Source organism: Pseudomonas sp. Ors-4-3C, from assembly GCF_055755035.1.
Genome location: NZ_CM146900.1, coordinates 1,555,219 through 1,784,369, shown reverse-complemented (window position 1 = coordinate 1,784,369; position 229,151 = coordinate 1,555,219). Strand labels below are relative to the sequence as shown.

Below are 229,151 nucleotides of genomic sequence, written 5' to 3'. Positions count from 1 at the left end.
ATTGCTGCCGGCACTGGAGCTGGATGCAGAAGTCGATACCCTCTTCAACAAATCCCGCCCCAATGCTTTCCACGGCACGGACCTGGCGCGCCGACTCGAATCGGCGCAGATCAATGACCTGTATATCGCCGGAATGAAAAGCCAGTTCTGCATCGACAGCACCTGCCGCGCCGCTGCCGACCTCGGTTTCAAACCCGTGCTCGTGGCCGACGCTCACACGTGCATGGACACCCCCGCGCTCGCCGCGCAGGCGATCATCGATCACCACAACGCAACCCTCGGCGCTGCCTTCGCCCGGTTGATCAACAGTGCCGACGTGACGTTCTGACCCGCCTCCCTGAGAATTGACGTCGCTTCACTTTAGTGCGGTTACGTCAATGCAGTATTTGTAACTGCATCGGTGTTCCTACAAGGATGTTTAATGTCGATCCGCGTTCACCGAAGTCAATAACCGACGACCGCCCATAGTTCTGGGCATTGATTTCATCTAACGCCCATGCCGAATTAAATTCATTCCGAGATTTCAGATAACTCCTACAACCTAAACCAGCAAAAACAAATCGAACAAAACGTTACGCAAGGCAAAATAACAACTCTTTGTTACAAGCGAATACTCAGCCATTGAACAATTCACAACTACGGGCCTATATTTTTCTGGCATTGAGTTCAGGGAATCAAAGAACGCAAAGCGAATTACCCGGGCGTAGTGGGAATCTCGACATGGGATCCCGAACGCAATCGTTATGAGTTCTTCCACACCGATACGGGCGAATCAAAATACAACAACGGCGGTGGTGGTTATTTCTTTATCACCGGGAAGTGTCACGCGACATGCGCAATGAGAATCCGCCTGTACGGATCTACGTTGTTCATGCGCCTTATATCGGAACGGTCCAGACAAAGTCCGCCACCCAACAATAATCCAGGAGTCCACCATGCAAAAAACAATGAAAGCATTGCTGATGTCGACGCTATTGATCTCCTCGGCCTATTGCGCAGGCGTCAGTGCGCAAGCTGCCACCCCGCCGGTCAAGGATGCTGTCGCTACAGCAGACAACGCGATGATGTTGACCGTGTTCCTGAAACACGATCAGTCGCGACCGCTGAGCGAACTCAAGGCCCAGCTCGCGCAACAGGGGTTCTATAAAACCTTTCCCCCGGCCGGGGTGGAAGTGGTGAGCTGGAACATCATGATGGGCATCGGCCAAGTGGTCACCGTGCGCTTCCCGGCATCGCGCCTGGCCGAAGTCAACCTCGCACTGGAAAACACCGCGTGGGGCAGTTACCGAACCGAGTTCTATCCCACCTACGATTTCAAACCGATTGCCCTGGCCGAACAAACCAAAGCCCAAACAGCGCAATGATCCCGTCAGCACACTGGATAGCCGGTGTGCTGCCGCCCTTGCTTCTTGCGCGAAGCCGTCCAGAATCAGAACACCACAACGCGAATCAGCATGATTGCCAAGCCGCTCCGCATTCAGCACTCTGAACCGAATTTCGCAACCTGCCCCGCCGACGATCACAGGAGCCGCGCAATGCCCGCAACCGTTCTGGTACTGGTTGAAACCATCAATGACTATTTGCCGATTCTCGAGCATCAGGGCTTTCACCTGATCCTCGCCCCCACGCCTGCCGAACGTGCGCAAGCCATCGCCAGCCACGGTAGCCGCATCGATGCGGTATTGACCCGTGGCCCGCTGGGCCTGACCGCCGACGAAATCGCGGCCCTGCCCGCGCTGAAAATCATTACCGTGATCGGCGCCGGATACGAGCATGTCGACCTGCAGGCTGCCAGTGATCGCGGCATCACCGTGACTAACGGTGCCGGGGTCAACGCGTCGTCGGTGGCCGATCACGCGATGGCGATGCTGCTGGCGCTGGTGCGCGACATTCCGCGCTGCGACGCCGCCGTGCGTCGCGGTGAATGGCCGAAGATCATGCGCCCGTCGCTGGCCGGCAAACGCCTGGGGATTCTCGGGCTCGGCGCGGTGGGCATGGCGATCGCCAAGCGCGCGCACCTCGGTTTTGACATGCAGATCAGCTACCACAACCGCCAGGTGCGCAGCGATGTGCCCTACACCTTCTGCTCGACGCCGACCGAACTGGCGCGGGCCTCGGACTTTCTGATCGTCGCCACGCCGGGCGGGATTGGCACTCAGCATCTGGTGACGCGTCCGGTGCTCGACGCGCTCGGACCTGGGGGATTCATTGTCAATATTGCTCGCGCCAGTGTGATCGCCACCGCCGAGCTGATCACGGCACTGGAACAACGGCGAATCGCCGGCGCCGCGCTGGATGTATTCGACCACGAACCACAAGTACCGGACGCATTGAAAACGCTCGGCAACGTGATACTGACCCCGCATGTCGCCGGTCTGTCGCCGGAGGCCACGCAAGGCACGGTGGAACTGGTGGGGAAAAACCTTACGGCATTCTTCTCGGGGCAACCCGTGCTGACGCCGATTCAGTTACCGCCGAAAACAGGCCATCAACGCGTGCGCTAAAGCACGCCGAGCAACGTCCACAAACGCCGCGATTCAGCGTCGGCGCTGATCAGCTCGCCGAGCAATTCGCTCAATGGTTTATTACCCCACTCGACTCCGCGTCGAATCAGGTACGGCACCGGGCTGTGAGGCTCGGTGCGCGCCAGGTATTCGGCGATCAGCAGCAATTGGCGGTAAGCCTCTTCACGACTGGCCGGCTCGCGTAACACCTGTGCCACCGGCGCCTCGTCGACAACCTGCGCCACGGCGACAGGCGTCTCGAGTGGTGCGGGCGCGGGCGTCGGTTGTTGTGGGTGCATGGCGATGAACTCCTGAACCAGCGTCAGTAGCGCCTCAATGGTTTGCTGCAATGGCCCGAAGCCCGGCCCTTGACCGCCCAGATAAGCATCACTCCACGCATCGAGACGTTGCAGGTGTTGCAGACTCAACAGCAGACTGCCCTGCGTGCGCAGCCAGAATGCCAGCGGTGTCGCGCGGATCTGCTCGCTGAGCCGTTTCTGCTCGTTGCGCGCATTTTCCGCCGAAGTCTTTGCGCCTTTACTGTCATTGACCTGAACCTGCTGCACTTTCAGGCGACGCCAGACTTCAAGGGTGTAAACCTCGAAATCACTGTTGTTCGCGCCGAACAACGGCACCCGGGTCAGCAAAATTTCACAGTACCGGCGCACCAGCCATTCCAGCGGAATCACCCGCCACGACTGATCGCCGTCCTCGGCCTGCGGGTGCAGGTGCTCGGGAAAACGTTCACACAATCCGGCGATCAGCGCCAGACTACCGGGCAACCCGTCCAGCGCTTGCAGGTGCAGCCACGCTTCACCGAGCCAGGCGCTGAGCATCAAATCCTTGCTGCGCTCCAGCAGCAAGCAGGTGGTCAGCTTCTCGACTTCCGGCCAGTTCGCGCGCTTGAGCGTCGATTGCCAGACCCCGGTCGGCAGGCTCGCATCGTCTTCGCGGCGCAGATCGCGCAACTGGTCGAACTCGCGTTCATAACGCAGATCGACACCACACGGCGCCTCGGCACTGATCGGCGCGAGCAACTGGTCGATCAGCTCTGGCAAGGTTGTCAAAGGCAGGCTCACAGATTCTCCTTGGAGGCTTCGAGGGCAGCGGTCGTGTTGGTCATCTGAAAGGGTGAACGCGGTGCGCGGGTAGGCAATGGCGAGATCGACAGCGGCAATTTCGAGCCCTGGCTCATCAGCGACAGGCGCACGAACATCCGCGTGAATTCGCTGGTGACGCTGTCGGTCGCCGCCGTAACCGGCAGGCGCAACGCCAGCGGAAAATCGGTGTAATCCATATTCGGCTGACGCTGCACCGAGAAGTGCGCACGCATCAAGCGCAGCAGCGACCACGGCCCGCCGTACTCCCAACCGGCCTCCATGTCGCGCACCACCAGGTTCGGTTGCAGCGGATCGTTGACCGGACGCTCCTTGCCGTTGCGTGCCCAGCGCAGGGTCAGGCGGATCGGTTGGCCGACCATCCAGCGCAGGTTCGGCTGTTCGGCGCCGGGGTAGTTGATCTGCTGATTACCCGCCAGCAAGCCCCAGGCAATCACCTGATCGGCGCCCCTTTCTTCCTCGCGGTCGGTGCGCCAGCGCACGTCGAGTTCCACCCCGAGGATGCCGCTCTTGTCGCGCACGAACAGCGGAGTCAGCCACACGCTGGCCTGCTTCAGGCGGTTGAGAAAGTCTTCGGCGGCCAGGCGCTCCGGGGTCTGGCTCAAGACCAGTCCGGCCTGCGCCACCGGCAGGCGCTTGTCGATGATTTCCAGAAAATGCTGGACCCGTGACGGGTCGGCGTCCTGCGCCTGCACCCCGTTGGCAAACGGGAAGCGGTCGGCCAGGTATTGATTGAAATAGTTGGCCAGTTCATTCCAGGCCGTGGCCGCTTCTTGCTGTTGCAGGAACTGGCAACGCTGCATCGCCGACTGCTGCAACTCCACCGCACGCATCGCCAGCGTGCCACGCCCACCCGCCAGGTTGGCCGTTTGCAGAACCTGCAGGCAGGAACCGGTGTCCATCTCGATGAAATCACGACTGACCAGTTGCTCGATCTGCGCCGGGGAACTCGCCGGGTTGGCATCCTTGTACTTGAGCAATTCATCGTTGAGCGCGCTGAACTGGGTCACTCGCTCGTAATCCAGCGCCGACAGGTTGCCCTGCTGGGTCATCAGCCACTGCAGGGCCGGCGCGCGACGTTCGGTGATGCCGAGCATGGTGTTGAACTGCTGTTTGAGACTCAGTTTCAGATCCTGCACATCACTGGCACCGTACAGCTGCAGGCCGAGGTTTTTCGAACCGTTCCACTGACTGATTTCGGTACGACCACCGAACAACGGTTGCGCGGTGATTTCTTCAAGACCGCTGACGATCTGCGCCAGCGCCCGCCGGTTCAATGCGCCTTGCAGACGCGCGGCGAGGTCGCTGCGGTGCACCTCGACAAAGGCTTTTTGCAGGGCCATCGCCTGTTCGGCCTGAACGTTGAATACCGCGTACGGATGGGTCTGGTCGTTGTGATCCTTGAGGCTCAGCCACATCGCCTGGGCGGCGGCAGTTTCGGCCGCTTGCAGCAAGGCATCGCGATACACCGGCGGGATGCGCGGCAGCTCTTCGGCGACATAACTTTTGTAGCTGGCGAAGTAGCTCAACGAGGTATTAAGGTCATCGCCGTCGACGGTCTGACCCTGCATATTGACGTTGTCCTGCGTGGCGCGCATCGCGATCGAAACGAAGTCGCGCCTGAACAGCGCCTGCACGGCGTTGTTGAGTTTCACCACCTGATCCTGCAACGCCAGTTGCCCGCTGCCCTGCTGCACCAGCAGATTGCCGCGAGAACCGACCTGGGCGATCCACTGATCGCGAAAACTCTGCTGCAACTTGCTCGCCTGGGCGTCGAGTTGTTGTTCAACGGCAGGCCCGAGCAATGTGCTCTTGCGTACCTTGTCGAGAAAGTCGCGGTAGCCCGGTACCAGTTCCTGGCCCTTGCCGCGACTCCAGGTCGAGTTGGTCAGGGCGATCGCCGCTTGCAGATCATCAATCAGTGCCCGCAGATCTTCCAGCTCGCTCAGGCTGTTGCCGCTACCCGCCTCCAGTTGCTCCAGATGCAGCTTGAGGTAACCGGCCTTGCTGACAAAGTTGTCGGCGAGGAAATACTGATCGAGCCAGCGTTCCATCAGCCCGGTGAAGTTGCTGACAATCAGCGGCCGCTCGACGCTCAGGTCCAGCGCCTGCAGATCACCGCCATCCCCTGCCGCCAGCAGTCGGTTGTAATAAGCGGCATGGGGCAAGGTGGCGGCGTTGAGATTCAGTGACAGCGCGCTGTTGCTCAGTTGCACCAGGTCATCGAGTGGCACTCGCTGGTTGTTCTGCACTTCACCGAACAACTGATTCTGTTGCTCCAGACGCAATGCGCGATCCACCAGATCCGTGGCCTTCTGGTAGTTCTGCCATTGCGCCGGGTCTTCGCTTTCGACGCTGGAGCGCCGATCAGTGCTGCGAATCGCCTTGATTTTCGCCAGCTCCGCCACCAGCAGATCGTGCAGCGGCACCAGCATATGGCGCTGGGTCGAGCGGAACAGTTCCTGTTCGATCCGGGTATCGAAAGAGGAGAACCACGAGGTCGGAAACACCAACGACACGTAGTGCCAGTGCGGCGCTTTTTCCAGCACGCGCCAGAAGCTCTGCACATTGCGCCGGGTCGGCTCGATGCGATGCGCTTCGTCGGTGACGGCGACATAGCTCTTCTGCGCACCCTGCATCAGCCGCGCCAGTTCGTGGGCATCGCGAACCGAGTCGTGCCAGACCCAGATCATCGCCACTGCCCACAGCACTCCGACCACCAGCGCGACGCCGGCAGTGATCCGTTGCCAGCGCTGACGCAAGCGCAACAGGCGCGGCACACCCTGGGCCAGCCCTCGTTCGCCGACCAGGCGCTGGCGCCACAACTGGCGCACGAACGCACTGCGCTGCAAGCCGCTGTCATCGGCGGAAAATCCGTCGAGCGCATCATCGGCCGGCTGATTCGCGCTGAAATACACGCCGCGAAAACACGGCGCCTCACCCTGCGCGTTGCCCTGAAATACCGGCTCCAATACGTTCTGCAGGCCACGGCGCAGGCTTTCCAGACGTTCCGGCAACGCGTACAGGTCTGCGCTCAGGTGCCCGGACAAAGTACCGATTTCGATCACCGCCTCGGCCAGAGCCCGGTGCAAGCTGTCCAGCGCCTGGTCGCTCCATTGCCCCTGCCAGACCGCATCGCGCGCGTAGGGCGATGACCAGCCCAGGGTGCGATCACGGGCCTCATCCGGCAGTGCACTGATCAGTTCCTGAAACCCGGGCAGTTCTTCAAGACCCGTGACGATCACATACACCGGCACACTCAAACCGAACCGTTGCAGCAGATCGATGAAGCGCCGACGCGCCGCCAGACCGAGTTGGGTGGCCTGCTCCAGGTTGTCCAGACGACTGACCGGCACCGTCCAGATCACCCCGTCCAGCGGACGTTTGCTGCGCAGGCGTAAAATCAGCCCGAGCAGACGCCACCAGCCGCCGCGTTGCAGGTGCATGCCGTCCTCGGGCAAGAACAATGCTTGCGGCACCACCAGCACCGCGCCCTCGGGGTCCGACCACCAGCGGCCGAACCACGCCGGTTTGTCGGTGGGTTGCAGGTGCCATTCGTTGACCAGTTGCGTGCCCTGGATTTCGTCCCCGAGCATCAACAACCACGGCATTTGATAACGATCATGGGTGCCCTGCTCTTGCTCCATGTGCCGCACCGAAGCGTAGAAACTGCGGATCGCCGCGCCGCTCTGGGTGCGCAGCCACCACACCGCGACCGCGATGATCACCAGCAGCAACAACAGCGCGACCACCCACGCGACAATCGTCAAAGTGCTCATGAGTCTTGCTCCGGGGCCGCCACTGAATCGCTCATCTGCAGCACCGGCTCCAGTTCCGAACGAATGTCACGCCACAGAAACTGGCCGATCCCGGTCAGCAACAGAACCATCGCCACAATCCCCAGCGCCAGGCGAAAGCCGTCCGGCAACGCCGTGCGTACCGGTAGCTGCAACGGCGGTACCTGGGAGGGTTGTACCAGGCGCTGACTGACATCGGCATAGTCGGCCTCGTCTTGCCAGGCGAAGTTGAACAACGCCAACCGCCACTTCTCCAACTGCGCCTGGCTGTGTTCGCCGCGCAGTCGCCCATGAAAACCGAGGATCAGGCACTGCAGGTAGACGTTGGCCAGATCGCGAGCGGTCGGTTGTTGTTCATCGAGCACTGTTTGAATCGCCGCCGGCAGTTGCTCGCCGGCCTGGCGCGTCGAATACAGGCGCGACTCCAGAGGTTTGCTCTGCCAGGCCGATTGCCCCGGCCACGGGCTGAACAACAGGGTTTCATCAACCAGCGCGACAAAGGCATAGACCAGTGCCTTGACCTGCTCAGTGGCCGAATCCCCCACCCGTGAGTACGCCGTGCGCCACAATCGTTGCGAGGCCTGAGTCGAGAGTTCGACCACGGTTTCGACCAGAGCCGCCTCGTCCTCGCGGTCCTTGGGCAACTGGCTCCAGTCCAGCGACCATTGCTGCCACGTCTGCCGAAATGCGCTGCTGAGCGGCGCGTCCTGCAAACTCAGATTTCTCGTTCCGGCCCCGGCAGTCCCTTCCGACATGCTGCGTTCCTTGTGTGATCAGGCACTTTCACTCGTCTGCGCAACAAACAGCACCACCTGCCACGGACTGCTGGTCAACTTCGCTGCTGGCGCGGCGATCATCAGTGGCAGTTGTGCGTCAAACCACGCGCCTTCGGCTGTGACCACAAACAGCCGCGTGTCATCGCCGACGCTGTAGGCCACTTGTTCACTGCGGCTCATGGCCTGGTGGCTCAATCCGCTCATGCGCTGGCGGCTGAGCAAGGCAACGTGCGGCGCCGAGGCGATGATTGCACTGCGCAGCCATTCACTGGCCGCCTGCTCGCTGGCCCCGTTGGGCATGCGCAGGCCAATGACCAGCCGCTGGCTCGGTTGCTCATCGGGCAACTGAATTGAAAAGCTCTGTTCGCCGCGCTCGAACGGCAGGCTGCGATAGCCGGCGCGGATCAGTTCGAGGGTGATTTCCAGCCATTGCAGCACCGCGTCGTAACCGCGCTGCAACTCCAGAAAATCCAGCGGCGCGAACGCCGGCACCCCGGCCAGCGGATCGAGTGCCGACCAGGCGCCGGCCAGTCCGAGTAGCTGCACATACAAACTCTGCGGATGGGCGATGCGAGTGTTGAGTGTGCCTTCGACTTCCGGCAGCCGTGCCCACAACGCGGTCAATTGCCGGCGAATCTCCAGCGCATCGTCCTGATTGCCGGCCTGTTGCGCCTGACGCAATCGACCGCCGAGGAACATGCACTTTTCCCGCGCCCGTGCACACAATCCGGCGACGCGCCGGCCCAGCGGCGAATCGGGCAACAGGATCGGAGTCGGCGGGGTATAGGCCAGCGGCAGAAAACCTCCGCCTTCCTTGCGGATTTTCAGCAGCGGCAGGCAGATCGAATCGGCCTTGTTCAATTGCGTGCACAAGCGTGGGTTGGGTCGCCACACGGTGATCGATTCCGGGAACTCGCCACTGGTCAGATCCGGCAGCGCTTCACCGACCACCGATTGCAGGCGTCCCTTCAGCGGCAGCAGTTGCCCGGCGCGCCACAACGGACTGATCGCCAGGTAAACGGTAACGGTGGCATCGTCGGTGGCGTTGATGGCCGGGCCAACATCGAGTTCCAGAATCGGGCCGATACCGGCTTGCAGATCCACCGGCAGACCGTCAGGCATGGTGCCTTGCAACGCCAGCACGCGAACCACCCCGGCGCTCAACGCCGAGGGATCGAACTCCATGCGACTGACGCCCCAGAACCACGGGTTGCACGCTTGCGCCATATGCGCACCGAGGGCTTCGGCACGCAGGCCCTGCAACTGAAAATGCTGCGGCAGCAATTGCATGCCTTCATGCCAGCAGACCGCGTCAGGTAGCAGACTCATACGACTCCCTTCGACCATGCCGCAACCCGGCGGCGAGCGGTGTGTTTCAGTTTTCCTTGCTGACCAGGCTCATCTCGCGGCTGTCGAACTTGAGCCAGGCTTCGCGCTGATCGTCGAGCCGCAAGCGGTGCGCTCCGGGTGTGTTATAGCTGGCGAAGACCAAAAGTCCAGCCGCCTTCTTGCCCCCCAGCGGGAAGGTCTGGCGGTCGATGAATTGCCCCGGCACCAGCTCCAGCCCCCATACGCTCATCAGCTGACGATAGTCGCGTTGGTACTGGTCGCGCCCGGCAAACCACTGGCTGGCACTGATGCTCGACAGCTGCTTGAGCAGATCCGGATCGTTGACTGCAACGAAATCCACGGCAATGGGCGTGTCGTCATTGGCCTTGGGCGCGACGTCGAGGGTCAGGCTGTCCAGATCGACTTTCGGCCCGAAAAAAGAACAACCGGCGAGCAGCGCAAACAAAACAACACTCAAAAATCGTCTGCACAAAATGAATTTTCCTTTTCCCGAGACAGTCCAAAAAAGATTTTCGCTTGCATTTTTATAGACCTGTTCTAGCGTCTTGGGTAGTTCGGTTCCCAGAGCCGAATGAGGAAGGTTTGTCAAAGGAACGACAGGTCATCTGCCACCCTTTCTAACCTACGGTCCAGTAAGGGAAAGCGATGAACGGGCCTCCCCGATGCATTGCGCCCGCCTTCGCATCGGAGTCAGCCACCATGGCAGAAAGTACTCAGCACAAGCTCGACCGGGTCCGCCCGCCCCGAGTGCAAATCACCTACGACGTCGAAATCGGCAACGCCATCGAGAAAAAGGAATTGCCTCTGGTGGTCGGAATTCTGGCTGACCTCTCCGGCAAGCCACTTAAACCATTGGCAAAACTGACTGAACGGCGTTTTACCGAAATCGACCGCGACAACTTCAACGAAGTGCTCGCCTCGATCGGTCCCCGCGCCACCCTGCAGGTCAACAACACCATCACCGGCGACGACAGCAAGCTCAATATCGAGCTGAACTTCAAACACATCGACGACTTCGATCCGGTCAAGGTAGTGGAACAAATCACTCCCCTGCGCCGCCTGTTCGAGGCTCGCCAGCGTCTGCGCGACCTGCTGACCAAACTCGATGGCAATGATGATCTGGACAAGCTGTTGCGCGACGTCATCGCCAACACCGAAGGCTTGCAAGAGATCAAATCGGCCCGCCCAGACACCGCTACCCCGGCCGCTGACGCCGAGGCCCCGGCCGAACCGCAAGCCTGATCATCCATTTAACCGAGGGAGCATCCGTCATGCCCGCCGCCGCCCAGAATCAAGCCAGCGAGAATGCTGCAGCCGAAACCTTATCCCTGCTCGACCGGATCATCGCCGAGGGCCGCATGGCTCACGATGACAGTCAGCAGGACTACGCCCGCGACATGCTCGCGGAGTTCGCCACCCAGGTGCTTGACGAAGGCATGGCCATCGACAAGGACACTGTGGCGATGATCAATGACCGCATCAGCCAGATCGACCAACTGATCAGTGCCCAGCTCAACGAGGTGCTGCACCACACCGACTTTCAGAAACTCGAAGCCTCGTGGCGCGGCCTGCACATGCTGGTGCAGAACACTGAAACCAGCACCCGGCTGAAATTGCGCCTGCTCAACGTCACACAGAAAGAACTGCAGAACGACCTGGAAAAAGCCGTCGAATTCGACCAGAGCGCGCTGTTCAAAAAGATCTACGAAGAGGAATACGGCACCTTCGGTGGCCATCCGTTCAGCCTGCTGGTGGGCGACTACACCTTCGGCCGCCATCCGCAGGACATCGGTCTGCTGGAAAAACTGTCGAACGTCGCCGCTGCCGCGCACGCACCGTTCATTGCCGCCGCCAGCCCTCGCCTGTTCGACATGAACAGCTTCACCGAACTGGCGGTGCCACGTGACCTGTCGAAAGTCTTCGAGAGCCAGGAGCTGATCAAGTGGCGCTCGTTCCGCGAAAGTGAAGACTCGCGCTACGTGTCGCTGGTGCTGCCGCACTTCCTGCTGCGCCTGCCTTACGGCCCGGACACCTCCCCCGTGGAAGGCATCACCTACGTTGAAGACGTCAACGGCACCGACCACAGCAAATACCTGTGGGGTAACGCGGCGTGGGCGCTGTCGCAACGCATCACCGAAGCCTTTGCCAAGTACGGCTGGTGCGCGGCGATCCGTGGTGCTGAAGGCGGCGGCGCGGTCGAGGGCCTGCCGGCGCACACTTTCCGCACCAGTTCCGGCGACCTGTCACTGAAGTGCCCGACCGAAGTGGCAATCACCGACCGCCGCGAAAAAGAGCTCAACGACCTCGGTTTCATCGCGCTGTGCCACAAGAAGAACAGCGACGTCGCCGTGTTCTTCGGCGGTCAGACCACCAACAAATCCAAGGTCTACAACACCAACGAGGCCAACGCCAACGCACGGATCTCGGCGATGTTGCCGTACGTGCTGGCGGCCTCGCGTTTCGCTCACTACCTGAAGGTCATCATGCGCGACAAGGTCGGCAGCTTCATGACCCGCGACAACGTGCAGACCTACCTCAACAACTGGATCGCCGACTACGTGCTGATCAACGACAACGCGCCGCAGGAAATCAAGGCGCAGTACCCGCTGCGTGAAGCGCGGGTGGACGTTACCGAAGTGGCCGGCAAGCCGGGCGCCTACCGGGCGACGGTGTTCCTGCGGCCGCACTTCCAGCTGGAGGAGTTGACTGCATCGATCCGTCTGGTGGCGACCCTGCCGCCACCGGTAGCGGCTTGAAGTTGATGAAACCTCTGTGGCGAGGGAGCTTGTTCCCGCTGGGCTGCGAAGCGGCCCGCTCTTTTTGAGAAGCGAGGCCTGCTACGCAAGCCAGCGGGAGCAAGCTCCCTCGCCACAGGTTCTGAGCTCAGTCTATTTGTGAATTTCTTCAGGAGTTTCAAGCGATGGATGCAATCATTCTCGACCTTGGCGGCGACATCAAAGGTGACAGCCTGCTCGAAGGTTACACGGACAAAATCGAAGTCATGTCCTACAGCCACAACGTGGCCATGCAAGTGACCAACGACGTCAGCAACTCCGAGCGAACCTCGGGCAAACCCCACGTCGGTGAGTTCACCCTGACCAAATTCGTCGATACCTCGACGCCGTCCCTCAACGAATACTGCTGTGCCGGCAAACCGATTCCGGAAGCCAAGATCACCATCGGCCGCAACGCCGCCGAAGGCAGCGGGCAACTGTTGCCGTTCATCATCTACACCCTGACCAACGTGGTGATTTCCAACGTCAGTGTCAGCGGCGGTACCGGGGGCAAACCGGTAGAAACCCTGTCGCTGAACTTCACCAAAATCAAATGGGAACTCACCGCACAGAAAGACGATGGCACCAAGGAAGGCACTGCCGCGTCGACGTGGGACATGGCCGCCAACAAGCTCGTCAGCTAACCCGGCGCCTTGGTCATGGCAGGCACCGGCATGCTCCCGCCGCTGTTCGAACGCCTCGCATCCGGCGAGGCCGACAGCGTGCAGGCGTTCGATCGCCAGGGTTTGCTCGACTCGGTGCATGCCGAGTTGGCGCGCCTGTTCAACACCCGTCGTGGCCCGCGCGCCCTCACCCAGCCACCGAGCGTTATCGACTACGGCATTGCGGATTGGAGCGCCCTGCAACAACAGCGCAGTGATGACCGTCGTCGACTGGCGCGAGAGGTCCGCGAAGCCATCAACCATTTCGAGCCGCGCCTGAAACTGGGCGATGTCCAGGTCAATCCCCTGCCCGACCAGCCGCAACGTTTAAGCATTCGTCTGCTCGGCGAGCTGCGCAGCGGTCTGCAATATTGGCCGGTGGCGTTTGTCATCGAACCTGGCAGCCAAGGGTTGGAGGTGCGCCATGAGCGACTCGATTGACCCGCAACTGCTCGACTACTACCAGCGCGAGCTGACTTGGCTGCGCCATGCCGGCAGCCAGTTTGCCGAGCGTTATCCGAAAGTCGCGCGGCGCCTTGAGCTGTCACCGGGCGAGTGTCCCGACCCGCATGTCGAACGCTTGCTCGAAGGCTTTGCCCTGCTCGCCGCACGTCTGCAACGCAGACTCGACGACGACTATGCAGAGTTCAGTGATGCCTTGCTTGAACAGCTTTATCCATTGGCTGTGCGGCCGTTGCCCTCCTGCGCCATCGTCCAGTTCGAGCCGGACCCGAGCAAGGGCAACCTCGACGAGGGCTATCCCCTGCCCCGTGACACCCCATTGTTCGTCACCACCAGCAAGGGTGAGAGCATCCACTTTCGCACCTCGGCCGCCGTGCATTTGTGGCCGATAGAGGTCAGCGAAGCGTTATTGCTCGGCGGCGATGAAACCCAGGCGCTGACCGGTGTCGTGCAGGCGCGTTCGGCACTGCGCCTGAGCTTGCGTTGCCTGGGCGAGAGTCAATGGACGGAACTGGGCATCGGCCAACTGCGCATTCATCTCACCGCTTCGCCGGTGATCAATGCCTGTCTGTATGACCTGCTCGGCGCTCACGCGGTACAGGTGCTGGCCGGTTCGCCAGGAAGTATTCCGACCCCGATGAACGGTTTGCCGACGATCGTCGGTTTCAGCGATGACGAGGTCCTGCTGCCGGACGAGGACGGCGTGCACCCGGGCATGCGCCTGCTGGCGGAGTACTTTGCTTTCCCTGACAAATTTCAATTTTTCGATCTGCCGTTGAGCGGCGTCAGCAGCGACAGCCAGACGCTGTACCTGTACATCGTTTTCGACCGCGCTCCGGCCAGCCGCCTGCATTTGCAGGCCAGTGATATTGCCCTGGGCTGCGCTCCGGCGATCAACCTGTTCCCGCGGACCTCCGAGCCACTGCGCCCGGACGGCACCCGCAGCGAGTACCGTTTGATTGCTGACAGTCACCGCGAGAACAGCGTCGAGATCCACAGCATTCGCAGCCTGCGCGCCAGCTCCGGCAACGGCGTGCAACGGCTGCCAGCGTATTACGGCAGCCAGCATAGCGGTGGCGATCAGCAACGCTACTGGCATGCGCGACGGGTCAGCAGCATGACCCCGAACCGGCTCGGCAGCGACCTGTTGGTGAGTGTGGTCGACACCCGTTTCGACCCATTGAGCGAACTGCCGGATTACAGCCTCACCGCCGAACTGCTGTGTACCAACCGGCATCTGGCGCAGAGCCTGCCCGCCGGCACACCGCTGGGTTTCGAACGTCCCGGGCCAATCGCCTGGGCACGCCTGCGCAACCCGCCGAGCCCGCAAAGCCTGCCGCGTCTGGACGGTGATTCACGCTGGCGACTGGTGTCGCAACTGACCCTCAATCACTTGTCGCTGGTCGAAGGCCCGCAGGCACTCGACGCCTTGAAAGAAATTCTGCACCTGCACAACCTGCGCGACGAAGCCAGTGCGCTGCGCCAGATCGAGGGCCTGCTGAGCCTGCGTTGCGAACGGGTGATCGGCCATGTCGGCGTCGACGCCTGGCGCGGCTGGCGCAATGGACTGGAGGTGCAGTTGCAGCTCGATCCGCAGCACTTCGTCGGTAGCAGCGCGGTGTTGTTTTCTGCCGTGCTGGCGCAGTTTTTTTCGGTGTACGCCACGGCCAATCGCTTTGTGCGCACGGTGTTGATGCAGTCCGACAAGGAGATCAAGGCATGGCAACCCCAAGCCGGCATGCCCCTGTCGCTCTGACCCTGAGCCAACGACTGCGCCGCGATCCGCAGGCGTTCGAATTATTGCAGGCATTGTTACTGCTCGAGCGCGAACAACCGCAAGCCGAATCCTTGGGCAGCGGCACCTCGCCCCAGGCCGAAGCGCTGAAATTACGCGGACCGCTGACACCGCTGTTTCCCACCAGCCAGATCGAAAACCTGCGCGAAGAACCGGGCCAGCCGTTAATCCTCGACACCCCGATGTTCGGCCTCGGCGGCCCCGACGGCCCGTTGCCCTATGCCTATCAGGAGTGGCTGCAACAACGGGCGCGGGCCAAGGATCACGCCCCGGCCGAGTTCCTCGATCTGTTCCAGCATCGGCTGCTCAGCCTGCTCTACAAGGTGATGCGCAAGCACCGCATCGCGCTTGGCTTTGTCACACCGGGCGCCTCGCCGGTACAGGCACAATTGCGCGCCCTTACCGGCCTGTTGCCCAAGGCCTTGCAGGAGCGTCAGGCGGTTCCCGATTGTGCAGTTCTCGCCTGCACCGCGCTGTTCGCCGATGGCCGGCGCTCGCTGGCCGGGTTCGCAGCGATTGTCCGCGAGCAGTTCGCCATGCCGGTGGAACTCAGTGCCTATGAAGGCGGCTGGCGGGAAATTCCGCCTGCCAGCCGCAGCGTCATCAAGCCAGGTGGGCGCAATCTGCAACTGGGGCGTACGGCGGTAGCAGGCACTCGAGTCTGGGATGAACACGCCGGTATTCGCCTGACCCTCGGGCCACTGCCCTCAACGCAGGCGAGCCGATTTCTGCCGGACGGCGAAGCGCACCCGGCATTGGCCAGCCTTGCGGCGTTGTACTTCGGCCCGGATCTGGACGTGACCCTGGTGCTGCTGGTGCGCGGTGCCGGGCCGCTGAAGCTCGGGCGCCAGGCACCGGCCCTGCTCAGCTGGAACGGTGGTTTGCAGCGTCAGGCCAGCCTCGCGGTGCAGCGCATCGAAACCCGTCTTCGTCAGCTGGAGATCGCCTGACATGGAACTCGCCAGCCTGATCGGACGCCTCAACCCGGACAACCGCCGCGCCCTTGAACGCGCCGCCCAGCGCTGTTTGCAGCGCGGGCATCACTTTGTCGAGATCGAGCATCTGTTGCTGGAACTGCTCGACATCGAGGGCGGCGATTTTGCGTTTCTGCTGCCACGCTTCGGCCTGGAGCGGGATGCGCTGACCGCGGAAATCAACAAGGCGCTGGATCTGTTCAAGGCGGGTAGCACGCGTACGCCGGCGTTGTCGTCGCACACTTTGGGGTTGCTGGAAGACGCGGTGGTGCAGGCCAGTGTGCTGGGCCTCGAGAGTATTCGATCCGGGCTGTTGTTGCTGGCGTTGATTGATCGCGACGAGCGCCGCAGTCTGTTGCTCAACAGTGCCTCATCGTTGCTGCGGATTCCCAAGGAAGCGCTGCGGGCCAATCTATTAGAGTGGACGGAGAACTCTCGTGAGCATGTCGGTCCGCGAACCACTTCAACGGGAAGCGCCGCGCCACGGCAGGACTCGGTGCTCGATCAATACACCCAGGATCTGACCGCCGATGCACATGCCGGACGCATCGACCCGATCGTTGGCCGAGACGGCGAGATCCGTCAGTGCATCGACATTCTGCTGCGCCGCCGCCAGAACAACCCGATTCTGGTCGGTGCACCGGGCGTGGGCAAAACCGCCGTGGTCGAAGGTCTGGCTCTGCGCATCGCTGCCGGCGACGTGCCGCCGTCATTGCAGGAAGTCAGTTTGCGCGTGCTCGACCTCGGTCTGTTGCAGGCCGGCGCCGGGGTCAAAGGTGAATTCGAACAGCGGCTCAAAGGCGTGATCGACGCGGTGCGCAGTGCCGACAAACCGATCATCCTGTTCATCGACGAAGCCCACACCCTGATCGGTGCCGGCGGTGCCGAGGGCGGCAGCGATGCGGCCAATCTTTTGAAACCGGCACTGGCTCGCGGCGAGTTGCGCACGCTCGCCGCCACCACGTGGATGGAATATAAAAAATACTTCGAAAAAGACCCCGCCCTCGCCCGCCGCTTTCAACTGGTGCAGGTTGAGGAGCCAGACGAAATTACCGCCGTGGAAATGCTCCGTGGCGTCGCCGCCAAACTCGAACAGCACCACGGCGTGCAGGTGCTCGACGCGGCGATCCATGAAGCGGTGAAACTCTCGCACCGCTACATCTCTGGCCGCCAACTGCCGGACAAAGCCATCAGCGTCCTCGACACCGCCTGCGCCCGGGTCGCCCTCGGCCAGCACGACGTGCCACCGCCGCTGGAAAGCCTGCGGCATCGGCAGAACAGCCTCAAGGACGAAGTCGAACGTTTGCGGCGTGAGCAAGCCACGGGGCTGGATCATCGCGAACGCATCACCCTGCTGGAAAGCGAATCTGGCGGCAACGTGCAAGCGATCCGCGAACTGGAAACACGCTGGAGCGAAGAGCGCGTGGCCGTGCGCGAGTTGCTCGATACCCGCCGCGAACTGCTCGACTTGAGTGAGCGCGCCGACAGCGACAAACCGGATGAAGCCACCGACAGCCGCATCGATCATCTGGCCGCCGAGCTGCTGCGCCTTGAGGCGGGACTGGATGCGATCCGCCAGGACGATCCGCTGGTGCCCGAACAGGTCGACGCGAAAACCGTCGCTGCCGTCATAGCCGGATGGACCGGCATCCCCGTCGGCAAAATGCTCGCCGACGAAGCCCATGCCGTGCGCACCCTCGGCACCCGCATGGGCCAACGCGTCATGGGCCAGAGCACTGCGCTCAACATCATCGCCCAACGTTTGCAGGCCTATCGCGCCGGGCTCACTGATCCGCAAAAACCGGTGGGTGTGTTCCTGTTGGTCGGCCCCACCGGCGTGGGCAAAACCGAAACCGCGTATGCGTTGGCCGACGCACTGTATGGCGGTGAACGCAATCTGATCAGCATCAATCTCTCGGAATACCAGGAAGCCCACACCGTCAGCCAGCTCAAGGGCGCACCGCCTGGCTACGTCGGTTACGGCAGCGGCGGCGTGCTCACCGAAGCCGTGCGGCGCAAACCGTATTCGGTGGTGTTGTTGGATGAAATCGAGAAGGCGCATCCGGATGTGCTGGAAGCGTTTTACAACGTGTTCGACAAAGGCTTGATGGAGGACGGCACCGGTTTGGTGGTGGACTTCAAGAACACCGTAATGCTCGCCACCAGCAATGTCGGTGCCGAACTGCTGCTCGATACGCCGGTATCGCAAATCGGCAGTGAAGCCTTCAACGAGGCGCTGCACAAAGTCCTGCTACAAGCCTTCCGCCCTGCATTTCTGGCACGCATGACCGTAGTTGCCTATCGGCCGCTGGATGAGGCGACGCTGGAAGGGATTGTCTTGGCCAAACTGGAAAAACTGCGTGGCCGCTACAAGGCGGCGACGGGCAAACAGTTCGAGTTTGATTCGGGAATTGTGAAAGCGGTGCTCGCCAAGTGCAGCGCGGCGGGTGCGCGGGATGTCGAGAATGTGTTGATGACGCAGGTGACGGGGAAGTTGGCGGAGTGGGTGTTGGAATGACCGCCGCCAACGAGAATTGACGAAACACAAAAATGGCACCCGCGCAGGAGACGGAGTAATGACAGAAGCGGATTTTTTGAATGCGGTGCTGCAGGCAGCAGGTGTACACCCAAAGCTGCAAGATACCGATGAACCAAGTCAATTTACGAAGAGCTGGGTTTCTGAAGGTCCTTGGGAGAGCGCTGCGCAAGTTGAGATAGCTCACCATCTACGACGTGGTTACGGCATCACAACGAAAATTCGCGAAATCAGTTACCCAGAGCCTTACTCCAGCGAAAAGGTCGATTTCTATTTCGAACTGCAAGATGAGACCTACGCCATTGAAATAAAAGTAGAAAGCACGAACGGCTTATTCGGCGGCGCAAACTTACAGGAATCGATCACCCGTGACGTTTACAAATTAGGCGGTTTTGTTGCTGATCACAGATGGGTCGTGGTCATAGCCACCAGCCAAAAAAATTGCGAACTGCTTGATCTCACCTTGAATCGCGGGGACTCATGGTCTCGAGATGTGGAGGGTCAATTCAAGGCTTACCTGTGCAACATTGACACGTACCCACACGGACTGCCCATCGATCGCTCAAAACAACTTTCTGCACCTTTCAACTTTATAACCAACTACCACAAATAATCTCACCCGCATTTTCCAACAGAGGGCACATCAATGAATCAAAGGGAACGAAATCAAAGGGGACAGATTTATTTATGAAAAAAATAGATTCGTGCCCTTTTTCGCCCCCCTTTTCGAGGATTGAAGACCATGGAACAGTTTAATTCCGTTCAAGAAGGTATTGCAGAGCTGCACAAACGCAACACTGGAAATAAAAAAGTCCACGCGCTCCTGACGTTCCAGCACAACAACCACAAAATGTGCAAAACGTGTTTTCTGTTTGAGTCAAAGGAGGACGCTGGCGCGCAACTGATAAAGGCTTACGTCCAACTTCAAATCAGCAATGTGCCCCGAAACGAAATGCAGGCAGCCATTGATGCTCGGCAAGTCGCTATCAACGCGGAACTCGCAGAGGGAGACCCCGCAGAACTTGGCGTTGTGCCCGAAGGACACGCGGAAGAGTTTCTTATCGATTATTTTGATACAGCCGTCGCCATCGCCGAAGACGTCAAGTATGTAACCGTTTACCTCACACACAGCCCATGTACGCCGACTGACAGAAAGCCAAGTCATTCGCTACATGGCTGGCCTTTGAGTTGCACTGCCAAATTCGCAACGCTGGCAGCCAACCATCCGGAGTACTTTTTCTCCATCGTTTTTCTTAAAAAATTCGGAACACTGGATGGCAATGACACCCCACAGAGAACATTGAAAACACTCTCGGGTGACCGAGCCAATCTGGCTTTTATCGAACTAAAAAAAGAACCACCGTATGAGCGACCATAAAAACGCCATCTATTAAAACAGCATGGCAGCCCGCGATTAAACTCAATGAGCCAGCAAACATGAAAGACACACTACTGACTTACATCGATGAGGACGGAAAGAAAGCAGCAAAAAAGCTGTGGGCAAAATACTCTGGCATTTGCGATCTGATTGCCCCGACGAGTCTCGGCTGGAGAGATGCCTTTGGAGGAATGCTAATTATTATTGGCCACGGCAGCACCATGGTAAAAATGGACAGACATACCGGCTTGCACAACATGATCGGCAATTGCGGTAGTTGCTTTATTGTGCTCGCAGCCTGCGAAGTTGGAGAAACACATATTAGTATTGGTGAACTTCAACCTATTGCTCAAGGCTTGGCGAACCTAAGGCCCAACGCCATTGTATGGGGCACGACTCGGGATCTGCCGCAACAAGCCGTCAGTGACGGTACCTGCTTTTATAAAAGCCCCCTGTTTAATTGGCTACAGCCTGCCAACGACCATTTCCCTGGGTTATGGAAGCAGTTCCGAAAACAAAGTGACATGGAGGCAGTGATGTCGATGATGCCCAATTTGAACTTTAATTCTCTTTAGAACCGAATCCGCTTCATGAACGCTGCAACCACCTCATCAAGGCCGCCCAATGCCTCGTGCCACCGACAGTAACGCAACGCTTTCGTTGACCGCCGCCGCACTGTCGGCGCTTTACCCTGAGTGGTTGTCCGGTGAAGAAGCCCTCAACTCGCTCTGTTCGCAAACCCTCAACGGCCTCAACGACGGCCCCCCCCTCACCCTGACCAGCGCCGTCGCCACTCACGTCACCACCACATTGCACAACGACGCTAAGTTGCGCCCGTTCGATGCCTTGGTCGCCGAAATCCGCCAACTCCCTGCTGACGCCACCGCCGAGCGCTATCAACTCGTATTGCGTCCGTGGCTCTGGTGGCTGACCCTGGCCAGCAACAACCGGGTATTCCAGAACCTCACCACCTCGGACATCGTCACCACGATCTTCAAGGCCCACGGCTTCACCGATTTCAAACTCTCTCTGACCGGCAGCTACACCCCCCGCGAATACTGCGTGCAGTACGGCGAAACCGATTTCGCCTTCGTCTCTCGCCTGCTGGAAGAGGAAGGCATCTTCTGGTTTTTCACCCACGACGAGGGCAAGCACACGCTGGTGCTGGGCGACAGCAATGACGCCTTCGTACAGATCCCCAACGGCCCGAAAGTCAAGTATCTGGGCCAGCAAATGGGTGAGCGTGAGTTGCATGGCATCCGCTCAGGCCAGGTCTGCCTACAAGCCGTGGCGGGCGTTTACAAGGCAACGGATTACGAATTCACCACGCCGACCACTTCGCTCTTCGGCCAGGCCGAAGCCGTGGCCGGACCGCGTTCGATCTATGAGCATCCCGGCGGCTACAACGCAAAAGCCCGGGGTGATGCGCTGACCAAACAACGGGTCGACGGGCTTCGCAGTGAGGAGAAACGCTTCGTCGGTGAAAGCGATTGTCGTTGGTTGATCCCGGGCCATTGGTTCACTCTCGACGGCCACGAAGACGCGAGCCTGAACATCGATTGGATCGTCACGAGGGTCACCCACGACGCCAGCCACGAAAGCTATCGCAACCGTTTCGAAGCCATTCCCAAAACCACGCCGTTTCGCCCACAACGCAGCACACCGAAACCGCGCATGCATCCGCAGACTGCCATCGTCGTCGGCAAGTCCGGCGAAGAAATCTGGACGGACGAATACGGCCGGATCAAGTTGCAGTTCCCGTGGGATCGCGACGGCAAGAATGACGAAACCAGTTCCTGCTGGGTACGCGTGGTGTTGCCGTGGAGCGGCAAGGGCTTCGGCATGCAGTTCGTGCCGCGTATCGGCCAGGAAGTCATCGTGACCTTTATCGACGGTGATCCGGATCGACCACTGGTCACCGGTTGCGTGTACAACGGCGACAACGCCCTGCCCTATGCGCTGCCGGCCAATCAGACGCAGTCGGGGATCAAGACTCAATCGTCCAAGGGTGGTGGCGGTTTCAACGAGCTGCGCTTTGAGGACAAGAAGGATGCCGAAGAAGTGTTTCTGCAGGCGCAGAAAGACTTGAAGATCAATGTGCTCAACGACACCACCGCCACCGTCGGCCATGACGAAACCCTCACCGTACAAAACGCCCGCACCCGCACGGTCAAGGACGGCGACGAAACCGTGACCCTGGAAAAAGGCAAGCGCAGCGTCACGATTCAGACCGGCAGCGACAGCCTCGATGTGAAGGACAGCCGTACGGTGAAAGTCGGTGCCGATCAAAACCACAGCACCGGCGGCAACTACACCGACAAGGTCACCGGCGACTACAGCCTGACGGTGGACGGCAACCTGACGATCAAGGTCAGCGGCACCCTCACCCTGCAAAGCGGTGGCAGTTTCACCATCAAGAGCGGCGCTGACCTGGCGACCTCGGCCAGCACCTCGATCACGCAAAAGGCCGGCACAGCCATGACCAACCAGGCCGGTACGTCACTGGACAACAAGGCCGGAACCACGCTGACCAACGACGCTGGCATCAGCCTGACCAACAAGGGCGCGGCCTCGCAGACCGTTGACGGTGGCGGCATGCTGACCATCAAGGGCGGTCTGGTGCAGGTCAACTGACAAGGAGCCGTCATGGCGATCACACCGCTGGATTTGCAGGAGGATGACAAACAGCTCAAGGGCCGCTTGCAGGACGGTCAGCTCGACGGCGCGCTGCAGCTCAAGGATGACGGACGTAAGCAGGCCGATCTGAATTACCACCAGGGAGAGCTGCAGGGCATGTCACTGCTCTATCACCCCAACGGCAAGGTCTCGGCGCAGATGCCGTTCGTGCATGACAAGCTGCAAGGGGTCGCGAATTTCTATTCAGCCGAGGGCTGGTTGCAGCGCAAGGCGACGTATCGGCGCGGGTTATTGCATGGCGAGGCGTTCAACTACTTTCCCGATGGGCAGGTGGCCGAGGCCGAGTTTTACCGCGATGGCGTGCGTGAGGGGCGCTATCAGCGCTTTCACCCGAACGGCAAACCGGCGGCTGAGGCGCGGTATCTGAATGGTCAACTGATGGAGCCGGAAACCGCGTTCGCCGAGGATGGCCGGCCGCTGGGGGCTGATGGCAAGCCGATTTCGCGGGTGCGCTGGTGGTATCAGCGGTGGATGGATCCGCAGCAGGCTTGAGGGTTTTCTTTTTGCCAGGACTGGCCTCTTCGCGAGCAAGCCCGCTCCCACAGTGGCCGGTGGTGTTCACACAATTCCATTCACAACACAAAACCCTGTGGGAGCGGGCTTGCTCGCGAAGAGGCCGGCGCATCCAGCACAAAACTCAAGGAATGAGCATCTGCATCTGCCCCGGCATCGCAATCTTGATCACCCCCGCCCAGTTGCACATCAGGGTGCTGTTGGCATCGATCGCCGGCATCCCGCCGAGCAACAGGGTCGGTGCGCCGCCGGGAATCCACGGCGTCGCCGTCGCCGGAATACACGGCATCGGCGTCAAAACGCCCAGTGCGGCGGCGGTCGCGGCCGCCACCATCGGATTGGCCATGCTCATGCACACACCGAACGGCATGATATTGACCAGCGGGATGTGATCCATGATGTTCGCCGCCGGCATCCCGCCAGTCAGCGTGCGGTTGACCGGCAGCACGTTAAGCACCGCCGGCGCGGCGCCGAAACTGCATTGCAGGGTGGCGCTGGCACAGACTTGCGGGCAGCCCATTTCAAAGCTCCTTGCTGGACATGGCATACCCGCTAAACCTTAGTCGCCCACAGCCCGCCGCGCACATTCCCAAAGGTGATTATCGTGCAACACGCTAACCTATAAGACCGACCCGCGCTTGTGAGCACCCGAGCGCACCATTAGATTAGCCAATGATGTCTGGCCTCCAAAATAAGCAGAAGGGATAAGCATGGCGCTTACTGACCAGTCCACCCGGATCCGCGATGGCGAAGAACTCGATGCCAGCCTGATCGATCCGTACCTCAAGGCGCACATTCCGGGCCTGACCGGCACACCGCAGATCAGCCAGTTTCCTGGCGGTGCGTCGAACCTGACCTACCTTCTGGAATATCCGCAGCAGGAATTCGTCCTGCGCCGGCCGCCGTTCGGCCACAAGGCCAAATCCGCCCACGACATGGGCCGCGAATTCCGCATTCTCAATCAACTGCGCGACGGTTTTCCGTACTGCCCGAAAGCCTACGTGCACTGCACCGACGAGTCGGTGATCGGTGCCGAGTTCTATGTGATGGAGCGGGTCAAGGGCATCATCCTGCGCTCCGACCTGCCGCCGGAACTGGGCCTCGATGCGGCGAAAACCGAAGCGCTGTGCAAGAGCTTCATCGACCGTTTCGTTGAGCTGCATCGGGTTGACTACAATGCCTGTGGCCTCGGCGATCTGGGCAAGCCGGAAGGCTACGTCGCCCGCCAGATCAAGGGCTGGAGCGAGCGCTACGAAAAAGCCCTGACCCCGGACGCGCCGCACTGGGAGAATGTCAAAGCCTGGCTCAACGACAAGATGCCGGCCGACCATCCGACGTCGAGCATCGTCCACAACGACTATCGCTTCGACAACGTGATCCTCGACCCGAACAACCCGATGCAGATCATCGGCGTGCTCGACTGGGAACTGACCACCCTCGGCGATCCGCTGATGGACCTGGGCAACACCCTCGCCTACTGGATTCAGGCAGATGATCCGGCGCCCGTGCAACTGATGCGCCGCCAGCCGAGCCACGCCCCGGGCATGCTGACCCGCCGCGAGTTCGTCGATTACTACGCCGAACGCTCGGGCATCCGGATCGACAATTTCGACTTCTACTACACCTACGGCCTGTTCCGCCTGGCCGGCATCGTGCAGCAGATCTACTACCGCTTCTACCACGGCCAGACCCAGGACAAACGCTTCGCGCAGTTCATTCACATGAACAAACTGCTGGAGCAGATGAGCCTGCAGGTCATTGCGAAATCGAGCCTCTGACGGCCCACACCAAGGAACCCTTATGTCCAAGACTCAGTTGTTCGACCTCGACGGCAAAATCGCATTCGTCTCCGGCGCCAGCCGTGGCATCGGTGAAGCCATCGCCAAACTGCTGGCCCAGCAAGGCGCCCACGTGATCGTCTCGAGCCGCAAGCTCGAAGGCTGCCAGCACGTCGCCGACGCCATCATCGCCGCCGGCGGCAAAGCCACCGCCGTGGCTTGCCATATCGGTGAAATGGAACAGATCAGCCAGGTGTTCGCCGGGATCAAGGAACAGTTCGGTCGCCTCGACATTCTGGTCAACAATGCCGCGACCAACCCGCAGTTCTGCAACGTGCTGGACACCGATCTGGGCGCGTTCCAGAAGACCGTCGATGTGAACATTCGCGGCTACTTCTTCATGTCGGTGGAGGCCGGCAAGCTGATGCGCGAAAACGGTGGTGGCAGCATCATCAACGTCGCCTCGATCAACGGGATTTCACCGGGCGTGTTCCAGGGCATCTATTCGGTGACCAAAGCAGCGGTGATCAACATGACCAAGGTCTTCGCCAAGGAATGCGCGCAGTTCGGCATCCGCTGCAACGCCCTGCTGCCGGGCCTGACCGACACCAAGTTCGCTTCGGCGCTGGTGAAGAATGACGCGATCCTCAAGCAGGCGCTGACGCAGATCCCGCTCAAGCGCGTGGCCGACCCGAGTGAAATGGCCGGTGCGGTTTTGTACCTGGCGAGCGACGCATCAAGCTACACCACCGGGGTTTCGCTGAATGTGGATGGCGGGTTCCTGTCCTGATCTCTCTGACAAATGATTAACCCTGTGGGAGCGGGCTTGCTCGCGAAGGCGGAGTGTCAGGCAGCATTGCCTTGAATGACACACCGCATTCGCGAGCAAGCCCGCTCCCACAGGGGTTATCTGTAAGACAGTGACGTTGGGTAATTGCCTGACAAAGTGCACCGGCAAGCACCCCCACAGCACTACTGCGTGACACAACGAGTGGTGGTGATATGGCGAGTAACCTGCTCGTCAACGTACATATCGCCAGACACCTGAGTGTTTTCCAGAGTCTGACAGGTACGCACCGGCGGTGGCGGAGGTGCAGCAGGAGGCGGTGGCGGAGGACTGGCACAGCCGCTTAACAGCGCGACAGAGAAAGCCAGCGACAACGGCAGATACACGCGTTTCCCAGGATTATTCATAGGACGACCCGCGATGAATGGAAGAGCCACTTCCGCAATCACACACGAATACCGCGCATGACGGAAGACCTGACCACTCATTCTTTATAGCCGACCACCCTGTAAGCGCCAGTGAAATGGAGGGGGATAAGGGAATTGGCTGTCGATTTTGCGGGGAGGAAAATCTGTGTGGGAGGGGTACACCAACAAGATTTTTTTGACTGGAAGGCCGCCATCGCTGGCAGGCCAGCTCCCACAGGGGTTGAGTATTCCTGACTGAAATGGGTCAGCTGTCAGGCCGCCTTCGCGAGCAAGCCCGCTCCCACATTTGGACTGAGTGCACTCAGTTTGAGATTGGCCGGCTGTCAGGCCGCCATCGCTGGCAGGCCAGCTCCCACAGGGGTTGAGTACTCCTGACTGAAATGGGTTAGCTGTCACGCCGCCTTCGCGAGCAAGCCCGCTCCCACATTTGGACTGAGTGCATTCAGTTTGAGATTAGCCGGCTGTCAGGCCGCCATCGCTGGCAGGCCAGCTCCCACAGGGGTTGAGTACTCCTGACTGAAATGGGTCAGCTGTCAGGCCGCCTTCGCGAGCAAGCCCGCTCCCACATTTGGACTGAGTGCATTCAGTTTGAGATTGGCCGGCTGTCAGGCCGCCATCGCTGGCAGGCCCGCTCCCACAGTTGGGCCGGGTGCATCCGCAAGAAATTGGTCGGCTGTCAGGCCGCCATCGCCAGCAGGCTGGCTCCTACAATTTAGAGAGCGTGCACCCCATGCGGCGAAGCCGCCCCACTCAACACAATGAGCGTTAGCTCGAGTAAAGCTTTTGATCTCAGGGCCCGTCGGCAGGCTGAGTGGAGGGATTGATCCGGGGGTGGGAGCGCAGCGACCGTTTGGCGCAGCCAAACACAGCGAGAGGAGGTGCAGCGAAGCAAACCGTAGGCGCTGCCCCCCGGATGAATCCCGGAGCGAAGGAACCCGAGCCTAAGCGAGGGCCGAACGTCAGGGCACAGACCTTTTGGTTACTTTTGGGGCGTTTGCCAAAAGTGACCCGCCGTAAGGGCGGAACCCTAATCAGCAACACCCGCAGCACCGGATATACACCCCAAACAAACCCAACCCCTAAGCCATATCCGGATCCCGAGCAGCCCGCAAAGAATTACTCTCCAACTCATACCGCAACTCATCCACCAGCGCCGCCACCGACTCAGGCGTACGCAACGCATCGAGCTTCAACCCGCTGATCACCAGATCCACCTGCCCCGACCCCGGGTGATACAACTTCACCGTCAGCGAATGATCCCCATCCATTGAACATTCGCACGCCAATGGCGAAAAACTCTGTTCGAGGCTGGCGCGCAACTGCGCAAGATTCATCATGGAGCCTGTTCCTTAAGCTGTTTCGAAGGGAGACGATCCCAAGCCAACAGGCTCGTATCGCACGCCACCAGACTAAGAACTGCCCCACCGCACCAGAACCTGCATTTGCACCGCATCGGCTAGTGCATTTGCACCTACCGCTGCCCCTTCGTGCCGCGCTCGCCAGAAAACAGACCACGTTCCCGCGCCCAGACAATCGCCTCGCTGCGGCTGTGCACATCAAGCTTGGAATACACGGTCGCCACATGATTGCGCACGGTATTCGGCGCCAGCTTCAGGCGCGCGGCGATCTCCTTGTCAGCCAGCCCTTCGCAGATCAGCCCCAGCACGTCGCGCTCGCGCGCCGTCAGGTCAGTGAAGGACACGCTCGGCAGTTGCGGCGAGTTGACCTTCTTCACATTGGCCAGTTTTTCGATCAACGTTCGGCTGAACCAGGAAGCGTCTTTCATCACCTCTTCTATCGCCGCCACCAACTCCAATTCAGTGCGCTTGCGCTCGGTGATGTCCATCAGCACCAGCAGATAGCACGGCGTGTCCTGAATATTCACGGTGTCGGCGGACACCGCGCACTCCAGCAGCTCTGCATCCTTCTTGCGCACCCGGATGTCGACCCGATCGATCCGACCGCTTTTCGCCAGGGCAGTCAGCAGCCGGGCCCGCGCGCCATCGTCGTCGATGAAATGCAGTTGGGTCACGGTTTTGCCCACCACCTCATCGCTGTCATAGGCGAGGGTGTCGAGGAACGCCTGATTGACATCGATCACCTGCTGCTCGTCAGCGCTGCAGATCAGAATCGGCACCGGGGTCAGGCGGAACGCCTTGGCGAAGCGTTCCTCACTCTGACGCAGCGCGACTTCCGCCTTGTGGCGCAGTTCCATGTCGACGAAGGAAAACAGCATGCAATCCTCATCATTGAGCACCAACGGCTGCCCGGCGACGATCACTTGCTTGCTGCCGCCATCGGGCAGGCGCAGTTCAGCCTGCATCTGCGGAATGGTCGCCACATCGCGCAGACGCTGGATCGCCAGATCTCTTTGCTCGGCCTGCTCGAAAATATCGATCTCATAGGCCGAGGTGCCGATCACCTGCTCACGGGTATAACCGGTCATCTCCAAAAACCCCGGATTGACCTTGATGTAGCGCAAATCGCTGAGGCGGCAGATCACCGCCGGCGCCGGGTTGGCATTGAAGGTCTTTTCGAAGCGCTGCTCGGCGTTGGCCCAATCGGTGACGTCGCTCATGATCAGCACCAGCGACTCCGGCTGACCCTCACGGTCGGTGAGCACCATGCTGCGCACGCTGTGCACCCAGACATGCTCGGGGTCATCCACGGCACTCAGCTCGATCAACAGATCACTGAAAACCTCGCAACGGGCGACGCGGCTGATCGGATAGTTTTCCGGGGGGATCACGTGATTGTTGCGATAACGCAGAGTGAAACGCTTGGCATATTCATCGGCATTAGTGCCCAGCTCACCGATCCGGCTGACACCGTGCATGGCCAGCGCCGCCTCGTTGGCCCAGAGGATGCTCTGATCGAGTTCCAACAGAATCACCCCGTCGGACAGCCCGGCGATGATCTGCTGCAACTGGCGACGATTGGTTTCGCGGGTCAGGACTTCCTGGCTCATTGGATCTCCACAGGGAATGCGCGTGTGAAGATTACGACCGCAGGCGCCCGTGATCGTGCCGAACTCTTCAACAACACCACAAATCCCTGTAGGAGTGAGCCTGCTCGCGATAGCGGTCTGTCAGCCACATCAACTCTGACTGACACACTGCTATCGCGAGCAGGCTCACTCCTACAGGGGATCAATGGTGATCTGAAGATTCCACCAACTCGCGCAACGTATCGAGAAACAACCTGAGCACCGGCGAAGCATCGTCAGCGCGATAAGTCGCATACAAAGGCACCTCCGGCAGCGCCGGCGTCAGCTTGCGAAACACCAGCCCCGCCGGGGCCAACTGCTCGATCGAGGCCGGCAGCAGCGCCACCCCGAAACCCGCGCGCACCAGGCTGAGCAAGGTCTGCACCTCAATCACCTGCTGGCGGATCTGCGGGGTGAACCCGGCCTGGATGCAGCACTGGTAAAGGAAATTGGCAAACCGCGACTGCTTCAGTTCCAGCGCGACAAACGGTTCCAACGCCAGATCCGCCGGGGCCAGCACCTCGCGACCGGCCAGCGGATGATCGGCCGGCATCACCACATGGATCGGCTCGTAGATCAGCAACTCATTGCGCAGCAACGGATCGTCATAACCGACGCGAAACACGCAGGCGTCGATACGCTTTTCCTTCAACGCCTTGACCTGCGCCGCCGGAGTCATTTCATGCAGCCGCCAGTTCACCTGCGGATAGCGCTCGCGAAACAGGTGCAGGGCTCTGGGCAGCACGCCGACCATCACCGAACTGATCATGCCGATTTCCAGTTCGCCGAGCTGCCCGCGCCCGGTCTGGCGCGTCAGGTCCAGCGCCCGTTCCAGCTGTTCGAACACCAGCGGCGCCTGCTCCTTGAGCATCTGCCCCGCCGCTGTCAGCTCGACCCGGTGATGGCTGCGCTCGAACAACGGCGTGCCCAGCTCCTCCTCCAGCAGGCGAATCTGCTGGCTCAGCGGCGGCTGGCAGATGTGCAAACGCTCCGCCGCCCGACCGAAATGCAGCTCATCGGCCAGGGCCATGAAATACCGCAGCAGGCGCAGGTCCATGGCGCCTACCCCAGACTCAGCGGTGTCGAACGCTGACGCACGCCGGTCAGCGCAAACAAAGCGTTGGCTATCGCGGGTGCCACCGACGGACTGCCCAACTCACCGACGCCACCGGGTTTGCCTGGCTCGCCATCGAGCACCACGATATCGGTGGCCGGCATGTCCGACATCCGGGTCACGCGGTAGTCGTGGAAATTGCTCTGCACCACCCTGCCCTGTTGGATATCGAGCCGGTCAAACAGTGCATGACCCAAGCCCCACATCAGTCCGCCGTAGATCTGCTCCTCGACCCCGCCCGGCGACACCGCCAGACCGCAATCGACCACACAGGTCAGCTTCTCGACTTTCGGTTTGCCATCGACCGTCGCGACCCGCGCCACCACCGCGATAAAACTGGTGTAACCCTGATGGGTCGCAATGCCCAACGCAGTGCCGGGCGGTAACGGCTGGCCCCATCCGGCGCGTTCGGCAGCCTGTTTCAGCACCGCCACATGCCGTGGCCGCTCCTGCATGTTGGCCAGACGGAACGCCAGCGGATCCGCGCCTGCCGCATGCGCCAACTCGTCCATGAAGCTCTCGACGGCGAACACGTTGGGGATGAAGCTCACCGAGCGATACCAGCCGCTGGGCACATGGCTTTCGTGCTTGACCCAGTTCAGCTCCAGATGCGGCGGACGGTAGGCGAAGTCCCACGCGGTGATCGCTTCGGTGGTGCTGTAATCCATGTGATCCGGGCGCTCGAAATAGCCCGGCTCCCACTGCTCCGGCGAGGCGGGTGATACCGCGTGCAGTTGCAGCGCAGCGAGGTTGCCCTGGGCATCCAACGCGCCTTTGACCCGGTGCAGTGTGGCCGGGTGATTGAACAGTGCGTGCATCTCGTCTTCACGACTGTTGAGCAACTTCACCGGCACGCCGGTCTGTTGCGCCAGATACGCCACCTCGAACAACCAGTATTTGGCTTCCCGCGCACCGAAACTGCCGCCGGATACCAGTTCGTTGATGGTGACTTTGTCCTTGGCGATGCCACACACGGTTTGCGCGGCTTCCAGCGCTGACGACGGCACCTGCACGCCGCCCCAATAGGTGATTGCGCTGTCCTGCACGTGCGCGGTGATGCAGATCGGTTCCAGCGGGTTCTGCACCTTGTACGGCATGCGGTAATCGGCTTCGATCAGCTTCGCCGCGTGCGGCCATTGCGCGCCGACATCGCCATGCGTCATGGCCGTGATGGTTTGGCTTTTCGGATCGGTAATAGCAGCCGCTTGAGCCTTGGCCAGTTCCGCGCTGTCGAACCCGGCCAGTGGCGAATCACTCCACTTGATCTCCAACACTTTACGGCCCTGCTGCGCCGCCCAGAACGTGTCGGCCAGCACCGCGACGCCTTCCAGATTGCCGCCGAGCACGTCCGGGCGCCCGGGGACTGCAATCACCTTGCGCACGCCCGGCACCTGCAATGCCGCCGCCGATTCCACGCTGACGACTTTCGCCCCGACCACCGGCGCCCGCTGAATCACCGCCACCAGCATCCCCGGCAACTGCACGTCGATGCTGTACTTGAAGCGCCCGCAGACCTTGGCCGCGGCATCCCGCTTGTGGCGCAGTTTGCCGATGTATTTGAAGTGCGCCGGATCCTTCAGCGTGACGTGGGCCGGTGCCGGCAGACGCGCTGCCACCCCGACCAGGTCGCCGTAGCCGAGGCTGCGTTTGCTGGACAGATGAACCACCCGACCTTCTTCGGTGCTGCAGCTGTCGGGGCTGACTTTCCAGTGCTTCGCCGCAGCGGCGATCAACAACGCCCGCGCTGTGGCCCCGGCCATGCGCAAGCGCTCGTACTCCAGTGAAACACTGGTGCTGCCGCCGGTGGAGAAGACTTTCCAGATCGGGTGAATGTAGGCCTCGAAGAACGGATCTTCCGGGGTGATCACCTGCACGGTCATCGGGTTCAAATCCAGCTCCTCGGCCACACACGCAGCCAGTGCGGTTTGCGTGCCGGTGCCGGAATCGTGCTTGTGCACCACCAGTTTCACGGTGCCGTCGGGGAAGATCCGCACCCAGGCGTTGGGCTCGAATTCGGTGGCCGGCGCTGGGGCTTTCGGGTCGCTGGCGGCGCTGCCGGATGGCAGGTACAAGGCAATCGCCAGGCCCGAAGCGACCGTCGCTGCCTGCTTGAGAAACACCCGGCGTGACGGTTCGATCAAGGTGTCGTCGCGCAGGCTCATTACGCCTCCTTCGGCGCATTCGCCGCACGTTTGATCGCTTTGTTGATCCGCCCGTAAGTGCCACAACGGCAGATATTCCCCGACATCGCATTGCGGATCGAATCGTCGGTCACCGCCGCTCCCGTGTTGAGCAAGGCTGCCGCCGACATGATCTGCCCGGATTGACAGTAGCCGCATTGCGGCACATCTTCGGCGACCCAGGCCAGTTGCAGCGGATGACTTTCGTTCGGTGACAGACCTTCGATGGTGGTGATGCTGTGGCCCGCAACGGCGGCCAGCGGCAACTGGCAGGAACGCACCGCGACGCCGTCCAGGTGCACGGTGCAGGCACCGCACAGGCCCATGCCGCAACCGAATTTGGTGCCGGTGAGTTTCAGTTGATCACGCAGTACCCATAACAAGGGCATGGAGGGGGACGCTTCATCCAGCTCGCGTCGTTCGCCGTTTACCGTGAATGCGATCATTGTCAGGCTCCAAAAGAGCGGCCCGTCTTTGTGCGGGCCTGGTGACCGATTATTGGAAGCCCACGCAACACGCGGCCAGCGACGATTTCTGCCAACCGGTGTAAGCAGGACTAACAACATGTACAAGCGATACCCGTCGGTGCAGTCCATGAGCGCGTTCATCCACGCAGCGCGCAGTGGCAGTTTCTCCAGCGCGGCGCGCAAGCTCGACTTGACGCACAGCGCGATCAGCCAGCAAATCCGCGCGCTCGAAGAATTCATCGGCCAGCCGCTGTTCGTGCGTGAAGGCGGCGGCAGCAACCTGACCGATGCCGGGCAGTTGTTTGCCAGCGTGCTGGCGGATGGGCTGGCGCAGATCGACCGGGCGCTGTCCTCGGTGAAAAACCGCAGCGTGGCGCAGCGCCTGACATTGGACGTCGACAGCGAACTGGCACAGAGCTGGCTCAATCCGCGCCTGCCGGAATTGCTCGACGGACTGCCGGATTACGAGGTGACGCTGCTGTCGATGCCGCGCAGTGATCGCGGCAGCTTCGAGCGGGTCGATCTGGCGTTGCGTTACGGCTATGGCGATTGGGATGACTGCGAGATGACGCAGATCTGCGGCGATCGGGTGTTGGCCGTGGCTTCGCCGGCGCTGCTCGAGCGCTATGGTCTGCAGTTACCGCTGAGCCCGGAGCAGATTCTGCAGTTGCCGCTGTTGGGGTATACGCGAAGGTCGTGGATTCCGTGGCTGGATGCGGCCGGGATGCCGCCGGTAGAGCCAGCGGCGCGGGTGATTTTCGATAATGCGGCGAACCTGATTGCGGCTGCCGAAGCCGGGGTGGGCGCCGGACTGGTACGCGGCTTACTCGCCGCCGATGCGTTGCGCAGTGGACGGCTGGTGGCGTTGAACGAGGCGCAGATTGCTGCGCATTACAACCTCTACGCGGTGTGGCCGCATGGGCAGGCCGAGCGCGTGGCGCCGGTGGTTGAGGTGATCAGGCAGTTGGCTGCGCGTACACAGTCCTGACGCCTTCGCGAGCAAGCCCGCTCCCACATTTCGAGCGCATTCCTCCAGCAGAAATGCATTCCCCCTGTGGGAGCGGGCTTGCTCGCGAAGAGGCCCCATCAGTCACATCACTGTTGAATGACACTCCGCCATCGCGAGCAGGCTCACTCCCACATTTCAAGCGCATTCCTCCGCTGAAATGCATTCCCCCTGTGGGAGCGGGCTTGCTCGCGAAGAGGCCCCTTCAGTCACATCACTGTTGAATGACACTCCGCCTTCGCGAGCAGGCTCACTCCCACATTTCGAGCGCATTCCTCCAGCAGAAACGCATTCCCCCTGTGGGAGCGGGCTTGCTCGCGAAGGGGCCCCTTCAGTCACATCACTGTTGAATGACACTCCGCCTTCGCGAGCAGGCTCGCTCCCACATTTCGAGCGCATTCCTCCGCTGAAATGCATTCCCCCTGTGGGAGCGGGCTTGCTCGCGAAGAGGCCCCATCAGTCACATCACTGTTGAATGAAACTCCCCCATCGCGAGCAGGCTCACTCCCACATTTCGAGCGCATTCCTCCGCTGAAATGCATTCCCCCTGCGGGAGCGGGCTTGCTCGCGAAGAGGCCCCATCAGTCACATCACTGTTGAATGACACTCCGCCTTCGCGAGCAGGCTCACTCCCACATTTCGAGCGCATTCCTCCGCTGAAATGCATTCCCCCTGTGGGAGCGGGCTTGCTCGCGAAGAGGCCCCATCAGTCACATCACTGTTGAATGACACTCCGCCTTCGCGAGCAGGCTCACTCCCACATTTCGAGCGCATTCCTCCGCTGAAATGCATTCCCCCTGTGGGAGCGGGCTTGCTCGCGAAGAGGCCCCATCAGTCACATCACTGTTGAATGACACTCCGCCATCGCGAGCAGGCTCACTCCTACAATTGGAATGTGCCCCCCTGTAGGAGTGAGCCTGCTCGCGATAGCGCCGGTACAGTTTCCACAGAAGTAAAAACCAAAACCATATCGCCCAAGTATCACCAGCGCGCCCAATTAATATTGTACGAACCCCTCCGCCCTTTCCAATACTCGCCCTCAGCAACCACCCACCCGGGCCGGATGCGAACAGGCGAGGGAATGCGCGAGTGCTGCGCATAGAAATGGCCGATAGCCCGGGGCGTGGATGCCGAGAGCCGCAAGGCTCCCTTCCCCGCTATCAGGAGATCGACTTCAATGATCATCGATATCAGCTGCTATCCCACGGATCTCGTGGACCTCGCCTGGAGGCATGACGGTGACCCGTTCACCGGCGAGCGTTTGCTGGAGATGATGGATGGCCCGTACATGGTCAACGGCAAACCTCGCCGGATCGACAAAGCCTTCATCCAGCCGCCGCAGGGCAACACGATTTACACCTGGACCGACGGCGAACTCTCGGGCCGTGAATCCATCGACGCCTACATGGCCTACACCCTGAAAATGGTGCAGACCTACCCGGATCGTTTCATCGGCTGCTTCGTCTACAACCCGCGCTGCGGTGTGGAAAACGGCGTCGAAGCGATCGAGCGCTACGTCAAGGAACACGGCTTCAAGATGGTGCAGATGCAGGCCAATATGCACGCCTACCGGCCTGATCGTGCACTGGACTGGGTGCGCCCGTGCTTCGAGAAATGCGCCGAACTGGGCATCCCGGTCAAGCTGCACACCGGTGACGGGCCGTACAGCATTCCGTCGGAATGGGTGCCGATGATCAAGGAATTCCCCAACGTGAATTTCATCATGGCCCACTTCGGCGTGCAGACCGGTGGGGTCTACGTATTCGAACCGATGCAATGGGCGATGGAACTGCCCAACGTCTATTGCGAATCGGGCTGGTGCCTGCAATCGCGGATCGTCGAGTTCGCCAAGGTCCTGCCGACGCACAAGATCCTCTTCGGCACCGACACCCCGCCGAACGAACCGGGCATGTGGCTGCGCCTGCTCGAAGTGTTGTGCCACGAGCCGCCGCAGGGCCTGAACCTCGACGAAGACACCCTCGAGGAATACCTGGGCAACAACACCGCGCGGATGATCGGCCTCGAGCCAACCGCACCGCCGCGTTCCGTTTCCGAAGCAGAGGCGCAACTCAAGCGCCCCGTCACCACGCAACTGGCCAGGAGCTGAACCGATGATCATCGACACCCATCTGCACCCCACCAACCTGGTCGACGAGGCCTGGCGCCACACCGGCGAACCGTTCACCGGCGAGCGCATGCTCAAGCTGATGGACGGCCCGTACATGATCAACGGCAAACCGCGCCGCATCGACATGGGCTTCATCCAGCCGCCACCGGGCAACACCGGCTATCGCGACGGCAACCGCCGGGGCCGCGAGGGCGTGCGTGACTACATGTCGTACGTCGCCGAACTCTGTGTGAAGTACCCGGATCGCTTCATCGGCAACTTCAACTTCAACCCGCGCTGGGGACCGGAAAACGGTGCGGCGGAGCTGGAATTCCACATCAAGGAATACGGCTTCAAGATGCTCAAGCTGCACGCCAACATGCACGGCTATCGCCCGGACCGGGCGCTGGACTGGTTGCGTCCGGCGATGAAAGTCTGCGCCAAGTACAACATCGTGGTGCTGATCCATACGGGCGATGGCCCGTACACCATTCCGACGATGTTCTACCCGATCATCCGCGAGTTCCCGATGGTCAATTTCATCATTGGCCACTTCGGCATCCAGACCGGCGGCAACTACTCGTTCGAGGCGTTCTGGATGGCGATGGACACGCCGAACGTGTACTGCGAATCCGGCTGGTGCTTCCAGTCGCGGATCGTCGAATTCGCCAAGGAACTGCCGCGCAACAAGATCGTGTTCGGCACCGATTCGCCGCCGAACGAACCGGGCATGTGGCTCAGGGAGCTTGAGGTGCTGTGCTCACCGGCACCGCAAGGGCTGGGCATCGATGAGGATCATCTGGAGGACTACCTGGGCAACAACATCGCCCGGTTGTGCGGGATCGAGCCGACGCCACCGCCCAAAGACCTGGTTGAGGCCGACATACGCCTGACCACCACGTACCTCTGACACCGCAGTTCGCTGAAGCCATGCTGAACCCTTGTGGCGAGGGAGCTTGCTCCCGCTGGGTGGCGAAGCCGCCCCAAAGACGAAGGCCTGCTGCGCAGTCCAGCGGGAGCAAGCTCCCTCGCCACAGGGATCTCCTCAGCACCTAAGTAAACAGCAGAGGCAACACAGCGACTTTACAGGCACGAAGATGACCCGGCGTTCCCTCGACCGGCAGGCCAACGGCTGCTCGATCGAACGCGCTCTCACCCCTGCGTGCCTGCTTTTTACGAGGTGAAACCATGACCCGTTCGACGCTCGGCGACACGCAGGATTTTCACGTTTTCATCGACGCCTATCGCCGTGAGTACCCGGACGATGTGCTGACCATCACCCAAGCGCTTTCTGCCGATCAGGACGTCACTGCCCTGGTCGATGCCCTGGCCGCACAGGGCCGTGATCCGTTGCTGATCTGCGAAAACGTCGGCGGCCTCAAGGTGCCGGTGGCGACCAATCTGTTCGCCTCCCGCACCCGTATTGCCCGGTTGTTCGGTGTCACCCCGGCGCAATTGCACGAAACCTTCCAGAGCCGCGCCAACCAGCCCATCGCCCCGCGCTACGTGGCAACCGGCCCGGTGCTTGATGAAGTGTTCGAAGGCGAAGCCGTGGATCTGGCGCTGCTGCCGATGCTCAAGCACTTCGACAGCGACCGCGGCCCGTACATCACCAACGCGATCATCATCGCCGAGGACCCGCTGACCGGCATCGCCAACATGAGTTACCACCGCTCGATGCGCCACGCCCGCCAGTCCTTGGCGACCAGCCTGCACTCGCGCGGACACCTGTGGCGAATGCTACAGACCGCCCGTGAACGCGGTGAAGAATTGCGCGTGGCGATGGTGGTCGGCGCGCACCCGCTGTTCATGCTCGCGGCGGCGGCGCGTTTGCCCTACGGCAGCGATGAACGCGCCGTCGCCGGCGGCTTGTTCGGCGCGCCGCTGGAACTGGTCAAGACCCCGCGCTACGGCATTGGCGTCCCGGCATACGCCGAGTTCGTCCTCGAAGGCGCCATCGACCCGACGGCCTACGCCGAGGAAGGCCCGTTCGGCGAGTTCAGCGGTTATTCCTCGGATCGCTCGACCAACAACGTGCTGCGCGTCGACACCCTGTTACGGCGCAAGGACGCCTGGCTGGTGGACGTGATGGGCGGCCGCTACGCCGAACACCTGACACTGGCGCGGCTACCGCGCGAAGCGGAAATGAGCGAAAAACTCAAGGCGCGCTTCCCTGCCGTCACCGCCGTGCATTACCCGAATTCCGGCACGCACTTTCATTGCTATGTGGCGCTGGATCAGAGCCGCGACGGCGAAGCGCGGCAGATCATGCTCGCCCTGCTCGGCTGGGACCCGTACCTGAAAAGCGTGATCGCGGTGGACAGCGATATCGACATCACCGACGACAGCCAGGTGTTGTGGGCGCTGGCCACGCATTTCCAGCCGCATCTGGATATTTTCGTGATCGACGGTTTGCCCGGCAGCCCGCTGGATCCGTCGTCCTCGGTCAACGGCACCACTTCGCGCATGGGCCTGGACGCCACCCGTGGCTCGGGCTTCGACGGGATCAAGGCGCAGCTCGATCAGGACGTGCTCGAACGTGCCCGGCAACTGCTCAAAGGGCTGGCATCGTGAACCGCCAGCGGCTGGTGGTTGGCATCAGCGGCGCGTCCGGCTTCATCTACGGCGTGCGCCTGCTGCAATTGCTCGCCGAACTGGACATCGAAAGCCACCTGATCATCAGCCGTGCCGCGCTGCTGACCATGGCCCATGAAACCGACTACAAACTGGCCGAGGTCACCGCGCTCGCCAGCCACTACCACCGCGCCGATGACGTCGCCGCCGGGATCGCCAGTGGCTCGTTTCGCTGCCTGGGCATGGTGGTCGCGCCGTGTTCGATGCGCACGCTGGCGGAGATCGCCACCGGCACTTCGTCCGGGCTGATCGGTCGCGCCGCCGACGTCACCCTCAAGGAACGCCGCACGCTGGTGCTGATGGCCCGCGAAACGCCGCTGACCCTCGCCCACCTGCGCAACATGACCGCCGTCACCGAGATGGGCGGGATCATCGCCCCGCCGGTGCCGGCGTTCTACGCCCGGCCCGAAAGCCTGGCGCAGATGGTCGATCACAGCCTCGGCAGAGTGCTCGACCTGTTCGGCCTCGATGCCGGCGTTGCCGCCCGCTGGAAAGAACACCGAGAACCCTGTGGGAGCGGGCTTGCTCGCGAATGCGGTGGGTCATTCAACAATGATGGTGGCTGAACCGCCGCATTCGCGAGCAAGCCCGCTCCCACCCAAAGCAAATCCGCGTCCATCAAGGAGCTGCATATGAACACCCCCTTCAACGCCCCAACCCCCAACACCAAAATCCCCGTGACCATCCTCACCGGTTTTCTCGGTGCCGGCAAAACCACCCTGCTCAACTACATCCTCAAGGAAAACCACGGGCGCAAGATTGCCGTGATCGAAAACGAGTTCGGCGAGGTCGGCATCGATGGCGATCTGGTGCTCAGCTCCGAGACCGAAGAAATCTACGAGATGGTCAACGGCTGCGTGTGCTGTACCGCCGAAGTTCGCGAGGATCTGGTGCGCATCGTCCGCGAGCTGGTGGCGCGCCCGGTGCGCCTCGATCACATCCTGATCGAGACCAGCGGTCTGGCCGATCCGTACCCGGTGGCGCAGAGCTTTTTCATCAATGACCCGATTGCCGAGGAAGTCGAACTCGACGCGATCGTGACCATGGTCGACGCCAAGCACATCGCCCAGCACCTGGAAGATCTGCAACTGGACGGCGTCGATAATCAGGCGGTGGATCAGATCGTCTGCGCCGACCGCATCGTCATCAACAAGGTCGATCTGGTCAGCAGCGACGAGGTGGAAATCCTGCGCGGCAAGATCCGTGGCTTGAACGCCACGGCGGATCTGGTGACCTCCACCCATGCGCAGATCGACCTGACGAAAATCCTCGGCATCGGCGCGTTCGAATGCACGCAGAAGCTCATGGAAATCGGCGCTGAACCTGAGCATCACGACCATGAACACCACCATGAACAAGCCGACCATGAACACGACCCCAGCGTGTCATCGGTGGGCATCGCCGTGGACGGCGCGGTCGACCTGATGGCGTTCCATCGCTGGATCAGCGAGCTGCGCTCCTCGCAGGCCGACAACCTCTATCGGATGAAAGGCGTGCTCGCCGTGGCCAACGAAGACCAGCGCTACGTGCTGCAAGGCGTGCACAGCCTGGTGGAGTTTCGCGCCTCGACCGCGTGGGGCACGGAGCCTCGCTCGAGCAAGATCGTGTTCATCGGCCGCGACCTGGACCGCGCGGCGCTGAATCAGGGCTTTGCCACCTGCCTGGCAGGCTGAACAAGGCATCGGAGCCGGTGGATGGCGGCTTCGCAGCACGAATGACTGAAACCACTCAATTGACGGTGACACCGAACCTGTGGCGAGGGAGCTTGCTCCCGCTGGGTCGCGAAGCGGCCCCTGAAAAGCATGGGCCTGCTGCGCAGTCCAGCGGGAGCAAGCTCCCTCGCCACAGGTGTCTCATCACGGCGTCAATCAATTGATCGGCATCAGACGAATACCCCTCTGTACCGAATAACAACAGCTAGAGGTGATTCCCCATGTCGTCAGCCACTCCTTCCTCCACCGTGCACCCCGTCGACCGCGTTCTGCCGGTGCGACAGATGCTCACCCTCGGCCTGCAACACATGGCCGTCTCGTACATCGGCGCCATCGCCGTGCCGTTGATTGTCGCCAGTGCTCTGAAAATGTCCCACGCCGACACCGTGGTGCTGATCAGCACCACGCTGTTCTGCTCCGGCATCGCCACCCTTTTGCAAACCGTCGGCTTCTGGAAATTCGGCGTGCGTCTGCCGATTCTGCAAGGCGTGGCGTTCAGCAGCGTCGGCCCGGTGATTGCCATCGGCAGCAACCCCGACGTGGGATTTGCCGGGGTTTGCGGGGCGGTGATCGGTGCCGGGATCTTCACCATGCTGATGGCGCCGTTCGTGGGCCGATTGCGGCGGTTCTTCCCGCCGGTGGTCACCGGCTGCATCGTCACGGTGATTGGTTTGCAGCTGTTCCCGATCGCCTATGAATGGGTCGGTGGCGGACGCAACGCGAGCAACTTCGGCGCCCCGGCATTTCTCGCGGTGGCGGTGGTGGTGCTGCTGACCATTCTGCTGGTCAATCGCTATGGCAGTCCGCTGCTGCGCAACATGGCGGTGCTGGTGGGCATGCTGGTCGGCGCCGGTCTGGCCTACGGTCTGGGCATGGGCAATTTTCACAGCGTCGAAGAGGCGCCCTGGCTGACCGTGCCCTACCCGTTCTACTTCGGTTTGCCGACTTTCAGCCTGATCCCCATCGCGACCATGGTGGTGGTGATGATCGTGCAGATGGTCGAGTCGATGGGGCTGTTCGTGGCCATCGGCGACATCGTCGACAAACCGGTAGAAGACAAACAGGTAATCAACGGCCTGCGCGCCAATGGCCTGGCGAGCACCATCGCCGGGATGTTCGCCGCATTCCCGTTCATCGCCTTCATGGAAAACGTCGGCCTGGTGATCCTGACCGGTGTGCGCAGCCGCTGGGTGGTCGCCGTCAGTGGCCTGCTGATGTGCTCGATTGCGCTGGTGCCCAAGGCCGGGGCGATCATCGCTTCGATGCCGACCGCGGCGTTGGGCGGCGCCGGCATTGCGATGTTCGGCGTGGTCGCGGCGGCGGGCATCCAGACCCTGGCCAAGGTCGATTACGAGCGCAATCGCTTCAACGTGCTGATCGTCGGTTTCACCATCGCCGCCGCGCTGGTACCGGTGCTCGCGCCCACCCTGTTCAAACAAATGCCCGAGTGGTCACAGCCGTTCCTGCACAGCAGCGTGGTCATCGCCTGCCTGGTGTCGGTGCTGCTCAACGCGGCGCTCAACGGCGTCAGCGTGCCAGAAACCACACCCGGCAAATCCGCCTCGCACATTCTCTGACTGGAGCCTGCCCATGACTCGACTTCAAAACATCCTGATCAAAAACCCGGTCGCGGTGATGACCGGCCTGCGCGGCCCGCGTGCCCGGGCCGGCGCAGTGGACATTCGTGTGGTCAACGGACGCATCGCCGAAATGGCCGCCGACCTCCAAGCGCAACCCGACGAGCGGGTGATCGATGCGCGCAACGGCGTGGTCTATCCGGGCTGGATCAACACCCACCATCACCTGTTCCAGAACCTGCTCAAAGCCGTGCCCGAAGGCTTGAATCAGGACCTGCAAGGCTGGCTGGCGAGCGTGCCCTATCCACGCCTGAACCGCTTCACCCCGCAACTGGCGCGCATCGCCGCCCGTCTGGGCATGGTCGAGCTGCTGCTGTCCGGCGTCACGACCTGCGCCGATCACCATTACCTTTACCACGCCCACGGCAGCACCGAGACCGGGGATTTGCTGTTCGATCTGGCCGACGAATTCGGCCTGCGCTTTGTGTTGTGTCGCGGTGGCGCACTGGAGTCCGCCAGCGCCCACCCGGGCTTCTCGAAAACCGCGCTGCAACCGGAAAGCCTCGAGCAAATGGTCGGCGACATCGAACGGCTGAAATCGCTGTATCACCAGGACACCCCGGACGCCCTGCGCCGGGTGGTCGTCGCACCCACCACGCCAACCTTTTCGCTGCCGCCGACCCTGCTGCGCGAACTGGCGCACACCGCGCGCGGTCTCGGTTTGCGTCTGCACACGCATTTGTCGGAAACGCAGAACTATGTGAATTTCTGCCGCGACAAGTACAACTGCCTGCCGGTGGAATTCGTCGCCGAACACGAATGGCTCGGCCCCGACGTCTGGTTTGCCCATGCCGTGCACCTGCAACCCGGCGAAATCCGCATGCTCGCCCAGACCGGCACCGGCATCTCGCACTGCCCGGTGAGCAACGCTCGCCTCGGCAGCGGCGTCGCGCCGGTGCCGCAAATGTACGAGGCCGGCGTGCCGATCTCCCTCGGCGTCGACGGCGTGGCGTCCAACGAATCCGGAAGCATGGTCGGCGAAGCCAACACCGCGTGGCTGATCCACCGCGCCGAACAGGGCGCCTCAGCGACCACCGTCGAAGACGTGATCCACTGGGGCACGGCGGGCGGTGCGCAGGTATTGGGATTGGGCGCGGTCGGTACGCTGGAGGTCGGGCAAGCGGCGGATCTGGTGATCTACAGCCTTGATCACCCACGCTTCTTCGGTTTCCACGACAGTGCGGTCGCACCGGTCGTCGCGGGCGAGCCGATCAGCGTGAAGTACAGCCTGGTGGGCGGCCGGATCGTGGTCGATAACGGCGTGATTCCGGGGCTGGATATCGAACGGATGCGCGCCGAGGCGTGGGAAGGTGTGCAGGCGATGATGAATATCGACGATTGACCCGCAGGCGATGCAAAACCTGTAGGAGTGAGCCTGCTCGCGATAGCGGTGTGTCAGCTGACATTTGCGCTACTGACGCCCCGCTATCGCGAGCAGGCTCACTCCTACAGGGAACAACGGCGCATTCGCGGACTCGGGGATTCTCGACTAAGGTTACTCCCTCATCGGATTGAGCCCCTGCCAGCTCCACCGGGCTCTTGATCAAGGAGAGACTGATGACGTCGCGTCGCAACATCGAACAGACTTATCGCACCTGGTCCAGCCCCATCCTGCTGGAGTTGAAAAAGCGCGAACACCAAATGGCGCCGGTCGAGCGTCAGGCACTGGAGAATGTTTTGGTCGAACGAAGGTTGCTGGATGTCGGCAACCCCAACGGCCCCGACCGACGCCAGGGCACAGCGGGCAAGAATGACCGGCCCGGTTGATCACAGCGTCAGACCGGGTTGATGTTCAACCCCAGTTTCAGCAGTTCCTTGCGCAGCATCGACGGTTTCACAACAGCCATGCCCGCCTGCCATTGCAGCGGCAACAACCGATCCAGCTTCTGCTGGCTGAGCAGCGGCTCAGCCAGCAAACAACTCTTGCCGTCACGGATGCTGATGACGTTCAGCAACCAGTCATCGCCCTGCCCGACCATCCAGCCGCCGATCTCGTTGCGATGTTTGTGAAGCAACGCATCGGCGTCCCACACCGTCATCTGTGCGAAGACCTGCGGCAGGTTGCTGTCCGGTTTGAAGCGCTTCAGATCCGCCGCCAACGCGGTCTGCAGGTCCGCTTCGATGGCGGCCTGACATTCGAGGAAATACTGCTCGGGCCAGTTTGCCGGCAGATTCGCCCGCTGCATTAATGCCTCATAAGCTTCAATATCCGCCTCAGAGGTCATCTGCCCGGTGAGGTTAAGCGTGTTATCGAGGATTGCCGTGGCCAGCAATTTCGCGCTTTGCTCGCTGATTCGAGAGAGCAGACCCGCAGCTTGCCAACGCTGAAAAACCAGCGTCGCCGCTGCACCAATCGGGCGGATGTCGGCGGCGGAACCCAGTCGCTCTGCCCAGTACGGCTCGTAACCGGGATGATGATCGATGACCTCGACCACTTGGTCGAGCACCACCAGCGGGTCGAAGTGGTGATAGTCGGACACATCGACCAACACGAATTCGTCGTTTGCTTGCGGCGTGTAACGCTGAAAAGCAGCGCCCCAACTCAGAACGGTCGGCGACACGCTGCTGTTGGGCGTTGCGCTGCTGACCGCGCGGGCGGGACTGCCTTGCAGGTTGAGCAACTCTGCGTAGGCAATGCAACAGGCGTAGGCGTCGATGTCCAGATAGGAGGCGCCGGAGGTGATGATTTTCATGGGGCGCAAACGTCGCACATTTCCATGACATTGGGGTGACATAAAAAGATCGCAGCCTTCGGCAGCTCCTACAGGTTGAATGCAATCCAACTGTAGGAGCTGCCGCAGGCTGCGATCTTTTGATCTTCAGGCCGCGGCTTTACCAGCGGCCACCATCGCCGAAGCCGCGAGCATCGCCCGCAGCAACACCGCACAGCCCGCCGCGAGATCGTCCGGCGCGGCGTTTTCGATTTCGTTGTGGCTGATCCCGCCCTCGCACGGTACGAAGATCATCCCGGCCGGGCCGAGTTCGGCGAGGAAGATTGCGTCGTGGCCCGCGCCACTGACGATGTCCATGTGTGACAGGCCCAGGCCTTGCGCCGCACCGCGCACGGCTTCGACGCAGCCTTTTTCGAAGTACAGCGGCGGGAAGTCGGCAGTCGGCGTTAGTTCATAGGTCAATCCGTGCTCTTCGCAAGTGGCGTCGATGACTTGCTTCACCTCGGCGATCATCGAATCGAGTCGCTCCGGTTGCAGATGCCGGAAGTCGAGGGTCATGCGCACTTCGCCGGGGATGACGTTGCGCGAGCCGGGATAGGCTTGCAGGCAACCGACGGTGCCGCAGGCATGGGGTTGGTGGCCGAGGGCCGCGCGGTTGACCGCACCGACGATCACCGAGGCGCCGACCAGAGCGTCCTTGCGCAGGTGCATCGGGGTTGGCCCGGCGTGGGCTTCGACGCCGCGCAGTTTCAGGTCGAACCATTTTTGCCCGAGGGCGCCGAGTACCACGCCGATGGTTTTCTGCTCGTCTTCGAGGATCGGGCCTTGCTCGATGTGTGCTTCGAAATAGGCACCCACCTTGTGCCCGCTGACTTTGCGTGGTCCGGCATAGCCGATGGCATTCAGGGCTTCGCCGACGGTGACGCCATCGGCATCGACCTTGGCGAGAGTTTCTTCGAGGGTGAATTTTTCCGCGAACACCCCGGAGCCCATCATGCACGGAGCAAAGCGCGAGCCTTCTTCGTTGGTCCAGACCACCACTTCCAGCGGTGCTTCGGTCTCCACGCCGAGGTCATTGAGGGTGCGCAGCACTTCGACCCCGGCGAGCACGCCGAAGCAGCCGTCGAACTTGCCGCCGGTGGGCTGGGTGTCGATGTGGCTGCCGGTCATTACCGGCGGCAGGTTCGGATTGCGTCCCGGGCGGCGGGCGAAGATGTTGCCGACTTCATCCACCGTGACGCTGCACCCGGCGTCCTTGCACCACTGCACGAACAGGTCGCGGGCCTGACGGTCGAGGTCGGTCAGGGCCAGGCGACAGACCCCGCCCTTGACCGTGGCACCGAGCCTGGCCAGTTCCATGAGCGAGGCCCAGAGGCGGTCGCGGTTGATGTGCTGATGGGTGGATTGCAGAACGTCTACGGCTGCGTTCATGTTGATCTCCTCAGGCAGTTCTTATGAGTGTCTTCAGGTAATTCTTTGGTGGGTTTGAGGCCGCCTTCGCGAGCAAGCCCGCTCCCACAAGTGAACGCATTCCAAAATGTGGGAGCGGGCTTGCTCGCGAAGGGGCCATCCCTCACACCGAAGATTTCACAACAGACGGGCTGCTTCGCATCGAACACAACCCGTAATAAATCACCCCACCCAGCGCCGAGCCGGTAAACCAGCCATAGCTGTAGAACCAGCTGAACGCATCGCTGCCCAACGACAGCAAGGTCAGCACCACCGGCACGCCAAACGCGGTAAAACCGGCCCAGTTCCACGCCGGATACACGTCGTCGCGATACAGCCCGGCCAGGTCCAGTTGCTGTTTCTTGATCAGGAAATAGTCCACCACCATGATCCCGGCAATCGGCCCGAGCAGGCTCGAATAACCCAGCAGCCAGTTGGAATACACGGTTTCCAGGCTGACATCGGACACGATCAGGCCCAACTTTTTCAGCAACTCGTGAGCCATCAGCGCCAACCCGACGAAGCCTGTAAGCAACACCGCTTTGGTGCGATTGATCACCTTGGGCGCGATGTTCTGGAAATCATTGGTCGGCGAAACGATGTTCGCGGCGGTGTTGGTCGACAGCGTGGCGATGATGATCAGCGCCATGGCTAACGCGACCCACATCGGGCTATGGATATGGCCGATCAGACTGACCGGATCCGACACGGTGACGCCGACCAGTTTCACCGAAGCGGCGGTCATCACCACACCGAGTGAGGCGAAAAGGAACATGGTCAGCGGCAGGCCGAAAATCTGCCCGAGGATCTGATCCTTCTGGCTTTTGGCGTAGCGGCTGAAGTCGGGAATGTTCAGCGACAGCGTGGCCCAGAAACCAACCATCGCGGTCAGCCCGGCAGCGAAGTAACTGACCACACTGGCGCCTTCCGGGCGTTTCGGTGGAATCGCCAGCAACTCGGTCATCGACACATTGGGCATGGCCCACACCAGCAGACCGATGCCGACTGCCACCAACAACGGCGCCGACAGGGTTTCCAGCCACTTGATCGACTCGGCACCGCGGATCACCACCCACAGGTTCAGCGACCAGAAAATCATGAAACCGATCACCTCGCCGGTTCCGCCGAGGGATTTCCAGCCGTCGAAGATCGAGCCGAGAAACAGGTGAATCGCCAATCCGCCAAACATCGTTTGAATCCCGAACCAGCCGCACGCCACCAGCGCGCGAATCAGACACGGCACGTTGGAGCCAAGCACGCCGAACGACGAGCGCAGCAGCACCGGGAAGGGAATGCCGTACTTGGTGCCGGGAAAGGCATTGAGCGTCAACGGAATCAGCACGATGACGTTGGCCAGCAGAATCGCCATCAGCGCTTCACCAACGGTGAGGCCGAAATAGGCGGTGAGCACCCCGCCGAGGGTGTAAGTCGGCACGCACACCGACATGCCGATCCACAGCGCGGTGATGTGCCATTTGTTCCAGGTTCGTTCGCGCACCTTGGTCGGTGCCATGTCGTGGTTGTAACGGGGACTGTCGAGGACGTCGCTGCCGGCTTCGAGTTCGAACAAGCCGTCGCGCTCGGTCACTTGCGATCTGTTCTGTTGCATGGCCGCTCCACTGTTCTTCTGATTATTTTTTTTGCTCATCAGACGGCTGCACACCAAGGTGCGAACCGGACGATGGCCGGAGGAACTGACAACTTTCTTGCACCGGCCAGGGTGTCAGCGGCGGCATCAATAAACGTGCCGGATGCCCCGCTTACGCATCGGGCCGTGGTTCAAACGCATTGCAACTTTCTGATATGTCACGGTTTTAATTATTCACCGGAAGCGTCCTCGAAAACTTGTCTGCACGCTCAGGCTAAACGTTTGCCAAGTTGTTCGAACGGTCAGGACTCAATCTGGTGCACTGCACTTTTTTTCATCACCGGCGCTCAGCCGCAGCTCAACTTCAAGCGGCTGATTTCACATAGGAAATCTTGCTCATATTTCCATCCTGTCAAGTGCGTCAAAATGGTGAACAGCCTCACCATTTTGGTGATTTTCAGTTTTTATCGTTATTTTTCAATAAGTTAAAAGAGTCATAAGCTTATAAAAAATAATCTTGATCAATTGCAGAACTGCGACTAGCTTCTATTCCTGACAGCGCTGACAGGAATACTCCGATCAGCGTTGTACATCAATAAAACATTTAGAACCGGCACAAGTCGGTCATGCCTGCGAGGAACTCGGAATGTCTCTGTTGATCCGTGGCGCCACCGTTGTTACCCATGATGAAAGTTATCGCGCCGACGTCTATTGCGCCGACGGCGTGATCAAAGCCATTGGTCAAAACCTGGATATTCCCGCCGGCGCCGAAGTGCTCGACGGCAGCGGCCAATACCTGATGCCCGGCGGCATCGATCCACACACCCACATGCAACTGCCCTTCATGGGCACCGTAGCCAGCGAAGACTTTTACAGCGGCACTGCGGCGGGTCTGGCCGGGGGCACCACGTCGATCATCGACTTCGTGATTCCCAATCCGCAGCAGTCACTGATGGAAGCGTTTCATCAGTGGCGCGGCTGGGCCGAGAAGTCTGCGTCCGACTATGGCTTCCACGTCGCGATCACCTGGTGGAGCGAACAGGTGCGTGAGGAAATGGCCGAGCTGGTCAGCCATCACGGGATCAACAGCTTCAAGCATTTCATGGCCTACAAGAACGCGATCATGGCCGCCGACGACACGCTGGTGGCGAGTTTCGAGCGCTGTCTGGAACTCGGCGCGGTGCCGACCGTGCATGCGGAAAACGGCGAGCTGGTCTATCACCTGCAACGCAAGTTGATGGCCCAGGGCATCACCGGGCCGGAGGCGCATCCATTGTCGCGGCCATCGCAGGTGGAAGGCGAAGCGGCGAGCCGGGCGATTCGCATCGCTGAAACCATCGGCACGCCGTTGTATCTGGTGCACGTCTCGACCAAGGAAGCGCTGGACGAAATCACCTATGCCCGCAGCAAGGGTCAACCGGTGTACGGCGAAGTGCTGGCTGGGCATTTGCTGCTCGACGACAGCGTCTACCAGCACCCGGACTGGCAGACCGCAGCCGGTTACGTGATGAGCCCGCCGTTCCGCCCGCGCGGGCATCAGGAAGCGCTGTGGCATGGCCTGCAAAGCGGCAATCTGCACACCACCGCCACTGACCACTGCTGCTTCTGCGCCGAGCAAAAAGCCGCCGGTCGCGACGACTTCAGCAAGATCCCCAACGGCACCGCCGGCATCGAAGACCGCATGGCGGTGCTGTGGGATGAAGGGGTCAACAGCGGACGTTTGTCGATGCAGGACTTCGTCGCCCTCACCTCCACCAACACCGCGAAAATCTTCAACCTCTACCCGCGCAAAGGCGCGATCCGCGTCGGCGCCGATGCCGACCTGGTGCTGTGGGATCCGCAAGGCAGCCGCACCATCTCCGCCAAGACCCACCATCAGCAGGTGGACTTCAATATCTTCGAAGGCAAGACCGTACGCGGCGTGCCGAGCCATACCGTCAGCCAGGGCAGAGTGGTCTGGGCCGACGGCGACCTGCGCGCCGAGCGCGGGGCCGGACGGTACATCGAACGGCCGGCGTATCCGGCGGTGTTTGATTTGCTGAGCAAGCGGGCTGAATTACACAAGCCCACAGCGGTTAAACGCTGATCCGATCCCCTGTGGCGAGGGAGCTTGCTCCCGCTGGGTGGCGAAGCCGCCCCAAAACCAGGCAATGCGCTCATCCTGATACCCAGGAGTGAATGGTTTTTGGGCCTGCTGCGCAGTCCAGCGGGAGCAAGCTCCCTCGCCACAGGGTACGACGAAAACCACTGCCCATCAGAGGCAGAGAACCTCAATAACCGTGAGGCAAAAAACCGTGATCGAGACCCTGAACCATCTCCCGCATCCGCACGAAAGCGCGGCCGCCCTCGCCGGCCATTTCACTGATCTGGCGCCACCGCTCAACGCCCGGCAGGCGCATCTGGAAGCCTCGCGCTGCCTGTATTGCTACGACGCCCCGTGCGTCAACGCGTGCCCCAGCGAAATCGACATTCCATCGTTCATCCGCAATATCCATCAGGACAACGTGCCCGGTGCGGCGCAGAAAATTCTTTCGGCGAACATCCTCGGCGGCAGTTGCGCGCGGGTCTGCCCCACGGAAATCCTCTGCCAGCAAGCCTGCGTGCGTAACAACGCCCAGGAATGCGCGCCGGTGCTGATCGGCCTGCTGCAGCGCTACGCCGTGGACAACGCGCACTTCACCGAGCACCCGTTTCAGCGCGGCGCCGCTACCGGCAAACGCATCGCCGTGGTCGGCGCCGGGCCGGCGGGGTTGTCCTGCGCCCACCGCAGCGCGATGCACGGGCATGACGTGGTGATTTTCGAAGCCCGGGAGAAGGCTGGCGGCCTCAATGAATACGGGATCGCCAAGTACAAACTGGTCGACGACTATGCGCAGAAGGAACTGGATTTCCTCCTGCAGATCGGCGGCATCGAAATCCGTCACGGGCAGAAACTCGGCGAGAATCTGACCCTCAGCGAGCTGCATCAGCAGTTCGACGCGGTGTTCCTCGGCCTCGGCCTCAATGCCAGCAAACAGCTCGGCCTGCCCCACGAGGACGCGCCCGGCCTGCTCGCCGCCACCGACTACATCCGTGAACTGCGCCAGGCCGATGACCTGACGCAACTGCCACTGGCCGAGCGCTGCATCGTCCTCGGCGCCGGCAACACCGCGATCGACATGGCCGTGCAAATGGCCCGCCTCGGTGCCCGCGATGTGAATCTGGTGTATCGCCGCGGTGCGGCGGACATGGGCGCCACCGGTCACGAACAAGACATCGCCAAAGCCAATCAGGTGCGCCTGCTGACCTGGGCGCAACCGGAGGAAGTCCTGCTCGACGATCAGGGCCATGTGCGCGGTATGCGTTTCGCTCGTACCGAACTGGTCGACGGTCGCCTGCAAGGCACTGGCGAAACCTTCGAACTGGCCGCCGATGCGATTTTCAAAGCCATCGGCCAGGCCTTCGACAGCAGCGCCCTCGCCGACCCGCTGGCCCGCGAACTCAAGCGTCAAGGCGAACGGATTCAGGTCGATGACCACCTGCGCACGAGCATTCCCGGCGTGTATGCCGGCGGTGACTGCACCAGCCTCGATCAGGACCTCACCGTGCAAGCCGTACAGCATGGCAAACTCGCCGCCGAGGCGATCAACGCGCAACTGATGCTCAACGTGGAGGCTGCGTAAATGGCCGATCTCTCGATAGTCTTCGCCGGTATCAAAGCCCCCAACCCGTTCTGGCTGGCCTCCGCGCCGCCGACCGACAAGGCCTACAACGTGGTGCGCGCCTTCGAGGCCGGTTGGGGTGGCGTGGTCTGGAAAACCCTTGGCGAGGACCCGGCAGCGGTCAACGTCTCGTCGCGCTACTCGGCACATTACGGCAACAACCGCGAAGTGCTGGGGATCAACAACATCGAACTGATCACCGACCGCTCGCTGGAAATCAACCTGCGCGAGATCACCCAAGTCAAGAAGGACTGGCCGGATCGTGCGCTGATCGTCTCGCTGATGGTGCCGTGCGTCGAGGAATCGTGGAAACACATCCTGCCGCTGGTGGAAGCCACCGGCGCCGATGGCATAGAGCTGAATTTCGGTTGCCCGCACGGCATGCCCGAGCGCGGCATGGGCGCGGCGGTCGGTCAGGTGCCGGAATACGTCGAGCAGGTCACCCGCTGGTGCAAGACCTATTGCTCGCTGCCGGTGATCGTCAAGCTGACGCCGAACATCACCGACATCCGCGTCGCTGCCCGCGCTGCGCATCGCGGGGGCGCCGATGCGGTGTCGCTGATCAACACCATCAACTCGATCACCAGCGTCGATCTGGAACACATGGTCGCCCTGCCCACCGTCGGCAGCAAAAGCACCCACGGCGGTTATTGCGGTTCGGCGGTCAAGCCGATTGCACTGAACATGGTCGCCGAGATCGCTCGTGATCCGCAGACCCAAGGCCTGCCGATCTGCGGTATTGGCGGCATCGGCAGTTGGCGTGATGCGGCGGAATTCATGGCGCTGGGCAGCGGCGCGGTGCAGGTGTGCACGGCAGCGATGCTGCATGGCTTCCGGATTGTCGAGGAGATGAAGGACGGGCTATCGCGCTGGATGGACAGTCAGGGCTACGCCAGCATCAGTGAGTTTTCCGGCCGCGCGGTGGGCAATACCACGGACTGGAAGTACCTCGACATCAACTATCAGGTGATCGCGAAGATCGACCAGGACGCGTGCATCGGTTGCGGGCGCTGCCACATTGCTTGCGAAGACACTTCACACCAGGCGATCAGCAGCCTCAAGCTGGCTGACGGCACGCATAAATATGAAGTGATCGATGATGAGTGCGTCGGCTGCAATCTGTGCCAGATCACCTGCCCGGTGGCGGACTGCATCGAGATGGTGCCGATGGAAACCGGGAAGCCGTTTCTGGACTGGAATCATGATCCGCGCAATCCGTACCATGTCTCTCCTTAAGGTCGGCGGCGTCTGAATTGACGCCTTCGCGAGCAAGCCCGCTCCCACATTTGGAATGCATTTGAAATGTGGGAGCGAGCCTGCTCGCGAAGGGTTCATCAGCTTCAACCCATCAATCAGGGCTCCAACCCGATCCCGCGCAAAATCACACTGGTCACCGTCTGCACCGCACGCTCGAACTGCATGTCCGACAGCGGTTGATGCTCGTTCAAAATATTCACCTGGTGATCGAAGTCGGCATAGTGCTGGGTCGAGGCCCAGATCATGTACAGCAGGCCCGACGGCTCCACCGGCAGAATCCGCTTGTCCTCGACCCACTGGCGGATCTTCGCTTCCTTCATTTTCGCCCACTCGTACAGGCTCAGATCCAGCGCCTCACCCAGGGTAGGGGCGCCATGGATGATCTCGTTGGCCCAGACTTTCGAACCATAGGGCCGGCTGCGCGAGTGGTTCATCTTGGCGCGGATGTAACTGCTGAGCACCACCCGCGGGTCATCGAACATCTCGAAGCACAGCGCGTCCTGTTTCCACACCTCCAGCAGGTCGAACAGCACCGCGCTGTACAGTTCGCTTTTGGTCGAGAAGTAGTAATGCAGGTTGGAACGCGGCAGTTGCACTTCGGCGGCGATGTCGGCCATGGCGGTGCCGCCGAAGCCTTTTTCGGCGAAGACTTTTTCCGCCGCGAGCAGGATTTTCTCGACGTTACTGCGACGAATCTCGATCTTGTGATTGCCCATGAGGGCTCCCTGACAACGACGTTGTTGAAGACTAGCATCCGCTCTGGTCTGGGGGCGACCGCTGTAAATAAAACTTCGTGCGCAAGTCTGCGGATGGCTAAACTGAGGCTTCTTTGTCCTGCCTCAGAGGTATCCGCGATGCTGTTCAAGAATGTCCTGACCACCACTGCCCTGCTCGCTTCGCTGTTCGCCGCATCTTCGGTTTTCGCCCACGCCCACCTGAAAAGTGCAACGCCGGCCGCCGACAGCACCGTCGCCGCACCGGCCGATCTGCGCCTGACTTTCTCCGAAGGTGTCGAAGCCAGTTTCACCAAGGTCAGCCTGACCAAGGATGGCGCCCCGGTCGCGATCAAAGCGCTGACCACCGAGAACGACAAGAAAACCCTGATCGTCACTCCCGCCGCACCACTCGACGCCGGTGAATACAAAGTCGAATGGCGCGCGGTGTCGGTCGATACACACAAGAGCGAAGGCGCCTATCAGTTCAAGGTCGGCCAGTAATTCATGAGTGAAGCGCTGGTGCTGTGTCGCTTTGTGCATTTCAGCGCGGTATTGATGGTGTTCGGCGCCTGGCTGTTCCGGCCGCTGCTGCTCAAGGCGCCCGTGCCGACACTGGATCGGCATCTGACACAACTGGCGCGCTGGCTGACGGCGATTGCGCTGCTCAGCGGTGTCACCTGGGCGCTGTTGATCACCGCAAGCATGGCCGGCTCGGCGGCGGCCGCGTTCGACCCGGACACCATTGAAGTGGTGCTCGGCAATACCTTTTTCGGGCAGGTCTGGCGCTGGCATCTGCTGATCAACGCGCTGTTGCTGGCGTTGTTATTTACGCCTTGGCGATCGAGCGTGCCGTTACGCCTGGGCTTGAGCGGATTGTTGCTGGCGACGCTGGCACCGGTCGGTCACGGTGCGATGCTCGATGGTCTGAGCGGGCAACTGCTGATCCTCAATCAGATTATTCACCTGACGTGCGTGGCCGCATGGCTCGGCGGGTTGTTGTTGCTGGTGCTGATCCTGCGTCAGCCTGGCGAAGCGATGAGCCGGATCCTGCAACGCTTCAGCGGTGTCGGTTACGCGATCGTTGGGGGGCTGCTGATCACCGGGCTGATCAACGTGCGCGTGCTGACCGGCCAATGGTGGCCGACGCCGTTGTTTGCGGGGTTTGCGTTGATTCTGCTGATCAAGGCGTTGCTGGTGGCAGGCATGCTCGCCCTGGCGCTGTTCAACCGCTTGCGGATTGATGATTGCGAACAGCGGATGGGCACGCTCAAGCGCAGTGTGGTGCTGGAGTGGTTGTTGGGGATCGGTGCGGTTGCCGCCGTGTCGCTACTCGGTACCCTGCCGCCGATGATTGCTGGATAAACCTGATCCTCTTGTGGGAGCGGGCTTGCTCGCGAAGGCGGCGTGCCAGATACGGAAATATCAACTGACACACCGCCTTCGCGAGCAAGCCCGCTCCCACATTTTGATCTGTGGAGGTCAATGCGGTTGTGTGTCGCCCGCTGCAGTATCGATGCTGACCACCACCGACATCCCCGGTCGCAGGCGCTCCTCTTCCTGCTGGCCCTCATCAATGGTGATCCGCACCGGCACTCGCTGGGCGATTTTCACGAAGTTGCCGGTGGCATTGTCTGCCTGCAACAGGGCGAATTCCGAACCTGTGGCCGGTGAGATGTGCTGCACATGGCCGGTGAATCTGCGGTGGTTCAGTGCATCGACGGTGAAGCGCACCGGCTGCCCGACCCGCACGTTGTCCATCTGGGTTTCCTTCATGTTGGCGATCACCCATTTCTGGTTCGGCACCAGCGCCATCAACTGCGCCCCGGAGTTGACGTAAGCGCCCAGGCGCACGCCGATCTGCCCGAGCTGGCCGTCACGCGGGGCGACGATGCGGGTGTTCGACAAATCGATCCGCGCCAGTTGCACCGCCGCTTCAGCGCTGGCAACTGCCGCTTCCAGCGAGCCGCGATTGACGATCACCGTTTGCAGGTCCTGACGGGCGATTTCCAGGTTGGCCTTGGCCTGCGCCACCGCCGCAATGCCCTGCGCGTTGGCCGCCAGGGCCACGTCCATTTCGCGCTTGGACACCGAACCGTCGCTCACCAGCTCCTTGTTACGGCGCAGATCCGCCTCGCTTTTGCGCAACTGCGCTTCGCTGTCGGCCACCACGGCCTGACGCAGCTTGATCGTCGCTTCGGCGCTGTTGCGTTGCTGCACCACGTTGGCCAGCGAGGCCTTCTGCACTGCCAGTTGCGCCAGTGCCTGGTCGAGGTGCTGCTGATAAATCCGGTCGTCCAGGCGCACCAGCAAATCGCCGGCCTTCACGTACTGGAAGTCCTGCACCGGCACTTCAAACACGTAACCGCTGAGTTGCGGGCCGATGATCGTCACCTGGCCGCGCACCAAAGCGTTTTCAGTGGTCTCGACCGCGCTGCTGAACGGCGGCAACTGCCAGGCGTACAGCACGATCAGCACGCCGACGATGGCAATCGCGGCAAAGCCCAGCGACGAGATGACCCGCACCCGCAACGAGCGTGGCTCGGTGTTCGGCGAGGACGGCGGCGCCACGCCTTCCGGGGTGGCGGCAATGGCATTGGTGGTTGTGGTGGTCGGTTCGGTCATGAATTGGAGGCACCGCTGGATGGTACGGAAGGCGCTGGGTCGACGGCTTTGGTGGTGCTCATCAGCCACAGCGCACGAATGGACAGCCAGATCATGGTCAGCACCGCAATCACGGCGATCAGCATGAACACATCGTTATAGGCCAGTACGTTGGCTTCGCGGGTCGCCGCGTTGGACAGACTGCGAATCCCGGCCAGATTGCGCAGGCTCGGATCGGCCAGCAAGGAGCCATAGGCCGAACCGCCGCTCTGCACGCGGGCAGCCACCAGCGGATCGGACAACGTCAGGTGCTCGACCAGATGACTGGAGTGGAATTTCTCGCGCACGATCTGGAACGTGCCCAACAACGCCGCGCCGAGCAAGCCGCCGAGATTGTTGCAGATCCCGAACAACACCGAAAAACTCACCAGATTGCGCGGGTTGGTCAGCACGTTGCGCGTGCCGAAAACCATGGTCGGGCCGAGGAAAAACGTGCTGCCGAAGGCCAGCAGGAACTGACTGAAATACAGGTTCGCCGGGCGGGTCAGGTTATTGGAAAAACTGTCCATCACCGAACCGGTCGCCATCAGCGCCAGCGAGATGATCAGCGGCATCAGCAGGTGCTTGGGATCGATGGTCAGCGCGCTGGTCGCCAGCCCGGCAACGCTGCCGATCAGCATCACCACGTACAGGCTGTGCAACTGCTCATAACCCATGTTGAGGTTCTGCATGAAGCCGACGGCGCCGGTGGATTGTTCCGAAGTGACCATGCGAATCAGGGTCACCGCCAGCGCCAGGCGGATCATCGTGCCGCTGCCGAGCCAACGGGTCATCAGCATCGGGTTGCTGCGATTGTGCTCGATCGCCAGGCCCGCGAGGATCAGGGCAATCGAGGCCGCCAGCGCATAACCGATCCAGTTGGCCTCCAGCCACCAATCGATCCGCCCCAGCGACAACACCGCGCAAAGCAGTGCCACGCCGCTGGCGAGAATCGCGAAGGTGAGAAAATCCAGCGGTTCGAAGGTCTTGAAGCGGTCACCGGGCGGCAACTTGAGCAACAGCACGCAGCCCAGCGACAGCAAAGCCATGCCCAATTCGAACAGGTACAAGCCGCGCCATTCGGCAATCTGCAGCAAGTCCTCGGAGAACAGGCGCGCCAGCGGCAAGGCCAGTTGTGAGGCGCCGAGCCCGAGCACCAACGCCTTCAGCCGCCACTTGGCCGGAAACGCCTGGACCATGTAATACAGACCCAGCGAACTCAGTGCCGCACCGACCATGCCGTGCGCCGCACGCACCGCGATGGCCGAGCTCAGGTCGTTGACGAACAGGTGGCCGAAGGTCACCAGCGCATACAGCACCAGAAACACTTCGGTGAATGCACGCAGGCCGAACTGCTGACGAAACTTCACCAGCAGCAGGTTCATCGACACGTTGGTCATCACGTAGGCGGCCGGCAGCCAGGCCATCTCCGCCGTAGTCGCACCCAGCGCGCCTTGCAGGTAAGGCAGGTTGGCGACCACCAGCGAGTTGCCCAGACCACCGGTCACCGCCACCAGCAACCCGACCAGCGCATAGGCCAGGCGCTTGGGGTTGGAGTGCAACGGCGTCGAGGGGGAACCGGGCAGACTGGGCTTCTCGTGTGGCTGCCAGTTGCGCGGGGCGTATCGATCCATTGAAAGGCCTTGTTTGGGGATGTCTGAGTTTGCCGCAATCAACGACAAAACACACATCCCCTGTAGGAGTGAGCCTGCTCGCGATAGCGCAGTGTCAGTCAGCATCAATGTTGAATACTAAACCGCTATCGCGAGCAGGCTCACTCCCACAGGGTCAAATGTCGGGCCGGGAGTTTTGTATCAGGCGCGCAGCATCATGTAAGCCGCGACCACCAGGCACACACTGGCAAAGCCCACCTGCAATGTCCGCGCCGGAACCCGGGCGCAGAGTTTGCGGCCGATGATCATGCCGACAATGCTGGCGATGATGAACGCCACGCCAAGGCTGTCGATGCGCACTCCGGCATGGAAGGAGCCGATCACGCCAATGGCGGAAATCAGGCTGATCACCATCAGCGACGTCGCAACGATGCCGCGCATCTGCACATCGGTCAGTTGCTTGAACGCCGGGACGATCAGGAAGCCACCACCGACGCCGAGCAGTCCCGACACCACGCCCGTGACCGCGCCCAATGCCGCCAGTGTCGTGGTGCATTTGGCGGTCCAGTCGAAACGCCCGGTCTCTTCATTCAGCATGCAGTTTTTCTGGCCCCAGCTCGCGTGGCCGTGATCGCTCGGCCCTTCGTGCTGACGCTCACGGCGCAGCATGCGCCAAGCGACCATGACCATCAGCAGGCTGAAGAGGATCATCAGAATCTTCTCAGGCAACTGGTGCGCGAAATAAATCCCCACCGGCGAAAACACCGCACCGAGCGCCGCAATCAGCAGCGCTGCGCGATAGCGCACCAGCCCATGACGCAAGCCATCAATCGCCCCGACCGCCGCCGCACTGCCGACCGCAAACAACGCGACCGGCGCCGCTTGCGTCATCGTCCAGCCAAGGCCCAGCACCAGCGCCGGCACCGCGAGAATCCCGCCGCCCGCCCCGGTGAGCCCGAGAATCAACCCCATCAACACGCCAAACAGACTTGCCAGCAACATAGGATTTACTCAGTCAACCTTGGACAGACCGGTCAGCCACTCGCGGCCCTTGAGCATGCCGTTCCAGTAGAACCACGGCAGCAGCGTCGCCTTGAGAAACCACGCCGAGCGGCGCGGTACGGTCGCATCGAGCGCGAAGGTCGGCAGCAACTTCCCGCCGTAGCCGAACTCGGCGAGGATCACCTTGCCCTTCTCCACCGTCAGCGGGCAGGAACCGTAGCCGTCGTACTTCAGCGGCATAAGCTTTTGCTTGCGCAGCGCCAAAAGGTTTTCCGCGACCACCACAACCTGCTTGCGCACGGCCGCAGCGGTTTTCGCGTTGCTGGTGCCGCAGATGTCACCAATGGCGAACACTTCCGGGTAACGCAGATGCTGCAGGCTGTGCGGGTTCACTTCGCACCAGCCGCCAGCGTCGGCCAACGGGCTCTGAGCGATGAAATCCGGCGAGACTTGCGGCGGGACTACGTGCAGCAGATCGAAGGTTTTCGCCTGTGTGGTGAGGTTGCCGTCGGCGTCCTTGATCTCGAACCACGCGGTTTTCGCCGGGCCGTCGACCTTGACCAGGTTGGCGTTGAAGGCCAGTTGCGCGTTGTACTTTTCGATGTACTTCATCAGCGGCGGGACGAAGGTCGCGACGCCAAACAGCGCCGCGCCGGCCAAGTTGAACTCGACGTTAACGTTGTTCAGTACGCCGGTTTTGCGCCAGTGATCGCACGACAGGTACAACGCCTTCTGCGGCGCGCCGGCGCATTTGATCGGCATCGCCGGCTGCGTGAAAAGCGCCTTGCCGCCGCGCAGTTTCTGCACCTGATCCCAGGTGTACTGCGAGTGCTGATAGCTGTAGTTGGACGTTACGCCGTGCTGACCGAGGCTTTCCTGCAGGCCTTCGATCTTCTCCCAGGCCAGCCGCAGGCCGGGGCAGACGATCAGGTTCTGGTAAGTGACGGTGCGCTGATCGTTGAGGGTCAACTGGCGCTGATCGGGATCGATACCGGTCACCGCCGCCTGAATCCAGGTGGCCTGACGCGGCATCACCTGGCCCATCGGTCGTGCGGTGTCCTTGACGTCATAGGCGCCACCGCCGACCAGCGTCCACGCCGGTTGGTAGTAATGCTGGGCGCTTGGCTCGATCACGGTGATTTTCAGAGTGGGATCACGCTTGAGCAGACTGGCGACGAAGCCGATGCCGGCGGTGCCGCCGCCGATGACCACGATATCTGCACTGATGGATGGGCCCCAGTGTTGATCGTTCATTGCTTGTTCCTTATTGCTGCACGCAAGGATTTCTTGGCCTTCACATAAAACCAATGTGGGAGCGGGCTTGCTCGCGAAAACGGTAGATCATTCAACATTAATGTCGACTGATACGACGCCTTCGCGAGCAAGCCCGCTCCCACAGGGGATGGAGGTGTTAGCTGACATTTATTGATGGCCCAGACTTTTCAGCACCGCCCCGCAATACAGCCCGGAGAGGGTTTTCATCACCTGAATCACTTCAGGACTGGCCAGACCGTAAAAGATGTACTTGCCTTCGCGACGGGTCGCCACCAGGCCTTCATCGCGCAGGATGCCCAGTTGCTGGGACAGCGTCGGCTGGCGCACGCCGGTCATTTTTTCCAGCTCGCCGACGTTGCGCTCGCCCTGAGTCAACTGGCACAGGATCAACAGGCGATCCTCATTGGCCAGCGCCTTGAGCAGCGCACAGGCCTTGGAGGCGGACGCCCGCAATTGGGCGACTTCACATTCGGTCAGACTGGATTGCATTTGCACGATGCCTTCAACGTCACTTAAGCTGCGAACATTATGTTTTTAGATAAAGTGTTGCAACCCATTTCCCTTGTTCAGGTTCGTGTCCATGCCCGCGCAGATTGAAGCTTTCCTCGACCCCGCCTCCTCGACCTACAGCTATGTGGTCTATGAAGCCGATGGCGGGCAGTGTGCAATCGTCGATCCGGTACTCGATTACGACGGCGCCGCCGGGCGCACCTGCACGGTACAGGCCGACAAAATCATCGCTTTCGTCCGTGAACACCGCTTGCAGGTGCAATGGCTGCTGGAAACCCACGCCCACGCCGATCACCTGTCCGCCGCGCCGTACCTGCGCCGCGAACTCGGCGGCAGGATCGCGATCGGCCAGTCGATCAGCAAAGTGCAGAACGTGTTCAAGGCGCTATTCAATCTGGAACCGGAATTCTGCGTCGACGGCTCGCAGTTCGATCACCTGTTCGCGCCGAACGAGTCGTTCATGATCGGCAACCTCAAGGCCACCGCCCTGCACGTCCCCGGCCACACCCCGGCGGACATGGCCTACCTGATCGATGGCGAGCAGATTCTGGTCGGCGACACGCTGTTCATGCCTGACGTCGGCACCGCCCGCTGCGACTTCCCCGGCGGCAACGCGCATCAACTGTTCAACTCGATCCACAAACTGCTGGCCTTCCCCGCCAGCGTCAAACTCTACGTCTGCCACGACTACCCGCCCGAAGGCCGCACCGCGCAATGCCAGACCACCGTCGGTGAGCAGCGCAGGAGCAATATTCATGTGCATGACGGAATCGATGAGGCGGCGTTTGTCGAGATGCGTACCAAGCGCGATGCGGGGCTAGGCATGCCGACACTGTTGCTGCCGGCGATTCAGGTGAATGTGCGGGCGGGGAATTTTCCGGCGGCCGAGGATAACGGTGTGGTTTATCTGAAGGTGCCGATCAACAAGCTTTAAAAGCAAAAGATCGCAGCCTGCGGCAGCTCCTACAGGAGTATCACTTATGCGTGCCCGGTGTAGGAGCTGCCGCAGGCTGCGATCTTTTGATCTTCAAGACCCCAACGTCAACCCATTCGCCGGCAACGGCAACGCAGTCTTGTAGCGCACCTGCTTGAGCGCAAAGCTTGAGCGGATGTTCGCCACCCCCGGCACCTTGGTCAGAAAGTCCATCATGAAGCGTTCCAGCGACTGAATGGTCGGCACCAGCACCCGGATCAGATAGTCCGGGTCGCCGGCCATCAGGTAACACTCCATGACCTCGGGGCGGTCGGAGATCGCCTCTTCGAAATGTTGCAACGCTTCCTCGACCTGTTTCTCCAGGCTGACGTGAATGAACACGTTCACGTGCAGGCCCAGCAGATCGGCATCCAGCAGCGTCACCTGCTCGCGAATCAGGCCTAATTCTTCCATCGCCTTGACCCGGTTGAAACACGGTGTCGGCGACAGATTCACCGAGCGCGCGAGGTCGGCGTTGGTGATGCGCGCGTTCTCCTGAAGGCTGTTGAGAATGCCGATGTCGGTACGGTCCAGTTTGCGCATGAGACAAAACCACCTGTTTTTTATGTTTATGCAGATTTTCTATCTGCAAATCGTCTCCAGCGCAACGAAACAGAGAGAAATATTCTTCTTGGCCGGGCCTATGATTGTTGTAGGACAAGATTTCTTTCACCCAAGAATGATTGCCAGCTCACTACAAGAAATTCACAAGATCGAGCGTAGAAGCCATGACCCAAGCGTATGAACCGCTGCGTCTGCACGTCCCTGAACCCTCGGGCCGCCCAGGCTGCAAAACCGACTTCTCCTACCTGCATCTGACCGATGCCGGCACGGTGCGCAAACCTTCCATTGATGTAGAACCCGCCGACACCGCCGACCTGGCGCGTGGGCTGATTCGTGTGCTCGACGATCAGGGCAACGCCCTCGGCCCCTGGGCTGAAAACGTGCCGGTCGAGATCCTGCGCAAGGGCATGCGCGCCATGCTCAAGACGCGGATTTACGACAACCGCATGGTGGTCGCCCAGCGGCAGAAAAAAATGTCGTTCTACATGCAGAGCCTCGGCGAGGAAGCCATCGGCAGCGCCCAGGCCCAGGCCTTGAACATCGACGACATGTGCTTCCCGACCTACCGTCAGCAAAGCATTCTGATGGCCCGCGAAGTGCCGCTGGTCGACCTGATCTGCCAACTGCTGTCCAACGAGCGTGATCCGCTCAAGGGCCGGCAGTTGCCGATCATGTACTCGGTCAAGGACGCCGGTTTCTTCACCATCTCCGGCAACCTCGCGACCCAATTCATTCAGGCCGTCGGCTGGGGCATGGCTTCGGCGATCAAAGGCGATACCAAAATCGCCTCGGCGTGGATCGGTGACGGCGCCACCGCCGAATCGGACTTCCACACCGCCCTCACCTTCGCTCACGTTTACCGCGCGCCAGTGATCCTCAACGTGGTCAACAACCAGTGGGCGATCTCGACCTTCCAGGCCATCGCCGGCGGTGAAGCCACCACTTTCGCCGGACGCGGCGTCGGTTGCGGCATCGCCTCGCTGCGGGTCGACGGCAACGACTTTTACGCGGTCTACGCCGCTTCCGCCTGGGCTGCCGAGCGCGCCCGACGCAACCTCGGTCCGACCATGATCGAATGGGTCACCTACCGCGCCGGCCCGCACTCGACCTCCGACGATCCGTCGAAATACCGTCCTGCCGATGACTGGAGCCACTTCCCGCTGGGCGACCCGATTGCCCGCCTGAAGCAGCACCTGATCAAGGTCGGCCACTGGTCGGAAGAAGAGCACGCCGCCGTCAGCGCCGAACTCGAAGCCGAAGTGATTGCCGCGCAGAAACAGGCCGAACAGTACGGCACCCTCGCCGGCGGGCAGATTCCAAGCGCCGCGACCATGTTCGAAGACGTCTACAAAGAGATGCCGGAGCACTTGAAGCGCCAGCGTCAGCAGTTGGGGATCTGACATGAACGATCACAACAACAATATTCAGTTGGAAACCGCCATGACCACGACCACCATGACCATGATCCAGGCCCTGCGCTCGGCCATGGATGTGATGCTTGAGCGTGACGACAATGTGGTGGTGTTCGGTCAGGACGTCGGCTACTTCGGCGGCGTGTTCCGTTGCACCGAAGGCCTGCAGACCAAGTACGGCACCTCGCGGGTGTTCGACGCGCCGATCTCCGAAAGCGGCATCGTCGGCGTGGCCGTGGGCATGGGCGCTTACGGCCTGCGTCCGGTGGCCGAGATTCAGTTCGCCGACTACGTCTACCCGGCTTCCGACCAGATCATTTCCGAAGCGGCGCGTCTGCGTTATCGCTCGGCCGGCGAGTTCACCGCGCCGATGACCCTGCGCATGCCCTGTGGCGGAGGGATCTACGGTGGCCAGACCCACAGCCAGAGCATTGAGGCGATGTTCACTCAGGTCTGCGGTCTGCGCACCGTCATGCCATCCAACCCTTACGATGCCAAAGGCCTGCTGATCGCCTCCATCGAAAACGATGACCCGGTGATCTTCCTCGAGCCGAAACGCCTGTACAACGGCCCGTTCGACGGCCACCACGACCGTCCGGTAACCCCGTGGTCGAAACACCCGCAAGCCCAGGTGCCGGACGGTTACTACACCGTGCCGCTGGACGTTGCCGCAATCACCCGTCCGGGCAAGGACGTGACCGTGCTGACCTACGGCACCACCGTATACGTCTCGCAAGTTGCCGCTGAAGAAAGTGGCGTTGACGCCGAAGTCATCGACCTGCGTAGCCTGTGGCCGCTGGACTTGGAAACCATCGTCAAGTCGGTGAAGAAAACCGGTCGCTGCGTGGTGGTACACGAAGCCACCCGCACCTGCGGTTTCGGCGCCGAACTGGTGTCGCTGGTGCAAGAGCATTGCTTCCATCACCTGGAAGCGCCAATCGAACGCGTCACCGGTTGGGACACCCCCTACCCGCACGCGCAAGAGTGGGCGTATTTCCCAGGGCCGTCCCGAGTGGGCGCGGCGTTGAAACGGGTCATGGAGGTCTGAATGGGCACGCACGTTATCAAGATGCCGGACATCGGCGAAGGCATCGCAGAAGTAGAACTGTCGCAGTGGCACGTCAAGGTCGGCGACCTGGTGGTTGAAGATCAGGTGCTGGCGGATGTGATGACCGACAAGGCGATGGTCGATATTCCATCGCCGGTACACGGCAAGGTGATTGCGCTCGGCGGTCAGCCGGGTGAAGTGATGGCGGTCGGCAGTGTGCTGATCAGCATCGAAGTAGAAGGTGCCGGCAACTTGAAAGAGTCCGCCGCGCCAGCACCTGTTGCCGCGAAAGAGCCCCCTGTTGCAGCGAAAGTTGAAGCGGTAGTCGAGAGCAAACCTGCTGCCGCTGCTGCACCGCGCCCGGCTCCGGTTTGCCAGGGCCCGATGGTTGCCCGTGAAGCCGATGAACGTCCGCTGGCCTCGCCGGCCGTGCGCAAACATGCGCTGGATCTGGGCATTCAATTGCGTCTGGTACGCGGCACCGGCCCGGCCGGTCGCGTGCTGCACGAAGACCTCGACGCTTATCTGGCCCAGGGTCAAACGAACGCTTCGGCGCCGGCAACTGCCGCGTACGCCCAGCGTCACGATGAGGAGCAGATTCCGGTAATCGGCATGCGCCGCAAGATCGCCCAGCGCATGCAGGACGCCACGCAGCGTGCCGCGCATTTCAGCTACGTCGAGGAAATCGACGTCACCGCGATTGAAGAACTGCGCGCGCACCTCAATGAAAAACACGGCGCCAGCCGTGGCAAGTTGACCCTGCTGCCGTTCCTCGTCCGCGCACTGGTCGTGGCTCTGCGCGACTTCCCGCAGATGAACGCGCGTTATGACGACGAAGCCCAGCTCATCACCCGCCTCGGCGCAGTGCATGTCGGCGTCGCCACGCAAAGCGACGTTGGCCTGATGGTACCGGTCGTGCGTCACGCCGAGGCGCGCAGCCTGTGGGACAGCGCCACAGAAATCTCGCGTCTGGCTAACGCCGCACGCAATGGCAAGGCCAGCCGCGACGAACTGTCCGGCTCGACCATCACCCTGACCAGCCTCGGTGCGCTGGGCGGCATCGTCAGCACCCCAGTGCTGAACCTGCCGGAAGTGGCCATCGTCGGCGTGAACAAAATCGTCGAACGCCCGATGGTCGTCAAAGGCCAGGTGGTGATCCGCAAGATGATGAACCTCTCCAGCTCCTTCGATCACCGCGTGGTCGACGGCATGGACGCGGCGCTCTTCATCCAGGCCATCCGTGGTCTGCTCGAACAACCCGCGACCCTGTTTGTGGAGTGATGCCATGCAAACCTTGAACACCACGCTGCTGATCATCGGCGGCGGCCCCGGCGGTTACGTCACGGCAATACGCGCCGGACAACTGGGCATTTCGACGATTCTGGTCGAAGGCCAATCGCTGGGCGGCACTTGCCTGAACATCGGCTGCATTCCATCGAAAGCGTTGATTCACGTGGCCGAGCAGTTCCACCAGACCCGCCATCACAGCGAGCATTCGGCGCTGGGCATCAGCGTCTCGGCACCAACCCTCGACATCAGCAAGAGCGTCGAGTGGAAGGACGGCATCGTTGATCGCCTGACCACCGGCGTCGCCGCGTTGCTGAAAAAGAACAAGGTTCAGGTGATCCATGGCTGGGCCAAGGTCGTCGATGGCAAAACCGTCGAGGTCGGCGACACGCGCATCCAGTGCGAGCATCTGGTGCTGGCCACCGGTTCGACCAGCGTCAACCTGCCGATCCTGCCGATCGGCGGGCCGATCATCTCCTCCACCGAAGCACTGGCGCCGAAGTCCGTGCCGAAACGCCTGGTGGTGGTGGGCGGCGGTTATATCGGTCTGGAGCTGGGCATTGCTTACCGCAAGCTCGGCGCCGAGGTCAGCGTGGTCGAGGCGCAGGATCGTATCCTGCCGGCCTACGATGCCGAACTGACGCAACCGGTCCACGAAGCACTGAAGCAACTGGGCGTGAAGCTTTATCTCAAGCACAGCGTGCTGGGTTTCGACGGCACCTTGCAGGTGCGTGAGCCGAACGGCGACACCCTCAATCTGGAAACCGATCAGGTGCTGGTGGCGGTTGGTCGCAAGCCGAACAGTCAAGGCTGGAACCTCGAAGCGCTGAACCTGGACATGAATGGCTCGGCGATCAAGATCGACAGCCGCTGCCAGACCAGCATGCGCAACGTCTACGCCATCGGCGACCTGAGCGGCGAACCGATGCTCGCGCACCGCGCCATGGCTCAGGGCGAAATGGTCGCCGAGCTGATCAGCGGCAAGCACCGCGAATTCAACCCGACCGCCATCGCCGCCGTGTGCTTCACCGACCCGGAACTGGTGGTGGTCGGCCAGACCCCGGACGAGGCCAAGGCTGCGGGGCTGGACTGCATCGTTTCCAGCTTCCCGTTCGCTGCCAATGGCCGGGCGATGACCCTCGAATCGAAAAGCGGCTTCGTGCGCGTGGTCGCGCGTCGCGACAATCATGTGATTGTCGGCTGGCAGGCGGTCGGGGTTGGCGTATCGGAGTTGTCGACCGCGTTCGCGCAAAGCCTGGAAATGGGCGCGCGGCTGGAAGACATCGGCGGCACCATTCATGCGCATCCAACCTTGGGTGAAGCGGTGCAGGAAGCAGCGCTGCGTGCTTTGGGGCATGCGTTGCACCTGTAAACGCTGAACCCCTGTGGCGAGGGAGCTTGCTCCCGCTGGGCTGCGAAGCGGCCCCAAACCCAGTCACCCCTGTGCACCTGAAGCACCGCGGTGTCCGGTTTTACCAGTGCTGCGCACTGGAGCGGGAGCAAGCTCCCTCGCCACAAAAGAGGTGAAACATGCAGGAATGAAGGGGGTTTAGTAAGCAAGCTACTATTTTTGCCATCCCTCCATCGTCCGGGCTGCGAAACCGCTCAAGAATGAAGTATTGTTGTGCCCATCCAAAAAAACGTCAGAAGCCTTGAACCGTTTCGACGGTTGTTCAGTGATAGAGGGTGTCATGGGTAACGAAAGCATCAATTGGGACAAGCTGGGTTTTGACTACATCAAGACCGACAAACGCTATCTGTCGTACTTTCGCAATGGCGAGTGGGACAAAGGCACCCTGACCGAAGACAACGTGCTGCACATCAGCGAAGGCTCGACTGCCCTTCACTATGGCCAGCAGTGCTTCGAAGGTCTGAAGGCTTATCGTTGCAAGGACGGCTCGATCAACCTGTTCCGTCCTGACCAGAACGCCGCGCGCATGCAACGCAGCTGCGCTCGCCTGCTGATGCCGCACGTGTCGACCGAGCAGTTCATCGAAGCGTGCAAGGAAGTGGTTCGCGCCAACGAGCGCTTCATCCCGCCATACGGTACCGGCGGCGCGCTGTACCTGCGTCCGTTCGTGATCGGTGTGGGTGACAACATCGGTGTGCGTACCGCGCCGGAGTTCATCTTCTCAGTGTTCGCGATTCCGGTGGGTGCCTACTTCAAGGGCGGCCTGACGCCGCACAACTTCCAGATTTCCAGCTTCGACCGCGCCGCCCCACAAGGCACCGGTGCGGCCAAGGTCGGTGGCAACTACGCCGCCAGCCTGATGCCGGGCTCTCAGGCCAAGAAAGCGCACTTCGCTGACGCCATCTACCTGGATCCGCTGACCCACAAGAAGATCGAGGAAGTCGGTTCCGCCAACTTCTTCGGGATCACCCACGACAACAAGTTCATCACTCCGAACTCGCCATCCGTGCTGCCGGGCATCACCCGCCTGTCGCTGATCGAACTGGCGAAAACCCGTCTGGGCCTGGAAGTGGTTGAAGGCGACGTGCTGATCGACAAACTGTCGGACTTCAAGGAAGCCGGTGCTTGCGGTACCGCTGCGGTGATCACGCCGATCGGCGGGATCAGCTACAACGACCACCTGCACGTGTTCCACAGCGAAACCGAAGTCGGCCCGGTCACCCAGAAGCTCTACAAAGAGCTCACTGGCGTACAGACCGGCGACATCGAAGCGCCAGCGGGCTGGATCGTCAAGGTTTGATCTGACGGCTGCTGATGCACAAAAGCCCCCCATCAAGTGATTGATGGGGGGCTTTTTCGTAGTGATGATAAAGATCAAAAGATCGCAGCCTTCGGCAGCTCCTACAGATGGAATGCGATACCCATGTAGGAGCTGCCGAAGGCTCGGGCCGCGTTCGGACGATCTTTTGATTTTCTATTTCAACGCAATTCGCTTGCCGCCCCGCGCGGCTATCCCGCTGGCCTGACCATTCTGTTGCTTGCCTGTGCGCGCTTGGGTAATCAATCCGGGAATCAACTCCCCTTCCGGCAGATTCTTCCAGAACCGTACCGGCAAGTGCCCTTGCATCACTTTCTCATTCAACCGCGCCGGGTTGAAGATGTGGCTGTAGTACGTCAGCCACAACTCGCCGTGCGGGTCATCAATGTTCTGTGCCAGTTGCTGCCATTCTACCGGGCACTGGCGCTGATGGATCAGTCGCTCGCCATCGTAATAAACCCCGTCACGCGGCGTGGCGATCAACCAGCGGTGGCGGCCCATGCGTCCGATGAAATGCTCGCTGGCACTGTGCAGGATGTCGTGGGCTGGTTCGTGCCACGCCACATATTGCGGGCCTGGCTGATCCTGCGGGCGTTCGATGAAACGCACGAACGCATGCAAATGGTGGGCTTCGCGCTGCACTTGCTTGATCCGCCGCTGCAGCTCGCTGCCGAGTTTGTCGCCAGCCATCATCGCCGTGCGATCACCATGGCTGACTCGCCACAGCACTTCATACAACAGACTCCAGCGCTGGTCGCCCCGGTAGCGTGCAGCTTGTTCCAGGGTGTCGAGCAATGCACGGGGGATGCGTGCCTGAAACGGCCCCTGCCCCTCCGGCACATGCACGTCACTGGCAAACAGATCGCTCACCCCTTCCGACGCCCAACTCACCAGACTCGGGTCGACTTCATGGCTGAGCAGCCAGCGCGCCTGCTGGCGCCAGGTGTCGAACAGGTCGTCGCAATCGAGATTGATCATCCCCACAACCCCATCTGCTGTGGCTGCGGCCGGTCGCGCAATTGCTGGTAGAGCATCTGGCTGGTGACTTCGGCCTGTTGCGGGTGGTAATCGCTGGTGATGATGAACGGCTTGGCTTTGGCCAGCACACAGCGCATGCGCGCCACGTCTTCATAGCGGATGCGCCGTTGCTGGCGCAATTGCACCAAACGTTCGGTTGTGCGCAGGCCGATGCCGGGAATGCGCGCGATCAGCGCCGGTTCGGCGCGATTCAGATCCAGCGGAAACACTTCGCGATTCTGCAGTGCCCAGGCCAGCTTCGGATCGATATCCAGCGCCAGATTACCCGGGCCTTTGAGCAGCTCATCGGCGCTGTAGCCGTAACTGCGCAAGAGGAAGTCGGCCTGATACAAACGGTGCTCGCGCATCAGCGGTGGCGCGGCCAATGGCACGCTTTTCGGGCTGTCGGGAATCGGGCTGAATGCCGAATAGTAGACCCGGCGCAGGCGGAAATTGCCGTACAAGGCCTGAGCGCCATGCAGGATCGTGCTGTCGTCGGTGTCATCGGCGCCGACGATCATCTGCGTGCTCTGCCCGGCCGGAGCGAATTTCGCCGAGCGCGGCTCGTTGAGCACGGTCTGCTCGCCGGTGTAGATGGTGTGCATCGCCTGTTTGATCGAGCCGATGTGTTTCTCCGGGGCCAGGGTTTGCAGGCTGGCATCGGTGGGCAGTTCGATATTGACGCTGAGACGATCGGCGTACCGTCCGGCCTCCTCGATCAATGCCGGATCGGCCTCGGGAATGGTCTTGAGGTGAATGTAGCCGCGAAACTCATGCTCTTCGCGCAGCAGCTTCGCCACACGCACCAATTGCTCCATGGTGTAGTCCGCCGAGCGGATGATCCCGGAGCTGAGAAACAGTCCGCTGACGCAGTTCCGTCGGTAGAAATCCAGGGTCAACGTCACCACTTCCTCGGGGGTGAAACGTGCACGCGGCACATCGCTGGAGCGGCGGTTGACGCAATACTGGCAGTCGTAGAGGCAGAAGTTGGTCAGGAGGATTTTCAGCAACGATACGCAACGGCCGTCCGGCGTATAGCTGTGGCAGATGCCCATGCCGTCGGTCGAGCCCAACCCGCTCTTGCCCTCGGAGCTGCGCTTGGGCGCACCGCTGCTGGCGCAGGAGGCGTCGTACTTGGCGGCGTCGGCGAGAATGCTGAGCTTGTCGATGAGTTGCATGGCGAAGACTCGATACTGGTTATGCGTACAGTATCGAGTCTATTGGATTGGCACAAGGTGCAAATACAGGATCCTACAAAGGTGCACGGTTACCTGTAGGAACTGCCGCAGGCTGCGATCTTTTGCTCTGCGCGTCTAATGGCAACTCAAGACCAAATCGCATACCCATTTCCTTCCGCCCCGCCACGGTCAGTGCCAACGTCCGACTGTCCAGATCCTGCGTCACCCACTTGCGCTTCAACGCCATTTGCAACAGCGCCGCCCCCAGTGAACCACCCAGATGCGGCCGGCGCATGCTCCAGTCCAGGCACGGGCAGGCAAACTTGCGGCGCAAGGTACTCAAGTCCTGTACCTCAATCCCCAAGCCCGCAAACAACGCCTCGCCACTGTCGCTCAAGCGATAAGCCCGCTCATCGGTTTCCACCAGCCACCCCGCCTCAAGCATACGGTCGTGCAGCAACACCGCCAGCGTTCCGGCCATGTGGTCGTAGCAGGTACGAGCGAATTGCAGGCGATCCGGGGTGTGCGGTTTGAAGATCGGCGCGGCCTTCTGGCCGATCACCATCAACGCTTCCAGCGCCTGGGCCACGCGCTGATCGGCGAGGCTGTAATAGCGATGGCGGCCCTGCACATGCAGGCGCACCAGTGCCAGATCCTTGAGCTTGGCCAAGTGCGCACTGGCGGTGGAGGCGCTGACCTCGGCGACGGCCGCCAATTCCGTGCTGGTGCGGGCGTGGCCGTCCATCAGCGAGCAGAGGATTTTGGTGCGTGCCGGTTCGGCAATAGCGGCGGCCACCTGTGAGACGCCGATGTCTTGATGTTCTGCGTGCATATTTCGCTCCCCGACGAATCGTCGTCGCTGCGAACTGAAGATACTCGCATCACTTTCCCGACGACAAGGCTGTGAACCATGGACCCGATCATCGCTGCGACGCATGCCGATCCCTATCCCTACTACGCCAAACTGCGCGCCGAGGGCGGACTGACTTTTGATCATGGATTGAAACTGTGGGTCGCCAGCAGCGCCCGCGAGGTGAGCGCAGTGCTGACGCATGCCGACTGTCGGGTACGACCGCTGCAGGAACCGGTGCCCAAGGCGATTGCCTCGGGGATGGCCGGCAAGGTCTTCGGGCAGTTGATGCGGATGAACGATGGCGAACGTCAGCGCTGCCCACGCTCTGCGGTGGAACCGGCGCTGCAGTTGATCGATGACAACCTGGTACGCACGCTGGTGGCGGCGCGATTGATGACGGCGGACGCCGATGGCTTATATAAGGTGATGTTTCGCGGCCCGGTGTGCGTGGTCGCGGCGCTGCTCGGCTTCACCCCGGCGCAGGGCCGGGCTATCAGTGAGCTGACCGCGGATTTCGTCGCCTGCCTGTCGCCGCTGAGCAATGACCTGCAACTGGCGGCGGCGCATGCGGCGGCGGAGCAATTGCACGGCTATTTCATCGAGTTGCTGGCCGACGCCGATAGCGTTTTGCTCAAGGCTATCGAGCAGCGATTTGCAGGAGACGAAGAAACCCTGATCGCCAACCTGATCGGTCTCTGTTCGCAGACGTTTGAAGCGACTGCCGGGCTGATCGGCAATGCGCTGATTGCGCTGCGACGTCAGCCCGAATTGCGCGATGCGTCAGTGGATGCACTGTTGGCCGAGGTCCAGCGCTTCGATCCGCCGGTGCAGAACACTCGGCGCTTTGTCGCGCAGACTTGCGAGATCGACGGCGTGCGGCTAGAGGCCGGTGAGGTGATTCTGGTGCTGCTGGCCTCGGCCAACCGCGATCCTTTGTTGAATGCAGAGCCCGAGCGGTTTCTGCTGGATCGTCCTGACCGGCGCAGTTTCAGCTTTGGCAGCGGCCGGCATCAGTGTCCGGGGCAGACGCTGGCGTTGAGCATTGCCGCTGCGACTGTCAGAGAAATCCTTGATCAGGGTGTGAATCTGCAACAACTGACGTGGCATTACCGCCCATCCCTCAATGGGCGGATTCCACTGTTCAGCGCGGTGCAGTCCTAAGCGTTGCGCAGCTCGATGGTCAGGTGCGACAGCTCATGCACCGGCGCCAGCCGTTCGCGAATAGCCTCCGCCGTCACGCCCGCCGCCGCGACCACACTGACAATCGCCGCCCGCGCCTGCGGGCCGACCTGCCAGACATGCAGATCGCTGATGCGCACATCGTCCGAGGTTTCCAGCAGCTCGCGGATCTCCGCCGCCACCGGCTCGTCGGTGGTGTCGAGCAGCACCGCGGCGCTGTCGCGCATCAGGTTGCAGGCCCATTTCGCGATGACAATCGAGCCGACAATACCCATCACCGGATCCAGCCATACCCAACCGAGATAGCGCCCGGCCAGCAACGCGGCAATCGCCAGCACCGAGGTCAGGGCATCGGCCAGTACATGGACGTAGGCCGAGCGCAGGTTGTTGTCGTGATGGTGATGATGATCGTGGCCGTGCGCGTGATCATGCTGATGGCCATGGTCGTGGCCATGATGGCCCATCAGCAGGAAGGCGCTGAGGACGTTTACACCCAACCCGACAATCGCGATCACGGTTGCTTCGCCAAACGCCACAGTGGTCGGTTCGAATAATCGAAAAATCGACTCGCCGGCAATGCCAAGCGACACCAGCCCCAGCACCATCGCCGAGGCAAAACCGGCCAGATCGCCGACCTTACCGGTGCCGAAACTGTAGCGACGGTTGTTGGCGTTGCGCCGGGCGAAACCATACGCTGCGGCGGCGATGCCCAACGCGCCGGCATGCGTTGCCATGTGAAAACCGTCGGCCAGCAAAGCCATGGAACCGGTGAGGTAACCGGCGGCGATCTCGCCGATCATCATCACAAACGTCAGCGCCACCACCCACAAGGTGCGGCGGGCATTTTCATCGTGGGACGCGCCGAGAAACTGGTGATCGTGGCTGAAACGGTCAGCGCTTGGGGTCAGGCTCATGATGCTGGTGCTCTATTTGGAATAACGGCGAATGGCTTGCAGCAGATCTTCGGCGCCCTGGGCACGCTGTTCGTCAGTGAGGTCGGGATGCGCCACGTGCTCACGGGTGTGGGCCTCGATGAACTGCTCCATCAAACCGTTGACCGCCCCGCGAATCGCCGCCACCAGGTGCAAAGTCTTGGCGCAATCGGCATCGCCCTCGAGCGCTTTCTCAACGGCCTGTACCTGGCCGGCAATGCGCCGCACGCGGTTAAGCAGCTCGTCTTTATGTTCATGAATGTGCGACATACCTATACCCCCTACCCCTATATGGCGAGCATAGTCGCCGATGGCTTGGGCAATCGCAAGTTCGGTGAGCATTCAAAGGATGAACGGGAAGCTGAAGGCGGCCTCAATCCCTTTATAGCGGCGAGCCTGCTCCCATGATTGTCCGGTGGTGCGCTCGAGTTCAGCGTCCAACACAAATCCCCCGGTGGGAGCGGGCTTGCTCGCGAAGGCGGTGTGTCTGCTAACAAAGATGCCGGATGTGCCGGCCTCTTCGCGAGCAAGCCCGCTCCCACAATTGTCCGGTGGAGTGCTCAGGTTCATCGCCCATCACAAATCCCCTGAGGGAGCCAGCCTGCTGGCGATGGCGGACTGAAAAACGCAGCATCATTTAGGCATCATCCAGCAGGCTACATCGCCTTGCGCCTTTGCCTACAACTACGCCAGAATCCGCCGGCTTGTGCGGTTTGGGGGGCATCGGTAACTTGATTCGCGTCACTGAATGGTCAGTGATCGGGTTTAGTCGCTCGGTTGTCTCACATTTCGTAAAGCATCCATACATTCAGGCCGCTCGTACGCCTGAACTCAATGGTGGCTGTGCGCAGGGCGCCTTCGGGCGCGCCGGAGATTGTGAGACCACCGGTCGACTAACCTGCGCATAGCTGCCTCTCTCTTCGTTTAGTCGCGATGGTGGGCAGCCTCTATATAAAGGTCTCGCAAATGTTCAAAGTCACACCAAATCCTCCTGAAGCGAACGCAATACCTGACCCGGAATCAACATCCCCCTACTCCGACACCAATTCCAGAAAACTCCACGAAGCCGCCGAACGCGCCCTCGATCACTACCTGAAACCGCAAGCCCCGCCCGAGCGCAAACCCAGCCACATGTTCGTCGTCGCCCCGAACATGGACAACGAAGAACTGCTGGCCCACGCCTGCGAATCCATGGCCTCGGCCAGCATCATGCTCAGCGACTTCGCCGGCCTGCTCGACGCGCCCTACCGCAACACCGTGCTCGGCATCCAGCAAGTAGTCATGCTCGGCGAACTCGCCGTGAACCGCGCCCTCGACAACCTCGAGCCCCCGATCAGCAATTGAAAAAGCGTCCCTGTGGCGAGGGAGCTTGCTCCCGCTCGACTGCACAGCAGTCGAAAATCCGGATCCGAACCGGATCGATGGGGCTTGGGGTCGCTTCGCAACCCAGCGGGAGCAAGCTCCCTCGCCACAAGGAAAACGACGCAAAGGAGAATTTCACATGGCCAATAAACCAGATGCCCACGTCGTCGCCGCATTAGTCGCCATGGGCCTCAACGAACGGGATCGCCGCTGGGCGCAGAACGCATGCCTGGTGTTGTTTGAAAGCGAGCAGGAAACAATTGTGGCCTCGGCCGTGAACGCTCTAGGGAAACTTGATGGGCTTGAAATGGAGGCTGTGCTGCCAGCGCTACAGCGGGTGAAACGCCGATTTCCGTCACTTGTAAAGACAGTGGCTGAGATGCTAGACGCGATGGCAATTGCAGCCTGAGTGATCGCGAAGACGCCCTTTCTGCTATCGAATATCCGAAGGTCAAACCCGAGAAAACAGGCTAACCCATGAAGAGTTACTCACCCGACGCCAAGTGCCTTTTCAAGCGTCTGCTCGCCTGACTGATGCGCACACTTACTCAGTCAAGTCTCAACGATTTACTTAACGGGTGAATAAGTTAATTAAGCGTAAGCGTCCGGGGAAGGCACATTGCGAAGCGCTAAGCTGTAATCCTTTAGGATTGAGGTCTCAGCATGGAATGCCACGTTCGCCCCGCCACGAGCAGAGATGCAGCAGCGATAAGCCGCGTAGTTATCACCACCCTGCGGGAGTCAAATTCACAGGACTATCCGCCTGATGTGATCGCTCAGGTTGAGCAGAGCTTTTATCCTGAAGCCATCACCACACAGCTTACGAAGCGTAAGGTCTTCGTAGCCTTATTGGGCGAAAACATTATCGGTACTGCTGGTCTCGACGGTGATGTCGTCAGAAGTGTTTTCGTTGACCCAGCTCACCAAAAAAGGGGTATCGGGCGGTACTTGATGGATTTCATTCATACAACTGCTGCCAGCGCAGGTATTGGAACTGTACGTGTGCCATCGTCGATTACAGCTGAAAGATTTTATACCGCGTTGGGTTATCAGAAAATCCGCGACGAGTTTCATGGAGCGGAGCGCACCATCGTTATGGAGAAACGGCTGTAGGATTAGCCCAAACTATTTACCCAGTTCTATCCGGCGATCGAGTTATGCAACAAGCAAGGCAAACGCCTTGGCGAGTTCAACCACGTAACTGGGGAACAGATCGATCCCGCAGCCCCCAAAGATCGACCCAAAACAAGGCGAAGGATATTTATGTTTTTTATGGATTAGCGGTTTTCTAAAAGGTGACGTCGAGGATGACGCCTTAAAATATGAGCTGCAGTCAAACCTCAATTCGAGCCTAAGGTTTTGGCTGTCCCAGGCTGGAAGAACCTTGACGAAAGTCCGGATGGCGAATGGCTGCTTACAGAATCCCAAATTCAACAAATTGCCAAAGAACTGAACGAACAGCGACCGACGGAACTTGACCTGTTAATTGGCGTAAGGGGGTAACGTTGACAATGAGCCTCATCTATCAAGACCCATCACTCAGCCATGATGAAGCCATAAGACATCTTGCCAGCGACCTGGACGAGAAAGTCATTTCCGCGCTGGTGTCTATCGGTCTGAATGAAACCGACAGAGCCTGGGCTCAAGACACCTGCCTGAAATATCTCACCAACAAAACCGAAGCGATTGTGGCGTCTGCGGTCACCGCTCTCGGTCATATCGCTCGCCGCCATGGCGAAATGAATACTGAAACCGTCCTGCCCGCGCTCGAAACCGTTCAGAGGAAGTTCCCTGCTCTGAAGGGCATCATTGAGGACACGCTTGACGATATCGACACATTCACCTGACCCGTCAAACGAACACTCAAACTACAGAGATTGGGATGAGGGTCCCCGCCCCTCATCCGGACAGCTTCGACACTTGTTCCTCTCAATCCTCCCGCGTCAAAACCTCCAACAACTCAATCTCGAACACCAGATTCGAATGTGGCGGAATCTTGCCCATCGTCCGCTCGCCATAGCCCAGATGCGCCGGCACCAGCAGTTTGCGCTTGCCGCCCACTTGCATCCCCATCAGCCCCTGATCCCAGCCCTTGATCACACGGCCGGTGCCAATCACGCACTGGAAAGGTTTGCCTCGGCTGTGGGAAGAGTCGAACTCGCTGCCGTCTTCCAGCCAGCCGGTGTAGTGGGTGGTGATCAGCGCGCCTTTGACGGCAGCCTTGCCCTCGCCCACCTGAAGATCGATTACCTGCAGTTCATCATTCATGACATTCACTCTATTGTTCAGCTGGCCGCCGTTTTCCCAGAAATGTCGGCTGTTCGCAACTCATTGACGAAAATTGGCGCTGTATCCGAAGTGACTGACAACCCATTAAGATAGCCAACCGCCATTACTTCACGGATCGATTCTTCATGCTGGCAGTTCCCGAATGACTTACCTCTGGATCAGCCTTGCCCTTGGCGTTGTCATGATTGGATTGATCGTCGTCTTGATCTGGCGCGAGCGCGGTTTGCGTAAGCAACTGGACGAATACCGCGAGTTGCTGACCCGCGCCGCCGAACGGCAGAACATCCACCAGGACGGTGACGCCGAGCGTTTCAAACGCAGCCAATATTTTGCGCGGATCGGCACTTGGGATTGGGAAGTCGACACCGATCGGCTGTACTGGTCAGACGCGATCTACGGCATGTTCGGGTTCAAGATCGGCGAGATCACGCCGTCTTATGCGCTGTTCTGCTCCTGCGTGCACCCGGACGACCGCGTCAGAGTGCGCGACGGTGAGTTGCGTTGCCTGGAGACCGGTGAAAACCACGATGAGGAATACCGCGTGGTCTGGCCCGACGGTACGATTCGCTGGCTGCGCGAGACTGGTAATGTGGTGCGCAACGACCACGACGCGGTGATCAAGATGATGGGCGTGGTGCGCGACATTACCGAGGAGAAAGCCTCGGCGAGTTACCTCCAGCACCTCGCCCACTTCGATCCGTTGACCGGTCTGCCCAATCGTCTGGTGCTCGAAGAGCGTTTATCCGAAGCACTGGAACAGGCGCGCCGCAGCCTGACCCGAGTGGCACTGGTGTTTATCGATCTCAACGGTTTCAAGGCGATCAACGACCACTACGGTCATGCCGCCGGCGACCGCGTGCTGATCACCACTGCGACTCGTCTGAAACGCATCCTGCGCGCCACCGACACCGTCGCGCGGATTGGCGGCGACGAATTCGTGGTAATCCTGCAAGGTCTGGCCCCGAGCCTCAACCTGCAGGACGAAGCCCGCAGCATCTGTCAGAAAATTTTCATCGAACTGTCCCCACCGATCAGCATCGGCAACGACCAGCGCCATGTCGGTACCAGCCTTGGGGTCGCGGTGTTTCCGGACCATGCGCCAACCATGGATCGGCTGCTGCACATTGCCGATCTGGCGATGTATGAGGCCAAGCGCAGTGGGAATAATCAGTATCGTTTGGGGGGCGAGAGCCCTGCACGGATGCATGCGCAGGGCCTTTGAGTCCGGTGATTAACGCTCGACAGGCTGCATCTCAACGATGGTGCCGTTAGTGATCATGACCATCACGTACTTATCGTTGATCTGCACCCATTGCGCCTGATCGACCGGGGCTTTCAAGCCTTTCTGCTTCCAGTTTTTCAATGCTTTGTCGCTGCGCTGATAAATGTCTGGTGCCCGGTCGTTGACCTTCAACTCGCGGTCGCTGGTCGGCGACTGGACAGCCTGTTCGCTTGAGGTTTGCGCCGCTTGAACAAGTGGGCTGATCCCGGCAATGCCGGCAACGAGGGCCAGACTGGCGATTAGGGTTTTGCTGTTCATCGGTGAACCTCCTTCAGATGGGTTTTGCCTGTACTCCGACTGCTGAGTCAGGGAATCATTCCTTGTTTTTTGCCTGGGCTGGTTGGGGGATTGTAGTTAGTAGACAGCCGCCTTCGCGAGCAAGCGCACTCCCAGAGGATCCGGGCTCAACAGCGCGCTTTTGCGCTAACATGCCGCGCAAAATCCCGCCGAGTGAATAAGGACATCACCGTGAACACCTATCTTGTCGTCAATCTGGTTTGGCTTGGACTCTGCGCTTTCTACTGCATGTACTTGTTCAACTCGCTGGTTGCCCGACGCAATGAAATCAAAAACGCCTTCGCGCAGGTTGAAGTCCAGCTAAAGCGCCGCTACGACCTGATCCCCAATCTGGTGGCCATTGCCAAAGGCTACCTTGCCCATGAGCGGGAAACCCTCGAGGCCGTGATTGCTGCGCGCAATGCCGCAGTGGCCGGGCTTGAAGCCGCAAAGGCGCAACCGGGCAGTGCAAAAAATATCGAACAGCTAGGCCTGGTCGACAGCACATTCTGCAACGCGGTGGAGCGACTGACTCTGACGATAGAGGCATATCCCGAACTCAAGTCTTCGCAAAACATGCAGCAACTCAGCGAAGAATTGAGCAGCACTGAAAACAGAGTCAGTTTTGCGCGTCAGGCCTACAACGATGCGGTGTTGAACTACAACACGCTCAAGCAGAGTTTTCCGGCGCTGCTGCTGGCCCCCAGCTTCGGCCACGGCAGCGACGCGGCGCCGCTGAAATTCGCTGACACGCTGGCGATCAAGGTTGCTCCGAAAATCTCCTTCTGATCCTCTCAGTCCACGGATGGCTTCATGAATTTCTTTGAACAACAACGCCGGGCGCGCCACCAGACTGCCTTGCTCATCGTGCTGATGATCATCGCAGTGCTCTGCCTGATCGCTCTTACCAGCATGCCGTTTATCATTGGCGTGTTTGATGGCCAGCATGACAGCGAGGCCAAGTCCAAAGCCCTGCACACCACAGGTGTAGTCGCCATGATCGTTTCGGGCATCGTATTGCTCGGCAGTCTGTTCAAGTTTTTTCAACTGTTGGGCGGCGGCAAGGTGATCGCGGAAAAGCTTGGCGGGCGTCCGATCAACGACAACATGCGCACACCGGATGAGCGCCGACTGATGAACGTGGTCGAGGAAATGGCGCTGGCCTCCGGCGTCACCGTGCCAGCGGTGTATCTGCTACCCGACGAAACCATCAATGCGTTCGCGGCGGGTTTCAACCCCAAGGATGCGGTGATCGGTGTCACCCAAGGCGCTATGTCACTGCTGACGCGCGAGGAGCTGCAAGGGGTGATCGCTCATGAGTTCAGCCATATTTACAACGGCGACATGTTGCTCAACACCCGATTGGTGGCAACTGTGCACGGAATTCTGGTGGTAGGTCTGACCGGTGCTTATTTACTATTTGGCCTGACCAAGTCGAAGAAAAGTAAGAAGAAAGATGACGAGTATTTTTGGCTTTTGGTGGGCATGAGCATGGGCGTGGTGTTGTGCGTGGCCGGTTTTATCGGCAGCTTCTTTGCCAACGTGATCAAGGCTGCCGTGAGTCGACAACGCGAATTCCTCGCTGACGCCAGCGCTGTGCAATTCACCCGCAACCCGCAAGGCATTGCCGGCGCTCTGAAAAAGATCGGCAGCCAGGGGTCTACCCTGAGTTCGCCACGGGCCAAGGAGTTCAGCCATCTGTATTTCAGCGCCGGCTCGAAAACATTCTTCAAGAGCCTGTTCGCTACGCATCCTGACCTGAGTGAACGCATACGGCGGATTGATCCGCAGTGGGACGGCCAATTTACTGAGCCGCCCGCGCAGTAACCGCCAGCACGCCTGAACACGATGCGACAGGCGCACCCGACATCTTCCGGACTTTACGATGAATTTCTTCCAGCAACAGCGCCAGGCCAAGCGCCGCTCGGTGCTGCTCGTTATTTTGATGGGCCTCGCTGTACTCAGTCTGATCCTCATGTCGTGCTTGCTGATGACGCTGCCGGTTTCCGACGGCGACGGCAATACGGTCATGGACCTTGAGTTAAGCTGGGAAATGTTCACCGCCGTTTCGGTGGTGGTGACAAGCATTGTGCTGGTCGGCGGCCTGGTCAAATACGCCGAATTATCGGCCGGCGGCAAAGTGGTCGCACGTCGGCTGGGTGGACGTCTGATCAATCACAGCGCGCAAACTCTGGAAGAGCAGCGCCTGGTCAATGTGGTAGAGGAAATGGCCCTCGCGTCCGGCACCGTCGTGCCTTCGGTATACCTGTTGCCGGACTTGGCTATCAATGCATTTGCCGCAGGTTTCACTCCGCAAGACGCGGTCATTGGCGTGACGCAGGGCGCGATCAACCTACTGTCGCGCGATGAGCTGCAAGGTGTGATCGCCCACGAGTTCAGTCACATCTACAACGGGGACATGCGTTTGAACACGCGCCTGGTAGCAGTTGTCCACGGCATCCTGGTGATCGGCCTGACTGGCAGCTTCATTTTGCGCGGCATGGATGACGTGCGTCGCTCCCCAGTCAATCGCACTCAACCGGCCATCCTCACCGTGATGTTTGGCACCGTGCTGTGCATCGTCGGGTATGGCGGAACCGTATTCGGCAATCTCATTAAGGCGGCAGTCAGCCGGCAGCGCGAATTCCTCGCCGATGCAACGGCGGTGCAGTACACCCGCGATCCACAAAGCATTGCCGGCGCACTGAAGAAGATCGGCGGCTACGCGTTGGGCGCGAAGATCAACGCGGCGCGCGCCGCCGAGTTCAGCCATCTCTATTTCGGTTCGGGCACTTCAAGCTTTGACTTGATGTCCAGTCATCCGGATCTGAGCGAGCGTATTCGTCGCATCGATGCCAGTTGGGATGGCACGTTCGTGAAAATTGCCGCGCCGCCGCAGGACTCAATGGTGGCCAGAGCCGTGCTGCCGGTACCGGATGCCTTCAGCGGCGTGCCGGACACAGCGATGTCTGTGGTGTACGACATGAACGCCGTGCAGGCATCCGTGGCCGCTATCGGTGCGCCACGCGCCGAACATCTGATCGAAGCGCGCCGGGTGCTGGAGCATATTCCACAAAAGCTCAAACTTGCGGCACGCAGTACCGATAGCGCTCAAGCGCTGGTCTACGGCCTATTGTTATCGCGCTCCGACTCGCTGCGGGCGCTGCAATTATCTCTGCTGGAGTCGAGCCTCGACCGCACGCTGTTCAACACCCTCAATGCCATGCGCGAGCAGCTGTCACTACTCAATCCTGGCCTGCGCCTGCCGTTGCTGGATCTGCTGATTCCCAGCCTGAAGCGCCTTGGCAAGAAACCTTTCGCGACGATGAAGCAGAACATGAACCTGCTGATTGACGCCGATAACGAAACCGAGCTGCTGGAGTGGACACTGCTGCACATCGTCGAACGCAATGTCGAGGGCGCGCCAGCGGTTCAGTTCAAGTTCGGTTTGTTCCAGTGCGCCGAACAACTGCTGGTGCTGCTGAATGCGATGGCGCGCGCCGGTCAGCAGAATCAGCAAGTGGCGTTGCAGGCGCTGTACTTTGCCTGGGAGGGATTGCCGTTCGAGCGACCGTCGGAATTACCGGTCGAACTTGAGGATCTGCAAGGGCTCGAAGCCGCAATCAAACGCCTGCGCCACTTAATGCCAGAAGAACGGCCTGCCCTGCTCAATGCCATGACCCGCTGTGTGATGCATGACGGGGTGATCACTGTGGCGGAAGCCGAGTTGTTTCGTGCGGTGGCGGATCTGCTCGACTGCCCGCTGCCACCCTTTCTGATCACAGAGCCCGACACGGGAACGAGCAGGAATGCGAGTGCAAGCTAAACGGCCGGCACTTCCAGCATTCTCTTTATCTGACACAACGCTTTCGCGAGCAAGCTCGCTCCCACAGGGGCAGTTGGTGGTTACAAGGTTTGCAGTCAACCTGGAAACTTGTGGGAGCGGGCTTGCTCGCGAAGAGGTCGGCACATTCACTGTTTCATCGCCTGAGCCAGAGCCATCGCGAGCAGGCTCACTCCTACAGATTAGGCTGTGTTCCAAAGGATTGATCCGCTCTGCACATCAATCCATGCCAACAATGCAATTAACATCCTGTAACACCTGCGCGACCATCCGCCGCAATAACAACCGTGCGCCGCTTCCACGTCGCGCACGTCATAAAAGCGGTGGAGTTCTTTTCTATGACAGCCTCAATCCCACACGGCGGCTCGCGGGCCGGCGCCATTTTCCGGGTGACCTCGGGCAACTTCCTCGAACAGTTCGACTTCTTTCTGTTCGGCTTCTACGCCACGCAGATTGCGGCGGTGTTCTTCCCGGCGAGCAGTGAGTTCGCTTCCCTGATGATGACCTTTGCCGTATTCGGCGCAGGCTTTCTGATGCGTCCGCTGGGGGCGATTGTGCTCGGCGCGTACATCGATGATGTCGGTCGCCGCAAAGGTCTGATCGTCACCCTGTCGATCATGGCCAGCGGTACGATCCTGATCGTGCTGGTGCCCGGATACGAAACCATTGGTCTGTTCGCGCCCGCGCTGGTGTTGATCGGGCGGCTGTTGCAAGGCTTCTCCGCCGGTGCGGAATTGGGCGGTGTTTCGGTGTACTTGTCGGAAATCGCCACCCCTGGCCGCAAGGGCTTTTTCACGGCTTGGCAGTCGGCCAGTCAGCAAGTGGCGATCATCGTCGCGGCAGCCTTGGGCTTCGCCCTGAACGCGTGGATGGCACCGGATATGATTGCCGATTGGGGCTGGCGGATTCCGTTTTTCGTCGGCTGCATGATCGTGCCGTTCATCTTCCTGCTGCGCCGCAACCTGGCGGAAACCGAAGAGTTCGCCGCGCGCAAACACCGTCCGAGCATGAAAGAAGTGTTCCGCACCCTCGGCCAGAACTGGGTGGTGGTGCTCGGCGGCATGCTGATGGTCGCGCTGACCACCACCGCGTTCTACCTGATCACCGTGTACGCGCCGACGTTCGGTAAAACCGTGCTGCACCTGAGCACTTCCGATGCGCTGCTGGTGACTTTGCTGGTGGGGGTTTCGAACTTCTTCTGGCTGCCGATTGGCGGCATGTTGTCCGACCGTATCGGCCGGCGTCCGGTGTTGATCGCCATGTCGCTGCTGGCCCTGGCCACGACTTATCCGGCGCTGTCGTACCTGGTGCAGGCACCGAGTTTCAGCCACATGCTGCTGTCGCTGTTGTGGCTGTCGTTCATCTACGGCATGTACAACGGCGCGATGATTCCGGCGCTGACCGAGATCATGCCGGTGGAGGTGCGGGTGGCCGGTTTTTCCTTGGCTTACAGCCTGGCGACCGCAATTTTCGGTGGTTTCACTCCGGCGATGTCGACCTTCCTGATCCAGTACACCGGCGACAAGGCAGCGCCGGGTTACTGGATGAGCGTCGGCGCACTGTGTGCGTTGTGCGCCACGTTGTACCTCTATCGCCGCGCAGGCGGCCGTTTGCAACCGGTTGCCGCCTAAGGAGCAATCACCTTGAAAAAACTGATCAATTTCAGCGCCATCGCCCTCTTCGCTTTCAGCGCCCTGGCCCATGCTGAACAGCTGAACGTGATGACGTCGGGCGGCTTCACCGCCGCCTACAAAATCCTCGGCCCGAAATTCGCGGCCGCCACCGGCAATACCCTCGATACCCAGCTCGGTCCGTCGATGGGCAAAGCCCCGGAAGCGATCCCCAACCGCCTCGCCCGCGGTGAGCACGCCGACGTGGTGATCATGGTCGGCTACGCCCTCGATGACCTGATCAAACAAGGCAAGGTCGACCCGGCCTCGCGGGTCGAACTGGCGGATTCGCGGATCGGTCTGGTGGTGCGTGAAGGCGCGCCGAAGCCGGACATCAGCAACGTCGAAAGCCTGAAGAAAACCCTGCTCGACGCAAAATCGGTGGCCTACTCCGACAGCGCCAGCGGCGTGTACATCGAGAAGGAGCTGTTCAAGAAACTCGGCGTCGAGGATCAACTGAAACCGAAAGCGAAGATGATCCCGAAAATCCCGGTGGGTTCGGTGGTCGCCACGGGCGATTATCAACTGGGCTTCCAGCAGGTCAGCGAATTGCTGCCGGTGCCAGGGGTGAGTTTTGTCGGCAAGATTCCGGAGTCGGTGCAGTCGGTGACCCGCTTCGCCGCCGGCATCCCGGTCGGCGCGCAGCATCCAAAAGAAGCCAAGGCCTTGCTCGACTACCTCGCCGCACCTGCCGCCCAGGCTGACGTGCAAGCCACCGGACTGGATTCGGTCAAGCGCTGATCGTCGGCGGCTGGACTTTCATTTCCACCACCAGCCGTTCCAGCTCCAGTGCTGCCGGGGTCAACGTACGATCCCGGCGCTTGATGATGCCGACACTGCGCATCACCTGCGGATCGGTCAGCGGCACCCGGGTCAGGATCGGATGATCCGGCCCGGGCATCGCCATCAGCGGCACCGCCGCCACCCCTAGCCCCGCCTCCACCAGCCCAATCATCGTGGTCACATGCCGTGTCTCGCAGATGCTCGGGCGTTGCGGCACGACGCCGCTCAAGGCCTGATCGAGCAGAAAACGGTTGCCCGAAGTCTTGTCGAGCGAAATGTAATCCTGCTGATAGAACTCGTCCCAGGTCACGCTGCTGCGTCCGGCCAACGGGTGATCGCGACGACAGGCGACCACGTAGCTTTCCTGCACCAGCGGTTCGAATTCGACTTTGGCCTCCTGGGTCCCCATGAAACTCAAACCGAAATCCGCCTCGCCGTTGACCACTGCGCTGAGCACGTCGTGGGCACTGGAATCGAGGACTTTGACTTTGATACGCGGGAATTGCTGGTGATAGCGGGCGACCACTCGCGGCATGAAGTAGTACGCCGCCGAAGGCACGCAGGCCACGGTGACATGACCGAGCCGGGTCGAAGCCACTTCGCTGATGCCCAGCAACGCCACGTCCAGGTCATCGAGCAAACGCTCGACGCTGGGCATGAAGCCGCGCCCGGCCTGGGTCAGGCTAACCTTGCGCGTGGTGCGTTCGAACAGTTTTACACCGAGGGCGTCTTCGAGCTTTTCGATACGTCGGCTCAGGGCCGGTTGAGACAGGCGCACAGTGTCGGCGGCCTTGCGGAAACTGCCCTGTTCGACCACAGCGCGAAAGGCTTGCAGGTCGTTGAGGTCGAAGTTGATGGCCATGGCGGGACTCGGAGAGACTGATTCGCAGAGGCTATCAATGTAACCAATTGATGCGGTTTTTTACACAACCCGTTCCGTTGAAAATTGCCGCTGGATGGCAGCAAGGTTGCGCCGCCGAATCCAGCCGCTGGCCAGACGAATCAACAGCCAGTAAGGGGTAAACAGCATTTTGCTGCGCGTGGTGGCGCAATACACGAACGTTTCGGTGCGCAGCGTACGCCTGCCTTGAGGATGTTCGACGACCTGAAAACGCAGCACCAGTTTGGCTACGTGTGGGTCATCCAGGACTTTGAATGCTTGAGCGTCAGCGATGTGACCGGTCTTCAGATCAGGGCGCCAGAAGCGTCCGGCCAGGCCTAGAGACACTTCAGTCGAAGTGCGTTCGAGCAAGGTGAAAGCGTCAAAGCCGAACGGCGCAGTTTCCTGCGGCACTGTTCGGTCGCCAAACGTGCGCAGTATTTTCCCCGGCAGTTCGCGCAGGGACAGCAGCGCATCGACGACGCGGTCATCGCGCATGTTCAGCGCGCAAACTGCGGCGATGATGGCCTCGGGTTGCGCACGAATCGGGCCTGACTCATGGCGCTCGTGAAACTGGAACAGCGGAAGAAACGGCGAAGGATATTCCCATAGCAGATTGTCCTTGCGCCCGATGATGCCCAGTGCGTTGCAGAAGGTGCGGCTCATGACAGCTGTCTCGTTCGATCAGTCGATTTGAACCCGGGCACGGCAGCTTTGCGGGTGGATGCGGGCATCGCCGCGAAGCTGCCGTGTATTGCTTTATTCAGGCTTGCAAACGCTCACTGACTGCCTGAGCGATTTTTTCCGGTACATCGCAAGGCGCCACGGCGACAGTCTGGCGCAGGTCCGCCTTCAACGCGCCCCACGATAACCCGGCGCCGAAACCGCACAGCACAACGTGTTCAGCCTGCGGCGTACCCATCGCGGCGTGGCGCGACAACACGATCGGAATCGAGGTGGAGCTGGTGTTGCCGACGCCATCGATGTCGACCGGCATTTTCTCCGCCGCCACCCCAATCATCCGCCGCAGGTAGTTGAGCATGAACTCGTTCGCCTGATGCAGCACCAGCAAGTCCAGCGTAACCGGACTCAACCCCGTGGCATCGAGCAAGGCCTTGACGGTCTGCGGTACCCGGTTCAGGGCAAAGTTCATCACCGCCGTGCCGTCCATCTGCAAGCGCTGGATAGTCGCGCAGACCGGATTGCCCTCCTCTCTGGCGTAGGCAATGTCGGACTGCAGCGCAGTACCGCCGCTGCCGTCGGCGCCGCAGATGAATTCGAATTTGCCTTCACCCGCTTCCAGCAAGGTCGCCGAAGCGGCGTCACCAAAGAGCATTTTCACGTGACGGTCGCGCTCGTCGAGGATCCGCGTGGTGACGTCGCCAGTGCACAGCAGGATCTTCTTGCAGGCGCCAGAGGAGATCAGCGCGCCCGCCTGGACCAGCGCACTGATGTAGCCGGAGCAGCCAGCGGCCACGTTCAGCACCAGACAATGCTGTGGCAGGCCAAGCGCCTGCTGCACCACGAAACCGACACCCGGCACCCAGGAATCCGGGGTCTGGGTCACCACGATCAAACCATCGATCTCCTCTGCCGCAGCATGCCCTTGATCGAGCAGGTTGCGGCACGCGGCGATGATCAGATCGGAGGTGTGCAGGGTTCTGGTTTCGCGGATCGAATGGATGCCGGTGCTCTTGGCGATGCGCTCAACTTCCTTGGCGCCGAACAGTTCGGCGAAGTCCGCCTCGGTCACCCGCCGCTCAGGCAGTGCCGCCGTGACCGCACGGATGGCGACGCCCTCAATGGTCAGCAGGCTCATGCGGCGTCCTTGATTTTCCCGTCGATCAGATCGAACAGATCCTGCACCGTGACCACGCGCTCGATCTCCTCGCCCGACACGCTCACACCGACTTGTTCGAACACCAGCGCGATAATCCCGATTCGCGCCATCGAGTCCCAGTTCTCGCTGTTTTCCAGCACGGTTTCACCGCGCAGTTCGGCCGGCGAAATGAACAGGATTTCAGCGATGCTTTCGCGCATTTTTACCAGATCAACCATTTGTCATTTCCTTATAACGTGATGAGTAAACCGGTCTCACGACTGGGCGAGAACGCCGGGGTGACGCATTTTCTTGAAACGGCTGGTGTACAGCGGGGTCTCGGCAATGGAGACCACCCTGGGCAGTTGCTCCTGCGCCAGGACACCGCGAACGTGTTGATACAAGCGAACCTTGAACGCCTCCAGCGCCTCCGGCTCGATCAGCGTGAACCGCGCGGCAACGATCTGCCCGAGCAGCGGATTCGGCTGCGCGTAGACGACCACGTCGGAGACGTTTTCCAGGCCCATCAGCACGCTTTCCACGTGCGACGGAAACACCTTCTTGCCGCCGACATTGATCAGATCGACCGCCCGCCCGGTCACCCGAAAGTAGCCTGCATGTTCCTCGGCCAGATCGTGGGTGATCAGGTAGCCATCGCTCGACAGGTCACCGGCACTGGCCAGGTAGCCGAGCATGTTGGTCGCCCCGCGCACCTGCAAAATGCCGTCGACCACCCGCAGGCTGTAGTTCGGATCGTCGATCTTCATCCACGCGCTGTCACCGTCCTTGCTGCGACATGGCAGCACGCCGATTTCCGACATCCCGTACAACTGCTGCAACTGCACTTGTGGCAGCAGGCTGGCAATGCGCTGAATCGCTTGCGGTGAACTCGGCTCCGAGCCGAAATAGATGCGCTCCAGGCTACGGGTGTCCCACTTCTGGAAGACGCCGGTGACCGTCGCCAGATTGAGCAGCGTCGGCGATACATGCAGGGTCTGCACATTGAACGATTCGATGCAGCGACCGACCTCTTGCGGCGAGCGCTCCTTGGGCAGGATCAACGTGCCGTGGGTAGCCAGCGCCTGCAGAACCGTGACCAGGCCGCCGATGTGATCGAACAGTAAAAACGCCAGAATCGCGCCGCAACGCTCAGCACTCAGGTAGCGCTCGAAGAACGGCGAAATGGCATGCACCACGCCTTTGGCCGGACCTGTCGAACCTGAGGAAAACACGATGAAACCGGCCTGACGGCGCGACAGCAGGCCGTCGACGGTCGGCGGCACCCGACTGTTGTCGTGACGGATCACCGCAAACTCCGGCGCGCCGCCGATCACGGAAAACCGTGCCCCCGCAGCGCCCGCCAGATTCGCCAGTTGCTCCTCGTCCCTGGGTACGGAAAGCGCGACCACGTTGTTGTGCAGCCACAGCGCGAACAGCATGCACACGCTGTTGAAGCTGTAGTTGTCGACCAGCAACACACTCGAATCGCGCACGGATTTTGCCGCCAGCTCTTCGCCGTAGGCGGTTATCTGCTGATGCAACTGATCATAGGTAAAGCGCCCCTCATCGCTGACAATCGCCGCTTGGTTGCCGGCGCTTTGCAGATGAGCCAAAAATTCTTCAACTTGCATACACACCCCGTCGTTCGATCAAACCGCTTGAGTTTGTGCTTGCGCCGCCGACAGCCGATCCATGATGTAGGCGATCAGCGTGCCCAGCGTGGCAAACGGTGTGGCGGTGTCGGGCAGGTCGGTGGTATCGGCCAGACGCACGTCGACGCCCAGCTGGCTGCGCAGCTTTTCCTCGACATCGACGATGATCGAAACCAGGGTCAGGGAGTCGATGCTGCCGTCCACACCATAGAGGCGGCTGTCTTCCCCACGGGACAAATCGATCGGGGTGCTCAACAACAGATCCTGTTGCCGAACGGCTGACTCGGTCAGCGCTTTGACTTGATTGAACATTCCAACATTCCTTTATTGGCTGATGCAGATCCCTGCGTTCACTACGCTTGGGACAATGGCGGGTGCGCTTTCTGGTGATCGGCCAGCGCCGTGCGCATGTCGACGAAGATTCCGCTCTTGATCCCGTAAGCCTCGGGCGCGTCAATCACCGCCAGGATGTCTTTTGCACGTTGCGCGGGCGACACCATGTAGCCGGGCGCCAGGGCGCGTTGTTGCAGCGACTTGAGGTCGGCGAAGTCAGCGGTGCGCTGGCTGAAACTCACCTGCCGCGACAAACCGGTGTCGACGTTGCACAGGCCGAGTACGGCAAAAAAGATCTCCGGGTTTTCTTCGGCGTAGACGCCGGCCAATGCCGCCAGCGCGGCTTTCGACAGGCTGTACGGCAGCGTACCCGCGCGAAAGCGCACGCCAGCCATCGAGGCCGACAGCACGCAGGTCGCCGGCCGCTGGGCCGAAGACAACATCAGATCGAGAATGGCCTTGTTGGCCAGCACATTGACGTTGAGCACATGCTGCAATTCGTCCAGGGTGAAGTCACCGCCACGTCCCGGCACGTTGCCGCTGACCCCGGCATTGAGGAAAAACCGGTCGACGCCTTGCTCCAGAACCTCGGCAAAGTTGTCCTTGAACAGCTCGCCCATCTCACTCGGCCGCGAGAGATCGAACGGCCGAAAACGGAAATTCGGATGGTCCATCAGTGCATAGGGCTGACGCCGTGCGGTGCCAAAAACCGTATGGCCGTTTTGCAAATGCAGCTGCGCCAGCGCCTCGCCGATACCGCTGCTCACACCGGTGATGAACACCCGGTGTTTGCCCTTCTCGCGCGAGCCAGCGCCGGGATTGCGTTTGACCGTGTGCATCAGAATTTACCGGCGGAGAAGCCGCCGTCTACCGGCATTACGGTGCCAGTGACAAACGAAGAGGCATCACTGAGCAGCCACAGGATCGCGGCAGAGATTTCACCGGGATTGGCGAAGCGCTTCATCGCCGTGACCTGCAACTTGTGCCTGGTGGATTCCGGATTGGCTTTCAGGCGTTCCTCGGAGTTCATGCCGCCCAGCGTCGGGCCCGGGCACACGGCGTTGACGCGAATCGAATGCCGCTCAGGCAAAGCCTCTTCAGCGCATTCAATCGCGCAGACCTGGGTCAGCATGTTCAGCGCAGCCTTGCTGGTGGAATAGGCGCTTTGCCTGGCAACCCCCAGCAGACCGGCGCAGGACGAGACGTTCACGATCGAGCCACCCGCATGCTTCGAGATCAGATTGGTCTCGTGCTTGAGCAGCAGCAGCGGGCCCAGCAGGTTGATCTCCAGCACGCGTTTCCAGTCAGGGAAATCCATGTCGCGGATCGGTGCATGTCTGGAGGTGACGCCGGCATTGTTCACGGCCAGATCGAGTCGGCCGTGTTTGTCATTGATGATACGGAACAGCTCGATGACCGAGGCTTCGTCGGTGACGTCACTTTTGATGAACGTGCAGTTGTCGCCGAGGCGACTTTGCGCCGTCAGGCCGTCATCTTCGTTGCGGCCGGTGATGTAGCAGATGCAGCCGGCTTCGATGAGTTTCTGGCTGACATCGAAACCGATCCCGCGTGTGCCCCCGACAACAAGGGCGATCTTGGCGGTGAAGTTCATTTCAGGTTTTCCTCGTAGTGCTGTTGTAGTTGTTCTGGCCGTCGATAGTCAGGATTGACGCAGCAGTAGACGCGCTCGGCCATCGGTTCTTTTTTGTCGCGAAAACAAAAGGCATCGCCTCGACAGCGGTTGACCTGATCCGCTCGCCCCGCCAGTTGCTTGGCGACAAAGTGGTTGTCGGCGAGCATGGCGCGGCCGAAGCCGACAAAATCGGCATCGCCGCTGGCGATGATTTCGTTGGCTTGCGCCACGTCTGCCACCGAGCCGGTAAACCCCAGCGGAATGCGCACGAAGCGTTTCAGATAGCGGCAGCCCTCCCGCGACATGGCCAAGGCTTGTTCGGTGTTCTTGAAAAAGAAGCGGAAGGTCTCGCTGATACCCAGCGAGCAGGTAATCGCTGCGACCCCGCTGGCTTCCAGCGCCGCGACGACGTCACCCAACAGCGCCGCGTGCTGGCCTTCTTCACCGAGGCCGTCGTCCATGCCCAGGCGCACGGTGACGGCCACTTTGTGGTCGGTGGCCTGGCGAATGCCTTCGACAATCGCCAGCAGCAACCTGGCGCGCTTGAGCGGCGTACCGCCCCAGTCGTCCTCGCGTTGATTGGTCTTTGGCGAGAGAAAGCTGCTGATCAAATAGCCGTTGGACGCCTGCAACTGAATCAGCGTGGCGCCGGCCTGTTGCGCATAACGGGCGGCAGCGCAGAACTGCTCGATGCAGCGCTGAATCTGCGCCTCTGACATCGCCACTGCCCGTGCCTGGGGATGGGCACTGAGCACTGTCGGCGAGGCGATACCGCTGGGCGTCAGAATGATCCCTTGCTTCGACGGCAAAGACTGCGGCCCGTAATGCTGCAATTGCACCCCCAGCGGAAAACCACGCTCCCGTGCCGCTTCAAACAGCGGCCGCAGGGCCTGCGCGTGGGCTGCCGAAGTCAGGCGCAGACCGCGGCTGTTGTACCGCGCATCGGCGTCCACGCTGGCATTGCCGAGAAAACCGAAGCCGGCGCCGCCGTCCATCAAGGCTTGATAAACCGAAAAAAACGCCGGCAGCGGAAAGCCGTGTTCGTCACACAGATCCATGCCGAGCGAAGAAAAATACAGTCGGTTTTTCGCCACTGCATGCGCGCCGAAATGCAGCGCCTGGGTGGCCGCCTGCACGCTTGGGTGTTCTTTGCTCATTGCTTCAGCGCCGCCAGCGCCGGCTCATCGAGGTGAACAAAGCCGCGCTTGATCATGTCGCTGATCACCTGCAGGCCGCTGAAATCCACCTCGGCAAACTCCCACGACGCATGCTCGCCCTGTCCGGCACGACGGATGCTGGCGGTGAAGCTCAGCTTGCCTTCGTAGACGATGTGCAGAGTGACCGGGTCGGGCAGATCCGCCGTGGTCGTTACGCAACCGGTCTTGCCCAGGCCCAACAGTTGTACCTGGGCCTTGCGCCCCTGCTGGTCGCTGACCGTGCAGGCCAGCTTCGACGGCTGCAGCGGTGCAAACCAGTCATTGGAGTAGATGAAGATATTGCGGGTCTTTTCGAACAGCGGCATGTCGATCACCGTGGCCTTGGTATCGACCGTGGCGAACAGCGTCTGGCGCTGATAGAACGCAACCCGCAGATGGATTTTCTTCGGCGACGTGGCATCGCTCGGGGTCATGTTGTCGACCACCAGTTCGATCGGGTACATCAGCTCGGCGTAGGCGAAGAAGCTCGCGTTCAGCTCATTGACGCTGACGGTGACGGCGCCGCGTGCATGATCGGTGTGATGGTACAAATGGTGATAGACCGCCTGACGCGCCGCTTCGATGAACATCGTCCCCGGCACATGTTCGTGCGCCTTGCGATAGAAGAAGTAGTTGTCGGCGTTATTGATCAAGCGAAATGAACTAGCGCGGCGGATCGGCGCGATCGATTCGCACAGGGCAGCGACGGCAAACTCCAGGCTGTCGATCCTTGCTTCAGCCGATTCCAGTTGCGCGGCGACGATCTGGTAAGGCAGCGCTCGCACCTGGTTCCATTCATCATCGGCACCGACGCCGTCCATCCGGCTCTTCTTCTGCAGCACGGGCGCAATCTCGAAGCGCCGCTGCGGGTTGGCGCCCGCGACGTAATTGCGCACCAACGGGTTGTGCCCATTGGCCTCGATCAGTGCTTCGTTCACATACAGCGGCAATGCGTCTCTCGGTGCACAAATCAAAACGTCGTCAGCCGAACCCTTGTGCAGAAGGTCGGGGGAAATGCTGTCGTTATTCATCATGGTCAGCTCATCTCGGTAGTTGTTGTATTTTTTCTTGTGCGGGGCTGGCGCCAGCCTCCGTCAGGAGGCTTCCATCACGTCGCGTTCCTCTTCTGCGCTCAGTTGCCTGGCGATAACGGTGGATGGCTGCCACGACTCGACACCGTGAATGACCGGTTTGTCCGCCAGAATCTGTTCAATGAGTTGTTGCTCGCGCAGACGTGCCGCCGCGATCGAACGCTCCTTGACGTGGCCGTAGCCGCGAATCGAATCCGGCAGGTTCGCCCATGCGACGAACGCCGACAGGTTGTCCGAGTTCAGTTTCGGTAACAGGCGTTGCAGGGTTTGCTCGTAGTCACTCAGCAAGCGACGTTCTTCGCGGCGCTCGGCGGAAAAGCCCAGCGGATCGAACCGGGTGTGACGCAACACTCGGCCCTTGGCCAGCACCTTCAGCAGCGGCAGAATCCAGCCGGAGAAAGCGACCTTTTTCGGCTCGCCGGTGCTTTCCTGCTTCTTGCGCAGCAGCGGCAAGGCAAAGTGGAATTTCAGGCGAATGCCACCGTCGAACCGAGCTTTGAGCGAGTCGGTGAAACTGCGGGTGGTGAGCAGCCGCGCAACTTCGTACTCGTCCTTGTAGGCCATCAGCTTGAACAGGTTGCGTGCCACTGCTTCGGTCAAGGCACTCTCATCACCGGCCGCCGGCAGCGCCCGCAGTTGCTCGATGACGTTGCGATAACGCGCCGCATACGCTGCGTTCTGATAGGCCGTCAGGAACTCGCTGCGGTTGTCGATCAGTTGCTCAAGGCTTTCGCGGCGGCCGCGCATGTCGCTGATGTCGCGGATCGCAATCGTCGACACGGCATCCACTGGCTGATCGAGATAAGGCGCGGCAAACGCCGGGTCCTGCGCCCACAACCGTCCCCAGGCGAAAGCCAGATGGTTGGCAACGGCGCTGCCGGCCAGATCGATGGCTTTCTGCAGTGCCGGCAGCGACACCGGCACCGTGCCCTTCTGCCAGGCGTAACCGAGCAACAACATGTTGGCCTGCAGCGGGCTGACCAGTGCGTTCGCCAACTGTCCGGCGTCCAGACTGTGGAACTGCTCGGCGCCGACCTTCTCTTTCAAAAACGCTTGTATCGCGTCGGTTTCAATATTCAGTTGCGTGTTACGCAGCATCGCACCGGTCTGGGTCAGCGCACTGTTGGCGATGACCACGGTTTTTTTCCGCCGCAGCGTTGCCAGTGCATCGTCTTCGCTGGCCACCACCAGATCGGCCGCGAGCAGCAGGTCGGCGCCGCCGATATCGATGCGATGCTGGTGCAGCGCATCGGCATGACCGGCCAGACGCACATGGCTCAACACCGCACCGCCCTTCTGCGCGAACCCGGTGAAATCGAGCACGCTGACGGCGCGGCCGTCGAGGTGGGCCGCCATGGCAATGGCCCGCGCCACGGTCACGACGCCGGTACCGCCGACACCGGCCAGAAGCATTTCATACGGCCTATCGAGCGACCGTGGTGCCTGCGGCAGCGCCAGCGCTTCGGCCCGCGCCAGCACTTCGGCGCTGTCGGCCAGTTTGCGCGGACGTTGCCGCGGTTTGCCGGTCACCGTCACGAAGCTTGGGCAGAACCCCTTGATGCACGACAGATCGGTATTGCACGAGTGCGGATCGATGCGGCGTTTGGCGCCGAACGGTGTTTGCACCGGGATCACCGACAGGCAGTTGGACTTGACCTGGCAATCGCCACAGCCTTCACAGACCGCTTCGTTGATCACCACTTCGGTCTTCACCAACGGCGCCGGCAATTGCTTCTTGCGTCGACGCCCTTCGACCGCGCAGACCTGATCGAAAATCAGCACGCTGACGCCACGGGTGTCGCGCAACTGCTGCTGCACTTGCTCGAGCTTTTCCCGGTGAAACACTTCGATGCCCTGAGGCAGGCTGTCATGCGCCTGATAGCGTTGCAGGTCGTCCGCCACCACCACGATTCGCTGGGCGCCTTCGGCCTTGAGCAGCTCGACGGCTTTTTTCACCGTCAGCTTGCCGTCGATAGGCTGGCCGCCGGTCATGGCCACCGCGTCGTTGTAGAGCAGTTTGTAGGTGATGGTCGCGCCGGCCGCGATAGCCTGCCGTACCGCGAGGAATCCGGAGTGGAAAAAGGTGCCGTCGCCAATGTTCTGAAAGATGTGCGGGGTCTGCACGAACGGCGCCTGCCCCAGCCAGTCGACCCCTTCCCCGCCCATCTGCACGCTGCCGGTGGTCGAGCGTTCGGGCATGCGTGCGGCCATGGCATGGCAGCCGATACCGAGCCGCGCTTCACTGCCCTTGGGCACTTGGGTCGAGGTGTTGTGCGGGCAACCCGAACACAGATAAGGCGTGCGGCGGATCCAGTCTTCGACCCGCGAAACGCAGGGCGTAAGCCAGAAATCCGGAAGGCTCGGTTCGATGCCCAGAGCTGGCAGGCGCTGCTGCAGCAGCGCGGCAATGCGCGACGGGCGCAGCTCTTCGTGATCGGAGATCAGCGCTGCGCCGTTTTCGTCGGTCTTGCCGATGATCACCGCACGCTGGTCGTGGGCAGCGTTGTAATACTTTTGCTTGAGCTGCTCTTCGACGATTGCCTGCTTCTCTTCGATGATCAGCACCTTGCCTGCCCGCTGGGTCCAGGCGTCCAGCACCGGCGACAGCGGATAAACCAGGTTGATCTTGAGCAATGCGACGCCGGCATTTTCCAGCTGTTCGAGGGAAATGCCACATTGCTGCAAGGCCTGACGTACATCGCCATAGGCCTTGCCGACCGCAGCGATGACCAGTGTCGGTTGTGCCGGCGCGGTGACCGCCGTGTCGATCGGGTTGGCCAGGGCAAAGGCCCGGGCGGCATCAAACTTGAAGGCAGTGCGGCGTTCGATCTGCATGCCCGGCAGATCCGGCCAGCGCCAGTGCAGACCGTCCGGTCCCGGATTGATCTCGGGGGTAACGAATTCGGGCAGCGGCGAGGACTCAACCGAAGTCGTTGCCTCGACCGTCTCGGTGATTGCCTTGAAACCCACCCACAAACCTGAGACACGTGACAGCGCCCAGCCCCACAGGCCGCAGCGTTCGTAGTCAGCCAGTCCCGCCGGGTGAATCACCGGCAAGCCCCAGGCGATCAGCGTGCGATCGGATTGGTGGGACATCGACGACGACACGCAACCGTGATCGTCGCCGGTAACCACCAGTACCCCGCCGTTGGGCGACGAGCCATAAGAACTGCCGTGTTTGATCGCGTCGCCGGATCGATCGACGCCCGGGCCCTTGCCGTACCACATGCCAAACACGCCGTCATACAGACGCTGCGGATCGGTTTCGACGCGCTGGGTGCCGATCAGGGCCGTTGCCGCCAGATCCTCGTTGATCGCCGGCAGAAAGCGGATGTTCGCGTTTTCCAGAACACTCTTGGCCTTGACCAGCTCCCGGTCCACGCCTCCCAGCGGCGAGCCGCGATAACCGCTGACGAATCCCGCGGTGCGAATGCCGTTGGATCGATCAAGGGCAGCCTGGGACAGCAGCAATCTCACCAGGGCCTGCTGGCCGCTGAGAAAGATGCGCTCGTTGGGCTGCGCGTGTTCCCGGCAGTACATCGAGCGGCTGTCATAGTTTTCGATCCGCGACAAGGTGGTTTGCGCCTCATCAGCGGCGAGTTTGTCGGGTTGCAGGCGTTGACGTTCTGAATCAATGGAATCCAAGTACACAGTTTCAAATCCTTATGAAAACTTCACATTGAATGTGCTTATTTGCGCACTACAGCAGAGGGTTGCATCAAAACTTTCGACCGCAACACGACGGTGATTTGGGCGATATGAATACCTGATCAGACGCGCAGAAAGACGCACTCGCACGGTTCCGCGACATCTCGGGAACACATCGAGTTATTTCAATCTTTCTTAATACTCAGCGCAGAACCCGGTACAAATCTTCAATTCCTTATGAAAACTTTACTTTAAACATACTTGTATGCTCACCAATGCAAGCACAACTCAGCCTCGCCATTTTGCACAGGCGATAGTTATGGAAAACACGCAAACAGTTGTTAACCACAAAATGATTGACTTGAGTTACTGCCCCATCAAATACAAGTAAAAAGTCTCAAATCCTTGTGAAAACCTTACTTTCAACGCACAGACCCGCACGGCCGAATGCGTCACCTGCGGCTTGGAAAACAAGCGAGTGCACAGGGGCTTTTCGGCTTTTTGAAAAGGAGATGTTCTCGGCTGAACCCACGAATTCCCGGGGTTCTATCGAATGATTGTCATGATTTTGACGACGTGACAATGACGTCGCGATTTCAGCCGCTGCACGATCCTGAGCTGCTCCCGGGCAAATGCCGGGGACGAGCTGATCGAGCCGAAATCGAAGCGGTTCCGATCCAATGGAATCCAGATACAAAGTTTCATTCCTTATGAAAACTTCACACGACCGTCCTGGTCGCTTTATTACGGCCGTTATAAAACGGCCAGCATCTCGGGCAAAAAATAGTAGGTTCGGAGCGCTCACCTTGTCAATCGCTGTAACAAACATTTAATGGTAAATCGCAGAATATGAACTATCTGGTTCACGCAATCATCACAGTGCATTGTCCGTGGCACGGCGCTCCAGGTTTTACAGTATCGAATCAGCTGTCCAACTTTTGAATTAACACACGGTCACTCTTCAATCGATTGCTCAATGCAAAACTTCGTCCATCGCCAGCAATTATCGGTTAGTCACGCAATGGCTCGGCAATATCATGCCCGCGCACTCTAAGACCAAAGTATTACTTTACATAAGCGGATAACAGGAAAAGCGCCTTTGCCCGTGCAACAACTTTCAAGGCGCCTGATGCTCACCGATGCCAAGCCGTTCTAGCGCAAAAAAAGACATTGATTACAGAATCGCTGCCCGACAGTGCTTGTGGTGTGGCAGGAAGTCAGCCTTTATCCTTGTCACCCCCGCCGTATCGCTGTCAGGAGTCAGTCCATGCCCCATGAAGGCAACCTGTTACAAGCCGCTGTCGTGTTTCTCTTCGCAGCCGTGCTCACCGTGCCTTTGGCCAAGCGTCTGCAATTGGGCGCGGTGCTCGGTTATCTGTTGGCGGGGGTGATCATCGGCCCGTCGGTGCTCGGCCTGATCGGCAATCCGCAGAGCGTTGCGCATATCTCGGAACTGGGCGTGGTGTTGCTGTTGTTCATCATCGGCCTTGAGCTGTCGCCACGCCGCTTGTGGGTGATGCGCAAGTCGGTGTTCGGCGTGGGCCTGGCGCAGGTTCTACTGACGGCGGCGGTGATCGGCGTGCTGGCGTTGTACGTGTTCGGTCAGCCACTGAACAGTGCGATTGTGTTGGGTCTTGGCCTGGCGCTGTCGTCCACGGCTTTCGGCCTGCAAAGTCTGGCCGAGCGCAAGGAACTGACCAGCCCCCATGGGCGGCTGGCGTTTGCGATTCTGCTGTTTCAGGACATCGCCGCGATCCCGTTGATCGCACTGGTGCCAATGCTCGCTGGCGGCGGCCACGAAACCAGCAGCGCGGGAAGCCTCAATCATGGTTTGCAGGTGCTCGGCGGGATCGCCGTGGTGGTGGTCGGCGGACGTTATCTGTTGCGCCCGGTGTTTCGCGTGGTGGCAAAAACCGGTCTGCCGGAAGTCTCCACCGCCACCGCATTGCTGGTGGTGATCGGCACGGCGTGGCTGATGGATCTGGTCGGCGTGTCGATGGCGCTCGGGGCTTTCCTCGCCGGCCTGCTGCTGGCGGATTCGGAATATCGGCATGAACTGGAAGCGCAGATCGAGCCGTTCAAGGGCCTGCTGCTCGGGCTGTTTTTCATCAGCGTCGGCATGGGCGCCAACCTCAGTCTGCTGCTCAGCGCACCGATCACCGTGTTGGGCCTGACGCTGCTGCTGATCGGCTTGAAGTTGCCGCTGCTGTTTGTGGTCGGGCGTCTGGCCGGCGGGCTGACCAAGGTCAGTGCGATTCGCCTCGGTATCGTGCTCGCGGCGGGTGGTGAATTTGCCTTTGTGGTGTTCAAGATCGGGCGCGATCAGGGCCTGTTCGAGCCGCGCCTGTATGACCTGCTGGTGCTGACCATCACCCTGTCGATGGCGTTGACGCCGTTGCTGCTGTTGATCTGTGCGCGACTGGTCAGCCCCAAGGTGCAGCCGGTGGAGGTGCCGGAGAAATTCCGCGAGATCGACACCGAGGCTCCGCGCGTGGTGATCGCCGGCATGGGTCGGATGGGCCAGATCGTGGCGCGGATTCTGCGCGCGCAGAACATCAAGTTCGTGGCGCTGGACACCTCGGTGGAAACCATCGAGTTGTCGCGCAGTTTTGGCGGTGTGCCGGTGTTCTATGGCGACCCGATGCGTCCGGAAATCCTCCATGCGGCGAAGGTCGGCGAGGCGGAGTATTTCGTGATTGCCACGGACGATCCGGAGACCAACATCAAGACGGCCGAGATCGTGCGCAAACTGTATCCGCACATGAAGATCATCGCCCGCGCACGTAACCGTCAGCACGTACACCGCTTGGTCGATGTCGGCGCCGAGCCGATTCGGGAAACCTACTATTCGAGTCTGGAGATGAGCCGCCGCACGCTGGTCGGCCTCGGTCTGACCCAGGCCCAGGCCGATGCGCGGATCAAGCGATTCAAGCACCACGACGAACAGGTGCTGGAAGCCCAGCACGCGGTCTACGACGATGCCGCCAAAGTCCTGCAGACCGCCCAGGAAGCCCGGGCGGAGCTGGCGCGGTTGTTCGAGTCGGACCAACTGGAAGAGGAAGCGCGCAAGGCCTGATCTCCTTGCACAGATCCAAGCTTCAGGCCTACAGCACTGACGCCTTCGCGGGCAAGCCCGCTCCCACAGGTTTTGTGAACGACCGAAAACCCTGTGGGAGCTGGCTTGCCAGCGAAGAGGCCTGCACATTCAACATCAATGTCACTGGGATCAGGCCAGCTCTAATTCACGCTCTTGCTTGACCGGCGCCACCTCAAACCGGTCCGCCAGGAACGGTGTGATATCCAGCGGCAGCGCTTCGTGGTTGACCAGTTTGTCCAGCAGCACCCCGGTAATCGCCGAAGTCAGGATGCCGGTGCGGAAGTGTCCGCAGGCATTCAGGTAACCCTCCACCCCACGCATCGGCCCGAGGATCGGCAGCTCATCCGGCGAACCCGGACGCAACCCGGCCCAGGTGCGCTTGAGATTGACGTCCTTGAGTTCCGGCAGGCAACGCACCGCGCCCTGCACCAGCCCGGCGATTTCCGGGTAGGTGGTGGTGACGTCGAAACCTTTGTCTTCGGTGGTGCTGCCGATCAGGATTTCGCCGTTGTCCTTCTGCGCCACATAGCAGTCGCTGGTGGTCAGGCAGCCGTTGAGGATTTTCGGCATGCGCTCGGTCAGCAGAATCTGGCCCTTGACCGGTTTCACCGGAATCCGCACACCGGTGGCCCACTCGCTCAAATCCGCCGCCCAGGCGCCGCCGGCATTGATCAGGGTCTTGCAGTGAAACACGCCCTCCTCGGCCGTCTGCACACCAGTCACGCGGCTGCCGTGGTGCAACACGCCAGTGACGTTGGTGTTGACGTAGATGTCGACGCCATTCTGCCGCGCGCCTTCCATGTAGGCATCGGCGAGTCGGAACGGGCTGACCTGGTGATCACAGAGAAACTCCAGCGCCCCCCGGGCCTCGTGGCTGACACTCGGTTCGGCTTCGCGCAGCGCCGCCTGATCGAGCCAGCGCACCTGATCGGCCAGATGCGGAATACAGCTGACAATGTGCTCGGCGTAGAGCCGGTCTTCGTCGTCATAAATGACGAATTTCAGCCCGGTCTTTTCGAACTTGAAATCCATCCCGTGTTTGTCCTTCAGCTCGCGGTGCAACGCCGGATACAGCGCGTTGGACTGCAAGGCGAAATCGAAGAACGACTCCGGCAGGATGTGCGGCGTGCTGGCGTCCACCGCCACCGCCGCGCCCTGGGTTTCGCGCTTGCGGTTGGCCGACATCATGCGGAAGAAAATCACCCCGCAGCCCAGCCCCACTGACTCGCCGATGGCCCACAAGCCACCGGCCGAAGCGCGGGTCGCGTTACCCGGGCGCTTGGCGTCGATCAGCGCGACCTTGAGACCTTCGCGCTTGGACAATTGATAGGCGCAGGACGCCCCGATCACGCCGCCGCCGGCAATGATCACGTCGTAGAACTTACTCATGGGAAGTGGCCTCCGTGCCGACGGACTGGAACGCGGAAAAAGGAATCGGATCGATCGGGAAGCGCGGGCGCAGCCAGCCGACGTCCTTGCGCCCGGTGGCCTGGCGCAGGCGGTCGCTGCAGTAGCCGACGCACATCCGTCCCTGACAATCGCCCATGCTGACGCGGGTGCGCATTTTCAGGCTGGCGATGTCCTGCACGCCCTGCTCCAGCGCCAGATCGATGTCGGCGCGGGTCGCGTGTTCACAGCGGCAGATCACCGTATCGGCGGCCGGCAAAGCGATCTGGCCGACGCCACGTTCGGTGTAGCGGTCGATGGCTGCACGGAAGCGCACGATGGATTTGAGTTTGCCCAGATAACGGTCGCGGCGTACCCGCGCCAGTTCTTCTTCGATCACTCCGCGTTGCAGCAGGATCGAGGTCGCCGCGATCTTGCCGGCGAGCATCGCCGCTTCACCGCCACGAATCCCGCCCATGTCACCGGCCAGGTGCACGTGCGGCTCGTTGCTTTGCTGCCAGTTGTTCGAGTTGGCGCGCAGGTAGCCGTCGTCGCTGAAACCGTGATCGAGGCCCATCTGCTGACTGAGTTGCGTGCGCGGGATGAAGCCGTAACCGACCGCCAGGGTCTGGGCTTCGAAGCGCTCGATCTGAGTCAGATCAGGTTCCCAACTGGCTGAATACGGCGCGACAGTGACGCTCTTCAGCTCGCCTTCGCCGTGCGCTTCGACCACGCCCCAGCCGTAGTTCATCGGGATACCGTGCAGTTTCAGATACGCGAGCATGCTCAGGCCGTCGAGGAACAGCTGCGGTTTGTTCAGCAGCGCCAGGCTTTCGCGGGCGATCTTGCCGAAAGCGCAGGCTTCATACACGCCCGCGACCTTGACCCCGGACGCGTGCAACTGCGTCGCCACCAGCGGCAGCAGCGGCCCGGTGCCGGCGATGATCACCGGCCCTTGCGGCTTGACCACGCCACTTTTGATTTGCAGCTGCAGGCCGCCGAGCATGATCACCCCCGGCAGGGTCCAGCCGGGGAACGGCACGCTGCGCTCGTGGCAACCGGCAGCCAGGAGCAATTGCGGGTACGCGATCTCGTGCAGTTGCTCATCGCCGTCGAGCACCACCAGTGCGCGGGTGCCTTCGGCGCCGACCACGCGGTGATTGAGGCGCACATCGATCAGCCCGGATTGCTCCTGGAAATCACCGTGCAGTTTGTTCAGCGCTTCGGAATAGCGCGGCCCCAGATAATCCAGTTGCACGCCGTCACGCAGCGGCCCGCGATAGACCACGCCGCCAAGGCGCGAGGCTTCTTCGAGCAAGGTGCAGCGCACACCGTGGCGTGCCAGTTCAATGGCCGCCGCCATCCCCGCCGGACCACCGCCGACGATCACCGGTTGCAGGCTCATACGACCTCCTGCTCGTTGATGCGGTTGACCTGGGTTTCAATCTGCATACCGTCGCGCACCACGGTCTGACAGGCGCGGCGCTTGTGGCGACCGTTGATTTTCACCAGGCAGCACTGGCACACGCCCATGCCGCAGTAGGCGCCGCTGATCTGGTTGTGATCGTTGCGTGCGACCTGACGCACGCCGAGGGACTGAATGACGCTGAGGACGGTTTCGCCGATGGCCGCGGTGACCGGTTGGCCGTTGATGTGGACGGTCATATCCGCCTGGGTCAGGGGCTGGATATCGAAGGTGCGTTCTAGGCAGTGCATTACGATGTTCATCCGTGAAAAGGTTCAGGGGTAAGTGTTACGTCAGCTCCTTGCTGCTCTACACCGTGCGGCCCGTTTAATTGTTGGTTCGGGGCGGGCTCGCGGGTACTTCGTCAGCGCAGCAAAGTGCGCGTGAAGCACTGTAGTTCATACCTCAGCAAAGGCCTGGATCATTTACGTTAGGCGAAGTTGCCGGCGCAAATATTGATCCAGGCCAGTGAAAGTGGTCGGATTGTTCAACGATTCAGTTGGAGAAGACAAACTGGCCCTTGATCTTCTTCGACCCCATGAAACCGAGGTCGGGAAACAGCAGGTTTTTCACCCAGGCGACGAAAAACACCATGGCCAGCGTCGTCACCACGCCGATGATCACCGACACCGGGTCTTCGGCGTAATCCTTGAACATCTGTGGCACCTGGCTGATCGACAGCAACGTGTACACGGTGTAGGTCTGCGCCGAGTTGCGATAAAAACCCCAGGCGAACAATAGCGAAATCCCCCCGGCGAGCAATCCGAGGAAGATTGCAAAACCGGCGCTGATCGTCAGTCCCAGAAAATAGCCGCCCACCAGCCCGAACAACGCCTGCGCGTAGATCAGCCCGAGCAGTATCTTGATCTTGCCGGCATGCCGCTCGAGCAATTGCGGATCCGGGCGTGAGCCGATCCAGTAGGCCAGCACCTTGTCCTTGACCGCGCCACCAGACAACGCCTTGAAGGTCTCGGTTTTCGAGCGCCCGGCCTCCAGCATCTGCATTGCCTGACGTTTGATTTCCTTCTTGTCCAACGTGCTTTTCCTTAAGTAGAGAGATCCCGGGATGGAGCGTTGCGCTCCAGCCGCCAATTCTCGCCTTGTTGAACCCCGGAAAGCAAAAAGCCGCTTTCACCGTGAAGTGAAAGCGGCCGAGGCATGAACCTCAATAGAGCATCTGGATCAGTGTACGAACAGGGCGATCAGGATGATGATCGGGATCGGCACACCGAGGAAAAACAGTAGTAGAGAGCGCATGGTGATTCTCCTTGTTTAACGAACTGGAGGCAGTGTGGTGGTGGCGGTGTAGGTCTCGACTTCGACGTACTCCACCGCATCCCGACGACGACCGCCGTAAGTGGCGGCGAGGCTGGCGAAGAACGCACCGGCCAACAGCGCGATGAATGTCCACAACGAAGTCCAGGCAGCGACTTTGGCGGCGGTATCGGCAGCTTGCTGAGCCTTGACCTTGGCATCGGCGATGGCTTTCTGAGTACGGGCATACACGTCATCGACACGTTTCTCGGCGTCGGCCTGACTCAGGTTGGTCCGTTGCGCAACCAGTTGTGCGAGGTAGGTGCGGTCTTCAGGGCTGAGCTGACCATTGGACAGGCTCTGCACGAAGATCCGGGCCACAGCGCCATGGGCGGCGTCATCGCTGACGGACGCCGGACGATCATCCCGGAACAGGCTGTCGATGAAATACCCGTACTGATTGCTGTCGGTGTTGGCCGCTGCGGTACCGGCAGCCTGAGTCATCGCGCTAGCTGCGCCACCGGCGACACTGGCACCGGCCTGAACGCCACCGCTGATCACACTGCTGACCGAGCCGATCACCAGCACTGCAGTAACCAATGTGGCAACACACCAGGAGAGGAAGCCATGGGCGGTATCACGGAAATACACCTCATCACCGTGCATGTTTGCCCACTTCACGCGCAGGCGACCGGCGATGTAACCACCGAGACCCGAGGCAATGATTTGCGTCGCCGCCAGCCAGGCAATCGTGGAAATCCCCAGGCTCTTGGCGCTGACGCCCTCTCCGGCCCAAGGTGAAACGGCAGAGAATCCCAAACCGAAACCAAGCAGCACCAAAATCATCGACAGTGCTGCGGCCGCCGCTGCGCCCGCGAAAATCGCGCCCCAGGACACGCCTGACACGTTGCTCGACTCTCCTTCGAAGGCAGGATAAAACCCATCAGAGGATCTATTCATTGTTGTAGTGCTCCAGGCATGAAAAATGGTGTTACAACTCGTCATCGGAGGAATTGCAGCGACCGTGCCATTTGCCAACTTTAAATAAATCGTTAAATTTCAATCAGTTAAAAAGAATGAACTTCCTAAGACCATGCAATTTGCAATAACAGGCTAAAAGCAGCGGGTTTTATGCATTGGCACAAAGGGCTGTCATTTGCGCTTGTAGCTTTTGTTTCCGCTGGGTGTCAGGCAATACACTCCGCCACGCGGGCCGGTGCAGAAAGAGCCGCTACCGCAGGTGCAGCCATCGTCACTCTGCAAAAATTGCTGAGGACGTGCCTGGCCCTTGATTCCGAACATAGCGGCGCAGCTTTTCTTCGAGCCGCTGATGGAGCCGTCATTGCACAGGAACAGATCGCCGTCGCAGCGATCGATACCGCCCTTCTTCCCGGAGCACGGCGTATTGGCGGCCAGGGTTGCTGTGCTCAGCAGCACCAGCAACAAACCGGTAGTTGGCATCCAGCCACGGCGAATAAAAGTACGCACTGAACCACTCCTGTTGGAAATTGTGGCCAGATGATATCAATGTTCCCGAAAATAATTCCGCAGCCTTGGCAAATGGCGGCTAAAACATGAAAGTTAATTTAAAGCGTTACGGAAAATACTTGGCAAAATGCTGCCATTCCGTTTGAACCGATCAAGGCCTGCTCTATGACTCGTATTTTGACCATCGAAGACGACGCCGTGACTGCCCGTGAAATCGTTGCCGAACTCAGCAGCCACGGCCTGGAAGTGGATTGGGTCGACAATGGCCGCGAAGGCCTGGACCGTGCCGTCAGCGGCAACTACGACCTGATCACCCTCGACCGCATGCTGCCGGAACTCGATGGCCTGGCCATCGTTACCACGCTGCGGACCATGGGCGTGGCCACGCCGATTCTGATGATCAGCGCGCTCTCCGATGTCGATGAACGTGTGCGCGGCTTGCGCGCCGGCGGCGATGACTACCTGACCAAGCCGTTCGCCACCGATGAGATGGCCGCGCGCGTAGAGGTGCTGCTGCGCCGCCAGAACAGCGTCGCCACTCAGGCCACCACGTTGCAGGTCGCCGACCTCGAACTGGACTTGATCAGCCACGAAGCGCGCCGCGCCGAGCAGGTGCTGACGCTGCTGCCGACCGAGTACAAGCTGCTGGAATTCCTCATGCGCAACAGCGGCCAGATCCTGTCGCGGATGATGATTTTCGAAGAAGTCTGGGGTTATCACTTCGACCCGGGCACCAATCTGATCGACGTACACATCGGTCGTCTGCGCAAGAAGATCGACGCGGCCGGCAATGTCCCGCTGATTCGCACGGTACGGGGCTCGGGTTATGTCATTGCCGAACCCGTCTGACGGCTGGCGCTCCTCCAGCAGCCGCTTGCTGGCGCTGTACAGTTCGCTGTTCGTGGCCTGGAGCGCGATCCTCATGGGGGTCATGTATTTCGAGGTTTCCGGCTACCTCGACAACCTCGCCAAACATTCGCTGATGCAACGTCAGCATCTGTTTTCGCACTTTCGCGGTGAGCAACTGGAAGAAGCGCTCGCCGCGAGCATGACCTTCGACATCCGCGGTATCGATGCCTATGGCCTGTTCGACGCCCAAGGCGTTTATCTCGGCGGTGCCTTGCAACAGTTGCCCGAAGGCCTGCCGCTGGATGGCAAGATCCACACCCTGGATGACTGCGCCGATTCCGACGACCCGACCCTGCCCGCTGACAGCTGCGACGCGGTGGCAACCCAGACCCGCGACGGTCGCTGGCTGGTGTTGCTGCGCGATAACGGTTCGTTGTTCGCCGTGACGCGGATCATTCTGCACGCGTTGTTCTGGGGTGTGTCGCTGACGATCCTGCCGGGGATTGCCGGTTGGCATCTGCTGCGCCGTCGTCCGATGCGGCGGATTCGGGCGATTCAGGACAGCGCCCAGGCGATTGTGGCCGGCGACCTGACTCACCGCTTGCCGCTGTCCAATCGCCGCGACGAACTGGACATGCTCGCCGCCATCGTCAACGCCATGCTCGATCGCATCGAGCGGCTGATGCATGAAGTCAAAGGCGTGTGCGACAACATCGCCCACGACTTGCGCACCCCGCTGACGCGTTTGCGCGCGCAGTTGTATCGCATGCAGCAACAGGCCGGTGAAGGTTCACAGGAGGCGGCGCAACTGGATCTGGTGCTGGCCGAGGCGGATACGCTGATGGCGCGGTTTCGCGGATTGCTGCGGATTTCCGAGCTGGAAGACCGTCAACGGCGCTCAGGATTTGTCGAGCTCGATCCGGTGCAACTGCTCGAAGAACTGCATGAGTTCTACCTGCCACTGGCCGAGGAAGGCGAACTGCTGTTCGTGCTGAACATGCCGGAAACCCTGCCCCCGTTGAACGGCGACCGGGCGTTGCTGTTCGAGGCGCTGGCGAATCTGCTGAGCAACTCGATCAAGTTCACCCCGGCGGGCGGCACGGTGATTTTGCGTGGCGTGAATGATGGCGGGCATACGCGAATCGAGGTCCACGATTCCGGGCCGGGGATCCCCGAGGCCGAGCGTGAGGCGGTATTTCAGCGCTTCTATCGGGCCGAGGGCGGGCAACCGCAGAGTGGTTTTGGCCTTGGTTTGTCGATTGTGGCGGCGATTGTCAGCCTGCATGGCTTCAGTCTTGAGGTCGGCAGCAGTGAGCTGGGGGGCGCGAAGCTGGTGCTGGATTGTCGGCAGAGTCTGATTTCGCAATCCTGAGAATCACCGCGATGCAATGTAGGAGTGAGCCTGCTCGCGATGCCGGTGAATCAGCCAACATATTTGTTGTATGACTCACCGCTATCGCGAGCAGGCTCACTCCTACAATCCGTGGTCCTGCAAACAATGTGATCCTCTGTGGGAGCGGGCTTGCTCGCGAAGGCGTCGGGTCAGTCGACATCTTTATTGGATGACTCTCCGCATTCGCGAGCAAGCCCGCTCCCACATTCAGATCTTTGTCAGATCAGGCCGGGTAATTGGCCCGCAGCGCCTCAAGGCCACCCTGATAGATGCCGTTGAACAGCGCCACCACTTCTTCCTCGCTCACGCCCTTGGCGTTGAAGCGTCCCGACCACGTCACCCGGGCGCCCTGCCCCTGGGCTTCGACCTTGATCGTCGCCAGGTAATCAGTCGCCGGAAACGGCGCCTGTTCGATCGAATAGCTGTAGGTCTTTGCGCCGTTATCGAACGCTTGCAGACGCTCGATCACCACGCCGCCATCAGCGGTTTGCAGGGTGCGCACACGCCCGCCTTCACTCAGCTCACTCTTGGGAATGAACGGCAGCCAGTCCGGCAGCGTGTTGAAGCCGCCAATCAATTGCCAGACCTGATCGGCCGAGGCCGGGATGTCGATCGTTGCTGATGCAGTTGCCATAAATAAAGGTTCTCCAGAAGAGTTCGGGTTCAGATCGCCATGCTGTCGACGACGCCGCCATCGACCCGCAGGGCCGCGCCCGTGGTGGCCGAGGACAGCGGCGAAGCGATGTAAGTGACCAGATGTGCGACTTCTGCGACATCGGCCACGCGCTGGATGATCGAAGTCGGACGCGCCTTGCGCACAAAGGCATCGGCCTCATCGCGCAGGCTGCGACCGGACTCGGCAGCGGCGTCCTTGAGCATGTTTTCCAGGCCATCGGTGAAGGTCGGCCCCGGCAGGATCGCATTGACCGTCACGCCAGTGCCAGCCAGACGTTTGGCCAGGCCATGGGACACCGCGAGATTGGCGCTTTTGGTCACGCCATAGTTGAGCATATCGGCCGGGGTTGCCACGCCGGATTCCGAAGACAGGAAGATCACTCGGCCCCAGCCCTGCTCGACCATTGCCGGCACGTAATGCCGCGACAGGCGCACACCGGAAATCACGTTGACCTCGTAGAAGCGCGTCCACTCGCTGTCCGGCGTGTCGAAGAAATCCACCGCGTCGAAAATCCCCAGGTTGTTCACCAGGATGTCCGCACGGGGTTCGGCAGCGAACAATTTTTCCGCGCCTTCGGCAGTGCCCAGATCGGCCGTCAGACCGCGCAGTTGCGCACCCGGTACCTTCTGCCGAATGCTCGCCAGCGCCTGATCGACCTTGGCCGTTTCGCGCCCGATCACCACCACCGTGGCGCCGGCTTCGGCCAGCGACTGACTGATGCCCAGACCAATACCGGCGGTGCTGCCGCTGACGATCGCCAGTTTTCCACTCAGATCTATTTTCATGCTTTCACCTCATCGATTGGCAACGGTGCACGTTCGGACACCAGTTTTGCGTCACGCATGGCCTGCCAGAAACCGGCGGGAATCAGCGCCGACAATGCCGCGATATCTTCAGCAATGCGCCCCGGTTTGCTCGCACCCGGAATCACCGCAGCAACGGCGGGATTGGCCAGCGAGAATTGCAGGGCTGCCGCTTTTACATCGACGTTAAAAGTAGCGGCGATACGTTTGATCTGCTCGACTTTGGCGATGACCTGCGCGCTGGCCTTCTGGTATTCGAAGTGCGCGCCGCCGGCCAGGATCCCCGAGCTGTAAGGGCCGCCGACCACGATCTCGACGTTCTGCGCCCGTGCCGAATCCATCAGGCGTTGTAGCGCACGTTCGTGATCGAGCAAGGTGTAGCGCCCGGCAAGCAGGAAGCCATCGGGTTGCGCTTCCGTCAGGTCGAGCGTCAGTTCGCACGGCTCGACCTTGTTCACACCCAGGCCCCAGCCCTTGATCACGCCTTCTTCGCGCAGTCGGGTCAGCACTTTGAACGCGCCGGTGCGGGCCTGATTGAAGTATTCCAGCCATTGATCGCCATAGAAGTCCTGGGCGATGTCATGGACCCAGACGATGTCGAGGCGATCAGTCTGCAGGCGCTTGAGGCTGTCTTCGATCGAGCGCAGCGTGGCGTCAGCGCTGTAGTCGTTGACGATCCTGTTCGGGCGACCGTGTTCGAACACGCCGCTTTTTTCGCCCAGATCGCGAGCGGCTGCATCTTCCACTTCATCGAGAATCACTCGGCCGACCTTGGTGCTGAGCACATAGTCATCGCGCCGGTACTGTTTAAGCGCCTCACCCAGGCGGATTTCCGACAGGCCCGAGCCGTAGAACGGCGCGGTGTCGAAGTAGCGCACGCCGGCATCCCACGCGGCATGCACGGTGGCTTGCGCTTCGTCTTCCGGGATGGCGCGGAACATGTTGCCCAGCGGTGCGGTGCCGAAGCCGAGCTGGCCGGGCAGTTTGTCTTTCAAGCTCATTGAATTGTCCTCACAGGTGTCTGGGTCGGTGTGACCGTTGAGCAGATCGTAGATTGCGACACCGAGACCGTCCAAGACATAATGCGCAGCACTTGAGTCCCTATAGGTCTGACATGATCGACATCCGCCAGTTGCGCTACTTCGTTGCCGTCGCCGAAGAAGAACACGTCGGCCGCGCTGCCGAACGGCTGCATATTTCCCAGTCGCCGCTGAGCCGACAGATTGCCCAGCTCGAAGAACGCCTGGGCCTGACCCTGTTCGAGCGCAGCCAGCAGCGCATCCGTCTGACCCGCGATGGCCAGACCTTTCTCGCCGAGACCCGCGCCCTGCTGACCCACGCCAGTCGCCTGGAATCCCTTGGCAAACGCCTGGGCCGGGGCGAAGAAGGCGGGTTGTGCATCGGCTATAGCGAGAACGCCATGCACGCCGGGGTGCTGCCCAATGCCCTGCGGGTGTTGCGGGTCGATCGGCCGAATGTGCATGTCGCGCTGTACAACCTGAGTTCCGCGGAGCAACTTGAAGGCCTGCGTCAGCGGAGCCTCGATATCGCCTTGGTGAGTGAGCCGCCGAGCGACGACGACCCGGATCTGCAGGGTTTTCAGGTGCTCGACGATCCGATGCTGCTGGCTTTGCCGGAACAGCACCCGCTAGCCCGATACACCGCGCTGCGCCCGGAAGATCTGGCCGATCAGGAATGGATCGGCGTGCAATCGCGTCAGGGCGCGAACAATGAGTTTGTGAGTGCCTGCATCCGCGCCGGGTTCACTCCGGATGTGCGCATGCAGGCTACCGAGCCGTTCACCGCGCTGGGACTGGTGGCGTCCGGGCTGGGGATCGCGATGATCCAGAAAGGCCTGAGCCACAACGCCCCGCCCGGCGTAATACTGCGGGAAGTGCCATGGCTGGCATTTACCACACCGCTGTGGGCGGCGTGGCACCGGATCAACCTGCGACCATTGGTGGAGACCTTTCGCAAGGTCCTGACCGACCCAGTCCCCTACGACCATCACACACTCCCCTGTGGCAGCCAGCCTGCGGGCGATAGCGTAGGCAGATCCAGCATCACTGTCGGCTGACAGTCCGCATTCGCGAGCAAGCCCGCTCCCACCGGGGATTGTCGGTGGATCAGGGATTTTCGGCTGGCCGCGATCAAGGGTGGGAGTGGGCTTGCTCACGAAGGGGTCGGTACATTCAGCATTGATGTCAGCTGACCTGACGCCTTCGCGAGCAGGCGAAGGCCTGCGGGGAGTCGGTGGCGATCTACACTCAGGTGATCAGCTATCGACGTGAGGTGCCCATGAAGATGTCTGTGCAAATGATCGTGGTCACAGTGCTGGCCACCCTTGCCTACCTGGCGCTGGCGGTCTGGGGCATCGGCGGGCCGGCGGTGTTCTTTGCGCATGGGGCGCTGGTGCTGGTGGCGCTGGCCACGGTGCTGATGGTGGTGGCGTCGCTGTTCACCGATGTGAACATGAGCTCGGGCGAGCGCGAGGATCGGGCCAATCGTTGGGTGATTCCAGCGTTCGGGGTGATTGGGCTGGTCAGCGGATTTCTCCCGGCGTACTGCGACCGCATCGACTTCTGGACCTTCGGCGCTGAAGGCGTGCGCTGGCTCGGCGCGTTACTGTTTATCGTCGGTGGTGCGCTGCGGCTGTGGCCGGTGTTTGTCCTGGGCCGGCGGTTCAGCGGGTTGGTGGCGATTCAACCGGGGCATCGGTTGGTCACTGACGGCATTTACACGCGCCTGCGCAATCCAAGCTATCTGGGTCTGGTGGTCAACGCCGTGGGTTGGGCGCTGGCGTTTCGCTCCAGCGTCGGGTTGATTCTGGCGGCGCTGACGTTGATCCCGCTGATCGCGCGCATCCACTCGGAAGAGGCGCTGCTGCGCGGGCAATTTGGCGCTGAGTATGAGGCTTACTGCGCGCGTAGCTGGCGGTTGTTGCCGGGGGTTTACTGACGCTATCGCCAACAGGCTGGCTGCGACATCGATCCAGTGTGGGAGCGGGCTTGCTCGCGAAGGCGCAGGATCAGTCGACATCACTTGCAACTGACCGAGCGCTTTCGCGAGCAAGCCCGCTCCCACAGGGTGGACTGTGTTGTGTCAGGTTATTTGCAGGTGTAATTGACCGTCACTGTCGACAGCGATGCTCAGCGACTCATAACTGTCGAGGGTCGCGTGGCGGGTTTCGAGCGGATGCTGGTGCGTCGTGGTGACGATCATCAGTGCCGCCCCGGCAGCTTCAGCGGCCTGAATACCGACGGCGGCGTCTTCGAAAACCAGGCAATCAGTTGGCTCAAGCCCGAGGCGTTTCGCCGCCAGACGATAACCGGCCGGATCAGGCTTGCCGGCCGTCACATCCTCAGCCGTGATCATCACCGCAGGCTCGGGAATCCCCGCCGCCGCCATTCGCCGCAACGCCAGATCCCGTGGTGCCGAGGTCACCATCGCCCAGCGCTCCCTTGGCAAGGCATCGAGAAACGCCACTGCTCCGGGAATCGGCACAATGCCATCGACATCGTCGATTTCTGCCTGGGCGATGAACGCGGCTTGCGCCTCGGCGTCCACACCCGGCAGGTTCAGCCGGCGGACGGTATCAATGGCGCGGGCACCGTGAATGGTCGGCAGGAAAGTCTCGACATCAACTCCGTGGCGCTCAGCCCACGCCGCCCAGACTCGCTCGGCAGCAGCGATGGAATTGAGGACGGTGCCGTCCATGTCGAACAGGAACGCGCCGAACGCGCGATCGAAGACGTTATCGTGAGCAGACAAAAGGTCGCATCCTTTGACAAGACTGGGCGGATTGGCCGGGCAATGTAGCATTTTTGCCCGGCGATTCGACCCGCCGCTTCAATGCAGACGCGGCGCCTTGGACTTGAACGCGCTGTCGACGCAGTCGAGCAACTGGCCGATGGCCCAGGGCTTTTTGATGAACGCCACCGGATGCTTGACCCCGGAAGTCTCGGGGGTTTCATAACCGGACATGACCATCACCGGTTTGTCCGGCCAGCGCTCGCCGACCAGATTGGCCAGCCCCGCCCCGTTGATTTCACCGGGCATGGTGATATCGGTGAGCAGCAGCGCCACTTCGGGCGCGTGCTTTTCCAGATACAGCTTGGCTGCATCCGCGCTGGTTTGCGGCTCGACCTTGAAACCTTCCTCCTGAAGAATTTCGCAGAGAAACTCCAGAATCAACGGGTCATCCTCAACCACCAGAATCAACCCGTCAGGAAGGTGCGCGCTCGCCGTCGGTGTTGGACTCATGAACTGGCACTCCCTGAATTGCATTAACGATTTAGCGGCTTGTTTCCGCTGCTTATCTGGTATGAGCGGCGCGCCCTGCATAAATTCATTTTTGATACAGGTCTTTTCTTAACAGGCGTTATCCGCCGTTGGCGACGGGCGTCCGCCAGGCGGTTTTTGTGGTTAAAATGCCGGCCCTTTTGCTTGCCGACCGTGACTGATGAACCCTGAAGCCCTCGCCACCCTCCGCGCCCATCTGCTGCCTGCACTGGCGGCCGCACCGAGCGAAACCCGTCGCCTGTTCCATGGGCGCGGGCGCTGCTGGCCGGGGCTGGAGCAGGTGACGGTGGACTGGCTGCAAGGCGTGGTGCTGGTCTCGCTGTTCAAGGAGCCCGCGCCGGAACAGCTCGAAGCGCTCAAGCAATTGCTGCTCGACCTCAGCACCTCGGCCGAATGGCAACAGTCCGGCGCCCACACCCTGCTGGTGCAACATCGGTATTTGCCGCAAAGCACCGCCGAATGGTTGCTGGGGGATGAAATCGACGAGATGAGCATCGTCGAGGGCGGCTTGCAGTACCGCGTCGATCTGGGGCGCAAGCAGAACGCCGGGCTGTTTCTCGACATGCGCTACGGGCGCAACTGGGTGCGTGAGCAGGCGGCTGGCAAGCGCGTACTGAACCTGTTCGCCTACACCTGTGGGTTTTCCGTGGCAGCCATCGAAGGCGGCGCCAGCCATGTGGTCAACCTCGACATGTCCCGCGCCGCGCTGAGCCGTGGTCGCGACAATCACCGGTTGAACGGGCATGACCTGAGCAAGGTGAGTTTCCTCGGCCACGACCTGTTCAAGTCATGGGGCAAAGTGATCAACAGCGGCCCGTACGACCTGGTGATCATCGACCCGCCGTCGTTCCAGAAAGGCAGTTTCCTGCTGACCAAGGACTACCAGCGCGTGCTGCGCCGTTTGCCGGAATTGCTCACGGCGCACGGCACGGTGCTGGCGTGCATGAATGATCCGTCGTTTGGTTCGGACTTTTTGATCGATGGCGTGACCTCTGAAGCGCCGAGTCTGCGTTTTGAGCAGCGGCTGGAGAATCCGCCGGAATTTCCGGATATTGATCCGCAGAGCGGGCTCAAAGCCCTGGTCTTCAAACGCCTCGACTGACACAGCGCAAATCCCCTGTAGGAGTGAGCCTGCTCGCGATAGCGGTGGATCAGTCAACGTTTTCATCAACTGACACACCGCTATCGCGAGCAGGCTCACTCCTACAGGGGGGATTTGTGGTGGTTCAGGAGGTGGGTGGACGGAGCACCAGCGCAAACAACTCGCCATGCCCGTTCACATTGAGCTTGTGATAAAGATTGCGCCGATGCACCTTCACCGTCTCCGGCGATATGCCCATCTGCTGGGCGATGGCCTTGCTGGAGAAGCCCTGCAGAATCAGCCGCGCAGTGTCGACTTCACGGGCGGTCAGGCGCGCATCGAAGCGATCGAGCAGCGTTGCCAGATCTCCCGCCACCGGCTCGGCGCCCGTCCCTTGCGGCGGCAACAGCTGCACGTGTCGGCGCATCGCCGCCAGCACCCAGTCACGCACACACAGCAGACGGCCCTGCTCCGCCAGATCGAAAGTCGTCGAGCGTCCGAGTGACAGGCCAAGCACGCCGCCCTCGATGTTGATCATGAACTGCAACTCGTCCTCACCGACCACCGAGCGAAAATAGCTCTGGTAATACTCGCTGTGCAGAAACTGGTCCGGCGCCACCGAGGCCAGGCTGTGCAAGCCGTCGGCGATGCCGGTCGAGGCGGTTTGGTAAAACGGATCGAGCAGGTACATCCCGGCGCTGTAACTGGCCAGTTCTTCCTGCTCGTCGGCGCGGCCCTTGCTGTCGAAGTCAATCAGCAATCGCGGTGCCTGACCCGCCTTCATCAGCGCCACCAGCGCGTTGTCCAGCGGCACCAGCAACCGCAGCGTGTCGACCAGCGCCCGCCAGAAAGCGTCCTGGCCGACGGCGGCAAACACCCGCGCCAGACTTTGATGCACCGGCAACTCCTGCAACAACGCGTCCACGCACTACCCCTTTTGAGTAACCCATGATGGGAATGGGTCAGGCGTGCCCGGCCCGATAGCCTGAGCACTCCCGATCATCACCGGCCTGCCGCAGGCCAGGAGTGCCGCATCATGCGTTGTCGTCGTGGCTATATCAACTTGGGCATAAACCTAGGCCTGCTCGCCTGTATCGGCGGCATCTGCGCCGCCAATGCTGCCGACGCGCCGAGCGTGCACGTCTACAACTGGTACGACTACATCGGCCCCACGACCCTGGCTGACTTCAAGCGCGACAGCGGTATTCAGCCGGTTTACGACACCTTCGACAGCGCCGAAGTGCTCGAAGGCAAACTGCTGACCAGCCGCAGCGGTTACGACGTGGTGGTGGCGAGCAACTTCAGCCTGCCGACGCTGATCAAGGCCGGCGCCCTCGCCCCGCTGCCGCGCGATCAATTGCCGGGCTGGAAGAATCTGGACAGCGATCTGCTCAGCAAACTGGCCAACAACGACCCCGGCAATCAATACGCCGTGCCGTATCTGTGGGGCACCAACGGCATTGGCTACAACGTCGACAAGGTGCGCGCCGCGCTCGGCGACAAGGCGCCGCTGGATTCGTGGGATCTGGTGTTCAAGGAAGAGAACCTCGCCAAGCTCGGCCAGTGCGGGGTGGCGATGCTCGACTCGCCATCGGAAATGCTTCCGGTGGCCCTGCACTACCTCGGGCTGCCGCCCAACAGCACCAACCCCGAGGACTACCAGAAAGCCGAAGCGCTGCTCCTGAAACTGCGCCCGCACATTGCCTACTTCAACTCGTCGAAATTCATCAGTGACCTGTCCAACGGCAACATTTGTGTGGCGGTGGGCTGGTCCGGGGCGATGCTCGAAGCCAAGACCAACGCCGAGCAGGCGCACAACGGCGTGAAGATCGCCTACAGCCTGCCCAAGGAAGGCGCGCCGGTGTGGTTCGACACGCTGGTGCTGCTCAAGGACGCGCCGAACCGCGCTCAGGGTCTGGCGTTCATCGACTACCTGCTGCGCCCGGAAGTGATCGCGCCGGTCAGTGATCACCTGTCGTACCCCAACGGCAACCGCGCCGCGACGCCATTGGTGGCCGAAGCCACGCGGGATAACCCGGCGGTGTATCCGTCCGCGGCGGCGATGGCCACGTTGTACACCCTGGAACCGCTGCCCAAAGCCACCGAGCGCGTGCGCACGCGGGTGTGGAGCAAGGTCAAGAACGGCCAGTAAACCCATCTGCAAACAACACAAAACCTGTGGGAGCGTGGCTTGCCCGCGATGACGGTGTGTCAGGCGACACATGCATTGGCTGGACGGACGTCTTCGCGGGCAAGCCACGCTCCCACAGGGTTTTGTGTTCAGCCCCGCTCATTCATTTCTGCCTTGTTATAGAGAGACAATCCATGAAGCCCCGTGCCCGTGACCTCAACATCCGTATCGGCCAACTGCAACCCGGCCCACTCAACGCCATCACCGACGTCCCCGGCGTACGCGTCGGCCACAGCAACGTGCGTGGCCGCAGCGCGGTCGGGCGTGACATCTGCACCGGCGTTACCGTGATCGAGCCGCGTCGCGGTTCGACCAACCAGCAGCCGTGCTTCGCCGGGGTACATGTGCTCAATGGCAATGGCGATGCCACCGGCCTTGAGTGGATTCGCGAAGCCGGGCTGCTGACCAGTCCCATCGCCTTCACTAACACCCACAGCCTCGGCGTGGTGCGCGATGCGTTGATTGCGCTGGATCGCCAGCAACAGCCGGACGACGGCCGTCTCTACTGGAACATGCCGGTGGTGCTGGAAACCTTCGATGGTCTGCTCAATGACATCAATGGTTTTCACGTCAAGCCCGAGCATGTTGCCGAGGCGCTGGATTCGGCGCATGACGGCGCCGTCGAAGAAGGCGCCGTCGGCGGCGGCAGCGGCATGATCTGCCATGAATTCAAGGGCGGCATCGGCAGCGCGTCACGGCGTTTGAGCAGCGCTCAGGGCGGCTGGACGGTGGGCGCGATCGTGCAGGCCAACCACGGCATTCGCAGCGAGTTGCGGGTCGACGGTTATCCGGTGGGCCGCTACATGGAGCAGGTGGATTCGCCGTTCCTGCGTGCTTCGCTGCCGTATCCGGGCATGGGTTCGATCGTGGTCTGCCTGGCCACCGACGCACCACTGCTGCCGCATCAATGCACCCGTCTCGCGCAACGCGCCAGCCTCGGTCTGGCGCGCAGCGGTGGTGGCAACGAAGACCACAGCGGCGACATCTTCATCGCCTTCGCCACCGGCAACGATCACGTGCCACCCGCCGCTTACGAGGGCAAAGGCGCGCCGACTTGCGACGGCTTGCGCATGGTCAACAACGACCACATCAGCGAACTGTTCCTCGCGGCTACCGAGGCGGTCGAAGAAGCGATCATCAACGCCCTGCTCGCCAGCGAGAGCACTGAGGGCAACGGACATGCGGTGCCGGGGCTGGATAAGGAAACGCTGCTCGCCGCCCTCGCCAGAGCCGGCTGGCCCGGGTCACGCTGACAACACCTGTAGGAGCTGCGGCACGCTGCGATCTTTTGATTTTCTAAAAACAAGATCAAAAGATCGCAGCCTTCGGCAGCTCCTACAGGAGGTGCGGCTCAGGTGAACATCTGGGCGCCGATATGTCGCGCCGTTTGCAGATGCTCCTGCGGATCACGCACCTCCGACTCCACCATCAGCGTCGAACTGACCACCGTCGCCCCGCTGTAATCGAAAATCCCGTGTTCGATCTGCGCCTTCATCGCCGAGCCATAACCGTGACGTTCGTAGGCGCGTTCATCGGCCCCCGCAAGCCCGACCAGATGCACGCGCAGGCGCTGCAGCTTCTTCACATGCTGGAGGTCGCCAGCGAAATCAAACGCCCAGCCGTTACTGAACACCCGATCGATCCAGCCCTTGAGCAGCGCCGGCATCGACCACCAGTAGACCGGGAACACCAGCACCAGCGCATCGGCACGATCAATCCGCGCCTGTTCAGCCAGCACGTCGGCTGGCGGCTGCGCCTCACGGTGATGCACGGCGAAATCCGCCGCGCCGAAAACCGGCTGGAAACCTTCCGCGTACAAATCGGCAATTTCACTGGTATTGGTCGAATCGGCGCGGGTCAGGCCCTCAGCAATTTGTGTCGCTACGCTGTGGGTCAGCGAACGCGGCTCGTGATGCGCTACAACAATCAATGCATGCATGGGAATTCTCCTGTAAGTTTGCGCAGACCAAGGGCTATATACTCTTGGTAAGTTACGAACAGTAAGTTACGTTTGGTATATAAGCGATGTCAACCACAGAAATCTCCGAAGCCGATTCCCCTGCCCAACCGCGCCGACGCTTGTCGCGGGAAGATCGCAATCGTCAATTGCTCGATGTCGCCTGGCAGATCATCCGCGCCGAGGGCACCGATGCCCTGACCCTGGGCTATCTGGCGGAAAAGGCTGGCGTGACCAAACCGGTGGTCTACGACCACTTCACCACGCGCTCGGGCCTGCTTGCGGCGCTTTACCGGGACTTCGATACGCGCCAGACCGCGGTGATGGACGCTGCCATCGACCAATGTCCGCCGACACTGACCGCCACCGCGACAGTGATCGCCACGGCGTACGTCGATTGCGTGTTATTGCAGGGAAACGAGATCCCGGGGGTGATTGCTGCGCTGGGCAGCACGCCGGAGCTGGAGAGAATCAAACGCGATTACGAGGCGATCTTCCTCGAAAAATGTCGTAGCGTGCTACAACCGCTTGCCGCTGGCGGCGAAATCACTCAGGCCGCTTTGCGCGCCATGCTCGGTGCCGCCGAAGCCCTGTCGAATGCTGCCGCGAGCGCTGAAATCAGTGCCGAGCAAGCGAAGGACGAATTGTTCGTCACCATCGTTGCGATGGTGGAACGGGCCGCCGCCCGTGCGACTAGCGGTACTTGAGTCAAAGCCGGCACGTTCCCATGATGAGGGTACGCAGGCGCTTCACTCCTGAGCGCCTGCGTAGGGAACGGGTGTTCTGAACCCCCAATCAAGCCCGTCTCCTTGTTCATGCGCAACTTGAGCCTCGTGGGCTCTACTTCTCCCCATCAAAGAGCTTCGAGGCTCTTTTTTTGTCTGTTTTTTGCGTCTGACTCAGTGCAGCGTCAGGCGCTGGCGGACAAATTCTTCGACGTGGCGGGTGGTCTGATCCAGATGCCGGTCACGCTGCTTCTCGGCGTCGAGCATGGCGCGCTTGCCGTTTTTCTGTAGCAGGTAGGTGTGGATCTGCTGCACTTCCAGCGAGCGATAGATGGGCGTGGTGTCGATGAAACCGCGCAGGCCATTGCTGCGGTAATGCCGGGTGCTCATCAGCACCTGGGTTTCCCGAGCGCCGATCACTTCGAAACCCTGCGCCTCGAAGTACGGCACCTTGCCGACGCTGCAGGTCAGCTCGGCATGCGGATAACGCGTCACCATCTCGCCAATCATCGCCCGCGCCACGCCCTGGCGCCGATAGCCTTCGCGCACCGCCATGTAGGCGACGCTGCACGCTTCCCAATCGCCCTGCACCGGCAGGTACAAAAGGAAACCGGTGACCCGCTCCGGATCATCCTCGGCCGTCGCCACCAGCAACTCCACCTCGGTGCCCTTGTCACCATTCAACGCTTCCAGATACAGATGCACCTCATAGCCGACCGCGTACTGATAGACGTTGTACAGCAGATTGCTCGGGCCGAGACCGACCGCGCTGATGTCGGTCAGATTGTCGACCACCAGTTGCAGAATCTGGCTGTTGACGCTTTCGGGGCATGGGGATTTGTAGTGGGTGATGCGTGGCATGACAACTGAACTCCGGCGGAAAACCGCGACATCATACCGTGTCCCGACGCCTGCCACCGTCGCAGGAAATACCGAAGCAAGCTGACGGTTGACCTGAAGAAAATTTCATCTGCCAAGGCTCGGATCTTTCGCCGATTTAGCGTCCAATTCTTCAGCTGCGTTCACTTTTTTAACGCAGGCCTTGAGGAGTTCACATGAACGTTTTGCGTTCTCTGTTCAAATGGCGGCAAGCCTTGTTGCTGGTGCCGCTGACCCTGGCAGCGCTGGCCAGCACCCCGGTGTTTGCACAACCCCCGGTTTACATTCAGCAGGCACCGCCGCCGATGCGCATGGAAGTGATGCCCGGCCCGCGCCCCGGTTATGTCTGGGATCAGGGCCATTGGCGCTGGGAAGGACGCGGCTACGTCTGGATGCCCGGTCATTGGCAACCGGTGAGGTACGGCGCGCACTGGCGACCAGGCCATTGGCAGGCGCGCGGGCCTAACTGGTACTGGGTCGAAGGCCACTGGGCCCGTTGAACCCGCTCGGCAACAACAACTCATCTACCGGGAAGACCGCCATGTCGCGAAACCTGAAAACCCTGCTCGTTGCCTCTCTGGTCGCGATCTCCTTGTCCGGCTGCATCGTCGAGCCGGTCAGGCCGCATCGACCGCCACCGCCGGTGGAAGTCGTGCCGGTCATGCCTGCACCCGGTTATCACTGGGTCGCCGGTCACTATCGTTGGGATGGGCGTGAGTGGCGCTGGGCGCCGGGACACTGGCGCGCGTATTGATCGCCAGCGGTGGCGTCACTGCTGTGGCGCCACCACCTTGAACTTGATCGCGATGTCGTTGGACACCACAGTGTCCGCCCACTCCCCCGCCCCGAGTCCGAACTGGTCACGCTTGAGCACCAGTTCACCGTCGAAAATGCCGATCGAACTGTCCGGTTTAAACTCGACCGGCACCTGCACCTCGCGGGTGATGCCCTTGAGGGTGAGCTGGCCGGCGATCAGATAATGATTGCCCGTGACCCGGGTAAAACGGCTGGACTCGAACACAGCCACGGGAAAGCGCTGCGTATCGAACCACGCCGGCTTCACCAGTTCGGTGTTGGCGTCGGTGCTGCCGGCGTCGATGCTGTTGAGGTCGATGTGCAATGTGGTGTGGGCGTCGGCGAGGTTGTCGCTGTCGAACTGCAGTGTCGCGTCGAACTTGCCGAAGGTGCCGTACATCAGCGAGCCCATCTGGTTGTAGGTGAAACTGATCTGGCTGGCGGTGGTGTTGACACGGTTGTACTCAGCGGCCTGCGCTACGCTCGTGGCACACAGGCAGGCAAACAGGGCCACAGCGGTGAATCGGGCACGCATGGGATTCTCCGGACAGGCCAAACCTTCGAGGCCTCGACTGACTTAAGCAAACAACCCGCGGATGCGCCATGTCATTTGTCTGCCGGTGTGGTTCGGGCTCAGACCAGCCGCTCGATCTTCTGATGCTGCCAAACCAGTTTGTAATACAGCGTCTGCAACACCAGCATGCCCAGATACGCCACCGGAAACGCCATCCACACCCCCTGCAAACCGTACTGCCCATCCAGCCAGTAAGCCGCCGGTAACTGCACGCCAACCACACAGATAATCGCAATGGCCACCGGCACCAGCACCGTGCCACTGGCGCGCATGATCCCGCCGATGATCGCCTGAAAACCAAACACCAGCAGGCTCCAGAGCATGATGTGCAGCAAATGTTCGGCCATCACCCGGGTCGAATCCTCGGTCAGGAACAACCCCAGCAGCCAGTGCGACAACAGGTAACCGAGCACGATCAAGCCACCGGTCAGGCACACGTTGATCAGCAGCCCGGTGCGCAGGATCGGCCCCATGCGCTGCAGTTGCCCGGCACCGATGGCCTGCGCGCCGAGGATCGACGCGGTGATCGCAATCGACAGCGCCGGAAACTGCACGTAGTTGACGATCTGCGTGACCGCGCCATACGCCGCCGTCGCCTGGGAACCGTGCTGATTCACCAGCGCCAGGATCACCAGCTCCGACAGCGACAGCACAATCATCTGCACCCCGGTCGGCAGACCGATGCGCAGTACCTTGCCCAGAATCGCTCCGTCCAGCCGCAGTGCCGCGAAGAACTCGCGGTCGGGGGCCAGCGGATGGTTCTTGCGAATCAGCCGCCAGGCCAGCCACGCCATCGCCGACAGGTTACCGGCCAGACCGGCGAAGGCGGCGCTCTGGATTCCCAATTGAGGCAAACCGAACCAGCCACGAATCAACGCCGGGGTCAGCGCCAGCCCGACCGAGGTCGACACGATCAGCGCCAACAGCGGTGACACGGTGTCACTGACCCCGCGCAGCAACTGCGTGAACAGCACAAACACCAGCATCGACGGCAGAATCCACATCATCACGTGCGCATACGCCACCGCATCATCCAGCACATCCGCAGGCGTCCCCAGCCCCTGCAACGCCTGCCGCGCAAACACACTGCCGAGCACCGCCGCGAGCAAGCCGATCAATACCCCCAGCAACAGCGTTGCCCCGGCGATCGCCTTGACCATGTGCGCCTCACGTGCGCCCCACGCCTGACCGATCAACACCCCGGCCCCCGCGCCCAGACCGATCACCAGCGCGATGAAGAAAAAGATGATCGGAAACATCCCCGACACCGCCGCCAACGCCTGAGTGCCGAGCATCTGCCCGATGTAGATGCTGTTGATCGTGCCCGACATCGATTGCAGGAAGTTCGACAGCACCATCGGCGCGAGGAACAGCAGGTAGGTTTGCCAGAGGGGTTTGGTGGTGGCAGGGGTTTGCATTGAGGATCCGTCTCGGGGTGGGAGATGCGATGGATATTACGCTAGATGCGCGGGTTAAAGTCAGTCGACATCACCTCGGCGCAAGGCTTAAATGGCGGCACTCTTATCATTGGATCGCGCCTTGCCATGCCTCTTCTGCGAAATGCTCTGACCTGTTCCGTGCTGGTTGTTTTCAGCCACATCGCTGGTGCCGCCGAAGCCCCCGCTCCCACCGAAGCGTTGCGCCCCTTGCTGGCGACATTGAACGAGCGCCTGAACATCGCTGATCTGGTAGCACTGACCAAATGGGACAGCGGCAAGCCGATTCAGGACAGCCCGCGCGAAGCTCAGGTCATCGCCAATGCCCGCACCTTGGCGACCGAACACCAGCTCGACCCCGAAGACGTTGCGCAGTTGATTGCGGCGCAAATGGAGGCCAACAAATTGGTGCAGTACGGATTGCTCGCACAATGGCAAACGGCCGGTGTGGCGCCGGACACTCCGCGTCCGGATCTGGCCAGGCAAATTCGTCCGCGCCTGGACGAGTTGCAGACCCGCCTGCTGCGCCAGTACGCCGACTTCGCGCCGTTCCGCCGCGCCCCGAATTGCCCGGCCTTGCTGGCCCAGGCTCGCCAGGGTCTGACCCATGACGCACTGCACGATCTGGCCCTGACCCGCGCCACCGGAGAGCTGTGCATTCGCGCGGAACATCTCTAGATCGGGCGGGCTGGCACACATCGCTGGCGTCGATAGTCACCATCACGTCAATGAAGTTCTCATAAAAACTCCGCGGCGTAACATCCGCTCCATACCAACCCAATACACCCCGGAGCACACGATCATGAAACGCCAAACCATCCTCGGCATCGCTTTCTCGGTTCTCGCAGTTAACGCTTTTGCAGCAACGCCCGCTCACACCCTGGTCGCTGAAGGCGGCTCGGACAAGTTGATTGAAAGCCGTTTGGCTGAAGGTGGTTCTGATCGTTTGCTGGAACGTCGCGTGGCCGAAGGTGGCTCGGATCGTCTGCTGGAACGCCGGGTGGCCGAAGGTGGCTCGGATCGTCTGCTGGAACGCCGCGTGGCTGAAGGTGGTGCGGATCGTCTGCTGGAACGCCGTGTGGCTGAAGGTGGTTCGGATCGTCTGCTGGAACGCCGCGTGGCCGAAGGTGGTGCGGATCGTCTGCTGGAACGCCGCGTGGCCGAAGGTGGTGCGGATCGTTTGAACGAGCGCCGCGTCGCCTGAATCGACGCCCCCAGCCCATAAAAAAGCCCGGCCTGATCAGCCGGGCTTTTGCGTTCAACCGCGGTTTACTGCGCAGTTTTCAGCTTGATCACATCACCGGAAATCTTGGTGGTGTAGCCGCTCAGAACCCATGCCCAGAACCAGTTTTCCTGAACTTGGGTATTGATCATGGCATCGCCGCCCTTGGCTTTGATGGCCGCAGTCTGCGCGCGCACGAAGCGGTTGTTCTGTTGGATCGGGATTACGCCGAACAGCATCAGACCGGTGGCGGTAGCTTCACTGTGGCCAATCACGGTGTATTGACTGCTGTCATATTGCTTGGTGTTCATCGGGGTGCCGGTGCAACCTGCCAGAACCACACCGAACAGTGCGGCGGCGACTACTTTGCTCAGATATTTCACTGCAAACTCCATGGGTGTTAGCCCGGGATCCATCTCTCGGGCGGCGCACACTCTACCGGAGGCAGTGGCTTTTTAGTATCAACCCCGACAAGTTTCATGATGTGTGTCTGACGCACACTCCGTGCAGACGCTGGCGCCATCGCCCCTGCACAGGGTGGGTTGCCATCAGGTATTGGTTTTCAATTTCGTCCACAGCCGCGTCGACAACCGCGCAATCGCCGCCGGCAGCTCTTCCACGGTGAACAACCGCTGCATCACGTCTTTGGGCGGGTAGATGGCCGGATCCTGCTTCACGTCCGCGTTGAGGTACTGATCAGCCGCCGCATTGGGATTGGCGTAATGAATGCTGTTGCTGATGTTGGCCACCACTTTGGGGTCAAGCAGGTAGTTCATGTAGGCGTAACCGTTCTTTTCATGCGGCGCGTTTTTGGGCATGACTACCATGTCGAACCACAGCGTCGTGCCTTCTTTCGGGATCGAGTAGGCGATGTTGATGCCATTCCTGGCGTCCTTCGCGCTGGCCGCGGCCTGGACGATGTCGCCGTTGAAGCCGATCACCGCGCAGACGTTGCCGTTGGCCAGGTCGCTGATGTACTTCGAGGCGTGGAAGTACTGAATGTACGGACGAATCTTCAGCAGCGCCTGCTCGGCTTGTTTGTAATCCGCCGGTTCATGACTGTGCGCTGGCAAGTGCAGGTAGTTGAGCGTGATCGGCAGCACCTGGGTCGGGTTGTCGATGAACGCCACGCCGCACTGGCTCAGCTTCTTGATGTTTTCTTCCTTGAAGAAAAAGTCCCATGACTGCGTGACATCGGTGTTGCCGAAAATCGCCTTGATCTTCTCGACGTTGTAACCGATGCCGGCCGTGCCCCACATGTAGGGATAGCCGTACTGATTGCCGGGATCATTGACTTCAAGTTTTTGCAGCAGTGCCGGGTCGAGGTTCTTCCAGTTCGGCAGCTGCGACCGGTCGAGTTTCTGAATTGCCCCGGCCTTGATCAGTCGCGACAGAAAGTGGTTCGACGGGCTGACCACGTCATAACCGGTGTTGCCGGTCATCAACTTCGATTCCAGCACTTCGTTGCTGTCATGAATATCGTAGGTGGTCTTGATCCCGGTGGCTTGGGTGAAATTGGCCAGAGTGTCCGGGGCGATGTAGCTGTTCCAGTTGGAAATGTTGACGGTTTCGTCGGCACAAGCGGCCGTGCTGGCCGCGAGCAGGACTGCCAGGGAAAGTGGGTTGATGCGCATGGTCTGTCACCTGTGTTGAGTGGCTTTTGTTGTTGTGCGGTAGGCGAAACTTCAGATTTCTGTTCTGGCCCTGACTGCCTCCACGCGCATGCGAAGCATGGCACCGATGTCGAAAAAAGGTCGCGGTGGCAACCAACCGGGTTCGGCCCGTTGCATCACCGATTGCAGCAACGGTGAATCGACGCCGGACGCCAGTTCCGCCAGCAAGCGTCCCCACAGCGTGCCGCGCGCCACCCCGGAACCGTTGCAACCGGCGACGGCAAAGACGCCCTCTTCCACCTTCTGAAAAAACGCCTGACCGCTGCGGGTCGCGCTCAAGTGGCCGGTCCAGGTGTACTGGATGTCTCGCGCGCCGAGGAACGGAAAACGTCGTTGCAGACCACGCACATGATGCTCGCGGCGCAGCACCAATTCGCTTTCTGACAAATCGCGCGTGCGGTATTCGGCGGTGTTGCGGATCATCACCCGGCGGTCCGGGGTCAGGCGCACCGTGGCGCCCAGCGGCCGGGTCGACAGCACGCCCCACGGCTCGACGGCGCCGATGGCCTGAAATTCCTCATCGCTGAGCGGCCGGGTGAGACTGGCGCTGAGTTCCATCGGGAAGGTCGCACTGTCATGAATGCCGACCCGGGGAATGAATGCGTTCAGACACACCAGCACCCGTTTGGCCTCGACGCTGCCACTCACCGCGCTGGCTCGCAGCCGGCCGTGGCTCGTGCGCACCAGACTGATGATGTCGGTGTGTTCGTAAACGCTGACATTTTCCGGCAGCGCATTGAACAGGCCCTTCACGTATTTGGCCGGTTGCAACAGCGCATTGCCGTTGCCGCACCAGATCCCCGCCGCGTAATGCCGGGTGCCGAGTTTCTGCGCCAGCGCATCGCCCTGGAGAAATTCTGCGCGGGCACCGAGGGCGCGTAAGGTCGCCAGTTTGGCGTCGACATGGCTGAGCTTGGCGGCGTCGCTGACGGCGAAGAAATAACCATTGTCGCGAAAGTCGCAGTCGATGGCATGTTGCGCGATGGTCTGGCGCACCGCATCGCTGGCGGCACGGGAAATTGCCGTGTCGATTTCGAACCCGGCAAAGCCTGGCGCGCCGATCAATTCACTGTCGGCCGGATGCTCGTGGGCCACGACAAACCCCGAGTTGCGCGCCGAAGCGCCCTGCGCCGCACGCTGGCGGTCAACCACCACGATGCGCGCCTGTGGGTGCATTTGTGCCAGGTTGTGCGCGGCGCTGAGGCCGGTAATGCCCCCGCCGATCACCAGCCAGTCGGCTTGTTGCGCACCGCTCAGGCGACCGCGCTGCGGCGAGCTGCCGGCCTGGGCGATCCAGCCACATACGTTTTCCATTGCTGACCTCATTCGACTGTCGTTGCACGGCTTGCCTTTGACCTTTGCTCATGCGTGAATCGCATGGAGAAAGCGTAAAGTTCGCCGCCAGAGCTAAAATCTATAAGGTCTTGGCTGGCCCAACCAACGTTATAAAATCATCGAGTCATTCTGAAAACGCATGGATAAAATCCGCCACGTACCGTCCCTGCAGGCCATGCAGACGCTGGTTGAAGTCGCCCGTTGCGCCAGCTTCACCCAGGCCGCGCAACAGCTGTGCCTGACCCAAAGCGCGGTGAGCCGGCAGATCCAGCAACTGGAAAACCATTTCAACGTTGCGCTGTTCATCAGAACCAGCCGCAGCCTGCGCCTGACCCCGGAAGGCGAACAGGTACTGGCCAGCGCCGTCAGCATTCTCGAACAATTGAAAACCCTCGAAGAGCGCCTGGTCCCGCAGCAACGCCCGTTCCGCATTCGTATGCATGTGTCACTGGCGGTGCGCTGGCTGCTGCCCAAACTCAACGACTTCTACCTCAGCCACCCCGAGGTCTCGCTGGCGATCGAAACCGTTGCTACCGAGGTGGTTGAACCGGCCAGTGACAGCGACGCCTACATTGTTTATCTGCCGCAGCCAACCAGTGACGCAGACTGCCTGACGCTGTTTGAGGAAACGCTGGTGCCCGTGTGTGCGCCGAGCCTGCCGCAAGCGCCTCGATCAGTCGCGGAGTTGCAGCGCTTTGCGTTGCTGCATCGCTCTGCCGATCGGCAGGCGTGGATCGAATGGCTGGCGGCCAATGGCGGCAAGCCACTGGAGAGTTACCGGCACATTCCGTTCAACCTCGATGAGCTGGCACTGGATGCGGCGGCGCGAGGCTTGGGCGTTGCGGTGACGGACATGACGCTCGCGGCAGAGTCCATCGAGCGCGGGGTGTTGGTGGTGCCGTTCGGACCACCGCTGAAAACCGGCGGGATTTACGCCTTGTGCCTGCAACCGGCAGCGGCTTCGCATGCGGCGTGCGCGGTGGTCATGCAATGGTTTGCCGCGCAGGCCGAGCAAAACATTTAGTTGGAGAATTGCTGCAGATACGCGAGCAAATTATCGATCTTCTCCTCATCACTCAGCCCCCAGAAAATCATCCGCGTGCCCGGCACCACGCCCTTTGGATCTTTCAGATACGCAGTCAGCGTTTCGCGATCCCAAGTCTTGCCGGAATTTTTCATCGCGTCGGAATACACGTAATTGGCCGACGTCCCGGCGGGTCGACCGATGATGCCGTTGAGTTGCGGGCCGAACCCCGGGCGCGCATCCGGGCCGACCTGGTGGCAGCCGCCGCACAGGCGCGGGAAGATCTTTTCGCCGGCTGCCGGATCGCCTGCGGCGCGGGCGGTTGAGCTGAACAGAATGGCGGTTGCGGTGAGGGCAAGAAGCAGTGCAACGGTGTTTTTCATCGGGCGATCCAGAACGGTGTGATGCAGTTGAGGCAAGGCTAACACTTTGTGGCGAGGGAGCTTGCTCCCGCTGGCCTATTCAGCAGGCTCATCGTAGGGGGCGCTTCGCACCCAGCGCGAGCAAGCTCCCTCGCCACAGGCTTTTTCACAGCAGGTGCTTTTTACAGGTAAGCGCCGATGACCTTTCTGACGGTGATCAATGCCTGACGCAGGACATCCATCGGCACCGACCCCAACGCCAGCCGAATCGCATGCGGCACATGCGCCGATACGGCGAACGGCTCGGCGGTGGTCACCGAAATCTGCTGGTGCATCAACTCCACCACAATCTGATCGGCGCGTACGTCTTCCGGCAGTGGCAGCCACAGGAAATAGGAGGATGGATGGCCGATGCAGGTCAGCCCTTGCAGCAACTCGGCGGCCAGGGTTTGCCGGGCCTTGGCGTCGTCGCGTTTTTGTTGTTCGAGCAGGGTGACGGTGCCGTCGTCGAGCCAGCCGCAAGCCATCGCGGTCATCACACCGGGGGTGTTCCAGGTGGTGGCGCGAATGATCCGCTCCAGCGCCGGCACCGTGTGCAGCGGCGCAGCAATGAAACCGACGCGCAGGCCTGTGGCGATATTCTTCGAGAGTCCCGAGACGTACACCGTGCGCTCCGGTGCCAGGTCGACCAGGGTACGCGGTGGGTTTTCCACCAGAAAGGCGTAGGCCGCGTCCTCGATGAGCGTCAGATCATGCCGTCGGGCGAGCGCGACCAATTGCTCGCGCTGCTCGATCGGCGTCACCCAACCCAATGGATTGTGCAGCGTCGGCATGCTGTACACGGCCCGCACCGAGCGGCTTCGACAAAGTTTTTCCAGTGCCGCCAAGTCCGGCCCGTGATCACCGGGCGGGATCGCCACCACTTCCAGATGCAGCGCTTCGGCCAGCACCTTGAAGCCGGAATAGGTCAACGCATCCGCTGCAATCACATCGCCGGGCTTGAGCAACGCCATCAGCGTCACCGCCAACCCTTGCTGGGCACCGTTGACGATCAGCACTTGCCCGGCATCGACCTGCACCCCGCGATCCTGCAAATGCCGCGCAATCGAGGCGCGCTCATGCGGGCGCCCGGCGTGGGGCTGGTAACGCAGCAAGGCTTCCAGATCACCAGACAGGGCCAGTTGGCGTAACGCCGTGCGCAACAGATCGGCCTGACCGGGCAGCGATGGATAGTTGAAATTGAGGTCGATCATGCCGACCGCCACGTCTTTCTGGTCGATGCCCTGCCCCGGCGACAACGAGGTTTCGCGCACAAACGTCCCGCGCCCGGTTTCGCCGCTGACCAGCCCCATCGCCTCAAGCTCGGCGTACACCCGCGACGCAGTAACCAGTGCCAGGCCTTCGTTGGCCGCCAGTTCCCGGTGGGTGGGCAGTCGCGTTCCGGGCGCCAGACGCCCCGCGCGAATGTCAGCGGCATAGGCGTCAACGAGGGTTTTGTAGCGCGAGCGCGGCATGTCGGATGTATCCATGACAATTATTTGATTGTGCTGATTCTCGGCTCCAGGATAGCTCGAAAGCAACCCCACCCTTTGAGCGCGACCTTCTATGGAACGGACTTCGAACCCGGTTAACCCGGCCCTGGAAAAAACCAGCGGCTGGATCAATGGCTTTATCGGCGTGGTGATCTTCAGCGGATCACTACCGGCCACGCGTCTGGCGGTGCTGGAATTCGATCCGGTGTTTCTCACCGTGGCGCGCGCGGCCATTGCCGGGGTGCTGGCGATGGTTCTGCTGTGGCTGTTTCGCGAACGGCGTCCGGCACGCGATCAGTGGTGGTCGTTGTTGGTTGTGGCGTTGGGTGTGGTGCTGGGTTTTCCACTCCTGACAGCATTGGCTCTGCAACACGTGACGTCGGCGCATTCGATTGTGTTTGTAGGATTGCTGCCACTGGCGACGGCGATTTTTGCCGTGCTGCGCGGCGGCGAGCGCCCGCGACCGGTGTTCTGGGGGTTTTCGATTCTGGGCAGCGCGTTGGTCGTCGGCTTTGCTCTGTCCCAGGGGCTGACCGCTTCGCCCACCGGCGACCTGCTGATGCTCGCCGCGATTCTGGCCTGTGGCCTGGGTTACGCCGAAGGCGCGAAACTGTCGCGAGTCCTCGGCGGCTGGCAGGTGATTTGCTGGGCGCTGGTGTTGTCACTGCCAGTGATGGCTTTGCTCAGCCTGTACCTGGCGCCCGCCTCGTTCAGCCACATCAGCCTGTCGGCCTGGATGTGCCTGGCCTATGTGGCGCTGTTCAGCATGCTGATCGGCTTTGTGTTCTGGTACCGCGGTCTGGCTCAGGGCGGGATCGCAGCGGTCGGGCAACTGCAATTGCTGCAGCCGTTTTTCGGTCTGGCACTGGCGGCGACGTTGCTGCATGAACAGGTGAGTGTGGGGATGCTGGCGGTGACGTTGGGGGTGATTCTGTGTGTGGCCGGGGCGAAGAAGTTCGCCGGGTAGCTATGTCTGGAACCTCATCTGTGGGAGCGGGCTTGCTCGCGAAAGCAAAGGATCAGTCAACCTCATCTCTAACTGACATTCCGCCTTCGCGAGCAAGCCCGCTCCCACACTTGATCAGTGGTGTTCGACGCCGGCGCGTTTCAGCAGCTTCTTGCAGCGCTCGGACAGATGAAACACCTGCAATTCCTTCCCGGCCTTGGCGTAACGCTCACGCAAGGTCTTCAACGCGGCAATCGCCGAATAATCGACGAAGCTCAAATGCCGGCAATCCAGGGTCACCCGCTCCGGGTCATTGGCCGGGTCGAACTGGTTGAGGAACGGCGTGGTCGAGGCGAAAAACAGCGTGCCGTGCAGGCGGTAGAGTTTGCTGCCGTCGGCTTCCAGATGCTCATCGGCGTACAACTCACGGGCCTGCTGCCACGCGAAGTTCAGCGCGGCGATGATGATCCCGCAGAGCACGGCAGTGGCCAGATCGGTGAACACGGTGATGGTGGTCACGGCGATGATCACCAGCACATCGTTAAGCGGCACTTTGTTCAATACCCGCAACGACGCCCAGGCGAAGGTTTGCTGCGAGACCACGAACATCACCCCCACCAGCGCCGCCAGCGGAATGCGCTCGATCAGCGGTGACAGAAACAGGATAAACAACAGAATCAACACACCCGCTACCACACCGGACAAACGCCCGCGCCCGCCGGAGCTGAGGTTGATCACGGTCTGGCCGATCATCGCGCAACCACCCATGCCACCGAACGCGCCGGAGACCACGTTCGCCGCACCCAGGGCGACGCATTCGCGATCCGGGTAACCACGGGTTTCGGTGATTTCGTCGGTGAGGTTCAGGGTCAACAGGGTTTCCAACAGCCCCACCAACGCCATCAGAATCGCGTATGGGGCGATGATGCGCAGGGTCTCCAGGTTCCACGGGATGTCCGGCAGCGCGAAGCTCGGCAGACCGCCGGCGATGTGCGCCATGTCGCCGAGGGTGCGGGTCGGCAGGCCGAACAGGTAGACCAGCAGGCCCACACCGAGAATCGCCACCAGTGCCGGCGGCACCGCGCGGGTCAGGCGCGGCAGGATGTAGACGATGGCCATGGTCAGCAGCACCAGCCCGGTCATCAGGTACAGCGGCGTGCCGCTGAGCCAGTGTTCGCCGCTCTTGAAATGCTCCAGTTGCGCCAGCGCGATGATGATCGCCAGGCCGTTGACGAAGCCGAGCATCACCGGGTGCGGCACCATGCGCACCAGTTTGCCCAGGCGCAGCAGCCCGAACGCCATCATGATCAGACCGCCGAGCAACACCGTCGCGAGCAGGTATTGCACGCCGTGCTGCACCACCAGCGCGACGATCACCACCGCCATCGAGCCTGCCGCCCCGGAGACCATCCCCGGCCGCCCGCCAAACAATGCGGTCAGCGTGCAAATAATGAAGGCGCCGTACAGGCCCATCAGCGGATTGAGGTGGGCCACCAGCGCAAACGCAATGCATTCGGGCAACAGGGCAAACGAGGTGGTGAGTCCGGCCAGGACATCGGCGCGCAGACGTTGTGGTTTCATGGCTTACCTGACTAAACGACCTGAGAGCGTGGCCGAGGGTGTTCGCGGAAGTAAAAGAGGGTTGCGGATGTTACGGAATTGTCCGGGATCGGGCCAGTGATCGCTGACACGTGTAGCCGTGCGATTTATCCTGACGCGCTTATGCCTCCGCCGAGTATGACCATGACTGCATTGCTGACCGCCCGCGACGTTTGCCAGCGCTTGCGCGAGGCTGCGCTGGGTGTGCTGATGTTCAACCGATTAGAGGCGTCCGGTGCTGCCGGAGTGGTTGCGGTCGATATCGAAGGCTGGCGCCTATTGCTGGATGTTGAGGGTGGGCGTTTGCATCACTGTGAACATTGCCGTTGCCCGGATGGCCGTGAATGGCATTTCAATAGCCGTTACGGCACCGACCCGGTGAATCTGCTCAGTACCTGGGAACTGGCGCAGATCGAAAATCTGTTGAAGCCTTGAACACCTCACGGACAAAGTCGATTGCTCAATGATGGCACTCTGCCCATAATTCGCACCCCTTATTCCTCACGCAAGGAAACGCCGTGAAAAAGTCTCTGTTGTTGATCCCGATGCTGGCAGTGCTGCTGCAAGGTTGTGGCATGACCATGACCCGCTACGAGCCGAGCTTCGAAAACGTTCAAAAGCTCAAGCAGACTCCGCCCCTGCATGCTGTCAGCAATCCACAGGTGACTGCCGAGTCCGGCGAAGGTTCGCTGACAGTTCGAGCCAATCCGGTGCGCTCGCCGTCCGGCAGCATCCCGGCGCACATCCAGGACGCGATCACTGAAGAACTGCGCAAGGCCGGCCTGCTTGATCCGCAAGCTCAGCGTCAGCTGAAAGTGCTGGTGGTGAAGAACAATCTGTCGGCCGGCATGGGCACGGGCGAAGGCCAACTCGCGGCACGCTTCACCCTGCTCAATGGCCAGAACGTGGTTTACGACGCTACCAAAAATGTCAGCAGCCAGTGGAGCAGCAGCTTCTTCGGTTTCATCGCGATTCCGAATGCGGTCAACGCCTATAACCCGATGCTGCGTGATCTGCTGAAGGAACTGTACAGCGATCCGCAGTTCATCCAGGCCCTGAAGTAAGGGCAAAAAAAGAGCCGCGATTGCGGCTCTTTTTTTGGCATCAGGCCCGCGGAGTGCGGGTCTCGAGCGCCGAGTATTTCAGGGTATTGTTGTCGATCATCTGCTTGAGCAGCGCGTTGACCTGACGGGCGAAAGTGTCGTTGACCGCCGCCTTCGGAGTGTTGCCCATCAGCGGAATGAACCAGATACCGATCCAGGTACCGACCGCATCATGGTTGCTCGCGGTGGTCAGGGCCTGGCCTGTGCCGTCGACGGCTTCGAGGCTCATGGTGTACTGATCGGTGCCGTACGCCGGGATCACCATCAGACTGAAACCACTGATGAAGGCCAGCACCATCGAACCGGCATTCGGCGGATGGTTGTACATTTTCAGACGCAGGCTGTAGTCACCCGGCTGCTTCTGGAACTCGTCCAGGGTGACACGACCGAACAGACCCGAATCGGTCAGAATCTTTTGCAGCTCTGGTTTGAGCTGATCTCGCGCTTGCGGCACTTCTACGGCCGAAGTGCTTTTCGGCTCGCCCTGATAGAAGTCGAAGTCCACATACACGTTCGGTTTATTCGCGTAGCTGGCCATCGATGGCAGCTTGACCGGCGCGACTTCGTCTTTGGTGAAACTGGCACAACCACCGAGCGTGAGCACCAGGCCCAGCGCCACGATTTTCCCGAATTGCATGTTGTCTTCCCTATATGAACCGAGCCAAATGATAGCAATGAGCCTCCATTGCGGAGGCGGGGCGGATTCTAGAGAGAGCGGTCGCGTGAGGAAAGGCTGAATCGGAAAATTTACACAAAAAACCCCGCTCAACCCTGCCGCAAATCGAGCACGTAGGTGTAGTAACCGGTATCGCGCACATACCCTAGCGATTCATACAAACCCTGTGCAGTGAAGTTGTCGGTGGCGGTTTCCAGCACCAGCCCCTTGGCGCCGGTCTGCAGCGCAAAGTCCCGCGCCGTGTTCATCAGCAATCTGCCCACTCCACGGCCACGAGCAGCGGGCGCGGTGAACAAATCGCTAAGCAACCAGGTGCGATGGGCATCTATCGAGGAAAACGTCGGATACAGCTGCACGAAACCCAGCGCTTCGGCGTTTTCATCCTGCGCGAGGAAAATTGCCGACTCGTTGCCGGCCATGCGTTCGGCGATGAAGGCGCGCGATTGCGCCAGGTTCGAGGGTTGCTGATAGAAACCGCGATAAGCGTCGAACAGTTTTGCCACCGCCTCCAAATCAGCCGCCGTAGCGCGCAGTGCCTTGATCGCCATGCTCCGTCCCCCGTTTTTTGATTATCGAACCAGCATAGCGCTCTCGAACGAGTTAGCTGGCCTCACCGCTATATAGTTTTGTATATTGCGAAACCGAATTTGCCAGTATCCGCCCATGCCATTCATTCACACCGTGTTCCCATGAGCGCCATTCGCGTACGCAACGAGCAATTGATCCTCGCCGCCGCCAGCGAAGAGTTTGCCGCCAACGGCTTCGACGCCACCCAGACCCGCGACATCGCCGCCCGTGCCGGCGTGCCCAAGGCCAACCTGTATTACTACTTCCAGACCAAGGAAAACCTCTATTCCAAGGTCCTGTTGGGGTTTGTCGAACCGCTGCTGGAGGCCTCGGCAGCGCTGCGCGAAAGCGACGATCCCATGATCGGCCTGCGCGCCTACGTCGCCGCGCGCATCCGCATCGCTCGCGAACACCCGGCCATCGCCAAGGTCTTCAGCGGCGAACTGCTACTCGGCGGTCGCCAACTGCCAGACGAGTGCCGCGACCTGCTGCACGCCGAAGCCCGGCGCAACGTCGACTGCCTGCGCAGCTGGATCGAACGCGGCCTGCTGGCCCCGGTAGACCCGGAACACCTGATGCTGTTCATCTGGTCGGCGACCCGCACCTACACCAACATTGGCTGGCAAATGGGCTGCATCACCGGGCGCGCCGTGCCGCAGGATGAGGATTATCAGACGGCGGCGGAGACGATTACGCGGATGGTGCTGGAGGGCGTCGTGGCACCGAGGGCTGGGGAGATTCGTGGGGTTTTGTTTGCGACTTGAGGTGTTAGGGCTGCTGCGCAGCCTGGCGCGAGCAAGCTCGCTCACCACAGGGGATTTGTGCTGGACATCGGAATCTGTGAACACCATCAATCAATGTGGGAGCGGGCTTGCTCGCGAAGGCGTCGGATCAGCCCACAAATGCGTCACAGGCCCACCGCTTTCGCGAGCAAGCCCGCTCCCACAGGGGTATTCGCTGGTTTAGAGAATGATCTCGGCTGCAGGTTTGACATCGATGCGGCCGGTGGCACCGGTCAGGTGCGCCAAATCCTTGTTGTGTTCGGCGATGATGTCTTCGGCGCTCATGTTGCCGTTGTCGAGGGTGGAATGAGCGTCCGCGGCAAGCACCACGTCGTAGCCCAGTTCATGCGCCTTGCGCACGGTGGCGTTGACGCAGTAGTCGGTTTGCAGGCCGCAGATGATCAGGCGCTCGAAGTCTTCGCTGGGCAGCAGTTTGCCCAGGTCGGTCTGGTAGAACGAATCCGGGGTGGTTTTGCGTAAGCGTAGATCTTGCGCGGCCGTCAGCAGGCCTTCGGCGAGTTGCCAGCCTGCGGCACCAAGGGCCAGCGGGCTGTCCTTTTCTTCATGCTGAATCAGCACCACCGGCACGCCGGCCTTGCGCGCGCGGGTGCTGAGCTGGTTGATGGTGTCGATCACACGGTGGATGTCGAAGCACTGGTATTGGCCCGAGCAGAGAGCCTGTTGGACGTCGATGATCAGCAATGCAGTAGACATGATGGGTCTTCCTTGATCGATCCTCGAAACAGGGGCGGACCTGAATCCGCCCCCTTTTTACGCCACTCAGTAACCCAGTGACAACCCGGTATTACGCCGTGGATCGTTGGCCCCGTAGAAGCGGTTGTTGCCCACCGGTTTACCGCCCAGCGACGGCGCACCGACCAGGATCGCGGCGATGTGGTTGGCATCCTGCGGGCCGGCAAATTTGTGGCCCCAGCTTTCGAGGATTTTCTTCGTGTCGGGACTGGCGGCGTAGTCTTCGAGGTTGGTCTGCTCGGGCATCCATTGCTGGTGGAAGCGCGGCGCGTCGACAGCTTCCTGCAGGCCCATGCCGTAGTCGATGACATTGAGCATGGTCAGCAAGGTCGCCGTGATAATGCGGCTGCCACCCGGCGTACCGACCACCATCACCACTTTGCCGTCCTTGGTGACGATGGTCGGGCTCATCGACGACAGCGGGGTTTTGCCCGGAGCGATGGCATTGGCCTCGCCCTGCACCAGACCGTACATGTTCGGCACGCCGACCTTGGAGGTGAAGTCGTCCATTTCGTCGTTGAGGATCACCCCGGTCTTGCTCGCCATCACCCCGGCGCCGAACCAGTCGTTGAGGGTGTAAGTCACCGACACCGCGTTGCCCCACTTGTCGACGATCGAATAGTGCGTGGTGTTGTTGCCTTCATGCGGCGCGACGCCGGGTTTCAGTTCGGCGGAGATCCCGGCCTTCTGCGGCTGGATCGCGTTGCGCAGCTTGGTCGCGTAGTTCTTGTCCAGCAGATGCTCGATCGGATTCTTCACAAAATCCGGGTCACCCAGATAGCTGTTGCGATCGACATAGGCGTGACGCATCGCTTCGATCTGGTAGTGCATGCCCTGGGCCGAATGGAAGCCCAGATCCTTCATCGGATAGCCTTCAAGAATGTTCATGATCTCACAGATCACCACGCCGCCGGAGCTTGGTGGTGGCGCCGAGACCACGTGGTAACCACGGTAATCGCACTCAACCGGCGCCAGCTCGCGGGTCTTGTACTTGTCGAGGTCGGCCTGGGTGATGATGCCCTTGTTGGCCTGACTGGACGTGACGATGGCGTCGGCCACCCAGCCTTTATAGAAGCCGTCAGCACCTTTTTCGGAAATGGTGCGCAGGGTTTTCGCCAGATCCTTCTGCACCAGTTTCTGCCCGACCTGCATCGGCTCGCCGTTGTGGAGGAAGATCGAGCCGGAATCACGCATGTCCTTTTTGAACACATCGGTGGCGTAGTCCAGCAGATCAACGTCGCCCTGCTCCAGCTCGAAGCCGTCTTCAGCCAGTTTGATCGCCGGGGCGATCATTTCCTTGCGCGGTTTGGTGCCGTACTTGCTCAGCGCCAACTCCATGCCCGACACGGTGCCCGGCACCGCCACGGCGAGGTGACCACGGGTGCTCAGGTCGGGAACGACGTTGCCGTCCTTGTCCAGATACATGTTGGCAGTCGCCGCCAGTGGGGCTTTTTCGCGGAAGTCGAGGAAGGTCTTGCGCCCGTCCGCCAGTTGAATGGTCATGAAACCGCCACCGCCAAGATTGCCTGCCGCGGGATATACCACCGCCAGCGCATAGCCCACAGCAACCGCCGCATCCACCGCGTTACCGCCGTTTTTCAACACATCGACGCCGACATGGGAGGCTAGGTGCTGGGCGGTGACCACCATGCCGTTCTCGGCGGCAACCGGTGCCACGGAGGCGGCGTGGGCCATGAGGCAGCTCAGTGCCAGTGAAGTCGCAATCAGCGTTTTGGCCAAAGGTTCGTACTTCATGAGTCGATCTCTTTTTTGTTATTGGATGGTGTGCAGAACAGGGGGGAACGCTTTAAAGGCAACAAGCAGTATGGTCGCTATTGCGATTTGCGCCTCCCCGTTCAGGCAGTATGCTGGGCGCCGTTGCCGCGCCGATCCGGAGTTTTGCCCATGCCCTACACGTTCATCACCCTGCCCTCACCGGTCGGCGAATTGAAGCTGGTTGCGAACGGCTCGCGACTGGCGGCCATCCTCTGGGAAAACGACAAACCGGGCCGGGTGCGCCTCGGTCCGATGAGCGAAGCGCCGGACAATCCGCTGCTGCAGCGAACCGCACAGCAGCTTGAAGAATATTTTGCCGGCAAGCGTGATCGCTTCGACCTGGAACTGGATTTTGTCGGCACCGATTTTCAGAAAAAGGTCTGGGCGGCGCTGCTGACGATTCCATTTGGCGAAACCCGCACCTACAGCCAGATCGCCGAGCAGATCGGTAACCCAAGCGCCGTGCGCGCGGTGGGAGCGGCGAATGGGCGCAATCCGATTTCGATCGTGGCGCCGTGTCATCGGGTGATTGGCGCGTCGGGGAAGTTGACCGGGTTTGCGGGTGGGCTTGAAGCCAAGGAAAGATTGCTGACGCTGGAGGGAGGTGCCTGGTCTGATGTCGGTAGAACAGGCGACCTGTTTTAACCTGTAAATGCCATTGCGTGGCGAGGGAGCTTGCTCCCGCTCCGGTGCGCAGCACTGGCAAAAACCTGGGACCGCTGCGCAGCCCTGCGGGAGCAAGCTCCCTCGCCACAATGGATTGGCGCTGAATCAGGTGTTGAACAGATTATTCATCGCCGCATACTGCAACAGCATGATGGTCTTGGCGTCGCAGATTTCGCCGCGCTGGAACGCCGCCAGTGCTTCGTCGAAACCCCACTCCAGCACTTCCAGTTCTTCGGTTTCCTCTTCCAGTCCGCCACCCTCGCTGACCTTCGACTTCGCGTCGTACTCGGCAATAAAGAAGTGCAGCTTTTCGGTCACCGAGCCAGGGCTCATGTAAGCCTCGAATACCTTCTTCACGTCATGCACGCGGTAGCCGGTTTCCTCTTCGGCCTCATCGCGAATTCGCTGTTCCGGCGCAGCACCTTCCAGCAGCCCCGCTGCCACTTCGATCAACAAACCGTCGTGGCCGTTGACGAACACCGGCAAGCGGAATTGGCGGGTCAGCACCACGGTACGCTGTGCGCGGTTGAACAACAGGATCGCGGCACCATTGCCACGGTCGTAAACCTCGCGCGTCTGCCGCTGCCAGTCGCCGTTATTGCGCAGATAGTCAAAGGTGATTTTCTGCAACAGGTACCAGTCGTGGGACAACACCTCGGTGTCGACAATGTTGACCCGCTCGGCTGTCTTGATCATGACGCCAGATCCTTGTGCCATCGGAAAACGTCCATAGTCGATTAATCGCGCCCACAAAAAAAGCCCGGCAGCGCTACCGGGCTTCTTTATTTACGATTAACGGGCGAGGCGCGATAACGCTTCATCCGTTTCCTGCACTGCTGTGCGGACGCCGTGAATCAGCGGCCCATAACGCCGGCTGAACTCCCAGTTGTACGGCACGCGATCCTTGCTGACACCGTTATCCCAGTTCACCGACCAGGTCATCAGCCCTTTGATCGGCAGTCCTTTGATCGCCAGACGCTTGAGCGCATTGCCCACTGCGGTGCTGTCGATCACATAACCGGTGGCGGCCGCATCGACGTTGGCCGGCAGGCCGATGACGAATTTGTCCGCCGGGATTTTGGTGAAACCGCGGGTTCCGGTCACCAGACTTTCGGTCAGGTAATAGAGGAAGTCCTCTTTCAGCGCATCGTTGTTCTGCGCGATCCACGCGCCATTGCCGTTATTGGCTTCCGGCACCCAGACTCCGTCGCCGCCCTGGTTGTAGAACTGCGGGGCGATGAAGTCGTAATAGCCTTCGAGTGCCTGCAGGTAACCAACGTATTTGCCGTTGGTGGTCAGGTACGGAAACTCCGGGGCCATGCTGATGATGAAGTGCTTGCCCTGGCCTGCGTAGTGATCCTTGACCAGTTTCAGCGCGGCTGGCAGCACGGTCTTGTTGGCAGCGAAATCAATCGCGCTCTGTTCAAGATCGATGTCCAGCCCATCGAAGCCGTAGGTTTCCACCAGACGGATGATTTCATTGGCCAGCGGTTGTTCCTGCCCGCTGCGCAACTCGATGTGTGCATCGGCGCCCCCCAGGGACAGCAGCACCGCCCGCCCCTGGCTGTTGAGTACGCCGACCTGACGCCGGAACTCGGCATCGGACACGTTGTACGGCTTGAAGGTCGGAATCCCGCTGCCCTTCATGAACGCCACCGCGACCACGTTGTACTCCTTGGGCACGGCTTCCAGAGCGATCTCGGCGAATCGGCCCTGGCGATAGCCGTCACTCGGACCCGCTGGCCAGTTGTGCCAGAAGCCCATGAGTATTTTTTTGCCGGCGATGCTCGGCATCAGCGAGGCCGCGTCGGCCGCCTGGTTTTGCACTAGCGTGAAGTCGATATTTGACATGTTCTAATCCTTCAGAACCTGTGGGTTGAGCGTAACGCCGTTATTTGAAGTCGACGTCGAACGCCTGATAGAACGCGTTGCCGGTGTTGGCGACGATCCACATCAACACGATGACGTGACGACCCTTTTTATTGGCCGGCAATTTCACCGAATGATTGACCTTGGCCTTCAATTCCCCCGGATAGCTGTAATACGGCACTTGAGTGTAGAAGTCTTCGGCGAAAGGCTGCGCCTCGAGCTGTGCACGGGAAATCCGCTGTTTCGGATCCCAGCCATCCTTGGTGATCATCCAGCGATAGCCACGGGTGGTGTGCGGCGCGGTGTATTCCCACTTCACTTCCAGTGTCTGGCCCGGGGTAACGCTGAGCAGCGGCCAGTTGAACGGACGATTGAGCTTCTTGCTCATTTCCTCGTCGGTGAAGTTTACGCAGTCACGGGCATCGGTCTTGCCGCCGCTGAGAATGTAACCATCGGCGGGCGGTGTGACGCTGTCACTGTCGCTGCCATAGGGAGCAGGAAAAGGCCCTGCCACGAGCGCCGGGAAGTTCTTGCCGCCTTCCATTTCGTTGACCTGCCAGGCACCGAGCAATCCTTGCTCGATGGCTACCGCACCGCGGCTGGCTGGAGAGGTGACGCGACCGTGTCGCAGTTGGGTTTGAGCTTGTGGTTGATTCATGTTTTTCACTCCGTTGATTTAAGAACTCTCCTGTCCGAGGAGAGGCCTTCAAGCTAACGGAGGTGGTTTTTTTGTCCATCGGCGGTTTTGTCGCAGGCAATCGACCGCCCGCATTGAAAACACCGAAAATACTGGATGGATATCCAGTCAATTGCGACAACACCCACCTGACGCATGGCTAAAGGCCTACACGCCGACGCAGCAAAAACCTGCATTCACCACTCACTCCAGTTGTGCCTGGTATTCCTTTTCGTACTGCCCGGCGAGCTGTTCTTTTTGCTTGTCGTCAAGCAACTTGCCAGCCATCTGGAAGAACTTCTGTTCCTCTTCCTTGAGATGGTGATGAACCTTGTCCGAGAGCTTTTTGGCGGTCGCCAGCCACGCCGGACTGGACATCTCGGTCTCGTCTAGCTCTTCCATCATCTCGTCCATTTCGTGGTGCTCGGAGATGGCATGGCGACTGAGGTCGACACCGTTGTCGAATTCCATCAGCGGGATGTAGAAGTGGCGTTCTTCGGCGGTTTCATGGGCCTGCAGTTCAGCCTTGAGCTGCTTGTAGGCCTCAACCCGCTCCGGAGTATCACCGCTGGTTTCGACCAGGGCTTTGGCGTAGCTGCGCTGGCGGTCATGGCTTTCGCGAAGGGCTTCGAAAATATTCATGGGGTGATCCTCATCAGTCGCGTTCGGAAATGACGCTGTAAAACCTAGACCCCGACGTCTCAGCGACGGTTCCAAAGGCTTGAGGAAGGACTTGGAGGACGCCCCCCCGGCAGGATAGGCTGCGGATTCACCTCACAAGGAAGTTGCGCATGACGTTACGAATCGAGCTGTCGCAGAACCCCACGGAAGAACAACGCAAGGCCATTCTCGAGCCTTTGATTGCGTATAACGACGCCCAGACCGGTGGTTCCGTGTCAGAACCCTTCGCCCTGCTGGTGCGCGATGAACACGACGCGATTCTCGGCGGTTTGTATGGCCGGGTGATTTTTACCTGGATGTACATTGAGTTGCTGTGCGTCCCGGAACAAGGCCGCGGACAACGCATCGGCTCGGAACTGATGGCCATGGCGGAAAATCTGGCCCGAGAGAAGAACTGCCTGGGCATCTGGCTGGACACCTTCGATTTTCAGGCGCCGGAGTTTTACAAGAAGCTGGGATTCAGCCAGTTTGGCGAGATCGTCGACTACCCGCCGGGGCATAGTCGGCATTATTTCCAGAAGCGCTTGAAGGGTTGAACCTCAAGGGCCCTTCGCGAGCAGGCTCGCTCCCACAATGGAATGCATTTCAAAAGTGGGAGCGAGCCTGCTCGCGATGGCGGCAGCCGCCTCAACGCAAGATCAAAGACAGGTCGCCAACCCCGCCAACCGGCGCTTGGCGACAAAATCATCCTTCTGCACGTAATAATTGAGCACGGTCCCCGACGCATCGCTGGTCACGTCGACAAACGACTCCGCCGAACGCGTATACACCGTCGAACCACCCTTCTTGCCCGGTTGCAGATACGCTCCGGCGTCCACGCCAAACACCGCCTCGTCCTGCCAGGCGAATTGCACGCACTGGGCCACGACTTGCTCGGGCTTGTCCGAGGTCAGAACCTTGTAAGGGGCTTTGGTACGAGAATCATCCATCACCGAACCCGCGCAGCCAGCCAGCACGGTCGCGGCCAGCGCTACCATCAGAATTCGCATTGCATTCGCTCATTCAGAAAAAAGCGGACTGTATCACCGCAACAGGCAAAATCGTTCTGCTTTACTGCATTTATAGCGCGACACGCATCGGCCGCTCCGGCACCCTAGGGTCATCAGCCTCACAAGGAACACACATGGCGCCCACCGACCAGCGACATGAACAAGCCCTGAAACTGTTTCTAGACGCGCGCCCCGACCTGCGCGAAACCCTCGATCATCTCAATCCGCTGCTGGCCCAGGCCAAGGGCGAAACCCCGGCGCAGTATCGTGAAGAACGCCTGCACGAAGCCTTCGAGGCCGAGGCGGAGGATCAAGGCCTGTTCGCCTGGGAACTGACCTTGCTCCTGACGGCGGCAACGCCCGAGGACTATCAGGCCCAGCGCATGGAGGTGCACCGCGAGGTGGCGGAAATGGCAAACATGAGCTGGCCGGATTATTGCGACCTGTATGGGTTAGAACCTTAACCGCCGCTCAAGGATATCGCCGCCGATGCTGCCTTCGACCTCGACTCACCGCGCCACGTCCGGACATCTGCACCGGCAGAAGTGGCGTGGCCGTATCGGTCTGGCACTGGTGGCCAGTCTGTCGGTGCTGGCGGGCATGACCGACGCGATCGGCTTCATGGCCAGCGGCGATTTTGTTTCGTTCATGAGCGGCAACACCACGCGCCTGGCGGTGGCGATCAGTGACGGCGATCTCGGACTGACGTTGCGTCTGATCATCCTCGTCGTCACCTTCGTGATCGGTAATGCCTTGGGGATCGTGATCGGGCGCCTCGGTGGTCGGCGCACATTGCCCTTGTTGCTGTGCATCGCCACCTTGCTCTGCCTGGCGGCTGCCTGGCCGTATGACACGCAACTGCCGGCGCTGCTGGCGGCGATCATCGCGATGGGCATGCTCAACGCGGCGGTCGAGGAAGTGAACGGTCTGCCGGTGGGTCTGACCTACGTGACCGGAGCGTTGTCACGGTTCGGCCGTGGACTGGGGCGCTGGATGCTCGGCGAACGCCGTAACGGCTGGCGGGTACAACTGGTGCCATGGAGCGGGATGTTCATCGGCGCGATTCTCGGCGCGGTGCTGGAACATCATTTCGGGCTTCGGGCATTGTTCGCCAGTGGCTTGCTGGCTGCTGTGCTGGGCGTGCTGTCCCTGAGCATTCCGCGGCGTTGGCAACTGGGCTATATGCCCCGCTGAAATACGATCCTGTAGGAGCGGGCTTGCTCGCGAAAGCGGTGCATCAGTCAAAGATGTTTTGAATGACCCAACGCCTTCGCGAGCAAGCCCGCTCCCACATAGGGCATGCGCCTGACTTCGGTTTCGCGGATGCCGTCATAAAGCTTTATCATGGCCGCAGTTTTGCTGATCGAGTCCGTCATGAAGTTCGCCATTGCGCTGTTTTCCGCCGCCCATGCGCCCTCCTCGCGCCGTGCCCTGCTGTTTGCGCAGGCTGCGCTGACCGGCGGGCATGAGATTGTCCGGCTGTTTTTCTATCAGGACGGCGTCTACAACGCCTCGGACGCGGTGGTCACCCCGCAGGACGAACTGGACCTGCCCAAACAGTGGCGCGCGTTCATCAGCGAGCAGCAACTGGACGGCGTGGTGTGCATCGCCGCCGCCCTGCGCCGTGGCGTGCTGAATGACGAAGAAGCCAAACGCTACCAGCGTGATGCGGTCGCGGTCAGCGCGCCATGGGAGTTGTCCGGCCTCGGCCAGTTGCACGATGCGGTGCAGGACGCCGATCGACTGATCTGTTTCGGAGGCGCGTGAGATGGCCAAATCGCTGTTGATCATCAGCCGCCAGTCGCCGTGGTCCGGCCCCGGCGCCCGCGAAGCGCTGGACATCGTGCTGGCCGGCGGCGCGTTCGATCTGCCGATCGGCCTGCTGTTTCTCGACGACGGCGTGCTGCAACTGGCCGCTGGACAGAACGCCAAGGCCCTGCAACAGAAAGACCTCAGCGCCAACCTGCAGGCGCTGCCGATGTTCGGCGTTGAAGAACTGTTCTACTGCGCTGACAGCGCCAGCCATCGTGGCCTGAGCAGTCTGTCGCTGGACGAAGCGCAGCCGCTCGGTGCCAGCGAAATCACCGCCCTCATTGACCGCTACGACCAGGTGATCACCCTCTGATGTCGACTTTGCATGTGTTGTCTCATTCCCCGTTCGGCGACGATCGCCTGAGCAGTTGCCTGCGCGTGATCGGCGCTGCCGACGCCTTGCTGTTATCCGGCGATGCCGTTTACGCCCTGCAACCGGGCACCGCGCCGTTCAACACGCTGAACGAGCGCCGGGTCAAGCTGTTCGCCCTTGCCGAAGACCTGCAGGCGCGTGCCATCGTTGTTCCCGACTGGGCCGAAGCCATCGATTACCCGGCCTTCGTCGAACTGTCGATCCACCACGACAAGGTCAACAGCTGGCTATGAACTCCATGACTGTCGGCGCCCGCGCCATCGAACTGGACAAGGACGGCTTTCTGGTCGACCTCGACGACTGGTCCCATGACGTCGCCAGCGCCCTCGCCGCCGCTGAAGACATCGAACTGACTGCGGAACACTGGGAAGTCCTCGAACTGCTGCGCAGTTTCTACGCAGAATTCCAGCTGTCGCCGGCCACCCGCCCGTTGATCAAGTACACCGCACTCAAACTCGGCCCGGACAAAGGCAACAGCCTGCACCTGAACCGATTGTTCAAAGGCACCCCTGCCAAACTCGCCGCGAAACTGGCGGGCCTGCCCAAACCGACGAATTGCTTATGACCGACTTTCCAGCGCTGACCCTCGAAACGCCCGCCGAACACCCGTTCGCGCAATTCGTGCGGATCCTCGGCAAGGGCAAGCGCGGTGCCCGCGACCTGACCCGCGAGGAAGCGCGGGAAGCCATGGGCATGGTGCTCGACGATAAAGTCGAAGACACCCAGCTCGGGGCCTTTCTGATGCTGCTGCGGCACAAGGAAGAAAGCGCCGAGGAAATGGCCGGCTTCACCGAAGCCCTCCGCGAGCGCTTGCAGGCGCCGGCGCTCAACGTCGATCTGGACTGGCCGACCTACGCCGGCAAGAAACGCCATCTGCCGTGGTATCTGCTGTCGGCCAAGTGCCTGGCGCAAAATGGCGTGCGGATTTTCATGCACGGCGGCGGCGCGCATACCGCCGGGCGTCTGTACACCGAACAACTGCTTGGCGAGTTGAACATTCCGCTGTGCCGCACCTGGCAGCAGGTCGGCAGCGCGTTGGACAAAGGTGGTCTGGCGTTCATGCCGCTGATGGACTGGGCGCCGCAGTTGCAGAAGATGATCGACCTGCGCAACACCATGGGCCTGCGTTCGCCGATCCATTCGCTGGCACGGATTCTCAATCCGCTGCACGCGCGTTGTGGCCTGCAAAGCATTTTCCACCCGGGCTATCAAGCGGTGCATCGCGAGGCCAGCGGTCTGCTCGGCGACACGGCGATCGTGATCAAGGGCGATGGCGGTGAAATCGAGATCAACCCGGATGCCGACAGCCACCTCTATGGCACCACAGGCGGCGAGAGCTGGGACGAGGAATGGCCGCAACTGTCGAGCCAGCGCCACGTCAAACCGGCCTCGCTGGATGTCGAGCATTTGAAAGCGGTTTGGCGCGGCGAGGTGGTCGACAGCTATCCGCAGATGGCGCTGATCTCGACCATGGCCTTGGCCCTGCGCGGTCTCGGTCAAAGTCGCGAGCAAGCGTTCGAAACCGCCGAGCAATACTGGGCTGCGCGTAACAAATCGATTTAACCGATCATCGACGCCCGATCTTTGCGCTTTTTGTTCGAACTCATCGGAATAGACTCGGCTCCAACGCTTATTGGATTCAGGAGTCTTGATTATGGGTTTACTCGTCGACGGCCACTGGCAGGACAAGTGGTACGAAAGCAGCAAGGACGGCGCGTTCCAGCGCGAACAGGCGCAGCGCCGTCACTGGGTCACCACTGACGGCCAGCCAGGGCCGAGCGGTGAAGGCGGTTTCGCCGCCGAAGCCGGGCGCTATCACCTTTACGTTTCCCTCGCCTGCCCCTGGGCACACCGCACGCTGATCCTGCGCAAGCTCAAAGGCCTGGAAAATCTGATCGACGTCTCCGTGGTCAGTTGGCTGATGCTGGAAAACGGCTGGACCTTCGACAAGGCCCACGGCTCGACTGGCGACAAGCTCGATCACTTCGATTTCATGCACCAGCGCTACACCGCCGACACGCCCGACTACACCGGCCGCGTCACCGTGCCGGTGCTGTGGGACAAAAAACTCAAGCGCATCGTCAGCAATGAATCGGCGGAAATCATCCGCATGTTCAACAGCGCCTTCGATGACCTGACCGGTAACGAGCTGGACTTCTACCCGGCGCCGTTACGCGGCGAGATCGATGCACTGAATGAACGGATTTATCCCGCAGTCAACAACGGCGTGTATCGCGCTGGGTTCGCCACCTCGCAACAGGCTTATGAAGAGGCGTTCGATGAGGTGTTTGCCGAGCTGGATCACTTGGAACGGGTGCTGGGCGCCAATCGCTATCTGACGGGTGAATACCTGACCGAGGCCGATGTGCGACTGTTCACCACGATGATTCGCTTCGATGCGGTGTACCACGGACACTTCAAGTGCAATCTGCGGCGGATTGCTGATTATCCGAACCTGTCGAACTGGCTGCGTGAGCTGTATCAGTGGCCGGGGATTGGCGAGACGGTGGATTTTCAGCACATCAAAAATCACTACTACGGTAGCCACAAGACCATTAATCCGACGGGGATTGTGCCCAAGGGGCCGAAGCAGGATTTCACCATCGCTCATGATCGGGAGCGGCTGAGCGGGAAAGGAGTTTGGCGGCGGGGTTAATTGATTCGGTGTTTTTGAGGGCCTCTTCGCGAGCAAGCCCGCTCCCACAGGTGATTTGTGCATGACACAGATCCAATGTGGGAGCGGGCTTGCTCGCGAATGAGGGCAACTCGGTTTTCAGACTTGCGCCTGAGCCCCTTCAAACCACGCCAGTTTCTCGCGCAACTGCACCACTTCACCGACGATAACCAGGGTCGGCGCATGCACTTCATGCTCCGCCACCAGGCGTGGCAGATCGGCCAGCGTGCCAGTAAAGACCCGCTGATTGACCGTAGTGCCCTGCTGGATCAACGCCGCCGGAGTGTCCGCCGAACGACCATGCTTGATCAGTTGCTCGCAGATCACCGGCAAGCCCACCAGGCCCATATAGAACACCAGCGTCTGCGCCGGGGCGACGAGGTCGGCCCAAGGCAGATCGGTGGAACCGTCCTTCAGGTGCCCGGTGACAAAGCGTACCGACTGCGCGTAATCGCGATGGGTCAGCGGAATCCCGGCATACGCCGCGCAACCGCTGGCCGCCGTGATCCCCGGCACCACCTGGAACGGAATGCCGTGGGCCGCCAGCTCTTCGATCTCTTCACCGCCGCGACCGAAGATGAACGGATCACCGCCCTTCAAGCGCACCACGCGTTTGCCAGCCTTGGCCAGATCGACCAATTGCTGGTTGATCTGATCCTGCGGCACCGCGTGATCAGAGCGACGCTTGCCGACATAGACGCGCTCGGCATCGCGACGGCACAGCTCAAGAATCGCCGGAGCGACCAAACGGTCGTACAGCACCACGTCGGCTTGCTGCATCAGGCGCAAGGCGCGGAAGGTCAGCAGATCCGGATCACCAGGCCCCGCCCCTACCAGATACACCTCACCGGTGGTGACGGTCGCTTCGCCATCGATCTTGGCCTGCAACAGACGTTCGGCCTCGCTGCCCTGCCCGGCCAGTTGCCGATCGGCAATCGGGCCTTGAAACACGTCTTCCCAGAAACCACGACGTTGCTGCACATCCGGAAACAGGTTTTTCACCTGATTACGGAAACGTGCGGCCAGTCCGGCCAATTGGCCATAGGTTGAGGGAATCCAGGTTTCGATCTTGGCGCGAATCAGCCGCGCCAGCACCGGCGCATCGCCGCCGCTGGACACCGCAATAATCAGCGGCGAGCGATCGACGATCGCCGGGAAAATCACGCTGCACAGCTGCGGCGCGTCGACCACATTGACCGGCACGCAACGCCGATGGGCATCGCTGGAGACCTGGGCGTTGAGCGTTTCGTCGTCGGTGGCGGCGATGATCAGCCCGCAACCGTCCAGATCCGCTTCCACGTAACCACGCAGCAGACATTCGCCACCGCTGGCGCTGACCAGTTCGCGCAGTTGCGCTTCGATTTCAGGTGCGACCACCCGCAGCAGCGCACCGGCATCGGCCAGCAGGCGGGATTTGCGCAAGGCAATTTCCCCCCCACCGACCACCAACACACGACTGCCGCGCAGGTTGTGAAACAGCGGCAGATATTTCATTTAGCCGATGACCTCAAGGCCACCCATGTACGGCTTCAGTACGTCCGGCACACGAATCGAACCGTCGGCCTGCTGGTAGTTTTCCAGCACGGCAACCAGGGTACGACCGACCGCCAGACCCGAACCGTTGAGAGTGTGTACCAGCTCAGGCTTGCCGGTTTCCGGGTTGCGGAAACGCGCCTGCATGCGGCGGGCCTGGAAGTCGCCGCAGTTGGAACACGACGAGATTTCGCGGTACTTGTCCTGGCTCGGAATCCACACTTCGAGGTCGTAGGTCTTGACGGCGCTGAAGCCCATGTCGCCGGTGCACAGCGCCAGGGTGCGGTAAGGCAGACCCAGCAGTTGCAGGACTTTCTCGGCGTTGGCGGTCAGGCCTTCCAGCGCTTCCATCGACGTCGACGGCTCGACGATCTGCACCATTTCAACTTTGTCGAACTGGTGCTGACGGATCATGCCGCGAGTATCACGACCCGACGCACCGGCTTCGCTGCGGAAGCACGGGGTGTGGGCGACGAACTTGATCGGCAACAGTTTCGAGTCGACGATTTCGCCGGCCACGATGTTGGTCAACGACACTTCGGCGGTCGGGATCAGGTACAGATCAGCTTCGCCTTCACGAGCGATCTTGAACAGGTCTTCCTCGAACTTCGGCAGTTGACCGGTGCCTTGCAGCGCCGGGGCCTGAACCAGATAAGGCGTGTAGGCCTCTTCGTAGCCATGCTCGTTGACGTGCAGGTTGATCATGAACTGCGCCAGGGCGCGGTGCAGACGGGCGATCGGGCCGCGCAGCAGGGCGAAACGCGCGCCGGACAGCTTGGCGGCGGTTTCAAAGTCCAGCCAGCCGAACTTCTCACCGAGGGCGACGTGGTCTTTGACTTCGAAATCGAACTGCGTCGGCGTGCCCCAGCGGCGCACTTCGACGTTGTCGTCTTCGTCTTTGCCGACCGGTACCGATTCGTGCGGCAGGTTGGGGATACCCAGCAGGATCGAGTCCAGCTCGGTCTGGATCGCGTCCAGCTCGACTTTACCGGCACTCAGCTCGCCCGCCATACGCTCGACGTCCGCCATCAGCGGCGCGATGTCTTCGCCGCGCTGCTTGGCCTGACCGATGGATTTGGAACGCGCGTTACGCTCAGCCTGCAGTGCTTCGGTGCGGGTCTGGACGGTCTTGCGCTGTTCTTCCAGCGCTTCGATGCGCGCGGTATCCAGGGCAAAGCCACGGGAAGCCAGGCGGTCCGCTACGTCCTGAAGGTTGCTACGTAACAGTTTGGAATCGAGCATGTCGGTTTCTCGTTATCAAAGTTTGGTCAGGGACAGGCCGGCCCACGTCGCGAGCAGCCCGCCGAATACGCTGATTGCCGCATAGCCCAGGGCCAGCGGCACTTGCCCGCTTTCCAGCAGACGCACCGTATCCAGTGAAAAGGATGAAAAAGTCGTCAGCCCCCCGAGGAAGCCGACGATCAACCCGGCACGCACCTCGATCGGCACCTCCGGGCGTATCAGAAACAGGCCGTACAACACGCCAATCAGCAGACAGCCCACGATATTAACGGCCAGCGTCGCGGTATAGAAGTGCCGCGGCCAATTGGCGTTGACCCAATTGCCGGTGGCGAAGCGCAACAGGGTGCCGGCAATTCCGCCGACGGAGACCGCAACGATCAATGGAAGCACTATTTTCTCCGCTGTCTTGGGCTTAAACGGTCGAGTTGAGCGAGGTGGTTGAGCTTCTCGCCGATCTTCAATTCCAGGCCACGGGGCACCGGTTGGTAGAACGGAATCGGTTCGAGTTCTTCCGGGAAATAGTCTTCGCCGGCGGCATAGGCGTCCGGCTCGTCGTGGGCGTAGCGGTATTCGTCGCCATAGCCCAACTGCTTCATCAGCTTGGTTGGGGCATTGCGCAAGTGCAGCGGCACTTCCAGCGAACCGTACTCGGCAGCGGCGCGCAGTGCGGTCTTGAAGCCCATGTACACCGCATTGCTTTTCGGCGCGCAGGCCAGATAGGTGATGGCCTGGGCCACCGCCAACTCGCCTTCCGGACTGCCGAGGCGCTCCTGCACCTCCCATGCCGCCAGGCACAGGCTCAGGGCACGCGGGTCGGCGTTGCCGATGTCTTCGCTGGCCATGCGCACCACACGCCGCGCCAGATACAGCGGATCACAGCCGCCGTCGATCATTCGCGCGAACCAGTACAGCGCGCCATCGGGGTTGGAACCGCGTACCGATTTGTGCAGCGCCGAGATCTGGTCGTAGAACGCTTCGCCGCCCTTGTCGAAGCGTCGCCGGGTGTCGCCGAGCAGGCTTTGCAGCAACTCGGTGCCCATCTCGCTGTTGTCTTCGGCCAGATCCGAGGCGTTCTCCAGCAGATTGAGCAGGCGCCGGCCATCGCCATCGGCGGCCGACAGCAGCATCTGGAAGCCTTCATCGCTGAGGGTCAGGTTGCGTTTGCCCAGCCCGCGCTCTTCGGTGAGCGCGCGATGTACCAGTTTGCGCAGCGCGGTCTCGTCGAGGCTTTTCAGCACATAGACACGGGCCCGCGACAACAGCGCGTTGTTCAATTCAAACGAAGGGTTTTCGGTGGTGGCGCCGATGAAAATCAGCGTGCCGTCCTCGACATACGGCAGGAACGCATCCTGCTGCGACTTGTTGAAACGGTGCACTTCATCGACGAACAGAATCGTGCGCTTACCGTACTGGCCGGCCTGCTGCTTGGCGATTTCCACCGCCTGACGGATCTCCTTGACCCCGGCGAGCACCGCCGAGACCGTTTCGAAGTGCGCATCCGAGACTTCCGCGAGCAAGCGCGCGAGGGTGGTCTTGCCCACACCCGGCGGCCCCCAGAAGATCATCGAATGCAGGGCACCCTGCTCCAGCGCCTCACGCAGAGGCTTGCCGCGAGCGAGCACGTGTTCCTGACCGACGTACTCATCCAGATTGGTCGCGCGCAAACGCGCGGCCAGTGGCTGGGCAATCGGTGCACTGCGAAACAGATCCATCACGTAGCGTTGAAACCTCTGATTATCTGAAACCTGGGGTAAACCCTGTGGCGAGGGAGCTTGCTCCCGCTGGACTGCGCAGCAGTCCCCGCTTTTGATTCAAGAGCGGGGCCGCTTCGCGCCCCAGCGGGAGCAAGCTCCCTCGCCACAAAAGCTCCAAGCCACAACAGCCCAACCCGGGATCCGGGGCTTATTCCTGGATAACGTCAGCACCCTTCGGGATGTCGAACTTGAACTTCGACGCCGATACAGGTTCGTTGGCCTTGACCCCGGTGAACAGGATGTTGGTGCGCTGGCCGACGCTGTCGACCAGTTGCATGTCATTGATCAGACCATTACGGAACGACAGGCGCAGGCTGTCGAACAGGGTGTCCTTGGTCTTCGGCTTGAGGGTGAAGTCGATCACGCCGCCCGCCTCTTTCGCGCTGATCTCAAAGCTCTGGCTGATCTTCGACACATCACCGGACAGCAGCAGCGCCGGGGTCTGGGTCAGACGCTCGTCGAGCTTCTTGATGGTGGCCTGTTCCAGGTCCGGGTCCCACAGGGTGACTTTCTTACCGTCGGAGACCATGGTCTGCTCGTTTGGCGCCTCGGTGTGCCAGTAGAACAGGCCCGGACGCTGCAGAACCATATCACCGCGAGTTTCCTGCAACTGCGTGCCGCTGCCGTCGAGGGTCAGCTGGGAAAAATTCGCGGTCAGGGTTTTCGATGTTTCCAGCAATTGGGTCAGACGCGCCACGTCCTTGTCATCGGCGTGGGCCGTGAAAGTGGTCAGCGCCAGTACTGGCAACAGCATGCGGATAAGACGCATGGGAGTCCTCTTGAATACTTGTGGGGAGGGGACGGCGCGTCATTGCGCCATCCTTTGTTGCAAATCGGAGCGGCCGAATCAGTCGCGCATCGGGCCCGGGGCCAGCACTTCACGCGAACCGTTGGTGTTCATCGCAGTCACCACGCCGGCCATTTCCATGGCTTCGATCATGCGCGCAGCGCGGTTGTAACCGATCTTCAGCTTGCGCTGTACCGCGGAAATCGACGCCCGGCGGCTTTCCAGCACGAACTGCACGGCTTCGTCATACAGCGCGTCGGTCTCCGGATCATCACCGTCGCCGCCACCGCTGCTGCCTTCAAAACCGCTGCCCGCCTCTTCGACACCGTTGAGGATGTCATCGTTGTATTCCGGTGCGCCACGCAGTTTCCAGGCTTCCACCACGCGGTGTACTTCATCGTCGGAAACGAACGCGCCGTGAACCCGGATCGGCAGGCTGGTGCCCGGCGGCATGTAGAGCATGTCACCGTGACCGAGCAGTTGCTCGGCACCACCCTGGTCGATGATGGTCCGCGAGTCGATCTTGCTCGACACCTGGAACGCCATCCGCGTCGGAATGTTGGCCTTGATCAGACCGGTGATCACGTCCACCGAAGGACGCTGGGTCGCGAGGATCAAGTGAATACCGGCGGCACGCGCCTTCTGCGCGATACGGGCGATCAGTTCTTCAACCTTCTTGCCGACGATCATCATCATGTCGGCGAATTCGTCGACGACCACGACGATGGTCGGCAGCTTCTGCAGCAGCGGCGCTTCGTCGTGGATGCTTTCACGCTTGTACAGCGGATCGCTCAACGGCTCGCCGGCGTCCTGCGCTTCCTTGACCTTGGCGTTGAAGCCGGACAGGTTACGCACGCCCATCTTCGCCATCAGCTTGTAGCGGCGCTCCATCTCGGCAACGCTCCAGCGCAGGGCGTTGGCGGCGTCCTTCATGTCGGTGACCACTGGGCACAGCAGGTGCGGAATGCCTTCGTAGATCGACAGCTCGAGCATTTTCGGGTCGATCATGATCAGCTTGGCGTCTTCCGGGCCAGACTTGAACAGGATCGACAGGATCATCGCGTTCACACCCACCGACTTACCGGAACCGGTCGTACCGGCGACCAGCAGGTGCGGCATCTTCGCCAAGTCGGTGATGACCGGTTTGCCGCCGATGTCGTGGCCCAGAGCGAGGGTGACCGGCGATTTGAAGTTGTCGTACTCGGGGGTCGACAGCACTTCGGAGAAACGCACGATCTGCCGGTCTTCGTTGGGAATCTCGATACCGACCGTGGTCTTGCCCGGAATCACCTCGACCACCCGCACACTGGTCACGGCCAGCGAACGTGCAAGGTCTTTGGCCAGGTTGGCGATGCGGCTGACTTTGACGCCGGCGGCAGGCTGAATTTCGTAACGGGTAATCACCGGGCCCGGATGGATCGAGTCCACGGTGACCTCGACGCCGAACTCCTTGAGCTTGATCTCCAGCAAGTGGCCGACCGCTGCCAGGGATTCCGGCGAATAATTGAGTTGTTTCTTTTCCGCAGGATCGAGAATCGAGATCGGCGGCAAGGTGCCTTCGACGGCACTGTCGACGAACAACGGCGCCTGCTTCTCTTTCTGCACGCGCTTGCTAGGCTCGGGCGCCTTGACCGGAGCCGGAGCGATGACCGGCGGCACCTGCTTCTCGCGATCGGACATGTGCTTGCTCAGGGCCTGTTCGCGCTCGATCAGGCGCTCCTTGACCTTGGCTTGTTCACGCTTGTCGGTAACGGTCGGCGCCACCACGTCGTGGACGCGATCATCGACTTCACGCAGCTGCGCAACCAGTTGCTTACGCTCGGTACGCGCCGACCACCAGCGGTTGATCGCGCCCTGGAACAGTTCGAACAGGTCGAGGGTGATTTTGCCGGTGACGTCCATCACCTTGAACCACGACAGGTCAGTGAATACGGTCAGGCCGAACAGGAACAGCGCAATGAACAGCAGCGTGCTGCCCTGGATATTCAGCGCGTTACGCGCCAGATCACCGAGACTTTCCCCCAGCGCCCCGCCCGCACCCGCCGGCAGCCCGGTGGCCGCATGGAAATGGATATGCGCCAGCGCGGCGCCCGACAGCACCAGGAACACCAGACCGATCAGACGCCAGGAGAACAGCCAGCCGCTCCACTGCCACGGCTCGTGACGTTGACGGAAGATCTGATACGCCTTGACCGCCAGCAGCAACGGGAAGATGTACGCGAAGTAACCCAGCACCATGAACAGGATGTCGGCGCTGTAGGAACCGGCCGGGCCGCCGAAGTTCTGCACGTCGTCGATCTTGCTGTTGTGGCTCCAACCCGGATCGTCCTTGCCGTAGGTCAGCAAGGCCATCATCAGGAACAGGCACAAGGCACCGATGGCGATCAATGCACCTTCCTTGAGCCGGTAGTGCAATTGCTGGCGCCAGAGCGGAACGACTGTTTTTGGTGCTGCGGTGGATTTCTTCAAAACGCTTCTTTTCCTGCGCCCGGGGCGCGTCCATCTATTGAATGACGATAAAAAACTGCCCAATCCAGGCAGGTAAAAAAGTGAACCGGCGCAACTGAGACTACTTTTAACACTGTGCCGCTGCTTTTATAAACACAGCTATAAACACTGCGCACGGCGAATATTCTGTAACAGTCCGGCATTGTACGGGTTTGTGCGGCTGATGCCATGCTTCAAAACCCTTAGCTGAGCATAGCCAATCCCACAAACCCTGCGGTTCAATTTGAGCATGCATTGTCTTTTGTGACAAAGGCTTATGAGGTGTATTTGATGAACGCAGCGAAGCATTCACGCCTGATCATTCTTGGCTCCGGCCCTGCCGGTTACAGCGCCGCCGTATACGCCGCCCGCGCCAACCTCAAACCCGTGGTGATTACCGGCCTGCAGGCCGGTGGCCAACTCACCACCACCGTCGAAGTCGACAACTGGCCCGGCGACGTCGAAGGCCTGACCGGCCCGGTACTGATGGAGCGCATGCAGAAACACGCCGAGCGCTTTGCCACAGAGATCGTTTACGACCACATCCACACCGCCAAGTTGCAGCAGCGCCCGTTCGAACTCATCGGCGACAGCGGCACCTACACCTGCGACGCGCTGATCATTGCCACCGGCGCTTCGGCGCAGTATCTGGGACTACCCTCGGAAGAAGCCTTCGCCGGCAAAGGCGTGTCGGCCTGCGCGACGTGTGACGGCTTCTTCTACCGCAATCAGGTAGTCGCGGTGGTGGGCGGCGGCAACACCGCCGTCGAGGAAGCGCTGTACCTGTCGAACATCGCCAAAGAGGTGCACTTGATCCACCGTCGCGACAAATTGCGCTCGGAGAAAATCCTTCAGGACAAACTCTTCGAAAAAGCCGCCAACGGCAACGTTCGCCTGCACTGGAACCAGAATCTGGATGAAGTGCTGGGCGACGCCAGCGGCGTGACCGGTGCACGCCTGCGTGACAGCCACACAGGCGAAACCCGCGAGTTGCCGCTGGCCGGCGTATTCATTGCCATCGGCCACAAACCCAACACCGACCTGTTCCAGGGCCAGTTGCCGATGCGTGACGGCTATCTGTTGGTCAGGGGCGGCAATGACGGTGACGCCACCGCCACCGAGATCCCCGGCGTCTTCGCTGCCGGCGACGTGGCCGACCACGTTTATCGCCAGGCCGTGACCTCGGCGGGAGCCGGCTGCATGGCGGCACTGGACGCGGAGAAGTATCTGGACGACATTCCTGTCATTTAACGGCACACTTTATCGCGGGCCTCATGCCCGCACCGCCCTCCCCTTCTGCAAGCCTGGACGCCATGCTGACTTGGTTACAACGCAATTCCCTGACTTTCCCACCTCTGGAAAAGGCCATGCGCGATCCCAATGGATTGCTGGCTGCCGGTGGTGATCTGTCCGCCGATCGCCTGGTGCAGGCCTACCGGCATGGCTGTTTTCCGTGGTTCTCCGAAGGCCAGCCGATTCTCTGGTGGTCTCCGGATCCGCGCACCGTTCTGTTTCCCGACGAACTGCACGTCTCGCGCAGCCTCGGCAAACTGCTGCGCCAGCAACGCTATCAGGTGACCTTCGATCAGGATTTCGCAGCCGTCATTCGCGCCTGCGCTGCACCACGGGACTACGCCGACGGTACCTGGATCACCGAAGCCATGCAGGACGCCTACCTCGAACTGCACCGCCGCGGCTTCGCCCATTCGGTCGAAGTCTGGGATCAGGACCAACTGGTCGGCGGCCTGTATGGCCTGGCGATGGGTCAGCTGTTTTTCGGCGAATCGATGTTCAGTCGCGCCGACAATGCCTCCAAATTTGGCTTTGCGACGCTGGTGCAGCATCTGAAAGAAGCCGGATTCGTCCTGATTGACTGCCAGATGCCGACCGATCATCTGCACAGCCTTGGCGCGCGGGCGATCTCCCGTCGCGAATTCGCCGACTATCTGGCTCGCCACCTGGATCAACCCAGTCGTGCCACCTGGGTTTGCTGAGCGACTTTTGCGCGCGTGGCTTACACTTAATTCACCAGCTTATCCCGAGGGTTGATCATGACCGAGTTGGCGCGCTTGAAGTTCTATGCCACTCAACCTCATTCCTGCAGTTATCTGCCCGAGGAGCAGGCGACGACGCTGTTCCTCGACCCTAGTCAGCCCATGGATGTGCATGTCTACGCAGACCTGTCGGAAATGGGTTTTCGTCGCAGCGGCGATCATCTGTATCGACCTCATTGCCAGAATTGCAATGCGTGCGTGCCTGCGCGCATCCCGGTATCGCAGTTCAGCCCCAACCGCCAGCAGAAACGCATTTTCAAACGCAATGCCGACTTGCATGTGCGCCCGGTAAAACCGCACTTTAGCGAAGAATATTTCGATCTGTACCAGCGTTATATCGAGCAGCGACATGCCGATGGCGACATGTACCCGCCGAGCCGCGACCAGTTTTCGACCTTCCTGGTACGTGACCTGCCCTTTTCGCGCTTCTACGAATTTCGTCTCGACGGACGGTTACTCGCCGTCGCCGTCACCGACTTGCTGCCCAACGGTTTGTCGGCGGTCTATACGTTTTACGAGCCTGACGAAGAGCGCCGCAGCCTGGGGCGTTTCGCAATCCTGTGGCAAATCGCTGAAAGTCAGCGCCTGGGGCTGGAGGCGGTGTATCTCGGTTACTGGATCAAGAACTGCAAAAAGATGAACTACAAGACCCAATATCGCCCCATCGAATTGCTGATTAATCAGCGCTGGGTGATCCTGAACTAATCGCAAGCCGTAAACCCCTTGGCTTGAACCCCCTTTTTCGGGCACAATGCACGCCGCTTTTGCCTGGCGCAGTTGCACCGGGCCATTCATTGGACACCGAGGGCTTTACTGCATGTCGAAAGAAGACAGCTTCGAAATGGAAGGCACTGTCGTCGACACCCTGCCCAACACCATGTTTCGTGTGGAGTTGGAAAATGGGCACGTCGTAACCGCGCATATCTCCGGCAAGATGCGCAAGAACTACATTCGTATTCTTACCGGTGACAAAGTGCGCGTCGAGCTGACGCCCTATGACTTGAGCAAAGGGCGCATCACTTACCGCGCTCGCTAATCAAGTCAATACAAGACGCCCGGCTTTGCCGGGCGTTTTTGTTTGTCTGCGATTTGGGTTTGGGTTTGGGCCTGGGTTTTGGGTGTATATCCGTTGCTGCGGTAACGGCCTCCTATGGTTTCGCTCTTACAGCGAGTCACCTTTTCCAAACGCCGAAAAGGTAACCCAAAAGGCTTTGCCCCGGCGTACGGCACTTCGCTGAGGCTCAGTGTTCCCTCGCTACGGTGTCCATCCGGGGGCATCGCCTCCGGTTTGCTTCGCTGCACCTCCTCTCGATGGATGCGGCTTCGCCGCATGGCGCTGCGCGCCTACCCCCCGGATGAACACCTCCGCTCGGCCTGCCGAAGGGGCTGAAGATCAAAAGCCACATCAAAAGCTAAAGCCAAAGCCAAAGCCAAAGCCAAAGCAGATCAAAAGATCACAGCCTTCGGCAGTTCCTACATGGGACTGGGTACATTCATTAAGAAATTGGTCGACTGGCAGGCCGCTTTCGCGAGCAAGCCCGCTCCCACATTTGGATTGAGTGCATTCAGTTAGAGATCGGTCGGCTCGTAGGCCGCCATCGCCAGCAGGTACAGTTCAGATTGCATGCTGCCCCTGCGGCGAAGCCGCCCCACTCAACACAATGAGCGTTAGCTCGAGTACCGCTTTTGATCTGAGGGCCCGTCGGCAGGCTGAGTGGAGGGAGTTATCCGGGGGTGGGAGCGCAGCGACCGTTTGGCGCAGCCAAACACAGCGAGAGGAGGTGCAGCGAAGCAAACCGTAGGCGCTGCCCCCCGGATGAATCCCGGAGCGAAGGAACCCGAGCCTAAGCGAGGGCCGAACGTCAGGGTAAAGCCTTTTTGGTTACTTTTTCGGCGTCTGGAAAAAGTGACCCGCCGTAAGGGCGGAACCATAGGAGGCCGTGACCGCAGCAACGGATATACACCCAAAAACATCAGCCAACAAAAAGGCGCCCGAAGGCGCCTTCCAAACCAACAACCAAGCCGTCAGGCCATCTCCGCCGTAGTCTCGAAGTCAAACGTCAGCTCACCATCCTTGATGTCGATGTGCACCACACCGCCATGCTCGGCCAGCTCGCCAAACAGAATCTCCTCCGCCAACGGACGCTTGATCTTGTCCTGAATCAGACGCGCCATCGGACGCGCGCCCATGGCCGAATCGTAGCCACCGGCCGCCAGCCAACTGCGCGCCGCATCGGTAACCTCCAGCAACACACGCTTGTCTTCCAGCTGCGCCTGCAGTTCGGTAAGGAACTTGTCCACCACACTTTTGATGACCTCATGGCTGAGGCGACCAAACTGGATAATGGTGTCCAGACGGTTACGGAATTCCGGCGTAAAGCTCTTCTTGATCACTTCCATCGCATCAGACGAGTGGTCCTGATGGGTGAAACCGATCGAAGCACGCGCCGCAGTTTCGGCGCCGGCGTTGGTGGTCATGATGATGATCACATTGCGGAAGTCCGCCTTGCGCCCGTTGTTATCGGTGAGCGTACCGTGGTCCATCACCTGCAGCAGCAGGTTGAAGACTTCCGGATGCGCCTTCTCGATTTCATCGAGCAGCAATACGCAGTGCGGTTGCTTGGTGATCGCCTCGGTCAACAGACCTCCCTGATCGAACCCGACATAGCCTGGAGGCGCACCGATCAGACGCGATACGGTGTGGCGCTCCATGTACTCGGACATGTCGAAGCGCACCAGTTCGATACCCAACGCCTTGGCCAGTTGCCGCGCGGCCTCGGTTTTACCGACACCGGTAGGACCTGCGAACAGGAACGAGCCGACTGGTTTGTCAGGCGACTTGAGGCCGGCACGGGACAGTTTGATCGCGGTCGACAGCGAATCGATCGCCGCATCCTGACCAAACACCGTCAGCTTCAGGTCGCGCTCCAGATTACGCAGCAGTTCCTTGTCGGAGCTGGTGACGTGTTTCGGCGGAATCCGCGCGATTTTCGCCACAATGTCTTCAACCTGCGGCACTTCGATACGTTTGACGCGCATCTCGACCGGTTGCAGGCGCTGATAGGCACCCGCCTCGTCGATCACGTCGATGGCCTTGTCCGGCATATGCCGGTCATTGATGTAGCGCGATGCCAGTTCAGCAGCGGCGCGCAACGACTCATCGCTGTATTCGATGTTGTGGTGCTGTTCGAAGCGCCCTTTCAGGCCGCGCAGGATACCGATGGTGTCTTCCACCGACGGTTCGACGACATCGACCTTCTGGAAGCGTCGTGCCAGCGCACGATCCTTCTCGAAGATGCCGCGAAATTCCTGGAACGTGGTCGAGCCGATGCAGCGAATGTCGCCAGACGACAGAAGCGGCTTGAGCAGGTTCGAGGCATCCATCACGCCACCGGACGCAGCACCCGCACCGATGATGGTGTGAATTTCGTCGATGAACAGGATCGCCTGCGGACGTTTTTTCAGTTCATTGAGCAGCGCCTTGAAGCGCTTCTCGAAATCACCGCGATACTTGGTGCCTGCAAGCAGGGCACCGAGATCGAGCGAATAGACGACGCTGTTGGCCAGCAGATCCGGCACCTGGTTGTCGACAATGCGCTTGGCCAGGCCTTCGGCAATCGCGGTTTTACCCACGCCTGCCTCGCCGACCAGCAGCGGATTGTTCTTGCGCCGACGCGCCAGAATCTGCGCGACACGCTCGACTTCCATCTCGCGGCCGACCAGCGGATCGATCCGACCCTGGCGCGCGAGTTCGTTGAGATTGCTGGCATAAGCATCCAGCGGATTGCCTGAAGAAGAAGACTCACCGCCCTCGTCGTCCTGCATATCTTGTTCACCTTCAGAGTGATCGCCATGCCCCGGCACTTTGGAAATGCCGTGGGCGATGTAATTGACGACATCAATGCGCGCAACGCTCTGCTGTTTCAGCAGGAATACGGCCTGACTCTCTTGCTCACTGAAGATGGCAACCAGCACGTTGGCGCCGGTTACTTCGCGTTTGCCCGAGCTCTGTACATGAAAGACAGCACGTTGCAGTACACGCTGGAAGCCCAGGGTTGGCTGGGTCTCGCGATCTTCGTCATGGACGGGGATCAGTGGCGTGGTGGAGTCGATGAACTCCTGCAGGTCGTGCTTGAGTTTGTCGAGGTTTGCGCCGCAGGCACGCAATACGGTGGCGGCAGCCTCATTGTCCAATAGGGCCAGCAGCAGGTGTTCGACGGTCATGAATTCATGACGCTTCGAACGAGCCTCCTTGAAGGCAAGATTGAGGGTGACTTCGAGCTCGCGGTTTAACATAGCTTCACCTCATACCCAAGTGGTCGGCGATTAACCGTCCTTCTCGATTTCACAGAGTAGCGGATGCTGGCTTTCCCTGGCGTACTGGTTGACCTGCATGGCCTTTGTCTCGGCGATGTCGCGGGTAAACACTCCACATACTGCCCGTCCTTCTGTGTGAACGGCCAGCATGACCTTGGTCGCCAGCTCGCGATTCAGGTTAAAAAACACCTCGAGCACTTCGACGACGAAATCCATCGGTGTGTAGTCATCATTGAACAAAACCACCTTGTACATCGGCGGCGCCTGTAACGCAGGCTTTGCTTCCTGAACAGCAACGCCTGCCGAATCGTCGTCGTGCTCCTCTGGATGATCCTTTTGGAGAAGCGGGCGATCCTGATTGAATGTTAGTCGAATCTGGCTGATTGCATGCATGGAAAGAAAGGTTCGTCAGTTGTGCAAATACAGTGGTGGGGGCGGCTGTACACCTTTTCAACTCCGACTGCCCGGTCACCTTGACTATCGGGAAAACGGTGTTACAACCAATAGAGCCCACAGTGGGTAAAAAAGATCCGCGGAGTCAATCCTTTTAACGGATTAGATTGCGGATGTCCTGGATGATACTCCAGCGATGGAGTCTGTTGCAGAGGGATTTGAGCATGGCTGTCGGCAAGGTCAAGTGGTTCAACAATGCCAAGGGATTCGGCTTCATCAATACCGATGCCCGTGAAGGACGTGACGAGGATGGCAAAGACATTGATTTCTTTGCGCACTACTCCGCCATTGAGATGGACGGGTATAAAACCCTCAAGGCCGGACAATCCGTGGTTTTCAATATTGTTCAAGGCCCCAAGGGACTGCATGCCGTAGGCATCAAGGCCGTCACCACCGAACCATCCAGCGCCGCTGAAAGTGCTGCTGTCGGCGCAGCTGCTGCCGCTGCCGCGACTGCCAAAGCATGAGCTGACTGCTTCCCCCTAATACTCTTGGTAATAAAAAACCGCCTGACTCATCATTTGAGTCAGGCGGTTTTTTTGTACCTGCACGACTTACATGTGCTTGATGATCGCCTCACCAAAGCCCGAAGACGACACCAGCGTGGCACCGTCCATCAGACGCTCGAAGTCATAGGTCACGGTCTTGGCCTTGATGGCACCGTTGGTGCCCTTGATGATCAGGTCAGCCGCTTCGGTCCAGCCCAGATGACGCAACATCATCTCGGCCGACAGAATCACCGAACCCGGGTTGACCTGGTCCTTGCCGGCGTACTTCGGCGCGGTACCGTGGGTCGCCTCGAACATGGCCACGGTGTCGGACAGGTTGGCACCCGGCGCGATACCGATACCGCCCACTTCCGCCGCCAGGGCGTCGGAGAGGTAGTCGCCGTTGAGGTTCAGCGTGGCAATCACATCGTATTCGGCCGGACGCAACAGGATCTGCTGAAGCATGGCGTCGGCGATGGCATCCTTGACGATGACTTCACGGCCGGTTTTCGGGTTCTTGAATTTCATCCATGGGCCGCCATCGAGCAGCTCGGCGCCGAATTCTTCCTTCGCCACCTCGTAACCCCAGTCCTTGAAGGCACCTTCGGTGAATTTCATGATGTTGCCCTTGTGCACGATGGTCAGCGACTTGCGGTCGTTGTCCACCACGTATTGCAGAGCCTTGCGCACCAGACGCTTGGTGCCTTCCTTGGAAACAGGCTTGATGCCGATCCCGCAATCCTGGTCGAAACGGATCTTGGTGACGCCCATTTCTTCTTTCAGGAACTTGATGACCTTGGTGGCCTCAGGGGAACCGGCCTTCCATTCGATACCGGCATAAATGTCTTCGGAGTTCTCGCGGAAGATCACCATATCGACATCGCCAGGCTTTTTCACCGGGCTCGGCACACCTTCGAACCACACCACGGGACGCAGGCATACATAAAGGTCGAGTTGCTGACGCAGGGCTACGTTGAGGGAGCGGATGCCACCACCGACCGGGGTGGTCAGCGGGCCCTTGATGGAGACCACGTAATCTTTGACGGCGTCCAGGGTTTCCTGGGGCAGCCAGGTGTCCTGGTCATAGACCTGGGTCGCTTTTTCGCCAGCATAAACCTCCATCCAGGAAATCTTGCGCTTGCCCCCGTAGGCCTTGGCCACGGCAGCATCAACCACTTTGATCATCACCGGGCTGACGTCGACGCCAATGCCGTCACCTTCAATGAAGGGGATGATCGGGTTATCAGGAACATTGAGAGAATGGTCTGCATTGACGGTGATTTTGTCGCCGACGGCTGGAACCTGAATCTTCTTGTAACCCATGCTGAACTCCATTGTTTGGATTGAACATCTGGCTTGGTTCGAGCGTAACCCAGTTAAATCAACACGCAAACCCTCTGTTCACGGCGCGGCTACATCTGGTTTCGTACAAGCCTGAAAGCAAAGGGAAAAGCGCCAAACTCAAGCATTCGCAGCGACTCTACGCCCCACCCGCCCCTGCGACCTTTAGACCAATGGACGAGAATCGTTGCATATGAACCATCGGCAGATTGCCAGCTACCTATGTATAATGCCGCCCGCTGACCAAAGGGTCACGACGGCTGGCCTCTCTAGCACGAGACTTTCCGCCTGATTGGTCGGGTTGTTACCGCAGTCCGACTGCTTGACGCTCTACTGATGCACCCAACATCACCGCGAAGAATCTCGACATTCGGTTCATGGATGACTTTGAACGAACGCGCTTACCCGGCGCCCCTCGAGTTTCTGCGCACGCTTTAGCAAAGAAGAGAGAGTTAATCCGAATATGCCCACCCGCTCGAAGATCATCTATACCTTCACCGACGAAGCCCCAGCCCTCGCCACCTATTCCCTGCTGCCGATCATCGAGGCTTACACCGCCTCGGCCGATATCGCCGTGGAAACCCGCGATATCTCTCTTGCAGCGCGCATCCTGGCCAGCTTCCCCGAGCAACTGGGCGACAAAGCCGTAGCCGACCACCTCGCCGAACTGGGCGACCTGGCCGTTACGCCTGAAGCCAACATCATCAAGCTGCCGAACATCAGTGCTTCGGTGCCTCAGCTGCAAGCAGCAATCAAAGAGCTGCAAGCCCAGGGTTACAACCTGCCGGACTACCCGGAAACCGTGACCAACGACGCCGAAAAAGAAGCCAAGGCGCGTTACGACAAGGTCAAGGGCAGCGCCGTGAACCCGGTTCTGCGTGAAGGCAACTCCGACCGCCGCGCTCCGCTGTCGGTAAAAAACTACGCGCGCAAGCACCCGCACAAAATGGGCGCCTGGGCCAAAGACTCCAAGTCCCACGTCGCTCACATGAGCACCGGCGATTTCTACGGCAGCGAAAAAGCTGCCCTGATCGACGCCGCTGACGCTGTGAAAATCGAGCTGATCGCCAAAGACGGCACCGCGACCGTTCTGAAAGAAAAAACCAGCGTTCAGGCTGGCGAGATCCTCGACTGCGCCGTGATGAGCAAAAACGCCCTGCGCGCGTTCATCGCCGCTGAAATCGACAGCGCCAAGGCGCAAGGCGTACTGCTCTCGGTGCACCTGAAAGCGACCATGATGAAGGTCTCCGACCCGATCATGTTCGGCCAGATCGTTGCCGAGTTCTATAAAGACGCCCTGACCAAGCACGCTGACGTGCTGGCCCAGATCGGCTTCAACCTGAACAACGGCATCGGCGACCTGTACGCTCGTATCAAGGCCCTGCCGACCGAGCAGCAAGCGCAGATCGAAGCGGACATCGCAGCGGTCTACGCCGCGCGTCCGTCGCTGGCGATGGTCAACTCCGACAAGGGCATCACCAACCTGCACGTTCCGAGCGACGTCATCGTCGACGCCTCGATGCCGGCGATGATCCGTGACTCCGGCAAAATGTGGGGCACCGACGGCCAGCTGCACGACACCAAGGCCGTGATCCCGGATCGTTGCTACGCAACCATCTACCAGGCCGTGATCGAAGATTGCAAAGCCAACGGCGCGTTCGATCCGACCACCATGGGCAGCGTGCCGAACGTTGGCCTGATGGCGAAGAAAGCCGAAGAGTACGGCTCGCACGACAAGACCTTCCAGATCAAGGCTGACGGCGTGGTTCGCGTCACCGACAGCAAGGGCAACCTGCTGATGGAACAGACTGTTGAAGCCGGCGACATCTTCCGCATGTGCCAGACCAAAGACGCGCCGATCCAGGACTGGGTCAAACTGGCCGTCAACCGTGCTCGCGCCAGCAGCACCCCGGCGATCTTCTGGCTGGACCCGATGCGCGCCCACGACGGCGTAGTGATCGAGAAGGTTCAGGCTTACCTGAAGGATCACGACACCAGCGGTCTGGACATCCAGATCATGGCGCCGGTCGATGCCATGAAGTACACCCTGCAGCGCACCCGCGAAGGCAAGGACACCATCTCGGTGACCGGCAACGTACTGCGCGACTACCTGACTGACCTGTTCCCGATCATGGAACTGGGCACCAGCGCCAAGATGCTGTCGATCGTGCCGCTGATGAACGGCGGTGGCCTGTTCGAAACCGGCGCCGGCGGTTCGGCGCCGAAGCACGTGCAGCAACTGGTTGAAGAGAACTTCCTGCGCTGGGATTCGCTGGGCGAATTCCTGGCTCTGGCAGCGTCCCTCGAGCATTTGGGTGTGAACTACAACAACCCGAAAGCGCTGGTTCTGTCGAAAACCCTGGATCAGGCCACCGGTCAGTTCCTCGACAACAACAAGTCGCCATCGCGCAAAGTCGGTAACATCGACAACCGCGGCAGCCACTTCTATCTGGCGATGTACTGGGCTCAGGCCCTGGCCGCCCAGACCGAAGACGCTGCACTGCAAGCGCAGTTCGCGCCCCTGGCCAAAACCCTGACCGAGAACGAGGCGACCATCGTTGCCGAGCTCAACGCCGTGCAGGGCAAGCCAGTGGACATCGGCGGTTACTACCACGCCGATGCCGAGCTGATCAGCAAGGCCATGCGCCCAAGCGCAACCTTCAACGCGGCGATTGCTGCGCTGGTTTAAGGTTGTAATGCTGTAAAGAAGCCCCGGCCCAGTGCCGGGGTTTCTATTTCCGAACACAACACAAAACCCCTGTGGGAGCGGGCTTGCTCGCGAATGCGGTTTATCATTCAACATCGTCATTGACTGACCCACCGCATTCGCGAGCAAGCCCGCTCCCACAGGGGGATTGAGTTTTAATCTGGATTTTGAGGAAGGTTTTATGGAATGGCTGCCCCACATCACCGTCGCCACCATCGTCGAAGACAACGGCCGCTTCCTGATGGTCGAAGAACACAAGGCCGGGCGTAACGTGCTCAATCAGCCGGCCGGCCACCTTGACCCGAACGAAACCCTGATCGAAGCTGCCGTCCGCGAAACCCTCGAGGAAACCGGCTGGGACGTCGAACCCACCGGCGTGGTCGGCATTTACCTGTACACCGCGCCGAGCAACGGCGTGACTTATCAACGCGTGTGCTTCAGCGCCAAAGCGGTGAAACACCACCCGGACTATCAACTCGACGATGGCATCGTCGGCGCCAAGTGGTTGACCCGCAGCGAATTAATCGCCCAGCGCGACAACTGGCGCAGCGAGCTGATCATCCGCTGCATCGACGACTATCAGGCCGGCCATCACTTCAGTCTCGAACTGATCCGCCCTTCTCTTTAGCCTTGAGGCCGTGAGCCTGATAGAATCGCGTCCTTTTTCAAGACACTCATTGAATCCCTATGCGTGATCCAGCCCCTTCTGACACATCCAAGAAGCGCGTCATTGTCGGCATGTCCGGCGGCGTGGACTCTTCCGTTTCCGCTCTCCTGCTGATCGAGCAGGGTTACGAGGTGGAAGGCCTGTTCATGAAGAACTGGGAAGAAGACGACGGAACGGAATACTGCACCGCCATGGACGACCTGGCGGATGCCCAGGCCGTGTGCGACAAGATCGGCATCAAGCTGCACACCGCCAACTTCGCCGCCGAGTACTGGGACAACGTGTTCGAGCACTTCCTGGCCGAATACAAGGCCGGTCGCACCCCGAACCCGGACATCCTGTGCAACCGCGAGATCAAGTTCAAGGCGTTCCTCGACTACGCCATGATGCTTGGCGCCGACCTGATCGCCACCGGCCACTATGTGCGCCGTCGCGACATCGATGGTCGTACCGAACTGCTCAAGGGCCTCGATCCGAACAAGGACCAGAGCTATTTCCTGCACGCTGTCGGCGGCGAACAGATCGCCAAGACCCTGTTCCCGGTCGGTGAACTGGAAAAGCCGGAAGTGCGGGCAATTGCCGAGAAATACGAGCTGGCGACCGCCAAGAAGAAGGATTCCACCGGGATCTGCTTCATCGGCGAACGGCGTTTCAGCGACTTCCTCAAGCAATACCTGCCGGCGCAACCGGGCGAGATCAAGACCACCGAAGGCGAAGTCATCGGCCGTCACCACGGCTTGATGTACCACACCATCGGCCAGCGTCAGGGCCTGGGCATCGGCGGCCTGAAAGATGCCGGCGACGAGCCGTGGTACGTGCTGCGCAAGGATCTGGACACCAACGAGCTGATCGTCGGCCAGGGCAACAACCATCCGTGGCTGTTCTCCAGCGCCCTGCTCGCTTCGGAAATCTATTGGGTCAACCCGATCGACCTGAGCCAGCCGCTGCGCCTCACCGCCAAAGTGCGTTATCGCCAGAGCGATCAGGCCTGCACCCTGGAAAAAACCGCCAGCGGCTACCGCGCCGTGTTCGACGAACCGCAGCGCGCGGTGACCCCGGGCCAGTCCGTGGTGTTCTACGACGGTGAAATCTGCCTCGGTGGCGGCGTGATCGAAGTCGCCGAGCCGTGGAGCGGCCAGGCATGAGCCCGACTCAGGAGCAACTGACGGCGCTGGGCGGCGTGTTTCTCGCCGCCGTGCTGGTTGACCGCATTGCCAAGACCGGGCAGACCAGCGAGGCCGGCCTGAGCTGCATGCTCGGCAGCCTGCTGGTGCGCGACCCGAAGGACACACTGGATGTGTACGGTGGCGACGACCTCAATCTGCGCGAGGGTTATCGCGCATTGATCGGCGCTCTCGAGCGCGACCCGAGCACCCTGCAACGCGAGCCGCTGCGCTATGCCCTGTCGATGCTCGGCCTGGAACGCCAACTGGCCAAACGTGACGACATGCTCGACACCATTGGCAAGCGCCTGCCACAGATCCAGTCGCAAGTCGAACACTTCGGCCCGGCCCACGAAAACGTGATCGCCGCCTGCGGTGCGCTGTATCAGGACACCCTGAGCACACTGCGCCAGCGGATTCAGGTGCATGGCGACATGCGCAACCTGCAGCAACCGAGCAACGCCTCGAAGATCCGCGCCCTGCTGCTGGCCGGCATCCGTTCGGCTCGCCTGTGGCGACAGCTCGGCGGGCACCGCTGGCAGTTGGTGATCAGCCGGCGCAAGCTGCTCAAAGAGCTGTATCCGTTGATGCGCAGCGAGTAAATCGTCGCGCAATAAAAGTTTTGTAGTCTGTAGCGCGTAATACGCCGGTCAGTTGGCAACGGACCGGCGGATTTTTTCATGTATGATACGCGCCCCATTTCGTTGCCCGACTGTCCGAGAACACCCCATGCAGCTCTCTTCGCTCACTGCGGTTTCCCCTGTTGACGGCCGCTACGCCGGCAAAACCCAGGCCCTGCGCCCGATTTTCAGCGAGTACGGCCTGATCCGTGCCCGCGTCCTGGTTGAAGTGCGCTGGCTCCAGCGCCTGGCCGCCCACGCCGGTATCCCGGAAGTGCCAGCCTTCTCCGCCGAGGCCAACGCCGTTCTCAATGAACTGGCTGAAAACTTCTCGCTGGAGCACGCCGAGCGCGTCAAAGAGATCGAGCGCACCACAAACCACGACGTCAAGGCGATCGAATACCTGCTCAAGGAGCAGGCGGCCAAGCTGCCGGAGCTGGCCAAGGTCAGCGAATTCATTCACTTTGCCTGCACCAGCGAAGACATCAACAACCTGTCCCACGCCCTGATGCTGCGCGAAGGCCGTGACGACGTGATGCTGCCGCTGATGCGCCAGACCGCCAACGCCATCCGCGAACTGGCGATCCGTTTCGCCGACGTGCCGATGCTGTCGCGCACCCACGGTCAGCCGGCCTCGCCGACCACCTTGGGCAAAGAACTGGCGAACGTGGTTTACCGTCTCGAGCGTCAGATCGCTCAAGTCGCTGCCGTGCCGCTGCTGGGCAAGATCAACGGCGCCGTGGGCAACTACAACGCGCACCTGTCGGCCTACCCGCAGATCGACTGGGAAGCCAACGCCCGCGCCTTCATCGAAGACGAGCTGGGTCTGGGCTTCAACCCGTACACCACGCAAATCGAACCGCACGACTACATCGCCGAGCTGTTCGACGCGATCGCGCGCTTCAACACCATCCTGATCGACTTCGACCGTGACATCTGGGGCTACATCTCCCTGGGTTATTTCAAGCAGCGCACCATCGCTGGCGAAATCGGTTCGTCGACCATGCCGCACAAGGTCAACCCGATCGACTTCGAAAACTCCGAAGGCAACCTGGGCATCGCCAACGCACTCTTCCAGCACCTGGCGAGCAAACTGCCGATCTCCCGCTGGCAGCGCGACCTGACCGACTCCACCGTACTGCGCAACCTCGGTGTGGGCTTCGCTCACAGCGTGATCGCCTACGAAGCCAGCCTCAAAGGCATCAGCAAACTGGAGCTCAACGAGCAGAAGATTGCTGCTGACCTCGACGCCTGCTGGGAAGTGCTGGCCGAGCCGATCCAGACTGTAATGCGTCGCTACAACATCGAAAACCCGTACGAAAAGCTGAAAGAACTGACCCGCGGCAAGGGCATCAGCCCGGAAGCGCTGCAGACTTTCATCGACGGCCTGGACATGCCAGCCGAAGCGAAAGCCGAGCTGAAACAGCTGACTCCGGCCAACTACATCGGCAACGCTGTAGCGCAAGCCAAACGCATCTGATTCACCGCTTGACCCGTTTGAGACGCCCGGCCGCGCCGGGCGTTTTTATTCCCGTCTGAAAAATGCTTTTTTTCAATAGGTTACACATGAATCCTGATACTCCTCTTCAACTTCTGGGCGGTCTCACGGCGCGCGAATTCATGCGCGATTACTGGCAGAAAAAGCCGCTGCTGATCCGTCAGGCCATTCCTGACTTCGAAAGCCCGATCGACGCCGACGAACTGGCCGGCCTGGCTCTGGAAGAAGAGGTCGAGTCGCGCCTGGTGATCGAGCACGGCGAGCGTCCTTGGGAGCTGCGTCGCGGCCCGTTCGCCGAAGACGAATTCAGCAAACTGCCAGAAAAAGAGTGGACTTTGCTGGTTCAGGCCGTTGATCAATTCGTTCCGGAAGTCAGCGAGCTGCTGGAAAACTTCCGCTTCCTGCCGAGCTGGCGCGTCGATGACGTGATGATCAGCTTCGCCGCCCCGGGTGGCAGCGTTGGTCCGCACTTCGACAATTACGACGTGTTCCTGCTGCAAGGCCACGGCCAGCGCAACTGGAAGATCGGCCAGATGTGCGACTCCGAGAGCCCGCTGCTGCAACACGCGGATCTGCGCATCCTCGCCGAATTCCACGAGACCGAAGAGTGGGTGCTGGAACCGGGCGACATGCTCTACCTGCCGCCGCGTCTGGCTCACTGCGGTGTCGCCGTGGACAACTGCATGACCTACTCGGTCGGCTTCCGTGCGCCAAGCGCCTCGGAAGTGCTGACCCACTTCACCGACTTCCTCAGCCAGTTCCTGACTGACGAAGAACGCTACACCGACGCCGATGCGAAGCCGGTCAGCGATGATCCACATCAGATCCAGCACGACGCACTCGGCCGCCTGAAAAGCCTGCTCGCCGAGCACATGAGCGACGAGCGCCTGCTGCTGACCTGGTTCGGCCAGTACATGACCGAGCCGCGCTACCCGGAACTGGTGGTTGGCCCGGAAGACGTTGAAGAAGATGACTTCCTCAATGCCCTGCAGGACGGCGCGGTGCTGATCCGCAACCCGAGTGCGCGCCTGGCCTGGTCGGAAGTCGATGACGACCTGCTGCTGTTCGCCAGCGGCCAGAGCCGTTACCTGCCGGGCAAGCTGCGCGAACTGCTGAAGATGATCTGCGCCGCCGATGCACTGCATGTCGACAACCTCGGCGAGTGGCTGAACGACGAAGACGGTCGCGGCCTGCTGTGCGAGCTGGTCAAACAAGGCAGCCTGGGATTTGCCGATGAATAAGATTCGCGTACGTGTCGCAGACTGGCAAAAGGACAACGCCGAGATCCGGCGTATTCGTGAAACGGTGTTCATCGCCGAACAATCGGTGCCACCCGAGCTTGAATGGGACGCCGATGATGCGGCCGCCGTGCATTTTCTGGCGTTCGAAGGCGACTTTCCGATCGGCACCGCTCGCCTGCTGCCCGACGGGCACATTGGCCGGGTTTCGGTGCTGAAGGACTGGCGCGGCATGAAGGTAGGCGATGCGCTGATGCAAGCGGTCATCGCTGAAGCCGAAGCCCGTGGCCTGCAGCAGCAGATGCTCAGCGCCCAGGTACAGGCCACGGCGTTCTATGAGCGCCTGGGTTTCAGCCTGGTCAGCGAGGAATTCCTTGAAGCCGGGATTCCGCACGTCGATATGGTTCGCCATTCGGCCTGAGACCGCGGCGCGGCTTTCGCGAGCAAGCTCGCTCCCACAGTTGATCTGCATTAGACACAGATTGTGTGTCAGACAGAGATTCAATGTGGGAGCGAGCTTGCTCGCGAAGAGGCCAGCAAGAACACCACAAAACGCCCCGCCATTTTCGGATGCCGGGGCGTTTTGCTGTCTACGATTCAACTTGCCCCACCCCGGGCCGACAAACTGGCAATATCAAGCCTTTCGAAAGCGGAGATAACGGACATGTCCCTACGCACCCTGCTCACCACCCTGCTGCTCGGCTGCAGCCTGTCGGTGATGGCAGCCACAGAAATCGTGCCTCTCAAGTACCGCACCAGCGCCGACATGCTGCAGATGGCGCAGGACTTCATCGGCAAGGACGGCCAGGTCAGCGCCTACGGCAACCAACTGATCGTCAAGGCCGAACCGGACAAGATTCAGGAAGTCAAAGCGCTGATCACCCAGCTCGACACTGCGCCCAAGCGCCTGCTGATCACCGTCGATACCAACGAAAACAACCAACAGAACACGGGCGATCAACAAACCCGGATCATCAACTACAGCACCGCCAGCCGTGATGGCGGCATCCAGCAGATTCAGGCCAGCGAGGGCGCGCCAGCATTGATCCAGGTCGGCCAGAGCGTGCCGATCACCAGCAGCCAGAGCAATTCCTACGGCGATTACAGCAGCCAGACGCAATATCGCAACGTCACCCAGGGTTTCTACGTGACAGCCAGCGTCACCGGCGACATCGTTCATCTGGCGATCAGCACCAATCGTGACCGAATGAGCCAGGAACGTCCCGATGTAGTGAACGTGCAAAGTACCGACACAACCGTCAGCGGACGCTTGGGCGAATGGATCACCCTGGCCGGGGTGAACCGCGAAACCCAGGCCGACAAACAGGGCGCGACACGCAGCTACTCGACTCAAGGCCGGGATGACATGACGCTGCGGGTCAAAGTCGATTCCCTGGACTAAAGCACCGAAAACTGACTGATTAGTCGTATTAGACGAAAGATGTAGTGCTTGAAAAAAAGCACTACAAAACGTTTGACGGGCCAAAAAAGCGAAGGCATGATGGCCTCGCTCCCGCTAATCAGAGGCCCTGGCAAGGGCCTTCGAAGCGATGTTCGCACCTACCCCGCGAACCGCTTCGTGTCTGTACCGCCCACAAGGTGTGTTTGACGAGGTTGTCGACTGGAACGAAGTTGTCCCGAGGGACGGAAGCGTTATTAGGTAACCCGGCACCACACTGATGTTCGTACCAAGGCCCACGACGCCTGAATGCGCCCGCAGTCCGCCTTTACCTGCTCACTTCCCCTCGAGCCCATCGTTCATCCCGTCGCCTCCCCCGCCGAATCCGACTTGACCACCTAAGCTTCTGGTCAGCGAGCGCAGGAATTTTCCACCGCAGAACAACTTTTCATAAAGACGCGACGAGGTTTATCTCCATGGCACTGACACGCGAACAGCAAATTGCAGCCCTTGAAAAAGACTGGGCTGAAAACCCGCGCTGGAAAGGCGTGACTCGCACTTACTCCGCTGCTGACGTCGTCCGTCTGCGTGGCTCGGTTCAACCTGAGCACACTTTCGCGAAAATGGGCGCCGAGAAGCTGTGGAACCTGGTGACCCAGGGTGCCAAGCCGTCCTTCCGCCCAGAGAAAGATTTCGTCAACTGCATGGGCGCCCTGACCGGCGGCCAGGCTGTTCAGCAGGTCAAGGCCGGTATCCAGGCGATCTACCTGTCGGGCTGGCAGGTGGCTGCGGACAACAACTCCGCAGAATCGATGTACCCGGACCAGTCGTTGTACCCGGTGGACTCGGTGCCAACCGTGGTCAAGCGCATCAACAACTCGTTCCGTCGTGCCGACCAGATCCAGTGGAAAGCCGGCAAGAACCCGGGCGACGAAGGCTACATCGACTACTTCGCACCAATCGTGGCTGACGCTGAAGCCGGTTTCGGCGGCGTGCTGAACGCCTACGAGCTGATGAAGAGCATGATCGAAGCAGGCGCCGCTGGCGTTCACTTCGAAGACCAACTGGCTTCCGTGAAGAAATGCGGTCACATGGGCGGCAAGGTACTGGTTCCGACTCAGGAAGCGGTACAGAAGCTGACCGCTGCACGCCTGGCGGCTGACGTTGCCGGTACGCCGACCATCATCCTGGCCCGCACCGACGCCAACGCGGCTGACCTGCTGACTTCCGATTGCGACCCGTACGACCAGCCGTTCGTGACTGGCGAACGTACTCAGGAAGGTTTCTACAAGGTACGTGCCGGTCTGGATCAAGCGATCGCACGTGGCCTGGCTTACGCGCCTTACGCCGACCTGATCTGGTGCGAAACCGCCAAACCGGATCTGGAAGAAGCCCGCCGCTTCGCTGAAGCGATCAAGAAGGAATACCCGGATCAACTGCTGTCGTACAACTGCTCGCCTTCCTTCAACTGGAAGAAAAACCTGGACGACGCGACCATCGCCAAGTTCCAGCGCGAACTGTCCGCCATGGGCTACAAGCACCAGTTCATCACCCTGGCCGGCATTCACAACATGTGGCACAGCATGTTCAACCTGGCGCACGACTACGCCCGCAACGACATGACTGCCTACGTGAAGCTGCAAGAGCAGGAATTCGCTGACGCCGCCAAGGGTTACACCTTCGTGGCTCACCAGCAGGAAGTGGGTACCGGCTACTTCGACGACATGACCACCGTGATTCAGGGTGGCTCGTCGTCGGTGACCGCGCTGACCGGTTCGACCGAAGAAGAACAGTTCCACTGATTCGGCTTCGCTGAGCAAACGGCCTTTGCGGATCGGATGGAAAGCTAACCGCAAAGCCGCAAGACTGACGCCCCGACTGGTTCGGGGCGTTTTTTTTGCCCGCCATTTTCCCAAAGACCACAAAACCCCTGTAGGAGTGAGCCTGCTCGCGATAGCGGTGGGTCAGTCAATGCATGTGCTAGCTGACAAACCGCTATCGCGAGCAGGCTCACTCCTACAGGGATCGACGTCGCCCGGACAAAAACATTGATCCAGAGCGGTACGAACGCCAGAAAAATCAGCTAAAACTGGCGCCACCGCTACTTGCAGTAACAGGCATATAAGACAACTTTCTGTTTACTGCACCGCTAAACAGTTACAAAACCACTCCAAACGATATCAATTATCATTTAGCAGCAACTATGTTCGTTACATTTCCTACAAAACATAATTCGCGGAAACCCGGCTAATGCCCGCACTGCATGGGCTACAGGGCATTGGAGGTGCGCTATGTCCTTATTCCAATAAATAATTTCGCTATAGGAATTTTACTTGCCGGGTGTTTAGCCATAAAATCAGCGCGATTGATTGCTGCGACATATCGTCACTGCCTTATTTCTTTATCAAGCTCAGAGACCTTTGCTCTCTGTTAAGGATTACCAGCATGCCCGAAGCGACAGGACTCATGGCCCACAACTGGGGCTTTGCCATTTTCCTTCTGGGTGTAGTCGGCCTGTGTGCCTTCATGCTCGGCGTCTCCAGCCTCCTCGGGTCAAAAGCCTGGGGCCGCAGCAAAAACGAACCGTTCGAGTCCGGCATGCTACCTACCGGTGGCGCCCGCTTGCGGCTCTCAGCCAAATTCTATCTGGTCGCGATGCTGTTCGTGATCTTCGATATCGAAGCCCTCTTTCTCTTTGCATGGTCTGTGTCCGTCCGCGAAAGCGGCTGGACCGGATTCGTCGAAGCTCTCGTTTTCATAGCAATTCTGTTGGCAGGTCTTGTCTACCTGTTCCGAGTGGGCGCCCTTGACTGGGCTCCGGAAGCTCGTCGCAAGCGGCAGGCGAAGCTGAAACAATGAGGCTTTGGCAATGCAATACAATCTCACCAGAATCGACCCAGATGCTCCTAACGAGCAGTATCCGATTGGCGAACGGGAAACCGTTTCCGATCCGTTAGAGGATCAAGTTCACAAAAACATTTTCATGGGCAAGCTCGAAGACGTGCTGAGTGGCGCGGTCAACTGGGGGCGGAAAAACTCCCTGTGGCCGTACAACTTCGGCCTTTCGTGCTGCTACGTGGAAATGACCACCGCCTTCACGGCGCCCCACGACATCGCGCGCTTTGGCGCCGAAGTGATCCGGGCATCACCGCGTCAGGCCGACTTCATGGTTATCGCCGGTACCTGCTTCATCAAGATGGCGCCGATCATTCAGCGTCTCTACGAGCAAATGCTCGAGCCGAAGTGGGTTATCTCCATGGGTTCGTGCGCCAACTCCGGTGGCATGTACGACATCTACTCCGTGGTTCAAGGGGTGGACAAGTTCCTGCCCGTGGACGTCTACGTACCTGGCTGCCCGCCTCGTCCAGAAGCATTCCTTCAAGGCTTGATGCTGTTGCAGGAATCGATTGGACAGGAGCGTCGTCCGCTTTCCTGGGTCGTTGGCGACCAAGGCGTTTATCGCGCCGACATGCCTTCGCAAAAGGAACAGCGCCGCGAACAGCGAATCGCAGTCACCAACCTGCGCAGCCCTGACGAAGTCTGATCCAGTCTGTTCTTACAAAGAAACGAGAAGCTGGCTTCATTCTTTACGTTGACCGAAAGCGAAAAAATAACCATGACTACAGGCAGCGCTCTGTACATCCCGCCTTATAAGGCAGACGACCAGGATGTGGTCGTCGAATTGAACAACCGTTTTGGCGCCGAAGCGTTCACCGCTCAGTCGACCCGCACCGGCATGCCGGTGCTGTGGGTGGCGCGCGCCAGACTTGTCGAAGTCCTGACCTTCCTGCGCAACCTGCCCAAGCCGTACGTCATGCTCTATGACCTGCACGGCGTGGACGAGCGTCTGCGCACCAAGCGTCAAGGGCTGCCATCGGGCGCCGACTTCACCGTGTTCTATCACCTCATGTCGCTTGAGCGTAATAGTGACGTGATGATCAAGGTCGCCTTGTCCGAAAGCGACCTGAGCTTGCCGACCGTCACCAGCATCTGGCCGAACGCCAACTGGTACGAGCGTGAAGTCTGGGACATGTTCGGCATCGACTTCAAAGGCCACCCGCACCTGTCGCGCATCATGATGCCGCCGACCTGGGAAGGTCACCCGCTGCGCAAGGACTTCCCGGCGCGCGCCACCGAATTCGATCCGTTCAGCCTCAACCTCGCCAAGCAGCAGCTTGAGGAAGAAGCCGCGCGCTTCCGTCCTGAAGACTGGGGCATGAAGCGTTCCGGGGCCAACGAGGACTACATGTTCCTCAACCTGGGCCCGAACCACCCTTCGGCGCACGGCGCGTTCCGCATCATTCTGCAACTCGATGGCGAAGAAATCGTCGACTGCGTACCGGACATCGGTTACCACCACCGTGGTGCCGAGAAGATGGCCGAGCGTCAGTCCTGGCACAGTTTCATCCCGTACACCGACCGTATCGACTACCTCGGCGGCGTGATGAACAACCTGCCGTACGTGCTCTCGGTCGAGAAGCTGGCCGGCATCAAGGTGCCCGAGAAGGTCGACGTCATCCGCATCATGATGGCCGAGTTCTTCCGGATCACCAGCCACCTGCTGTTCCTGGGTACCTACATCCAGGACGTCGGCGCCATGACCCCGGTGTTCTTCACCTTCACCGACCGCCAGAAGGCGTACACGGTGATCGAAGCCATTACCGGTTTCCGTCTGCACCCGGCCTGGTACCGCATCGGTGGCGTCGCCCACGACCTGCCGCGCGGCTGGGACAAACTGGTGAAAGACTTCGTTGAATGGCTGCCAAAACGCCTCGACGAATACACCAAGGCGGCCCTGCAGAACAGCATCCTCAAAGGCCGGACCATCGGCGTCGCGCAGTACAACACCAAAGAAGCCCTGGAATGGGGCGTCACCGGTGCCGGCCTGCGTTCGACCGGTTGCGACTTCGACCTGCGTAAAGCGCGTCCATACTCCGGCTACGAGAACTTCGAATTCGAAGTACCGCTGGCCGCCAATGGCGATGCCTACGATCGCTGCATGGTCCGCGTCGAAGAAATGCGCCAGAGCATCAAGATCATCGACCAGTGCATGCGCAACATGCCGGAAGGCCCGTACAAGGCGGATCACCCGCTGACCACGCCGCCGCCGAAAGAGCGCACGCTGCAGCACATCGAAACCCTGATCACGCACTTCCTGCAAGTTTCGTGGGGTCCGGTCATGCCGGCCAACGAATCCTTCCAGATGATCGAAGCGACCAAGGGCATCAACAGTTATTACCTGACGAGCGACGGCGGCACCATGAGCTACCGTACCCGGATCCGCACTCCGAGCTTCCCGCACCTGCAACAGATCCCTTCGGTGATCAAAGGCAGCATGGTCGCGGACTTGATTGCGTACCTGGGTAGTATCGACTTCGTTATGGCCGACGTGGACCGCTAAGCATGAACAGCACGCTTATCCAGACAGACCGTTTCACCTTGAGTGAAACCGAGCGCTCGGCCATCGAGCACGAGCTGCATCACTACGAAGACCCGCGCGCGGCGTCGATCGAAGCCCTGAAGATCGTTCAGAAAGAACGCGGCTGGGTGCCGGATGGCGCCCTGTACGCGATCGGCGAGATCCTCGGCATCCCCGCCAGCGACGTTGAAGGCGTGGCGACGTTCTACAGCCAGATCTTCCGTCAGCCGGTCGGCCGCCACATCATTCGCGTCTGCGACAGCATGGTCTGCTACATCGGCGGCCACGAGTCGGTGGTCAGCGAAATCCAGAACAATCTGGGCATCGGCCTGGGTCAGACCACCGCCGACGGTCGTTTCACCCTGCTGCCTGTCTGCTGCCTCGGCAACTGCGACAAGGCACCGGCGCTGATGATCGACGACGACACCTTTGGCGACGTGCAGCCTGCCGGCGTGGCCAAACTGCTCGAGGGCTACGTATGACCCTGACATCTTTCGGCCCTGCCAACCGCATCAAGCGTTCGGCCGAGACTCACCCGCTGACCTGGCGTCTGCGTGACGACGGCGAAGCCGTGTGGCTCGACGAATACCAGGCCAAGAACGGTTACGCCGCTGCGCGCAAAGCCTTCGCCGACATGGCTCAGGACGACATCGTCCAGACCGTGAAAGACGCAGGCTTGAAAGGCCGCGGCGGTGCAGGCTTCCCCACTGGCGTGAAGTGGGGCCTGATGCCCAAGGACGAATCCATCAACATCCGCTACTTGCTGTGCAACGCGGACGAGATGGAACCGAACACCTGGAAAGACCGCATGCTGATGGAGCAACTGCCCCATCTGCTGATCGAAGGCATGCTGATCAGTGCCCGCGCTCTGAAAACCTACCGTGGCTACATCTTCCTGCGTGGCGAGTACACCACCGCCGCCAAGCACCTCAACCGTGCCGTGGAAGAAGCCAAGGCGGCAGGTCTGCTGGGCAAGAACATTCTGGGCAGCGGCTTCGATTTCGAGCTGTTCGTGCACACCGGCGCCGGGCGTTACATCTGCGGTGAAGAAACCGCACTGATCAACTCCCTCGAAGGCCGCCGCGCCAACCCGCGCTCCAAGCCGCCCTTCCCTGCCGCCGTTGGCGTGTGGGGCAAGCCGACCTGCGTAAACAACGTTGAAACCCTGTGCAACGTGCCGGCGATCATTGCCGACGGCGTTGACTGGTACAAATCGTTGGCCCGCGAAGGCAGCGAAGACATGGGCACCAAGCTCATGGGCTTCTCCGGCAAGGTCAAGAACCCTGGCCTGTGGGAACTGCCATTCGGCGTCACCGGTCGCGAGCTGTTCGAAGACTACGCCGGCGGCATGCGCGACGGTTACAAGCTCAAGGCCTGGCAGCCAGGTGGCGCCGGTACCGGTTTCCTGTTGCCGGAACACCTCGACGCACAGATGTACGCCGGCGGCATCGCCAAAGTGGGTACCCGAATGGGTACCGGCCTGGCGATGGCGGTGGACGACAGCGTCAACATGGTCTCCCTGCTGCGCAACATGGAGCAGTTCTTCGCCCGCGAGTCCTGCGGCTTCTGCACCCCGTGCCGTGATGGCTTGCCATGGAGCGTCAAGCTCTTGATGGCCATCGAAGAAGGCCGCGGTCAGCCAGGCGACATCGAGACCCTGCTGGGTCTGGTCGGCTTCCTCGGCCCAGGCAAGACCTTCTGTGCTCACGCACCGGGTGCCGTGGAGCCGTTGGGCAGTGCCATCAAATACTTCCGTCCAGAGTTCGAAGCCGGTATCGCGCCTGCAAGCGCCGCCGTCCCGCCTCTGGCAAGGCCGATCGTAGTCGGCGCGTAAACGCTTAAAAGGCGAAGGGTCCGTGCCCTTCGCCTTTCGTCCGATGACGCCTTTCGGGGCTGACTGGATTCGGACGGATAACAAGATTCCATTAGCCACGCCCGCTGACACCGGGCCAACGAAGACCTTTGAACCATGGCCACTATCCACGTAGACGGCAAAGCGCTCGAAGTCGACGGGGCAGACAACCTGTTACAGGCATGTCTGTCGCTGGGCCTCGACATCCCTTATTTCTGCTGGCACCCCGCACTTGGTAGCGTCGGGGCCTGCCGCCAGTGCGCGGTCAAGCAGTACACCGACGAGAACGACACCCGTGGTCGCATCGTCATGTCCTGCATGACCCCTGCCACCGACAACACCTGGATCTCCATCGACGATGAAGAATCCAAGGCGTTCCGCGCCAGTGTTGTCGAATGGCTGATGACCAACCACCCGCACGACTGCCCTGTGTGCGAAGAAGGCGGTCACTGCCACCTGCAAGACATGACGGTGATGACCGGCCACAACGAGCGCCGTTATCGCTTCACCAAGCGCACCCACCAGAACCAGCAACTGGGCCCGTTCATTTCCCACGAAATGAACCGCTGCATCGCCTGCTACCGCTGCGTGCGTTTCTACAAGGACTACGCCGGCGGCACCGACCTCGGTGTATTCGGCGCCCACGACAACGTGTACTTCGGTCGCGTTGAAGACGGCACCCTCGAAAGCGAGTTCTCCGGCAACCTCACCGAGGTCTGCCCGACCGGTGTGTTCACCGACAAGACTCACTCCGAGCGCTACAACCGTAAATGGGACATGCAGTTCTCGCCGAGCATCTGCCATGGCTGCTCCAGCGGTTGCAACATCTCCCCGGGCGAGCGTTATGGCGAACTGCGTCGCATCGAAAACCGCTTCAACGGTTCGGTGAACCAGTACTTCCTGTGCGACCGTGGCCGTTTCGGTTATGGCTACGTCAACCGCACCGACCGTCCACGTCAGCCAATGCTGGCCGACGGCACCAAGCTGGGCCTGGATCAGGCGCTGGACAAGGCGGCCGATCTGCTGCGCGGGCGCAACATCGTCGGTATCGGTTCACCGCGTGCCAGCCTCGAAAGCAACTACGCGCTGCGTGAACTTGTCGGCGCCGAGCACTTCTACTCCGGTATCGAAGCCTCCGAACTGGAGCGCATCCGTCTGGTCCTGCAAGTGCTCAAAGACAGCCCGCTGCCCGTGCCGAACATGCGCGACATCGAAGACCACGACGCCGTGTTCGTCCTCGGTGAAGACCTGACCCAGACCGCCGCCCGTATGGCGCTGTCCCTGCGTCAGTCGGTCAAGGGCAAAGCTGAAGACATGGCCGAAGCCATGCGCGTTCAGCCGTGGCTCGACGCTGCGGTGAAGAACATCGGTCAGCACGAACTGAACCCGCTGTTCATCGCCAGCCTGGCCGAAACCAAGCTCGACGACATCGCTGAAGAATGCGTTCACGCCGCTCCCGACGATCTGGCGCGTATCGGTTTCGCCGTGGCTCACGCTCTGGACGCCAGCGCCCCGGCCGTTGAAGGTCTGGACGCGGAAGCCCAGGAACTGGCCAAGCGCATTGCTGATGCCCTGCTCGCGGCCAAACGTCCGCTGATCATCGCTGGTACTTCGCTGGGTTCCAAAGCCTTGATCGAAGCGGCGGCGAACATCGCCAAAGCCCTGAAGCTGCGCGAGAAGAACGGTTCGATCAGCCTGATCGTGCCGGAAGCCAACAGCCTTGGCCTGGCCATGCTCGGTGGCGAATCGGTCGACGCGGCGCTGCAAGCCGTGATCGATGGCCAGGCCGACGCCATCGTCGTGCTGGAAAACGATCTGTACACCCGCACCTCCAAAGCCAAGGTCGATGCCGCGCTGAACGCTGCGAAAGTAGTGATCGTTGCCGACCACCAGAAGACCGCCACCACTGACCGCGCGCAACTGGTTCTGCCAGCGGCGAGCTTCGCTGAAGGCGACGGTACGCTGGTCAGCCAGGAAGGTCGCGCCCAGCGCTTCTTCCAGGTTTTCGATCCGCAATACATGGATGCGAGCATTCTGGTTCACGAAGGCTGGCGCTGGCTGCACGCCCTGCGCTCGACCCTGCTGAACCAGCCGATCGACTGGACGCAACTCGACCACGTCACCGCTGCCGTGGCGTCGAGCACCGAGCAACTGGCGCGTATCGTCGACGCCGCGCCGTCTGCCGCGTTCCGCATCAAGGGTCTGAAACTGGCGCGTGAGCCGCTGCGTTATTCCGGTCGCACCGCAATGCGTGCCGACATCAGCGTTCACGAACCGCGTACCCCGCAAGACAAAGACACCGCGTTTGCCTTCTCCATGGAAGGTTACTCGGGCTCTGTCGAACCGCGTCAGCAGGTGCCGTTTGCCTGGTCGCCGGGCTGGAACTCGCCGCAAGCCTGGAACAAGTTCCAGGACGAAGTCGGTGGTCACCTGCGTGCTGGCGACCCGGGCACCCGCCTGATCGAAAGCACCGGCGATTCGCTGAACTGGTTCACCGCTGCTCCGCGCGCCTTCAACCCGGCGCCGGGCACCTGGCAAGCCGTGCCGTTCTACCACCTGTTCGGCAGCGACGAAAACTCGTCGAAAGCCGCTCCGGTGCAGGAACGCATCCCGGCTCCGTACGTGGCGCTGGCCAAATCCGAAGCGGATCGCCTGGGCGTCAACGACGGTGCTCTGCTGAGCCTGAACGTGGCCGGCCAGACCCTGCGTCTGCCGCTGCGCATCAATGAAGAACTGGGCGCTGGTCTGGTGGCCTTGCCTGCGGGCATCGCCGGCATTCCACCGGCATTCGCCGGCCTGTCCGTCGACGGTCTGCAGGAGGCAGCGCAATGACCTGGTTCACCCCTGAAGTGATCGATGTGATCCTGACGGTTATCAAAGCCATCGTGATTCTGCTGGCCGTCGTGGTCGCGGGCGCGTTGCTCAGCTTTGTCGAACGTCGCCTGCTGGGCTGGTGGCAGGACCGTTATGGTCCGAACCGCGTTGGCCCGTTCGGCATGTTCCAGATCGCCGCCGACATGCTGAAGATGTTCTTCAAGGAAGACTGGACCCCGCCGTTTGCCGACAAGGTGATCTTCACCCTGGCACCGGTGGTGGCCATGTCCGCCCTGCTGATCGCGTTCGCGATCATCCCGATCACCCCGACCTGGGGCGTGGCGGATCTGAACATCGGCCTGCTGTTCTTCTTCGCCATGGCCGGTCTGTCGGTCTACGCGGTGCTGTTCGCCGGCTGGTCGAGCAACAACAAGTTCGCCCTGCTCGGCAGCTTGCGTGCCTCGGCGCAGACCGTGTCCTACGAAGTGTTCATGGGCCTGTCCCTGATGGGCATCGTGGTGCAGGTCGGCTCGTTCAACATGCGCGACATCGTCGAGTACCAGGCGCAGAACCTGTGGTTCATCATTCCGCAGTTCTTCGGCTTCTGTACCTTCTTCATCGCTGGCGTAGCCGTGACTCACCGTCACCCGTTCGACCAGCCGGAAGCGGAACAGGAACTGGCCGACGGTTACCACATTGAATACGCCGGTATGAAATGGGGCATGTTCTTCGTCGGTGAATACATCGGCATCATCCTGATCTCGGCGCTGCTGGTCACCCTGTTCTTCGGTGGCTGGCACGGTCCGTTCGGCATCCTGCCGCAACTGTCCTTCGTCTGGTTCGCACTGAAGACCGCGTTCTTCATCATGCTGTTCATCCTGCTGCGCGCTTCCATCCCGCGTCCGCGTTATGACCAGGTGATGGATTTCAGCTGGAAATTCTGCCTGCCACTGACCCTGATCAATTTGCTGATAACCGCTGCGGTTGTGTTGTGGAACACACCTGCGGTTGCGGTTCAGTGAGGATTTGACCCATGTTCAAATATATTGGCGACATCGTTAAGGGTACCGGTACCCAGTTGCGCAGCCTGGTCATGGTCTTCGGCCATGGCTTTCGCAAGCGCGACACCCTGCAATACCCGGAAGAGCCGGTCTACCTGCCGCCACGCTACCGTGGTCGCATCGTCCTGACCCGTGACCCCGATGGCGAAGAGCGTTGCGTAGCCTGCAACCTGTGCGCCGTGGCTTGCCCGGTAGGTTGCATCTCGCTGCAGAAAGCTGAAACCGAAGACGGTCGCTGGTACCCGGACTTCTTCCGTATCAACTTCTCGCGCTGCATTTTCTGCGGTCTCTGCGAGGAAGCCTGTCCGACCACCGCAATCCAGCTGACTCCGGATTTCGAGATGGCCGAGTTCAAACGTCAGGACCTGGTGTACGAGAAAGAAGATCTGCTGATCTCCGGCCCCGGCAAAAACCCTGATTACAACTTCTATCGTGTTGCAGGTATGGCAATCGCTGGCAAGCCGAAAGGCTCTGCGCAGAACGAAGCCGAACCGATCAACGTGAAGAGCTTGCTGCCTTAAGGAAGAACGATGGAATTCGCTTTCTATTTCGCATCGGGTATCGCGGTGGTGTCCACGCTTCGTGTGGTCACCAACACCAACCCTGTGCACGCCCTGCTCTACCTGATCATCTCGTTGATCGCCGTGGCCATGACGTTCTTCGCACTCGGCGCACCGTTCGCCGGCGTGCTGGAAGTGATCGCCTACGCCGGCGCCATCATGGTGCTGTTCGTGTTCGTGGTGATGATGCTGAACCTGGGTCCCGCCTCGGTTCAGCAGGAACGCACCTGGCTCAAGCCCGGTATCTGGGCCGGGCCGGTGATTCTCGCCGCCCTGCTGCTGGCCGAACTGCTGTATGTGCTGTTCGCTCACCAGAGCGGCCAGGCCATCGGCCACACCACCGTCGATGCAAAAGCCGTGGGCGTCAGCCTGTTCGGTCCGTATCTGCTGGTGGTCGAACTCGCCTCGATGCTGCTGCTCGCCGCAGCCGTCACGGCGTTCCATTTGGGCCGTAACGAGGCGAAGGAGTAAGACATGCCTGCTATCCCTCTCGAACATGGTTTAGCCGTCGCCGGCATCCTGTTCTGCCTTGGTCTGGTCGGCCTGATGGTCCGCCGCAACATTTTGTTCGTGTTGATGAGTCTGGAAGTGATGATGAACGCCTCTGCCCTGGCCTTCATCGTTGCAGGCGCCCGTTGGGGCCAACCGGATGGACAGATCATGTTCATCCTGGTGATCAGCCTGGCAGCCGCCGAGGCCAGTATTGGCCTGGCGATCCTGCTGCAACTGTATCGCCGCTTCCACACGCTCGATATCGACGCTGCCAGTGAGATGCGCGGATGAACCTAATCTTTCTGACTTTTGTATTCCCTCTGATCGGTTTCCTGCTGCTGTCGTTCTCCCGTGGACGCTGGTCGGAAAACCTCTCGGCGCTGATCGGCGTGGGTTCCATTGGCTTGTCGGCGATTGTCGCCGCCTACGTCATCTGGCAATTCAACGTCGCGCCGCCCGAAGGCGGTCACTACACCCTGGTGCTGTGGAAGTGGATGGCGGTCGAAGGCTTCAAGCCTGACTTCGCTCTCTACGTCGACGGCCTGTCGATCACCATGCTCGGCGTGGTGGTGGGCGTAGGTTTCCTGATCCACCTGTTCGCGTCCTGGTACATGCGCGGCGAAGCGGGTTACTCGCGCTTCTTCTCGTACACCAACCTGTTTATCGCCAGCATGCTGTTCCTGGTGCTCGGCGATAACCTGTTGTTCCTGTACTTCGGCTGGGAAGGCGTGGGTCTGTGCTCGTACCTGTTGATCGGTTTCTACTACAGCAACCGCAACAACGGTAATGCCGCACTCAAGGCTTTCATCGTGACCCGGATCGGCGACGTGTTCATGGCCATCGGCCTGTTCATCCTGTTCCAGCAAGTGGGCACGTTGAACATCCAGGAACTGCTGGTGCTGGCACCGCAGAAATTCCAGGTCGGCGACTTCTGGATCACCCTAGCGACCTTGATGCTGCTGGGTGGTGCGGTCGGTAAATCGGCGCAACTGCCACTGCAAACCTGGCTCGCGGACGCGATGGCTGGCCCGACCCCGGTGTCGGCACTGATCCACGCTGCAACCATGGTGACCGCTGGCGTCTACCTGATCGCCCGTACCCACGGTCTGTTCACCCTGGCGCCGGAAATCCTGCACCTGGTCGGCATCGTCGGTGGTGTGACGCTGGTTCTCGCAGGTTTCGCCGCACTGGTACAAACCGACATCAAACGTATCCTCGCCTACTCGACCATGAGCCAGATCGGCTACATGTTCCTGGCGCTGGGCGTTGGTGCCTGGGATGGCGCGATTTTCCACCTGATGACCCACGCCTTCTTCAAGGCCCTGCTGTTCCTTGCGTCCGGTGCGGTGATCGTTGCCTGCCACCACGAGCAGAACATCTTCAAGATGGGCGGTCTGTGGAAAAAACTGCCACTGGCCTACGCCAGCTTCATCGTCGGTGGTGCTGCACTGGCCGCCCTGCCACTGGTCACCGCAGGCTTCTACTCCAAGGACGAAATCCTTTGGGAAGCGTTCGCCAGCGGCAACCACGGTCTGCTCTACGCAGGTCTGGTCGGCGCGTTCATGACTTCGCTGTACACCTTCCGCCTGATCTTCATCACGTTCCACGGTGAAGCCAAGACTGAAGCCCACGCCGGTCACGGCATCGCTCACTGGCTGCCACTGTCGGTACTGATCGTGCTGTCGACCTTCATCGGCGCGATGATCGTTCCACCGCTGCACGGCGTACTGCCGGAAAGCGTTGGCCATGCCGGTGGCGAAGCCAAGCACAGTCTGGAAATCGCTTCGGGCGCCATCGCCCTGGCCGGTATCCTGCTGGCGGCCCTGCTGTTCCTCGGCAAGCGTCGCTTCGTGACGGCAATCGCCAACAGCGGCATCGGCCGTTTCCTTTCGGCCTGGTGGTTCGCTGCCTGGGGCTTCGACTGGATCTACGACAAACTGTTCGTCAAGCCGTACCTTGCGATCAGCCATGTACTGCGCAGAGACCCGCTCGACCAGACCATCGGTCTGATCCCGCGTATGGCCAAAGGCGGTCACACCGCCCTGAGCCGCACCGAGACCGGTCAACTGCGTTGGTATGCCGCCTCGATGGCTGCTGGTGCCGTGCTGGTAATCGGCGTCATCGTGCTGGTAGCGGTCTGATATGAACCTTGCGAATTTGCGAAAGGAAACGAGCCCGTCATGATTCTGCCTTGGCTAATCCTGATCCCCTTCATCGGCGGCCTGCTGTGCTGGATGGGTGAGCGCTTCGGCGCTACCCTCCCCCGCTGGATTGCGCTGTTGACCATGACCCTGGAACTCGCCCTCGGCCTCTGGCTGTGGGCCCACGGTGACTATTCATTTGCTCCGGCGCCTGGCGCCGATCCGACCTGGGCGCTTGAGTTCAAGCACGTCTGGATCCAGCGCTTCGGCATCAACGTGCATCTGGCCCTCGACGGCCTGTCGCTGCTGATGATCCTGCTGACCGGCCTGCTGGGTATCCTCTCGGTACTCTGCTCGTGGAAAGAGATCCAGCGTCACGTTGGCTTCTTCCACCTGAACCTGATGTGGATCCTGGGCGGCGTTGTCGGCGTGTTCCTCGCCCTCGACCTGTTCATGTTCTTCTTCTTCTGGGAAATGATGCTGGTGCCGATGTACTTCCTCATCGCGCTCTGGGGTCACAGTTCTTCGGACGGCAAGAAAACCCGGATCTACGCAGCGACCAAGTTCTTCATCTTCACTCAGGCTTCCGGCCTGATCATGCTGGTGGCGATCCTCGGTCTGGTGCTGGTCAACTTCAACAACACTGGCGTGATTACTTTCAACTACGCCGATCTGTTGAAGACCAAGATGTCGATGACCACCGAGTACATCCTGATGCTCGGCTTCTTCATCGCCTTCGCGGTCAAGCTGCCCGTGGTGCCGTTCCACTCCTGGCTGCCTGATGCCCACGCCCAGGCGCCGACTGCCGGTTCCGTCGACCTCGCCGGTATCCTGCTGAAAACCGCTGCGTACGGCCTGCTGCGTTTCGCCCTGCCGCTGTTCCCGAATGCTTCGGCCGAGTTCGCGCCGATCGCCATGACCCTCGGTCTGATCGGGATCTTCTACGGTGCGTTCCTCGCTTTCGCGCAAACCGACATCAAGCGTCTGATCGCCTTCTCGTCCGTTTCCCACATGGGCTTCGTACTGATCGGCATCTACTCCGGCAGCCAACTGGCGCTGCAAGGTGCAGTGATCCAGATGCTGGCGCACGGTCTGTCGGCCGCGGCACTGTTTATCCTCAGCGGTCAGCTGTACGAGCGTCTGCACACCCGTGACATGCGTGAGATGGGCGGTCTGTGGTCGCGTATCGCTTACCTGCCGGCGATCAGCCTGTTCTTCGCCGCCGCCTCGCTGGGTCTGCCGGGTACCGGTAACTTCGTCGGCGAGTTCCTGATCCTGATCGGTACGTTCGCCAGTGCGCCATGGATCACGGCGATTGCCACCTCCGGTCTGGTGTTCGGTTCGGTCTACTCGCTGATCATGATCCACCGTGCCTACTTCGGTCCGTCGAAATCGGATTCGATCCTGCACGGCATGGACGGTCGCGAACTGATCATGGTGCTGGGCCTTGCGGTGCTGCTGATTTACCTCGGCGTTTACCCGCAACCGTTCCTCGACACTTCCGCCGCCACGATGCATGGCGTGCAGCAGTGGCTCGGCACCGCCTTCACTCAACTCGCTTCGGCCCGGTAAGAGCGCTATGGAATTCACGATTCAACACTTTATTGCGCTTGCGCCACTGTTGATCACCAGCCTCACCATTATCGTGGTGATGCTGGCAATCGCCTGGCGCCGCAACCACTCGCAGACCTTCCTGATCTCGGTCGCCGGTCTGAACCTGGCCTTGTTGTCGATCCTGCCAGCCCTGAAAGTCGCGCCTCTGGCCGTGACGCCACTGCTGCAAGTCGACACCTTCGCCTGCCTGTACATGGCGCTGATCCTGGTCGCCACCCTCGCCTGTGTAACCCTCGCCCACGCCTACCTCGGCGATGGCGGTTCGGGTTACCCGGGCAACCGTGAAGAACTGTACCTGCTGATCCTGATGGCCGCCGCCGGTGGTCTGGTTCTGGTCAGCGCGCAGCACTTGGCCGGGCTGTTCATCGGTCTGGAACTGCTGTCGGTGCCGGTCTACGGTCTGGTGGCTTATGCCTTCTTCAACAAGCGTTCGCTGGAAGCCGGCATCAAGTACATGGTGCTGTCCGCGGCCGGTTCCGCGTTCCTGTTGTTCGGTATGGCCCTGCTCTACGCTGACGCCGGCACCCTGAGCTTCAACGGTATCGGTCAGGCCCTGGCGACCACCAACCTGCCGAGCTCGCTGGCGCAGTTGGGTCTGGGCATGATGCTGATCGGTCTGGCGTTCAAGCTGTCGCTGGTACCGTTCCACCTGTGGACCCCGGACGTCTACGAAGGTGCTCCGGCACCAGTCGCCGCGTTCCTCGCCACGGCGTCGAAGGTTGCCGTGTTCGCGGTGATGGTGCGTCTGTTCCAGATCTCCCCTGCCGCGAGCAGTGGCGTGCTGAGCGACGTGCTGAGCGTGATCGCCATCGCCTCGATCCTGTTCGGTAACCTGCTGGCCCTGACCCAGAGCAACCTCAAGCGTCTGCTCGGTTACTCGTCCATCGCACACTTCGGCTACCTGCTGATTGCCCTGGTGGCGAGCAAGGGTCTGGCGGTGGAAGCCATCGGCGTGTACCTGGTCACCTACGTGATCACCAGCCTCGGCGCGTTCGGCGTGATCACTCTGATGTCGTCGCCGTACAACGGCCGTGACGCCGACGCGCTGTACGAGTACCGCGGCCTGTTCTGGCGCCGTCCGTACCTGACCGCCGTTCTGACCGTGATGATGCTGTCCCTGGCCGGTATCCCGCTGACTGCCGGCTTCATCGGCAAGTTCTACATCATCGCTACCGGCGTCGAGTCGCACCAATGGTGGCTGGTCGGTTCGCTGGTACTGGGCAGCGCCATCGGCGTGTTCTACTACCTGCGCGTGATGGTCACCCTGTACCTGATCGAACCGAACCTGCGCCGCCACGACGCCCAGCTGCACTGGGAACAGAAGGCTGGCGGCGTAATGCTGCTGGCCATCGCCCTGGTCGCTTTCTTCCTGGGTGTGTACCCGCAGCCATTGCTGACTCTGGTTCAGCAGGCGGGTCTGACGGGCTGATATTCGGCTGGCTGGAAACGGAAACGGCACCTTCGGGTGCCGTTTTTGTTTTACGGATTCTATGTAGCAACAAATAACCTGTGGCGAGGGAGCTTGCTCCCGCTGGGACGCGAAGCGGCCCCGCTGTTCAGTTGAGAAGTGGGGCCTGCTACGCAGTCCAGCGGGAGCAAGCTCCCTCGCCACAATGGCATCACAGTTTCTTCACCATTGGCACGCAGGCCAGTTGCAAACCTGAAGGCGATTGATAAATCGCACTCTCCTCCCCGACATAACCACAGCGACGATAAAAGTCGACCGCATTCAACGTCGCGTCTAGACACACCTCGGTCAGCCCGAGATTCCGCGCCAGATCTTCGAGAAAGAACAGAACACGCTTGCCCAGCCCACGCTGCATGAAATCCGGGCGAATGAAGATCGCGCCGATTTCACGGTAATCCAGATCGAGCATGCCGGTCGCTACAGCCTCACCCTGAATGCAGCCCAGATAAAAGTGTTTTTCCATCAGCGTGTCGTAGCCGTCTTCGGCCGCCCCTTTGGTCCAGTCGAGCATTTGCTGCTGGCTGTACGCACCGATGCATTGGTGCCGGATGGCCAGGCGCCGAATGTCGAACGCGATCCGCGCATCGTCCGGGGTCGCTCTTCTGATGTCGAACATTTCTCTCTCCATGAGGTATGTGCAGACGGGAATCAACCTGCGAAGGTAACAGCCATTTCTGCACAAATGTGGATCAATCAGTCCACATTTCCACAGATGCCGTGGCAAACCCGGATCATTGTGGGAGTGTGGCTCGCCCGCGAAGGCGTCGGCACATTCAATATCTTCATTGCCCGACACTCCGCTTTCGCGAGCAAGCCCGCTCCCACAGGTTACGTGTCGTTCACAGCCCTTATGGCAACCCCGATTACCGTGGGAGCGTGGCTTGCCCGCGAAGGCGTCGGCACCTTCAATATCTTCATTGCCCGACACTCCGCTTTCGCGAGCAAGCCCGCTCCCACAGGTTACGTGTCGTTCACAGCCCTTATGGCAACCCCCGATTACCGTGGGAGCGTGGCTTGCCCGCGAAGGCGTCGGCACCTTCAATATCTTCATTGCCCGACACTCCGCTTTCGCGAGCAAGCCCGCTCCCACAGGTTTGCGTGGCGTTCACAAAACCCAGGTTCAGCCACATGACGAAATTGTAATTCCCCCATCACCTTGGCGTTATCCGCAGCTTGCAACGATGTGACCCGGCGACCAATGCCGGCGGGCCTTTGCCCGTCGAACAATAAAACCACGCCGACGCACGTTCCCGTTCTGCCGAACCCAAGGAGTGTTTGATGGTTAACAATACAAAAATGTCGATGGCCGCTTTAGCGGTGGTGGTCGGCTCCGGGCCGTCCATGGTGTTTGCAGAAGACAAGCCCGAAGGCTTTGTCGAAGGCAGCAGCCTGACGGTGCTCAACCGCAACTTCTACTTCAATCGTGATCACCGCAACGGCCAGTCCAGCCCAACCGGCAACGGTTATTCCGAAGCCTGGGCGCATGCGGTCATCAGCAAGTTCGAATCCGGTTTCACCCAAGGCACCGTCGGGGTCGGTGTCGACGCATTTGCCATGCTCGGCTTGAAACTCGACACCGGTGACGGCCGCAACGGCGGGCGCAGTTCGTTCGATATGCTGCCGGTCAACAGTGACGGCCAGGCGCGGGATGAATACACCAAGATCGGTGGCGCCGCCAAAGTGCGGGCCTTCGATACCGTGGTCAAGGTCGGTGATGTGTTCCCGGCCAACCCGGTGGTGGCCGCAGGTGATTCGCGCCTGCTGCCGGAAAGCTTTCGCGGTGTGACGGCGACCAACACCAGCATCGACGGTCTGTCCATTCAGGGCGGTCGTTTGCATGCGATGAGCCAACCGGTGTCCAGCGACATGCGCGAAAATTTCGCCACGTTCTACGCCGGCCCGGTCAATTCGCCGTGGATCGCTTATGGCGGGGGCGACTACGTGCTGAACAAGAACCTCAGTTTCAGCCTGTACTCCAGCCGCCTCAAGGATGCCTGGAATCAGTATTACGCCGGCACCGCCTGGACCTATCCGCTGGCGGACGACCTGTCGCTGTTCGGCGGCCTGAACTATTACAAGGCGGTCGACGAAGGCAAGCAACTGCTCGGCCAATTCGACAACAACATCTGGAGCGGCCGCGTCGGGATGAAACTCGGTGCGCACTCCGTCGCCCTCTCCCACCAGCGCAACAACGGCAACGACGACTTCGATTACCTGCGCCAGTCCGACTCGATCTTTCTCGATAACTCGATCCAGTACAGCGACTTCAACTCGCCGAAGGAACGTTCGTGGATGGTGCGCTACGACCTCGACATGAGCCCTTACGGCGTACCCGGTCTGTCGTTCATGACCCGTTACGCACGCGGCACCGACGGCGACTACTCCAACGCCAACGCCGTGTACATGCGCCGCGATGCCGAAGGCAATCCGCTGACCGACCAGAAGCGCTGGGAGCGTGACGTCGAAGTCAAATACGTGGTGCAGAGCGGTTCGATGAAAGACCTGTCGCTGCGTTTGCGCCAGGCCACCACCCGCGCCACGGCGTTCGAGTCCGACCTGGATGAAGTGCGGGTGATCGTCGAATACCCGCTGGCGATTCTCTGAGTTTCCCGAGCAATACCATTCACCTTTAGAAGCTCCTTGCTCCTTTGGTCAGAGGTGAATTTTTTGGCGTCCTTCGGGGCGCCTTTTTTTGCCCTGGGAAAAATCATCGTTTTCTTGACCGAACCGCAAGCCACCTGCCATCTTCGCCTGCGCTGACCAACAAGAATAACGAGGGACCGATGAGTAGCCGTAAGAACCTGGAAATCGAGTACTTGCGAGGGGCTGCTGTGGCCATGACCTTCTTGTGCCATGTCACCATGATGCTGCCGTTCCATACCGATACGCTGCTGAGAATATTCTCGATTTTCATGCCCTGGACCGGTGTCGACCTGTTCTTCTGCATTTCCGGTTTCGTGGTCAGCAAGGCCTATCTGGACCATTTCGACCAACAGCGCGCCCAGGGTCAGTTCGGTCTGGCAACGGCCTGTTTCTGGCTGCGCCGCGCCTATCGTCTGCTGCCCACAGCATGGCTCTGGATACTGATTCCGCTGTTGTTTTCCGTTATTTTCAACCAATCGAACGCCTTTGGTTCGTGGTACGACAATCTGCGCAGTTTCACCGCCGTCGCGACCTTCAGCGGCAATCTGGCGATGCATTACAACTCGCTGCTGGGCCCCAGCCCTCAATACTGGAGCCTGGCGCTCGAAGAGCAGTTTTACTTCGTATTTCCGTTTTTTCTGCTGTTTGTCACGGCCCCGCGTTGGCGGATCATCGCCCTGTTCGCACTGATTGCGTTGCAGTTCGGTATTGATCGAAACCCCTACGGCCAGCCTGCGAGCATCCTCACGCACTTCCGTCTGGATGCAATGCTCTGGGGAATTCTCTTGTGCCTGTTCACCCGTACCCGCCTCTATCGGCAGATAGAACCGGTCGGGCTGGGTCAGGGGACGATCAAACCGCTGCTTTGCACGCTGTTCCTGCTGTACATGCTGGGCTCTGTCGCCATCCAGCTGATTGCCATGCCCATTGCTGTCGGCATCGTCGCGATGGTCGCGGTATTGATTGTCTGGCTGGCGAGTTATCAGAAGGGCTACATCTACTGCCCGGCGTTCATGCGCGGTCTCATGCAGTGGCTCGGCTCACGGTCGTATGGGCTCTACGTGATCCACGTTTTCACCAATCACCTGAGTACAGAGATCTGGACGCGTGTTGCCGCCAACCAAGGCGTGCCGCTGGATGGGCGTTTCACCCTTGAGCTGTTACTGACGTCGGTGGGTCTGCTGGTGCTGCTGAGCGAACTCAACTACCGCTTTATCGAAACCCCTCTGCGTCTGCGCGGCGCCGAGATTGCCCGACGCAAGTTGAACCAGGAAGCGTCTCCGCTCCCGGCCACTGTCGACGTCGAGCCCTTGCCGACCAAGTAACCCTACTTGAACACAAAGGCTAGAGAGCTGACGTCCGAAGGACAACCTGAAAACATTGTGGGAAGGTTCTGCTTTTCCCACACAACTTTTAAATGCAGCTCCGGGGATCAGGTGTTGGTTAGCCACCACTGTTGCGGCACACGCCTGCCACGCTGTACTTGAGCGTATTGAGCTGCCCTTGCGAGTCTTCGTAAGTCATGGCCGTCGGCACCACCGAGCAAGCCGGTTGCGGCTTCACCACGCTGACGATTTTCACCACGTCGAGCTGCATGCCGTATTCGTATTCCTTGACCACCGGCGCCGCTTTGCCGCGTTCAGCCGCGTATTGTTCCATGGCTTTGGCGTTGGCGCTGAAAGCGCGCTCGAAGGTGCGATCACCGCCGCCCTCGGCCAGTGCATTCACGGACATCGCCATGACGCTGGCAAACACGATCGACTTAAGCATTTTCATCTCCATTTCCTTCCCTTCCAGGCCCGAAAAAAAGCCCGGCATCGATGCGCGATGACGGGCTTGCGCAGGTTCAGGCCGCGTTAAAGATCCTGAGTTTTCTGGTCGTTCTTTTCATTGACCACCACCGGGTTGGCAGCGGCTTTTTCCTTGGCCACGAACAGCTCCACGGCGCGGTCGTTGGCGGTCATCATCCGGTCGAAGGTGCGGTCACCACCGCCTTCGGCCATGGCCAGTGACGACAGCATCAGGACGGTTGCGAAGGCACTCAGTTGGGCGAATTTCATGGTTGATTCCTCGTTTAAGTAACTGACGGGATCAAGGTAACAAGGTGAACCTTTCGTGACGGTGGCGGGGGAATTACATATCCGTTATCTGCCGGATCAGTGCACGGAACCCATGTGGGAGCGGGCTTGCTCGCGAAAGCGGTGTGTCATCCAACATTGATGTCGACTGACACGGCCTCTTCGCGAGCAAGCCCGCTCCCACAGGAGATCACCTACTCAGACGGTACGGTGTCCTCATCCCGGCGATGGGCGATCTGGTACAGCGCGGGCAAGATCAGCAACGTGAGGATCGTTGAGGACAGAATTCCGCCGATCACCACGGTTGCCAGTGGCCGCTGCACCTCGGCGCCGGTGCCGGTCGCCAGCGCCATCGGAATAAACCCCAGCGACGCCACCAGTGCGGTCATCAACACTGGCCGCAAGCGCGTCAGCGCGCCGACGTTGATTGCCTCCGTCAGTGAGCGCCCTTCCTCGCGCAAATTGCGAATGAACGCGATCATCACCAAACCGTTGAGCACCGCCACCCCGGACAACGCGATAAACCCCACGCCAGCGGAAATCGACAACGGAATATCCCGCAGCCACAGCGCCATCACCCCTCCGGTCAAGGCAAACGGAATCCCGGTAAACACCAGCAAGCCGTCCTTCAGATTGTTGAACATCATGAACAGCAACCCGAACACCAGCAGCAACGCCACCGGCACCACAATCTGCAAGCGCTTGGCCGCCGACTGCAGTTGCTCGAACTGCCCGCCCCAGCTGGTCCAGTAACCGGCCGGCACCTGCACCTCGCGCTCGATCAGCGCACCCGCGTCGCTGACGAACGAGCCGATATCGCGCCCGCGCACGTTGGCGCTGACGATCACCAGACGCTTGCCGTTTTCGCGGCTGACCTGGTTCGGCCCGAGTACCAGATCGAGGCTGGCGACGTCCTTCAGGGCGATAAAACCGATCTGATTCGCCGCACCGCTCAGCGCCGGCACCGGAATCAGCAGCGCCGACAAGCCGTCGATGTCCTTGCGCATCGCGTCGGACAAACGCACCACCATGTCGAAGCGCCGATCACCCTCGTACAAAGTGCCAGCCTGCCGTCCCCCCACTGCGACGGCGATGGTGTCCTGCACATCGCCAACGTTGAGGCCATAACGCGCCGCCTTGTCGCGATCGATATTGATGGTCAGCACCGGCAGCCCGGTGGTCTGCTCGACCTTCACTTCAGAGGCGCCGTTGACCTTCTGCATCGCCGCCGCGATCTTCGCCGCCGTGGCGTTGAGCACGTCCATGTCATCGCCGAACACCTTGACCGCGACATCGCTGCGCACGCCGGAGATCAGTTCGTTGAAGCGCAACTGGATCGGCTGCGACAGCTCATAGTTACTGCCCGGCAACGTCGCGGCGGCTTGTTGCAACTCGGCCATCAGGGTTTCGCGAGACTTTTTCGGGTCTGGCCATTGGTCCTTGGGCTTGAGCATCACGTAGCTGTCGGAGATGTTCGGCGGCATCGGGTCGGAAGCGATTTCCGCCGTACCGGTGCGGGCGAACACCCGTTCAACCTCCGGCACTTTGGCCAGGATCAGCGTCTCCAGACGCTGCTGCATGTCCACCGATTGCGTCAGGCTGGTGCCCGGCACGCGCAGCGCTTGCAGGGCGAAATCCCCCTCACTGAGGCTCGGCACAAACTCGCTGCCCATGCGGCTGGTGAGCACGCCGCTGAGCACGATCACCGCCAACGCCACGCCCACGGCCACCGCGCGATGCGCCATGACCCAGGCCAGCGCCGGCGCATAAATACGACGGGCGCCGCGCATCACCGCACCCTCCTCTTCCTTGACCTTGCCGGTGACGAACAGCGCAATCGCTGCCGGCACAAAGGTCACCGACAGCAGCATCGCACCGAGCAGCGCGATGACCACGGTGAACGCCATCGGGTGGAACATTTTCCCTTCGACGCCGCTCAACGCGAAGATCGGCAGGTACACCACCATGATGATCAACTGGCCGAAAATCAGCGGTCGCCGCGCCTCTTTCGCTGCCGCAAAGACTTCCTTGAAACGCTCGGCACGGGTCAGCAAGCGCCCGTGATGCTGCTGCGCGTGGGCCAGGCGACGCAGGGTGTTTTCGACGATCACCACCGCACCGTCGACGATGATCCCGAAGTCCAGCGCCCCGAGGCTCATCAGGTTGGCACTGACCTTGTTGCTGAACATCCCGGTGAAGGTGAACAGCATCGACAGCGGAATCACCATCGCGGTGATCAACGCGGCGCGGATGTTGCCGAGGAACAGGAACAGAATCGCGATCACCAGAATCGCGCCTTCGATCAGGTTCTTTTTCACCGTGGCGATGGCTTTGTCGACCAGGTGCGTGCGGTCATACACCGGCACCGCGATCACGCCTTTGGGCAAGGATTTGTTGATCTGTTCCAGCTTGCTGGCCACCGCTTGCGAAACGGTGCGGCTGTTCTCGCCGATCAACATGAACACCGTGCCCAGCACCACTTCACGACCGTTTTCGGTGGCCGCACCGCTGCGCAATTCACGGCCGATTTCCACGCTGGCGACGTTCTTCACCCGGATCGGCGTGCCATCGACGTTGGCCATGACGATGTTGGCGATGTCCTCGGTGCTCGCCACCTGCCCCGGCGCACGGATCAGCAATTGCTCGCCGCTGCGCTCGATGTACCCGGCGCCGACATTGGCGTTGTTACGCTCCAGCGCGGTGATCAGATCGGTGAGCGTGAGCTTGTACGCGGCGAGGCGTTTCGGGTCCGGCGCGATCTGGTATTCCTTGGCAAACCCGCCGATGGTGTTGATCTCGGCGACACCCGGCACGTTGCGCAATTGCGGCTTGATGATCCAGTCCTGAATCACTCGCAGATCGGTCGGCGTGTAGGCGCTGCCGTCTTCCTTCAGCGCGCCCTCCTGGGCTTCCACCGTCCATAAAAAGATCTCACCGAGGCCGGTGGAGATCGGCCCCATCACCGCTTCCGCGCCTTCGGGCAATTGCTCCTTGGCGATCTGCAAGCGCTCGTTGACCAGTTGGCGAGCGAAGAACAGGTCGGTGCCGTCCTTGAAGATCACCGTCACTTGCGACAGGCCCGAGCGCGACAGCGAACGGGTCTGCTCCAGCGCCGGCAACCCGGCCATCGCGGTTTCAATCGGGAAAGTAATGCGCTGCTCGGTCTCCAGCGGCGAGAATCCGGCGGCGCCGGTGTTGATCTGCACCTGGACATTGGTGATGTCGGGCACGGCGTCGATCGGCAGCTTTTGATAACTGGCGATGCCGAGGCCGGCCATGAGCAGAACGGCGAGCAACACGATGATGCGCTGCTCGATGGCAAACTGGATCAGGCGTTCGAACATGGGAACCTTCCAGAATTAATGACTGTGCTCGGCTGAGGCTTTGCCCAGCTCCGACTTGAGGACGAAGCTGCCGGCGCTGGCGACTTGCACGCCCGGTTCCAGCCCTTGGGTGACTTCGACGTGGCCAGCGGCGCGGCTGCCCAGTTCCACCGTCTGCGCCTTGAAGCCGTCGTCGGTACGGACGAACACCGTGGGTTTGTCCTCGACGGTCTGGATCGCGGTTTCCGGCACCGCGACTTTGGCCTGGCGGCTGTCGGTGGCGACACGCGCGGTCACGAACAGCCCCGGGCGCCATGAGCCCTGCGGGTTCTCCAGCGTCACGCGCACGGTCGCGGTGCGCGTTTGTTCGCCGAGCAGACTGCCGACGTACGCCACGCTGCCAGTGACTTCAGCTTGCAATTCCGGCGCGCTCACGGTGACGGTTTTGCCCACCTGCACCTGGGTCAGCTCCTTGGGCGAAACGCCGAACGTGACCCACACGCGGGACAAGTCCGAAAGGGTGAAAGCGGCCGTGGTTTCATCGACCACCTCGCCCGGCGTCAGGTGTTTTTCCACCACCACGCCATCGAACGGTGCGCGCAGTTCGTAGCGATTGCCGCCGGTGGCGACCACGCTGCCGCTGAGTACGCTGATTTTCTGCCGGGCGTTGTTCATGGCGATTTCCGCCTCTTCCAACGCTTGCTTCGCCTGGAGGAAATCCTGTTCGGCGGAGATCTTGTCCTGCCAGAGCTTTTTCTCGCGTTCGTAGGTGGTGCGCGCCAACGTCAAGCGACGTTGCGCGGCGGCCTGCTCGCTGCGCTGATCGGAAATCTGCTGACTGGCGATCACTGCCAGCAACTGGCCCTTCTTCACCGCTTGCCCGAGGTTGACCGCCACCGACTCGACCACCCCCGGCACGCGCGGCACGACGTGCGCGGTGCGGTCTTCGTCGAAGCGCACTTCGCCGGGGAACGACAGGCCGAGACTGATGCTCTGCGTCCGCGCCTCGGCCAGTTGAATGCCTGCCGCCGCGATCTGCTCGGTACTCAATTCGATGTGGCCTTCTTCGGCATGTTCGCCTTCGGCGGCCGCGCCCTCCTCGGCGTGATCGGCGTGATCGGCGTGCTCCGCCGCTTCATCGGCATGCGCGTCGATATTTGAATTGGCCGGCCACATCGAGCCGATGCCAATGCCCAGCGCCAAGGTCGCGACCGCGACCACCAGCAGTTTTTTATCCATGGAAACTCCTCTGCGCCGTGCTTCGCGCAGTTGTCTGAAAATGAAATTCAAGGGCTGACGCTGAGGTCGCCGAAGATCCGTTCGAGGCGCACGCGGGCGTCGGTCGCCTCGCTGACGGCCTGGATGTATTGGCTGCGCGCGGCAATCAGGGTGCGTTGGGCATCGAGTACATCGAGGAAGCCGAATTTGCCCATTTCGAAACCACGGGTGGCGCTGTCCACTGCACTTTGTGCGGCGGGCAGGATGCTCTGATTGAACGCGTTGACTTCGCCATTGGCGGTCTGCCATTGCTCAAGGCTGGTCTGGACTTCGGTGCGCAAACGCAGCTCGGTGGCGTTGCGCAGATCCCGCGCCTGATCGCTGCGCCGTGCGGCGGCGAGCACGTTGCCCTGATTGCGGTTGAACAGCGGAATCGGCATCGACAGCCCGACCACGTTGACTCGCTCACGCTCCGTTTCGCTGTACTGGCTGCCAATGCTCACGGTCAGGTCGGGAATGCGCTGCGACTTTTCCAGGCCCAACGATGCTTCGCGTTGATCGATCTGCAGTTTCGCCAGACGCAGCTCGGCGGTCTGGTTCAGACGCTCGAGCAAACGACTGGGCGGCGGCAGCGTGGCGAGGTGTTGCGTCGCGGCTTGCACATTGGTCGAAGTCGGCAACGGTGCGCCCATGACTTGCGCCAGTTGCTGATAGGCGTTGGCCTGATCGCGCTCGGCGCGGCTCACCTCCAGGCGCACTTCCGAGAGCTGCACCTGCGCTCGCGTGCCTTCGACCGGCGACGATTTGCCGGCCTCGATGCGCCCCTGAGCAACGCGCAAACCGTGCTCGGCCAGTTGCAGTGACTGGCGCGACAACTGCAAGCGTTGCTGCGCGGTTTGCGCGCTGTTGAACGCCTGGATCACATCGGCGCGCAAGGCATTGCGCTTGCGCTCCAGTTCGATACCGGCGGCGTCCTGCGCACGGCTGGCGACATCGATGCGCGCACCGCGTTTGCCGCCCAGTTCGATCGACTGGCTGAGCATCACCGTGGTAGTGCGCGAGTCGCGTCGGGTGTCTTCGGCTTCCCACGACACCTCGGGATTGGGGATCAGCCCAGCCTGTTGGCGGTCGCCCTCGGCTATGCCGATTTCCCACTGCGCGGCGGCGAGATCGGGGTTGCCGGCGAAGGCACTTTGCAGCGCCTGATCCAGCGTCAGGGTCGATGCGCTGGTCAGGCTGCTACACGCCAACAACAAGAGGCCGCTGGCGGTTTTGTTCAGGCGTGATCGCGCCGTCAGTTCGATTAAACCGGGCAATGGAGGACTTCCTTTAATACGGGATTTTTCGATGCCGCCACGTTAGGGTTTTGAACTTATCGACAAGGTGACTGAAACATTACAAATCCGTTATCCACGGTTTGGCAAAGTTGTTTTGTTCTAGGATGCGAAGTGCAAACGGCTTTGCCGTAATACATGGAAACAAATACTCGGTAGTTATCTGCCGAACAGCACTTGCCTGAATGCAATACATGTCTATTGGCGCATTCAGACTGCGACAGGCTGTCGCGGATAGCCGTTTTAAAGGCCTCCGAGATTGACCCTGTAGCCACTACAGCCTTTACCGTGTTCGTCATTCAGTTATCGAACAGCGTCCGGAAGAACTTACAAAAACCATAATTTTCCCGGCCACCTTAATTAAATATCCCTTAAATAAAAGTGGTGAAAGATCATGCGAATCCTTGTCGTCGAGGACGAGCTTAAAGCTGCCGAATACTTGCATCAGGGTTTGACCGAAAGTGGTTATATCGTTGACCACGCCGCCACCGGTGCCGATGGATTGCATCTGGCGCAACAGCAGGCGTATGACCTGATCATTCTCGACGTGAACTTGCCGGAACTGGACGGCTGGGGCGTGCTGGAACAACTGCGTCGTACCCACTCGACGCGGGTGATGATGCTCACCGCGCGCGGGCGGCTGGCGGACAAAATTCGTGGTCTGGATCTGGGCGCCGACGACTATCTGGTCAAGCCGTTCGAGTTTCCCGAATTGCTCGCGCGGGTACGCACCCTGATGCGCCGCAGTGAAAATATCCCGGTGCCGCAAGTGTTGAAAGTCGCTGATCTGGAGCTTGATCCGGGCCGGCATCGGGCGTTTCGTGGCGAGCAGCGCATCGACCTGACCACCAAGGAATTCGCCCTGCTGCACTTGCTGATGCGCCAGTCCGGCGAGGTGCTGACCCGTACGCAAATCATCTCGCTGGTGTGGGACATGAATTTCGACTGCGACACCAACGTGGTCGAAGTGTCGATCCGGCGCTTGCGGGCGAAGATCGATGACCCGTTCGACAACAAGCTGATCCACACCCTGCGCGGTGTCGGCTACGTGCTGGAGGCGCGGGAATGAAGCCGGCCAGCCTGTCGATGCGCCTCGGTCTGACCGTGAGTATTCTCGGCGCGCTGTTGGTGGTGTTTCTGGCGATCCTCGCCTATTTCGCCCTGACCCATGAGCTGAATGCGCTGTCCCGCGACAGCCTGGACAAGAAGATGGCGCAGGTTGAACACAGCCTGTCGCTGTACGTCGACGCCAATGAAGTCAGTGGCAAGCCGCACATTCTGCTCGATCAGGTCATGGGCCATGACAACCTGACGCTGACGATTTATGACCGTTCGAACCTGCGTTCGCCGCTGCTGAAATCCGGCTCAGGACTGAAGGATCCGCGCGCCGAGTTACGCGCGGTGCGAGCCGCCACCGAGCAATTGACCTACAGCGACAGCAGCGATGGCGAGGGTGCGAAATTCCTTACCGCGTCAAAGCTGATTCGCCTCAAGGATGGCAGCCGCGTGCCGGTGCTGCTGTCGATGGACAACGCGCATGATCAGGCGCTACTCAGCGCCTACCTGCGCTCGACGCTGATTGCCTTGCCGCTGTTGCTGGTGTTCATCGGCCTGACGGCGTGGGGCGCGGTGCAGCGCGGATTGGCGCCGCTGCGCGAATTTCGCAAGGTGGCGGCGATGGTCTCGACTCAGGATCTGGATCATAGGCTGTCGGTGGTGAACATGCCGCAGGAGCTGAGTGAACTGGCACAGGGCATCAACTTCATGCTGCATCGGCTGGATGCCGGGGTGCAGCAGTTGTCGCAGTTCTCCGATGACCTGGCGCATGAGTTGCGCACGCCGATCAACAACCTGATGGGCAAGGCGCAGGTGACGCTATCTCGCGAGCGCACGACCGGGGAATACCAGGACGTGTTGGTGTCCTGCACCGAGGAGCTGGAGCGCGTGGCGCGGATTGTTTCCGACATGCTGTTTCTCGCGCAGGTCAGTCATCCGTCGGCGCTGGCGCCGTTTGAATCGGTGGCGCTGGAGGATGAAGCGGCGAAGGTCGCGGAGATGTTTTCGCTGTCGGCGCAGGACAAGCAGATTCATTTGAATGTTGTTGGTTGCGCATCGGTGCTGGGCGATCGGTTGATGATCCAGCGGGCGATTTCCAATCTGCTGTCGAATGCGCTGCGTCATTGCCCGAACGGCAAAACCATCACCTTGCTGATCGAGCAAGGCGCGACGCAGGCTTCACTGCTGGTCAGCAATCCCGGCGCCGGCATCGAGGCGCAACACCTGCCGCATCTATTCGACCGCTTCTACCGCGTCGACAGCGCCCGCTCGCGCTCGCAGGGCAGCACCGGGCTGGGACTGGCGATCGTGCGTTCGATCATGAGCCTGCATCAGGGCGTGGCGGAGGTGAAGAGCTTGCCCGGCGTCATGACCGTATTCCGCCTCGGTTTTCCCGCGGCGACACCCATGGCCCCATCGCTTGCAGGCAAGCTCCCACAGTGATTTGCGGGGTACTCAGGTTTTGTGACCACCACTGAAACCTGTAGGCCTTCGCCTGCTCGCGATGGCGGTGGGTCCTGCAACATCTGCACTGCCTGATACTGAGCCTTCGCGAGCAAGCTCGCTCCCACAGGGACAGTAGTCATTCACAAAATGTGTGGACGCCGCCAAAACCTGTGGGAGCGAGCTTGCTCGCGAAAGCGTCGGATCAGGCGATATCCATGTTGAATGCCAGAATGGGAATCGGAAGTTTTGTACGATTTTTTACCGATACGCTTTCGTCTCCGCACAAACTCCGAAAGCTCCCGCCCAAACATCCGCCTCGTCCTACAGCCAGCCTTGAGTGGGTAGTTTTATGGTGAAGGTCTTTGCAGGTAGAAGAACGATGGGGGCACTATGAGCAGAGACATGTTTTGTGAGTTGGTTGCAGAAATCGAGACTTTGGCAGTCCAAGGTCGGGCGCAGCGCCTTCTCGCTCACACACGAAAAACCGGCACACCACGAATTGGCGCTATGAAAGGCAAGTTGGTGCTGCCTGAAGATTTCGATTCGTCATTGCCTGACGCCATGCTTGATACCTTTGAAGAAACCCAAGCATGAAGCTGGCATTGACCGATGCCCTTTAGTAGCTGCTGCAGTGGGCAGGGTATTTTTGAGTTTTGTGAACACCACTGCAATCTGTGGGATTGCTTGCCTGCAAGCGATGGCGGCGTGTCAGTCACTATCCATGCTGAATGGCAGACCGTATTCGCGAGCAAGCTCGCTCCCACAGTAATCTCGATTGTGATCGGAATTTATGAACGATATAGATCCAGTGTGGGAGCGAGCTTGCTCGCGAAAGCGGTAGATCAGGCAACAAAAAAAACGGCACCTCACGGTGCCGTTTGCTTTTCACACATCAACCATCACTTACGCGCATCCGCCCACGATTTCAGCAGTTCGTTGTAGCTCACGGTCTCGCCCTGCGGCTTCTCGTTGGCCAGTTTCGGTTTCGGTGCGCCCGGCTGGTCGAACCAATATTGCGCGTCGCGTTCCGGGTTCATTTTCGGGGCGCACACTGCTTGCGCCTTGGAGCGTTCGAGGCGCGACATGATCGCGTCCTGATCCTTGGCCAGGCCATCCAACGCTTGCTGCGGGGTCTTCTCGCCGCTCGCCGCTTCGGCGATGTGGCTCCACCACAGTTGCGCCAGACGCGGATAGTCCGGCACGTTGGTCCCGGTCGGGGTCCATTGCACGCGGGCCGGGCTGCGGTAGAACTCGACCAGCCCACCGAGTTTCGGTGCCAGATCGGTCATCGCCTGCGAGTTGATGTCCGACTCGCGGATCGGCGTCAGGCCGACGATGGTTTTCTTCAGTGACACGGTTTTCGAGGTGACGAACTGCGCGTACAGCCACGCCGCGAGTTTCTGTTTCTCGGGCGTGGATTTCATGAACGTCCACGAACCCACGTCCTGATAACCAAGCTTCATGCCCTCCTCCCAGTACGGCCCGCGCGGCGACGGCGCCATGCGCCACTTCGGTGTGCCATCGGCATTCATCACCGGCAGGCCCTGCTTGGTCATGTCGGCGGTGAACGCGGTGTACCAGAAGATCTGCTGGGCGATGTTGCCCTGCGACGGCACCGGGCCGGACTCGGAGAAGGTCATGCCCGCCGCTTCCGGTGGCGCGTAGGCCTTGAGCCAGTCGACGTATTTCTGGGTGGCGAAGACTGCCGCCGGGCCATTGGTGTCGCCGCCGCGGGTCACGCTGGAACCAACCGGGTGGCAATCCTCGACACGAATCCCCCACTCGTCCACCGGTAAACCATTGGGAATACCCTTGTCGCCGCCACCGGCCATGGAGAACCAGGCATCGGTGAAACGCCAGCCCAGCGACGGGTCTTTCTTGCCGTAGTCCATGTGCCCGTAGACACGTTTGCCGTCGATTTCCTTGACGTCTTCGCTGAAGAATTTGGCGATGTCTTCATAAGCCGACCAGTTCACCGGCACGCCCAATTCGTAGCCGTACTTTTCCTTGAACTTGGCTTTCAGATCGGCCCGTTCGAACCAGTCGGCGCGGAACCAGTACAGGTTGGCGAACTGCTGGTCGGGGAGTTGGTAGATCTTGCCGTCCGGCGCCGTGGTGAACGAGATGCCGATGAAGTCCTTGATGTCGAGGGTCGGCGAGGTGAAGTTCTTGCCTTCGTTGGCCATCAGGTCGGTGATCGCCTCGGTCTTGCCGTAGCGAAAGTGCGTACCGATCAGGTCCGAGTCGTTGACCCAGCCGTCGTAAATGCTCTTGTCCGACTGCATCACCGTCTGCAGTTTTTCCACCACGTCGCCTTCCTGCAGCAGGTCGTGGGTCAACTTGATCCCGGTGATTTCGGTGAAGGCCTTGGCCAGCACTTTGGACTCGTATTCGTGGGTGGTCAGGGTCTCCGAGACCACTTTGATGTCCATCCCGCGAAACGGCTCGGCAGCCTTGATGAACCACTTCAATTCATCGAGTTGCTGTTCGGGCGTCAGGGTCGATGGCTTGAATTCGCTGCCGATCCATTTTTTCGCAGCGTCCTCATAGGCATCGGCCCAGGCCGATGCGCTCAAACCGCTGAGTGCCAGCACGGCCGCCAATGAAATGCTATGTCGCAGCTTATTGTTTTTGTCGAACATAGAGACCTCCTGTTTGATTTTCGGAGCACGATTGCCGAGAGTCGACTAGCCCCAACGCATCACAAGCAACAGCCACACCAAAGACAGCGCGGACGCCGCCCAGATGCTCCAGTCGGTGACGCCAATGACCAGCAGATGCAGGTAGGCGCTGCCGAGAAGACCAATGAACAAGCGATCGCCACGGGTGGTGGCAATCGGCAGAAAACCTCGCCGCAGAATGCTCGGCGAACGCAACTCCCAGGTGGTCATGCCGACCAGCAGCAAGCCAATGGCGATGAAGAAACCCGCCGTAGGGGCCGTCCAGCTCATCCATTCCATCATTCGTTCCTCATACACGACCCAGAGCAAAGCCCTTGGCCACATGATTGCGCACGAACCAGATCACCAGCATGCCCGGCAGGATGGTCAGCACCCCCGCCGCCGCCAGCACGCCCCAGTCGATGCCCGAGGCCGACACGGTGCGGGTCATCACCGCAGCTATCGGCTTGGCGTTCACCGAGGTCAGCGTGCGCGCCAGCAGCAGTTCGACCCAGGAAAACATGAAGCAGAAAAACGCGGTGACGCCGATGCCGGAGCCGATCAGCGGGATGAAAATCTTCACGAAGAATTTGGGAAAGCTGTAGCCGTCGATGTAGGCGGTTTCGTCGATTTCCTTGGGCACACCGGACATGAAACCTTCGAGAATCCACACCGCCAATGGCACGTTGAACAGGCAGTGCGCCAGCGCCACGGCGATGTGCGTATCGAACAGGCCAATCGACGAATACAGCTGGAAGAACGGCAACAGGAATACCGCCGGCGGCGCCATGCGGTTGGTCAGCAGCCAGAAGAACAAGTGCTTGTCGCCCAGAAAGCGATAGCGCGAAAACGCGTACGCCGCCGGCAACGCCACACTCAGGGAGATCACGGTGTTGAGTGTCACGTAGTACGCCGAGTTGATGTAACCGCTGTACCAGCTCGGATCGGTGAAAATCACCTTGTAGTTCGCCAGCGTGAAGTTCTGTGGGAAAAGCGTCAGGCCACCGAGGATTTCGGTGTTGCTCTTGAAGGACATGTTCAGCAGCCAGTAGATCGGCACCAGCACGAACAGGATGTAGATCAGCAGCGGGAAAAGCTTTGTTTTGCTCATGGCCGGGCCCTCAGCGGTTGGCGTCGGAATGGGTCATGGCGGTGTAGAACAGCCACGAGACCAGCAGGATGATCAGGAAGTACACCAGCGAAAACGCCGCCGCCGGCCCCAGATCGAATTGGCCTACTGCCATCTGGGTCAACGTCTGACTCAAGAAGGTCGTGGCATTGCCCGGCCCGCCGCCGGTGAGCACGAACGGCTCGGTGTAAATCATGAAACTGTCCATGAAGCGCAGCATCACCGCGATCAGCAGCACGCTCTTCAACTTGGGCAATTGGATGTGCCTGAACACTGCCCACGCCGAAGCCCGATCGATCCGCGCCGCCTGGTAATACACGTCGGGAATCGCCCGCAACCCGGAGAAACACAACAGCGCCACCAGCGAGGTCCAGTGCCAGACGTCCATCACCAGCACCGTGACCCAAGCGTCCATGGTATTGGCCGCGTAGTTGTAGCTGATGCCCAGCGCGTTCAGGCTCGACCCGAGCAAGCCAATGTCGGCGCGGCCGAAAATCTGCCAGATGGTGCCGACCACGTTCCACGGAATCAGCAGTGGAATCGCCAGAATGATCAGCACCACCGACGACCAGCGCCCCTTGGTCGGCATGGTCAGGGCGATGGCGATGCCCAGCGGGATTTCGATCAGCAGCACGCAGGCCGAGTAGATGAACTGACGCAGCAATGAGTCGTGCAGACGTGGGTCGAGCAGCACCTGGCGATACCAGTCGGCACCGACGAAGTAGCGGCTGGACTGGTCGAAGATGTCCTGCACCGAGTAGTTGACCACGGTCATCATCGGGATCACCGCACTGAAGGCCACCAGCAGAAACACCGGCAACACCAGCCACCAGGCCTTGTTGTTCTGCACCTTGTTCATGGCTGCCCCTCATCATCGGCTTCAAGCAGAAACTCATCGGCATAAACCATCAGCCACTGCGCCGGAAAACTGATGTACGCCGTGCCCTGCGGCACCGGTTTGTCTTCGGCCAGACGCACCTTCAGCGGCGCGCCATCGAGGTCGAGGGTGAGGATCTTGTAGGTGCCGAGGTCTTCGACGTGGACCACCCGCGCCTGCATCGCCTCATCAAACGGCTCGTCCCAGACATGGATGAACTCGGGGCGGATGCCGACCTTCAGATTTTTCCACTGGCCGTGTTCGATGTGTCGTTGCAAGGCGTCAGACAACGGCAGGTGCGTCGAGGCGAAACCGACCCCGCCCGGTTGCGGCTGCACCTCGATCAGGTTCATCCCCGGGCTGCCGATGAAGTAGCCGACGAAGGTGTGGCTCGGCCGCTCGAACAATTCCCGGGGCGTGCCGAACTGCACGATCTGCCCGCCGTACATCACCGCGATCTTGTCGGCGAAGGTCGAGGCTTCGAGCTGATCGTGGGTCACGTAGACCATGGTGATGTTGAACTGCTCGTGGATCTGCTTGAGCTTGCGTCGCAGTTTCCACTTCAGGTGCGGGTCGATCACCGTCAGCGGCTCGTCGAAGAGAATCGCCGAGACGTCGTCGCGCACCAGGCCACGGCCCATGGAGACTTTCTGTTTTTCGTCGGCGGTGAGGTTACGCGCCTTCTTGCCCAGCAGGTTTTGCAGGTCGAGGACTTCGGCGATTTCCTGCACCTTGCTGTGCACTTTCGCTTCGGCCATGCCCTGATTTCGCAGGGGGAAGGCGAGGTTGTCGAACACGCTCATGGTGTCGTAGACCACCGGGAACTGGAACACCTGGGCGATGTTGCGCTTCTCCGGGGTCAGGTCGTTGACCGCTTTGCCGTCGAACAACACATGCCCTTGCGAGGGGCTGAGCAGGCCGGAAATGATGTTGAGCAAGGTCGATTTGCCGCAACCCGAAGGGCCGAGCAAGGCATAGGCGCCGCCCTGCGCCCAGATGTGATCCATCTCGCGGATCGCGTAGTCCTCTGGCCCGCTCGGGGTTTTGCTGTAGCTGTGGGCGAGGTGCTGCAAACGGATTTCGGCCATCAGGCAACCCTCGCGACACGCCGGCCCGGTGCCTGCACCAGACGGCCCTGCGCATCGAACACGAACAGTTTGTGCGTCGGGATGTAGATGCGGATCGGCGCATCGACGTCGTATTCATGAACCCCCGGCAGGTGCAGCACCAGCAGGAAATGCTCGTTGCGCACGTGGAGGAAGGTTTCCGAGCCGCTGATCTCCGCCACTTCGACGGTGACCGCCAGTTCCAGATCGTCATCGTTGCTCGGCACCAGCGAGATATGGCTGGGGCGCACGCCAAAGCGGAACTCGCCGTCACCCACCGAGCGCAGGTCGACGTTCAACGGGAAGTGCACGAAGTTGGCGAAGCTGACTTCGTTGCCGGCAATGCGCCCGGGCATCAGGTTGATCGGCGGCTCGGAGAACAACTCCGCCGCCAGCACGGTTTGCGGCTGGTGGTAGACCGAGGTCGATGGGCCGCTCTGGATCACCCGGCCCTCGTGCAGAATCGTCGTGGTGCCGCCCAGCGCCAACGCTTCGTTAGGTTCGGTGGTGGCGTAGATCGCAATGGTGTGGCGCAGCTTGAACAGCTCGCGCATTTCCTGGCGCAGCTCTTCGCGCAGCTTGTAATCAAGGTTAACCAGCGGCTCGTCGAACAGGATCAACTCGGCATCCTTGACCAGCGCCCGGGCCATCGCCGTGCGCTGCTGTTGGCCGCCGGACAGCTCCAGCGGATAGCGCTGCAGAAACTTCTCGATGCGCAGCATCCGTGCGGTTTCCTGCACCTTGCTGTGGATGATGTCCTTGGCAACACCGGCCTGGCGCAACGGCGAGGCAATGTTCTCGAACACGGTCATGGTCGGGTAGTTGATGAATTGCTGATAGACCATCGACACATTGCGCAGGCGCACCGGGCGCTGGGTGACGTCGACGCCGTTCATCAGGATCCGGCCGCTGTCAGGCTTGTCCAGACCAGCCATCAGGCGCATCAGACTGGTTTTGCCGGACAGCGTGCGGCCGAGCAGAACGTTGAAGGATCCGGGTTCGAATGTCAGGCAGGCATCGTCGATCCAGGTCTGGCCCTCGACGGTACGGCAGACGTGCTCCAGGGTGAGTGACATGGCTCGGCCTTTTTTATTATTGGAGTCAAGCGACCTGTGCAGCAGAGCGACATTCGTGCCAGAAATGGCAAGTGGTTGATTTGTCGTGAAAAGCACCGAAAACGTGGGGAATGGGTGTTCATGACTGAACAGATTTGAACAGTCTGGCGATTGACAATGAACAATCGTGAACAACACTCTGTGAACTCATTTCGGTGAACACCGGAGATCCTGTGGGAGCGAGCTTGCTCGCGAATGCGGTGTGTCGTTCAGCCGATTCGGTGACTGATACGACGCTTTCGCGAGCAAGCTCGCTCCCACAGTTGATCTGTGTTTTGCTCAGGATTTGGGTTCATAACAATAATAAAAACGCTGCATCAGAGGCCCACCACCATGGCCGCACCTACCCCGCCGCTGTCCCACGACGCGATCGTCCAGAGCTCCTGGCAACGGTGCCGCGCGTTCGGCCTCAGCCACCAAAGCAGCCCGGCGTTCGATCAATTGCCCGCCTCCGGCATCGCGCATTTACTCGACCGTCATCATTCACTGGTGCAGACCACCCACCAGGAAGTCCTGCCCTATTACGAAAACATCCTCAGCAACTCCAATTGCCTGATCATGCTCGCCGACCATCAGGGCCAGGTGCTGACATCGTGGGGCACTCAGCGCTTTATCGAGCCGAACCTCGCCCGTGGGTTTAGCGCCGGGGCGAGCTGGATGGAGCGCTCCAGCGGCACCAATGCGATCGGCACTGCGCTGGCCTGCGAACAAGCGGTGCACATCGAACACGATGAACATTTCCTTAAGGCCAATCGCTTCATGACCGGCTCCGCCGCGCCGATTTTCGACGCCGAGCGCAAGGTCATCGCCGTACTCGATGTGTCCAGCGACAGCTACCTGCCGCCCTCGCACACCCTGGGCATGGTCAAGATGATGAGCCAGACCGTGGAGAACCGGCTGATCCTCAACCTGTTCCATGGCCAGCACTTTCAACTGACCTTCAACACCGGGTTGAACAACCTCGACAGTCAGTGGGCCGGTTTGCTGATTTTCGATGAGAGCGGTCAGGTGCTGTCGGCCAATCGTCGGGCGGACAATCTGCTCGGCGTGCGCCTGTCACGGGTCAGTATCGAGAGCCTGTTCAACGTGTCGCTATTGGAGCTGTTGAATCAGCCTGACGGCTTGCCGTTCGCCCTGCAGACCACCGGGCGCAACCGCTTCCAGTGCTTGCTGAAGCGACCGCAACAGGCACCGATTCAGCCTCGGGTATTTGCCGAACCCAAGCCCGCCGCAGCGCCGATCAAAGTGCCGGGAACGATCAGCCTCAACTCTCTGCATTTTGGTGACAGCCGCGTCGAGAAAGCCGTGCGCCAGGCCGAACGCTTGCTGGAGAAAGACATCCCGTTGCTGATCCACGGCGAAACCGGGGTTGGCAAGGAGGTCTTCGTCAAAGCCCTGCATCAGGCCAGCTCACGCAGCAAACAAGCATTCATCGCCGTCAACTGCGCGGCGATCCCGGCCGAACTGGTGGAGTCGGAACTGTTCGGCTATGAAAAAGGTGCGTTCACCGGCGCCAATCAGAAAGGCAGCATCGGCCTGATCCGCAAGGCTGACAAAGGCACCCTGTTCCTCGATGAAATCGGCGACATGCCGCTGCCCACTCAGGCGCGGTTGCTGCGGGTGTTGCAGGAGCGCTGCGTGCAACCGGTGGGCAGCAGCGAGTTGTTCGCGGTGGACTTGCGAATCATCTCGGCGACTAACCGCTCGCTCAGGGAGCAGGTGCAACTGGGGCGGTTCCGCGAAGATCTTTATTACCGCATCGGTGGGCTGACCCTGGAACTGCCACCGTTGCGCGAGCGCAGCGATAAGGAGGCGCTGTTCAAACGCCTGTGGGAGCAACATCGCGAACCGACGCAATGGGCCGGGCTGAGCCGTGAAGTGCTGGAGCTGTTCACCCGTCATCCATGGCCGGGCAATCTGCGCCAGGTCAGCAGCGTGATGCAGGTGGCTCTGGCGATGGCCGAGGAACAACCGGTGCGGCCGGAGCATCTGCCGGATGATTTTTTTGTCGATCTGGAGATGGAGCCGGTGGAATTGGCGCCGCCGCTGGGAGTTGATCTGAACGATGCCGAGGCGTTGAGCCGCGAATTGCTGGCGGCTGGGGGCAATATTTCGCATCTGGCGCGGCGGTTGGGGGTTAGTCGCAATACCCTTTACAAGCGCTTGCGTCAGGCTGAGTGACAGGGTGGCTGAACCGGCCTCTTCGCGAGCAAGCCCGCTCCCACAGGGGATCAGTGTCGTACTCAAAAATCAGACATGACAAAAATCCAATGTGGGAGCGGGCTTGCTCGCGAAGGCGCCAGCCCGGTCACCACAAAAACCAATGCCTCACCCCATTGACCGAACCGACTAGACTGTGACGAAATGTTTCAGTTTTTCGCCATGCCATTGATTCAGACACCTCCCTCCTCCTGATTTTCACAGGATAAGTGCTTTGACCAACATCTGTTCCACCGGCCTTGATATCGGTTTCGCCTCGCTGGATTACCTGCAGATCGGCTTCCTCGGCATCATTCAAGGCATCACCGAGTTGCTGCCCGTTTCCTCCACCGCGCATATGCGCATCGTCCCGGCCCTGCTCGGCTGGCCGGATCCCGGCTCGGCGTTTTCCGCGGCCATGCAGCTGGCTGCACTGGCGGCGGTTGTCAGTTATTTCTGGCGCGACGTCAAGCAAGTGGTCGGTGGCAGCGTCGACGCGGTGCGCCAACGGGATTTCAACAACCGCTGGTTCATCCTCGCGGTGGCCATCGTGCTGGCGACCATACCCATCGGCATTGCCGGCATTGCGCTGTCCTCGACGCTCAACGCCTGCAACTCGCCCCTTCGCGGCCTGATGGTGATCGGGATTTCCTGCGTGGTCATGGCGGTTCTGCTGGCCGCTGCCGAACTGTCGTGCCGGCATCGGCGCACCGTCGACGAAATGCGTCTGCGCGACGCGCTGATCGTCGGCATTGCGCAGATTGGCGCGCTGATTCCCGGCGTGTCGCGCTCCGGCTCGACGCTGACGGCGGCGTTGTTTCTCAACTTCAAGCGTGAAGAAGCGGCGCGGTTCTCGTTCCTGCTCGGGCTGCCGGCGATTGCCCTCGCCGGTTTGAAAGAGTTGTGGGTGTTGTTCCACGCCGACCTTCCAGCCGCCGTTTGGGGACACCTGATTTTCGGTCTGGTGATTGCCAGCATCTCGGCGTTCTTCGCGATCTGGGGCCTGATGCGCTTTCTCGAGAAATTCTCCACCTGGCCATTCGTCATCTACCGCGCGGTGCTGGGGATTTTCCTGATCGTCGCGGTCAGCACCGGGGCCTTGAGCTGACACCCGCCAGAAAAAACAAAACCCGCACATGGCGGGTTTTGTTTTAACGCGGATCAAGCAATCAGTCAGCCAGACGCCAGGTCGTGCCGCCCTTGCCGTCTTCCAGCACCACGCCCATGGCGGTGAGCTGATCGCGGATGCGGTCGGATTCGGCCCAGTCCTTGCCGGCGCGTGCCGCCAGACGTGCTGCAATCAGTGCGTCGACTTCAGCCGCATCGACACGCCCTTCGGCGCCCGCTTGCAGGAAGTCATCGGCTTCCAGTTGCAACACCCCCAGCACGCTCGCCAGTTCTTTCAGACGTGCCGCCAGACCGGCCGCTGCATCGAGATCGCTCTCGCGCAGGCGGTTGATCTCACGCACCATCTCGAACAGCACCGCGCAGGCTTCCGGCGTGCCGAAGTCGTCGTTCATCACCGTGGTGAAACGCTCGACGAAGGCTTCGCCGCCGGCCGGGGCGACGCTCGGCAGGCCTTTCAGCGCATGGTAGAAACGCTCGAGAGCGCCCTTGGCGTCCTTGAGGTTGTCTTCCGAGTAGTTGATCGCGCTGCGGTAGTGGCTCGACACCAGCAGGTAGCGCACGACTTCCGGGTGGTACTTGTCGAGCACGTCGCGAATGGTGAAGAAGTTGTTCAAGGACTTGGACATCTTCTCGCCATTGATACGGATCATGCCGCAATGCATCCACGCGTTGGCGTAGGTCTTGCCGGTGGCCGCTTCGCTCTGGGCGATTTCGTTTTCATGGTGCGGGAACTCGAGGTCGCTGCCGCCGCCATGAATGTCGAAGGTCTCACCGAGGCAGCAGGTGGACATCACCGAGCACTCGATGTGCCAGCCCGGACGCCCGGCGCCCCACGGCGATTCCCAGCTCGGCTCGCCCGGTTTGGCGGCTTTCCACAGGACGAAGTCCAGCGGATCTTCTTTCGACTCGTCGACTTCGATGCGCGCACCGATACGCAGGTCTTCGATCTTCTTGCGCGACAGCTTGCCGTAACCCATGAACTTGGCGACGCGGTAGTACACGTCGCCATTACCCGGGGCGTAAGCGAAGCCCTTGTCGATCAGGGTCTGGATCATCGCGTGCATGCCCGGAATATGATCCGTGGCACGCGGCTCCATGTCCGGCTTCTTGATGTTCAGGCGCGCTTCGTCTTCATGCATCGCCGCGATCATGCGCTCGGTCAGCGCGTCGAACGACTCACCGTTCTCGCGGGCACGATTGATGATCTTGTCGTCGATGTCGGTGATGTTGCGCACGTAGGTCAGGTCGTAACCGCTGAACCGCAACCAGCGGGTCACCAGGTCGAACGCAACCATGCTGCGGCCGTGGCCGAGGTGGCAGTAGTCGTACACGGTCATGCCGCACACGTACATGCGCACCTTGTTGCCATCCAGCGGCTTGAAGACTTCTTTGCTCTTGGTGAGCGTGTTGTAGATCGTCAGCACGTTAATTTCCTTGACGCAGAATCACTGGCCCCACGAATCACGCAGGGTCACGGTACGGTTGAATACCGGCTGACCTGGTTTCGAGTCCTTGATGTCGGCAACGAAGTAGCCTTCGCGCTCGAACTGGAAACGGTCTTCCGGCTGTGCATTGCCCAGCGATGGCTCAGCACGACAACCGGTCAGCACTTGCAGTGAGTCAGGGTTGATGTTGTCGAGGAAACTCGCGCTGTCTTCGGCCTTCTCCGGGTTCGGAGAACGGAACAGGCGATCGTACAGACGCACTTCGCACTCGATGCTGGCAGCCGCCGGCACCCAGTGGATCACGCCTTTGACCTTGCGGCCTTCAGGGTTCTTGCCCAGGGTGTCCGGATCGTACGAGCAACGCAGCTCGACGATGTTGCCGTCGGCGTCCTTGATCGCTTCGTCGGCACGGATCACGTAGCTGCCACGCAGACGCACTTCGCCGTTCGGCTCGAGGCGCTTGTAGCCCTTTGGTGGTTCTTCCATGAAGTCATCGCGGTCGATGTAGATTTCACGGGCGAACGGCAGCTTGCGCACGCCGAGTTCTTCTTTCTGCGGATGACGCGGCAGTTCGAGGTTTTCGACCTGACCTTCCGGGTAGTTGGTGATCACGACTTTCAACGGACGCAACACGCACATGGCGCGCGGGGCGTTCGCGTCGAGGTCCTGACGGATGCTGAACTCGAGCATGCCGAAGTCGACCACGCCGTCGGAACGGTTGGTGCCGATCATGTCGCAGAAGTTGCGGATCGAAGCCGGCGTGTAGCCACGGCGACGGAAGCCGGACAGCGTCGACATGCGCGGGTCGTCCCAGCCATTGACGTGCTTTTCATCGACCAGTTGCTTGAGCTTGCGCTTGCTGGTGATGGTGTAGTTCAGGTTCAGACGGCTGAATTCGTACTGGCGCGGGTTGGCCGGCACCGGCAGGTTTTCCAGGAACCACTCGTACAGCGGACGATGGCTTTCGAATTCCAGGGTGCAGATCGAGTGGGTGATGCCTTCGATGGCGTCCGACTGACCGTGGGTGAAGTCATAGTTCGGGTAGATGCACCACTTGTCACCGGTCTGATGGTGATGGGCGTGGCGGATGCGGTACATGATCGGGTCGCGCAGGTTCATGTTCGGCGAGGCCATGTCGATCTTCGCGCGCAGCACGCGGGCGCCGTCCGGGAACTCACCGGCACGCATGCGTGCGAACCAGTCGAGGTTCTCTTCCACCGAACGGTCGCGGAACGGGCTGTTCTTGCCCGGCTCGGTCAGGCTGCCACGGTATTCCTTGGCCTGCTCAGGGGTCAGGTCGTCGACGTAGGCCTTGCCGGCCTTGATCAGCTCGACCGCCCAGTCATGCAACTGGTCGAAATACTGCGAGGCGTAGCGCACTTCGCCGGACCACTCGAAGCCCAGCCATTTGACGTCGCTTTCGATCGCGTCGATGTATTCCTGGTCTTCCTTGGCCGGGTTGGTGTCGTCGAAACGCAGGTGCGTGACGCCGCCGAACTCCTGGGCCAGGCCGAAGTTCACGCAGATCGACTTGGCGTGGCCGATGTGCAGGTAGCCGTTGGGCTCAGGCGGAAAACGGGTGACGATCTGGGTGTGCTTGCCCGAGTCCAGGTCTGCCTGGATGATCGGCCGCAGGAAATTGACCGGCACGGCAGGGCCGGACTTGGCATTCGAGGTAGGGTCGACAGTGGGCTTGCTCATAGGATCCTTGACTTACATGTGCGCGGCCGCAAAGGGGGCCAGACAAAACAAAGCCGCTATCATAGCCGATGCTGTCAAGGGCCTGACAGAGCGCGGCCTATAAAGGAGCGCATTTAATCGCCGGGATATGAAAAACAGCCTCGAAATTCGCGCCTGTCACGCTAAACTGCGCACCTTGGCCGATGCAGGCTGAACCGGTTTCGGCACTCGGTGTCCGAAAACCACGAATTCCTAATACAGAGTAGCGATCATGACTCAAGTCAAACTGACCACCAACTACGGCGACATCGTCATCGAACTGGACGCGGAAAAAGCGCCGATCACCGCTGCCAACTTCCTCGAATACGTTAAAAACGGTCACTACGAGAACGTGATTTTCCACCGCGTCATCAAGGGTTTCATGATCCAGGGCGGCGGTTTCGAGCCTGGCATGCAGGAAAAGAAAGACAAGCGCCCGAGCATCCAGAACGAAGCCGACAACGGCCTGAAGAACGAGAAGTACACCCTGGCCATGGCCCGCACCATGGATCCACATTCGGCCTCGGCGCAGTTCTTTATCAACGCCACCAACAACAGCTTCCTCAACCACACCGCCAAGACCGCTCAGGGCTGGGGTTATGCCGTGTTCGGTAAAGTCGTTGCCGGTACCGATGTCGTCGACAAGATCGAAGCCGTTGCCACCACTTCCAAGGCCGGTCACCAGGACGTGCCGAAAGACGACGTGATCATCGAGAAAGCCGAGATCATCGAAGCGTGATATTGCTGATTTCAGACTTGCATCTGGAAGAGGAGCGCCCGGACATCACCCGGGCGTTTCTGGATTTGCTCGCCGGACGCGCCCGCTCGGCGAGTGCGTTGTACATCTTGGGTGACTTTTTCGAGGCGTGGATTGGCGACGATGCCATGACGCCCTTCCAGCGTTCCATCTGCCAGGCTCTGCGCCAATTGAGCGACAGCGGCACGGCGATTTTTCTGATGCATGGCAATCGCGACTTCCTGCTCGGCAAGGCCTTCTGCAAAGAAGCCGGCTGCACGCTGTTGAAGGACCCGAGTGTCGTGCAGTTTTACGGCGAGCCGGTGTTGTTGATGCACGGCGACAGCCTGTGCACCCGCGATGTCGGCTATATGAAGCTGCGGCGCTACCTGCGCAACCCGATCACCCTGTTCATCCTGCGCCACCTGCCGCTGAGCACCCGCCACAAACTGGCGCGCAAGCTGCGCAGCGAAAGCCGTGCGCAGGTGCGGATGAAGGCCAATGACATCGTCGATGTCACGCCGGAAGAGATTCCGCGGATCATGCAGCAATACGGGGTGAAAACCCTGATCCACGGCCACACCCATCGTCCGGCGATCCACAAGCTGCAGCTCGGTGAGCAGGCGGCGAAGCGGATTGTGCTGGGGGACTGGGATCGTCAGGGTTGGGCGTTGCAGGTGGATGAGAATGGGTATGCCCTGGCACCGTTCGACTTCGCTCCGCCACCACAACTGGCAGCACCTGCCAACTGACACAACACAAAACCCAATGTGGGAGCGGGCTTGCTCGCGAAGGCGGTGGTTCAGTCGACATCTCTGCTGAATGACACACCGCTTTCGCGAGCAAGCCCGCTCCCACATTTTTGACCGCGTTTTGCTTAATGACCGCTGGCAGCCGGGCCGGCCTTGGCCGCAAACGGCGGTTTCGCCAGCCACACAATCAGAATCAGCCCCATGAACCCCCAGCCCAGCAACGTGAAGTAATCCACGGTGGAGAGCATGTACGCCTGGCTGGTGAGGATCTGATCCATCTGCGCGTACGCCGATTGGCTCGCGCCGCCTAAATGATTCAACGTCTCGCGGGTCGCCGGCTCGAAGGTGCTGATGCTTTCGCTCATGTAGGCATGATGCTGATTGGCTCGGCGAATCCAGATCCACGTGGTCAGCGATGCCGCAAAGCTACCGCCCAGAGTCCGCAGGAAGGTGGCCAGGCCAGCACCGTCGGCAATCTGGCTCGGCGGCAGGTCGGACATCAGGATGCTCAGGGTCGGCATGAAGAACAGTGCCACGCCGATACCCATGAACAGCTGCACCAGGGCGATGTGCTGGAAGTCCACCTCGTTGGTGAATCCGGCGCGCATGAAGCAGCTCAGGCCAATCGCCAGGAACGCCAGACCAGCCAGCAGGCGCAGGTCGAACTTGTTCGCGTACTTGCCGACAAACGGCGACAGCAGCACCGGCAGAATGCCGATCGGCGCCACCGCCAGACCGGCCCAGGTCGCGGTGTAACCCATCTGCGTTTGCAGCCACTGCGGCAGGATCAGGTTGATGCCGAAGAACCCGGCGTAACCCAGCACCAACACCAGCGTGCCGATGCGGAAGTTGCGGTAGGCGAACAACCGCAGGTTCACCACCGGATGCTGGTCGGTCATTTCCCAGATGACGAACACCGCCAGGGCGATCACCGAAATCGCCGCGCCGATGATGATGAAGTTCGATTCGAACCAGTCCAGGTCATTGCCCTTGTCGAGGATCACCTGCAACGCGCCGACGCCGATGATCAGCGAGATCAGGCCGACGTAATCCATCGGTTGGCGACTGGTTTCCACCGGGCGCTTGGCCAGTTGCGAGCGCACCACCATCACCGCAAAGATGCCGATCGGTACGTTAATGAAGAAGATCCACGGCCAGCTATAGCTGTCGGTGATCCAGCCGCCGAGAATGGGCCCGGCAATCGGTGCGACCACTGTGACCATCGCCAGCAACGCCAGGGCCATGCCGCGCCTCGCGGGGGGATAGACCGCAATCAACAACGTCTGCGTCATCGGGTACAGCGGCCCGGCCACCAGGCCTTGCAGCACACGGAAGCCGATCAGTTCCGGCATCGACGTGGAGATACCACAGAGAAACGAGGCCAGCACAAACAGAATGGTCGCCCAGAGAAACAGCTTCACCTCGCCGAAACGCCGACTGAGCCAGCCGGTCAGCGGCAGCGCAATGGCGTTGCTCACGGCAAACGAGGTGATGACCCAGGTGCCCTGCTCCGAACTCACGCCCAGGTTGCCGGAAATGGTCGGCAAGGCCACGTTGGCAATGGTGGTGTCGAGCACTTGCATGAAAGTCGCCAGCGACAGGCCGATGGTGCTGAGCAACAGGCTGGGCGGCGTGAAAGAGGCGTTATTGCTCATTGTGAATCCTATGAAACCGGGTTGACGCCGCCCTCTTGTGGGAGCGAGCTTGCTCGCGAAGGCGGCCTGTCAGACAAATCAATGCTGAATGACACACCGCTTTCGCGAGCAAGCTCGCTCCCACAGGGTCAGGTGTGATCTCAGCGTTGCGCGGTTTTGCTCACCGCCGCGCTGTTGTCGTGGATCAGCTGCGCAATCATCGCGTCGGCCTCAGCCAGTTGCTGCTCGTAAACGTTGGTGGTGAACGAGGCCTTTTGCGGCGGTTGCTGGGCCAGCACCGGACCGCTCTGATCATGCAGGTTCACTTCAACGTTGGTCGACAGACCGACCCGCAGCGGATGCTTGGCCAGCTCTTCGGCGTTGATGTGAATCCGCACTGGCACACGCTGGACGATCTTGATCCAGTTACCGGTGGCGTTCTGCGCCGGCAACAGAGCAAACGCGCTGCCGGTACCGGCGCCGAGGCTGTCGACGGTGCCGCTGTACTTCACGCTGCTGCCGTAGATGTCAGACTCGATGTCCACCGGTTGGCCGATGCGCATGTCACGCAGTTGGGTTTCCTTGAAGTTGGCGTCGATCCACAGCTGATCCAGCGGGATCACCGCCATCAGCGCGGTGCCCGGCTGCACGCGCTGACCGAGTTGCACGGTACGTTTGGCGACGTAACCGGTGACCGGCGCAATCAGGGTGCTGCGAGCGTTGGTCAGGTAGGCCTGGCGCAGTTCAGCAGCAGCCTGCATCACGTCCGGGTGCGACGAAACCACGGTGTCATCGACCAGCGCGCTGGTGGTTTTCAGTTGCTGTTTGGCGTTGGCCAGGGCGTTTTGCGCCGAGGTCAGGTCATCGCGGGCGTGGGACAGTTCTTCCTGGGAAATCGCGCCGCCAGCAGCGAGGTTCTTCCGGCGGTTGTAGTTGTCCTGAGCCTTCTGCACTTCAGCCTGTTGCGCGTTGACCTGGGCTTTCATGCCATCGACGTTGCTGTACAGGCCGCGCACCTGACGCACGGTGCGCGCCAGTTTCGCCTGGGCACTTTGCAGACCGACTTCGGCATCGTTGGGGTCGAAGTTGATCAGCACCTGGCCTTCGTGGACCAGATCGCCATCGTCAGCGCCAATGCTGACCACGGTGCCGGTGACCAGCGGGGTGATCTCAACGACGTTGCCGTTGACGTAGGCGTCGTCGGTGCTTTCGTTGAAGCGCCCGATGAATTCGTGATACGCCCACACGCCAGCACCGGCGAGCAGAACCACGACGGCCAGCACCAGCAGCATGACTTTGCGCTTGCGTGGATTACCGGTGTCGGGGGTGTTGTCTTGAGTTTGAGTGTTTTCGGCAGTGGCCATGACAAATACCTGAATTAGTTGTGCGACGTGGCTGGGGTGGCGTTGGCTGCGGTCAGGGTTTCACCCTGAAAGCCGCCGCCCAGCGCTCGCATCAGTTGAATCGACAGGTCGATCTGCTCGGCATTGAGGTTGGCCAGCTGACGCTGGGCCTGCAGCAATTGCTGCTCGATGCTGAGCACGTCCAGGTAGTTGCCGATGCCGGAACCGTAACGCTGGACGACGGTGTTGTAAGAGTCCTGGGCAATCTCGGTGGCGTGTTGCTGCGCACCGATCTGCCGGCCGATGTCACGCAACTGGTTGATCGTGTCGCTGACATCACCCAGTGCTTTCACCAGGCTTTTGTTGTACTGCGCCACTGCCAGATCGTAATCGGCGTCGCGCGCATCAAGGTTGGCGCGCAGTCGCCCGCCGTCGAAGATCGGCACCGAGATGGTCGGGGCGATGCTGAAGAAGCGACTGGCCGACCCGAACATTGCGTCACCCAACAAGGATTCGGCACCGGCAGACGCCGTAAGGTTCAGGTTGGGATAGAAGCGGGTTTTCGCCGAGTCGATGTCTTTGCTCGCCGCCTCTACGCGCCAGCGCGCAGCGACCAGATCCGGACGCCGACCGAGCAGTTCCGCCGGCAACACCGACGGCACCGCCACGGCGCTGGCTTGCAGGACTTTCGGCCGAGCAATTTCGTTGCCGCGATCCGGGCCTTTGCCGAGCAACACGGCCAGAGCGATCTTGGCGCTGTTCAAGCGCTTTTCGGCATCGATCAGGCTGGCTTCGGAACTGGCCTCAAGGCTTTGGGTTTGCTGGAACTGGTACTGGCTGTCGATCCCGGCACTCAAGCGGCGCTGGCTCAGATCGAGCATCTGTTTGGTGCGTTTGAGATCGTCGTTGGCCAGGTCGTAGACAATGTGCGCCTGCCCCAGATCGCTGTAGGCCCGGGCCACGTCGGCGGCGAGGGTCAATTGCGCGGCCTGACGGTCGACTTCCGCAGCGCGGGCCTGACCGAGTGCGGCTTCCCAGGCATCTCGCTGGCCGCCCCACAGGTCGAAGTTGTAATTGAAACCGGCGCTGATATTGCGCACGGTGGCATAGGCATCGCCCTTGCCCAGCGGATCCTGATCCTTGGCCAGACGCGAGCGGCTGATACCGGCGCTGGCGTCGAGGGTCGGATAGCGTTCGGCATCGGCAGCATACGCGGCGGCGCTGGCCTGATGCGCGCGGGCTTCGGCGATCTGCATGTCCGGACTGTCGTGCAGGGCTTCGCGGATCAGACCGTCGAGTTGTGGGTCGCCAAGGCTGGTCCACCAGTCGCTTTTCGGCCATGCCGCCGGCGACAGGGTCACACCGTTGAGGGACTGGCCGACTTTCAGGCTTTTCGCATCAAGGCTTTTGCCTTGAGTGTCGAGGCCGCTGTAATTGGCGCAACCGGCAAGGATCATTGCCGACAGCACCAGGGTCAGGCTGCTGCGCAAGGTTTTACTGCTCATTGTGTTCACCTAAGCGCTGGATGGTGATCGGGTCACCGGCGGCCAGCAGGATTTTCTTGAGGATGTATTCCAGGGTCTTCAACTCGTCCGTAGTGACGGCGCCGGCCAGTTCATTCATTGCATCGGCGCCGATGTGCGGCAGACGATCGGCCAGTTGCTGGCCCTGCTCGGTGAGTTTGAGCTGCACCTGACGGCGATCGCCTTCGCTGCGTTGGCGAGCCAGGAAACCTTTCTGTTCCAGACGATCGAGCATGCGTGTCATCGAACCGCTGTCCAGCGACAGATGCCGGCACAGCTCGGCCGGAGTATCGACGCCGTACTGGGCCATGATGATCAACACCTTGAACTGCGCGGCGGTGATGCCGTGGGGGTCCATGTGGGTGTCGATGATCTTGTCTTTGAGCAGCGCGGCACGGCCCAGCAACAGGCCGAGATGGCAATGCTTGAATTCGTCCGGGGTGAAATGCTTCATGTGCTCACCTAATAACTGCCTAGGCAGTGAATGTATGTCGAGATGTTACTGCCTAGGCAGCGAATGTCAACGTAATAGTTAGGTTGCTTTGTAATTAGTTGACCAGTGGACTGGGTTTTTGTGTTGCCCGCACTGACGCTTTCGCGAGCAAGCTCGCTCCCACAGGGATCTCATGCATACATGGATCAATGTGGGAGCGAGCTTGCTCGCGAAGGCAGCGACTGGGTGTAACGTCGGTCAGGATTTGTCGGAAGGATGCACAGATGGCGGCTGGAGGGGATGCACTTCGCGCCCGCGCAAGGCGGTGATCGCATAACCACAGGCGCGTTTGATCACCGCATACATGCTGTGCCAGCCCGGCGGTGCGGGCTCGATCGCGGCATGCAGCGCGAGTGCATAGTCGAGCACCAGACCGGGCGTCCAGGCCATGACTTCAGCGCGCTTGCGCACTTGCGCCGCCACCCAGAACTCGGGGCTGACGATCACTCGGGCGAAGTCGAGCATGCTCGAATGCCCGCGATTCATCGCCCCTTCAAGGGCCGCTTCGAGGCTATGGGCGACGGCACTGGAACAGTTGCGGCTGGTGAGGTTGTACGTGCTGTTCTGCCGGTATTCGCTCCAGAACGCCTGCAGTCGCCGGGCGTCGTAATGAGCAAAACTGACCTGAACCGAAGACGGACACCAGTCCGCCACCTCACCCGCATAGTCAGGCAGAAACCGGCCGGCGACATCATTGTTCGGCGTTGCCCGCAGCAACCGCACGAAATCCCCCGCCGAACGATCGATGTCATCCAGCGGGTAATGACTGATGTAAATGTCCGGGCCGCATTCCAGGGCCGCGTGGCCGGCAGAAATCACACCGTTGATGTCGACCGCTGCGATATAGCGGTTGAGCAGGCGGTTGCGCACCAGGGTGTCATCAACGGTGCCGCTGGGTGTCCAGACATGGATCACCAGCGCGGTGCCGGTGGCCGGCCCACCGACCGAGGCCGGACTCGCCAACGGTGGCTGGTGTTTGAAGCGCAGTGACTGGCGCAACAACGCGCAGCCCGAAAGAAAGATGCTCATGCCAATGCAGAACGGCACCGTGCCCTTATACAACGTCGGATACGGTTCGAGGATAAACAGGCCAAAGGTGATTTCGAACAATCCGGTGAGCAGCGACAGTCGCCAACCGACAAAGCGCACCACCACCGCCGCCGCCAGCCGAAAGCCGCCATCGAGCAGAAACGCCACACCGAACAGCACTGCCAGAATCAGGCTGGCGACATGTTGCCGGTCGACGATCAGCAGCCCAAGCAGCAGGAACGCCAGACCGCGCGCCTTGCGCAAAGCGGCGGCGGTGCCGGTCTGCGGTGCAGGCACCAACAGAATGATCAGGGCCTCGAGTAACAGCAGATAACCAAAGACATGCAGCGGAAAATACAGCACGCCGTCCAGCGCATCGATGAAGATCGCCACCCCGGCCGCGCCCCAGACAATGCCGGTCAGCGCCAGTGCTGACCAACGCTTGCGGACAAAGTCATTACCGAGCAAGACCATACTCAAGCGGACCATAGGCGCAACCGGCAAGGTTTTCGGGGTTTGGTGAGTCTAATACATCCTGAAAAAACCGGATCGCAGCGTCACGACCCGGCTATTGGCCACGCTCTCAGAAATCGCGCTTATAGAAAATATCCAGCGAACTGGCGACACCGCTGGCGGCTTCGAGATAAACCTTCTTGCTCAGCTTGTAACGCAGCGCAATGGTGTTGGCCGGTTCGAACACACCGACGCCATAACGCAGGCTGAGTTTCTCGGAGATATTGCCGCTGGCGACCACGCTGGTGGTGTTGCCGCTGCCTTGGGTGTCGAGTTGGAAGTCCTGAATCCCCAGGTCTTTGGCCAGACTGCTGGTGACCCCGGAACTGCCCATCAAGCCGAGGCCAAGTGCTGCCTGGGCGAGCATGTTGTTGTCCTCGCCGTTGCTGCTCAACGGACGACCGAGCACCAGATACGACAGCGCCTGCTCCTGGCTCATGGCCGGCTCGGAGAAGATTTGCGTGGTCGGCTGCTCGGCGCTGCCGCTCAGACGAATACCGGCGATCACGTCGTCGGTCTGGCGGATCGCTTCGATGTCCAGATACGGCTGGTCGATGGGACCAGCGAACAACAGCCGTGCACGCCGAACCGTCAGGCGCTGGCCGTAGGCGCGGTATTTGCCGTCGTTGAGCCACAGCTCGCCACGGGTGTCCATGTTGTCGCCGATGTGCACATGACCTTGCAGGTTGGCGGTCAGGCCGAATCCGGCGAAGCTGAGTTTGTCGTCACCGACCACCACGTCGATGTCCATCTTCATGGCCATCGGCGGTTTACCCTCCTCGGTCTGCGCACCAACGATGATCGTGTCATCGGAGACTTTAACCGTGGAGGGCGGCAGTTCGCGGACGGTGATTTCGCCTCTGGGTACCAGCACTTTGCCGGCAATCTTCAGCTCGTCGCCGGCCATGGAGATTTTCAGATCCGGCGCCACTTCCAGCTTGGCATACGGCTCGACGGTGACCGGCAATTGCGTGCCCTTGAGCGCCACATCGACCATCAGCGCCTGACCCCAGGCGACATTACCGTTCAGACTGCCCTGCCCGGTCTTGCCACTTTTCCAGCCGCCGTCCAGACGCACGGACTCGCCGGCAATCACTGCTTGCAGTTGCAGGTCTTTGAGTTCCATCGGCAGCTCGGCGCCGGAGACTTCGCCGTCGCTGAGTTTCACCGTGCCGTTGACCAGCGGCGCCAGCAGCCCGCCGGAAATCGTGCCGCTGCCGTTCAGGCGCCCGGTGAGTTTCTCGACCATCGGTACAAACGGCCGCGCCACCGACAGGTCCAGGCCGGAGAGCCGGAACGAGCCGTTCAACGGCTTGTTTTTCGGCAGCGGATTGAGCTGCGCCTGCACCATCAATTCACCGAGCTTGCCGCCGACGAAATTGAGATCGGTGTCGATGCGCTTCGGTGTGAGTTTGCTGGTGAGCTTCAGGGTCTGGTACGGGAAGTCCAGCCACTGATCCTTTTCCTTCATGCGCAAAGTGCCGCCGCTGGCGTCGATGCTGACCACGCCATTCGGGCCGCTGGCCGGCAGATCCAGTTGCAGATCGGCGTTGAGCTTGCCCTGCCAGGCAAAGTCTTTCGGCAACCATTGTGCGAGGCTTTCGATCGGGAACTGCTTGAGGTGGTAGCGCAGTTTCGGTTCGGGCAGCAGCCGCTGGTCTTCACCGCACAGGCTGGCGTTGCCGGACATCCAGCAATGCGCGCCGAAGTTGATCTTGCCGTCAGCCAGACGCTCCAGTTTGGCCGGGTTCTGCAGTTTCCAGTCCTGACCGCCGGCCTGAATATCGCCGCTGGCCAAACGACCGCGCCAGTTGCCGTTGTCCAGATTGCCGTCCAGCCCGAGGGCCAGTTTCAGCTTCGGCCCGAGCAGGTCGAGGTTGAGTTTCTGGCGCTTGATGTCGCCTTGGGCGCTGGCGGTCAACACGCCCAAATTGGTATCGCCGGCCTGAATGCCGCTGCCCTTCAAGTCGATCTTCGCCCGTTGCGCACTGTCGAGCGTGGCGTCGAGGTTGAGGCTTTGCAGACGATTGTCCTGGAACGCCAGTTGCGAACCTTGCAGCTCGAGCTTGCCTTGCGGCGCCTGGAGCGTTCCGGCGACATTGACCTGACCGTTGACCTGCCCGCGCAACTGCGGCCAGAGCTGGGCCAGACGCGTCAGTTTGATGTCGATCTGGCCAGTGAGTTTCTGTTGCAGGCTGCCCTTGCCGCTGATGCTGTTGTCGCCGAGGCGGATTTGCAGGGCGTTGAGATTCCACTGTTCGCCGACGCCGTCAGCCTTGGCTTGCAGCACCGCCGGTTGTCCGCGCAGTTTGCCCTTGAGGTCGAGGTCGGCGGTAAGGCTCAGGCGCTCGTTCTTCATTTCGCCTTTGCTGCGCAGCGGCCCGGCCAGGGTGCCCGGCAACTCCGCGACCCAGTACGCCGGGTTCAGCGCCGAAAGATCCAGCGCCGTGTCCCAGGCGATGCCGTCGGCGAATTGCACGTTCACATGCCCTTCAGCCTTGCCCTGACCGGCCTGCA

Annotated in this window: 212 protein-coding genes and 3 pseudogenes (2 of these 215 only partly in view); 115 read left to right on the top strand and 100 right to left on the bottom strand. The window is 60.6% G+C overall.

From position 1 onward, the window contains the following. The 4 genes and pseudogenes from ACVHNU_RS08090 to ACVHNU_RS08075 form a co-directional block, all read left to right on the top strand. Positions 1-328 carry the 3' portion of a cysteine hydrolase family protein gene (locus ACVHNU_RS08090; protein WP_473019399.1) on the top strand. Its footprint begins 197 nt before the window's first position, so only the last 328 of its 525 coding nucleotides appear in the window; its start codon lies beyond the left edge, outside the window; the stop codon is at positions 326-328. A gap of 357 nt (positions 329-685) precedes the next feature. Then, positions 686-921, top strand: a pseudogene (locus ACVHNU_RS08085) (DUF4822 domain-containing protein); the annotation flags it as partial. Positions 922-935: 14 nt separating this feature from the next. Next, positions 936-1,364 (top strand): hypothetical protein, encoded by a 429-nt coding sequence (locus ACVHNU_RS08080; RefSeq protein WP_103484406.1) that lies wholly within the window; start codon positions 936-938, stop codon positions 1,362-1,364. A 171-nt stretch (positions 1,365-1,535) separates the two neighbouring features. Further along, positions 1,536-2,504: a 2-hydroxyacid dehydrogenase gene (locus ACVHNU_RS08075; protein ID WP_262142877.1), complete on the top strand. Its 969-nt coding sequence runs from the start codon at positions 1,536-1,538 to the stop codon at positions 2,502-2,504. On the opposite strand, the gene tssA is transcribed toward ACVHNU_RS08075, so the two are convergent. Genes tssA through ACVHNU_RS08050 form a run of 5 tightly spaced genes read right to left on the bottom strand, consistent with a single transcriptional unit; the run spans position 2,501 to position 10,017 of the window. After that, the gene (gene tssA, locus ACVHNU_RS08070; protein WP_103521736.1) at positions 2,501-3,583 is read right to left on the bottom strand and encodes a type VI secretion system protein TssA; all 1,083 of its coding nucleotides are present in this window, start codon (positions 3,581-3,583) and stop codon (positions 2,501-2,503) included. The genes ACVHNU_RS08075 and tssA overlap by 4 nt on opposite strands. Next, positions 3,580-7,401, bottom strand: a complete 3,822-nt coding sequence (locus tag ACVHNU_RS08065; RefSeq protein WP_473019398.1) for a type VI secretion system protein — start codon at positions 7,399-7,401, stop codon at positions 3,580-3,582. Before ACVHNU_RS08065 ends, tssA begins: the two co-directional genes overlap by 4 nt. Beyond that, positions 7,398-8,174, bottom strand: coding sequence for a DotU/TssL family secretion system protein (locus ACVHNU_RS08060; RefSeq protein ID WP_103521738.1), 777 nt, complete (start codon positions 8,172-8,174; stop codon positions 7,398-7,400). Before ACVHNU_RS08060 ends, ACVHNU_RS08065 begins: the two co-directional genes overlap by 4 nt. Positions 8,175-8,192: 18 nt before the next feature. After that, positions 8,193-9,524: a type VI secretion system baseplate subunit TssK gene (gene tssK / locus ACVHNU_RS08055; RefSeq protein WP_473019397.1), complete on the bottom strand. Its 1,332-nt coding sequence runs from the start codon at positions 9,522-9,524 to the stop codon at positions 8,193-8,195. Between the two features lie 46 nt (positions 9,525-9,570). Continuing rightward, positions 9,571-10,017, bottom strand: coding sequence for a type VI secretion protein (locus ACVHNU_RS08050; protein ID WP_473019396.1), 447 nt, complete (start codon positions 10,015-10,017; stop codon positions 9,571-9,573). Positions 10,018-10,244: 227 nt separating this feature from the next. Between ACVHNU_RS08050 and tssB the strand changes: the two genes are divergently transcribed. The 12 genes from tssB to ACVHNU_RS07990 all read left to right on the top strand — a co-directional run bounded on the left by tssB (position 10,245) and on the right by ACVHNU_RS07990 (position 23,315). Further along, positions 10,245-10,787, top strand: a complete 543-nt coding sequence (gene tssB / locus ACVHNU_RS08045) for a type VI secretion system contractile sheath small subunit (RefSeq protein WP_103521740.1) — start codon at positions 10,245-10,247, stop codon at positions 10,785-10,787. Between the two features lie 29 nt (positions 10,788-10,816). Next, the gene (gene tssC, locus ACVHNU_RS08040; RefSeq protein WP_003224074.1) at positions 10,817-12,301 is read left to right on the top strand and encodes a type VI secretion system contractile sheath large subunit; all 1,485 of its coding nucleotides are present in this window, start codon (positions 10,817-10,819) and stop codon (positions 12,299-12,301) included. A 164-nt stretch (positions 12,302-12,465) separates the two neighbouring features. Continuing rightward, positions 12,466-12,963 (top strand): Hcp family type VI secretion system effector, encoded by a 498-nt coding sequence (locus tag ACVHNU_RS08035; protein WP_003224073.1) that lies wholly within the window; start codon positions 12,466-12,468, stop codon positions 12,961-12,963. Positions 12,964-12,978: 15 nt separating this feature from the next. Continuing rightward, positions 12,979-13,422, top strand: a complete 444-nt coding sequence (tssE, locus tag ACVHNU_RS08030; RefSeq protein WP_473019395.1) for a type VI secretion system baseplate subunit TssE — start codon at positions 12,979-12,981, stop codon at positions 13,420-13,422. After that, positions 13,406-15,199: a type VI secretion system baseplate subunit TssF gene (gene tssF / locus ACVHNU_RS08025; RefSeq protein ID WP_473019394.1), complete on the top strand. Its 1,794-nt coding sequence runs from the start codon at positions 13,406-13,408 to the stop codon at positions 15,197-15,199. The genes tssE and tssF overlap by 17 nt, the downstream gene beginning before the upstream one ends. Continuing rightward, positions 15,163-16,188: a type VI secretion system baseplate subunit TssG gene (gene tssG, locus ACVHNU_RS08020; protein WP_473019393.1), complete on the top strand. Its 1,026-nt coding sequence runs from the start codon at positions 15,163-15,165 to the stop codon at positions 16,186-16,188. Before tssF ends, tssG begins: the two co-directional genes overlap by 37 nt. 1 nt (position 16,189) lies before the next feature. Next, on the top strand, positions 16,190-18,730 hold the full coding sequence (tssH, locus tag ACVHNU_RS08015; protein WP_473019392.1) for a type VI secretion system ATPase TssH: 2,541 nt from the start codon (positions 16,190-16,192) through the stop codon (positions 18,728-18,730). A gap of 58 nt (positions 18,731-18,788) precedes the next feature. After that, positions 18,789-19,361 carry a hypothetical protein gene (locus ACVHNU_RS08010; RefSeq protein ID WP_003224062.1) on the top strand — a complete coding sequence of 191 codons (573 nt, stop codon included), beginning with the start codon at positions 18,789-18,791 and terminating at the stop codon, positions 19,359-19,361. Positions 19,362-19,490: 129 nt separating this feature from the next. Further along, positions 19,491-20,126, top strand: coding sequence for a hypothetical protein (locus ACVHNU_RS08005; RefSeq protein ID WP_103484645.1), 636 nt, complete (start codon positions 19,491-19,493; stop codon positions 20,124-20,126). A gap of 59 nt (positions 20,127-20,185) precedes the next feature. Further along, the gene (locus ACVHNU_RS08000) at positions 20,186-20,701 is read left to right on the top strand and encodes a hypothetical protein (protein ID WP_003224057.1); all 516 of its coding nucleotides are present in this window, start codon (positions 20,186-20,188) and stop codon (positions 20,699-20,701) included. A 49-nt stretch (positions 20,702-20,750) separates the two neighbouring features. Further along, the gene (locus ACVHNU_RS07995; protein ID WP_262142883.1) at positions 20,751-22,760 is read left to right on the top strand and encodes a type VI secretion system Vgr family protein; all 2,010 of its coding nucleotides are present in this window, start codon (positions 20,751-20,753) and stop codon (positions 22,758-22,760) included. Positions 22,761-22,772: 12 nt separating this feature from the next. After that, positions 22,773-23,315 carry a toxin-antitoxin system YwqK family antitoxin gene (locus ACVHNU_RS07990; protein WP_473019391.1) on the top strand — a complete coding sequence of 181 codons (543 nt, stop codon included), beginning with the start codon at positions 22,773-22,775 and terminating at the stop codon, positions 23,313-23,315. A gap of 145 nt (positions 23,316-23,460) precedes the next feature. On the opposite strand, the gene ACVHNU_RS07985 is transcribed toward ACVHNU_RS07990, so the two are convergent. After that, positions 23,461-23,856, bottom strand: coding sequence for a DUF4280 domain-containing protein (locus ACVHNU_RS07985; protein WP_003224052.1), 396 nt, complete (start codon positions 23,854-23,856; stop codon positions 23,461-23,463). Between the two features lie 190 nt (positions 23,857-24,046). Between ACVHNU_RS07985 and ACVHNU_RS07980 the strand changes: the two genes are divergently transcribed. Together ACVHNU_RS07980 and ACVHNU_RS07975 are read left to right on the top strand one after the other, a co-directional pair. Beyond that, a complete protein-coding gene (locus ACVHNU_RS07980) occupies positions 24,047-25,114 on the top strand; it encodes a phosphotransferase family protein (RefSeq protein WP_473019390.1) in 1,068 nt (355 codons plus the stop codon). Between the two features lie 22 nt (positions 25,115-25,136). Then, positions 25,137-25,904, top strand: a complete 768-nt coding sequence (locus tag ACVHNU_RS07975; RefSeq protein ID WP_007965755.1) for an SDR family oxidoreductase — start codon at positions 25,137-25,139, stop codon at positions 25,902-25,904. Positions 25,905-27,408: 1,504 nt separating this feature from the next. On the opposite strand, the gene ACVHNU_RS07970 is transcribed toward ACVHNU_RS07975, so the two are convergent. The 5 genes from ACVHNU_RS07970 to ACVHNU_RS07950 all read right to left on the bottom strand — a co-directional run bounded on the left by ACVHNU_RS07970 (position 27,409) and on the right by ACVHNU_RS07950 (position 33,055). Next, positions 27,409-27,666 carry a DUF1652 domain-containing protein gene (locus ACVHNU_RS07970; protein WP_473019389.1) on the bottom strand — a complete coding sequence of 86 codons (258 nt, stop codon included), beginning with the start codon at positions 27,664-27,666 and terminating at the stop codon, positions 27,409-27,411. 134 nt (positions 27,667-27,800) lie between these two features. Further along, positions 27,801-29,297, bottom strand: a complete 1,497-nt coding sequence (locus ACVHNU_RS07965) for a helix-turn-helix transcriptional regulator (RefSeq protein WP_473019388.1) — start codon at positions 29,295-29,297, stop codon at positions 27,801-27,803. A 181-nt stretch (positions 29,298-29,478) separates the two neighbouring features. Beyond that, positions 29,479-30,372 carry a LysR substrate-binding domain-containing protein gene (locus tag ACVHNU_RS07960; RefSeq protein ID WP_473019387.1) on the bottom strand — a complete coding sequence of 298 codons (894 nt, stop codon included), beginning with the start codon at positions 30,370-30,372 and terminating at the stop codon, positions 29,479-29,481. A 5-nt stretch (positions 30,373-30,377) separates the two neighbouring features. Further along, positions 30,378-32,591 carry a xanthine dehydrogenase family protein molybdopterin-binding subunit gene (locus tag ACVHNU_RS07955; RefSeq protein ID WP_473019386.1) on the bottom strand — a complete coding sequence of 738 codons (2,214 nt, stop codon included), beginning with the start codon at positions 32,589-32,591 and terminating at the stop codon, positions 30,378-30,380. Continuing rightward, complete coding sequence (locus tag ACVHNU_RS07950) at positions 32,591-33,055, bottom strand: (2Fe-2S)-binding protein (RefSeq protein WP_103369144.1); 465 nt, start codon at positions 33,053-33,055, stop codon at positions 32,591-32,593. Before ACVHNU_RS07950 ends, ACVHNU_RS07955 begins: the two co-directional genes overlap by 1 nt. A gap of 118 nt (positions 33,056-33,173) precedes the next feature. Here ACVHNU_RS07950 and ACVHNU_RS07945 point away from each other — a divergent pair, with 118 nt between their 5' ends. The 9 genes from ACVHNU_RS07945 (at position 33,174) to ACVHNU_RS07905 (ending at position 43,939) form a co-directional block, all read left to right on the top strand. Further along, positions 33,174-34,064, top strand: coding sequence for a LysR substrate-binding domain-containing protein (locus ACVHNU_RS07945; RefSeq protein ID WP_045122397.1), 891 nt, complete (start codon positions 33,174-33,176; stop codon positions 34,062-34,064). Between the two features lie 1,195 nt (positions 34,065-35,259). Continuing rightward, the gene (locus ACVHNU_RS07940; RefSeq protein ID WP_201137938.1) at positions 35,260-36,189 is read left to right on the top strand and encodes an amidohydrolase family protein; all 930 of its coding nucleotides are present in this window, start codon (positions 35,260-35,262) and stop codon (positions 36,187-36,189) included. A 4-nt stretch (positions 36,190-36,193) separates the two neighbouring features. Next, a complete protein-coding gene (locus ACVHNU_RS07935; RefSeq protein ID WP_003224037.1) occupies positions 36,194-37,099 on the top strand; it encodes an amidohydrolase family protein in 906 nt (301 codons plus the stop codon). A 278-nt stretch (positions 37,100-37,377) separates the two neighbouring features. Continuing rightward, complete coding sequence (locus tag ACVHNU_RS07930; RefSeq protein ID WP_003224035.1) at positions 37,378-38,763, top strand: UbiD family decarboxylase; 1,386 nt, start codon at positions 37,378-37,380, stop codon at positions 38,761-38,763. Then, positions 38,760-39,389, top strand: coding sequence for a UbiX family flavin prenyltransferase (locus ACVHNU_RS07925; protein WP_473019385.1), 630 nt, complete (start codon positions 38,760-38,762; stop codon positions 39,387-39,389). Before ACVHNU_RS07930 ends, ACVHNU_RS07925 begins: the two co-directional genes overlap by 4 nt. Positions 39,390-39,455: 66 nt before the next feature. Then, a complete protein-coding gene (locus ACVHNU_RS07920) occupies positions 39,456-40,496 on the top strand; it encodes a CobW family GTP-binding protein (protein ID WP_473019384.1) in 1,041 nt (346 codons plus the stop codon). A gap of 260 nt (positions 40,497-40,756) precedes the next feature. Then, positions 40,757-42,112, top strand: coding sequence for a nucleobase:cation symporter-2 family protein (locus ACVHNU_RS07915; protein ID WP_003224032.1), 1,356 nt, complete (start codon positions 40,757-40,759; stop codon positions 42,110-42,112). A gap of 13 nt (positions 42,113-42,125) precedes the next feature. Beyond that, a complete protein-coding gene (locus ACVHNU_RS07910; RefSeq protein WP_473019383.1) occupies positions 42,126-43,514 on the top strand; it encodes an amidohydrolase family protein in 1,389 nt (462 codons plus the stop codon). Positions 43,515-43,729: 215 nt separating this feature from the next. Continuing rightward, positions 43,730-43,939, top strand: coding sequence for a hypothetical protein (locus ACVHNU_RS07905; RefSeq protein ID WP_003224027.1), 210 nt, complete (start codon positions 43,730-43,732; stop codon positions 43,937-43,939). An 8-nt stretch (positions 43,940-43,947) separates the two neighbouring features. Here the strand turns inward: ACVHNU_RS07905 and ACVHNU_RS07900 are convergent, their stop codons facing one another. The 3 genes from ACVHNU_RS07900 to ACVHNU_RS07890 all read right to left on the bottom strand — a co-directional run bounded on the left by ACVHNU_RS07900 (position 43,948) and on the right by ACVHNU_RS07890 (position 47,902). Further along, on the bottom strand, positions 43,948-44,865 hold the full coding sequence (locus ACVHNU_RS07900; protein WP_473019382.1) for a DHH family phosphoesterase: 918 nt from the start codon (positions 44,863-44,865) through the stop codon (positions 43,948-43,950). 126 nt (positions 44,866-44,991) lie between these two features. Next, on the bottom strand, positions 44,992-46,275 hold the full coding sequence (locus ACVHNU_RS07895; RefSeq protein WP_473019381.1) for a Zn-dependent hydrolase: 1,284 nt from the start codon (positions 46,273-46,275) through the stop codon (positions 44,992-44,994). A gap of 142 nt (positions 46,276-46,417) precedes the next feature. Beyond that, the gene (locus tag ACVHNU_RS07890) at positions 46,418-47,902 is read right to left on the bottom strand and encodes an NCS1 family nucleobase:cation symporter-1 (RefSeq protein ID WP_473019380.1); all 1,485 of its coding nucleotides are present in this window, start codon (positions 47,900-47,902) and stop codon (positions 46,418-46,420) included. Positions 47,903-48,527: 625 nt separating this feature from the next. Here ACVHNU_RS07890 and hydA point away from each other — a divergent pair. The 3 genes from hydA to preA all read left to right on the top strand — a co-directional run bounded on the left by hydA (position 48,528) and on the right by preA (position 52,818). Beyond that, a complete protein-coding gene (gene hydA, locus ACVHNU_RS07885; protein WP_473019379.1) occupies positions 48,528-49,967 on the top strand; it encodes a dihydropyrimidinase in 1,440 nt (479 codons plus the stop codon). A 208-nt stretch (positions 49,968-50,175) separates the two neighbouring features. After that, on the top strand, positions 50,176-51,543 hold the full coding sequence (locus ACVHNU_RS07880; protein WP_473019378.1) for an NAD(P)-dependent oxidoreductase: 1,368 nt from the start codon (positions 50,176-50,178) through the stop codon (positions 51,541-51,543). After that, on the top strand, positions 51,544-52,818 hold the full coding sequence (preA, locus tag ACVHNU_RS07875) for an NAD-dependent dihydropyrimidine dehydrogenase subunit PreA (protein WP_473019377.1): 1,275 nt from the start codon (positions 51,544-51,546) through the stop codon (positions 52,816-52,818). 116 nt (positions 52,819-52,934) lie between these two features. On the opposite strand, the gene ACVHNU_RS07870 is transcribed toward preA, so the two are convergent. After that, the gene (locus ACVHNU_RS07870) at positions 52,935-53,555 is read right to left on the bottom strand and encodes a TetR/AcrR family transcriptional regulator (protein ID WP_103520730.1); all 621 of its coding nucleotides are present in this window, start codon (positions 53,553-53,555) and stop codon (positions 52,935-52,937) included. Positions 53,556-53,693: 138 nt separating this feature from the next. Between ACVHNU_RS07870 and copC the strand changes: the two genes are divergently transcribed. Continuing rightward, complete coding sequence (gene copC, locus ACVHNU_RS07865; protein ID WP_473019376.1) at positions 53,694-54,056, top strand: copper homeostasis periplasmic binding protein CopC; 363 nt, start codon at positions 53,694-53,696, stop codon at positions 54,054-54,056. A gap of 3 nt (positions 54,057-54,059) precedes the next feature. Continuing rightward, complete coding sequence (gene copD / locus ACVHNU_RS07860; protein ID WP_473019375.1) at positions 54,060-54,917, top strand: copper homeostasis membrane protein CopD; 858 nt, start codon at positions 54,060-54,062, stop codon at positions 54,915-54,917. 117 nt (positions 54,918-55,034) lie between these two features. On the opposite strand, the gene ACVHNU_RS07855 is transcribed toward copD, so the two are convergent. The 5 genes from ACVHNU_RS07855 to ACVHNU_RS07835 all read right to left on the bottom strand — a co-directional run bounded on the left by ACVHNU_RS07855 (position 55,035) and on the right by ACVHNU_RS07835 (position 60,574). Further along, the gene (locus ACVHNU_RS07855; RefSeq protein ID WP_103484665.1) at positions 55,035-56,177 is read right to left on the bottom strand and encodes an HlyD family secretion protein; all 1,143 of its coding nucleotides are present in this window, start codon (positions 56,175-56,177) and stop codon (positions 55,035-55,037) included. Then, the gene (locus ACVHNU_RS07850) at positions 56,174-57,829 is read right to left on the bottom strand and encodes an MFS transporter (RefSeq protein WP_473019374.1); all 1,656 of its coding nucleotides are present in this window, start codon (positions 57,827-57,829) and stop codon (positions 56,174-56,176) included. Before ACVHNU_RS07850 ends, ACVHNU_RS07855 begins: the two co-directional genes overlap by 4 nt. Before the next feature lie 180 nt (positions 57,830-58,009). Beyond that, the gene (locus ACVHNU_RS07845; RefSeq protein ID WP_473019373.1) at positions 58,010-58,810 is read right to left on the bottom strand and encodes a sulfite exporter TauE/SafE family protein; all 801 of its coding nucleotides are present in this window, start codon (positions 58,808-58,810) and stop codon (positions 58,010-58,012) included. Positions 58,811-58,819: 9 nt separating this feature from the next. Then, positions 58,820-60,064 carry an NAD(P)/FAD-dependent oxidoreductase gene (locus ACVHNU_RS07840; protein WP_473019372.1) on the bottom strand — a complete coding sequence of 415 codons (1,245 nt, stop codon included), beginning with the start codon at positions 60,062-60,064 and terminating at the stop codon, positions 58,820-58,822. Positions 60,065-60,232: 168 nt separating this feature from the next. Further along, the gene (locus tag ACVHNU_RS07835; RefSeq protein WP_007965280.1) at positions 60,233-60,574 is read right to left on the bottom strand and encodes an ArsR/SmtB family transcription factor; all 342 of its coding nucleotides are present in this window, start codon (positions 60,572-60,574) and stop codon (positions 60,233-60,235) included. Between the two features lie 91 nt (positions 60,575-60,665). On the opposite strand from ACVHNU_RS07835, the gene ACVHNU_RS07830 reads away from it, so the two are divergent. Continuing rightward, positions 60,666-61,529 carry an MBL fold metallo-hydrolase gene (locus tag ACVHNU_RS07830; protein WP_045122395.1) on the top strand — a complete coding sequence of 288 codons (864 nt, stop codon included), beginning with the start codon at positions 60,666-60,668 and terminating at the stop codon, positions 61,527-61,529. Between the two features lie 93 nt (positions 61,530-61,622). On the opposite strand, the gene bkdR is transcribed toward ACVHNU_RS07830, so the two are convergent. After that, positions 61,623-62,111: a Bkd operon transcriptional regulator BkdR gene (bkdR, locus tag ACVHNU_RS07825; RefSeq protein WP_016985245.1), complete on the bottom strand. Its 489-nt coding sequence runs from the start codon at positions 62,109-62,111 to the stop codon at positions 61,623-61,625. Between the two features lie 185 nt (positions 62,112-62,296). On the opposite strand from bkdR, the gene ACVHNU_RS07820 reads away from it, so the two are divergent. The 5 genes from ACVHNU_RS07820 (at position 62,297) to ACVHNU_RS07800 (ending at position 68,590) form a co-directional block, all read left to right on the top strand. Next, on the top strand, positions 62,297-63,532 hold the full coding sequence (locus ACVHNU_RS07820; protein WP_473019371.1) for a thiamine pyrophosphate-dependent enzyme: 1,236 nt from the start codon (positions 62,297-62,299) through the stop codon (positions 63,530-63,532). Between the two features lies 1 nt (position 63,533). Next, positions 63,534-64,592, top strand: coding sequence for an alpha-ketoacid dehydrogenase subunit beta (locus ACVHNU_RS07815; protein ID WP_003224000.1), 1,059 nt, complete (start codon positions 63,534-63,536; stop codon positions 64,590-64,592). After that, positions 64,593-65,873 carry a dihydrolipoamide acetyltransferase family protein gene (locus ACVHNU_RS07810; protein ID WP_226501667.1) on the top strand — a complete coding sequence of 427 codons (1,281 nt, stop codon included), beginning with the start codon at positions 64,593-64,595 and terminating at the stop codon, positions 65,871-65,873. 4 nt (positions 65,874-65,877) lie between these two features. After that, entirely contained in the window at positions 65,878-67,251 is a 1,374-nt protein-coding gene (gene lpdA / locus ACVHNU_RS07805) for a dihydrolipoyl dehydrogenase (RefSeq protein WP_473019370.1), read from the top strand. 319 nt (positions 67,252-67,570) lie between these two features. Next, positions 67,571-68,590 (top strand): branched-chain amino acid aminotransferase, encoded by a 1,020-nt coding sequence (locus tag ACVHNU_RS07800; protein ID WP_003223996.1) that lies wholly within the window; start codon positions 67,571-67,573, stop codon positions 68,588-68,590. Between the two features lie 174 nt (positions 68,591-68,764). On the opposite strand, the gene ACVHNU_RS07795 is transcribed toward ACVHNU_RS07800, so the two are convergent. From ACVHNU_RS07795 to ACVHNU_RS07785, 3 genes are all read right to left on the bottom strand, one after another. Continuing rightward, positions 68,765-69,586 (bottom strand): TIGR03915 family putative DNA repair protein, encoded by an 822-nt coding sequence (locus ACVHNU_RS07795; RefSeq protein ID WP_003223995.1) that lies wholly within the window; start codon positions 69,584-69,586, stop codon positions 68,765-68,767. Continuing rightward, a complete protein-coding gene (locus ACVHNU_RS07790) occupies positions 69,583-70,803 on the bottom strand; it encodes a putative DNA modification/repair radical SAM protein (RefSeq protein ID WP_338801506.1) in 1,221 nt (406 codons plus the stop codon). Before ACVHNU_RS07790 ends, ACVHNU_RS07795 begins: the two co-directional genes overlap by 4 nt. 73 nt (positions 70,804-70,876) lie before the next feature. Continuing rightward, positions 70,877-71,635, bottom strand: a complete 759-nt coding sequence (locus ACVHNU_RS07785) for an ArsR/SmtB family transcription factor (RefSeq protein WP_473019369.1) — start codon at positions 71,633-71,635, stop codon at positions 70,877-70,879. A 78-nt stretch (positions 71,636-71,713) separates the two neighbouring features. On the opposite strand from ACVHNU_RS07785, the gene ACVHNU_RS07780 reads away from it, so the two are divergent. Next, a complete protein-coding gene (locus ACVHNU_RS07780; RefSeq protein WP_473019368.1) occupies positions 71,714-72,817 on the top strand; it encodes a cytochrome P450 in 1,104 nt (367 codons plus the stop codon). Here the strand turns inward: ACVHNU_RS07780 and dmeF are convergent. Next, positions 72,814-73,749, bottom strand: a complete 936-nt coding sequence (dmeF, locus tag ACVHNU_RS07775; RefSeq protein ID WP_473019367.1) for a CDF family Co(II)/Ni(II) efflux transporter DmeF — start codon at positions 73,747-73,749, stop codon at positions 72,814-72,816. The two genes, ACVHNU_RS07780 and dmeF, sit on opposite strands and share 4 nt — an antisense overlap. 12 nt (positions 73,750-73,761) lie before the next feature. Next, complete coding sequence (locus tag ACVHNU_RS07770) at positions 73,762-74,037, bottom strand: metal/formaldehyde-sensitive transcriptional repressor (protein WP_003223990.1); 276 nt, start codon at positions 74,035-74,037, stop codon at positions 73,762-73,764. 696 nt (positions 74,038-74,733) lie between these two features. On the opposite strand from ACVHNU_RS07770, the gene ACVHNU_RS07765 reads away from it, so the two are divergent. From ACVHNU_RS07765 to ACVHNU_RS07745, 5 genes are all read left to right on the top strand, one after another. After that, positions 74,734-75,111, top strand: coding sequence for a DUF6124 family protein (locus ACVHNU_RS07765; protein WP_400506970.1), 378 nt, complete (start codon positions 74,734-74,736; stop codon positions 75,109-75,111). 157 nt (positions 75,112-75,268) lie between these two features. After that, entirely contained in the window at positions 75,269-75,538 is a 270-nt protein-coding gene (locus tag ACVHNU_RS07760; protein WP_473019366.1) for a hypothetical protein, read from the top strand. A 254-nt stretch (positions 75,539-75,792) separates the two neighbouring features. Next, positions 75,793-76,242, top strand: a complete 450-nt coding sequence (locus tag ACVHNU_RS07755; RefSeq protein WP_003223986.1) for a GNAT family N-acetyltransferase — start codon at positions 75,793-75,795, stop codon at positions 76,240-76,242. 246 nt (positions 76,243-76,488) lie between these two features. After that, positions 76,489-76,632, top strand: a complete 144-nt coding sequence (locus ACVHNU_RS07750) for a pyocin S6 family toxin immunity protein (RefSeq protein WP_473019365.1) — start codon at positions 76,489-76,491, stop codon at positions 76,630-76,632. Between the two features lie 8 nt (positions 76,633-76,640). Next, the gene (locus ACVHNU_RS07745) at positions 76,641-76,976 is read left to right on the top strand and encodes a hypothetical protein (RefSeq protein ID WP_473019364.1); all 336 of its coding nucleotides are present in this window, start codon (positions 76,641-76,643) and stop codon (positions 76,974-76,976) included. Between the two features lie 82 nt (positions 76,977-77,058). Here ACVHNU_RS07745 and ACVHNU_RS07740 read toward each other — a convergent pair whose 3' ends face one another. Continuing rightward, on the bottom strand, positions 77,059-77,397 hold the full coding sequence (locus ACVHNU_RS07740) for an FKBP-type peptidyl-prolyl cis-trans isomerase (RefSeq protein ID WP_003223982.1): 339 nt from the start codon (positions 77,395-77,397) through the stop codon (positions 77,059-77,061). 163 nt (positions 77,398-77,560) lie between these two features. Here ACVHNU_RS07740 and ACVHNU_RS07735 point away from each other — a divergent pair, with 163 nt between their 5' ends. Further along, entirely contained in the window at positions 77,561-78,640 is a 1,080-nt protein-coding gene (locus ACVHNU_RS07735; RefSeq protein WP_473019363.1) for a diguanylate cyclase domain-containing protein, read from the top strand. 9 nt (positions 78,641-78,649) lie between these two features. Here ACVHNU_RS07735 and ACVHNU_RS07730 read toward each other — a convergent pair whose 3' ends face one another. After that, positions 78,650-78,958, bottom strand: a complete 309-nt coding sequence (locus ACVHNU_RS07730) for an RcnB family protein (RefSeq protein ID WP_003223974.1) — start codon at positions 78,956-78,958, stop codon at positions 78,650-78,652. 210 nt (positions 78,959-79,168) lie between these two features. Here ACVHNU_RS07730 and ACVHNU_RS07725 point away from each other — a divergent pair, with 210 nt between their 5' ends. The 5 genes from ACVHNU_RS07725 (at position 79,169) to ACVHNU_RS07705 (ending at position 85,231) form a co-directional block, all read left to right on the top strand. Next, the gene (locus ACVHNU_RS07725) at positions 79,169-79,765 is read left to right on the top strand and encodes a LemA family protein (protein ID WP_473019362.1); all 597 of its coding nucleotides are present in this window, start codon (positions 79,169-79,171) and stop codon (positions 79,763-79,765) included. Between the two features lie 24 nt (positions 79,766-79,789). Continuing rightward, positions 79,790-80,803 carry a M48 family metallopeptidase gene (locus ACVHNU_RS07720; RefSeq protein ID WP_473019361.1) on the top strand — a complete coding sequence of 338 codons (1,014 nt, stop codon included), beginning with the start codon at positions 79,790-79,792 and terminating at the stop codon, positions 80,801-80,803. Between the two features lie 58 nt (positions 80,804-80,861). Next, positions 80,862-82,802: a M48 family metallopeptidase gene (locus tag ACVHNU_RS07715; protein ID WP_473019360.1), complete on the top strand. Its 1,941-nt coding sequence runs from the start codon at positions 80,862-80,864 to the stop codon at positions 82,800-82,802. Positions 82,803-83,158: 356 nt separating this feature from the next. Then, complete coding sequence (gene tcuC, locus ACVHNU_RS07710) at positions 83,159-84,451, top strand: tricarballylate/proton symporter TcuC (protein ID WP_473019359.1); 1,293 nt, start codon at positions 83,159-83,161, stop codon at positions 84,449-84,451. Positions 84,452-84,463: 12 nt separating this feature from the next. Then, positions 84,464-85,231 carry a substrate-binding domain-containing protein gene (locus ACVHNU_RS07705; RefSeq protein WP_473019358.1) on the top strand — a complete coding sequence of 256 codons (768 nt, stop codon included), beginning with the start codon at positions 84,464-84,466 and terminating at the stop codon, positions 85,229-85,231. Here ACVHNU_RS07705 and ACVHNU_RS07700 read toward each other — a convergent pair. The 11 genes from ACVHNU_RS07700 to ACVHNU_RS07650 form a co-directional block, all read right to left on the bottom strand. Further along, positions 85,221-86,135: a LysR family transcriptional regulator gene (locus tag ACVHNU_RS07700; protein ID WP_025111506.1), complete on the bottom strand. Its 915-nt coding sequence runs from the start codon at positions 86,133-86,135 to the stop codon at positions 85,221-85,223. The genes ACVHNU_RS07705 and ACVHNU_RS07700 overlap by 11 nt on opposite strands. A gap of 60 nt (positions 86,136-86,195) precedes the next feature. Next, positions 86,196-86,819: a hypothetical protein gene (locus ACVHNU_RS07695; RefSeq protein WP_473019357.1), complete on the bottom strand. Its 624-nt coding sequence runs from the start codon at positions 86,817-86,819 to the stop codon at positions 86,196-86,198. 97 nt (positions 86,820-86,916) lie between these two features. Further along, a complete protein-coding gene (locus ACVHNU_RS07690) occupies positions 86,917-87,972 on the bottom strand; it encodes a ketoacyl-ACP synthase III (protein ID WP_473019356.1) in 1,056 nt (351 codons plus the stop codon). Beyond that, positions 87,969-88,211, bottom strand: a complete 243-nt coding sequence (locus tag ACVHNU_RS07685; RefSeq protein WP_473019355.1) for an acyl carrier protein — start codon at positions 88,209-88,211, stop codon at positions 87,969-87,971. The genes ACVHNU_RS07690 and ACVHNU_RS07685 overlap by 4 nt, the downstream gene beginning before the upstream one ends. Positions 88,212-88,247: 36 nt before the next feature. After that, entirely contained in the window at positions 88,248-89,603 is a 1,356-nt protein-coding gene (locus ACVHNU_RS07680; RefSeq protein WP_473019354.1) for a long-chain fatty acid--CoA ligase, read from the bottom strand. An 18-nt stretch (positions 89,604-89,621) separates the two neighbouring features. Further along, on the bottom strand, positions 89,622-89,936 hold the full coding sequence (locus tag ACVHNU_RS07675; RefSeq protein WP_473019353.1) for a hypothetical protein: 315 nt from the start codon (positions 89,934-89,936) through the stop codon (positions 89,622-89,624). A 41-nt stretch (positions 89,937-89,977) separates the two neighbouring features. Beyond that, positions 89,978-90,796, bottom strand: a complete 819-nt coding sequence (locus ACVHNU_RS07670) for an SDR family oxidoreductase (RefSeq protein WP_103484690.1) — start codon at positions 90,794-90,796, stop codon at positions 89,978-89,980. Further along, positions 90,796-91,569: an SDR family NAD(P)-dependent oxidoreductase gene (locus ACVHNU_RS07665; protein WP_003223958.1), complete on the bottom strand. Its 774-nt coding sequence runs from the start codon at positions 91,567-91,569 to the stop codon at positions 90,796-90,798. The genes ACVHNU_RS07670 and ACVHNU_RS07665 overlap by 1 nt, the downstream gene beginning before the upstream one ends. Then, the gene (locus tag ACVHNU_RS07660; RefSeq protein WP_473019352.1) at positions 91,566-92,747 is read right to left on the bottom strand and encodes an oxidoreductase; all 1,182 of its coding nucleotides are present in this window, start codon (positions 92,745-92,747) and stop codon (positions 91,566-91,568) included. The genes ACVHNU_RS07665 and ACVHNU_RS07660 overlap by 4 nt, the downstream gene beginning before the upstream one ends. Further along, positions 92,744-93,820, bottom strand: a complete 1,077-nt coding sequence (locus ACVHNU_RS07655; RefSeq protein WP_473019351.1) for an AfsA-related hotdog domain-containing protein — start codon at positions 93,818-93,820, stop codon at positions 92,744-92,746. Before ACVHNU_RS07655 ends, ACVHNU_RS07660 begins: the two co-directional genes overlap by 4 nt. 60 nt (positions 93,821-93,880) lie before the next feature. Next, positions 93,881-97,528 (bottom strand): indolepyruvate ferredoxin oxidoreductase family protein, encoded by a 3,648-nt coding sequence (locus ACVHNU_RS07650; RefSeq protein WP_473019350.1) that lies wholly within the window; start codon positions 97,526-97,528, stop codon positions 93,881-93,883. Between the two features lie 1,264 nt (positions 97,529-98,792). Between ACVHNU_RS07650 and ACVHNU_RS07645 the strand changes: the two genes are divergently transcribed. Continuing rightward, entirely contained in the window at positions 98,793-100,601 is a 1,809-nt protein-coding gene (locus tag ACVHNU_RS07645; RefSeq protein WP_003223951.1) for a monovalent cation:proton antiporter-2 (CPA2) family protein, read from the top strand. 150 nt (positions 100,602-100,751) lie between these two features. Here ACVHNU_RS07645 and hcnC read toward each other — a convergent pair whose 3' ends face one another. From hcnC to ACVHNU_RS07615, 6 genes are all read right to left on the bottom strand, one after another. Beyond that, positions 100,752-102,011 carry a cyanide-forming glycine dehydrogenase subunit HcnC gene (gene hcnC, locus ACVHNU_RS07640; RefSeq protein WP_103484693.1) on the bottom strand — a complete coding sequence of 420 codons (1,260 nt, stop codon included), beginning with the start codon at positions 102,009-102,011 and terminating at the stop codon, positions 100,752-100,754. Next, on the bottom strand, positions 102,004-103,413 hold the full coding sequence (gene hcnB, locus ACVHNU_RS07635; protein WP_473019349.1) for a cyanide-forming glycine dehydrogenase subunit HcnB: 1,410 nt from the start codon (positions 103,411-103,413) through the stop codon (positions 102,004-102,006). Before hcnB ends, hcnC begins: the two co-directional genes overlap by 8 nt. Continuing rightward, positions 103,410-103,724, bottom strand: coding sequence for a cyanide-forming glycine dehydrogenase subunit HcnA (gene hcnA, locus ACVHNU_RS07630; RefSeq protein WP_047602019.1), 315 nt, complete (start codon positions 103,722-103,724; stop codon positions 103,410-103,412). The genes hcnB and hcnA overlap by 4 nt, the downstream gene beginning before the upstream one ends. Before the next feature lie 244 nt (positions 103,725-103,968). Continuing rightward, positions 103,969-104,508 (bottom strand): hypothetical protein, encoded by a 540-nt coding sequence (locus ACVHNU_RS07625; protein WP_473019348.1) that lies wholly within the window; start codon positions 104,506-104,508, stop codon positions 103,969-103,971. Between the two features lie 237 nt (positions 104,509-104,745). Beyond that, the gene (locus ACVHNU_RS07620) at positions 104,746-105,687 is read right to left on the bottom strand and encodes a hypothetical protein (protein WP_473019347.1); all 942 of its coding nucleotides are present in this window, start codon (positions 105,685-105,687) and stop codon (positions 104,746-104,748) included. A gap of 192 nt (positions 105,688-105,879) precedes the next feature. Beyond that, positions 105,880-106,215: a YdcA family protein gene (locus ACVHNU_RS07615; protein ID WP_400506940.1), complete on the bottom strand. Its 336-nt coding sequence runs from the start codon at positions 106,213-106,215 to the stop codon at positions 105,880-105,882. Positions 106,216-106,380: 165 nt separating this feature from the next. Between ACVHNU_RS07615 and ACVHNU_RS07610 the strand changes: the two genes are divergently transcribed. From ACVHNU_RS07610 to ACVHNU_RS07600, 3 genes and pseudogenes are all read left to right on the top strand, one after another. Next, positions 106,381-107,064, top strand: a complete 684-nt coding sequence (locus ACVHNU_RS07610) for a response regulator transcription factor (protein WP_003223938.1) — start codon at positions 106,381-106,383, stop codon at positions 107,062-107,064. After that, the gene (locus tag ACVHNU_RS07605; protein WP_103484695.1) at positions 107,042-108,436 is read left to right on the top strand and encodes a sensor histidine kinase; all 1,395 of its coding nucleotides are present in this window, start codon (positions 107,042-107,044) and stop codon (positions 108,434-108,436) included. Before ACVHNU_RS07610 ends, ACVHNU_RS07605 begins: the two co-directional genes overlap by 23 nt. Positions 108,437-108,574: 138 nt before the next feature. Beyond that, positions 108,575-108,661 (top strand): annotated as a pseudogene (locus ACVHNU_RS07600) (metal ABC transporter ATP-binding protein); the annotation flags it as partial. A 19-nt stretch (positions 108,662-108,680) separates the two neighbouring features. On the opposite strand, the gene ACVHNU_RS07595 reads toward ACVHNU_RS07600, so the two are convergent. The 3 genes from ACVHNU_RS07595 to ACVHNU_RS07585 are packed head-to-tail and all read right to left on the bottom strand — an operon-like array spanning position 108,681 to position 110,937. Next, positions 108,681-109,091, bottom strand: coding sequence for an SRPBCC family protein (locus tag ACVHNU_RS07595; protein ID WP_103520255.1), 411 nt, complete (start codon positions 109,089-109,091; stop codon positions 108,681-108,683). A 29-nt stretch (positions 109,092-109,120) separates the two neighbouring features. Then, positions 109,121-109,918, bottom strand: coding sequence for an SDR family NAD(P)-dependent oxidoreductase (locus ACVHNU_RS07590; protein WP_103484697.1), 798 nt, complete (start codon positions 109,916-109,918; stop codon positions 109,121-109,123). Continuing rightward, entirely contained in the window at positions 109,915-110,937 is a 1,023-nt protein-coding gene (locus ACVHNU_RS07585) for an aldo/keto reductase (protein WP_473019346.1), read from the bottom strand. The genes ACVHNU_RS07590 and ACVHNU_RS07585 overlap by 4 nt, the downstream gene beginning before the upstream one ends. 113 nt (positions 110,938-111,050) lie before the next feature. Between ACVHNU_RS07585 and ACVHNU_RS07580 the strand changes: the two genes are divergently transcribed. After that, complete coding sequence (locus ACVHNU_RS07580; RefSeq protein ID WP_473019345.1) at positions 111,051-112,013, top strand: LysR substrate-binding domain-containing protein; 963 nt, start codon at positions 111,051-111,053, stop codon at positions 112,011-112,013. A 221-nt stretch (positions 112,014-112,234) separates the two neighbouring features. Beyond that, positions 112,235-112,894, top strand: a complete 660-nt coding sequence (locus ACVHNU_RS07575; protein ID WP_473019344.1) for a methyltransferase family protein — start codon at positions 112,235-112,237, stop codon at positions 112,892-112,894. 144 nt (positions 112,895-113,038) lie between these two features. On the opposite strand, the gene ACVHNU_RS07570 is transcribed toward ACVHNU_RS07575, so the two are convergent. Together ACVHNU_RS07570 and ACVHNU_RS07565 are read right to left on the bottom strand one after the other, a co-directional pair. Beyond that, positions 113,039-113,707, bottom strand: a complete 669-nt coding sequence (locus ACVHNU_RS07570) for an HAD-IA family hydrolase (RefSeq protein ID WP_473019343.1) — start codon at positions 113,705-113,707, stop codon at positions 113,039-113,041. A 78-nt stretch (positions 113,708-113,785) separates the two neighbouring features. Then, complete coding sequence (locus ACVHNU_RS07565; protein WP_003223923.1) at positions 113,786-114,199, bottom strand: response regulator; 414 nt, start codon at positions 114,197-114,199, stop codon at positions 113,786-113,788. Positions 114,200-114,398: 199 nt separating this feature from the next. Between ACVHNU_RS07565 and ACVHNU_RS07560 the strand changes: the two genes are divergently transcribed. After that, positions 114,399-115,340 carry a class I SAM-dependent methyltransferase gene (locus tag ACVHNU_RS07560; RefSeq protein WP_473019342.1) on the top strand — a complete coding sequence of 314 codons (942 nt, stop codon included), beginning with the start codon at positions 114,399-114,401 and terminating at the stop codon, positions 115,338-115,340. 124 nt (positions 115,341-115,464) lie between these two features. On the opposite strand, the gene ACVHNU_RS07555 is transcribed toward ACVHNU_RS07560, so the two are convergent. Further along, the gene (locus tag ACVHNU_RS07555) at positions 115,465-116,244 is read right to left on the bottom strand and encodes a helix-turn-helix transcriptional regulator (RefSeq protein ID WP_473019341.1); all 780 of its coding nucleotides are present in this window, start codon (positions 116,242-116,244) and stop codon (positions 115,465-115,467) included. Positions 116,245-116,355: 111 nt separating this feature from the next. Between ACVHNU_RS07555 and ACVHNU_RS07550 the strand changes: the two genes are divergently transcribed. Beyond that, positions 116,356-117,471, top strand: a complete 1,116-nt coding sequence (locus ACVHNU_RS07550) for a polyamine ABC transporter substrate-binding protein (protein ID WP_003223916.1) — start codon at positions 116,356-116,358, stop codon at positions 117,469-117,471. Between the two features lie 173 nt (positions 117,472-117,644). Beyond that, positions 117,645-118,763 (top strand): DmpA family aminopeptidase, encoded by a 1,119-nt coding sequence (locus ACVHNU_RS07545; protein WP_473019340.1) that lies wholly within the window; start codon positions 117,645-117,647, stop codon positions 118,761-118,763. 98 nt (positions 118,764-118,861) lie between these two features. On the opposite strand, the gene ACVHNU_RS07540 is transcribed toward ACVHNU_RS07545, so the two are convergent. Then, entirely contained in the window at positions 118,862-119,449 is a 588-nt protein-coding gene (locus ACVHNU_RS07540) for an NAD(P)H-dependent oxidoreductase (RefSeq protein ID WP_473019339.1), read from the bottom strand. A gap of 86 nt (positions 119,450-119,535) precedes the next feature. Between ACVHNU_RS07540 and ACVHNU_RS07535 the strand changes: the two genes are divergently transcribed. Next, positions 119,536-120,174, top strand: a complete 639-nt coding sequence (locus ACVHNU_RS07535) for a TetR/AcrR family transcriptional regulator (RefSeq protein WP_473019338.1) — start codon at positions 119,536-119,538, stop codon at positions 120,172-120,174. Positions 120,175-120,366: 192 nt separating this feature from the next. Here the strand turns inward: ACVHNU_RS07535 and ACVHNU_RS07530 are convergent, their stop codons facing one another. Then, positions 120,367-121,053: a GNAT family N-acetyltransferase gene (locus tag ACVHNU_RS07530; RefSeq protein WP_262142394.1), complete on the bottom strand. Its 687-nt coding sequence runs from the start codon at positions 121,051-121,053 to the stop codon at positions 120,367-120,369. Between the two features lie 194 nt (positions 121,054-121,247). On the opposite strand from ACVHNU_RS07530, the gene ACVHNU_RS07525 reads away from it, so the two are divergent. Then, positions 121,248-121,571 carry a YXWGXW repeat-containing protein gene (locus ACVHNU_RS07525; RefSeq protein WP_097088058.1) on the top strand — a complete coding sequence of 108 codons (324 nt, stop codon included), beginning with the start codon at positions 121,248-121,250 and terminating at the stop codon, positions 121,569-121,571. A 41-nt stretch (positions 121,572-121,612) separates the two neighbouring features. Next, positions 121,613-121,825, top strand: coding sequence for a YXWGXW repeat-containing protein (locus ACVHNU_RS07520; protein WP_003223909.1), 213 nt, complete (start codon positions 121,613-121,615; stop codon positions 121,823-121,825). Between the two features lie 15 nt (positions 121,826-121,840). Here the strand turns inward: ACVHNU_RS07520 and ACVHNU_RS07515 are convergent, their stop codons facing one another. Then, a complete protein-coding gene (locus tag ACVHNU_RS07515; RefSeq protein WP_473019337.1) occupies positions 121,841-122,401 on the bottom strand; it encodes a YceI family protein in 561 nt (186 codons plus the stop codon). Positions 122,402-122,499: 98 nt separating this feature from the next. Beyond that, on the bottom strand, positions 122,500-123,858 hold the full coding sequence (locus ACVHNU_RS07510) for an MATE family efflux transporter (protein ID WP_103484944.1): 1,359 nt from the start codon (positions 123,856-123,858) through the stop codon (positions 122,500-122,502). Between the two features lie 126 nt (positions 123,859-123,984). Here ACVHNU_RS07510 and ACVHNU_RS07505 point away from each other — a divergent pair, with 126 nt between their 5' ends. Beyond that, positions 123,985-124,554: a chorismate mutase gene (locus tag ACVHNU_RS07505; protein WP_473019336.1), complete on the top strand. Its 570-nt coding sequence runs from the start codon at positions 123,985-123,987 to the stop codon at positions 124,552-124,554. 124 nt (positions 124,555-124,678) lie between these two features. Continuing rightward, a complete protein-coding gene (locus ACVHNU_RS07500) occupies positions 124,679-125,080 on the top strand; it encodes a hypothetical protein (protein WP_473019335.1) in 402 nt (133 codons plus the stop codon). Positions 125,081-125,145: 65 nt separating this feature from the next. On the opposite strand, the gene ACVHNU_RS07495 is transcribed toward ACVHNU_RS07500, so the two are convergent. The 3 genes from ACVHNU_RS07495 to ACVHNU_RS07485 form a co-directional block, all read right to left on the bottom strand. Next, a complete protein-coding gene (locus tag ACVHNU_RS07495; protein ID WP_103486103.1) occupies positions 125,146-125,481 on the bottom strand; it encodes a hypothetical protein in 336 nt (111 codons plus the stop codon). A gap of 165 nt (positions 125,482-125,646) precedes the next feature. After that, positions 125,647-126,732, bottom strand: coding sequence for a polyamine ABC transporter substrate-binding protein (locus ACVHNU_RS07490; RefSeq protein WP_473019334.1), 1,086 nt, complete (start codon positions 126,730-126,732; stop codon positions 125,647-125,649). Positions 126,733-126,783: 51 nt separating this feature from the next. After that, complete coding sequence (locus ACVHNU_RS07485) at positions 126,784-128,085, bottom strand: NAD(P)/FAD-dependent oxidoreductase (RefSeq protein ID WP_473019333.1); 1,302 nt, start codon at positions 128,083-128,085, stop codon at positions 126,784-126,786. Between the two features lie 160 nt (positions 128,086-128,245). Here ACVHNU_RS07485 and ACVHNU_RS07480 point away from each other — a divergent pair, with 160 nt between their 5' ends. Next, positions 128,246-129,130, top strand: coding sequence for a LysR substrate-binding domain-containing protein (locus ACVHNU_RS07480; RefSeq protein ID WP_473019332.1), 885 nt, complete (start codon positions 128,246-128,248; stop codon positions 129,128-129,130). Here ACVHNU_RS07480 and ACVHNU_RS07475 read toward each other — a convergent pair. Together ACVHNU_RS07475 and ACVHNU_RS07470 are read right to left on the bottom strand one after the other, a co-directional pair. Then, the gene (locus tag ACVHNU_RS07475) at positions 129,127-129,513 is read right to left on the bottom strand and encodes a c-type cytochrome (protein ID WP_103521205.1); all 387 of its coding nucleotides are present in this window, start codon (positions 129,511-129,513) and stop codon (positions 129,127-129,129) included. The two genes, ACVHNU_RS07480 and ACVHNU_RS07475, sit on opposite strands and share 4 nt — an antisense overlap. Before the next feature lie 161 nt (positions 129,514-129,674). Next, complete coding sequence (locus ACVHNU_RS07470; protein WP_473019331.1) at positions 129,675-131,006, bottom strand: aminotransferase-like domain-containing protein; 1,332 nt, start codon at positions 131,004-131,006, stop codon at positions 129,675-129,677. A gap of 91 nt (positions 131,007-131,097) precedes the next feature. On the opposite strand from ACVHNU_RS07470, the gene ACVHNU_RS07465 reads away from it, so the two are divergent. Then, on the top strand, positions 131,098-131,991 hold the full coding sequence (locus tag ACVHNU_RS07465; RefSeq protein ID WP_473019330.1) for a DMT family transporter: 894 nt from the start codon (positions 131,098-131,100) through the stop codon (positions 131,989-131,991). A 114-nt stretch (positions 131,992-132,105) separates the two neighbouring features. Here ACVHNU_RS07465 and ACVHNU_RS07460 read toward each other — a convergent pair whose 3' ends face one another. After that, positions 132,106-133,551, bottom strand: a complete 1,446-nt coding sequence (locus ACVHNU_RS07460) for a SulP family inorganic anion transporter (RefSeq protein ID WP_473019329.1) — start codon at positions 133,549-133,551, stop codon at positions 132,106-132,108. A 162-nt stretch (positions 133,552-133,713) separates the two neighbouring features. Here ACVHNU_RS07460 and ACVHNU_RS07455 point away from each other — a divergent pair, with 162 nt between their 5' ends. Together ACVHNU_RS07455 and ACVHNU_RS07450 are read left to right on the top strand one after the other, a co-directional pair. Further along, the gene (locus ACVHNU_RS07455) at positions 133,714-134,004 is read left to right on the top strand and encodes a DUF7693 family protein (protein WP_226501621.1); all 291 of its coding nucleotides are present in this window, start codon (positions 133,714-133,716) and stop codon (positions 134,002-134,004) included. Positions 134,005-134,087: 83 nt separating this feature from the next. Then, on the top strand, positions 134,088-134,633 hold the full coding sequence (locus ACVHNU_RS07450) for a hypothetical protein (RefSeq protein ID WP_003223882.1): 546 nt from the start codon (positions 134,088-134,090) through the stop codon (positions 134,631-134,633). A 40-nt stretch (positions 134,634-134,673) separates the two neighbouring features. Here the strand turns inward: ACVHNU_RS07450 and ACVHNU_RS07445 are convergent, their stop codons facing one another. Next, positions 134,674-135,309, bottom strand: coding sequence for a hypothetical protein (locus ACVHNU_RS07445; protein WP_003223880.1), 636 nt, complete (start codon positions 135,307-135,309; stop codon positions 134,674-134,676). 128 nt (positions 135,310-135,437) lie between these two features. Continuing rightward, the gene (locus ACVHNU_RS07440; RefSeq protein ID WP_400506909.1) at positions 135,438-135,896 is read right to left on the bottom strand and encodes a GNAT family N-acetyltransferase; all 459 of its coding nucleotides are present in this window, start codon (positions 135,894-135,896) and stop codon (positions 135,438-135,440) included. 141 nt (positions 135,897-136,037) lie between these two features. Here ACVHNU_RS07440 and ACVHNU_RS07435 point away from each other — a divergent pair, with 141 nt between their 5' ends. After that, positions 136,038-136,679 (top strand): TetR/AcrR family transcriptional regulator, encoded by a 642-nt coding sequence (locus ACVHNU_RS07435; protein WP_045122389.1) that lies wholly within the window; start codon positions 136,038-136,040, stop codon positions 136,677-136,679. 198 nt (positions 136,680-136,877) lie between these two features. Here ACVHNU_RS07435 and ACVHNU_RS07430 read toward each other — a convergent pair whose 3' ends face one another. Further along, positions 136,878-137,411, bottom strand: a complete 534-nt coding sequence (locus tag ACVHNU_RS07430) for a cysteine hydrolase family protein (RefSeq protein ID WP_473019328.1) — start codon at positions 137,409-137,411, stop codon at positions 136,878-136,880. Positions 137,412-137,477: 66 nt separating this feature from the next. Continuing rightward, complete coding sequence (ggt, locus tag ACVHNU_RS07425) at positions 137,478-139,205, bottom strand: gamma-glutamyltransferase (protein ID WP_201138119.1); 1,728 nt, start codon at positions 139,203-139,205, stop codon at positions 137,478-137,480. Between the two features lie 150 nt (positions 139,206-139,355). On the opposite strand from ggt, the gene ACVHNU_RS07420 reads away from it, so the two are divergent. Continuing rightward, on the top strand, positions 139,356-139,871 hold the full coding sequence (locus ACVHNU_RS07420) for a methylated-DNA--[protein]-cysteine S-methyltransferase (RefSeq protein ID WP_103521198.1): 516 nt from the start codon (positions 139,356-139,358) through the stop codon (positions 139,869-139,871). A gap of 126 nt (positions 139,872-139,997) precedes the next feature. On the opposite strand, the gene ACVHNU_RS07415 is transcribed toward ACVHNU_RS07420, so the two are convergent. The 4 genes and pseudogenes from ACVHNU_RS07415 to ACVHNU_RS07400 all read right to left on the bottom strand — a co-directional run bounded on the left by ACVHNU_RS07415 (position 139,998) and on the right by ACVHNU_RS07400 (position 143,079). Beyond that, positions 139,998-140,588, bottom strand: coding sequence for an NUDIX domain-containing protein (locus ACVHNU_RS07415; protein ID WP_103521197.1), 591 nt, complete (start codon positions 140,586-140,588; stop codon positions 139,998-140,000). 153 nt (positions 140,589-140,741) lie between these two features. After that, a pseudogene (locus ACVHNU_RS07410) lies at positions 140,742-141,743 on the bottom strand (chitinase); the annotation flags it as partial. Between the two features lie 40 nt (positions 141,744-141,783). Continuing rightward, a complete protein-coding gene (locus ACVHNU_RS07405; protein WP_003223871.1) occupies positions 141,784-142,419 on the bottom strand; it encodes a lytic polysaccharide monooxygenase auxiliary activity family 9 protein in 636 nt (211 codons plus the stop codon). 222 nt (positions 142,420-142,641) lie between these two features. Beyond that, positions 142,642-143,079 carry a hemerythrin domain-containing protein gene (locus tag ACVHNU_RS07400; RefSeq protein ID WP_003223870.1) on the bottom strand — a complete coding sequence of 146 codons (438 nt, stop codon included), beginning with the start codon at positions 143,077-143,079 and terminating at the stop codon, positions 142,642-142,644. A 149-nt stretch (positions 143,080-143,228) separates the two neighbouring features. Here ACVHNU_RS07400 and ACVHNU_RS07395 point away from each other — a divergent pair, with 149 nt between their 5' ends. Further along, a complete protein-coding gene (locus ACVHNU_RS07395; protein WP_003223869.1) occupies positions 143,229-143,654 on the top strand; it encodes a GNAT family N-acetyltransferase in 426 nt (141 codons plus the stop codon). Between the two features lie 102 nt (positions 143,655-143,756). Here the strand turns inward: ACVHNU_RS07395 and ACVHNU_RS07390 are convergent, their stop codons facing one another. Beyond that, positions 143,757-144,107 (bottom strand): hypothetical protein, encoded by a 351-nt coding sequence (locus ACVHNU_RS07390; RefSeq protein WP_103486093.1) that lies wholly within the window; start codon positions 144,105-144,107, stop codon positions 143,757-143,759. Between the two features lie 134 nt (positions 144,108-144,241). Between ACVHNU_RS07390 and ACVHNU_RS07385 the strand changes: the two genes are divergently transcribed. Together ACVHNU_RS07385 and ACVHNU_RS07380 are read left to right on the top strand one after the other, a co-directional pair. Next, the gene (locus ACVHNU_RS07385; protein WP_003223867.1) at positions 144,242-144,571 is read left to right on the top strand and encodes a DUF6388 family protein; all 330 of its coding nucleotides are present in this window, start codon (positions 144,242-144,244) and stop codon (positions 144,569-144,571) included. 25 nt (positions 144,572-144,596) lie between these two features. Next, a complete protein-coding gene (locus ACVHNU_RS07380) occupies positions 144,597-145,301 on the top strand; it encodes a YoaK family protein (protein ID WP_027614683.1) in 705 nt (234 codons plus the stop codon). A 47-nt stretch (positions 145,302-145,348) separates the two neighbouring features. Here ACVHNU_RS07380 and ACVHNU_RS07375 read toward each other — a convergent pair whose 3' ends face one another. Continuing rightward, positions 145,349-145,483 (bottom strand): hypothetical protein, encoded by a 135-nt coding sequence (locus ACVHNU_RS07375; RefSeq protein ID WP_473019327.1) that lies wholly within the window; start codon positions 145,481-145,483, stop codon positions 145,349-145,351. Here ACVHNU_RS07375 and tusD point away from each other — a divergent pair. From tusD to ACVHNU_RS07345, 6 genes are all read left to right on the top strand, one after another. Then, complete coding sequence (gene tusD / locus ACVHNU_RS07370; protein ID WP_473019326.1) at positions 145,482-145,874, top strand: sulfurtransferase complex subunit TusD; 393 nt, start codon at positions 145,482-145,484, stop codon at positions 145,872-145,874. The two genes, ACVHNU_RS07375 and tusD, sit on opposite strands and share 2 nt — an antisense overlap. Before the next feature lies 1 nt (position 145,875). Beyond that, complete coding sequence (gene tusC, locus ACVHNU_RS07365; RefSeq protein ID WP_103521193.1) at positions 145,876-146,232, top strand: sulfurtransferase complex subunit TusC; 357 nt, start codon at positions 145,876-145,878, stop codon at positions 146,230-146,232. After that, positions 146,232-146,525 carry a sulfurtransferase complex subunit TusB gene (gene tusB / locus ACVHNU_RS07360; protein ID WP_103486095.1) on the top strand — a complete coding sequence of 98 codons (294 nt, stop codon included), beginning with the start codon at positions 146,232-146,234 and terminating at the stop codon, positions 146,523-146,525. The genes tusC and tusB overlap by 1 nt, the downstream gene beginning before the upstream one ends. Next, positions 146,522-146,857, top strand: coding sequence for a TusE/DsrC/DsvC family sulfur relay protein (locus tag ACVHNU_RS07355; protein ID WP_003223861.1), 336 nt, complete (start codon positions 146,522-146,524; stop codon positions 146,855-146,857). The genes tusB and ACVHNU_RS07355 overlap by 4 nt, the downstream gene beginning before the upstream one ends. Further along, positions 146,854-147,855 carry a glycosyl transferase family protein gene (locus tag ACVHNU_RS07350; protein WP_473019325.1) on the top strand — a complete coding sequence of 334 codons (1,002 nt, stop codon included), beginning with the start codon at positions 146,854-146,856 and terminating at the stop codon, positions 147,853-147,855. The genes ACVHNU_RS07355 and ACVHNU_RS07350 overlap by 4 nt, the downstream gene beginning before the upstream one ends. A gap of 91 nt (positions 147,856-147,946) precedes the next feature. Beyond that, positions 147,947-148,948, top strand: a complete 1,002-nt coding sequence (locus ACVHNU_RS07345) for a glutathione S-transferase family protein (RefSeq protein ID WP_473019324.1) — start codon at positions 147,947-147,949, stop codon at positions 148,946-148,948. 117 nt (positions 148,949-149,065) lie between these two features. Here the strand turns inward: ACVHNU_RS07345 and cysG are convergent, their stop codons facing one another. From cysG to ACVHNU_RS07315, 6 genes are all read right to left on the bottom strand, one after another. After that, positions 149,066-150,460: a siroheme synthase CysG gene (gene cysG, locus ACVHNU_RS07340; protein WP_103486098.1), complete on the bottom strand. Its 1,395-nt coding sequence runs from the start codon at positions 150,458-150,460 to the stop codon at positions 149,066-149,068. After that, a complete protein-coding gene (serS, locus tag ACVHNU_RS07335) occupies positions 150,461-151,741 on the bottom strand; it encodes a serine--tRNA ligase (RefSeq protein ID WP_003223852.1) in 1,281 nt (426 codons plus the stop codon). A gap of 15 nt (positions 151,742-151,756) precedes the next feature. Then, positions 151,757-152,131 carry a fluoride efflux transporter CrcB gene (gene crcB / locus ACVHNU_RS07330; RefSeq protein ID WP_003223851.1) on the bottom strand — a complete coding sequence of 125 codons (375 nt, stop codon included), beginning with the start codon at positions 152,129-152,131 and terminating at the stop codon, positions 151,757-151,759. After that, positions 152,131-153,453: a replication-associated recombination protein A gene (locus ACVHNU_RS07325; RefSeq protein ID WP_003223849.1), complete on the bottom strand. Its 1,323-nt coding sequence runs from the start codon at positions 153,451-153,453 to the stop codon at positions 152,131-152,133. The genes crcB and ACVHNU_RS07325 overlap by 1 nt, the downstream gene beginning before the upstream one ends. A 190-nt stretch (positions 153,454-153,643) precedes the next feature. Next, positions 153,644-154,264 carry an outer membrane lipoprotein periplasmic chaperone LolA gene (gene lolA / locus ACVHNU_RS07320; RefSeq protein ID WP_473019323.1) on the bottom strand — a complete coding sequence of 207 codons (621 nt, stop codon included), beginning with the start codon at positions 154,262-154,264 and terminating at the stop codon, positions 153,644-153,646. A 78-nt stretch (positions 154,265-154,342) separates the two neighbouring features. Then, positions 154,343-156,751, bottom strand: a complete 2,409-nt coding sequence (locus ACVHNU_RS07315) for a DNA translocase FtsK (protein ID WP_045122388.1) — start codon at positions 156,749-156,751, stop codon at positions 154,343-154,345. A gap of 309 nt (positions 156,752-157,060) precedes the next feature. Between ACVHNU_RS07315 and trxB the strand changes: the two genes are divergently transcribed. The 4 genes from trxB to infA all read left to right on the top strand — a co-directional run bounded on the left by trxB (position 157,061) and on the right by infA (position 159,859). Continuing rightward, entirely contained in the window at positions 157,061-158,020 is a 960-nt protein-coding gene (gene trxB, locus ACVHNU_RS07310; RefSeq protein WP_003223843.1) for a thioredoxin-disulfide reductase, read from the top strand. Between the two features lie 62 nt (positions 158,021-158,082). Next, positions 158,083-158,763 carry a leucyl/phenylalanyl-tRNA--protein transferase gene (gene aat / locus ACVHNU_RS07305; RefSeq protein WP_473019322.1) on the top strand — a complete coding sequence of 227 codons (681 nt, stop codon included), beginning with the start codon at positions 158,083-158,085 and terminating at the stop codon, positions 158,761-158,763. A gap of 57 nt (positions 158,764-158,820) precedes the next feature. Further along, positions 158,821-159,528 (top strand): arginyltransferase, encoded by a 708-nt coding sequence (locus ACVHNU_RS07300; RefSeq protein WP_473019321.1) that lies wholly within the window; start codon positions 158,821-158,823, stop codon positions 159,526-159,528. A 112-nt stretch (positions 159,529-159,640) separates the two neighbouring features. Beyond that, a complete protein-coding gene (gene infA, locus ACVHNU_RS07295) occupies positions 159,641-159,859 on the top strand; it encodes a translation initiation factor IF-1 (RefSeq protein ID WP_002553999.1) in 219 nt (72 codons plus the stop codon). A gap of 989 nt (positions 159,860-160,848) precedes the next feature. On the opposite strand, the gene clpA is transcribed toward infA, so the two are convergent. After that, positions 160,849-163,119: an ATP-dependent Clp protease ATP-binding subunit ClpA gene (clpA, locus tag ACVHNU_RS07290; RefSeq protein WP_262141737.1), complete on the bottom strand. Its 2,271-nt coding sequence runs from the start codon at positions 163,117-163,119 to the stop codon at positions 160,849-160,851. 30 nt (positions 163,120-163,149) lie between these two features. Next, a complete protein-coding gene (gene clpS / locus ACVHNU_RS07285; protein WP_027614670.1) occupies positions 163,150-163,533 on the bottom strand; it encodes an ATP-dependent Clp protease adapter ClpS in 384 nt (127 codons plus the stop codon). Between the two features lie 224 nt (positions 163,534-163,757). On the opposite strand from clpS, the gene ACVHNU_RS07280 reads away from it, so the two are divergent. Next, positions 163,758-164,060: a cold shock domain-containing protein gene (locus tag ACVHNU_RS07280; RefSeq protein ID WP_473019320.1), complete on the top strand. Its 303-nt coding sequence runs from the start codon at positions 163,758-163,760 to the stop codon at positions 164,058-164,060. Positions 164,061-164,147: 87 nt separating this feature from the next. On the opposite strand, the gene icd is transcribed toward ACVHNU_RS07280, so the two are convergent. After that, complete coding sequence (gene icd / locus ACVHNU_RS07275) at positions 164,148-165,404, bottom strand: NADP-dependent isocitrate dehydrogenase (RefSeq protein WP_047601677.1); 1,257 nt, start codon at positions 165,402-165,404, stop codon at positions 164,148-164,150. Between the two features lie 481 nt (positions 165,405-165,885). Between icd and ACVHNU_RS07270 the strand changes: the two genes are divergently transcribed. The 22 genes from ACVHNU_RS07270 (at position 165,886) to nuoN (ending at position 192,096) form a co-directional block, all read left to right on the top strand. Next, the gene (locus ACVHNU_RS07270) at positions 165,886-168,111 is read left to right on the top strand and encodes an NADP-dependent isocitrate dehydrogenase (RefSeq protein WP_473019319.1); all 2,226 of its coding nucleotides are present in this window, start codon (positions 165,886-165,888) and stop codon (positions 168,109-168,111) included. A 199-nt stretch (positions 168,112-168,310) separates the two neighbouring features. Then, positions 168,311-168,757, top strand: a complete 447-nt coding sequence (locus ACVHNU_RS07265) for an NUDIX hydrolase (RefSeq protein WP_473019318.1) — start codon at positions 168,311-168,313, stop codon at positions 168,755-168,757. Between the two features lie 59 nt (positions 168,758-168,816). Next, positions 168,817-169,941 (top strand): tRNA 2-thiouridine(34) synthase MnmA, encoded by a 1,125-nt coding sequence (gene mnmA, locus ACVHNU_RS07260; protein ID WP_003223826.1) that lies wholly within the window; start codon positions 168,817-168,819, stop codon positions 169,939-169,941. Further along, on the top strand, positions 169,938-170,561 hold the full coding sequence (hflD, locus tag ACVHNU_RS07255; RefSeq protein ID WP_003223824.1) for a high frequency lysogenization protein HflD: 624 nt from the start codon (positions 169,938-169,940) through the stop codon (positions 170,559-170,561). The genes mnmA and hflD overlap by 4 nt, the downstream gene beginning before the upstream one ends. 127 nt (positions 170,562-170,688) lie before the next feature. Next, on the top strand, positions 170,689-172,059 hold the full coding sequence (gene purB, locus ACVHNU_RS07250) for an adenylosuccinate lyase (RefSeq protein WP_003223822.1): 1,371 nt from the start codon (positions 170,689-170,691) through the stop codon (positions 172,057-172,059). Positions 172,060-172,145: 86 nt separating this feature from the next. Then, entirely contained in the window at positions 172,146-173,318 is a 1,173-nt protein-coding gene (locus ACVHNU_RS07245) for a ribosomal protein uL16 3-hydroxylase (protein ID WP_003223820.1), read from the top strand. After that, positions 173,311-173,736, top strand: coding sequence for a GNAT family N-acetyltransferase (locus tag ACVHNU_RS07240; protein ID WP_473019317.1), 426 nt, complete (start codon positions 173,311-173,313; stop codon positions 173,734-173,736). The genes ACVHNU_RS07245 and ACVHNU_RS07240 overlap by 8 nt, the downstream gene beginning before the upstream one ends. A 243-nt stretch (positions 173,737-173,979) precedes the next feature. Next, positions 173,980-174,717 (top strand): secretin N-terminal domain-containing protein, encoded by a 738-nt coding sequence (locus ACVHNU_RS07235; protein ID WP_473019316.1) that lies wholly within the window; start codon positions 173,980-173,982, stop codon positions 174,715-174,717. Between the two features lie 473 nt (positions 174,718-175,190). Further along, on the top strand, positions 175,191-176,516 hold the full coding sequence (gene aceA, locus ACVHNU_RS07230; RefSeq protein ID WP_003223815.1) for an isocitrate lyase: 1,326 nt from the start codon (positions 175,191-175,193) through the stop codon (positions 176,514-176,516). 643 nt (positions 176,517-177,159) lie between these two features. Continuing rightward, positions 177,160-177,573 carry an NADH-quinone oxidoreductase subunit A gene (locus ACVHNU_RS07225; RefSeq protein ID WP_003223812.1) on the top strand — a complete coding sequence of 138 codons (414 nt, stop codon included), beginning with the start codon at positions 177,160-177,162 and terminating at the stop codon, positions 177,571-177,573. 10 nt (positions 177,574-177,583) lie between these two features. After that, on the top strand, positions 177,584-178,258 hold the full coding sequence (locus ACVHNU_RS07220; RefSeq protein ID WP_003223809.1) for a NuoB/complex I 20 kDa subunit family protein: 675 nt from the start codon (positions 177,584-177,586) through the stop codon (positions 178,256-178,258). Positions 178,259-178,330: 72 nt separating this feature from the next. Then, on the top strand, positions 178,331-180,115 hold the full coding sequence (gene nuoC, locus ACVHNU_RS07215) for an NADH-quinone oxidoreductase subunit C/D (protein WP_003223807.1): 1,785 nt from the start codon (positions 178,331-178,333) through the stop codon (positions 180,113-180,115). A gap of 2 nt (positions 180,116-180,117) precedes the next feature. Next, the gene (gene nuoE, locus ACVHNU_RS07210) at positions 180,118-180,615 is read left to right on the top strand and encodes an NADH-quinone oxidoreductase subunit NuoE (protein WP_003223804.1); all 498 of its coding nucleotides are present in this window, start codon (positions 180,118-180,120) and stop codon (positions 180,613-180,615) included. Beyond that, positions 180,612-181,967: an NADH-quinone oxidoreductase subunit NuoF gene (gene nuoF, locus ACVHNU_RS07205; protein WP_027614663.1), complete on the top strand. Its 1,356-nt coding sequence runs from the start codon at positions 180,612-180,614 to the stop codon at positions 181,965-181,967. Before nuoE ends, nuoF begins: the two co-directional genes overlap by 4 nt. Before the next feature lie 135 nt (positions 181,968-182,102). Beyond that, a complete protein-coding gene (gene nuoG / locus ACVHNU_RS07200; protein ID WP_473019315.1) occupies positions 182,103-184,817 on the top strand; it encodes an NADH-quinone oxidoreductase subunit NuoG in 2,715 nt (904 codons plus the stop codon). Further along, complete coding sequence (gene nuoH, locus ACVHNU_RS07195) at positions 184,814-185,821, top strand: NADH-quinone oxidoreductase subunit NuoH (RefSeq protein WP_003223797.1); 1,008 nt, start codon at positions 184,814-184,816, stop codon at positions 185,819-185,821. The genes nuoG and nuoH overlap by 4 nt, the downstream gene beginning before the upstream one ends. A gap of 11 nt (positions 185,822-185,832) precedes the next feature. Then, positions 185,833-186,381: an NADH-quinone oxidoreductase subunit NuoI gene (nuoI, locus tag ACVHNU_RS07190; RefSeq protein ID WP_003223795.1), complete on the top strand. Its 549-nt coding sequence runs from the start codon at positions 185,833-185,835 to the stop codon at positions 186,379-186,381. 9 nt (positions 186,382-186,390) lie between these two features. After that, positions 186,391-186,891, top strand: coding sequence for an NADH-quinone oxidoreductase subunit J (gene nuoJ / locus ACVHNU_RS07185; protein ID WP_003223793.1), 501 nt, complete (start codon positions 186,391-186,393; stop codon positions 186,889-186,891). Between the two features lie 3 nt (positions 186,892-186,894). Continuing rightward, positions 186,895-187,203 (top strand): NADH-quinone oxidoreductase subunit NuoK, encoded by a 309-nt coding sequence (nuoK, locus tag ACVHNU_RS07180; RefSeq protein ID WP_003223790.1) that lies wholly within the window; start codon positions 186,895-186,897, stop codon positions 187,201-187,203. Beyond that, positions 187,200-189,053: an NADH-quinone oxidoreductase subunit L gene (nuoL, locus tag ACVHNU_RS07175; RefSeq protein ID WP_473019314.1), complete on the top strand. Its 1,854-nt coding sequence runs from the start codon at positions 187,200-187,202 to the stop codon at positions 189,051-189,053. Before nuoK ends, nuoL begins: the two co-directional genes overlap by 4 nt. Positions 189,054-189,092: 39 nt before the next feature. After that, on the top strand, positions 189,093-190,625 hold the full coding sequence (gene nuoM, locus ACVHNU_RS07170) for an NADH-quinone oxidoreductase subunit M (protein WP_003223785.1): 1,533 nt from the start codon (positions 189,093-189,095) through the stop codon (positions 190,623-190,625). A gap of 7 nt (positions 190,626-190,632) precedes the next feature. Next, entirely contained in the window at positions 190,633-192,096 is a 1,464-nt protein-coding gene (gene nuoN, locus ACVHNU_RS07165) for an NADH-quinone oxidoreductase subunit NuoN (RefSeq protein WP_338801422.1), read from the top strand. Between the two features lie 190 nt (positions 192,097-192,286). On the opposite strand, the gene ACVHNU_RS07160 is transcribed toward nuoN, so the two are convergent. Next, positions 192,287-192,751: a GNAT family N-acetyltransferase gene (locus ACVHNU_RS07160; protein ID WP_473019313.1), complete on the bottom strand. Its 465-nt coding sequence runs from the start codon at positions 192,749-192,751 to the stop codon at positions 192,287-192,289. Between the two features lie 662 nt (positions 192,752-193,413). Here ACVHNU_RS07160 and ACVHNU_RS07155 point away from each other — a divergent pair. Both ACVHNU_RS07155 and ACVHNU_RS07150 read left to right on the top strand, forming a co-directional pair. Continuing rightward, on the top strand, positions 193,414-194,739 hold the full coding sequence (locus ACVHNU_RS07155) for an OprD family porin (protein ID WP_473019312.1): 1,326 nt from the start codon (positions 193,414-193,416) through the stop codon (positions 194,737-194,739). Positions 194,740-194,918: 179 nt separating this feature from the next. Then, positions 194,919-196,103, top strand: coding sequence for an acyltransferase family protein (locus ACVHNU_RS07150; protein ID WP_473019311.1), 1,185 nt, complete (start codon positions 194,919-194,921; stop codon positions 196,101-196,103). A gap of 118 nt (positions 196,104-196,221) precedes the next feature. Here ACVHNU_RS07150 and ACVHNU_RS07145 read toward each other — a convergent pair whose 3' ends face one another. From ACVHNU_RS07145 to ACVHNU_RS07125, 5 genes are all read right to left on the bottom strand, one after another. Then, positions 196,222-196,554, bottom strand: coding sequence for a DUF2790 domain-containing protein (locus ACVHNU_RS07145; RefSeq protein ID WP_103521748.1), 333 nt, complete (start codon positions 196,552-196,554; stop codon positions 196,222-196,224). 80 nt (positions 196,555-196,634) lie between these two features. Next, complete coding sequence (locus ACVHNU_RS07140; protein WP_400498894.1) at positions 196,635-196,838, bottom strand: co-regulatory protein PtrA N-terminal domain-containing protein; 204 nt, start codon at positions 196,836-196,838, stop codon at positions 196,635-196,637. Positions 196,839-197,050: 212 nt separating this feature from the next. Continuing rightward, entirely contained in the window at positions 197,051-200,200 is a 3,150-nt protein-coding gene (locus ACVHNU_RS07135; protein WP_473019309.1) for a CusA/CzcA family heavy metal efflux RND transporter, read from the bottom strand. 15 nt (positions 200,201-200,215) lie between these two features. Further along, the gene (locus ACVHNU_RS07130; protein WP_473019308.1) at positions 200,216-201,418 is read right to left on the bottom strand and encodes an efflux RND transporter periplasmic adaptor subunit; all 1,203 of its coding nucleotides are present in this window, start codon (positions 201,416-201,418) and stop codon (positions 200,216-200,218) included. Between the two features lie 47 nt (positions 201,419-201,465). Further along, positions 201,466-202,713, bottom strand: a complete 1,248-nt coding sequence (locus ACVHNU_RS07125; RefSeq protein ID WP_473019307.1) for a TolC family protein — start codon at positions 202,711-202,713, stop codon at positions 201,466-201,468. Between the two features lie 412 nt (positions 202,714-203,125). Here ACVHNU_RS07125 and ACVHNU_RS07120 point away from each other — a divergent pair, with 412 nt between their 5' ends. From ACVHNU_RS07120 to ACVHNU_RS07110, 3 genes are all read left to right on the top strand, one after another. Next, the gene (locus ACVHNU_RS07120; protein WP_003223767.1) at positions 203,126-203,800 is read left to right on the top strand and encodes a heavy metal response regulator transcription factor; all 675 of its coding nucleotides are present in this window, start codon (positions 203,126-203,128) and stop codon (positions 203,798-203,800) included. Next, on the top strand, positions 203,797-205,230 hold the full coding sequence (locus ACVHNU_RS07115) for a heavy metal sensor histidine kinase (RefSeq protein ID WP_003223764.1): 1,434 nt from the start codon (positions 203,797-203,799) through the stop codon (positions 205,228-205,230). Before ACVHNU_RS07120 ends, ACVHNU_RS07115 begins: the two co-directional genes overlap by 4 nt. Positions 205,231-205,623: 393 nt before the next feature. Next, complete coding sequence (locus ACVHNU_RS07110) at positions 205,624-205,827, top strand: type II toxin-antitoxin system prevent-host-death family antitoxin (protein ID WP_473019305.1); 204 nt, start codon at positions 205,624-205,626, stop codon at positions 205,825-205,827. A gap of 305 nt (positions 205,828-206,132) precedes the next feature. On the opposite strand, the gene ACVHNU_RS07105 is transcribed toward ACVHNU_RS07110, so the two are convergent. Genes ACVHNU_RS07105 through ACVHNU_RS07080 form a run of 6 tightly spaced genes read right to left on the bottom strand, consistent with a single transcriptional unit; the run spans position 206,133 to position 212,081 of the window. After that, a complete protein-coding gene (locus ACVHNU_RS07105) occupies positions 206,133-207,875 on the bottom strand; it encodes an ABC transporter substrate-binding protein (protein ID WP_103485333.1) in 1,743 nt (580 codons plus the stop codon). 45 nt (positions 207,876-207,920) lie between these two features. Next, the gene (locus ACVHNU_RS07100) at positions 207,921-208,193 is read right to left on the bottom strand and encodes a DUF2160 domain-containing protein (RefSeq protein ID WP_003223760.1); all 273 of its coding nucleotides are present in this window, start codon (positions 208,191-208,193) and stop codon (positions 207,921-207,923) included. Between the two features lie 10 nt (positions 208,194-208,203). Next, the gene (locus ACVHNU_RS07095) at positions 208,204-209,004 is read right to left on the bottom strand and encodes a carbohydrate ABC transporter permease (protein ID WP_003223758.1); all 801 of its coding nucleotides are present in this window, start codon (positions 209,002-209,004) and stop codon (positions 208,204-208,206) included. 10 nt (positions 209,005-209,014) lie between these two features. Continuing rightward, complete coding sequence (locus tag ACVHNU_RS07090) at positions 209,015-209,881, bottom strand: carbohydrate ABC transporter permease (RefSeq protein ID WP_003223756.1); 867 nt, start codon at positions 209,879-209,881, stop codon at positions 209,015-209,017. Next, positions 209,878-210,987 (bottom strand): ABC transporter ATP-binding protein, encoded by a 1,110-nt coding sequence (locus ACVHNU_RS07085; protein WP_473019304.1) that lies wholly within the window; start codon positions 210,985-210,987, stop codon positions 209,878-209,880. Before ACVHNU_RS07085 ends, ACVHNU_RS07090 begins: the two co-directional genes overlap by 4 nt. Further along, positions 210,987-212,081 (bottom strand): ABC transporter ATP-binding protein, encoded by a 1,095-nt coding sequence (locus ACVHNU_RS07080; protein ID WP_473019303.1) that lies wholly within the window; start codon positions 212,079-212,081, stop codon positions 210,987-210,989. The genes ACVHNU_RS07085 and ACVHNU_RS07080 overlap by 1 nt, the downstream gene beginning before the upstream one ends. Before the next feature lie 372 nt (positions 212,082-212,453). Here ACVHNU_RS07080 and ACVHNU_RS07075 point away from each other — a divergent pair, with 372 nt between their 5' ends. After that, positions 212,454-214,301 (top strand): sigma-54-dependent Fis family transcriptional regulator, encoded by a 1,848-nt coding sequence (locus ACVHNU_RS07075; RefSeq protein WP_473019302.1) that lies wholly within the window; start codon positions 212,454-212,456, stop codon positions 214,299-214,301. Between the two features lie 253 nt (positions 214,302-214,554). Then, positions 214,555-215,427 carry an undecaprenyl-diphosphatase UppP gene (uppP, locus tag ACVHNU_RS07070; RefSeq protein WP_003223749.1) on the top strand — a complete coding sequence of 291 codons (873 nt, stop codon included), beginning with the start codon at positions 214,555-214,557 and terminating at the stop codon, positions 215,425-215,427. A 61-nt stretch (positions 215,428-215,488) separates the two neighbouring features. On the opposite strand, the gene cysS is transcribed toward uppP, so the two are convergent. Both cysS and ACVHNU_RS07060 read right to left on the bottom strand, forming a co-directional pair. Further along, the gene (cysS, locus tag ACVHNU_RS07065; protein WP_128614803.1) at positions 215,489-216,871 is read right to left on the bottom strand and encodes a cysteine--tRNA ligase; all 1,383 of its coding nucleotides are present in this window, start codon (positions 216,869-216,871) and stop codon (positions 215,489-215,491) included. 21 nt (positions 216,872-216,892) lie between these two features. After that, positions 216,893-218,593, bottom strand: coding sequence for a glutamine--tRNA ligase/YqeY domain fusion protein (locus tag ACVHNU_RS07060; RefSeq protein WP_003223745.1), 1,701 nt, complete (start codon positions 218,591-218,593; stop codon positions 216,893-216,895). A gap of 250 nt (positions 218,594-218,843) precedes the next feature. Between ACVHNU_RS07060 and ACVHNU_RS07055 the strand changes: the two genes are divergently transcribed. Together ACVHNU_RS07055 and lpxH are read left to right on the top strand one after the other, a co-directional pair. Next, complete coding sequence (locus tag ACVHNU_RS07055) at positions 218,844-219,350, top strand: peptidylprolyl isomerase (RefSeq protein ID WP_003223743.1); 507 nt, start codon at positions 218,844-218,846, stop codon at positions 219,348-219,350. Next, complete coding sequence (gene lpxH / locus ACVHNU_RS07050; RefSeq protein ID WP_045122383.1) at positions 219,347-220,099, top strand: UDP-2,3-diacylglucosamine diphosphatase; 753 nt, start codon at positions 219,347-219,349, stop codon at positions 220,097-220,099. The genes ACVHNU_RS07055 and lpxH overlap by 4 nt, the downstream gene beginning before the upstream one ends. 125 nt (positions 220,100-220,224) lie before the next feature. Here lpxH and ACVHNU_RS07045 read toward each other — a convergent pair whose 3' ends face one another. The 6 genes from ACVHNU_RS07045 to ACVHNU_RS07020 form a co-directional block, all read right to left on the bottom strand. Next, positions 220,225-221,754, bottom strand: a complete 1,530-nt coding sequence (locus ACVHNU_RS07045; protein ID WP_003223741.1) for a DHA2 family efflux MFS transporter permease subunit — start codon at positions 221,752-221,754, stop codon at positions 220,225-220,227. A gap of 140 nt (positions 221,755-221,894) precedes the next feature. Continuing rightward, positions 221,895-223,097 (bottom strand): HlyD/EmrA/EmrK family protein, encoded by a 1,203-nt coding sequence (locus ACVHNU_RS07040; RefSeq protein WP_103485344.1) that lies wholly within the window; start codon positions 223,095-223,097, stop codon positions 221,895-221,897. Positions 223,098-223,111: 14 nt separating this feature from the next. Then, on the bottom strand, positions 223,112-224,581 hold the full coding sequence (locus ACVHNU_RS07035; RefSeq protein WP_473019300.1) for an efflux transporter outer membrane subunit: 1,470 nt from the start codon (positions 224,579-224,581) through the stop codon (positions 223,112-223,114). Next, entirely contained in the window at positions 224,571-225,053 is a 483-nt protein-coding gene (locus ACVHNU_RS07030; RefSeq protein ID WP_045122382.1) for a MarR family winged helix-turn-helix transcriptional regulator, read from the bottom strand. The genes ACVHNU_RS07035 and ACVHNU_RS07030 overlap by 11 nt, the downstream gene beginning before the upstream one ends. A gap of 237 nt (positions 225,054-225,290) precedes the next feature. Next, positions 225,291-226,610: a hypothetical protein gene (locus tag ACVHNU_RS07025; RefSeq protein WP_473019299.1), complete on the bottom strand. Its 1,320-nt coding sequence runs from the start codon at positions 226,608-226,610 to the stop codon at positions 225,291-225,293. A gap of 94 nt (positions 226,611-226,704) precedes the next feature. Beyond that, on the bottom strand, positions 226,705-229,151 hold the 3' portion of the coding sequence (locus tag ACVHNU_RS07020; protein WP_473019298.1) for a translocation/assembly module TamB domain-containing protein. The gene runs 1,228 nt beyond the window's last position; only the last 2,447 of its 3,675 coding nucleotides appear in the window; its start codon lies beyond the right edge, outside the window; the stop codon is at positions 226,705-226,707.

Bases quoted from the DNA above. Each gene is read 5' to 3' on its own strand.
- ACVHNU_RS08080 (WP_103484406.1), top strand. From the start codon at position 936: ATGCAAAAAACAATGAAAGCATTGCTGATGTCGACGCTATTGATCTCC.
- ACVHNU_RS08075 (WP_262142877.1), top strand. From the start codon at position 1,536: ATGCCCGCAACCGTTCTGGTACTGGTTGAAACCATCAATGACTATTTG.
- ACVHNU_RS08065 (WP_473019398.1), bottom strand. From the start codon at position 7,401: ATGAGCACTTTGACGATTGTCGCGTGGGTGGTCGCGCTGTTGTTGCTG.
- ACVHNU_RS08060 (WP_103521738.1), bottom strand. From the start codon at position 8,174: ATGTCGGAAGGGACTGCCGGGGCCGGAACGAGAAATCTGAGTTTGCAG.
- tssK (WP_473019397.1), bottom strand. From the start codon at position 9,524: ATGAGTCTGCTACCTGACGCGGTCTGCTGGCATGAAGGCATGCAATTG.
- tssB (WP_103521740.1), top strand. From the start codon at position 10,245: ATGGCAGAAAGTACTCAGCACAAGCTCGACCGGGTCCGCCCGCCCCGA.
- tssC (WP_003224074.1), top strand. From the start codon at position 10,817: ATGCCCGCCGCCGCCCAGAATCAAGCCAGCGAGAATGCTGCAGCCGAA.
- ACVHNU_RS08035 (WP_003224073.1), top strand. From the start codon at position 12,466: ATGGATGCAATCATTCTCGACCTTGGCGGCGACATCAAAGGTGACAGC.
- tssE (WP_473019395.1), top strand. From the start codon at position 12,979: ATGGCAGGCACCGGCATGCTCCCGCCGCTGTTCGAACGCCTCGCATCC.
- tssF (WP_473019394.1), top strand. From the start codon at position 13,406: ATGAGCGACTCGATTGACCCGCAACTGCTCGACTACTACCAGCGCGAG.
- tssG (WP_473019393.1), top strand. From the start codon at position 15,163: ATGGCAACCCCAAGCCGGCATGCCCCTGTCGCTCTGACCCTGAGCCAA.
- tssH (WP_473019392.1), top strand. From the start codon at position 16,190: ATGGAACTCGCCAGCCTGATCGGACGCCTCAACCCGGACAACCGCCGC.
- ACVHNU_RS08010 (WP_003224062.1), top strand. From the start codon at position 18,789: ATGACAGAAGCGGATTTTTTGAATGCGGTGCTGCAGGCAGCAGGTGTA.
- ACVHNU_RS08005 (WP_103484645.1), top strand. From the start codon at position 19,491: ATGGAACAGTTTAATTCCGTTCAAGAAGGTATTGCAGAGCTGCACAAA.
- ACVHNU_RS08000 (WP_003224057.1), top strand. From the start codon at position 20,186: ATGAAAGACACACTACTGACTTACATCGATGAGGACGGAAAGAAAGCA.
- ACVHNU_RS07995 (WP_262142883.1), top strand. From the start codon at position 20,751: ATGCCTCGTGCCACCGACAGTAACGCAACGCTTTCGTTGACCGCCGCC.
- ACVHNU_RS07990 (WP_473019391.1), top strand. From the start codon at position 22,773: ATGGCGATCACACCGCTGGATTTGCAGGAGGATGACAAACAGCTCAAG.
- ACVHNU_RS07985 (WP_003224052.1), bottom strand. From the start codon at position 23,856: ATGGGCTGCCCGCAAGTCTGTGCCAGCGCCACCCTGCAATGCAGTTTC.
- ACVHNU_RS07980 (WP_473019390.1), top strand. From the start codon at position 24,047: ATGGCGCTTACTGACCAGTCCACCCGGATCCGCGATGGCGAAGAACTC.
- ACVHNU_RS07975 (WP_007965755.1), top strand. From the start codon at position 25,137: ATGTCCAAGACTCAGTTGTTCGACCTCGACGGCAAAATCGCATTCGTC.
- ACVHNU_RS07970 (WP_473019389.1), bottom strand. From the start codon at position 27,666: ATGATGAATCTTGCGCAGTTGCGCGCCAGCCTCGAACAGAGTTTTTCG.
- ACVHNU_RS07965 (WP_473019388.1), bottom strand. From the start codon at position 29,297: ATGAGCCAGGAAGTCCTGACCCGCGAAACCAATCGTCGCCAGTTGCAG.
- ACVHNU_RS07960 (WP_473019387.1), bottom strand. From the start codon at position 30,372: ATGGACCTGCGCCTGCTGCGGTATTTCATGGCCCTGGCCGATGAGCTG.
- ACVHNU_RS07955 (WP_473019386.1), bottom strand. From the start codon at position 32,591: ATGAGCCTGCGCGACGACACCTTGATCGAACCGTCACGCCGGGTGTTT.
- ACVHNU_RS07950 (WP_103369144.1), bottom strand. From the start codon at position 33,055: ATGATCGCATTCACGGTAAACGGCGAACGACGCGAGCTGGATGAAGCG.
- ACVHNU_RS07945 (WP_045122397.1), top strand. From the start codon at position 33,174: ATGTACAAGCGATACCCGTCGGTGCAGTCCATGAGCGCGTTCATCCAC.
- ACVHNU_RS07940 (WP_201137938.1), top strand. From the start codon at position 35,260: ATGATCATCGATATCAGCTGCTATCCCACGGATCTCGTGGACCTCGCC.
- ACVHNU_RS07935 (WP_003224037.1), top strand. From the start codon at position 36,194: ATGATCATCGACACCCATCTGCACCCCACCAACCTGGTCGACGAGGCC.
- ACVHNU_RS07930 (WP_003224035.1), top strand. From the start codon at position 37,378: ATGACCCGTTCGACGCTCGGCGACACGCAGGATTTTCACGTTTTCATC.
- ACVHNU_RS07920 (WP_473019384.1), top strand. From the start codon at position 39,456: ATGAACACCCCCTTCAACGCCCCAACCCCCAACACCAAAATCCCCGTG.
- ACVHNU_RS07915 (WP_003224032.1), top strand. From the start codon at position 40,757: ATGTCGTCAGCCACTCCTTCCTCCACCGTGCACCCCGTCGACCGCGTT.
- ACVHNU_RS07910 (WP_473019383.1), top strand. From the start codon at position 42,126: ATGACTCGACTTCAAAACATCCTGATCAAAAACCCGGTCGCGGTGATG.
- ACVHNU_RS07905 (WP_003224027.1), top strand. From the start codon at position 43,730: ATGACGTCGCGTCGCAACATCGAACAGACTTATCGCACCTGGTCCAGC.
- ACVHNU_RS07900 (WP_473019382.1), bottom strand. From the start codon at position 44,865: ATGAAAATCATCACCTCCGGCGCCTCCTATCTGGACATCGACGCCTAC.
- ACVHNU_RS07895 (WP_473019381.1), bottom strand. From the start codon at position 46,275: ATGAACGCAGCCGTAGACGTTCTGCAATCCACCCATCAGCACATCAAC.
- ACVHNU_RS07890 (WP_473019380.1), bottom strand. From the start codon at position 47,902: ATGCAACAGAACAGATCGCAAGTGACCGAGCGCGACGGCTTGTTCGAA.
- hydA (WP_473019379.1), top strand. From the start codon at position 48,528: ATGTCTCTGTTGATCCGTGGCGCCACCGTTGTTACCCATGATGAAAGT.
- preA (WP_473019377.1), top strand. From the start codon at position 51,544: ATGGCCGATCTCTCGATAGTCTTCGCCGGTATCAAAGCCCCCAACCCG.
- ACVHNU_RS07870 (WP_103520730.1), bottom strand. From the start codon at position 53,555: ATGGGCAATCACAAGATCGAGATTCGTCGCAGTAACGTCGAGAAAATC.
- copC (WP_473019376.1), top strand. From the start codon at position 53,694: ATGCTGTTCAAGAATGTCCTGACCACCACTGCCCTGCTCGCTTCGCTG.
- copD (WP_473019375.1), top strand. From the start codon at position 54,060: ATGAGTGAAGCGCTGGTGCTGTGTCGCTTTGTGCATTTCAGCGCGGTA.
- ACVHNU_RS07855 (WP_103484665.1), bottom strand. From the start codon at position 56,177: ATGACCGAACCGACCACCACAACCACCAATGCCATTGCCGCCACCCCG.
- ACVHNU_RS07850 (WP_473019374.1), bottom strand. From the start codon at position 57,829: ATGGATCGATACGCCCCGCGCAACTGGCAGCCACACGAGAAGCCCAGT.
- ACVHNU_RS07845 (WP_473019373.1), bottom strand. From the start codon at position 58,810: ATGTTGCTGGCAAGTCTGTTTGGCGTGTTGATGGGGTTGATTCTCGGG.
- ACVHNU_RS07840 (WP_473019372.1), bottom strand. From the start codon at position 60,064: ATGAACGATCAACACTGGGGCCCATCCATCAGTGCAGATATCGTGGTC.
- ACVHNU_RS07835 (WP_007965280.1), bottom strand. From the start codon at position 60,574: ATGCAATCCAGTCTGACCGAATGTGAAGTCGCCCAATTGCGGGCGTCC.
- ACVHNU_RS07830 (WP_045122395.1), top strand. From the start codon at position 60,666: ATGCCCGCGCAGATTGAAGCTTTCCTCGACCCCGCCTCCTCGACCTAC.
- bkdR (WP_016985245.1), bottom strand. From the start codon at position 62,111: ATGCGCAAACTGGACCGTACCGACATCGGCATTCTCAACAGCCTTCAG.
- ACVHNU_RS07820 (WP_473019371.1), top strand. From the start codon at position 62,297: ATGACCCAAGCGTATGAACCGCTGCGTCTGCACGTCCCTGAACCCTCG.
- ACVHNU_RS07815 (WP_003224000.1), top strand. From the start codon at position 63,534: ATGAACGATCACAACAACAATATTCAGTTGGAAACCGCCATGACCACG.
- ACVHNU_RS07810 (WP_226501667.1), top strand. From the start codon at position 64,593: ATGGGCACGCACGTTATCAAGATGCCGGACATCGGCGAAGGCATCGCA.
- lpdA (WP_473019370.1), top strand. From the start codon at position 65,878: ATGCAAACCTTGAACACCACGCTGCTGATCATCGGCGGCGGCCCCGGC.
- ACVHNU_RS07800 (WP_003223996.1), top strand. From the start codon at position 67,571: ATGGGTAACGAAAGCATCAATTGGGACAAGCTGGGTTTTGACTACATC.
- ACVHNU_RS07795 (WP_003223995.1), bottom strand. From the start codon at position 69,586: ATGATCAATCTCGATTGCGACGACCTGTTCGACACCTGGCGCCAGCAG.
- ACVHNU_RS07790 (WP_338801506.1), bottom strand. From the start codon at position 70,803: ATGCAACTCATCGACAAGCTCAGCATTCTCGCCGACGCCGCCAAGTAC.
- ACVHNU_RS07785 (WP_473019369.1), bottom strand. From the start codon at position 71,635: ATGCACGCAGAACATCAAGACATCGGCGTCTCACAGGTGGCCGCCGCT.
- ACVHNU_RS07780 (WP_473019368.1), top strand. From the start codon at position 71,714: ATGGACCCGATCATCGCTGCGACGCATGCCGATCCCTATCCCTACTAC.
- dmeF (WP_473019367.1), bottom strand. From the start codon at position 73,749: ATGAGCCTGACCCCAAGCGCTGACCGTTTCAGCCACGATCACCAGTTT.
- ACVHNU_RS07770 (WP_003223990.1), bottom strand. From the start codon at position 74,037: ATGTCGCACATTCATGAACATAAAGACGAGCTGCTTAACCGCGTGCGG.
- ACVHNU_RS07765 (WP_400506970.1), top strand. From the start codon at position 74,734: ATGTTCAAAGTCACACCAAATCCTCCTGAAGCGAACGCAATACCTGAC.
- ACVHNU_RS07760 (WP_473019366.1), top strand. From the start codon at position 75,269: ATGGCCAATAAACCAGATGCCCACGTCGTCGCCGCATTAGTCGCCATG.
- ACVHNU_RS07755 (WP_003223986.1), top strand. From the start codon at position 75,793: ATGGAATGCCACGTTCGCCCCGCCACGAGCAGAGATGCAGCAGCGATA.
- ACVHNU_RS07745 (WP_473019364.1), top strand. From the start codon at position 76,641: ATGAGCCTCATCTATCAAGACCCATCACTCAGCCATGATGAAGCCATA.
- ACVHNU_RS07740 (WP_003223982.1), bottom strand. From the start codon at position 77,397: ATGAATGATGAACTGCAGGTAATCGATCTTCAGGTGGGCGAGGGCAAG.
- ACVHNU_RS07735 (WP_473019363.1), top strand. From the start codon at position 77,561: ATGACTTACCTCTGGATCAGCCTTGCCCTTGGCGTTGTCATGATTGGA.
- ACVHNU_RS07730 (WP_003223974.1), bottom strand. From the start codon at position 78,958: ATGAACAGCAAAACCCTAATCGCCAGTCTGGCCCTCGTTGCCGGCATT.
- ACVHNU_RS07720 (WP_473019361.1), top strand. From the start codon at position 79,790: ATGAATTTCTTTGAACAACAACGCCGGGCGCGCCACCAGACTGCCTTG.
- ACVHNU_RS07715 (WP_473019360.1), top strand. From the start codon at position 80,862: ATGAATTTCTTCCAGCAACAGCGCCAGGCCAAGCGCCGCTCGGTGCTG.
- tcuC (WP_473019359.1), top strand. From the start codon at position 83,159: ATGACAGCCTCAATCCCACACGGCGGCTCGCGGGCCGGCGCCATTTTC.
- ACVHNU_RS07700 (WP_025111506.1), bottom strand. From the start codon at position 86,135: ATGGCCATCAACTTCGACCTCAACGACCTGCAAGCCTTTCGCGCTGTG.
- ACVHNU_RS07695 (WP_473019357.1), bottom strand. From the start codon at position 86,819: ATGAGCCGCACCTTCTGCAACGCACTGGGCATCATCGGGCGCAAGGAC.
- ACVHNU_RS07690 (WP_473019356.1), bottom strand. From the start codon at position 87,972: ATGAGCCTGCTGACCATTGAGGGCGTCGCCATCCGTGCGGTCACGGCG.
- ACVHNU_RS07685 (WP_473019355.1), bottom strand. From the start codon at position 88,211: ATGGTTGATCTGGTAAAAATGCGCGAAAGCATCGCTGAAATCCTGTTC.
- ACVHNU_RS07680 (WP_473019354.1), bottom strand. From the start codon at position 89,603: ATGCAAGTTGAAGAATTTTTGGCTCATCTGCAAAGCGCCGGCAACCAA.
- ACVHNU_RS07675 (WP_473019353.1), bottom strand. From the start codon at position 89,936: ATGTTCAATCAAGTCAAAGCGCTGACCGAGTCAGCCGTTCGGCAACAG.
- ACVHNU_RS07670 (WP_103484690.1), bottom strand. From the start codon at position 90,796: ATGCACACGGTCAAACGCAATCCCGGCGCTGGCTCGCGCGAGAAGGGC.
- ACVHNU_RS07665 (WP_003223958.1), bottom strand. From the start codon at position 91,569: ATGAACTTCACCGCCAAGATCGCCCTTGTTGTCGGGGGCACACGCGGG.
- ACVHNU_RS07660 (WP_473019352.1), bottom strand. From the start codon at position 92,747: ATGAGCAAAGAACACCCAAGCGTGCAGGCGGCCACCCAGGCGCTGCAT.
- ACVHNU_RS07655 (WP_473019351.1), bottom strand. From the start codon at position 93,820: ATGATGAATAACGACAGCATTTCCCCCGACCTTCTGCACAAGGGTTCG.
- ACVHNU_RS07645 (WP_003223951.1), top strand. From the start codon at position 98,793: ATGCCCCATGAAGGCAACCTGTTACAAGCCGCTGTCGTGTTTCTCTTC.
- hcnC (WP_103484693.1), bottom strand. From the start codon at position 102,011: ATGAGTAAGTTCTACGACGTGATCATTGCCGGCGGCGGCGTGATCGGG.
- hcnB (WP_473019349.1), bottom strand. From the start codon at position 103,413: ATGAGCCTGCAACCGGTGATCGTCGGCGGTGGTCCGGCGGGGATGGCG.
- hcnA (WP_047602019.1), bottom strand. From the start codon at position 103,724: ATGCACTGCCTAGAACGCACCTTCGATATCCAGCCCCTGACCCAGGCG.
- ACVHNU_RS07620 (WP_473019347.1), bottom strand. From the start codon at position 105,687: ATGAATAGATCCTCTGATGGGTTTTATCCTGCCTTCGAAGGAGAGTCG.
- ACVHNU_RS07610 (WP_003223938.1), top strand. From the start codon at position 106,381: ATGACTCGTATTTTGACCATCGAAGACGACGCCGTGACTGCCCGTGAA.
- ACVHNU_RS07605 (WP_103484695.1), top strand. From the start codon at position 107,042: ATGTCATTGCCGAACCCGTCTGACGGCTGGCGCTCCTCCAGCAGCCGC.
- ACVHNU_RS07595 (WP_103520255.1), bottom strand. From the start codon at position 109,091: ATGGCAACTGCATCAGCAACGATCGACATCCCGGCCTCGGCCGATCAG.
- ACVHNU_RS07590 (WP_103484697.1), bottom strand. From the start codon at position 109,918: ATGAAAATAGATCTGAGTGGAAAACTGGCGATCGTCAGCGGCAGCACC.
- ACVHNU_RS07585 (WP_473019346.1), bottom strand. From the start codon at position 110,937: ATGAGCTTGAAAGACAAACTGCCCGGCCAGCTCGGCTTCGGCACCGCA.
- ACVHNU_RS07580 (WP_473019345.1), top strand. From the start codon at position 111,051: ATGATCGACATCCGCCAGTTGCGCTACTTCGTTGCCGTCGCCGAAGAA.
- ACVHNU_RS07575 (WP_473019344.1), top strand. From the start codon at position 112,235: ATGAAGATGTCTGTGCAAATGATCGTGGTCACAGTGCTGGCCACCCTT.
- ACVHNU_RS07565 (WP_003223923.1), bottom strand. From the start codon at position 114,199: ATGAGTCCAACACCGACGGCGAGCGCGCACCTTCCTGACGGGTTGATT.
- ACVHNU_RS07560 (WP_473019342.1), top strand. From the start codon at position 114,399: ATGAACCCTGAAGCCCTCGCCACCCTCCGCGCCCATCTGCTGCCTGCA.
- ACVHNU_RS07550 (WP_003223916.1), top strand. From the start codon at position 116,356: ATGCGTTGTCGTCGTGGCTATATCAACTTGGGCATAAACCTAGGCCTG.
- ACVHNU_RS07545 (WP_473019340.1), top strand. From the start codon at position 117,645: ATGAAGCCCCGTGCCCGTGACCTCAACATCCGTATCGGCCAACTGCAA.
- ACVHNU_RS07540 (WP_473019339.1), bottom strand. From the start codon at position 119,449: ATGCATGCATTGATTGTTGTAGCGCATCACGAGCCGCGTTCGCTGACC.
- ACVHNU_RS07535 (WP_473019338.1), top strand. From the start codon at position 119,536: ATGTCAACCACAGAAATCTCCGAAGCCGATTCCCCTGCCCAACCGCGC.
- ACVHNU_RS07530 (WP_262142394.1), bottom strand. From the start codon at position 121,053: ATGCCACGCATCACCCACTACAAATCCCCATGCCCCGAAAGCGTCAAC.
- ACVHNU_RS07525 (WP_097088058.1), top strand. From the start codon at position 121,248: ATGAACGTTTTGCGTTCTCTGTTCAAATGGCGGCAAGCCTTGTTGCTG.
- ACVHNU_RS07520 (WP_003223909.1), top strand. From the start codon at position 121,613: ATGTCGCGAAACCTGAAAACCCTGCTCGTTGCCTCTCTGGTCGCGATC.
- ACVHNU_RS07515 (WP_473019337.1), bottom strand. From the start codon at position 122,401: ATGCGTGCCCGATTCACCGCTGTGGCCCTGTTTGCCTGCCTGTGTGCC.
- ACVHNU_RS07510 (WP_103484944.1), bottom strand. From the start codon at position 123,858: ATGCAAACCCCTGCCACCACCAAACCCCTCTGGCAAACCTACCTGCTG.
- ACVHNU_RS07505 (WP_473019336.1), top strand. From the start codon at position 123,985: ATGCCTCTTCTGCGAAATGCTCTGACCTGTTCCGTGCTGGTTGTTTTC.
- ACVHNU_RS07500 (WP_473019335.1), top strand. From the start codon at position 124,679: ATGAAACGCCAAACCATCCTCGGCATCGCTTTCTCGGTTCTCGCAGTT.
- ACVHNU_RS07490 (WP_473019334.1), bottom strand. From the start codon at position 126,732: ATGCGCATCAACCCACTTTCCCTGGCAGTCCTGCTCGCGGCCAGCACG.
- ACVHNU_RS07485 (WP_473019333.1), bottom strand. From the start codon at position 128,085: ATGGAAAACGTATGTGGCTGGATCGCCCAGGCCGGCAGCTCGCCGCAG.
- ACVHNU_RS07480 (WP_473019332.1), top strand. From the start codon at position 128,246: ATGGATAAAATCCGCCACGTACCGTCCCTGCAGGCCATGCAGACGCTG.
- ACVHNU_RS07475 (WP_103521205.1), bottom strand. From the start codon at position 129,513: ATGAAAAACACCGTTGCACTGCTTCTTGCCCTCACCGCAACCGCCATT.
- ACVHNU_RS07470 (WP_473019331.1), bottom strand. From the start codon at position 131,006: ATGCCGCGCTCGCGCTACAAAACCCTCGTTGACGCCTATGCCGCTGAC.
- ACVHNU_RS07465 (WP_473019330.1), top strand. From the start codon at position 131,098: ATGGAACGGACTTCGAACCCGGTTAACCCGGCCCTGGAAAAAACCAGC.
- ACVHNU_RS07460 (WP_473019329.1), bottom strand. From the start codon at position 133,551: ATGAAACCACAACGTCTGCGCGCCGATGTCCTGGCCGGACTCACCACC.
- ACVHNU_RS07455 (WP_226501621.1), top strand. From the start codon at position 133,714: ATGACTGCATTGCTGACCGCCCGCGACGTTTGCCAGCGCTTGCGCGAG.
- ACVHNU_RS07445 (WP_003223880.1), bottom strand. From the start codon at position 135,309: ATGCAATTCGGGAAAATCGTGGCGCTGGGCCTGGTGCTCACGCTCGGT.
- ACVHNU_RS07440 (WP_400506909.1), bottom strand. From the start codon at position 135,896: ATGGCGATCAAGGCACTGCGCGCTACGGCGGCTGATTTGGAGGCGGTG.
- ACVHNU_RS07435 (WP_045122389.1), top strand. From the start codon at position 136,038: ATGAGCGCCATTCGCGTACGCAACGAGCAATTGATCCTCGCCGCCGCC.
- ACVHNU_RS07430 (WP_473019328.1), bottom strand. From the start codon at position 137,411: ATGTCTACTGCATTGCTGATCATCGACGTCCAACAGGCTCTCTGCTCG.
- ggt (WP_201138119.1), bottom strand. From the start codon at position 139,205: ATGAAGTACGAACCTTTGGCCAAAACGCTGATTGCGACTTCACTGGCA.
- ACVHNU_RS07420 (WP_103521198.1), top strand. From the start codon at position 139,356: ATGCCCTACACGTTCATCACCCTGCCCTCACCGGTCGGCGAATTGAAG.
- ACVHNU_RS07415 (WP_103521197.1), bottom strand. From the start codon at position 140,588: ATGATCAAGACAGCCGAGCGGGTCAACATTGTCGACACCGAGGTGTTG.
- ACVHNU_RS07405 (WP_003223871.1), bottom strand. From the start codon at position 142,419: ATGAATCAACCACAAGCTCAAACCCAACTGCGACACGGTCGCGTCACC.
- ACVHNU_RS07400 (WP_003223870.1), bottom strand. From the start codon at position 143,079: ATGAATATTTTCGAAGCCCTTCGCGAAAGCCATGACCGCCAGCGCAGC.
- ACVHNU_RS07395 (WP_003223869.1), top strand. From the start codon at position 143,229: ATGACGTTACGAATCGAGCTGTCGCAGAACCCCACGGAAGAACAACGC.
- ACVHNU_RS07390 (WP_103486093.1), bottom strand. From the start codon at position 144,107: ATGCGAATTCTGATGGTAGCGCTGGCCGCGACCGTGCTGGCTGGCTGC.
- ACVHNU_RS07385 (WP_003223867.1), top strand. From the start codon at position 144,242: ATGGCGCCCACCGACCAGCGACATGAACAAGCCCTGAAACTGTTTCTA.
- ACVHNU_RS07380 (WP_027614683.1), top strand. From the start codon at position 144,597: ATGCTGCCTTCGACCTCGACTCACCGCGCCACGTCCGGACATCTGCAC.
- tusD (WP_473019326.1), top strand. From the start codon at position 145,482: ATGAAGTTCGCCATTGCGCTGTTTTCCGCCGCCCATGCGCCCTCCTCG.
- ACVHNU_RS07375 (WP_473019327.1), bottom strand. From the start codon at position 145,483: ATGACGGACTCGATCAGCAAAACTGCGGCCATGATAAAGCTTTATGAC.
- tusC (WP_103521193.1), top strand. From the start codon at position 145,876: ATGGCCAAATCGCTGTTGATCATCAGCCGCCAGTCGCCGTGGTCCGGC.
- tusB (WP_103486095.1), top strand. From the start codon at position 146,232: ATGTCGACTTTGCATGTGTTGTCTCATTCCCCGTTCGGCGACGATCGC.
- ACVHNU_RS07355 (WP_003223861.1), top strand. From the start codon at position 146,522: ATGAACTCCATGACTGTCGGCGCCCGCGCCATCGAACTGGACAAGGAC.
- ACVHNU_RS07350 (WP_473019325.1), top strand. From the start codon at position 146,854: ATGACCGACTTTCCAGCGCTGACCCTCGAAACGCCCGCCGAACACCCG.
- ACVHNU_RS07345 (WP_473019324.1), top strand. From the start codon at position 147,947: ATGGGTTTACTCGTCGACGGCCACTGGCAGGACAAGTGGTACGAAAGC.
- cysG (WP_103486098.1), bottom strand. From the start codon at position 150,460: ATGAAATATCTGCCGCTGTTTCACAACCTGCGCGGCAGTCGTGTGTTG.
- serS (WP_003223852.1), bottom strand. From the start codon at position 151,741: ATGCTCGATTCCAAACTGTTACGTAGCAACCTTCAGGACGTAGCGGAC.
- ACVHNU_RS07325 (WP_003223849.1), bottom strand. From the start codon at position 153,453: ATGGATCTGTTTCGCAGTGCACCGATTGCCCAGCCACTGGCCGCGCGT.
- lolA (WP_473019323.1), bottom strand. From the start codon at position 154,264: ATGCGTCTTATCCGCATGCTGTTGCCAGTACTGGCGCTGACCACTTTC.
- trxB (WP_003223843.1), top strand. From the start codon at position 157,061: ATGAACGCAGCGAAGCATTCACGCCTGATCATTCTTGGCTCCGGCCCT.
- aat (WP_473019322.1), top strand. From the start codon at position 158,083: ATGCTGACTTGGTTACAACGCAATTCCCTGACTTTCCCACCTCTGGAA.
- ACVHNU_RS07300 (WP_473019321.1), top strand. From the start codon at position 158,821: ATGACCGAGTTGGCGCGCTTGAAGTTCTATGCCACTCAACCTCATTCC.
- infA (WP_002553999.1), top strand. From the start codon at position 159,641: ATGTCGAAAGAAGACAGCTTCGAAATGGAAGGCACTGTCGTCGACACC.
- clpA (WP_262141737.1), bottom strand. From the start codon at position 163,119: ATGTTAAACCGCGAGCTCGAAGTCACCCTCAATCTTGCCTTCAAGGAG.
- clpS (WP_027614670.1), bottom strand. From the start codon at position 163,533: ATGCATGCAATCAGCCAGATTCGACTAACATTCAATCAGGATCGCCCG.
- ACVHNU_RS07280 (WP_473019320.1), top strand. From the start codon at position 163,758: ATGGCTGTCGGCAAGGTCAAGTGGTTCAACAATGCCAAGGGATTCGGC.
- icd (WP_047601677.1), bottom strand. From the start codon at position 165,404: ATGGGTTACAAGAAGATTCAGGTTCCAGCCGTCGGCGACAAAATCACC.
- ACVHNU_RS07270 (WP_473019319.1), top strand. From the start codon at position 165,886: ATGCCCACCCGCTCGAAGATCATCTATACCTTCACCGACGAAGCCCCA.
- ACVHNU_RS07265 (WP_473019318.1), top strand. From the start codon at position 168,311: ATGGAATGGCTGCCCCACATCACCGTCGCCACCATCGTCGAAGACAAC.
- mnmA (WP_003223826.1), top strand. From the start codon at position 168,817: ATGCGTGATCCAGCCCCTTCTGACACATCCAAGAAGCGCGTCATTGTC.
- hflD (WP_003223824.1), top strand. From the start codon at position 169,938: ATGAGCCCGACTCAGGAGCAACTGACGGCGCTGGGCGGCGTGTTTCTC.
- purB (WP_003223822.1), top strand. From the start codon at position 170,689: ATGCAGCTCTCTTCGCTCACTGCGGTTTCCCCTGTTGACGGCCGCTAC.
- ACVHNU_RS07245 (WP_003223820.1), top strand. From the start codon at position 172,146: ATGAATCCTGATACTCCTCTTCAACTTCTGGGCGGTCTCACGGCGCGC.
- ACVHNU_RS07240 (WP_473019317.1), top strand. From the start codon at position 173,311: ATGAATAAGATTCGCGTACGTGTCGCAGACTGGCAAAAGGACAACGCC.
- ACVHNU_RS07235 (WP_473019316.1), top strand. From the start codon at position 173,980: ATGTCCCTACGCACCCTGCTCACCACCCTGCTGCTCGGCTGCAGCCTG.
- aceA (WP_003223815.1), top strand. From the start codon at position 175,191: ATGGCACTGACACGCGAACAGCAAATTGCAGCCCTTGAAAAAGACTGG.
- ACVHNU_RS07225 (WP_003223812.1), top strand. From the start codon at position 177,160: ATGCCCGAAGCGACAGGACTCATGGCCCACAACTGGGGCTTTGCCATT.
- ACVHNU_RS07220 (WP_003223809.1), top strand. From the start codon at position 177,584: ATGCAATACAATCTCACCAGAATCGACCCAGATGCTCCTAACGAGCAG.
- nuoC (WP_003223807.1), top strand. From the start codon at position 178,331: ATGACTACAGGCAGCGCTCTGTACATCCCGCCTTATAAGGCAGACGAC.
- nuoE (WP_003223804.1), top strand. From the start codon at position 180,118: ATGAACAGCACGCTTATCCAGACAGACCGTTTCACCTTGAGTGAAACC.
- nuoF (WP_027614663.1), top strand. From the start codon at position 180,612: ATGACCCTGACATCTTTCGGCCCTGCCAACCGCATCAAGCGTTCGGCC.
- nuoG (WP_473019315.1), top strand. From the start codon at position 182,103: ATGGCCACTATCCACGTAGACGGCAAAGCGCTCGAAGTCGACGGGGCA.
- nuoH (WP_003223797.1), top strand. From the start codon at position 184,814: ATGACCTGGTTCACCCCTGAAGTGATCGATGTGATCCTGACGGTTATC.
- nuoI (WP_003223795.1), top strand. From the start codon at position 185,833: ATGTTCAAATATATTGGCGACATCGTTAAGGGTACCGGTACCCAGTTG.
- nuoJ (WP_003223793.1), top strand. From the start codon at position 186,391: ATGGAATTCGCTTTCTATTTCGCATCGGGTATCGCGGTGGTGTCCACG.
- nuoK (WP_003223790.1), top strand. From the start codon at position 186,895: ATGCCTGCTATCCCTCTCGAACATGGTTTAGCCGTCGCCGGCATCCTG.
- nuoL (WP_473019314.1), top strand. From the start codon at position 187,200: ATGAACCTAATCTTTCTGACTTTTGTATTCCCTCTGATCGGTTTCCTG.
- nuoM (WP_003223785.1), top strand. From the start codon at position 189,093: ATGATTCTGCCTTGGCTAATCCTGATCCCCTTCATCGGCGGCCTGCTG.
- nuoN (WP_338801422.1), top strand. From the start codon at position 190,633: ATGGAATTCACGATTCAACACTTTATTGCGCTTGCGCCACTGTTGATC.
- ACVHNU_RS07160 (WP_473019313.1), bottom strand. From the start codon at position 192,751: ATGTTCGACATCAGAAGAGCGACCCCGGACGATGCGCGGATCGCGTTC.
- ACVHNU_RS07155 (WP_473019312.1), top strand. From the start codon at position 193,414: ATGGTTAACAATACAAAAATGTCGATGGCCGCTTTAGCGGTGGTGGTC.
- ACVHNU_RS07150 (WP_473019311.1), top strand. From the start codon at position 194,919: ATGAGTAGCCGTAAGAACCTGGAAATCGAGTACTTGCGAGGGGCTGCT.
- ACVHNU_RS07145 (WP_103521748.1), bottom strand. From the start codon at position 196,554: ATGAAAATGCTTAAGTCGATCGTGTTTGCCAGCGTCATGGCGATGTCC.
- ACVHNU_RS07140 (WP_400498894.1), bottom strand. From the start codon at position 196,838: ATGAAATTCGCCCAACTGAGTGCCTTCGCAACCGTCCTGATGCTGTCG.
- ACVHNU_RS07135 (WP_473019309.1), bottom strand. From the start codon at position 200,200: ATGTTCGAACGCCTGATCCAGTTTGCCATCGAGCAGCGCATCATCGTG.
- ACVHNU_RS07130 (WP_473019308.1), bottom strand. From the start codon at position 201,418: ATGGATAAAAAACTGCTGGTGGTCGCGGTCGCGACCTTGGCGCTGGGC.
- ACVHNU_RS07120 (WP_003223767.1), top strand. From the start codon at position 203,126: ATGCGAATCCTTGTCGTCGAGGACGAGCTTAAAGCTGCCGAATACTTG.
- ACVHNU_RS07115 (WP_003223764.1), top strand. From the start codon at position 203,797: ATGAAGCCGGCCAGCCTGTCGATGCGCCTCGGTCTGACCGTGAGTATT.
- ACVHNU_RS07110 (WP_473019305.1), top strand. From the start codon at position 205,624: ATGAGCAGAGACATGTTTTGTGAGTTGGTTGCAGAAATCGAGACTTTG.
- ACVHNU_RS07105 (WP_103485333.1), bottom strand. From the start codon at position 207,875: ATGTTCGACAAAAACAATAAGCTGCGACATAGCATTTCATTGGCGGCC.
- ACVHNU_RS07100 (WP_003223760.1), bottom strand. From the start codon at position 208,193: ATGGAATGGATGAGCTGGACGGCCCCTACGGCGGGTTTCTTCATCGCC.
- ACVHNU_RS07095 (WP_003223758.1), bottom strand. From the start codon at position 209,004: ATGAGCAAAACAAAGCTTTTCCCGCTGCTGATCTACATCCTGTTCGTG.
- ACVHNU_RS07090 (WP_003223756.1), bottom strand. From the start codon at position 209,881: ATGAACAAGGTGCAGAACAACAAGGCCTGGTGGCTGGTGTTGCCGGTG.
- ACVHNU_RS07085 (WP_473019304.1), bottom strand. From the start codon at position 210,987: ATGGCCGAAATCCGTTTGCAGCACCTCGCCCACAGCTACAGCAAAACC.
- ACVHNU_RS07080 (WP_473019303.1), bottom strand. From the start codon at position 212,081: ATGTCACTCACCCTGGAGCACGTCTGCCGTACCGTCGAGGGCCAGACC.
- ACVHNU_RS07075 (WP_473019302.1), top strand. From the start codon at position 212,454: ATGGCCGCACCTACCCCGCCGCTGTCCCACGACGCGATCGTCCAGAGC.
- ACVHNU_RS07060 (WP_003223745.1), bottom strand. From the start codon at position 218,593: ATGAGCAAGCCCACTGTCGACCCTACCTCGAATGCCAAGTCCGGCCCT.
- ACVHNU_RS07055 (WP_003223743.1), top strand. From the start codon at position 218,844: ATGACTCAAGTCAAACTGACCACCAACTACGGCGACATCGTCATCGAA.
- ACVHNU_RS07045 (WP_003223741.1), bottom strand. From the start codon at position 221,754: ATGAGCAATAACGCCTCTTTCACGCCGCCCAGCCTGTTGCTCAGCACC.
- ACVHNU_RS07040 (WP_103485344.1), bottom strand. From the start codon at position 223,097: ATGGCCACTGCCGAAAACACTCAAACTCAAGACAACACCCCCGACACC.
- ACVHNU_RS07035 (WP_473019300.1), bottom strand. From the start codon at position 224,581: ATGAGCAGTAAAACCTTGCGCAGCAGCCTGACCCTGGTGCTGTCGGCA.
- ACVHNU_RS07030 (WP_045122382.1), bottom strand. From the start codon at position 225,053: ATGAAGCATTTCACCCCGGACGAATTCAAGCATTGCCATCTCGGCCTG.
- ACVHNU_RS07025 (WP_473019299.1), bottom strand. From the start codon at position 226,610: ATGGTCCGCTTGAGTATGGTCTTGCTCGGTAATGACTTTGTCCGCAAG.